Raw genomic sequence first — 223429 nt, forward strand, 5'->3', positions numbered from 1 at the left:
TTTACGATAGGCTTCAAGCACAGGTTGACCCTCATCAGTGGTCCAATATTGCGTCCGGGGGCTGGCGCCCCGAAATGTATCCGGCAGGGTATGACGGGGGAGGCTGCGGGCAGGACCGCCGTCGCGCCGGACGCATTCCGCTGGAAGCTGTTTTCAAAGTTTTACGCCGGCTGCTGCGGGAAGCAGGTCAGGCAGCAGGGCGGTTGATGAGGCCGCCGCTGCCTGGAGGTCGCCGGAAACTTTACTCGTGACGCTTTGAAAACAGCTTCGTATCGGACATTGCGCCTATAAGGCTGCCTAATTCTACGCCAAGCCTCTGGCGAAGTTAAGCGCCGCGTTGTCGCATCGTGTGCGTTATGCCGTTAGACCTTGGCCGTAGCCTAGCGACCCAGATGCGCGAAGCGTCCGGTGAAGGGCTTGGCGATGGGATAGGCCAGGTCACCGTGCTTGCTGGTGCCCAGGCCCAGGTCGACCAAGGATTCGGCCAGCTTGACCGCGGCGCTGACACCTTCGATCACCGGAATGCCGATGGCCTCGCTCAGGGCTTCGCGCAGATCGGCCATGCCGCCACAGCCCAGCACAATGGCCCCGGCACCTTCCTCGTCCCGGGCGCGACGCCCCTCGGCGGCGATCAGCTCGATCAGGCTGTCGTCGGCGGCCTCCAGCGCCAGCACTGGCAGGTCGATGCAACGCACCGAGGTGCACAGCTCGGCGAAGCCGTAACGCTGCAGCAGGTGCTCGGCGATGATGCGGGTGCGGGTGAGGGTGGTCACCACGGCGAAGCGGGTGGCCAGCAGGCTGGCCAGGTGAAAACCAGCCTCGGCGATACCCAGCACCGGCCCCTTGGCCATTTCCCGCGCGGCCAGCAGGCCCGGATCGCCGAAGCAGGCGATGACATGGGCCGCGCAGCCCGCCTCGACGCCCTTGCGCATTTCCTCGATCACGCCAACCGCAGCCACGGCTTCGTCGTAGTGACTCTCGATGGAGACCGGACCGGCTTCGGGGTTGCTGGCGAGAATGGTGGTACCCGGGCGGGCGATGGCCTGGGCTGCGCGACCGATCTTGGCGGTCATGCTGGCGCTGGTATTGGGATTGATGACCTGAATCTGCATGGGACGCCTCAACTGCGTTTGAAGATGCTGCGGAAATCGGGCTCGGCGGCCACGGGCCGGTCGATCCGGAGGGATTCGCGGATAAGGCGCAGATGCTGCGCCATCCAGTCGCTGGCGGCCGCGCCCTTGCCCTGGACGAGCAGGTCCAGCAGGTCTTCGTGCTGGCCGCAATCGCAACCCAGGCTGTGCCGCGAGCCATAGATGGCGATCAGCAGCGAGGAGCGACTGGCCAGTTGGGCGACCTGCTCGGTCAGCACCTGGTTGTCGGCGAGGGCGGCGAGTTCGACGTGGAAGCGCGCGGACAGCTGGATCGCCAGGCTGTGGCGGCCGCCATGCTGCGCCTCGTGCTCCTCGAGGCACAGCTGCCGCAAGGGCGCGAGTTGGGCGCTGTCGACCCGTGCGGCCACCAGGGGCATCAGCGCCGGTTCGATCAGCTGGCGCGCGGCGAGGATGTCTTGGGCTTCCTTGGCGCTGGGCTGGGCGACCTGGGCACCGCGATTGGCGCGCAGGGTCACCAGGCGTTCCAGGGCCAGCCGCTGCAGCACCTTGCGAATGCCAGTGCGGCTAATGCCGAAGGTTTCCGCCAGGGTGTCTTCCGGCAGCCGGGTGCCCGGGCTCAGGCGATGCTCGACGATGGCGTCGAGGATGTCCTGGTAGATCCGTTCGTCTCGGGGCGAGGCGGCAACGGCGAGCGGCGAGGGTACTGCACTCATGGGCTGGCTCCGGCGATTTGCCTAGATTGTATACAAGTTATGGGGCCTCGACGATGGGGGAATCTGGTCGACTCTGTGCGCCAAGGTAGCGCCTGTCTGCCACCAAACGCCCCAGGGGAGTGCACGTCCGGTAACGTCTGGAATGCTGCATTGGTAGCTTTTCCTGTGAAAAATCCCTAGTGAGCCAGCGAGTTAAGGGTATTTCGCGGTAACTGGCACGGTCTCTGCTCGGTGGGATTGTATACAAAAAAAGGCGGGCGCCGTATGCAGGTACCCGCCACCACGGAGGAGGCGATTCATGAACCAGCAGATTCCCCCGGGCTACAGCCCACGTCTGTACAACGAAGACCTCGGCCCGGTCGAGCAGAAATGGAGCTGGTACAACATCTTCGCCTTCTGGATGAGCGACGTGCACAGCGTCGGCGGCTATGTCTTCGCCGCCAGCCTGTTCGCCCTGGGGCTGGCCAGCTGGCAGGTGTTGATCGCGCTGCTGGTGGGGATCTGCATCGTTCAGGTCATCGCCAATCTGGTCGCCCGGCCCAGCCAGCAGGCCGGCGTACCCTATCCGGTGGTCTGCCGGCTGGCCTTCGGCGTCTTCGGCGCGAACATTCCAGCGGTGATCCGTGGCCTGATCGCGGTGGCCTGGTACGGCATCCAGACCTACCTGGCCTCCAGCGCCCTGGTCATCGTGGTGCTGCGCTTCTTCCCCGCGTTGGCGGTCTATGGCGACAGCGATTTCCTGGGTCTTTCCTACCTGGGCTGGGGTGGCTTTCTGACCCTCTGGTTCCTGCAGGCCTGCGTGTTCTGGGCCGGCATGGAGTCCATTCGCCGCTTCATCGACTGGGCTGGCCCTGCCGTCTATGCGGTGATGTTCCTGCTCGCCGCCTGGATCGTCTGGCGCGCCGGCTGGAGCAATATCAGCTTTACCCTGGCGGAAAAGCAGCTGACCGGCTGGGCGGCCTTTGGCCAGGTGATCGTCGCCATCGCCCTGGTGGTGTCCTATTTCTCCGGGCCCACGCTCAACTTCGGTGACTTCAGCCGCTACTGCCGCTCCATGCAGGACGTTCGTCGCGGGAATTTCTGGGGCCTGCCGATCAACTTCCTGGCCTTTTCCCTGGTCACCGTGGTGATCGTCTCCGGCACCCTTCCGGTGTTCGGCGAGATGATCCACGATCCCATCGCCACCGTGGCGCGGATCGACAACACGACCGCGGTGCTGCTGGGTGCCTTCACCTTCGTCACCGCCACCATCGGCATCAACATCGTCGCCAACTTCGTTTCGCCCGCTTTCGACTTCGCCAACGTGGCGCCGAGCAAGATCAGCTGGCGCGCGGGCGGCATGATCGCCGCGGTGGCGTCGATCTTTCTCACCCCCTGGAATCTGTTCAACAACCCCGAGGTGATCCACTACACCCTGGACGTCCTGGCGTCCTGCATCGGCCCGCTGTTCGGCATCCTGCTGGTGGACTACTACCTGCTGCGCAAGGGCCGTATCGATGTCGATGCGCTGTTCGACGACAGCCCGAGTGGCGCCTACTGGTACAGCGGCGGCGTCAATTGGGTCGCGGTCCAGGCACTGGTGGCCGCCGCGCTGATCGGCCTGTGCTTCACCTTCGTGCCCTGGTTCAAGCCCATCGCCAACTTCGCCTGGTTCACCGGCTGCTTCCTCGGCGGGCTGTTCTTCTATGGGTTGAGTCGCCGTAGCGCCAATCCGCTGCCGACCCGGAGCGTCGCCGCGGTGTGATTTGGCCTGGGGTTCTGCACGACCGGCGCGGGCCACCCGCGCCGGTCGCCGACGTTTCCGGCTAGACTAGGCGTTTTGCTCCAAGGCTTGCCGCCCATGCCCGCTCCTGTCATCAAGACGCCCTGTGTCGGCCTGTGCTCGACGATGTTCGGCGACCACGTCTGCCGTGGCTGCAAGAGATTCCACCACGAGGTGGTGAACTGGAATCTCTACGGCGAAGAAGAGCGCCGCGCCGTCTGGGCGCGTCTGGAATTGCTGCTGGTGCAGGTGGTGTCGGCCAAGGTCGATGTCTTCGATCCGGGGCTTTTGCGCCAGCAATTGCAGCAGCGCAGCATCCGCTTCCGGCCGGATCAGTCGGAATACTGCTGGGCCTACCAGCTGCTGGCCCGCGGTGCGCGCTACATCCAGCAGCTGGATGCCTATGGCGTGCGCCTCTTGCCGGAGTTTCGCGAGCGCCCGCTGGCCGAGTTACGCGATGCCATCGACCGGGAATTCTTCCTGCTCTCCGAAGCCCACTACGACCGCTACATCGCCCCACGCTTCCTGCTCGAAGGCGTCGACAGCCGCGTCTGAGTGCCAGCAGGCGAGCGGCGCTGCCCAGGCGCGCGCCTTTCTCTATAATGCGCGGCTTTTGCACGGGATTACGCTGATGTCCTTGCCCGAGATGAACGAATTCCTCGGTTGCCGCACGCCGGATGCCTGGGTCGAGGCCGCGCTGCAGGATCTGCCGACGCTGCTGCAGGACCACGCCAACAACGAGAAGAAGGCCGCTGGCGCCGCCTTTCACTATCTGTTCACCTATTCCAATCGCGCCGAGCTGTCCTGGAAGATGTCCCGCATCGCCCGTGAAGAGCTGCGCCATTTCGAGCAGGTGCTGCAAATCATGAAGCGCCGTGGCATCGAGCACCGCAACGTCAGTTCGGCCCGCTATGCCGGTGCCCTGCGCAAGCTCTGTCGCAACCACGAGCCGCTGAAGCTGACCGACAGCCTGGTGATCGGCGCCTTCATCGAGTGCCGCTCCTGTGAACGCTTCGGTGCCGTGGCGCCTCACCTGGACGCGGAGCTGGGCAAGTTCTACAGCGGCCTGCTGGCCTCCGAGGCCCGGCATTTCCAGGACTATCTCAAGCTCGCCTATCTCTATGGCGAGCGCGACGCTGTCGACGCCAAGATCGCCGAGGTGCGCGCCCTGGAAGTGGAGTTGATCACCTCCAGCGATCGCGAGCTGAGATTCCATAGCGGCATCCCCTCCGCAGCCTGAGAGCCTTTGAACTGGCTCTGCACCGCCTTACTTGCAGGCCTTGGTCTCGCCTACATAGGGATTGCCACGCCCCATGATGCAGGCCAGCCGTTGGTTGCGCTGGCGCTCCCAGGCTTCCGGCGGATACTGCTTGGTCCAGGCGGTATAGAGCTGGCGGTCCTGCTTGGACAGGCGCAGACCATAGCGGTCGCTCATGTAGAAGTAGGTGCGCGCCACCATGCCGCGGATCTCCGGGCGCGGCATGGCGGTCTTGGCCTTGAAGTCCACCACCATCTGGCAGGCACCGTACTGGCTCGGTTTCTGCGGCAGCCAGCCGAAGGCGAAGTTGCTGCGATCGCCATTGACCTCGCCGACCACCGGCACCAGGTTGAAGAGATCGGCCTCGGCCTTCTGGTACACCGGATCGTTGGCGGTGCAGTTCTTGCGGCCGCCTTTCTGCCAGCATTGGCGCTGATGGCCGATCACCCAGGCCGGCACGATGTGTTCCCATTCGATACGGCTGGCGCGCTGGGCGCTCTTGCGCGGGACGTAGCCACAGCTCTTGAGGTCCACGGTCTTGCCGTTGTAGTGGCAACCGCAATAGAAATCCACGCCCTGCTTGGCATAGACCTTGGCCGCGACCACCTTGGCTTCGCTGAAGGTGCGAGGCGGCTGGGGGGTCGCCAGGGAGCTCAAGGAAGCCAGGCTCAGGCAGAACAGCAGGGCGGGGCGCAACGACATGGAGAATCCGTCCGAAAAAGCGCGGATACTACCGACCCGCCTGGGGGCGCGGTGTGATTGGGTTCACTGGAAGCCGTCCTGCGTCCACCCGTCGATGAGGCGGAACACGATTCGATATCAATGACTTAGAGGTATGGCATGGCAGCCTGGGACATCTTCTGCACCGTGGTGGACAACTATGGTGACGCCGGCATCACCTGGCGCCTGGCCCATCAGCTGGTCGCCGAACATGACCAGCAGGTCCGCCTCTGGATCGACGACCTCTATCCCCTGGCACGCATCCAGCCGGGGGTCGATGGCGCGGCCGAGCAGCAATGGCACCGCGGCGTCGAAGTACGGCGCTGGCACGCCGACTGGACCGCGGCGGAGCCGGGCGACGTGGTGGTGGAGGCCTTCGCCTGCCAGCTGCCGGACGGCTTCGTCACGGCCATGGCGCGTCGCGCCGAGCGACCGCTCTGGCTGAACTTGGAATACCTGAGCGCGGAGGAATGGATCGAAGGCTGCCACGCCCTGCCGTCGCTGCAACCCACCGGGCTGAACAAGTATTTCTTCTTTCCCGGTTTTACCGCCAAGGTGGGCGGACTGCTGCGCGAGCAGGGGCTGCTCGACCAGCGTGACGGCTTCCTGCAGGCCACCGCGGCACAGGACGACTTTCTCGGCCGGTTAGGCGTCCGGCGGCAGCCGAGCGAGCGGCTGTTTTCGCTGTTCGCCTACGAGAACCCGGCGCTGATCGACTGGCTCGATGCCCTCAGCGCCGGCACGCGCCCCACCTGCCTGCTGGTACCGGAGGGCCGGGTACTGGCCAACGTCGCCGCCTGGCTCGGCGTCGACTGGCTCAAGGCCGGCGACGGTCACCGTCGCGGCGCCCTGCGGGTGCAGGTGCTGCCCTTCGTCTCCCAGCAGGACTACGACCGACTGCTGTGGTGTTGCGACTTCAATGCCATCCGCGGCGAGGACTCCTTCGTCCGCGCCCAGTGGGCGGCGCACCCCTTTGTCTGGCACATCTACCCGCAGGAGGAAGACGCCCACTTCGTCAAGCTCGAGGCCTTTCTGGCGCGCTATGTCGCCTCAGGTACCCCTGAACTGGGCGCCGCGGTCAGTGACCTGTGGCTGGCCTGGAACGGTCGCGGCGACCTGGCGATGGCCTGGTCGGCGCTGGAGGCGCAGGTCGAGGACTGGCGTCTGCTGGCGCGGGATTGGAGCGATCGGATGGCTTCTCACAGCGATCTTGCCGCCAGCCTGGTGCATTTCCATACAGATTGGCTATCATATGGCGCCTCGAAATCCCGTTCTTCCATCCATACGGATAACCGCATGAAAACCGCACAAGAGTTCCGTGCCGGCCAAGTGGCCATGATCGACAACGCTCCCTGGGTCATCCAGAAAGCTGAATACAACAAGTCCGGCCGTAACGCTGCAGTGGTCAAGATGAAGCTGAAGAGCCTGCTCTCCGGCAGCGCGACCGAGACCGTCTTCCGCGCTGACGACAAGCTCGAGCCGGTGATTCTGGATCGTAAGGAAGTGACCTATTCCTACTTCGCCGATCCCCTGTATGTGTTCGTCGACAACGACTACAACCAGTACGAAGTCGAGAAAGACGACCTGGGCGAAGCCATCGCCTTCATCGAAGACGGCATGACCGACGTCTGCGAAGCGGTGTTCTACAACGACCGCGTCATCTCCATCGAGCTACCCACCACCATCGTGCGCCAGATCGCCTACACCGAGCCGGCCGTTCGCGGCGACACCTCGGGCAAGGTCATGAAGACCGCGCGCCTGAACAATGGCTACGAGCTGAAGGTTTCCGAGTTCTGCGATATCGGCGACCACATCGAGATCGACACCCGTACCAACGAGTACAAGTCGCGCGCCAAGGTCTAAGAACCTATCCAAAGTCTGCTGCGCGTCGGCCAAACGGCGTTGAAAATGGTTTCGGAATGCTCATTTACTACTTGTAAACTCCGCTTCCTCAACCCTTTTCGCCTTGTTTGGCTCTAGCTCGCGAGACTTTGAACAGGCTCTAATCCAGGCGTCTCGACAGAAAGCCCGGCTTGCCGGGCTTTTTGCTGTCTGGGTGTCTGCCAGGATCGACCGCTGTTTCAACCTTTCTTCGCTGCTGGATAGTGCCATCGTGGAATCGCTGTTTACGTTGTTGATCGATGTCTTCCTCGGCGCGCTGCTGGGCGTGGTGGGTGGCCTGTTCGGCATCGGCGGCGGCTTGATCGCCATTCCGGTGCTGGCCCTGCTGTTCGGCCTCGACCAGCAACTGGCCCAGGGCACCGCCCTGGTGATGGTGGTGCCCAACGTGCTGCTGTCGGTCTACAAGTACAACCAGCGCAACCGCATCGACTGGCAACGCGCCGGGCTGCTGGCCGCGGCCGGGATGCTGTCGGCCCTGGTGGGCACGGCGTTGGCGGTGTCCCTGGATGCCCGCTCGATGCGCCACGGCTTCGTCGGCTTCCTGTTCCTGCTGGTGCTCTACAACCTCTGGCAACTCTATCGTCGTGGCCAGCCGCCGCTGACGACGCCGAGCCGGCTGGGTCTCGGCGTGCTGGGGCTGGTTGCGGGTATGGTCGGCGGGCTGTTCGGTGTCGGTGGCGCAGTGATCGCCACGCCGATCCTGGCCGGAGTCATGGGCCTGACCCAGGTGGCGGCCCAGGGCATGTCCCTGGCCATGGCGCTGCCCACCACCGGGGTCACCCTGGCCAGCTACGCCTGGCATGGGGAAGTCGACTGGAGCGTGGGTATTCCGCTCGCCCTGGGTGGGCTGCTCAGCGTGAGCTGGGGCGTGAAGTTGGCGCACCAGCTGCCCGAGCGCCTGCTGCGGCTGCTGTTCTGTGGTTTCCTGCTGCTGTGTGCGGTGCTGCTGGCGCTGCGCTGATTAGACGTTGTCTGAAAACTGCCTGCGCATGGGTGATGCTGCGTTAAAAATCAGCTGGATCGCCAGCTCGGTCGGAATGCTCATTTACCATTTGTAAACTCGAGCGCAAGTCCGATCCGCTTCCTCGCTGATTCTTGCTTTGCCTCACCTTCGCTCGGCGACTTTTCAGACAAGTCCTACTGCCGAAAGCCCTCGGCGATATGCTCGGCGAGGGTGTCGATGATCGGTGAAGCGCTGCGCGGATTGCGCAGCAGTTCGATGGAGCAGGCCGGCAGATCGGGCATGCCCTCGGCTTCGCTCAGGCGGCGCAGTTCGCTGGGCAACAGGCTTTCCAATTGCGCGGTGACGGCCAGGCCCGCCTTGACGATGCCCAGCAGCGCCGCCAGGCTCGGGCTGCTGTAGGCCAGGCGATAGCCACGCCCACGACTGTCCAGGGCGCGTCGGGCCCATTCGCTGAGAAAGCACGAGGTGTTGAACATCGCCAGCGGCAACGGATCGCGCTGGTGGATATCGAAACCCGGCGCCTCGGCCCAGATGAAGCGCTCGCGACGCAGGGGCAGGCCGATCTCGTTGCCTGGTTCGCGGGTGACGATGGTCAGATCCAGGTCCTGACGTTGCAGCAGGCCCGCGGTGGTCTCGCAGTGGACATCCACCTGCACCAGCGGATAGGCCTTGGCGAAGCCCGCCAGGATGCCCGGAATGAACCTCATGACATAGTCATCGGGGGTGCCGATACGCACCGTGCCCACCATGTGCGGCTCGCGCAGGGTAGTCATCACCTCGCCATGCAGCTTGAGGATCCGCCGGGCGAAGCCCAGCAGGATCTGGCCTTCCGCCGTCAGGCGTACCTGGCGGCCCTCCCGCTCGAACAGCCGCCGCTGCAGTACGTCTTCTTCGAGCTTGCGCATTTGCATGCTCACCGCCGACTGGGTGCGATTGACCACCTCGGCGGCACGGGTGAAGCCGCCCTGGTCAGCGATGGCGACAAAGGTGCGCAACAGATCGGTCTCTATGCTGGGATAGTTCATGGCATCAGCCTGGTGAATGGATCGCATCAGAAAGATTCGTTGGATTGATGTTATGCCAGCTTCCAGACTTGGGCCATACCCCTTGGAGAAGGAGTTTCACCATGGCTCGGCTCGCTACTCACCATGATTCGTTCGCTCGCGCCCGTGGATATCTGGACGTCAGCTGCCGCCTGCGTCGGGCCCTGGCCTGGTGGCAGCGAGCGGTACAGGTCTCCCGTCAGCGCCGTGCGCTCTATCGGCTGGATGACAGTGCCTTGCACGACCTGGGTCTGAGTCGCGCCGATGCCTGGCAGGAGGCTGACAAGCCCTTTTGGCAGCAGCCGGCAGAGGAGGGGGGCCGCCGATCCTGCTAGGGTGGAGCATCACCTCTCGCTATCAGGAGTTCGGATGGAAAGCCTTTCCCTGCGCGAGGCCAGACGCCTGGCCTTGCGCGCCCAGGGCTTCGGTAGCCAACCTAAGGGCGGCGCGGGCGCTGCCGCCCTGTACCGCCAGGCCGTGCGCCTGAATGTGCTGCAGATCGACTCGGTCAACGCCCTGGTGCGCTCGCACTATCTACCGCTGTTCAGTCGTCTCGGCCGCTATGCCTGCGCCGACTTCGATGCCCTGGCCTGGGGCCGGGGGCGCAAGCGCCAGCTCTATGAGTGCTGGGCCCACGAGGCCTCGCTGGTGCCAGCCGAGGTCTGGGCCGAGTTGCGCTGGCGTCGCGAGCAGGCGCGCCAGGGCGTCGGCATCTATCGCCAGCTGGCACGGTTCGCCGTCGAGCAGCCGCAGGTCGTCGCCCAGACCCTGGAAGCGGTCGTGCAACGCGGCGCCCTGGGCGCTGGCAGACTGGCGAAGCGTGCCGAGCAGGCCGGTCCCTGGTGGGACTGGAGTCCGGGCAAGCTGGCGCTGGAGTGGCTGTTCGCTGCCGGCGAGGTGACGGTGGCGGGGCGGCGCGGTTTCGAGCGGCTCTATGACCTGCCCGAGCGGGTACTGCCGGCGGCGCTGCTCGCGGCTCCGGCCCCCACGCCTGAAGCCGCACGGCGGGCACTGCTGTTGCGCAGCGCCCGTGCTCTGGGGGTGGCGAGCGAGGTCCAGCTGCGCGACTACTTCCGTCTGAGTCCCGCCGAAGCACGCCAGGGTATCGCCGAGTTGCAGGAGGAGGGCAGTCTGCAGCCGATCCAGGTGCAGGGCTGGTCGAAGCCAGCCTATGTGGTGGATACCCCGAACCCCGGGCGGCCGGTGCAGGCCGCCGCGTTGCTGTCGCCCTTCGATTCCCTGGTCTGGGAGCGCGAGCGCACCGAGCAGTTGTTCGGTTTCCGCTATCGACTGGAGATCTACACGCCGGCACCCAAACGGGTCTATGGCTACTATGTGCTGCCCTTTCTCTACCGAGAGCGGCTGGCCGCGCGGGTGGATCTGCGCGCCGAGCGGGCGCAGTCGCGCCTGGCAGTGCATGCGGTGCACCTGGAGCCGGCGGGGCTGGATGAGGAAGGCCTGGATGCCCTGGCTGGGCAGTTATGGGCCCTGGCCGACTGGCTGGGCCTCGCCGACCTGCAATTGCACGGGCGGGCGGACGTCTTGCGGGAGGCAGTGGCGCGGCGCTAGAGGCCGCGCAGGCTGCTCAACGACGGATGCCCTTGAGCGTCTCGGCGATCATGAAGGCCAGTTCCAGGGACTGGTCGGCGTTCAGGCGCGGATCGCAATGGGTGTGGTAACGATCGGAGAGGGCGTCCTCAGTGACCGGGCGGGCGCCGCCGATACACTCGGTGACGTTCTGTCCGGTCATTTCGATATGGATGCCGCCAGCATAGGTGCCCTCGGCCTTGTGCACGCCGAAGAACTCCTTGACCTCGCCCAGCACGCTGGCGAAATCCCGGGTCTTGTAGCCGCTGGAGGCCTTGATGGTGTTGCCGTGCATGGGGTCGGAACTCCACAGCACCTGGCGGCCTTCACGCTCGACGGTCTGGATCAGCCGCGGCAGGTGATCGCCAACCTTGCCCACGCCCATGCGCACGATCAGGTTGAGGCGGCCTGGATCGTTCTCCGGATTGAGGGTGTCGATCAGGCGGATCAGGTCTTCGCTGGTGGTGGAAGGGCCGACCTTGACGCCGATGGGGTTGTTCACGCCACGCAGGAATTCCACGTGGGCACCGTCGGGCTGACGGGTGCGGTCGCCGATCCAGAGCATGTGCGCGGAGCAGTCGTACCAATCGCCGGTCAGGCTGTCGCGGCGGACGAAGGCTTCTTCGTAGTTGAGCAGTAGCGCCTCGTGGGCGGTGAAGAAGTTGGTTTCCTTGACCTGGGGCGCGGTGTCCAGGCCGCAGGCGCGCATGAACGCCAGGGTCTCGTCGATGCGGTCCGCCAGCTGGTGATAGCGGTCGGCCAGAGCCGAGTTGGCGATGAAGTCCAGGTTCCAGCGATGCACCTGGTGCAGGTCGGCGAAACCACCCTGGGCGAACGCGCGCAACAGGTTGAGGGTCGCGGTGGACTGGTTGTAGGCCTGGATCAGACGCTGCGGATCCGGGACACGGCTGCCTTCGGTGAAGTCGATGCCATTGACGATGTCGCCGCGGTAGGCCGGCAGGGAGACGCCATCCTGGACCTCGTCATTCGCAGAGCGTGGCTTGGCGAACTGGCCGGCCATGCGACCGACCTTGACCACCGGGCAGCCGGCGGCAAAGGTCATGACCACCGCCATCTGCAGCAGCACCTTGAAGGTGTCGCGAATCTTGCTGGCAGAGAATTCGAAGAAGCTTTCCGCGCAATCGCCGCCCTGCAACAGGAAGGCCCGCCCCTGGGTGACCTCAGCGAACTGTCGGCGCAATTCGCGGGCTTCGCCAGCAAAGACCAGGGGCGGATAACCCGCCAGGGTGCGCTCGACATCGGCGAGACGGGCTTGATCGGGGTATTCGGGCTGTTGCTGGATGGGCAGGCCTCTCCAGCTGGTGGGGCTCCAGGGCGCGGACATGATTCTCTCTGAGTGGTGCGACGAAGCCTTCCATGGTAACCGATAGCAGCGACAACTCTCGATAGACAGTGCCCATCGCGGCTACCATGGGCGGCTATAGAGGAGGGTGGTGATGGTCGAGACGGAAGTGTTGCTGGAAGAGGTCGTCGACGACCATGGCCGGATTCGGGTGGTGGAGGTGGGGCCTTATCGCTTCCTTGAATTCGGCGAAGAGGTGGAGCAGAGCTGTGTCTTCACCACGGACCCCGCCTGGCTGGAATACGACTACAACCGCGCCATGCTGCTGGGCGCGCTCTGCCACCCGCAGCCGCAGCGGGCGCTCTTTCTCGGCCTGGGCGCCGGCACCCTGACTCAGGCCTGCCTCAAGTGGCTGCCCCTGGAGGCGGTGGAAGCCCTGGAGCTGCGCCCCGCGGTGCCGCGCCTGGCACGGCAGCATCTTGGCCTTGGCGAAGATCCGCGGCTGCAGATCCGGATCGGCGATGCCCTGGAGCTGCTCGATAGCGCGGCGCCGGCAGATCTGATCTTTGTCGATCTCTACACCGATGTCGGCCCGTCCAGCGCCCACCTGGCCTGGCGTTTTCTGGAAGACTGCCAGGCCAAGCTCAACCCGGGCGGCTGGTTGATGATCAACCAGTGGAGCGCCACCGACGGCAAGCCGCTGGGCGCGGCGCTGCTGCGCGGGCTGTTCCGCCATCATTACTGGGAGTGCCCGGTGGTGGAGGGCAACGTGATCCTGCTGGTACCGGCGAGCCTGGAGCAGGAGCTGGACGAGGCTGGCGCACGGCAGCGCGTTCGCGAACTGAGCCTGCGCATCGGCTTCGATCTGGAGGCCTATCTGAACAACCTGCGTGCGGCAACCTGACCCTAAAAGTAGACCAAGGTTCTCTGGAGAAATGTCCAGGGTTCGGGTATTATTCGCCCCGGTCTTTTTGACCTTCCGTTCAGGAACTGCATTTTCCCGGTCCGCCGCCATGGTTACGCCGGTCGTGCGTTCGCCCGACGGCGAACAATCCTAGACGCTCCACCCCTTTTTCATCTTTATTTCGCAAAAAGCTCACACCTTGGCTGCCTGGGCGACTTCGGTCATTCGGATAAGCGCAGCTCTTGGCTTTGGGGTCTTTGCGAAGCACACGAGGCAAGACAATGACCCAGGACATCAGCAATTTCGCTGCGCTCAATCTCAATCCCGCCATCCTCGCCGCCATCAAGGCCGTCGGCTACGAAGAGCCGTCGCCCATCCAGTCGCAGTCCATCCCGGTGATCCTCGCCGGCCACGACATGATCGGCCAGGCGCAGACCGGTACCGGCAAGACCGCAGCCTTCGCTCTGCCGCTGCTCTCGCAGCTCGACCCGTCCCGTCGCGAACCCCAGATTCTGGTGCTGGTTCCCACCCGTGAACTGGCCCTGCAGGTGGCTACCGCCTGCGAAACCTATTCCACCGAGATGCCCGGCGTGAAGGTCGTGGCCCTCTACGGCGGCGCGCCCATGGGCCCGCAGCTGAAGTCCCTGCGCATGGGTGCCCAGGTGCTGGTCGCCACCCCCGGTCGTCTGTGCGACCACCTGCGTCGCGACGACAACCTGCTGGCCACCGTCCAGCACCTGGTGCTCGACGAAGCCGACGAGATGCTCAAGCTGGGCTTCATGGATGACCTCGAATTCATCTTCGAAGCCATGCCGGAATCCCGCCAGACCGTGCTGTTCTCGGCGACCCTGCCGCCGTCGATCCGCGCCATCGCCGAGCGTCACCTCAAGGAGCCGCAACACGTCCGCATCGCGGCCAAGACCCAGACCGTCGCCCGCATCGAGCAGGCGCACCTGATGGTCCACGCCGACCAGAAGCCGGCCTCGGTGCTGCGCCTGCTGGAAGTGGAGAACTTCGACGCCCTGATCGCCTTCGTGCGCACCAAGCAGGCGACCCTGGACCTGGCCGAGCTGCTGGAGCGCCAGGGCTATCGCGTCAGCGCCCTGAATGGCGACATGCCCCAGGCCCAGCGCGAGAAGACCATCGAGTCCCTCAAGGACGGTTCGCTGGACATCGTGGTCGCCACCGACGTCGCTGCCCGTGGTCTGGACGTGGCGCGCATCACCCACGTGCTGAACGTGGACATGCCCTACGATCCGGAATCCTATGTGCACCGGATCGGTCGTACCGGCCGTGCCGGTCGTGAAGGTCGTGCGTTGCTGCTGGTCACCCCGCGCGAGCGCCGCATGCTGCAGGTCATCGAGCGCGTCACCGGTCAGCGCGTCGGCGAAATCCGCCTGCCCGACGCCGAAGCCGTGCTGGAAGCCCGTATCTCCCGCCTGGCCGATGGCGTGGGTTCGCTGCTGGCCGATGCCGACACCACTCACGGCGCCCTGCGTCAGGAACTGTGCGAGCGTCTGCAGTGCGATCCTTCGACCCTGGCGGCGGCCCTGCTGGCCAAACTGACCAGCGGCCGCGCCCTGGATATCGAGTCGGTGCGTCGCGAGCAGCCGCTGACCCCCGGCGCCGGTCGTGGCGAACGTCCCCGTGGCGAGCGTCCTGAGCGGGGCGACCGCCCTGAGCGCGGCGAGCGTCCGGATCGCGGCGAGCGTCGTCCGATGCAGCCGCTGCCGGAAGGCCGCGTGCGTTGCCGCACCGCCCTAGGCGCCCGTGACGGCGTTGCCGCCAAGAACTTGCTGGGTGCCATCATCAACGAAGGCGGCATGGATCGCGAGGCCATCGGCCGCATCCAGATCCGTGACTCCTTCAGCCTGGTGGAGCTGCCCGAGGAAGGCCTGGAGCGTCTGCTGACCAAGCTCAAGGACACCCGTGTAGCTGGCAAGGCCCTGCGCCTGCGTCGCTATCGCGAGGATTGATTCCCGCGGTCCCATGAAAAAGCCCCGGATATCCGGGGCTTTTTTCTGCCTGCAGGAAAGGCGGGGGGAGTTAGAGGATCACCTTGTCCTTCAACTTTTCCGCCGCCAGTTGCAGCGCCTGGATGACTCGCTCCTTGTCGTAGTTCTGGATGTTGTTGGTATCCAGGTACATGGAGAAGCCCGGCAGTTCGTGTTCGACATAGCTGGGGGAGGCGCCCAGGTCACGACGGAAGTCCACCACCTGGTAGATTTGCACCGGCTTGCTGAAGCCCTTGACGGTGATCCAGCTCTTGTCGCGGCACATGATGGTTTCCTTGACCAGCGAGTAGGTCTCGTGGCTGATCAGGATCTCGCCGGCATCGGCAGCATTCTCCAGGCGGCTGGCCAGGTTCACTTCGCGACCGATGATGGTGTAGTCCATGCGCGTGCTGGAGCCGAAGTTGCCGACCGTACAGTAACCGGTGTTCAGGCCCATGCGGATTTCCAGCGGCTTGTTAATGCCCTGGCTGCGCCACTGCTGGCGCAGGACCTTCATGTGCTTGCGCATGGCGATGGCCATGGAGACCGCGGCCACGGCGTCCTTCTTGGCGCCCTGGCTGTTGGCGTCGCCAAAGAACACCATCACGCAGTCACCGACGAACTTGTCGATGGTGCCGCCGTACTTCACGGCGATCTTCGACATCTCGTTGAGGTAGTTGTTGAGCATGTCGGTGAGGGCTTCGGCCTCGAGTTCTTCGGACAGCTCGGTGAAGCCCTTGATGTCGGAGAAGAACACCGTGATCTTCTTGCGCTGGGTGCCCAGGGCGATGTGCTGCTTGCCCGTGAAGATGGATTCCCAGACCTGGGGCGAGAGGTATTTCGCAAGGTTATGCGCCAGGATCGCCGACTTCTCCTGCTCGCGCTTGAGGTCGTCGTTGATCTGGATGAGGCGCTTGCGCTGCCGGTGCAGGAAGTAGCCGGTACCCCAGAGGTGCAGCATGGTGCCCACTACGCTGGTGACCGCCACCAGTAGCGGGCTGGTAAGGTCGACGCCATGAAAGAAGGTGGCACTGCCCAGCGCCGCGGCACTGGTGGCGAACAGCAGGCAGAGGCCGAGCAGACGGGGACCACCGCGCAGCATGCTGGTGTAGCCGAGCATGAACAGCAGCATCAGGGTAGGCATCAGCGGGAAGCGCAACACCACCGCGGCCATGCCGACGTGAATGGCGTCTATGGCGGCCAGCAGGATATCGGTCTGGGCGCCACGATCGCGTCTGAGCTTGAGGCTCAGGGTCTGGGCCAGGTGCGGATAGAGCAGGGCATAGGGGATCAACCACAGGCCCACGGCATCGGTCTGGGTGTAGTAACCCGCAGTGACGCTGGCGGCGGCGATCAGATAGGCGAACACTCGGGCGTAGTAGACGCCCAGGCTGTCACCGGACGCAGCGAGGAACCGGTTGAGCGCAAACTTCATCTGTCGGGTCCGTTTCGAGAAAGGCGAGAGGTCGGGATAACTCCGTTCGCGACGATGAAAGCGGCCGGGTTTTCTAGCATTCGCGATCTTAGCTGACCATCCGGGTAGCGGCCAAGAATGTCAGTGATTCCGCTGCTGTGACAGCCAAATTCGGCCGTCGTCCCTGGGTTACACTGCGGCATCCTTACAGGAGAGACGCTATGGATGCCCTCGAAGCTCTTTGCAATCGCGCCTCGGTCGGTCGCCTGACCGAACCGGGCCCCACCCCCGAGCAACTGGAGGTCCTGCTGCGCGCCGCGGACCGGGCGCCGGACCACAAGCTGCTGCGCCCCTGGCGGCTGATCCTGGTGGCCGGCGAAGGTCGCACGGCGCTTGGCGAGCTCTATGCCGACGCCTTGCGCCGTCGCGAGCCCGACGCGGATACCGCGGCCGTGGAAAAGGCCCGGCGCATGCCGCTGCGGGCGCCCCTGGTGATCGCCGTCGTCGCCGTGCCCCAGGAGCACCCCAAGGTGCCCGTTCAGGAGCAGATCATCACCGCCGGTTGCGTGGCCCACGGTCTGGTCAATGCGGCCTTCGCCCTGGGCCTGGGTGCGGTCTGGCGCTCCGGTGAGTTCAGCTACGACCCCTGGGTCCTGCAGGGCCTTGGCCTGACCGAAGGCGAGCAACTGGTGGGCTACATCTACCTGGGCACGCCCGAGGTGGCCCCGCGGCTTCCGGCGCCACGTGATCTGAGCGCTCAGGTCAGCCATTGGCCAGCACCGGTCTGAGCGGCAGGGTGACGGTGGCGAGAAAGCCGCCGTCCGGGTGATTGCTCAGGTGCAGCTCGCCACCATGGCGCTCCACGGCGCGGCGAGCGATGGCCAGCCCTAGGCCGTAGCCGGTGGCGTGCTGCTGGTCCGAGCGGAAGAAGGGTTCGCCCAGGCGCGGCAGGTCGTCGGCCTTGACGCCGGGGCCATGGTCACGTACCTGGATGCGTACCTCGCCGGCGGTCGCGGCTGCCGAGATGACGATGGGGCGGGCGGGCGGATTGAAGCGCAGCGCATTGCGCAGGAGATTGTCCAGGGCGCGTTCCAGGACGTCCGGCCAGCCGTCCAGGCGCAGGGCGGCGGGAACGTCGAGTTCCACCCGCTGCTGGGGTGCGCTGAGTTGAGCATCGTCCACCAGGCCTTCGAGTAGCGGATGCAGTTCCAGCTGCTCGGGTGGGCCTGGATCCGCTTCCTGACGCGCCAGGGCGAGGATCTCGCCGATCAGGGTTTCCAGGCGGTCGCATTCCAGAGTCAGGCGCGGCCACATGTTGCCCAGGTCATGGGGGTCGGAGCGTTCGGCCAGCGCCAGGGCGATGCGCAGGCGGGCCAGCGGGGAGCGTAGCTCGTGGGACACGTCGCGCAGCAGCTGCCGCTGGCTGTCGATCAGGCGCTGCAGATGGGCGCCCATGCGATTGAAGTCTTCGGCCAGCACGCCCAGTTCGTCCTTGCGGCGGGCGAGGCGGGCGAGGGTGTCCTGCTGGTAGGCGGTCTGCCCGAGATCATGGACCGCACGCCTTAGATGATTGAGCGGGCGGGTCAGGCTGAGGGTCAGCAGCAGGCTGAACAGGGTCAGCACCACCGTGGCGATGGCCAGCATGCCGACCGGCCAGAACAGGCTCTGCCGGCGCCAGGCACCCAGCTCGGGGGTGGGCAGGTGATAGATGAACAGGTAGGTCTGGCCGCTCTGGCTGGTGTATTCGTCGGTCAGGCGTCGCCAGGGCAACGGCCGGTTGGGGTCGCGGGCGCCGGGGCCGGGGCGCTGCTGACGCTGCGGCTGGTCGAGATCCTGGTCGAAGATGCGCGGTGGCAGGGTGCCGCGCACCAGGGGCGAGCCGTTCTCGCCCAGCACCAGCACATCGATGCCGTAGCGGCCCTTGCGCTGTTCGAGTAGGCCTTGGGCGGCGGCGGGACCTTCGTTTTCATAACGTTGCACCCACTGTTCGGGGAGGTCGCGCAGGCCGGGATGCTGCGCGAGGATCCAGGAATCCTGATCGGCCAGGTGGCCGAGCAGCATGGTCAGGCCGACCGCGGACAGGATGGCCAGCCAGAAGGTGGCGAAGATGCGCCAGAAGAGAGAACGAAAAACCATGCGGTCGCCTTGGTCAGACGCTGCGCCGAGGACCATCGGCGCAGCGATCGGGGATCAGGAGGACTTGTGGTCCTGCTTCCACTGCTGGAACTCGGCCCACTCCTTGGCGCGATCCTCACGCTTCTTCTCCATTTCGTCGAAGCGCTTCTGCTGATCGGGCTTGAGCAGGGCGCGAATGGACTGGCGGGTCTTGTCGCGATTGCCATCCAGCTGATCGTGCAGAGCCTTGCGTTGATCCTCGGGCAGCTTGTCGAGGTAGCTCTTGACGATCTCGCGCTGCTGCTGGCGTTCCTCGCCCATCAGCTTGCCGACCTGCTCGCGTTGCTGGGGGGTCAGCTTGAGACCGCGCAGGGGGCCGTCGCCACGCGGACCGCCATCCATCAGCTTGCCGTGGGGCGGCGGGGTGATGTCGGTGCTGTCCTGGGTAGCGGCCAGGGTCAGGGTCGGCAGCAGGGCGGCGAACAGCACGGCGGGCATGAGTTTGCGCATCGAGAAATCTCCTTGGGATGACCGGTGCAACACCGGATGAGCCCAGTCTAGGAGCGGGGGAGTCAGTGGCGGTCAGCGGGCGTAAAGAGGGGGTAAAGGCTGCGCGGTGGGCTAGACGCTGTAGTAGTAGCCGCGGCCCCGCAGCGCCAGGATGCGCGGACGACCGTCGGCATGGCTGCCGAGCTTGCGGCGCAGATTGCTGACATGCATGTCCAGGCTGCGATCGTAGAGGGTCAGCTTGCGGCCCAGGGCCGCCTGGGCCAGGGCCTGCTTTTCCAGGGGATCGCCCGGCTGGCGCAGCAGGGCTTCGAGGATGCGACTCTCGGTGAGGGTCAGGGTGATCTCGGTTTCGCCGATGTTGGCGACGCCGCGCGCCAGACTCAGCGACAGGTCGCCCAGCTGCAGGCGGGCCGCGGGCTGGGCCGGATGACTGCGTCTGAGGATGGCTCGGAGGCGGGCGGTGAGTTCGCGCGGATCGCAGGGCTTGGCCAGGTAGTCGTCGGCACCCAGCTCCAGGCCGAGGATCCGGTCGAGCGGTTCGCCCCGTCCCGACAGCATCAGCACGGGCAGTTGCGGATGATCGCTGCGCAGCTGCTTGAGCAATTCCAGGCCACTGCCGTCAGGCAGCATCACGTCCAGCACCACCACGTCCGGTGTCGCCTCGCGCAACTGGATGCGCGCGTCGCTGCCGGCATGACAGGCGGTGACCTCGAAGCCTTCCTGTTTCAGCCAGGCACCGAGCAGGTCGCACAGTTCCTGGTCGTCGTCGATCAGCAGTATCTGACTCATGGGATCAGTCTCGCGGTTCATCCATGGGTTGCAGATGGCGCGCCAGATAGAGGCCCTGACCGAGCATGAATACCAGGGTCATCGCCAGACTGCCAAAGACCTTGAAGTCGACCCAGAAGCTTTCGTAGGTGAAGGCCACGTAGAGATTCGCGCAGCCGCAGACGATGAAGAAAATGATCCAGGCGATGTTCAGCCGCGTCCAGATCGGGGCCGGCAGTCGCACCGCGTGGCCCAGCATGCGCTGGATCAGCGGCTTGTCGCCGATGAACTGACTGCCCAGGAAGGCCAGGGCGAACAGCCAGTTCACCACCGGCGCTTTCCACTTCAGGAAGGTCTCGCTATGGAACGCCAGGGTCATGCCACCGAACACCAGGCAGGCGATCAGCGTCAGCCACTGACTCTTCTCCAGCCGGCGCTGGGTCGCGAAGATCGCGCCGTAGACCACCAGGGAGGCGATGATCAGGACCGCGGTGGCACTGAAGATGCCGCCCAGGGTAAAGGCGTGCCCGGCGAACTCCACCGGACGCGGATCGAGCTTGTAGACCAGGAAGAACAGGAGCAGGGGGATGAAATCGATGAATTGTTTCATTAACGCAGCCGATAGCAGTGCATCGCGGCATAATACCTGATGAAGCCGGAGGAGAAAGCCATGCGTATCGACCTGCACTGTCATACCACCGCGTCGGACGGCGCCTTCGCGCCCGCCGAGGTGGTCAGACGCGCCCATGAGCGCGGGGTGCAACTGCTGGCCATCACCGACCACGACACCCTGGATGGCTATGCCGAAGCCCTGGCAGCCGCGGATGGCCTGGGGCTGCGCCTGCTCTCCGGGATCGAGATGTCCTGCACCTGGGGCTGCGCGACCCTGCATGTGCTGGGCTACAACTTCGACCCCGAGGCGCCTGAGTTGAACGCCGCGCTGGAAGCCCTGCACGAAGGGCGCTGGGAACGCGCTCGGGAAATCGACCGGCGGCTGGCGGCCAAGGGCATGCCCGGCACCCTGGACGGCGCCCGGGCGGTGCAGCTGGCCCTGGGCGACAGTCGCAATGCGCCGGCCCGGCCGCATTTCGCCGAATACCTGGTGCAGGCGGGCTTTGTCGAAGACCGTGGCGAGGCTTTTCGCAAGTGGCTGGGCGGCGGCAAGCTCGGCGACGTCAAGCAGCACTGGCCGACCCTGGCCGAGACCCTGGCGACCCTGAAGGGCGCCAAGGCATGGATCAGTCTGGCCCATCCGCTGGCCTATGGCTTCACCCGCACCAAGCTGCGCAAGCTGATCGGGGAATTCGTCACCGGCGGCGGCCACGCCATCGAGGTGGTCAATGGCGTGCAGCCGGCGGAGCAGGTCGGCACCCTGGCAATTCTGGCGCGGGAATTCGGTCTGATGGTGAGTGCGGGCAGCGATTTCCATGCGCCGGCCGACTGGTCGGACCTGGGCATGTACCGTCCGTTGCCCGAAGATCTGCCGCCCCTCTGGGCGCGCTTCAGTCAACCGCTGTACCCTCAGAATCGGGAACCCCAATGAGCCAGTTCATCGAGATTCATCCGCAGAATCCCCAGCCGCGGCTGATTCGTCAGGCCGTGGAAGTCATCCAGTCCGGTGGCGTCATCGCCTATCCCACCGATTCGTCCTATGCGCTGGGCTGCCGTATCGGCGAGAAGAGCGCCGTGGAGCGCATCCGCCGCATCCGCCAGCTCGACGACAAGCACAACTTCACCCTGGTGTGCTGCGATCTCTCCGAGCTGGGCATCTATGCCAAGGTGGATACCAGCGCCTTCCGGCTGCTCAAGGCCTATACCCCCGGCCCCTACACCTTCATCCTCAACGCCACGCGCGAGGTGCCGCGCATGCTGCTGCACCCCAAGCGGCGCACCATTGGCGTACGGGTGCCCCAGCATCCCATCACCCTGGCGCTGCTGGAGGCGCTGGGCGAACCCTTGATGAGCGTGAGCCTGATCCTGCCGGGGGATGACGAAGCCCTGGGCGATGCCTGGGAGATCCGCGAGCGTCTCGAGCACTTCGTCGATCTGGTGATCGAAGGCGGACCGGGAGGCTTGCAGCCATCGACCGTCATCAGCCTGGCCGCCGACGAGCCGGAAGTGATCAGGGTCGGTGCCGGGGATCCGACGCCCTTCATGATCGAAGCATGAGCGAAGCCCTGGATCCCCAGCTGCTCGAACCCGAGCAGCTGCGCCTGGCGCTGGTCTATGGCGAGGCCTTCACCGAACTGCCCCAGGACCTCTATATCCCGCCGGATGCGCTGGAGGTCTTTCTCGAAGCTTTCGAAGGGCCGCTCGACCTGCTGCTCTATCTGATCCGCAAGCAGAACATCAATATCCTCGACATCCCGGTCGCCGAGATCACCCGGCAGTACATGAGCTATGTCGAGCTGATGAAGGCGGTGCAGCTGGAGTTGGCGGCCGAGTACCTGCTGATGGCCGCCATGCTGGCGGAGATCAAGTCGCGCATGCTGTTGCCGCGCGCCGAAGGCCTGGAAGCCGAGGAGGAGGATCCCCGCGCCGAACTGATCCGCCGCCTGCAGGAGTACGAGCGCTTCAAGAAGGCCGCCGAGGAGCTCGATGATCTGCCGCGGGAGGGCCGCAACTTCGTGGTGCCCACCTTGCCGGCGCCCGAGGCACGGGCGCGCAAGCTGTTGCCCGAGGTGGAGCTGGGCGAGTTGCTGCTGGCCATGGGTGAGGTCCTGCGCCGGGCCGATCTGTTCGAGAGTCACCAGGTGACCCGCGAGGTCCTGTCCACCCGCGAGCGCATGAGTCAGGTGCTGGAGCGCCTCAAGGATGGTGCCTTCGTGCCCTTCGTGGCACTGTTCACCTTGGGTGAGGGGCGCCTTGGCGTGGTGGTGACCTTCATGGCGATCCTCGAGCTGGTCAAGGAAGCTCTGGTGGAACTGGTGCAGAACGAGCCCTTCAGCCCCATCCATGTCCGCGCCCGGGTCAGCGACGCCGAAGCGCAAGCGGCGTCTCAGGCGTAGGCCAAGGCTGCCGTTGCCGCCGCGCTCTTGCGTTTGCTCACCAACAGGCGGGCGCCTTCACCGGCTGCCACCAGGGCCGCGGCTTCGGCGACACTGGAGCTGCCAACATGCTGCAACACCCGCTTGCTGGCTGAGGTTATGCCGCGTTCTTGCGCCAGGCGTTCAGCGGGAAAGCCCTGTAAGGGCAGCTGCCAGCGTTGGGCGAGGGTGCGCAGTCCGCGTTCTTCGAGTCGACTAGCCACCGTCGCCAAGGCGGTCAGGGCGGCGCGGTCGCAGCCGGCTTCCTGCAGCACCTCTTGCGCCAGCTCGGCAAGCTCCTCCACCGAACAATCTCGACGGCAACCTAGGCCCAGGACCAGCGCCATCAGCCTTGCGGCTCCTGACGGCAGAACAGCCAGCTGCACGCCAGGCCTAGCAATAGCCAGAAAGGCAGGTTGCTCACCAGCACGGCGATCTGGAAGTGCCGTTGCAGTTCTTGTGGTGCCAGGCTCTCATGCGCGACCGGCTGGGGCGCTCCCAGCAAGAGGGGAATGACCAGCAGGCCCAGAGCGGCGATCTTGAAGCCTGGGTGGCGGGCGAACGCCAGCAGGGCGAGGGCGGCCGCGGTAGCGCCCGCGGTGCCTATCCACCAAGCCTGGCGCAGGGTGAGGTCCGCCGCGGCCGTGCCTGGTAGCTCCGGTGGCAGACCCAGGCTCGGCGCGAGGCAGAAGGTGGCGTAGCCGGCCAGCCCCCACAGCAGGCCCTGGTAGGTCCGGTTCGGCGCGCGCAGGTTGAACAGGCCGGCGAGCACCATGCCGAAACCCACGGCCACCACCAGGTTACCGCCGAAGGTCGACAGGGTGCGCGGCCAGCCATCTGCCGGGGCCCAGGCTTCTTCCTCGCCATGATCCTGATGCTCGGCCGTGGCCGGGGCTTCGGTCTGGACCTCGTAGGTTTCCGCCTGGAGGATGAGCGGCGTCATCCAGGCGCTTTGCAAGATGCTCAGCAACAGAGCGGCGAGCAGCCCGGCCACGCCGGCACTGAAGGCGATACGCTGGAACATGACGAACTCCTCTTAGTGGCAGGGGAAGCCTTCGCTGTGGCGGGTATCGTGGGCACCGTTGTGCAGCGCCTCGACATGGGAGAAACCGGCCAGGAACACCAGGCCCAGGCCGAGCAGGCAGGCGAGCAGCGTAGCGGTCAGGCGTTGGGCGCGGGTATGGGTATGAGGCTGGGACAGGGCGGTCGTCGAGCGGGTAGCGGTCATGGCAAGGCCTCGGAGTCGAAGCGGCAGGGACGCGCCGAGGCAGCGAACCGCAGGCGGCCGCCGTCCAGCACGACCGCCCACCGCGGGTTGCTTGAAAGCGACAGGCCGGTCTCCGGACTCACGAGGGTCTCAAGGTGCGGTCTTGGCTGCGCGTCGGCCTGGCTGCGCTGAAGCCCTTCGCGGAGTGCTCATTTACTCTCGGTAAATTGCGTTTCCTTGCAGGGTTCCGCCTTGCCAGGTGCTAGCTCGCGCAACACCGCATTCCCGTACGACTACCAGGATCGCCTTCCCCAAGCTTGCCAGCCGGGTGGCATCGTGATCCTGCGCTCGTCTACCGTTGCGGGGGCAGTGCCGGACTTGGACCGGCTTCCCGTTTCACCGCGACCCCTGGCGGAGTCGCGACACCTGAAGCAGGGGCGAGCAGACCACGCGGGTCGTCCGACGGTCAAGCCTGTTCGATTGACACCCCGGCGGGGCACTCGTAGCCTGTCGGGCTTCGAGGTGCTCTTGTCCGCAAGAGCTTGAAAGGGAACGCGGTGCGACACCGCGGCTGCCCCCGCAACTGTAAGCGGCATCTTCAGCCTCTCCACAGAGCCTGTTCATAATTGACGCTAGCTCGCGAAATTATGAACAAGCTTTAAGGCCACTGCTCACGCGGGAAGGCTGGAGTAGGGCGCCGTGAGCCAGGAGACCTGCCTCGCTAGCTTTCCATACGCAACCGGGCGGGGTGATCCGGGCTGCCACCAGGGCCTTGCCGCTGCGCGAGCGCCTGGCATGCCTGCCCGTCTTTTTTCGCTTTCTTTCTAAGGGCAGCCCATGAAAACCCTGGCCAAGACTCCCGTCACCATCGTTACCGGCTTCCTAGGTTCCGGCAAGACCACCCTGTTGCGGCACATGCTCGACCATGCCGAAGGCCGCCGCATCGCGGTGATCGTCAACGAATTCGGCGAGCTGGGCATCGATGGCGAGATCCTCCGCCAGTGCAGCATCGGCTGTACCGAAGAAGAGGCCCAGGGGCGCGTCTTCGAATTGGCCAATGGCTGCCTGTGCTGCACCGTGCAGGAAGAGTTCTTTCCGGTGATGAAGGAGCTGGTGGCGCGTCGCGGCGACATCGACCACATCCTCATCGAGACCAGTGGCCTGGCGCTGCCCAAGCCCCTGGTGCAGGCCTTCCAGTGGCCGGAGATTCGCAACGCCTGCACCGTGGACGCCGTGATCACCGTGGTCGACAGTCCCGCGGTGGCGGCCGGCACCTTCGCCGCTCATCCCGAGCAGGTGGATGCCCAGCGCCGCCAGGACCCCAACCTGGACCATGAGTCGCCGCTGCACGAGTTGTTCGAAGATCAACTGGCCAGTGCCGACCTGGTGATCCTCAACAAGGCCGATGGCCTGGACGCCGAGGCCCTGGCCCGGGTCCGCGCCGAGGTGAGCGAAGAGTTGCCGCCCGCGGTCAAGGTGGTGGAAGCCAGTCGTGGCGTGCTGCCCCTGTCGGTGCTGCTGGGCTTGCAAGCCGAATCCGAGGCCCATATCGACAGCCGTCCGACCCACCATGACCTCGAAGGTCATGAAGACCATGACCACGATGAATTCGACTCCTTTGGCGTAGACCTGCCCGAGGTGGCGGAAGCGACCCTGCTGGCGGCGCTGACCGAGGTGGTCAAGAGCCATGGCGTGCTGCGGGTGAAGGGCTTCGCGGCCATTGCCGGCAAGCCGCTGCGACTGCTGGTGCAGGGGGTCGGTACCCGCTTCGACAAGCATTTCGACCGTGCCTGGAAGACCGGCGAGACCCGCAGCACCCAGTTGGTGCTGATCGGCCAGGAGCTGGACCAAGCGGCGATCACCGCCCAGTTGCGCGCCGCGGTCGCCTGACGCCAGATGCATCTGCTGCGTACCCAGCCGGGCGGCTTCGTCCCGGACGACGGCATCGCCCATCTGGCGCAGACGCCGGGTGAGATCGTCGTGCTCTGCAGTGGCGATTCGCATCTGGCGCTGCTGGCCGAGGCGACTCGTACCCTGGATGCCGGCTATCCCAGCCTGCGCCTGGCCAATCCCATGCAGCTGCAGAACCACGCCTCGGTGGACCTCTACGTCGAGGAGGTGGTGAGCCAGGCGCGAGTGGTGTTCATCTCCCTGCATGGCGGCCAGGGCTACTGGCGCTATGGCATGGAACGCCTCGCCGAGCTGGCCGCGCGGGGGCTGACCCTGATCGCAGTGCCCGGCTGCGATCGCCCTGACCCTGAGCTGATGGCTCTGGGCACCGTGGCACCGGACCTGGCCGAACTGCTGTGGCGCTACCTGCGTCAAGGCGGCCTGGGCAATGCCCGGGATTTCCTGCACTGCCTGGCCGCCGAATGCCTGGATGCCCGATACCTTTACGAGCCACCGCGGGAGTTGCCGCGGGTGGCGGTCTATCAGCCTGAAGGCCTGGGGCTGGCCGGCTGGCGCCCAAGCTGGCGACAGGACTGGCCCACGGCGGCGCTGCTGTTCTACCGCACCCATCTGCAGTCGGCCAATACCGCCTTCATCGACGCTTTCTGCGCGCAACTCGAGGCCCAGGGGCTGAATCCGCTGCCCATCGCCGTGGCCAGCCTCAAGGAGGCGGCCTGCCTGACGGAAGTCGAGCGGCTGCTGGACGAGACCGACACCGCGCTGATTCTCAATACCACCGGCTTCGCCCAGTCCAGTCCGGAGCGGCCGAATCTCACGCCGTTCCGCCGACCGGTGCCGGTACTCCAGGCCATCTGCGCCCAGGACAATCGCGAACGCTGGCAGGAGAACCCCCAGGGTCTGGGGGCCCGCGACCTGGCCATGCACATCGCCCTGCCGGAACTGGATGGGCGCATCATCACCCGGCCGATCAGCTTCAAGGGCCTGGCCTGGCGCTGCGAGCGCAGTCAAAGCGACGTGGTCAACTACCAGGCCGATGGCGAGCGCATGGCCTTCGTCGCGCGGCTGGCGCGCAGCTGGATCGAGCTGGCGCGGCGTCCGGCGGCGGACAAGCGCATCGCCCTGATCCTGGCCAACTATCCGACCCGCGATGGCCGTATCGGCAACGGCGTTGGCCTGGATACCCCGGCAGCGGCACTCAAGGTGCTTCAGGCCCTGCAGACGGCCGGTTATCCAGTGGCCAATCTGCCCGAGAGTGGTACCGCCCTGATCGAGCGCCTGCTTGGTGGAGTGACCAACGACAGCGCCCTGCGGGATCTGCGCCCGGCCCTGCAGAGCCTGGCGCTGGATGACTACCAGGCGCTGTTCGCCCGCCTGCCGCTGAGTTTGCAGCAGGCGGTGACGGAACGTTGGGGGGCGCCCGAGGCCGATCCCATGCATCGGCGCGGTCGGCTCATGGTAGCCGGGGTGCGCTTTGGCCTGACCTTCGTCGGTATCCAGCCGGCGCGCGGCTATGACGTCGATCCGGCGGCGGTCTACCACGATCCCTCGCTGGTGCCGCCCCATGGCTACCTGGCCTTCTATTTCTGGCTGCGCGAGGCCTATGGCGCCCAGGCGGTGGTGCATCTGGGCAAGCACGGCAATCTGGAGTGGCTGCCGGGCAAGGGCGTGGGCCTGTCCCAGGAATGCTGGCCGGATGCCATTCTCGGACCGCTGCCCAACGTCTATCCCTTCATCGTCAACGACCCGGGGGAGGGTGCCCAGGCCAAGCGGCGCACCCAGGCGGTGATCATCGACCACCTGATGCCACCGCTGACCCGCGCCGAAAGCTACGGGCCGCTGCGCGACCTGGAGCGCCTGGCCGACGAATACTATGACGCCAGCCTGCTGGACCTGCGACGCGCCACCGAATTGCGCGGCGAGATCCTGCAGCTGGTCCGCGAAACCGCCCTGGATCGCGAGCTGGGGCTGGTGATCACCGACGATCCGGACAGCTGGCTACCGCAGCTGGACGCCTACCTGTGCGACCTCAAGGAGTCCCAGATCCGCGACGGCCTGCATGTGTTTGGTGAATCCCCGACCGGCGAGCTGCGTCGCGATACCCTGGTGGCCCTGCTGCGCATTCCCCGGGGCGATGCCCAGGGCGCCAATGCCAGCCTGCTGCGAGTGCTGGCCAAGGACCTGCAGCTGGGGTTCGATCCCCTGGCCGCCGACCTCGGCGAGTCCTGGCAGGGGCCGCGTCCGGCGTGCCTGGAGGGGCTGTCGAGCGAACCCTGGCGCACCCTGGGCGATACCCGGGAGCGGCTGGAGCTCCTGGCCCTGGCCCTGGTTGCCGCGACCGTCGATGCCGAGCCGCTGCCGTTGGCGCTGGACGAATTGCCTGCCACCCGCCCGGTGCTGGAACACCTGGTCGGCCAGGTCGCGCCGGCCCTGGACAGCTGCGGTCCCGCTGAAATCGGCGGCCTGCTGAGGGCACTGGAGGGGCGTTTCGTTCCCGCCGGCCCCAGCGGCGCGCCCAGTCGCGGGCGGCTGGACGTGCTGCCCACCGGGCGTAACTTCTTTTCCGTGGATGTGCGTAATCTGCCGAGCATGACCGCCTGGCGCCTCGGCTGGCAGTCGGCCAATCTGTTGCTGGAGCGCCATCTGCAGGAGGAGGGCGATCACCTGCGCCAACTGGGCCTCTCGGTCTGGGGCACCGCGACCATGAGAACCGGCGGCGACGACATCGCCCAGGCCATGGCGCTGCTGGGCGTGCGTCCGGTTTGGCAGACCGGCAGCGCTCGGGTGGAAGACTTCGAGATCCTGCCGCTGTCGCTGCTGGATCGACCGCGGGTGGATGTCACCCTGCGCATCTCCGGTTTCTTCCGCGACGCCTTCGGCGGTCTGGTACGGCTGTTCGATGCCGCGGTCCAGGCAGTCGCCGCGCTGGACGAGCCGGACGATCTCAACCCCCTGGCCGCCCAGGTGCGCCGCGAGCGCGCGGCCCTGGAAGCGGCCGGTACCGAGGCCGATCTGGCACGGCGTCAGGCCGGCTGGCGCATCTTCGGCGCCCAGCCCGGAGCCTATGGCGCCGGTGTCCAGGGTGCGGTGGAAGAGCGCCAGTGGCAGGAGCGCGGCGAGCTGGCCACGGCCTATCTCAATTGGGGCGGCTACGCCTATGGCGCCGAGGATGACGGCACCGCCGCCCGTGACGACTTCTCGCGCCGCCTGGGTCGCCTGCAAGCGGTGCTGCAGAACCAGGACAACCGCGAGCACGACCTGCTCGATTCCAACGACTACTACCAGTTCCAGGGCGGCATGCTGGCCGCTGCCGAGACCCTGAGCGGCCAGCGTCGCGCCAGTTACTTCGGCGACCACGCCCAGGCCGATCTGCCCAGGATCCGTACCCTCAAGGAAGAGCTGGGGCGGGTAGTGCGCTCCCGGGCGGCCAATCCCAAGTGGATCGCCGGCATGAAGCGCCACGGCTACAAGGGCGCCTTCGAGATGGCCGCTACCGTGGACTATCTGTTCGGCTTCGGCGCCACCACCGAGCTGGTGGAGGATCACCAGTACCGGCAACTGGCCGATGCCTACTTGCTCGACGCCGATACCCGCGACTTCGTCGAACGCCACAACCCCGAGGCCCTGCGCGACATGACCGAGCGCCTGCTGGAAGCCCAGCAACGTGGCCTCTGGCAGGAACCAGGCGACTACCGCGACGCCCTCGAACAGCTATTGATGGATATGGATGAAGCCTGAGATGACCGCCCCCGTCTTTCCCCTGGCCGCCGTGGTCGGCGCCGAGCCCCTGAAGCTGTCGCTGTGCCTCAACGCCATCGATCCCCGCATCGGCGGCGTACTGATCGAGGGGCCGCGCGGCATGGCCAAGTCCACCTTGGCTCGCGGGCTGGCGGACCTGCTCGGTGGCGGTCCTTTCATCACCTTGCCGCTGGGCGCCAGTGAGGAGCGCATCGTCGGCACCCTGGATCTGGACGCTGCGCTGGGCGAGGGCCGGGCGCGCTTCGCGCCGGGTGTCCTGGCGGCGGCGGATGGGGGCGTGCTCTATGTCGACGAGGTCAATCTACTGCCGGATCACCTGGTCGACCTGCTGCTGGACGTGGCCGCCAGCGGTGTCAACCGGGTGGAGCGGGACGGCATCTCCCATGAGCACGCCGCCCGTTTCCTGTTGGTGGGCACCATGAATCCGGAGGAGGGCGAGTTGCGCCCCCAGTTGCTGGATCGCTTCGGCTTCGCCCTGGCGCTGGACAGCCGGCCGGCACCTCTTGAGCGGGCCGAGATCCTGCGTCGACGCCTGGCCTTCGACAGCGATCCCGCGGCCTTTGTCGCTCGATGGGCATCTGATCAGGCGCAGTTGCGCGAGCGTTGCGCCCAGGCCCGTGCACGCCTTGCCAGCATTCCCCTGGATGAGGCGGCCCTTGAGGCCATCACCACGGCTTGCCACCAGGCCGGCGTCGATGGCCTGCGCGCCGACCTGGTCTGGCTGCGCGCCGCCCGGGCCCATGCCGCCTGGCGCGATGCCGCGCTGATCGAGCACGCGGATATCATCGCCGTCGCCGATTTCGCCCTGCGCCATCGGCGGCGGGACATAGCGGATCCAACTTCATTAATACCACCCCTACAAGACAAATTACCTTCTGACACTTCAGAGCGAGGGACGCGTGATCAACAGGGGCAGGGTGACGCCGAGCCCTCAGGCGACGACGGCTGGGGCGCCCTGGCAGCGGAGCCCGTGGCTACGGGCCCCAGACGCCGGTTAGGCGAGGCAAAAAAGCCCTAGGCATCCGATCGTCCCATGCCCTGGATCGCGATGCCCGAAGCGGGGCGGGCAAGGCCACTGGTGGTCGCCACGGCGCTCGTTCGTCGGGCACGGCAGGTGCCATCGCCTGGGTGCCGACCCTGCTCCGCGGTCGTCCGCGGCGCGCCGGTGATCTCCTGCGCCAGCCGCGCAGTCGACGTCCGGCCCAGCTCTGGTTGGTGGTCCTCGATCATTCCGCCTCCACCCGCCGCCACGGTGCCCTGACCCAGGCCAAGGGCCTGCTGGCCGACTGGTTCGAGCAGGCCTACCGCCAGCGGGTCAGCGTCGCAGTGCTGCAGACCGCAGGGGAGCGACCCGAGTGGTCCTTCCAGGGGCAACGTAGCGGTCAGGCGTTGCAGGCCTGGCTGGAGCAGCTAGGCGCAGGGGGCGGTACGCCCTTGCTGGCGGGGCTGGCGGAAGCTCATGACTGGCTGAAGACTCGGCGGCGGCAGCGTCCCGGCGAGGAATGCCGGTTGCTGCTGGTCACCGACGGACGCCTGCGTGAGCTGGAGGGGCTGGCCATACCGGACTGCCCCATCCGGGTGCTGGATATCGAACTGGGGCCGCTGCGCCTGGGACGGGCAGCGGAGCTGGCCCGGCGCTTGGGTGCGGAATACCGGCACCTGGAAGATGTGCCGGTGGTTTAGGTGACCAGTCTCGCGTCGAAGCCGAACGCGAAGGTGCTCAACCCTCGCGTTGTTGGGCTTCGCGCCGCTCAACCCAACCTACCGGTCCGGCGTAGGTTGGGTTGAGACGGCTCCACTGTCGAAGCCCAACGTGAGGGGACTTGTTGAGTTTCGCTACGCTCAACCCAACCTACCGAAAGACCCCGGGCCTCAATGCCCGCCCTTCATCGCCTTGACCAGGGTATCCACGTTGTAGCGGAACATGGCTGCGTAGGTGGACGCCGGGCCATCAGCGGGTGACAGGGCCTCCACATAGAGCTCGCCGCCCGGCTGGGCACCGCTGGCCTTGGCGATCTGCTGCACTAGGCGCGGGTCATTGGAATTCTCGAAGAAGTAGGCGGCGACGTGCTCCTGCTTGATCTGGCGGATCAGCTTGGCAACGTCCTGGGCGGAGGCCTCGGCCTCGGTCGACAGGCCCAACGGCGAAATGAAGGTCACGCCATAGGCATCGGCGAAGTAGCCGAAGGCGTCATGGGAGGTCAGCACCTTGCGCTGCGCCTTAGGCACCTGGCCGATCTGCTCGCGGGCATAGCGATCCAGGGCCTCCAGTTCGGCGATGTAGCGATCACCGTTGGCCTTGAAGGTGGCGGCAGCCGCCGGATCCACCTCGGACAGCGCCTTCACCACGTTGCGGGTGTAGACGACCACATTGAGCGGGTTGTTCCAGACATGGGGGTCGATACCGCCATGGTCGTGATCATGGTCAGCATGGCCGTGTTCATCTTCGTCTTCCGCCATTTCGCGGGTCTTGATCCCTTCGCTAAGCACCACTGGCGGACGTGCCTGGCCGGAAGCCTTGATCAGGCGATCCATCCAGCCTTCCAGGTGCAGGCCGCTCATGAAGACCACATCGGCCTGTTTCAGCGCCTGGGCATCCGTGGGCGTCGGTTCGTAGGCATGGGGATCGCCATTGGGACCGACCAGGGAGGTGACCTGGACCTGGTCGCCGCCGACCTGTTTGACCACGTCGGCGATCACGGTAAAGGTGGCGACGGCCTTGACCGGTGCGGCCTGTACCTGGCCGGCGGCGGCGAGCAGCAGGGCAGCGCCCAGGGAAAACAGGGATTTCATGGTGACTCCTTTCAATGGGTGAGATGAGGGCGGGGACGCAGCCGTCGATAGAGCCCCAGACGGCCGAACAGCAGGGATAGGAGGTAGCAGCCACCGGCGGTGAGCACGATGGCGGGGCCGGAGGCGCAGCCGAGGTGGTAGGACAGCACCAGGCCGACCAGCCCGCTGAGACTGGCGATCAGACTGGCCACCGCCATCAGGCCGGGCAGGCTGTTGGCCCAGAAGCGCGCGGCGGTGGCCGGCAGCATCATCAGGCCCACTGCCATCAGGGTGCCCAGGGCCTGGAAGCCGGCGACCAAGTTGAGCACCACCAGCAGCAGGAACAGCAGGTGATAGAGCGAGCCACGACCACCCACGGCGCGCAGGAAGCCCGGGTCGAAGCATTCCAGGGCCAGTGGCCGGTAGATCACCGCCAGCACCACCAGCGACAGGGTGGCGATGCCGGCGACCAGGTAGAGCGCCGTGGCGTCGATGGCCAGGATGGTGCCGAACAGCACGTGCAGCAAATCCACGCTGGAGCCGTTCAGCGATACGATCAGCACCCCGGCAGCCAGGGAAATCAGGTAGAAGCTGGCGAAACTGGCGTCTTCGCGTTGGCTGGTGAAGCGGCTGACCAGACCTGCGAGTCCGGCCACCAGCAGTCCGGCGAGCATGCCGCCGATGCCCATGGCTGGCAGCGACAGCCCGGCGACCATGAAGCCCAGCGCCGCACCCGGCAGCACGGCGTGACTCATGGCATCGCCCACCAGGCTCATGCGCCTGAGCATCAGCAGAACGCCCACCGGACCGGCGCCCAGCGCCAGGGCCAGGCAGGCCACCAGGGCGCGGCGCATGAAGCCGAATTCGACGAAGGGTTCGAAGAGAAGCTGATAGAGGGTCATGCGCGTTCACAGACCCCCGCATGGGCGTCCCAGTGTTCGGCGAGATTGCGGGCGCGGGCCAGATTCTCGGTGATCAGCACCTGGTCGGTATGGCCCCAGGCGATGGCTTCCCGGGCCAGCAGCAGGGTCTCGGGAAAGTGCTGACGGACCTGCTCCAGGTCGTGCAGCACGGCGATCACGGTACGGCCCTGGCCATGCCAGCGCCTGACGATGGTCAGCAGATCCGCGGTGGTGCGGGCATCGATGGCAGTGAAGGGCTCGTCCAGCAGCAGCACGGGCGCGTCCTGCAGCAGCAAGCGCGCGAACAGCACCCGCTGGAACTGGCCAGAAGACAGGGCGCCGACCAGGCGATCCTCCAGGCCTTCGAGGCCTACGGCATGCAACGCCTCTGTTGCTTCCTTCCGGTGTGCAGCGGTGACGCCGCGCCAGAGGCCCAAACCACACCAAGCGCCCAGCACCACAGTTTCCAGCACGCTGAGTGGAAAGCTGCGATCGATCTCCGCGGCCTGGGGCAGATAGCCCAGACGGCGTTGCGGCACTGCGCGGTTGACCCGGCCGCTGATCGGTCGCAGGGTGCCGGCGATGGCCTTGAGCAGGGTGGACTTGCCCGCCCCATTGGGACCGACGATGGCGGTCAGACTGCCGGTCCGAAAGCACCCGCTGAGATGATGAATGGCTGGATGCCGCTGATAGGCCAGCGTCAAGTCCTGGAGTTCGATGGCAGCGCTCATGGCAGGGCGACCGCCCAGCTCACGGCCAGCCACAGAGCGACCAGAGGAATGCAGGCGAGCGACAGACGAGCGGGTACGGAGAGCAGCAGCAGGGAAGGGCGCGGGGATGCCATGATCGAGCCTTGGATAACGAAGCAAAAGTTATAACATAACAAACGCTGCTTCGTCATCAGCTCGCCAGGGCCACTCCTGCAGCGAGGCAGCTGAGCGTCAGGACCGCTGGAGCGACGCTACCAACGATGGCGCACCGCGATAACCAGAGGCGGAGCGAACCGCTTCTTTCCGTCAAGCCGCCTGGGTTTCTGCCATCCGCTGTTCCAGCCGCTGCAGGAAGTTGAGCAGCAGGACCTCCTCCTCCTTCAACCCCTTGCGCTTGCGCGGTTTGGGCAGGGTGCAGAGGTCACCGGCCAGAAAGGCATCCAGCACGCCTGGGTGGATATAGCACTTGCGGCATACTGCCGGGGTATTGCCCAGGGTGCGGGACACCGCCTTGACCATGTCCACCAGCTCTTTCTTGGCGTCGGTCTGGGTTTCACAACGCAACTCGCGTAGGGCTTCCAAGGCGAGGGCGCTGCCGGCCCAGGTGCGATAGTCCTTGGCGGTGAAATCCGCACCGGTCAGCTCGTGCAGGTAGGCGTTGACGTCGGATGAGGTCACGGTATGGCGTTCGCCATCGCCATCCACGTACTGGAAGAGGTGCTGGCCAGGCAACTCCAGACACTTCTTCACGGTGCGTGCCAGCCGCGGATCGCTGACCTTGATGTCATGCTCCACACCGCTCTTGCCACGGAAGTGGAAGGCGATGGTATTACCGTGCACCTCGGCATGCCGGTTGCGCAGGGTGGTGAGCCCATAGGACTTGTTGCTCTTGGCGTACTGGGCATTGCCCACCCGGATCAGGGTGGCATCGAGCAGGCTGATGACCGTGGCCATGACCTTCTCACGGCACAGGCCGCGCCGAGCGAGATCCTCTTCCACCCGTTGCCGCAGCTTGGGCAAGGCCTGCCCGAAGGCCAGCATCCGCTCATACTTGTCGGTATCGCGGATCTCGCGCCAGCGCGGATGGTAGCGATATTGCTTGCGCCCGCGGGCATCGCGTCCAGTGGCCTGCAGGTGGCCATTGGCGTCCGAGCAGATCCAGACATCGGTATAGGCCGGTGGAATGGCCAGCTTGTTGATGCGTTCGATTTCCGCCTGATCGCGGATGCGTTCGCCCTCGGGCGTGAAGTAGGCCCACTTGCCACGCAGCTTGCGGCGGCTCAGGCCGGCCTGATTGTCATCGACGTAGTTGAGATCGGGCGGCAGGGGGGTACAGAGGGCGGTTCCGGTGTCGTCACGCTCATCGGCGGGGATGGGCAAGTCGGTCTGGGCGAGGCGTTGCATTACTTTCGAGCGAGAGGTCATGACTGCACCGACGTTTTCCTGGTCGAAACGGTGGACTCCAGGAAAAGGGACCAGGTTCTCATGACCGCACCCAAGCCGACCGACGTACAGCTGCGCGACGCCCTGCTGGGCAAGGCCCAGGCATGCCGTCCGGGCACGACCTTTTGCCCCTCGGAAGTGGCACGAAGTCTGGCCGCGGACTGGCGACCGCTGATGGAGCCCTTACGCGACACGGCACGGGAACTGGCTCGCGAAGGTCGACTGCGGGTGACGCAAAAGGGCGAATCCCTGGACCTGGAAGTGCCCTGGCGCGGTCCGATCCGATTAAGCTTGGCTTAAGCGGCGTTTAAGTTTCGATTAATGGCGGATCGCTACTCTGGACCCAGATCGAACAGCAACCAGAGAGAGAATCCTCATGAAAAAGCTCACCGCCCTCGCGACCGCCGCCCTCCTGATCACCGGTGTGGGCGTCGCCCAAGCCCGCGACCTCGGTCCCGACGAAGCCCTCAAGCTGCGTGACAGCGGCAAGATCAAGAGCTTCGAGGTGCTCAACCAGGCCGCCATCGCCAAGCACCCGGGCTCGACCACCCACGAGACCGAACTGGAAGAAGAATATGGCCGCTACATCTACCAACTGGAACTGCGTGACCCCAAAGGTGTGAAATGGGATCTGGAACTCGACGCCACCACTGGCGAAGTCCTGAAAAATCAGCGCGACGACTGACCGTCGTCCTTGCCGGGCTGATCCTGCTCGGCGGCGTCTCTCCCCTGATTCAGGCCCGCGACCTGGATCAGGACGAGGCCCTCAGGCTGCGCAAGGAGGGGGTGATCCGGCCCCTGGAGACCCTGCTGCAGCGGGTCAACGAACGCTACCCCCAGGCCCGGCTGCTGGAAGCCGAGTTGGAAGAAGAAGACGGCCAGTATCGCTACGAGATCGAGATCCTCGTTGGCGATGTGGTCCGTGAACTGGAAATCGGCGCGATGGATGGCGCCATCCTGAAGGACGAGGTGGACGACTAGATGCGCCTGCTGCTGGTGGAAGACGATGTGGCCCTGGCCGACGAGATCGCGGCGTTCCTCTCGCGCCAGGGTTACGCCGTCGACTGGTTGGCCGATGGCCGCGACGCCGCCTGGCAGGGTGCTCAGGAGCCCTATGACCTTATCGTTCTCGACCTGGGCCTGCCAGGTCGGCCAGGCCTCGAGGTGCTCGGAGAGTGGCGCGCCGCCGCGCTGGCGACGCCAGTGCTGATCCTGACGGCGCGCGACAGTTGGGCCGAACGCATCGATGGCCTCAAGGCGGGCGCCGATGACTACCTCACCAAGCCGTTTCACCCCGAAGAGCTGGGCCTGCGGATCGCCGCGCTGCTGCGGCGAGTGCGTGGCGTCGCCAATCAGCCACTGCTGCAAGCCGGGGGATTGGCGCTGGACGAGGCGCGCCAGTGCGTGGTCCGTGGCGGCGAGACCATCGCCCTCAGCGCGGCGGAATTTCGCCTGCTTCGCTGTTTTCTGCTGCATCCCGGCCAGATCCTGTCCAAGACGCGACTCAACGATCACCTGTATGACGGCGAGAGCGAGCGGGATTCCAATGTCATCGAGGTGCACGTCAATCACCTGAGGCGCAAGCTGGGGCGGGACGTCATCGAGACCCGTCGCGGTCAGGGCTATCGCCTGGGCGGTGTCGATTGAGATCCATCCAGACCCACCTCAGGGTCGGGCTGGTGGCCATCCTGCTGGTGGCCGGTCTGGTGCTGGTACTCGGCGGCGCCTGGCTGGTGGATCATGCCCTGCGCCGCTATCTGGAAACCGGGCTACGCGGCGAGACGGAAAATCTGCTCGCTGCCCTGGTACGCGGCCCCCATGGCCTGCAATTGGACGAGGGACGCCTGGGCAGCCTCTATACCCGGCCGCTGTCGGGCCGCTATTTCCTGATCGAGATCCCGGCGCTGGATATCCGCTGGCGCTCGCGCTCGCTATGGGATGCGCAACTGGAAGCGCCGCCCGGCAATGGCTTGAGCGATACCCTGGCGGACGGTCCCAGTGGCCAGCGCCTGCTCACCTACCGCGCTGATTACCAGCGCTATGGCAAGACGGTGCAGGTCACGGTCGCCGACGACTACAACCCCTTGCTGGCCAACCTGAAGCGTATCCTCGCCTTCGGCGCCCTGTTGGGGCTGGCGACCCTGCTGGTGGTCCTGCTGCTGCAGCGGCTGATCGTGCGTCGGGCGTTGCGCCCACTGGAGCAGGTGCGCGAGCAGATCGCCCAGCTGCATCAGGGCCGCCGCTCGACGCTGGACGCCAGCGTGCCCACCGAACTCGCGCCGCTGGTGGCGGAAATGAATGCGCTGTTGCGCCATACCGAAGAAGGCCTCAAGCGTGCACGGCATGGCATCGGCAATCTGGGTCATGCGCTCAAGACGCCCTTGGCGGTCCTCACCAGCCTGGCCGAGCGGCCGGAATTGCAGGGGTTGCCGGAGCAGCGCGACAGCTTGCGCGAACAGTTGGCGCGCATTCGCGAACGGCTGGAGCGAGAGCTACGTCGTGCCCGACTGGCCGGCGAGGCCTTGCCGGGCGCTCATCTGGACGTCGCCGAGCTGCGCGAGCTCTGCGTGCTGCTCAATCGGCTGCATGGCGAGCACCTGAGTTTCGACTGCCAACTGCCCACAGGGCTTCGGCTGCCCTGGGACCGTGAAGACCTGCTGGAGCTGTTCGGCAATCTGCTGGACAACGCCGGCAAGTGGGCGGATCGGCAGGTCCGGCTGGAGGTGGCGCAGGATGAGGAGGGCTATCTGATCCGGGTCGAAGACGATGGACCCGGTGTGCCGGAAGCGGAGCGCGAGGCCATTCTGGACCGGGGCTCCCGTCTGGACGAGGCGGTGGCGGGGCATGGGTTGGGCCTGGGGATTGCTCGGGACATCGTCGACAGCTGCGGCGGAACCCTGGCGCTGGAGGTCGCGGCGCTGGGCGGTCTCGCCGTGGTGATCCGTCTGCCATTGCCTGGTGCCGGCACCAGGCATTCGTCCGGGAGATGACTCTGCGGTCAAGTTTGTGGGCAAGGGGTCGATAACGCTCTGAGCTCTTGCGACCAAGGAGAACCCCGTGAGCCTGAAACTGAAAGTCACCCTGCTGGCAGTGCTGCCCGTTTGCCTCTTCACTGTCGTCCTGGGCGGCCTGTCCTATTGGGTGTTCCAGGCGCAGGCAACCAAGGATGTCGCCGATGCCCGCGAGCGGCTCATGGTGCAGAGTCGCAGCGCCTTGCAGAATACCGTCGAAACGGCCATGACCGTGGTCAAGCCGTTGTACGACAAGGCTGCTGACGGTGATACCGAGGCGCGTAAGGAGGCCATCCGCCTGCTGTCGGCCATCAGCTATGGCAAGGACGGCTATATCTTCGGCTACGACTCGAACGTCGTCCGGTTGTTCAAGGGCAACGACCCGGCCGGCATCGGCAAGAGCTTCAAGGACAACCGTGACCCGGCTGGCGTCTACCTCAACCAGGAACTGGTTCGGGTCGGCAAGGATGGCTCGCATTTCAGTCGCTACAGCTCTTCGCTGCCCGGCAACAAGGACGTGCTGGTGCCCAAACTCGCCTACACCGACTACCTGCCCAAATGGGATCTGGTGATCGGCTCGGCGGTGAATCTGGATGGTGTGGAGGCCGAGGTCGCTGCCGTGGCCCAGCAGGTCGCCAAGCGCACCCAGGACCAGCTCTGGCTGATCTTCGGCGTGGCCGGCGTGCTGCTGGTGGTGATCGGCATCGTCGCGCAGCTATTTGCCGCCCGCACCCTCAGGCCTCTGACGCAGATCCGGGAGAATCTCGACGACATCGCGGCCGGGGAGGGCGATCTGACCCGCCGCCTGCCGGTCAACGGGCGCGACGAGATCGGTGAACTCGCCGCCGCCTTCAATCGCTTCGTCGATCGCATCCAGGGCACCATCGCCCAGGTCGTCGACATCACTCACCAGTTCACCGGTCTGCTCGACGACGTCGCCCAGCAGGCCCAGCGCACCGATCGCGACATGCAGCGCCAGCGCAGCGAAACCGACCAGGTGGCCACCGCCATCAACCAGATGTCCGCGGCGGCCCAGGAAGTGGCGAGCAGTGCCCTGCAGGCCTCCGAAGCCACCCGTCAGACCGAGGAGAAAGGTCGGCTGGCCCGCGAGACGGTTGCCACCAGCGTGGCGCGCATTCACGAACTGGTCGAGGAGGTCCGCCAGAGCAGCGTGTCCCTGGATGGCCTCAAGCAGGACGTGGGCGCCATCGTCGGCGTGCTCGACGTGATTCGCGCCATTGCCGAGCAGACCAATCTGCTGGCCCTCAATGCCGCCATCGAAGCGGCCCGGGCGGGCGAGGCCGGTCGCGGTTTCGCCGTGGTCGCCGACGAGGTACGAGCCCTGGCCAGCCGGACGCAGCAGAGCACCCAGGAAATCCAGGCCATGATCGATCGCCTGCAACAGGCTACCGGCCGCGCGGTCGGGGCCATGGAACGCTCGGGCGGCATGGGCGAGGCCACTACGGCTCAGGCCGAGCAGGCCGGTAACGCACTGGTGGCGATCAGCGAGCTGATCGCCACCATCAATGCCATGAACAGCCAGATCGCCAGTGCCGCCGAAGAGCAGACGGCGGTGGCCGAAGAGGTCAATCGCAGCGTCCACACCATCGCCAGTGCCGTCGACAGCATGGCTCAGGGTGCCCAGCAAGGCGCGCGCAACACCGCCGGCATGGTCGGCCTGGGCGAGCGCCTGGACGGCCTGGTTCGTCAGTTTCGCGTATGATCCCGGGCGCGCCGGCCACGCTGGCGCGCCTCTTCGGGTCGAGTTGGGGGTGCTTATGGGAACCCCACGGCTTCCGAGGCTCTAAGCAAGGCCTGTCATCCTTGTGTGGAATCGCGAAAGCCAATGAAAAGTGCTCGGCTGGAAAACAAGACGTTCCTGATCCTGCTGGTGGTGGTCTCCCTGGCCTTCGTCTGGATCCTCACTCCCTTCCTGGGCGCGGTGTTCTGGGGCGCCATCCTCGCCATCCTGTTCGCCCCGCTGCAGCGCTGGTTTGTCCGCCGCTTCAACAACAGACGCAACCTCGGGGCGCTCTGCACCCTGTTCGTGATCCTGCTCATCGTCATCCTGCCAGTGGTGTTCATCGCCATTTCCCTGGTGCAGGAAGGCTCGCTGCTGTACCAGCAGGTCAGCAGCGGTCAGCTCAACTTCGGCCAGTACTATCAGCAGATCTGGGGCGCGTTGCCGGGTTCGGTGCGTGGCGTGCTGGAGCGCTTCGGTGCAGGTGATCTGGATGGTATCCGCCAGAAGCTCTCCGAAGGTGCCATGCAGGGCAGCCAGTTCGTCGCGACCCAGGCCTTCAGCTTTGGTCAGGGCACCTTCCAGTTCCTGATCGGCTTCGGCGTGATGCTCTATCTGCTGTTCTTCCTGCTGCGCGACGGTTCGCAGCTGGTGGCGCTGATCCGCAAGGCCATTCCGCTGAGCGACATGCACAAGCGCAGCCTGATGGCCAAGTTCACCGCCGTGGTGCGCGCCACGGTCAAGGGCAACATCATCGTTGCCGTGGTGCAGGGCGCCCTGGGCGGCTTCATCCTCGGCGTGCTGGGCGTCCAGGGCGCGGTACTCTGGGGCACCCTGATGGCCTTCCTGTCGCTGCTGCCCGCGGTCGGCTCGGCGCTGATCTGGGTGCCGGTGGCCATCTACTTCCTGGCCACCGGTTCAGTGATCAAAGGGGTCATCCTGATCGTCTTCGCCGTGGTGGTGATCGGTCTGGTGGACAACCTGCTGCGCCCCATCCTGGTCGGCAAGGACACCAAGATGCCCGACTACGTGGTGTTGATCTCCACCATCGGCGGCATGTCGCTGTTCGGCCTGAACGGCTTCGTCATCGGCCCGCTGATCGCCGCCCTGTTCATGTCCACTTGGGATCTGTTCAGCCACCGCGACGATATCTGACGGCCAGCGTGCTCCGGGAAACTGGAGCACGCGAGTGAGCTGTTCGCTAGCCCTGGTCGGGCTCGGAGGGATAGCGGGTCGCGACCAGGCTTTCCTTGACCTTGCGCAGGTGCGGCTGGAAATCCACGCCGCGCTTGAGCGTGACGCCGGTGGCCAGGATGTCCAGCACGGTGAGCTGGATGATCCGCGAGGTCATGGGCATGTAGATGTCGGTGTCTTCCGGCAACGGGATGTCCAGACTGTGGGTGCAGACCTTGGCCAGGGGGGTATTGCTGGCGGTGAGGCCGAGCACCGAGGCGCCGTTGTCCCGCGCCAGCTTGGCCACGTCCACCAGTTCGCGGGTGCGGCCGGTATAGGAGATGATCACGAACAGATCACCGGTCCTGGCGATGGACGCGAGCATCCGCTGCATCAGTACATCCGAATGCGCCGACACCGCCATGTTGAAGCGGAAGAACTTGTGCTGGGCGTCCAGGGCCACTGGTGCCGAGGCGCCCAGGCCGAAGAAGTGGATCTGCCGCGCCTGGATCATCAGATCTACCGCGCGATCGACCGTACGGGCGTCCAACCGCTGGCGGGCGCTGTCCAGCGAGGCGATGGTGCTGCTGAAGATCTTTTCCGCGTAGGCCTCGGATTCGTCGTTGGCTTCCACCGCCTGACTGACATAGACCGCGCCGCTGGCGATGCTCTGCGCCAGCTGGATCTTCATTTCCGGATAGCCGCTCACGCCCAGGGAGCGGCAGAAGCGGTTGACGGTGGGTTCGCTGACCTGCGCCGCCTGGGCCAGGGCCGCGATGGTGTAGCGCGTGGCCTGCCGGGGATTCTGCAGGATGACCTCGGCGACCTTGCGCTCCGCGCGGTTGAGTTCGCCGATGCGGGTCTGGATGGTTTGCAGCAGGGTGCTGGCACGATCCATGAGAACTCCTAGTGGTTGTTGTGCCTCTATCCTAAGGCTATAAAAGGTTTGGGCCGAGGTTACCCCTGCGCCGTATTTTTTAATATAAAGACTACGCGAATCGCCCCAGCTCCCCTATCATGGTGCTGGAATATCTCAAACTTTAAGTAAAAGAACGAATATTTATGGCTGGCGTCCGAGTTCTACCCTGTACCCTGGCAATCTTCGGCGCGTTGGGCGACCTGGCCCTGCGCAAACTTTTCCCTGCCCTTTATCAGCTGGATCGTGAAGGTTTGCTGCACGAGGATACCCGCATCATGGCGCTGGCGCGTGACCAGGGCGATGGGGTCAAGCAGCTGGAGCACATCGAGGAGCGCCTGCGCCACTATGTGCCCAAGGCCGATTGGGACGAAACGGTATGGACGCGGATGCGTGGTCGTCTCGGCTATCGCGCCATCGATTTCCGCAATCGCGAAGACTATACGGGACTTGCCGAGGATGTGGGTGAGACCTCGCCGTTGATCGCCTATTTCGCGACCCCAGCGCTGGTCTACAGTGCCATCTGCGAGAACCTCGCCGCCGTCGGTCTGTGCGAGCGCACCCGGGTGGTGATGGAAAAGCCCATCGGCTACGACCTGGAATCCTCCAAGGTGGTCAACGACGCCGTGGCGCGCTTCTTCCCCGAGGATCGCGTCTATCGCATCGATCACTACCTGGGCAAGGAAACCGTCCAGAACCTCATCGCCCTGCGTTTCGCCAACAGCCTGTTCGAGACCCAGTGGAACCAGAACTACATCTCCCATGTGGAGATCACCGTGGCCGAGAAGGTCGGCATCGAAGGCCGCTGGGGCTATTTCGACCAGGCCGGCCAGTTGCGCGACATGGTGCAGAATCACCTGCTGCAACTGCTTTGCCTGACCGCGATGGATCCGCCGGCGGATCTGTCGGCCGACAGCATCCGTGACGAGAAGGTCAAGGTGCTCAAGGCGCTGGAACCGATTACCGCCGACCAGCTGGCCAGCCGCGTGGTCCTCGGCCAGTACACCTCGGGCTACAGCGACGGCAAGCCGGTGCCGGGCTATCTGGAAGAGCCCAACTCCAACACCGAAAGCCGCACCGAGACCTTTGTCGCCATCCGCGCCGACATTCGCAACTGGCGCTGGTCGGGCGTGCCTTTCTATCTGCGTACCGGCAAGCGCATGCCGCAGAAGCTGTCGCAGATCGTCATCCACTTCAAAGAGCCACCGCACTATATCTTCGCCCCCGAGCAGCGCAGCCTGATCAGCAACCGCCTGATCATCCGCATCCAGCCGGACGAGGGTATTTCGCTGCAGGTGATGAGCAAGGACCAGGGTCTGCGCAAGGGCATGCAACTGCGCAGCGGTCCGCTGCAACTCAATTTTTCCGAGACCTTCAAGCATCTGCGCACCCCGGATGCCTATGAGCGGCTGCTGCTGGAAGTCATGCAGGGCAACCAGTCGCTGTTCGTCCGCAAGGACGAGATCGAAGCGGCCTGGAAATGGTGCGATCAGCTGATGGATGGCTGGTCGAAGATGGGCGACTCGCCCAAGTCCTATGCCGCCGGCAGCTGGGGTCCGCTGACCTCCATCGCACTGATCGCACGAGACGGGAGATCCTGGTATGGCGACGTCTGATCTGGGGCAGGGCGTGACCCTGCGCGAATTGCCCGACCGCGAGGCCCATGCCACGGCGTTGGCCGAGACGGTCACCACCGCGCTGCGCGAGGCTCTGGCGGCCCGTGGCGAGGCCTTGCTGATCGTTTCCGGTGGGCGCAGTCCGGTGCCCTTCCTCGAACGCCTGGCTCAGGCGGACCTGGAGTGGTCCAAGGTGCTGGTCACCCTGGCCGACGAGCGCTGGGTACCCATCGATGACCCGGACAGCAACGCCGGCCTCTTGCGCAAGCACCTCTTCCAGGGACCTGCCGCCGCGGCCGGATTCGTCGATCTCTATACCCCGGCGGCCACTGCGCAGGAGGGCATGGCCCTGACCGAAGCCCGGCTCCGCGACGCCTTGGGTACGCCTGATGTGCTGGTCCTGGGGATGGGTGACGACGCCCATACCGCCTCGCTGTTCCCCGGTAGTCCCGGTCTGGAAGAGGCCCTGGATCCGGCCAGCGAACGCCTGAGCTTCCCAGGCGTGGCACCGTCCGCGCCCCAGACCCGCATCACCCTGAGCCGCGCCTATCTGAGCCGGGCGCGGCAACAGATCCTCGCCGTCCAGGGCGCGGGCAAGCGACAGGTACTGGAAACCGCTCTGGCCGAGGGCGACGAGCTGGCCACTCCGATCAAGGCGTTCCTGCGCGAACCCCTGGTCGTCTATTGGTGCCCCTGACGAGGAGTTGAGTTTTGGACATGCAGAACAAGATCGCGACCCTAGATGCCCTGTGCGCCCGCGCGCGCATTCTGCCGGTGATCGTGATCAACGATCCGGCCGACGTGCTGCCCTTCGCCGATGCCATGGCCGCTGGTGGTCTTACGGCGCTGGAGATCACCCTGAGATCCGCCCACGGGCTGGATGCCGTACGGCTACTGCGCCAGGAGCGTCCTGAGCTGGACGTGGGGGTGGGCACCGTGCTGGACGTGCGGATGTTCGACGCCGCGGTCGAGGCTGGCGCCCAGTTCATCGTCACCCCGGGCACCACCGAGGAAATTCTCCAGGCCGGGGTAGCGGCACCTATTCCGCTGTTGCCGGGCATCGCCACGCCCTCCGAGATCATGCAGGCCTATCGCCTGGGCTATCGCCGCTTCAAGCTGTTCCCCGCCAACGTCTATGGCGGCGTGGATGCGCTTAAAGCCTTCGCTGGTCCCTTCGCCGAGCTCAAGTTCTGCCCGACCGGTGGCGTCAATCCGGGCAATGTGAAGAACTACTTCCAGCAGCCCAATCTGCTGTGCGTCGGCGGTAGCTGGATGCTGCCGGGTGACGTGGTGAAAGCCAAGGACTGGACGCGCGTCGAACAACTCTGCCGCGAGGCCCTGGCGACGCTGGATTGATACTGGGGCCATCCGTCACCCGCTGGGCTAGTGCGGTGTCTCTGAAGTTCGCGCAAGAATTGGCGAGTGATTTTTTGGCTGTGGCCAGGCGCCGGTACCAGTCATAGCAGGGCTATGGCGAGGTGTGGCACCGCCGCCACAGCCGAAAAAGCGCTGCCAAAATTGTGCAGTCAATTTCAGAGACACCACACTCGCTAGGCTGGCGCGAGCAGGGGCGCTATCATGCGCCCCTGTCTTTTTCCTGGCGCCCGTTCCGCGGCGCCTTTGTCGTCCACTACACCGGGAGGTGCCTGATGACCCTCGACAAGAATCCCCAAAACGAATCCCTCGAAGAATCCGTCCCTGCGCCAGCTGGCGAAAAGCTGCAGAAGGTGCTGTCGCGCCTGGGCGTCGGCTCGCGTCGCGATGTCGAAGCCTGGATCGGCGAAGGCCGCATCAAGGTCAATGGCGTGGTCGCCCCCCTGGGGCTGCGAGTCATGCCCAAGGACGCCATCGCAGTGGACGGACGTCTGCTCAAGCGCGACCAGGCCGAGGAAGTGGTACGCCGGGTACTGATCTACAACAAGCCCGAGGGCGAGATCTGCACCCGTGACGATCCCGAAGGCCGACCCACCGTCTTCGACCGCCTGCCCAAGCCCAAGCAGGGCCGCTGGATCAACGTCGGTCGCCTGGACATCAATACCACCGGTCTGCTGCTATTCACCACCGATGGTGAACTGGCCAATCGATTGATGCACCCGTCCTACCAAATGGACCGCGAATATGCGGTGCGGGTACGTGGCGAGGTGACCGAAGAGATGCTGCTGTGCCTGAAGAACGGGGTGATCCTCGAAGACGGTCCGGCACGCTTCACCGACGTCCAGCAGGCGCCGGAAGGCGATGGCTTCAACCACTGGTTCCATTGCGTGGTGATGGAAGGCCGCAACCGTGAAGTCCGCCGGCTGTGGGAGTCCCAGGGCCTGGTGGTGAGCCGTCTGAAGCGCGTTCGTTTCGGTCCGGTGTTCATGACCAGCGATCTGCCGGTCGGCCGCTGGCGCGAGATGACCCAGGGGGAGATCGACATCCTCGCGGGCGAAGTTGGCCTGCCGCCGGTGGCGCTGCCGGCCATGGGCGGCAAGACGAAGGAAAAGCTCGAACGTCAGCAGCGCAAGACCGCGCGGCCGATCGATGCCGGTCGGGGTTCGCGCAACAAGCTCAACAAGGCGGGCAAGGCCAGCAAGCCCCAGGGGTCGGCCGTGGCCGAGCGGCCGAGCGAAATGGGCCGCAAGCCGGTCAGCAAGGGCCGTACCTCGCCTGGTATCGCGCCGCGTCGCGGTCCGAGCGGTGGCGGTACCGGCAAGGGCGGTCGCCGCTAAGCAGAGCGGTCGCCTGGCCCCAGGCGACCCTCAGGTCAGGCTGCAGGATCGATTGCGGCCTTCGGCCTTGGCCTGATAGAGGGCTCGATCCGCGCGCAGCAGTAGGCAGCGCGGGGACTCGACGTCACGTAGCGTCGCCAGCCCGAGGCTCAGGGTGACCGGCAGTGGAATGGCGCCGGCGGTCTCCGATTGAGCTTCGACAGCCGCTCTCAGGCGCTCCGCCACGATATGGGCTGCCTCATGACCGGTGGCCGACAGCAGCACGCAGAATTCCTCGCCGCCAAAGCGAAAGATCATGTCCATGCTTCTCAGGCAGTTGCTGAGGGTGCGGGCGGTCTGCCGCAGCACGTCGTCCCCGACGCTGTGGCCGAAGCGGTCGTTGATGCGTTTGAAGTGGTCCAGATCCAGCATCAGCAGCGACAGGGGCTGCTGGGTACGGCGCGCCAGCTCCAGTTCCCGCACCAGGGCGCGGTCCAGGGCGTTGCGATTGCCGACCCCGGTGAGGGCATCGCGCAGGGCATTGTTCTGCGCCTCGCGATAGAGCAGGGCGTTGCGCAGGGGAAACAGCAGGGTGCCGAGGAGGTATTCCAGCGCACTGAGCTCGCTGTCCTGGAAGCGCTCCTGACGGTAGAAGGTCAGCTCGCCCAGGCGGATATCGCCCTGGCTCAGGTGGTAGTGCACCTGGTGACCCTGCTCTTCGCCCAGTCTGATGACCACGTCTTCTGCGGCGTTGCGATAGGCGAGCCCAGGCACGTCCACGAGGGTATCTACCTCCTGCCGAAAGAGCTGCAGGACCCGTTCGAGATCCAACGATGACTGCAGGACGCTGAGCAGCCGCTGACGTAGCGTACTCAGCACCAGGGGATCGCTTTCGCGAACGGGGGCGACTTGGCTGGCGTTACGCTGCTGGCGAGCGCGATCGAGATTGATGGTGTTGGATGAGGGCGGGACCATGCCTGTTCTCCTTGGCGGATAGTCCCTCTGAAGCGAGAAGCGTGCCAGTCTTATAGTTTTATAAAAATCAATGACTTAGGCAGATGATGGCGATTGGCCGTCTATAAGTTGGCGCCTGGAGGCCAAGCGGACCGCATAGGCGGCCCGCTCGCGACGATTTTCCGACGCGGTTCAGACCTTGAGCACCAGCTTGCCGAAGTTCTCGCCGGAGAACAGCTTCATCAAGGTCGTGGGGAAGGTGTCCAGGCCTTCCACCACATGCTCGCGGGACTTGAGCTGGCCGTCGGCCAGCCAGATCGCCAGCTGCTGTTGCGCTTCGGCATAGCGGGCGGCGTGGTCGAGGACGATGAAGCCTTCCATGCGGGCGCGATTGCTCAATAGCGCCAGATAGTTCTGCGGGCCCTGGATCTTGTCGCTGTTGTACTGGCTGATGGCACCGCACAGGACTACCCGGGCGCGGAAATTGATCTGCGCCAGGACCGCATCCAGGGTCGGGCCGCCGACGTTGTCGAAATAGACGTCGATGCCGTTGGGGCACTCACGGCGCAGGGCGGCCGCCAGGTCTGGCTCGGCCTTGTAGTCGATAGCGGCGTCGAAGCCCAGCTCCTCGATCAGATAGCGGCATTTTTCCGCACCGCCGGCGATGCCCACCACGTGGCAGGCCTTGAGCTTGCCGATCTGGCCGACCATGCTGCCGACCGCGCCAGCGGCGCCTGAGACCACGAGGGTCTGGCCGGCCTTGGGCTCGCCGACTTCCAGCAGGCCGAAGTAGGCGGTGAGGCCGGTCATGCCGAGTACCGAGAGATACTGGGGCAGGCTGGCCTTGCTGGCATCCACTGGGTAGAAGCCCTGGGGTTCGCCCAGGTAGTAGTCCTGGATGCCGAGCATGCCGTTGACGGTATCGCCCACCTTGAAGTCCGGGTGGTTGGAGGCCACTACCTCGCCCACGCCCAGGGCGCGGATGACCTCGCCGATACCGATGGGCTTGATATAGGACTTGCCCTCGTTCATCCAGCCACGCATGGCCGGGTCGAGGGACAGGAACAGATTCTTGATCAGCACCTGGCCGGCGCCGGGTTCGCCGACCGGCTGCTCGACGCGCTCGAAGGTATCGGCGGTGGGTTCGCCGGAGGGGCGTTTGGCGAGCAGGAACTGGCGATTGGTACGGGACATGGTGTTCTCCTGACGGGAAGGATGCAGTTCCGACCGGTCAGGAGGGTTTCAGGTTCTACCGGCGGCGTGCGGTGAGTAGCAAACTGGCCAATAGACCGGCCACCAGACCCCAGAAGGCAGAGCCTACGCCGGCCAGCGTCAGCCCCGAGGCGGTGACCAGAAAGGTGATCAGCGCCGGTTCGCGTTGACTGGGTTCGGCCAGGGCGCCGTGCAAACCGTTCATGATGGAACCCAGCAGGGCCAGGGCGGCCACCGAGATCACCAGTTCGCTTGGCAGCGAGGCGAATAGCGCGGCCAGGGTGGCGCCGAACAAACCGGCGATGCCATAGAAAAATCCGCACCAGACCGCCGCCGTATAACGTTTGCTGGCGTCTTCATGGGCCTGGGGACCGGTGCAGATCGCCGCGCTGATGGCCGCCAGGTTGATGCCATGGGAGCCGAAGGGGGCCAGCAGCAAGGAGGCGAGGCCGGTGGTGGCGATCAGCGGCGAGGCTGGAACCGCGTAGCCATCCGTACGCAGCACGGCGATGCCGGGCATGTTCTGTGACGCCATGGCCACCACGAACAGCGGGAGGGCGATGCCGATGGTGGCGGCCAGGGAAAAGGTCGGGGTGGTCCATACCGGCACCGCCAGTTCCAGCCGCAGGGCGTGGAAGTCCAGCAAGCCCAGTCCGGCAGCCAGCAGCAGGCCGACCACCAGGGCCACCAGCACGCAATAGCGCGGCCACAGCCGCTTGGCTACCAGATAGCCCAGGGCCATGCCCAGCACCAGCCCGGTTTGGTGCTGGGCTGCCGCGCAGATCTCGATGCCGATGCGAAACAGGATGCCGGCCAGCAGGGCGGCGGCGAGGGCCGGGGGTACCCGACGCAGTAGACGGTCGACGCTGCCGGTGAGGCCGCATAGGGCGAGCAGTACCGCGCAGAGGACGAAGGCGCCGATGGCATCGCTGTAGGGCACCGAGGGCAGGCTGGTGACCAGCAGGGCGGCGCCCGGGGTCGACCAGGCGATGACGATGGGGGTGCGGTACTTCAACGACAGGCCGATGGTGGTCAGGGCCATGCCGATGGACAGCGCCCAGATCCAGGAGGAAATCTGGCCCGTGCTGAGCCCCGCGTTCTGGCCGGCCTGGAACATCAGTACCAGGGAGCTGGTGTAGCCCACCAGCATGGCGACGAAACCGGCGACCACGGCGGCGGGGGAGCTATCGGCCAGCGGGGTAAGGCGTTGTGGAGCCGCGTGCATCAAAAACCTCAGTGATGGCCGAACAGGATGGGGTAGAGGGACAGCACCAGCAGCAGCGCCATGCTCCAGTTGAACAGCCGCAGGCGCGCCGGACTGCTGAGCAGGCGGCGCAGGCCCATGCCGAACAGCGTCCAGAGGCTGACGCTGGGCAGGTTGATCAAGGCGAAAAGCAGGGCGACCAGCAGCAGATTGGCGGTGAAGTTCTCGGCCGGAATATAGGCGGTGACCGCGCCAATCGCCATCACCCAGGCCTTGGGATTGACCCACTGGAAGGCCGCAGCCTGGAAGAAGCCGAACGGCTTGCCGCTGCCTGACTCCCGCGGCGTGGGGGCCGCGGCGGTGGCCAGTTTCCAGGCCAGATACAGCAGGTAGGCGCCACCGATCACTCGCAAGGCGATCTGCAGCGGTGGATAGAGCACGAACAGCTGACCCAGTCCGAGACCGGTGCAGATGACCAGCAGCATATGCCCCAGGCTGATGCCGAACATGTGCGGCAGGGTACGGCGGAAACCGAAATTGACCCCCGACGCCAGCAGCATCATGTTGTTGGGACCGGGCGTGGCGGAAGAGACGAAGGCGAAGAGCATGAAGGCGGAGAGCAGTTCGACGGTCATGAGGGCATCCCTGGGCTTTGCGTCAGCTTAGCCAGGCCGCTCGGGGCGGTATCCGTACACCGAGGCCGCGAACCAGCGGTACAGTTTTCAGGAGCCGACCGAAGGGGTCGAACTGTCCTGGATTTCGCTTTCGCTCTCCTGGCGGCCGGCCAGGGCCTGATTGAACGCCAGCCAGCCCTCGGCCGCATCCGCTCCGGCCGTGGCCAGCGCCGCCTGCACCAGGCGCATCTGCTCGCGTCTCAGGGTCTGCTCCAGGGCGGCGCCACCCCGGGTGAGGGACAGCCGCCGCTTGCGCTTGTCCGCGGCATCCATCTCCATGGCCACCAGTTGCATCTCCAGCAACTGCCGCAGCGGAATGTTCAGCGCCTGCTTGCTGACCCCGAGCACCTCCAGCAGGGCCTTGTTGCTGAGCCCCGGCTCGCGGGCGATAAAGAACAGGATGCGCTGATGGACCCGGCTCAGGCCACGGCGCGCCAGCATGTCGTCGGCCTTGGCGGTGAAGGCCTGGTAACTAAAGAAGAAGGTCTCCATGACCAGGCGCTGCTGAGCGGTCTGATTTAGGTCAAGCATATTGACTTGTCTTTCCGGTGTGGATTAGGGTCGGTCAAGTAGTTTGACTCATTAGCCGGCCACGGGCCACAGGAGGGCAGATGGCATTTTCCGAACGGGTAAGCCGACTCAAGAGCAGCCTGATCCGCGACATCCTGGCGGCGGCGCAGCGGCCGGAGGTGATGTCCTTCGCTGGCGGTCTGCCGGCCGAGCGCTGTCTGCCGGCGGTGGACTGGAGCCAGCTGCCGGCCGGCTTGGGCCAGTACGGCATGAGCGAGGGCGAGCCGGCGCTGCGCGAGGCCATCGCCGCCCAGGCGCGCGACTATGGCCTGGACTGTACGGCGGACCAGGTGCTGGTCACCACCGGTTCGCAGCAGGCGCTGGACCTGATCGCCAAGCTGTATCTCGATGTCGGCACGCCGGTGCTGGTGGAGGGCCCCACCTATCTGGCCGCGCTGCAGAGCTTCCAGTTCTTTGGCGCCGATTGCCTGGAGGTCAGCCTGACTCCGGAGGGGCTGGATCTGGACGCCTTGCGCCTGCGGCTGCAAGAGCGGCGCCCGGCCTTCGCCTACCTGATCCCGACCTTCCAGAATCCCTCCGGCGTGCGCTACTCCACGGCCAACCGTGCGGCCGTGGCAGCGCTGCTGGACGAATTCGGCGTGACCCTGGTCGAGGACGAGCCCTATCGCGAACTCAGCTATGACGGCGCCCCGGCACGACCGCTGTGCGCCCAGTTGCAGCGTAGCGCCTGGATCCATACCGGCAGCCTGTCCAAGACCCTGTTGCCCGGCCTGCGCGTGGGCTACCTCATCGCCTCGCCGGAGCTGCTCAAGCCGTTGCGAGCGCTCAAGCAGGCCGCCGATCTGCATACCTGCCGCATGAGCCAGTGGCAGGTGCTGCAATGGCTCGGCAGCGAGCGCTACGCAAGGCACTTGCAGGAGGTGCGGGCCTTCTACCGCGAGCGTCGCGATGGCTTCGCCGAGGCGCTGACCCGGCACTTCAGCGAGCTGGCCGATTGGCAGATTCCCCAGGGCGGGCTGTTTTTCTGGTTGCAGCTGAAAACGCCCCTGGATACCCGTACCCTGCTGGACGCGGCCCTGGCGCAGGACGTCGCCTTCATGCCGGGCGAGCCGTTCTTCGCCGAGCCGGATCGCCACCCTGGCCTGCTGCGGCTCAACTTCAGCCATGTGCTGCCCGAGCGCCTGGATACCGGTCTGGCGCGCCTGGCCGACGTGATTCGCGACGCCACCCCTACCTACAAGGAGCTGTGAGATGTATCAGGTCTATGGCGATCGCCGTTCCGGCAACTGCTACAAGGTGGTGCTGATGCTGCACCTGCTCGGCGTGGAGTATCGCTGGCACGAGGTGGATATCCTCGCCGGCGAGACCCAGAGCGACGCCTTCCTGGCGAAGAATCCCAACGGCAAGATTCCGGTGCTGGAGCTGGAAGACGGCACCTGCCTGTGGGAGTCCAACGCCATTCTCAACTTCCTCGCCGACGGCACAGGCTTCCTGCCCAGCGAACCGCGGTTGCGCACCCAGGTGCTGCAGTGGCAATTCTTCGAGCAATACAGTCACGAGCCCTATGTGGCGGTGGCGCGCTTCATCCAGCTCTATCAGGGGCTGCCTGCGGAGCGCCGTGAGGAGTACGAGGTCTGCCAGGTCCGTGGCTACAAGGCGTTGCGGGTGATGGAGCAGCAGCTGCAACGCACGCCTTTCCTGGTGGGGGAGCAGTATTCGATCGCCGATATAGCGCTCTATGCCTATACCCACGTCGCCCACGAAGGGGGCTTTCGCCTGGACGACTATCCGGCGATCCAGGCGTGGCTGGCACGGGTCGCGGCGCAGCCGGGCCATGTCGCCATCGGCTGAAACGCCAGGAGGGGAGCCAGGCTCCCCAGTGGGCGCCGGGGCGTGATCAGCGAGCGCTGACCACGAATTGCCAGTACTGGTTGAGTCGGCGCTCACCCCCGTTGGCGGTCAGCAGGACCGAGGACGGCGGCTTGGACTGCAGCTCCGGTAGCGATTTCATCAGCGTGCGCCAGTTGCTGTAGTAGGTCTGCAGGCAGCGCCGGGCGGTGCCATTGTTCTGCAGAGAGGTCAGAGCCTTCTGATAGGCCGGTTCGATCTGCGACAGCGCCTGGGCGACGCAGCTGTCGGTATCGGAGAAGCGGGCCGTGTCGCCGATGCGGGTACCGGCGATCACCGCCTTGTTCGCGCAACTCTTGAAGGCGATCATGCTGGCCTGCTCGAATTGCAGGGCATCCTGATCCATGGCGAAGGCGGGTGCGCTGCAGACCGCGGCTGCAACGAGGGCTAAGGCATAGGCGTGGCGTTTCATGGTGGCGTCCCTGGCTACGTCGGTAAGACGTGATGGCATCAATGCACAGCGGCAGACTGCACCGCTGAACAAATGTTCAGCGCAAAAGGCGGCAAAGCGCCATCAGGCGAATTCCACCAGACCGACGGTAGTGAGACCTATGAACAAGGTGGTCAGGACGACCATGGCGAACGCCAGGAGATAATCTTCCATCAGGGCTTTCCCTACTACGATGACGGCAGTAGGACCGATGGCAAATGGCCAGGTTCTTACGGAAGGCGAGTCGGCGCGGACTGGCCGACGGAAGGTCATTGGTGGGGGTGAAGGCGGCGACACCCCAAGGGTGTCGCCGCCTCGGCATCACTCGTTGAGACGATTCTTGTCGAGCTGCTTGGCCAGGCCGGCGCCCAGATCGGCACCCGTCACCGGCGCCGCATTCGGGTCCGACATCGTGCGAGTCGCGAGCTGTTCGACCGCCTTGGCCTGCATCGGCGGCAGCTTGACGCTGGCCAGGCCGTCGCCGCCGTCCACGGCGGGGCTGGGCTGTTCCACGAACTCCCAGTCCTGACCCTGGTTCCAGGGACCGCGCATATCGCCTTCGCCTTGCGACATGTTGTAGTAGACGCTGGCGAATTCCGGCCGCGGCGGCATCTTGCCCTGGGGGAAGTTGGGCTGGATGGAGTGCAGCGCGTTCTCGAAGGACTTCTGGTGCGCGATCTCGCGGGTCATCAAAAAGCTCAGGGTGTCCTTGATGCCGGCATCGTCGGTGACGTTGATCAGGCGCTCGTAGACGATCTTGGCCCGGGCCTCGGCGGCGATGTTGGATCGCAGGTCGATGGTCGGCTCGCCGACGGTATCGATGTAGGCCGCGGTCCAGGGCACCCCGCCCGAGTTGATCAGTTGCGGGCCACCACCGTAGAGGATCTGGGTGAGGTGGGAGTCATTGCCGGCACCGGTCAGTGAGCGGTACATGTCCGCTTCTTCCTGGGTCTTTTCCGCCAGGTCGCCCTTGGCGCCCTTGTTCAGCATGGCGATCATCGAACCGATGATTTCCAGGTGGCTGAGTTCCTCGGTGGCGATGTCGAACAGCATGTCCTTGCGGCCGGGGTCGAGCTCGGCTATCGCCTGGGTGAAGTAGCGCATGGCGGCGGCGAGTTCGCCTTGGGGACCGCCGAATTGCTCCAGCATCAGGTTGGCGAGACCGGGATTGGGTTCGGACACGCGCACGGTGTATTGCAGTCGCTTGTTATGGACGAACATGTAACCTCCAGGGGCTAGTCACGGGTAACACGGGGTAGTTCAGCGCTTCGCGGTCAGATCGGGATCGGCGGAGCGTTCCAGGAAGGCTCTGGTGGTGACGGGCAGGTCTTCCAGCAACCAGGCCGCCATGGCCTTCTCCTGTTCGAGGATGCGTTCGCAGGCTTGCTGCGTTTCGGTATCACCGATCTCGGCAGCGGCGGCGATCAACGTGGTGTAGGTGGCGATTTCGATGTTCTCGAAGACATAGCCGGCGATGGCGCCCTTGATGACCTCGTCGCTCATGGGCGCACCACCAATGGCCTGGCCCAGCGCCATCAACTTGCCGCCCATGTCCTTGAGCGTCGAGGCGCTGCTGCCGAGGCGGCTCAGGCAGCCTTCAAGGACCTGGCGTTGCTCCTGGGTTTCCTTGATGTGCTGCTCGATGCGCTGGCGCAGTTGCGGATAGTGCTCCAGCCGCGCGGCCTGGGCGGAAAGCATTTTCTCGGCCTGTTCTTCCATGGCATGGGCGTCACGCAGCCAGTCGATCAGGTTGTCTTGCTTGGAAGCCGTCATGGAAAACTCCTGCTCGTAGAGAGAGGCGACAACGGGCCGGAAGGCCCCGCCAGATTGCGTTCTGTCTGCTTATTAGTGGGGGGCGGCTAGCAAGAGATTCGCGGGACGGCGGTCTTTCTGATCGATGGAAAAGGGCCAGGGATTTTGTTCTACAAGCCCAGCGGCAAAGGGTCGTCTGGCAGGGCTGGTTGTTGGACAACGACCCTCCGGCTGTACAACTCTTGTCCCAGTCAATCTTGGGTTTAGTAATATCTTTGCCGTTCGCGCCCCTAGGAAAACCGTTCACCCCGTACTTGCCGGAGAGGCAGACATCTGTGTCAGGATCCGGTGGATGCAAGGGAAGGAGTCAGCATGAAGGGGCCCAAGGAACAGCAGTCTGGCGCACGCTCGACCAAGCCGCTGGAGGAACGCTGGCCAGATCCGAATGCCCAGGGCCTGGAAGCGGAGCAGATCATCGCGCAACTCTGCGCGGCGGCGGCCGATGCGGACTGGGCCTGGTACCAGCGTCGCGGCAACTGGTCGTGCATGGCCACCGGTAGTGGCGCCAGTGCCTGGCCGGCGTTGCTCGACGATGAGGAGCTGGCGCAGCTCTGCGCCCAGGCCTCGCTCAGCTGTCATCCCACCGGCAATGGACCGACGCCCCTGGGCTGGCTGCTGGCCCGTCCGGACGACCGTACCGATTTCGCCGCCTTGGCCCTGAGATTCGGCTTCGTGCTGCAGCGCTTGCAGTTGCAAAGGGCCCAGGCCATCCAGCAGGTGCTCTACGACATCACCTATCTGGCCAGCTCGACGGTGGATCGGCAGCTGTTCATGCAGCGCACACATGAACTGCTGGTGACCCTGATCGACGCGGAAAACCTCTGTCTGGCGCTGCTCGATCCGGACGCTGACCAGATCCACTATCCCTATTATTTCGACCAGCGCGACGAGAGTCCGCCTGAACCGGGCTCCTTCGAGCCACTGGATCGGGCGCAGCCAAGCTTGACCGCCTATGTGCTCCTGCATGGCGAGCCCTTGCTGCTGCCCAAAGAGGCCATGGAGGCGGCCCAGACCAATGGCCCCTACTATTGCCAGGGCTCGGTTCCGGAATTCTGGATGGGCATTCCGCTCAAGGATGGCGCCGATCGGACCTTTGGCGTGCTCAGCCTGCAGGTCTACGACCGCGAACGCCGCTACGGTCCTGAGGATCAGGCGCTGTTCCAGGTGATCGCCCGCGACGTGGCCATGGCGCTGGATCGCATCCTGCGGCGCGAAGACATGGAGGCCACCGTGGGGCAGCGCACCCAGGAGCTGTCCGAAGTCAACGCCCGGCTGCGCGAACAGATCGCCGAGCGCGAGCGCGCCGAGCAACTGCAGGCGGCGCTGTTCCGCATCGCCGAGCTGTCCAGCGCCAGCACCGACATGACCGAGTTGCTGGGCGGCCTGCACCGGGTCGTGGGTGAGCTGCTCTATGCGCACAATTTCTACATCGCCCTCTACGACGACCTGTCCGGCGAGGTGAGTTTTCCCTATTTCGCCGATGAGCGCCGTACCACGGCGCCCGTCACCCGGCGCGGCACCCGGGGTTACACCGAATACACCATCCGCCAGCGGCGACCCTGCATCATCGATCGGCACAAGGCGCATCGACTGATCGAAGAGGGGGAGATCACCCCGGTCGAGGGTACCCCCGAAGCCTGCTCCTGGCTGGGCATCCCGCTCTATGACGGCAAGCAGGTCCGCGGGGTGCTGGCGGTGCAGAGCTATCGCGAAGACGTCTACTACAGCCAGCGCGACCAGGAGCTGCTCACCTTCGTTTCACGCCATATCGATACCGCCCTGTCCCGGCGCAGCGCGGCGGAAGCCATCCAGCAGTCACGCCAGGCGCTGGAGGTCCGGGTCCAGGAACGGACCCGGGCGCTGGACGATGCCAATGCCAGACTGCTGTACGAGAACAACCACGATGCCCTGACCCGGCTGCCCAACCGCAGCTTCTTCCAGCAACGCCTGGCCGACCTCTGGGCGGCGTTGGAGCGCGATGGCACCGGCCTGGCGGTGATGTTTCTCGATCTGGACAGGTTCAAGCGCATCAACGACCAGTTCGGCCACCCCTTCGGCGACCTGCTGCTGGTCGCCGCCGGGCAGCGGCTGTCCAGTTGCCTGCGGGAAACCGATCTGCTGGCGCGGCTGGGCGGTGACGAATTCGCCATCCTGGTGCCCGGTGGTGGGCTGGAATCGCCGGTGGCCATCGCCCAGCGGATCATCGAGGCCTTCGACCGGCCACTGGTGATCGACGACCACAGCCTGTTCGCCTCCTGCAGCATCGGCATCGTGGTGGCCGATGCGAGTCTGCATCGCCAGCCGGACGATCTGCTGCGCGATGCCGACACCGCCATGTACCGGGTCAAGCAGGGCGGGCGCGACAACTTCGCGGTGTTCAACCAGGAGTTGCGCCAGGTGGTGTCCGACCAGGTGGTGCGCGAGGGCGCGCTGCGCAAGGCGCTGAAGAACGGCGACGAACTGGAACCCTTCTTCCAGCCGATCATCGAGGTCACGACTGGCCGCGTGGCGGCGCTGGAGGCGTTGATCCGCTGGCGGCAGCCGGACGGCAGCGTGCTGGCGCCCGGCGCCTTTCTACCCGAACTGGAAGGCCTGCGGCTGATCGGTCGGCTGGATACCTACATGCTGACGCGGATCGCCGCCATCCTGGCCGAGCCGGCCCATGCCCACTGGCCGGTGGTCCACGTCAACTGCTCCAGCTACAGCATCGTGCGGCCGGAATTCGCCGACGAGGTACTGAACATCCTGGCCACGCACGGCGTGGCGCCGTCGCGGATCTGCCTGGAGTTGACCGAAGGGGCGCTGGTCGCTGAACCCGAGCGCGCCAAGGCCGCCATGGAGGCGCTGGATCTACAGGGCGTATCGGTGGTGCTGGATGATTTTGGCGCGGGCTTTTCGTCGCTCGGCTATGTCCATGAGTATCGCTTTCGCGGCCTCAAGATCGACAAGTCCTTTGTGCTGCGCCTCGCCGACAGCGCACGCAGTGTCGCCATCGTCCGCGCCATCGTGCGCATGGCCGAGTCCCTGGGCCTGGACGTGGTCGCCGAGGGCGTCGAGGACGCCCAGGCGCTGCAACTGCTCAAGAACATGGGCGCGCGCCATGCCCAGGGCTATCTGTTCGCCCGTCCGCTGGATCTGCTGGCGACCCGCCGGCTGCTGGCCGGGGCGGCTGGCTAGAAGGTGACGCCGGCGACCAGGATCAGGTTGGTGTAGGGCTGGCACTCGCCGGTGCGAACCTGCACCCGAGCCTGGCGGCACAGGGTCTTCAACTCGTCGTGGGACACGAGGCGACGACTGCCAAGAGCGCCGTCGGCGTTCAGGCGTTCCAGTTCGGCCAGCGCCGGCGGCTGGACCTTCAGGGTTTCCTCGGCGAGCAGATGGCTTTCCACCTGCATCTCGCTGAGCAGCGCCTGCAGCACACTGAGGAAATCCGGTACGCCCGGAGTGACGGCCAGATCGACCAGCGGCGTACCCGGCGGCACCGGCATGCCGGCGTCCCCGATGACCACCAGATCGCCATGGCCGAGACTGGCCACGGCCTGGGACAGGGCGATGTTGAGCAGAGCGGTTTTCTTCACCGGGCGAGCTCCTGGCGGGTGGGAATGGACGGTTGGGCGCCTGGGCGGGTGACGGCGATGGCGGCGGCCTGCTGGCCGAGGGCGATGGCCGCCTCCACGCTCAACCCCTCCGCAAGGCCAGCGGCGAAGCCGCCGAGGAAGGTATCGCCAGCGGCGGTGGTGTCCACCGCCTTGACCGCAGTGGCCGGATGGTGACGACAGCTGTCTGCGGTGACCTGCAGCAGACCCTGGCTGCCCAGGGTCAGCAGCACCTGGCGGGCACCGGCGGCGACCAGCTGACGGGCGGCGGCCTCGGCCTGCTCCAGAGTCTCCACCGGCAGCCCGGTCAGCAGGCTGGCTTCGCTTTCGTTGGGCACCAAGTAGTCGATATGGGCGTACCACTCGGTCGGCAGCGGGCCGGTGGCGGGCGCGGGGTTGAGGATCACCGTCTTGCCCAGGGCATGGGCGCGGGCGAGGGCATCGCCTACGGTAGCCAGGGGGACTTCCAGCTGGGCGATCACCAGCTTGGCCTGGTCCAGCAGGGGCTCCTGGGCCTGCAGCTGCGCGGCGGACAATTCGCCGTTGCCACCGGCGACGATGACGATGGCGTTCTGGCCCTGGTCATCCACCAGGATGGAGGCGATGCCGGTGGGCACCTCGGGCGCCACCGAGACGCCCCGGCAGTCGATGCCTTCCTGCAGCAGGCTGCGGGTGAGGAAGTCGCCGTAGGGATCGGCGCCGACGCAGCCGATCATGGCGACCCGGGCGCCCAGGCGTGCCGCGGCGACGGCCTGATTGGCGCCCTTGCCGCCGGGTGCGGTGGTGAAGGTATGGCCGGCGAGGGTCTCGCCGCCCTTGGGCAGGCGCGGAGCGCGCACCACCAGGTCCATGTTGAGGCTGCCGATGACGACGACGTCAGGGTGCATGGGAGGTCTCCAGAGCAGGGGGCGCCGCGGTGGATTCGCGCAGCACCAGCCGGGGTACGGCGATGTCGTGGGTGGAAGGGCTGCCGACCGTCTCGCGGCGCGCCAGCAGCAGCTGGGCGGCGCGCTCGCCGAGATCGCGGATCGACTGGCCGATGGTGGTGAGGGCCGGGTAGAGATAGCGGCTGAGCTCGATGTCGTCGAACCCTACCACCGAGAGCTGGGCGGGGACGCTCAGACCCTGCTCGGCGGCGGCGCGCAGCACGCCCAGGGCGATGGTGTCGTTGCCGGCGAAGATCGCGGTCGGGCGCTCTGGCTGGGCCAGCCACGCGCGGGCGGCGGCATGACCGGCCGCGGCGGTGAAGGGGCAGCGCTGGATGGCGCCAGGCGCGACGCCGGCTTGCGCCAGGGCCTCCTGGTAGCCGGTGATCCGCTCGCTGGCGACCGGGGAATCGGCCGGGCCGCCGATGCAGGCGATCCGGCGATGGCCGAGTTCCAGCAGGTGGCGGGTGGCAAGCAGACCGCCCTGGTGGTGATCGATGCGGATATGCGCGGCCTGGACGCCCTCCAGCGGCCGGTCGGCCAGCACCAGCGGGATGCGTAGGCTGGCCAGGGCCCGGGCGAAGCGCGGATCGCCGTCCACGGTGGCGACCACCAGGCCATCGATCCGCCGCTCCTTGAGCACCCGCAGATAGCGCAGCTGCTTGTCGGCATCGTCATCGGAGTTGCAGAGGATGACGCTGTAGCCCTGGCGCTCGCAGTGATCTTCGATGCCGCGGGCCAGTTCGGCGAAGTAGGGGTTGACCGCATTGGGCACCAGCACGCCAAAGGTGCCGGTGGCACGGCTGCGCAGGGAGCGGGCCACGCCACTGGGTACGTAGCCCAGTTCGGCGATGGCCGCCTCGACCTTTTCCCGCACGCCCGGACTGACCGGGCGGCTGTTGTTCACCACATGGGAGACCGTGGTGTAGGAGATGCCGGCGCGGGCGGCGACATCCTTGATGGTCGCCATCAGCCTTTGCTCTTGGCGCGCTGGCTGCGGTAGGTGTCGAGGATCACCGCAACCACGATGACTGCGCCGGTGATGATGCGCTTGGTCGGCTCGCTGGCGCCGATCTGGGCCAGCCCCGCGGCCAGCACCGAGATGATCAGCACGCCAAAGAAGGTGCTGATGACCGAGCCGCGCCCACCCATGAGGCTGGTCCCACCGATCACCACGGCGGCGATCACCTGCAGTTCCAGGCCGACGCCGGCGTTGGGGTCGGCGGCTTCCAGACGGGAGATCTGGAACAGCGCGGCGAGGCCCGCCAGCAGGCCCATGAGGGCGAAGACGATGACCTTGTAGGGCTTGGGATTGATCCCGGCCAGGCGCACCGCTTCCTCGTTGGTGCCAATGGCGATCAGGTAGCGCCCGAGCACCGAGCGGGTCAGCAGCAGCTGCGCGACCACGATCACCAGCAGGGCGATGACGAAGGAGGGCGAGATGCCGAAGGCGAAGGGCGTCGACAGCCAAGCGTAGGCATCGCCGATATAGGCGGTGCGCGAATCGGTCAGCTGGTAGGCGGCGCCGCGGGCCATCTCCAGCACGCCCAGGGAGACGATGAAGGAGGGGATGCGCCAGGCCACGGTGACACTGCCGGTGAGGGTGCCGGTCAGGGCCGCGGCCAGCATGCCCAGGGCGGCGGCTGGCAGGATGCCCCAACCCCATTCCAGGGTGGCGACGCTGACCACGGCGGCGGCCAGGGCGACCACCGAACCCACCGAGAGGTCGATGCCGCCGATGATCAGGATGAAGGTCATCCCGGTCGCCAGCACCATCAGATCGGGGATCTGGTTGGCCAGGGTGGTGAAGGTGGCGTAGGAGAGAAAGTGGCTGCTCAGCAGGGAAAACAGCACGATCATCGCCAGCAGGGCGGCGGCCAGGCCGACGTAGGTGCCCAGGCCGAGGCCGAAGGCACGTCGGGCGGAGGTGACGGGAAGACTGCTCATCGAATGGCTTCCTGAGAAAGGGTTTGCGGCGGGACGGGTTCTTCCAGCAGAGCTTCGCGGGAGCGATAGCCGGCGAAGGCGGCGGCCAGCAGCCGCTCCTGGTCCCAGTCATGACGGTCGAAGGTCGCTTCCAGGCGGCCGGCGGAGATCACACCGATGCGATCGCAGATCAGCATCAGCTCGCGCAGGTCGCTGGAGACCACCACCAAGGCCTTGCCCTGGCGCGTGAGTTCGGCCAGCAGGCCATAGATCTCGAACTTGGCGCCGACGTCGATGCCGCGCGTGGGTTCGTCGAACAGCAGCACCTGGCAATCGCGTTCGAGCCAGCGCCCGATGACTACCTTTTGCTGGTTGCCACCGGAGAGTTCGCCCACCGGCTGGCTGCCACCGTTGCAGCGGATGCGCATGCCCTTGATATGGCGCTCTGCCAGGGCCGTCTCGCGGGCGCCGCTGACCAGGCCCTGCTGGGCGACCTTGGCCATGTTGCCCAGGGCGATGTTGGCGCTGATCGGCTGGCTGAGCAGCAGGCCTTCGCCCTTGCGATCCTCGGTGATGAGGGCGATGCCCTGACGTACCACCTTGGCCGGCGAACCCAGGTCGACCGGCTTGCCGGCCAGGCGCACCGCGCCGGAATCGGCACGGTCGGCACCGAAGATCAGCCGCAGCAACTCGGTGCGACCGGCACCGATGAGCCCGGAGATGCCATAGATCTCGCCGGCGCGGACGCTGAAGGAGACGTCCTGGACCTTGTCGGCGCGAGTCAGGCCCTGGACTTCCAGCAAGGGTGGTCCAAAGCGGCGCTCGCCCATGTCCAGGTGCTCGCCGAGATCGCGACCTACCATGAGGCTGACGATCTGGTCGATGTCGTAGTGCGCCATGGGCGCATCGGCCACCAGGCGGCCATCGCGCAAGACCACCAGTTGCTGGGCGATGCGCTTGAGTTCTTCCAGGCGATGGGAGATGTAGACCAGCGCCACGCCGCGGGCACGCAGGCGCTCGATCTGCTCGAACAGCAGGTCCACCTCGCGGGAGGTGAGCATGGCGGTGGGCTCGTCGAGGATCAGCACTCGGCAGTCGCCGATCAGGTTGCGGGCGATCTCCACCATCTGCTGATGGCCCACGCCCAGTTCGGCGATGGGTGTATCCGGATCGATGGACTCCAGGCCGACCTGGGCCATGGCCAGCCGCGCCTGTTCGCGCAACTTGCGCCGGTCGATCCAGCCCAGGCGGCGGGGCAGGCGGTCGAGAAAGAGATTTTCCGCCACGGTGAGGGTAGGCAGCAGGTTGAGCTCCTGCATGACCATCCGCACCCCCTGGGCCTCCGCTTCGCGGCGGCTGCCCGGGGCATAGGGTCGGCCGAGAAAGCTCAGTTCGCCGGTGGTGGGTTGCACCAGGCCACAGAGGATCTTGGACAGGGTGCTCTTGCCGGCGCCGTTTTCCCCGGTGAGCGCCAGCACCTGGCCGGCGCGCAACTCCAGGTCCACGCCGCCGAGTACCGGCTGTGCATAGGTCTTGCCGATGTCACGGGCGCTGAGGATGACCTCGGACGACATGGGAGCTCTCCTCGGATCAGGGCTGGGTGACGAGTTCGACCGGCGTCTCGATCACCCCGTCCTTGGCACCGGTGGGCTCGCCCTTGACCAGCTTGAGCGCGGCTTCGATCCCGAACACGGCCTGCTTGGCGGCGTACTGGTCGGCGGTGGCGAGGATGCGACCGTCCTTGAGCATCGGCTTGATGGCCTTGATGTTGTCGTAGCCGACCACCTGCACCTGGCCTTTCTTGCCGGCGGCGCGCACGGCGGAGACGGCGCCCAGCGCCATGCTGTCGTTGCCGGCCAGCAGGGCCTTGAGGTCGGGGTATTCGTTGAGCATGGCCGCGGCGACGGCATTGCCCTTGTCGATTTCCCAGTTGCCGGATTGCACGCCGACAATCTTCATGCCGGCCGCTTCCATCGCGTCCTTGAAGCCCGCGGTGCGCTGCTGGGCGTTGGTGGTGGTGGAGACGCCCTCGATGATGCCGACCTGGTCACCCTGCTTGAGCTGCTTGGCGAGATACTCACCCACCAGGCGGGCGCCCTTGCGGTTGTCGGGGCCGACGAAGGGGATGTCCAGGGACTTGGACTTGAGCACGTCCGGGTCCAGGCGATTGTCGATGTTGACCACCTTGATGCCGGCGTCGCTGACCTTCTTCAGCACCGGAACCAGTGCCTTGGAGTCGGCCGGGGCGATGACCAGGGCGTCGACCTTGGACACGATCATCTGCTCGACGATGCGGATCTGGCTGGAGGTATCGGTCTCGTCCTTGATCCCGTTGGAGATCAGGTCGAAATCGGCGGAATGCTCTTTCTGGTAGGTCTTGGCGCCGTCTTCCATGGTCAGGAAGAATTCGTTGGCCAGGGACTTCATGACCAGCGCGACCTTGGGCTTTTCGGCGGCCGTGGCATGACTGGCGGTGAGCGGCAGAATCAGCGAAGCGGAGGCGAGAGCGATAGCCGCCAGCAGGCGGGCAGGGCGAAAGGCCAGCATAGGAGGATCTCCGAATTCTTATGGTTCTTGTGGTCACGCAAACGTTTGCGCGTAGCGAAGGATGTCCGCCCCGTCGGTAGCTGTCAATCCAGGTCACTACATGAATCGATTCAGCTCCTAAGGACGGCTGGTTGGCCCCGGCCGTGCGGGCCCCGGTATACTGGGCAATCGTATTCAACCAGGCGCCCGGCGCCCGAGAGTCTCTGCCATGTCCTTTTCCGAATCCGCCCTGAAATCCCTCATCCGCGCCGTGCCCGATTTTCCCAAGCCGGGGGTGATCTTTCGGGACATCACGCCGCTGTTCCAGTCGCCCGAAGGCCTGCGCGCCGTCATGGCGGAATTGCTGGAGCGCTATCGCTCGGCGTCCTTCACCCACGTCGGGGCGCTGGATGCGCGCGGATTCCTCATCGGTCCGATCCTGGCTTATGAACTGGGCAAGCCACTGGTGCTGTTCCGCAAGCAGGGCAAACTGCCGGCTGAGCTGCTGACCGAGGTCTACAGCACCGAATACGGCGACTCGGTGATCGAGGTACACAAGGACAGTGTCGGCGCCGGTGATTCGGTGCTGCTGGTCGATGACCTCATCGCCACCGGCGGTACCCTGGTCGCCGCCGGCAACCTGATCCGCCGCCTGGGCGCCGAGGTCCACGAAGCCGCCGCCATCGTCGACCTGCCCGAACTGGGCGGCTCCAAGCGCCTGGAAGCGGCCGGCATCCCCACCTTCGCCCTGACGAGCTTCGCGCTGTCCGAGTATTGAGTTTGCGATTGATCGCGGCCATGGGCCGCTCCTACGGGTAGCGCACGACGGTAGGAGCGCCCCATGGCCGCGATAACGGCGTCGTACCTCAACGTCCTGCTGGCACCTTCCATGGTGTCCGTACGCGAAGGGCAACACCTTGCGATGCCGGAGCGGCCGCCTCGGCGGACCGCCATGGCCGTAACGGGTTGCTCGAATCGTAGGTTGGGTTGAGCACAGCGAAGCCCAACAGCTCTTGCCTCGGCGCCAGTCTTGTTGGGCTTCAACGATGGAGCCGTCTCAGCCCAACCTACGATCCTGCTACGGACACCGTAGGTTGGGTTGAGCGCAGCGAAGCCCAACAGGGTTTGACTCAGCTGGCCCTGTTGGGCTTCGACGATGAAGCCGTCTCAGCCCAACCTACGATCCTGCTACGGACACCGTAGGTAGGGTTGAGCGCAGCGAAGCCCAACAGGGTTTGATTCAGCTGGCCCTGTTGGGCTTCGACGATGGAGCCGTCTCAGCCCAACCTACGGTCCTGCCACGGGCACCGTAGGTTGGGTTGAGCGCAGCGAAGCCCAACGGATGTTGCCCCGGCACCGGCGCTGTTGGGCTTCGACGATAGGGCCGTCTCAGCCCAACCTACGATTTATCGCAATCCTGGCAGCCTCTGATCAAAGCTCAGCCGTCGGCTTTCTCGGCTCCAGCGGATACAGATCCACTTCGTCCGCCAACTTGGGCAGCTCGTCCAGAAAGGCGAGGGTGTGCGGCTGGTTGAAGTGTCCGTCCTGGGCGGCGATCGAGGTCCAGCGGGCCTGGACCACCCAGAGATCGCCGTCCTCGCTGCCCTGGAATACCCGATAGTCCAGGCAGCCTTCGTCCTTGACCGCCACCGCGGCCAGATCCAGCAGGTGGGCACCCAGCGCCTGGGAGCGTTCGGGTTGGGCTCGGAACAGGGTAAGGCTGTGGACGTCCGTCATAATGGACAAGTCTCCTGAAGGGTTGAGGTTTCGACCCTTCAGGATAGCGGACGTCGTACCGGTCTCAGCGATTGATCAGGCCAAGGAATTCCGCACGGGTAGCGTCGTTGGCGCGGAATTGGCCGAGCATCACCGAGGTGACCATGGAGGAATTCTGCTTTTCCACGCCACGCATCATCATGCACATGTGCTGCGCCTCGATGACCACCGCGACCCCGGCGGCGCCGGTGACCTGCTCGATGGCCTCGGCGATCTGCCGGGTCATGTTTTCCTGGATCTGCAGGCGGCGGGCGAACATGTCGACCACCCGCGCCACCTTGGACAGGCCCAGCACCTTGCCCTTGGGCATGTAGGCAACATGGGCCTTGCCGATGAAGGGCAGCATGTGGTGCTCGCACAGGGAATACAGCTCGATGTTCTTGACCAGCACCATCTCGCTGTTGTCCGAGGTGAAGAGCGCGTCGCCCACCACTTCTTCCAGCGTCTGGCTGTAGCCGCGGCAGAGGTACTGCATGGCCTTGGCCGCGCGCTTGGGTGTGTCCACCAGCCCCTCACGGCTGATGTCTTCGCCGAGTCCGGTCAGGATCGAGGAGTAGTGCTGTTCGAGAGACATTTGGGTTCCTGTTTGTCGATAAGGAAGTGGGCGCTCGGATGAGACGTCACCCGAGTCACAGGATCACTCGTCGCGACCTTCGAGCATGGTGCGCTTGAGCAAGACATAAAGCGAGCCGGTCCCACCGTGGCGGGGCAGGCAGGAGGTGAAGCCCAGCACTTGCGGGTGCTGGCGCAGCCAGGTGTTGACGTGACTCTTGATCAGCGGTCGGCGCCCATCCAGGCGCGCGGCCTTGCCATGGGTGATGCGCACGCAGCGGATTTCCAGGCGAGTGGCCTCGGCGAGAAAGTCCCAGAGGGTTTCCCGGGCCCTTTCCACGGTCATGCCGTGCAGGTCCAGGCTGCCCTCGAAGGGAATCTGGCCGCCCTTGAGGCGACGTAACTGGGTGTCCTGGACGCCATCGCGGCCCCAGTAGAGTTCGTCCTCGGCGCCCACGTCGATGACGAAGGCATCGCTCAGGCCGTCGACCCGGGTAGCGGTCGTGGTCTTGGTCGCATCCGCGCGGCGCTGGGCGATCTGGCCCAGGTCGGCGCGCGACTTGCCGGTGTCGGCGCGATCCTGCTTGAGCGGACGGATTCCGCGGGTGAAGTCGGCGAAAGAGGCATCGTCGTCGTGCATGGCGTTCTCCGGTACAGGACGTCATTCTACCGGCGGGTCAGGCGTCGTGCAGCAATCGGCTCACCGCGGCCAGCGCGGCCCTTTGCCGCTCGGGCCAGTCGCCGGCGATTTCCAGCACCGGCTGGCCATGGGCCTGCAGCCAGTCCCGGCACTGCGCGAAGAACGCCAATCGCTCGGCGAGCTCCGGTTGGCAGCGCTGACCGTCGTCCTGCCAGGCGACGTCGCGAGGATCGAGCAGCAGGTGCAGGTCATAGCGACGGGCCAGCAGAGCCGGCTCCAGCCAGTCGGGCGCGGCGCCGAACAGCAATCGACTCCACAGCAGGTTGCTCAGCAGGTGGGTATCGAGCAGCAGGAGCGCCGGTGCGCTCGCGCGTGCCTGGTCCTCGCGGTGCAATTGCTCGCGGGCGATGACATCCACGTCCGCCAGGCAGGTATCGGTGCCGTGCCGCTCGCAGTATTCGCGGACGTACTCATCCACCCGGACCCCGCCGAAGCGCTCGGCGAGAACCGTCGCCAGCCAGGATTTGCCACTCGATTCGGGGCCGGTCAGCACCACCACTTTCATCGTGCGGTCGCCAGGGCTCGGCGCCAGTCGAGCCAGCCGTAGGCGGCCAGACCGACAAAGACCGCATAGAGGATGGCGGTGGGGTAGAGGCCCTTGTAATAGAAGAGGCCCACATAGATGACGTCCAGCACGAACCACAGTACCCAGCACTGCAGGCGCTTCTGCGCCATCCAGAACTGGGCGACCAGGCTGAAACCGGTGAGCGCGGCATCCAGCCAGGGCAGGGCGGCATCGGTGTGGGTGCCCATGAGGTAGCCCAGGACCAGGCTACCCAGGGCGCCAACGGCCAGACCGGCCAGCAGCGGTCGGGTGGTGAGCGAGCTGACCACCCGACCCTGGTGTTGCTGGCCGCCCCGCAGCCATTGCCACCAACCATAGAGCTGCAGCACCGCATAGATGCACTGCAGCAACATGTCGGAATAGAGCTTCACCTCCAGGAAAATCCAGGCGTAGAGCACCACCATCACCAGGCCGATGGGCCAGGCCCAGATGTTCTGGCGCACCGTCAGCCAGACGGCGATCACCCCGAGAACGGCGGCCAGCAGCTCCACGGGCGACATGCCCAGCAGGGTGGTGAGCGACTCCAGAAACGACATGCTTCACATCCGGAAAGATTCGATTCGTCATTGTACGGCACCTAATGGCCGTCTATCGGTCTCTTCAACCGGTCTTGCTCTGGTAAGGTGCCGGGCGACCACCACAGCATGAGCTGTCCTGGGTACCGCGAAGGGCCACGCCCTGCGGAGCGTCACGGTTCGAACCCCGTTGCCGCCGGCGTCTTCGGACCCGGCTACCTGCAAATGTTTCACTTGGATGGAGTAATACCATGGACCTATGGAGTGCCTTGCAGGCGCTGATTCTGGGGATCGTCGAGGGCATCACCGAGTTCCTGCCCATTTCCAGTACCGGCCACCAGATCGTCGTCGCCGATCTGATCGGCTTCGGCGGGGAAAGGGCCATCGCCTTCAATATCATCATCCAGCTGGCGGCCATCCTGGCCGTGGTCTGGGAATACCGCTTCAAGGTCTTCGAGATCGTCACCGATCTGCCGCGCAAGTCCTATGCGCAGCGGTTCACCGGCAACCTGATCGTCGCCTTTCTGCCCGCTGCGGTGCTGGGCGTGATCCTTGGTGACCTGATCCACGAATACCTGTTCAATCCCATCACCGTGGCCTTCGCCCTGGTGATCGGCGGCGTGATCATGATCTGGGCGGAAAAGCGTACCCATCGCATCCGCGTGGAAGAGGTGGACGACATGCGCTGGCATGACGCCCTCAAGGTGGGCTGCGCCCAGTGCCTGGCGATGATTCCGGGCACCTCGCGCTCCGGTTCCACCATCATCGGCGGCCTGCTGTTCGGTCTGTCGCGCAAGGCGGCCACCGAGTTCTCCTTCTTCCTGGCCATGCCAACCATGGTCGGCGCGACCGTCTACTCGGTGTACAAGTACCGTCATCTGTTCACTGCCAGCGATGTGCTGGTGTTCGGGGTCGGCTTCATCACCTCCTTCATCTTCGCCATGCTGGCGGTCAAGGCCTTGCTGAAGTTCATCGGCAACCACAGCTACGAGGTGTTCGGCTGGTACCGTATCGTCTTCGGACTGTTGATCCTGGCCACCTGGCAATTCGGCTGGATCGACTGGAGCGCGGCCAAGGCGGCCGGGTGAAGCCCGAGAAGGAACAGCAGAGCCGGCGCCAGCCGGCTCGTGCGTCTGGGCAGAAAGCGCCCCCCAAGACCAGCAAGCGGGCGGAGGCGCTGACGCCCTATGAGCAACGCGCGGCCATCGCCCGGCAGGACATGCTTGCGCTGCTGCAGATCGCCGTCTTCATCCTGCCGCTGGTGGGCATGCTGTCCCTGGCCTTCGGCCGTGGGGTGCTCTGGCCACTGCCGCTCTACCTGCTGGCCAGCGTGGCCACCTACCTGCTCTACAAGCACGACAAGCAGCGCGCCCGCGACAAGGGCTGGCGCGTGCCGGAGCGGGTCCTGCACCTGGGCGAGCTGCTCGGTGGCTGGCCGGGTGCCTTGATCGCCCAGCAGCGCTTCCGCCACAAGACGGTCAAGCTGAGCTTTCGGCTGGTGTTCTTCACCATCGTCGCCCTGCATCAGCTGCTGTGGCTGGATGTGCTCTGCGGCGGTGTGCTGCACCGTCACCTGCCGTTCTGAGGTCAGGCAGGCGGCATGGCTGCAGGTGATGGGCTAGGCTAGGCGGGCGAATGCCGCCCGTTGCCCAGGAGCCCCATGTTGCGAACCCCTCTGTCGATCCTCACGCCCCTGTTCCTGTCCCTGACCCTGGCGGCCTGTAGCCACAGCCGCGAGACCTCCTTGCCCGTCGCCCCCGAGGCCGGCTCCGGCTATCGGCCCGGGCTGACGGCCAGCGAAGCCACCCGGCAGATGGCGGCGGCGGCCAATCCGCTGGCAGCCGAGGCCGGGCGGGAGATCCTGCGGCAGGGTGGCTCGGCCATCGATGCCGCCATCGCCATGCAAGCGGTCCTGACCCTGGTCGAGCCGCAATCCTCGGGAATCGGCGGCGGTGCCTTCCTGCTCTACTGGGACGGTCGCAAGGTTCAGGCCTACGACGGTCGCGAAACCGCCCCGGCAGGTGCTACGGAACAGCTCTTCCTGCGTGCGGATGGCAGCCCCATGGCCTTCGAGGAGGCCCGCATCGGCGGGCGCTCGGTCGGGGTGCCCGGGGTGTTGCGCGCCCTGGAGCTGGCGCATCGCGACCACGGCAAGCTGGCCTGGCGGGTGTTGTTCGAGCCGGCCATCCGCCTGGCCCGCGAGGGTTTCCCATTGTCGCCGCGGCTGCATAACCAGCTTGTGCACGATCCTTTCCTCAAGCAGTCGCCCGGTATGGCCGCGCTGTATCTGGATGGGCAGGGTCAGGTGAAGCCGGTGGGCACCCGGCTGCGCAACCTTGAGTTGGCCGACACCCTGGCGCTGATCGCCCGGGAAGGTGCCGGGGCGCTCTATGGCGGCGACCTGGCCAAGGCCATCGCCTCGGCCGTACAGCGGAGCCCCAATCCCGGCAGCCTGAACCTCCAGGATCTCGCCGGCTATCGTGCCAGGACGCGCACGCCACTGTGCACCGACTACCAGCGCTGGCGTGTCTGCGGCATGCCGCCGCCCGCCGGCGGCATCACCGTGGCTCAGACCCTGGGCATCCTCCAGGCCCTGCAGGCGCGGGATCCGGCCTGGGCGCTGGCGCCCCTGCGACCGGTACCGACCACCTTGCCGGCGGCCCAGGAGCCGCGTCCCGAAGCCGTGCATCTGATTGCCGAAGCCGAGCGCCTGGCCTATGCCGATCGCGCCCAGTACGTGGCGGATCCGGAGCTGGTGCCGGTCAACGTCAAGGGGCTGCTCGATCCCGGCTATCTGGCCAGTCGTGCGCAGCAGGTCGGTGAGCGCAGCCTCGGCAAGGCCGCCCCCGGGGTGCCGCCCGGACCGACCCTGGCCTGGGCGCCGGACCGCTCGCCGCTGCGCCTCTCCACCTCCCAGGTGGTAGCCGCGGATGCCTGGGGCGGCGCCCTGTCCATGACCACCACGGTGGAGAGCTACTTCGGCTCCCATCTGATGGTGAAGGGCTTCATGCTCAACAATCAGCTGACGGACTTTTCCTTCGTACCGCGGGAGAAGGGCCTGCCGGTGGCCAACCGGGTGGAGCCGGGCAAGCGTCCGCGCTCGACCATGTCGCCGACCCTGGTGTTCGATCGCCACAGTGGTGAGCTGCTGGCCGCCCTGGGCTCGCCGGGTGGCTCGCAGATCGCCGGCTATGTGGTCAAGACCCTGGTGGGCTTGCTGGATTGGCAACTGGATCCCCAGGCGGCCGCGGGGCTGCCGAATTTCGGCAGCCGCAACGGTCCCACCGAGCTGGAACGCGGCCAGACCACCCCGGCCTTGCGCCAGGCGCTGGAGCAGCGTGGGCATCAGGTGCGCGAAGACGAGATGACCAGTGGCATCCAGGTCATTCGCCGGATGGGATCAGGCTGGCAGGGGGGCGCGGACCCAAGACGGGAGGGCGCGGCGTTGGGGGATTAAGTAGGCGTCGGAGGGCGACAGCCCTCACCCCAACCCTCTCCCAGAGGGAGAGGGGGCGGTTTTGCTGGGGTGGGGACGTCAGGAGCAGGGATGGCCCGCCAGTGGGCCATCCAGGTAGTGTCACGCCGGCTGGTCGAGTTGCAGTACGCGGGTGGTGCGCTCCCGTACTTCCCGCAGCAGCTCCGGCTCTTCGGCCAGCTTGTGACCGAAGGAGGGGAACATCTTGCGCAGCTTGGCCTGCCACTCTTCGCTCTGGTAGCGGCTCGGGAAGCAGCGCTCGACCAGGGTCAGCATGATGGACACCGAGGTGGAAGCACCTGGAGAGGCGCCCAGCAGGGCGGCGATGGTGCCGTCACCGGAAGCGACGATCTCGGTGCCGAACTGCAGGATGCCGCCTTTCTGCGGGTCCTTCTTGATGATCTGCACCCGTTGGCCAGCCACTTCCAGGCGCCAGTCCTGCTTGCGCACGGCCGGGTAGAAGGCGCGCAATTCCTCGACGCGCTGGTCGAAGGACTGCAGCACCTGGCCGACCAGGTAGCGGGTCAGCGGCATGTTGTCCCGCGCCACGGCGAGCATGGGGCCGATGTTGCCGGACTTGATCGACTTGGGCAGGTCGAGGAAGGAACCGCGCTTGAGGAACTTGGTGGTGAAGCCGGCGAAGGGGCCGAACAGCAGCGACTTCTTGCCATCCACCACGCGGGTGTCCAGGTGCGGCACCGACATCGGCGGCGAGTTGACGCCGGCCAGGCCGTAGACCTTGGCCTGGTGCCGTTCGACGATGTGTGGGTCGTCGCAGCGCAGCCACTGGCCGCTCACCGGGAAGCCGCCGTAGCCGGCGCCCTCGGGGATGCCGGACTTCTGCAGCAGCGGCAGGGCCGCGCCACCGGCACCGAGGAAGACGAACTTGGCGATCAGCGTGCGCGTAGCACCGGAGCGGCTGTCCTCGATGGTCAGGCGCCAGCGTTGATCCGCTTCGCGGGTCAGATTCACCACCTTCTGGTTGTAGCGCACCTGGGTGCCGGGACGGGTCTGCAGGTGACCCAGCAGGCTCATAGTCAGGGCGCCGAAGTTGACGTCGGTGCCACCTGCCACATGGGTCGCCGCCACGGCTTCGGTAGCTGGGCGGCCTTCCATCACCAGGGGCATCCACTCGCGCAGCTTGGCGTGGTCCTCGGAATACTCCATGCCGTCGAAGCAGGCGTGGTCCTTGAGGGCCTCATAGCGCTTGCGCAGGAAGGCGATGTCCTTGGCGCCATGCACGAAGGACATGTGCGGCACGGGGCTGATGAAGGCGCGCGGCGAACCGAAGTGGCCTTCCTCGACCAGGTAGGACCAGAACTGCCTGGAGGCCTCGAACATGCCGTTGATGCTGAGGGCCTTGGTGACGTCGATGCTGCCGTCCGCCTTTTCCGGCGTGTAGTTCAACTCGCAGAGGGCCGCATGGCCGGTTCCGGCGTTGTTCCAGGGGTTGGAACTCTCCGCCGCGCCTACGTCGAGCAGTTCGAGTACCTCGACGGTACTCGTGGGCTCCAGCTCCTTGAGCATGACCGCCAGGGTCGCACTCATGATTCCCGCGCCGACGAAAACGAAATCCGACTCTTCGTTACCACTGTGCATTCATCGTACTCCTGAGACAGTGTCTCGCTTTACACCTGAGGGAGAGCGGGCGTCGGAGCCCGACCTCGAGTTGGGCAACCCCGGACTGACCACGGACGGACAGGCAGGGGCAAGCAACCGGTAGGGCATGGCAGTCAGTTGCGACAGCGGCCGTCCGGCAATGTTCTGATTTATTAGGTTGGGGCCGACCGTTCTGGCGGATCGGCAGAGGCCGATGCCAGGCGGGGAGATCAGTATGCGAAAGGGAACCCGTCGAGCGTGCCGGAAGGGGGCGCTACGTGTTACGAGACGTGGCAGGAGACCCCTGGTCTCCCGGCGCAAACGATAGGTGATGATCGCGGCGATCCTGGTCGAGTACCCGTTTCGGTGCGAAATGATACCTAGGGTAACTGCTTAGGGCACCATCTATTTTGTTCGTGTAGTGGGTTGCGCGACCCACTACACGAACCCTGGGGTCAGCCGTTGATGCCCTGGCTGCGTAGGTAGTCGTCGTAGCTGCCGCTGAAATCCACCACGCCGGTCTCGCTCATGTCGAGGATGCGGGTGGCCAGCGAGGAGACGAATTCACGGTCGTGGCTGACGAAGATCAGGGTGCCCGGATAATTTTCCAGTGCCAGGTTCAGCGCCTCGATGGATTCCATGTCCAGGTGGTTGGTGGGTTCGTCCATCACCAGCACGTTGGGCTTCTTCAGGATCAGCTTGCCGAACAGCATGCGACCCTGCTCGCCACCGGAGATGACCTTGACCGACTTCTGGATGTCGTCGCTGGAGAACAGCATGCGACCCAGGGTGCCGCGGACCATCTGCTCGCCGCCTTGGGTCCATTGACCCATCCAGTCGAACAGGGTGACGTCGTCGGCGAAGTCCTCGGCGTGGTCCTGGGCGAAATAGCCGACATCGGCGCTGTCGGTCCACTTCACTTCACCGCTCTGGGGGGCCATCTCGCCCACCAGGGTGCGCAGCAGGGTGGTCTTGCCGATGCCGTTGGGGCCGATGATGGCGACCCGCTCGCCGGCTTCGATCTGCAGGCCCAGGCGCTTGAACAGCGGGGTGCCGTCGAAGCCCTGGGTGACGTTTTCCAGGGTCACCGCCTGGCGGTGCAGCTTCTTGTACTGCTCGAAGCGGATGAACGGACTGACGCGGCTGGACGGCTTGACCTCGTCCAGCTGGATCTTGTCGATCTGGCGCGCCCGGCTGGTGGCCTGCTTGGCCTTGGAGGCGTTGGCCGAGAAGCGGCTGACGAACTGCTGCAGTTCGGCGATCTGGGCCTTCTTCTTGGCGTTGTCCGACAGCAGGCGTTCGCGGGCCTGGGTGGCGGCGGTCATGTACTCGTCGTAGTTGCCGGGGAACAGGCGCAGCTCACCGTAATCCAGGTCGGCCATGTGGGTACAGACGCTGTTCAGGAAGTGCCGATCGTGGGAGATGATGATCATGGTGCTGTTGCGCGCGACCAGGATGCCTTCCAGCCAGCGGATGGTATTGATGTCCAGGTGGTTGGTCGGTTCGTCGAGCAGCAGCAGTTCCGGATCGGAGAACAACGCCTGGGCCAGCAGCACCCGCAGCTTCCAGCCAGGGGCGACGGCGCTCATGGGGCCGAAGTGCTGGTCCTGGGGGATGCCCAGGCCGAGCAGCAGCTCGCCCGCCCGCGCTTCCGCGGTGTAGCCATCGTATTCAGCGAACTGCACCTCCAGTTCGGCCACGGCCATGCCGTCGTCTTCGCTCATTTCCGGCAGGGCGTAGATGCGGTCGCGCTCGGCCTTGACCTTGGCCAGTTCGGCGTGGCCCATGATCACGGTATCGATGACCGTGCAGTCTTCGTAGGCGAATTGATCCTGGCGCAGCTTGCCCAGGCGCACGTTGGGCTCGAGCATCACCTGGCCGCCGGTGGGTTCGAGATCGCCCCCGAGAATCTTCATGAAGGTGGACTTGCCGCAGCCGTTGGCGCCGATCAGGCCGTAGCGATGGCCGTTGCCGAATTTGACGGACACGTTCTCGAACAGCGGCTTGGCGCCAAACTGCATGGTGATGTTAGCGGTGGAGATCAAGGGGGGTACCTGTAAGGGGTTTCAGACCGGAGCTCGGCCGCTGTCCGGGCCGGCAAGCGGCTTGGACAGGGCGTTCCGGTCGGATGGGCAGAGCTCCAGCGGGCAGGGTCGATGGGCAGCGACGGTGCGCGGCGGCCTGGCTGGGCTGCGGTAAAGGCGGGCGGCGCCCGACATGCCGCCTATTGTGGCATAGCTGCGAGGTGGTTTGTACGGGGCAGGCGGCGGCTGGCTGTCGCTGGACTAACTGGCGGCGGGGCCGGGGAAGTCTGGCCGGGGTACCACCTTCCAGACGGCTTCAGTCAGTTGATCCAGCGTCCACGGCTTGTGCAGGAAGGGCACCCCGGACGGGATGTCATTTCTCAAGCCGGCGTAGCCGGACATCAAGACGAAGGGCACCGCGGGCCAACGCTCGCTGACGATCTTGGCCAGTTGCACGCCATCGATCACGCCGGGCATCCGCACGTTCGACACCACGACGTTCACCTGCTGCCAGTGCAGCTCCAGAAATTGCAGGGCGGCGTCGGCGGTGCCAAAGGTTTCCACATGGAAGCCTTCCTGCTTGAGCACCTCGCGTACCAGGGCTTGCAGCAGCAGCTCATCTTCCGAAACGACCGCGAGCAGATTCGCGGGGCTGGCAGAGCGGGTCGGGGTATCCATAGGCAGGCAATCCGGCATGGGAGGATCCCTGGAGTCTAGTCAGGCGCAGGCCAGGCTGCTGGCCAATGGCCCGAAAAGACTGGCGATTACTCGGGGTGTGGACTTGCCAACCGGGACGGCGTCTCTGCCCGAAGGCTCTGGCAAGGCACTGACGCCACTGGCGAATGGGGCGACGTGCGGTAGGCACCAGGGTGAAACATCTGGCGTCGTCGACCAACTAAAGCTTGAGACCGAACGGCACAGGAGCCACGGCATGATCCTTTCTCTTTCTCCCGCGCCCGACACCACCGCTCCGCTGGCCCTCTGGCTGGGCGGCGATCAGGCACCCCTCAACGACTCCGACATGGCCGATGAAGAGATCGATACCGAGATCCCTGACGAGGTGGTCGAGAACCTCACCGAACCGGCCAAGCCGCCCGCACCGATTCCGGATCCCGGCCCATTGTAGAGATCACAGGGGGCAGCAGCCTGGGCGCTCCCGATCCAGGGCTTCGCCCTCGACCAATGCGGCCATTCAGGTCTTGATCGGGTCTTTGCTCTCGCGCAGCGCTCGATGATAGAGCAAAGCACTCAGACCCAGGCCCGCCAGGGCCATGAGACCGGCAAAGAGGAAGATGGCGCTGAAGCCGAAGCCGTTGGCGATGGCGCCGGCGAGAGGGCCGGTGATCCCCAGCGCCAGATCCAGGCATAGCGAGTAGGCGCCCAGCGCCGCGCTGCGATTGGTTGGCGGTACCTTGACGATGGCCTCCACGCCCAAGGCCGGATAGACCAGCGAGAGTCCGAAACCCGCCATGGCCGCGCCCACCAACGCCATCTGTGGGGTGACCGCCAGCCAAAGCAGCAGCAACCCTAGGGTCTCCACGCTGAAACAGGCCAGGGCGACGCGGAAGCCGCCCAGCGTGTTGATGGTGCCGGCGAACAGCAGCCGCGCGCAGATGAAGGCCGCACCGAAGGCGGTCAGGCAGAAGGCCGCGTTGGGCCAGCCGTTGCTCGCGTAGTAGAGCGTGACGAAGGTGGCGATAGCGCCGAAGCCGATGGAGCTGAGCAACAGGCAGAGGCCGAAGGGGCTGATGCGCCAGAATACCTTGTGAAAGGGCAGCCGCTCGCCTGGAATCACCGGCGCCGGCTCCTTGTTCCAGGCCAGGGCCAGACCCAGAGCACCGAGCAGGGCGATGGCCACGCCGAGGCTCCAGAGCCCTAGGCCCGCTACCATGGCCACGCCCAGGGGCGCGCCCAGAGCCAGGGCGCCATAGGCGGCGATGCCGTTCCAGGAGATCACCTTGCTCACGTGCTGCATGCCGACGCTGCCCATGCCCCAACTCAGGCAACCGGTACCGATCATGGCCTGGGACATGCCGAGGATGACCCGGCCGACGATCAGCAGGCCCAGGCTGAGACCCGGCACGCTCTGCAGCGAGGTGGCCAGCAGGGTCAACACGCCGCAGGCGACGCAGCCGAACAGGCCGTAGATCACTCCACGCTTGGCGCCGATGCTGTCGGCCAGCTTACCGGCGAGGGGGCGGGTGAAGAGGGTGGCGAGGTACTGGATACTGATCGCCAGTCCGGCGATGACCGATCCATAGCCGAGATCGTCGTGCACGTAGCCCGGCAGGATCGCCAGTGGCAGGCCGATCGCCAGGAACAGCAGAAAGCTGAAGACGACGATCGAAACGATGCGCAGCGTGATGGCGAGGGAGGCGGCAGGCGGGGCGGTCGTGGTCATGGCTGTTCTCGCGAGGACTCGTCGAAACGGCAGAGGAGGCGAACGCTGAGGGCCAAGCCTGCCAGCGCGGCCAGGGCCGCGCAGAGAAAGCTGGCGGCATAGCCGAAATGGGTGGCCACGGCGCCGATGAGAGGCCCTGTCACCGCCAGCGAAAGGTCGATGAACACCGAATAGCCGGCCAGGGCGGCACCGCGGTTCGAGGCCGGAACCCGCTGCACCGCTTCCACGGCCAGCGCCGGAAACACCAGCGAGAAGCCGATTCCGGTGAGGGCGGCGCCCACCAGGGCAGTGGTCATGCTGGGGGCCAGCCAGAGGATGGTCAGGCCCACGGCTTCCACCGCCAGGCTGACGATGGCGACGCGAAAGCCGCCGTGGCGATTGATGGCGTTGGCGCAGACCAGGCGTACACCGATGAAGAAACAGCCAAACACCGTCAGGCACAGGGCCGCGCCACTCCAGCCCTGACTGGCGTAATAGAGGGTGATGAAGGTCGCCAGGGTGCCGAAGCCGATGCCACCCAACGCCAGGCCCAGGCCGAAAGGCAATACCCGGCCCAGCACCGTGGTGAAGGGCAGGCGTTCGCCGCGCACCGGAACGATGGGCGGGCGGGGCTTGGCGATTCGATAGCCCAGCGCCGCCAGACCGATGATGCTGGCGCCCAAGCTCCACAGTCCCAGGCTGTCCACCAGCACCACGCCAAGGGGGGCGCCTATGGCCAGGGCACCGTAGCTGGCGACGCCGTTCCAGGAGATCACCTTGGCGGTGTTGGCCGGGCCGACCCGGCCGATCGCCCAGGAGATGGCGCCGGTACCCGAGAGGCTTTCGGCGCAGCCCAGCACCAGTCGGCCGAGCAACAGGGCACCAAGGCTGACCCAGGGCCAGGCTTGCAAGAGTACCGAGGCCAGCATCAGCACGCCGCTGAGACCGCAGCCGAGCATGCCATAGAGCACCGACTGCTTAGCGCCCACGGTGTCGATGATGCGTCCGGCATGGGAGCGCGAGAACAGGGTCGCCAGGTACTGACTGCTGATCACCAGGCCGGCGATGATCGAGTTGAAGCCCAGCTGGTCGTGCACGAAGCCCGGCAGCACGGCCAGGGGGATGCCGATGGTAAGGTAGGCGATAAAGGTAAAGAGCACCGTACCCAAGGTAATGCGGGTGGCCAGAGCGGGTGAGGGTGCAGGCGGTAGGCTGGCGGTCGACATCGGACTCGAGAGGTTGTCTGACAATGTGGGATAGATTGCTTTCGCCTGGCAAAGGTCACATGCGATGACATTTTTTATCCAGGTCCGAGACGGAGCGAAACGGGCGCTGGGCCCTGGTCGGCGCGGCCTGCTGCTGGCCGCACTGGCGGCTATGCCCATCTGGGCGGCAGAGCGCATCGAGCTGCGGATTGGCGACCAGCGCCTCGCTGTAGAAGTGGCAACGACTCCAGCCCAGCGGGCCCAGGGACTCATGGGGCGACCGCCATTGGCAGCCCACGAAGGCATGCTGTTCGTCTTTGCTGGGGATGACGAACGCTGCCTGTGGATGCGCGATACCCCCAGCGCGCTAGCCGCCGCCTTTATTGATGCCGGCGGCAAGGTCCTCAATACCGTCGAAATGCAGCCGCTGACCGATACCCGCCACTGCTCCCGGGCCCCGGCGCGCTATGCCTTGGAAACTCCTGCTGGTTGGTTTTCCACGCGGGGGATTCGCGCGGGCGAGCGTCTCCAAGGGTTGGAGAAGGTGGCACCTGCCTCCCGATAGTCCCGCTTTTCCTCACACCTGAAATAGCAGAAATTCGATAGCTAAATACTTTTAAAATCAAGAACTTGAATGTGATTTTTGATCTTGATTCTAGAGTTATGTTGAGAAAGTACTTTAAGTCTTGATCGGGATGCCTGTCGCTATCGATAGTGTCTCCTGGGGTGCCTGACACGAATCTAGGCAACAGGGTGGGATACATCCCCGTGTTGCCCCAGGTCTCTTTCTGGAAAGGCCCGACTGGTCCCTATTGAATCCAAGCCTCAACCCGCCGGTTCTTTACCCGGCCGTTGGCTGACAGCCCTGCGACAGGCAGTTGGTCGCCAAGGGAGAGCAGCTCACCAGCGAAGGCTTGCTGGTGGCGCAGCGCCGTGGCGACCGCGGTGGCGCGCAGACGGGCCAGCAGCGCTGCCCGTGCCGGATCCTCGGTGGCGTCGTTGAAGCCCACCAGGATCAGCTGCCGATGGGCGTTTTCCGGCCGGCGCATGAAGGCGGCCAGGCGCTCGACATCGCGCAGTGCCTTGTTATCCAGGCGCGCGCTGCCGGCGGTGAAGCGGAAATTCACCGTAAGGCGCTGGGCGCGGCGAGCCAGCTCCAGATAGGCGGGTGGCATGCCACGGGTATCGCTGATGGTCAGGGGTTCGATGCGCTGGGCGACGAAGCCGCTTTGTTGCACCACCGCCTGGCCGGCAGGGGTCTGGCTGAACTCCAGCAGACTGCGCGCCCAGTCCGAGCGCTGGGCGGGCGAGCCATAGAAGAAGAGTCGCCGGGCGAGTGGATAGTCCTCGGTGGCGATGCTGGCTTCGCTGGGGGCTATGGCGCGGCCTTCACCGTCGCGCAGGGCGAGCTTTGGCGCCTTGGCGGCAGCCGCCAGGCTAGTGAAGCCGATGCCCCCAGGATCGGCGGCCACCTGCTGCGCCAATTCTTCATTGGACTCGAAGCGCTTGGCAGCCGCACTCAGGCGTTTGCCGGCAGGATTCAGCACCAGTTCGCGAAAGGTGTCGTAGGTGCCCGATCGATCATCCCGCGCATAGATCCGGATCGGCCCGGACGGGCCGCCCAGTTGCTGCCAATCGGTGATATCGCCGGCGAAGACCTGCGCCAACTGCTGGAGATCGAGCTCTCGCAGGGGATTGCCGGGATGCACGATGATCGCCAGGCCATCCAGCCCGATCACGTACTCCGCGTCCTTGCTGCCCATGTCACCCAGATTGGCCAGGGCGCTGACTTCATTGTCCTTGATGGGCCGGGAGGCCGCGGCGAGATCCGTGGTGCCCGCGGCCAGGGCGGTGAAGCCGGTGCTGGAGCCATGGGCGGCGATCTGTATGGCCACGGCACTGCCATTCGGCGCCCGGGCCACCAGCTGCCATTCGTCCATCACGGTGGCAGGTATCACCTGTGGATCCCGATAGCCGCGCTCGGCGAGCAGGGCCGCGACCAGGCGCGGGCCCAGGTTCGCGTTGATCGTGTTGGAGCCTTGCAGGCGCAGAATGACAGTGGTGGGTTCGCCGGCCAGAAGGGGCGAAGGCAGCAAGGGCAGCAAGGTCGCGAGCACCGCTCGCCGCAGGAAGGCGCGGCGGAATACCGGGGCAGAGCCGTTCATGGAATAGGCCTCGAGCCTGAGACGAGGCCGCCACCTTAGGCAGGCCACATGACGCCGATGTGACAGGACCTCAGGTCAATTCTAGCCAGATCGGCGCGTGGTCGGAGGGCTTCTCCATGCCACGGATCTCATAGTCAATGCCTGCCGAGACGATCCGTTCGCGCAGCACCCGAGACGCGAGGATGGTATCGATGCGCAGGCCGCGCTTGGGTTCGTCCTCGAAGCCGCGGCTGCGATAGGGGAACCAGCTGAACCTGTCGTCGACGTCCGGATGCAGCTGGCGATAGCTGTCGATCAGGCCCCAGTCCAGCAGTCGCTGCATCCATTCGCGTTCTTCCGGCTGGAAACTGCAGGCGCCCGTGCGCAGCCAGCGCTTGGCGTTGGCCGCACCTATGCCGATGTCGTGGTCCTGGGCGGAGATATTGAAATCCCCCATGAGCAGCAAGGGCGTGTCCGGCGTGAAACGCTCTTCAAGTAGATTCTGAAGATCCGCGTAGAACTTCCTCTTGCCAGGGAATTTTGTTGGGTGAGCGATATTCTCCCCTTGGGGAAAATAGCCGTTCATGACCACCAGTGGCTGACCCTTTCGGTCGGCGAAGACGCCATAGATGAATCTCTTTTGCGACTCTTCACCATCGCCGGGAAAACCCCTGTGCAATTCCAGCGGCGCCAGGCGCGACAGCAGGGCCACTCCGTAGTGGCCCTTCTGGCCGTGATAGTGCACGTGGTAACCCAGGGCCTCGACTTCCTCGCGCGGGAACTGATCGTCCGAGACCTTGGTTTCCTGCAGGCCGATCACATCCGGATCATAGCGTTCGATGATGGCGGAAAGTTGATGAGGTCTTGCGCGTAAGCCGTTGATATTGAAGCAGACTATCTTCATGAAGCTGTCCTGGAAAATGGATGGCCCTAGCCTAGCAGAAAGCCTCCTGTCGCAGCGGCGACCTGGCGAACCCTGGCCACTCCTGTTTGTCTCACAGCGCAACGCCCGTTAGCATCCCCGTATGAATAAGAACGCTCTACGCCGCGCCCTGATTGGAGTTTGTTGTCTGCACGGCATGGCCTGGGCGGCACCGGCCGAGGTCAGCGTTCGCGTCCAACCGGCCAACAACCCCCTGCGAGACAACATCCAGGCCTATATCGGCTCGGTGGAAGGGCGCGATGTTGCCGGGCTGCAGCGCCTGCGTCCGGCGACGGAACGGCAGGCCGAGCAGGCGGCTCAGGCGCTCGGCTACTACCACGCGCAGATCGAGACTCGGGTAGAGAGTGGCGAGACACCGCGGCTGGTCGTCGAGGTGCGACCCGGTGAGCCGATCAAGCTGCGTAACGTGGATATTCGCATCGAGGGGCCAGCGCGGCGATTGCGGGCCTTTCAGCGGCCGATTCCGGCCGGCTTGAAGCCAGGCCAGCCGCTGAACCAGGGACTCTATGAAGATGCCAAGAGCCTGATCCAGAATCAGGCGCAGCGGTATGGCTTCTTTCGCGGCACCTTTACCCAGCACCAGCTGCGGATCGATCCCGCCACTGGCTTCGCCGACATCGCCCTGGTGTTCGACAGCGGGCCGCGCTTCGTCCTTGGCAAGGTGGCCTTCGCAGGGGATGCCCCTTTCGATCCCGATCTGCTGCAGCGTATGGTGCCCTTCGCCCAGGGCACGCCCTACGATTCCGAGCTGATCGCCGATTTCCAGAGCAACCTGCTGGCCAGCGGCTTCTTCGATGGCGCGCGGCTCGACACCTATCCCAAGCAGGAAGGTGCCGCCGAGGTGCCGGTGACGGTCACCCTGCGGACCCGCAAGCCGCGTACCTTCGGCTTTGGTCCCGGCTATTCGACAGATGTCGGCCCGCGGCTGAGATTCACCTGGGAGAACCACTGGCTCAATCCCCAGGGCCACAGCCTGGGTGCGGAGGCGGAGCTGTCGGCGCCACGCCAGAGCATTGCCACCTGGTACGACATTCCCGGGCAGGACCCGATCAATGACAAGTTCCGCTTCGCCGGCGGCTACCAGTACGAGCAGATCGCCGACGACGATTCCCTCAGCCAGTTGCTGACCGTGGGTCCCGAGTGGCATCGCAAGTTTCCCAATGGCTGGGAGCGGGTGCTCTCGCTCAAGTGGCGCAACGAAAGTTATCGCCTGGGCAATGACGAAGGCACCTCCAACCTGGTGATGCCGGGGGTCGATTTCTCACTGTTGCGCAGTGACAACCGCATCGACCCCAATCGCGGCTACCGCCTGCAATTCGGCGTCTCGGCGGCGAAGGAAGGGCTACTCTCCGACGCCAACATGATTCACGCCACGGCGCTGGCCCGCGGGTTGATCACCGTGGGCGACGGCCATCGCTTCCTCGGACGCCTGCAGTTGGGCGGCAACCTCACCAATGGCTACAACAAGATCCCGCCGTCGCTGCGCTTCTTCGCCGGTGGCGATCAGAGCGTTCGCGGCTACGACTACCAGACCCTGTCACCGGAAAACGACGAAGGTGACTACGTGGGCGGTCGCTACCTGGTCGCTGGAGGCGTCGAATACCAATATCCCCTGCGCGACAAGTGGCGGCTGGCGACCTTCATCGACCAGGGCAGCGCCTTCAACGACCTCAACAACTACGAGCTCAAGACCAGCGTCGGCGTGGGCGTGCGCTGGGTCTCGCCAGTCGGGCCGATCCGCGTCGACCTGGCGCACGGCCTCGACGAACCCGGCGGTATCCGCCTGCACTTTTCCATAGGACCTGAGCTGTGAAGTCGGTAGGCGGTGTCATCCTTGGCGTGCTGGCGACCCTGCTCGGTGGGTTGATCCTGTTGCTGGCCCTGGTCCTGGGCAACGCCGGCATCGGCCGCCTGGTGCTGGAGCGGGTGCCGGGTCTGACCCTGACCGAGTTTCAGGGGCGCCTGGGTGGCCATTGGCAGGCTCGGCAGCTGGTCTGGGAGGGGGGCGCCACCCGGGTAACGGTCGAGGCCCCCGAATTCGCCTGGCGACCCGGCTGCCTGCTCAGGCTGCAGCTGTGCATCGATACCCTGGTCGCCTCGCGCATCGCCATCGAGCAGGCGCCCAGTCCGGAGCCGGTGCCGGAAAAGAGCGGACCCATCCAGTTGCCCAGCCTCGGCTTGCCGTTGGGGGTGCAGCTGGGTGAGGTACGGATCGGTGAAGTTCTTTACAACCGCGCCGAGCAGGCCCGCGACCTGGAACTCCAGGCCCACTGGCAGGCTGATGGGATAACCATCGAGCGCCTGGCCGGCATGGCCCATGGCATCAGCCTGGATACCCATGGCCGGTTGCAGCCCAGCGGTGCCTGGCCGCTGCAGTTGCAGGGCACCCTCGGCCTGCCGGCGCCGGAGGCCACGCCCTGGTCGCTGGTGCTCAAGCTGGAGGGCGAGCTGCAGCAGACCCTGCGCCTGGAGGCCGACAGCAGCGGCTATCTGCCCGGACGCTTGACCGGCACGGTGCAGCCGCTGGTGGACAACGTCCCGGCCGATCTGCAATTGGTGGCCGATGGCTTCAAGGCGGCCGCCAGCCTGCCCGATACCCTGCGGCTGAACGACCTCAAGCTGACCGCGCGGGGCGATCTGGCCGCCGGCTACGCGCTGGTCGGTCAAGCGAAATTGCCGGGCGAGGGCGGCCCGGTTGACTTGAATCTGGACGGTCGCGTCGATGCCAAGGGCGCGCGGATCGCCGCCCTGCGCCTGCAGACCACGCCCGAGCAGCGCGTGGTGCTGGCCGGACAGCTCGACTGGCAGGAAGGGCTGGCGGCCGATGCCACCCTGGATTGGCGCGACTTCCCCTGGCGCCGGCTGTATCCCATGGCGGAGCCCCCGGTGAGCCTGCAGCGTCTGCAGGGCGAGGTGGCCTATAGAGACGGTGCCTATTTGGGCAATCTCAAGGCCGCGGCCACCGGTCCGGCCGGTGCCTTCACCCTGGCCACCCCCTTCAGTGGCGATACCACCCAGCTCAATCTGCCCTCGCTGGATCTCCAGGCCGGCCAGGGGCGGGCGCAGGGCAAGGTCAACCTGGGCTTCGCCGACGGCGTGAGCTGGCAGGTGGCCCTCGATCTGAGTCGCCTGGATCCGGCCTTCTGGGTCGCCCAGCTGCCCGGCAGCCTGGCCGGTCCGCTGCGCAGTTCCGGTGCCTTCAAGGACGGCCGCCTGCGGCTGGATGCCGATCTGGACCTCAAGGGCCGACTGCGCAACCAACCGGCGGTGCTGGCGGCCAAGGCTCAGGGCGCCGGTGAGCAGTGGCAGGTCTCCCAGCTGGATGTTCGCCTGGGCGACAACCGCATCCAGGGGCAGGGCGCCCTCGACCAGCGGCTGCAGGGCCAACTGCAACTGGATCTGCGCCGACTGGCCCAGCTCTGGCCCGATCTCTCGGGCAGCGCCCAGGGTCGCCTGGATCTGGCGGGCACGCTGAAGGCGCCAGCGGGCAAGCTGCGGCTCGATGGGCGCCAACTTGGCTATGCCGACAACCGCATCAGCAGCCTGACGCTGGCCGCCAATCTGGATGATCGCCAGCGCGGCATTCTCGACCTGACCGCCCAGGGCCTGCAGGCCGCCGGGCGGGATTTTGGCGTCCTGCGACTGCAGGGGCAGGGTGATCGTCGTCAGCAACAGGCGGAGCTGTCGCTCAGGGGACAACCCTTGAATCTGGGCCTCGCTGCGAATGGCGCCCTGGCCGACAACGGGGACTGGAAGGGGCAACTGGCGCGTGGCTCGCTCGCGGCCAGCGGCCAGAACTGGACCTTGCAGAATCCGGCCCGTATCGAACGCCTGGCCAACGGGCGCCTGGAACTGGGCCGGCATTGCTGGCGGTCCGGCGCCGCCAGCCTTTGCGGCGACGATCAGCAGCTACTGCCCGACACCCGTCTCGCCTGGCACCTGCGCGCCTTCCCGCTGGCCAGTCTGCAACCTTTGCTGCCGCCGGAACTGGCCTGGCAGGGCAGCCTCGATGGCGACGTCGACCTACGCCTGCCCAAGGCCGGACCCGATGGCGAGATCCGTCTCCAGGCCGGCCGTGGCAGCCTCAGGCTGCGCGACGCCGCGGGCCAGTGGCAGACCTTCAGCTACGACAGCCTGGACGTCACCAGCGCCCTGAAACCGCAGCAGGTGGACACCCAGGTGCGCCTGACCAGTGCCGACCTCGGCCGGCTCGATGTGCAGGCGCGGCTGGATCCCCGCGATCCGAACCAGGCGCTAGCCGGTCGTTTCCAGTTGCAGGGCCTGAATCTGGCCCTCGGCAAGGCCTTCGTCGAGGGCATCGAACATCTCGAAGGCAAGATCAACGGCGCCGGCGAGCTAGGTGGGACCCTGCTGCAACCGCGGGTCAACGGCCAGATCCAGCTCAGCGGCGGCGACATCGGCGGCGGCAGCGTGCCGACGCGCCTGCAGGACCTCGGCCTGACCGCCCGTATCCAGGGCGACACCGCCTTGCTCGACGGCGGCTGGCGCAGCGGCACTCAGGGGCGCGGCCAGATCCGGGGCAGCGTCGGCTGGGCCAATGGCCTGGACGTCGACGTAGCGGTCACCGGCGACAAGCTTCCCGTCAACGTCGAGCCCTATGCGCAGCTGGAAGTGGCGCCCAATCTCAAGATCCTCATGCAGAACGGCCGCCTGGCCCTGGCCGGCGAGGTGCGGGTGCCGCGCGGGCGCATCCAGGTGCAGCAGCTGCCGCCGTCCACGGTCAAGGTGTCGGACGATGCCGTCATCGTCGGCCAGGAGGCCCCGGCCAAGCAGCAGGCCATGCAGATCGCCATGGACGTCGATGTGCTGGTCGGTTCCGACAAGCTCACCTTCGACGCCTTTGGCCTGTCCGCGGAAATCGTCGGCAAGGTCCACATCGGCGACAACCTCGACACCCGCGGCGAGCTGAACCTGCGCAACGGCCGCTACAACGCCTATGGTCAGCGCCTGACCATGAGGCGCGCTCGGCTGTTCTTCCAGGGGCCTATCGCCCAGCCCTATATCGATGTGGAAGCCGTACGGGTGGTGCAGGAGCAGAATGTCACCGCGGGATTGCGGCTCTCGGGCTTCGCCCAGCAGCCGCGTATCGAAGTGTTCTCCGAGCCGAGCATGAGCCAGGAGCAGGCGCTGGCCTACCTGGTGCTGGGGCGGCCGCTGTCCAGCGGCAGCGAAGGCGACAACAACGTGCTCGGCCAGGCGGCGCTGGCATTGGGCCTGGCCGGCAGTTCCGGCACCGCCGGTGCCCTGGCGCAGCGCCTGGGCATCCAGAACTTCCAGCTGGATACCGCTGGATCGGGGGACAAGACCAGCGTGGTGGCCTCGGGTAACCTGACCGACAGGTTGTCGGTGCGCTACGGGGTAGGGGTGTTCGATTCGGCCAACACCGTGGCCCTGCGCTACCAGCTCACCCGCCGGCTCTATCTCGAGATCGCCAGCGGTCTGGCCAATTCCCTGGATTTCTTCTATCGCCGCGATTTTTGAAGCAGGGGCGCGTAACGCTTTGATCGGGTGCGGAAAACGTGTTTACTCCCTGTCCCGTCTCATGAGAAAGGAGCTGTTCATGGCAACCGTCAATCTGCGTGGCAACCCGGTCGAGGTGCAGGGCAACCTGCCGCAGCCTGGCCAACAGGCCCCGGCCTTCAGCCTGGTCAATGGCGATCTGCAGGACATCACCCTGGCCAGCCTCGCCGGCAAGCGCAAGGTGCTCAACATCTTCCCCAGCGTCGACACCCCGACCTGCGCCACCTCGGTGCGCAAGTTCAACAGCGAAGTCGACAAGCTGGATAACACCCTGGTGCTGTGCATCTCCGCCGACCTGCCGTTCGCCCAGAAGCGCTTCTGTGGCGCCGAAGGCCTGGAAAAGGTCATGAACCTCTCCACCCTGCGCGGTGCCGAATTCCTGCAGGCTTATGGCGTCGCCCTGGCCAGCGGTCCGCTGCAAGGCCTGGCCGCTCGTGCCGTGGTGGTACTGGACGAACAGGACAGGGTGCTGCACAGCGAACTGGTGCCCGAGATCGGTCAGGAGCCGGACTACGCGGCTGCGCTCGCCGTCCTCGGCTGATCGCCGGCAACCCACCGCGCCACGCGGTGGGCGCTTCGAAACGGGCAGGCGCCTTTTGTGTCTGCCCGTTTTGCTTTAGGTAAAATCGCAGTAAAGGGGCTGGTTAGCCGTCTCGCTACTGCTTATCTTCCGCCTTCCCCAGCGTGTACGTATTCTCCGATGTCCGACTCTTCGCCTAGCTCTTCCTCCCGTCGCCGACTGGTCTGGCTGCTCGTTCTCGTGGTGCTGGTGGCCGCGGGTGGCTGGTATTGGTATCACCAGCACGGCCAGAAGAGCGAGGCCGCGGCCGGCAAGGGGGCTCGTTCGCCCTTCGGCATGACCGGCCCGACCCCGGTGCGGGTGGTGGCGGTGGAGCAGCGCAGCTTTCCCATCGTGCGCCGGTCCATCGGTACGGTGACCGCGCTCAATACCGTGAACGTGCGCACCCGGGTCGCCGGCGAACTGGTGCGGGTGGCCTTCGAGGAAGGCCAGAAGGTCAAGGCCGGCGAGCTGCTGGCCACCATAGACCCACGCCCCTATGAGGTGGCGCTGCAGCAGGCCGAGGGCACCCTGCAGCAGAATCAGGCGCAGCTGCGCAACGCCGAGCTGGACCTCAAGCGCTACCAGGGGCTGTTCCGCGAGGACAGCATCGCCAGGCAGACGCTGGATACCCAGGAGGCCCTGGTCAACCAGTACCGCGGTACCCTCAAGAACAGCCAGGCGGCGGTGGCCGATGCCAAGCTGAATCTGGCCTTCACCCAGATCAAGGCACCCATCGCCGGCCGTGTCGGCCTGCGTCAGCTGGATGGGGGCAACCTGCTGTCCGCCAACGACAGCACCGTGGTCGCCGTCATCACCCAGACCCAGCCGATCTCGGTGGTCTTCACCCTGCCGGAAAGCCAGCTCGGCGAGTTGCTCAAGCGCGCCCGCGCCGGCCAGACTCTCCCGGTCGAAGCCTGGGATCGCGGCGGTTCGCGCAAGGTCGCCGACGGTACCCTGCAGAGCTTCGACAACCAGATCGATACGGCCACCGGCACCCTCAAGTTTCGCGCGCGCTTCGCCAATGGCGACGAGGCGCTGTTCCCCAATCAGTTCGTCACCGTGCGGGTGCGCGAACAGGTGCTGGATCAGGCCCTGGTGGTGCCTTCCGCGGCTATCCAGTTCGGCTCCAATGGCACCTTCGCCTACGTGGTGGGGCCCGACAACAAGATCCAGGTCCGCAGCCTCAAGCTGGGGCCGGATGACGGCAGTCTGACCGTGGTCACCGAAGGCCTGGCCGCCGGTGACCGGGTGGTGACCGAAGGCACCGATCGCCTGCGCGAGGGCAACGAGGTGGAGGTGGTCACCGGGGCTTCGGCGGCGCCCAGCGAACCGGCCAAGCCGGCGGTACGCAAGCCCGGCAAGACCCAGGGCTGATCGGCCGCGATGGATATCTCGCGCCCCTTCATCCTGCGCCCGGTCGCCACCACCCTGTTGATGGTGGCGCTGCTCATCGCCGGTCTGCTGGCCTATCGGTTGCTGCCGGTGGCGGCCTTGCCGCAGGTGGACTATCCCACCATCCGCGTGCTCACCCTCTATCCCGGTGCCAGCCCCGATGTCATGACCAGCGCTGTCACCGCGCCGCTGGAGCGTCAGTTCGGCCAGATGCCGGGCCTGTCGCAGATGGCCTCCACCAGCTCTGGTGGTGCCTCGGTCATCACCCTCAGATTCAACTTGGAACTGGACCTGTCGGTCGCCGAACAGGAAGTCCAGGCCGCGATCAATGCGGCCAACAACCTGCTGCCCAACGATCTGCCGGCACCACCGGTGTACAACAAGGTCAATCCGGCCGATACGCCCATCGTCACCCTGGCGATCAGCTCCAGGACGCTGCCGCTGCCCACGCTCTACGACCTGGTCGACACCCGCATGGCGCAGAAGCTGGCCCAGGTCAGCGGGGTAGGGATGGTCAGCCTGGCCGGCGGCCAGCGCCCGGCGGTGCGCATCCAGGTCGATCCCGACAAGCTCGCGGCCCACAACCTGACCCTGGCCGATGTGCGCAGCCTGGTCACCAGCGAAAACACCAACCAGCCCAAGGGCAGCTTCGACGGCCCCACCCGGGTGGCTACCCTGGACGCCAACGACCAGTTGCGCGATCCCAAGGCCTATGGCGATCTGATCCTCAACTACGCCGACAACGGCGCCCTGCGCCTGGGTGACGTCGCCACCATCGCCCAGGGCGCGGAAAACGACCGCCTGGCCGCCTGGGCCAATCGCAGCGGCGCCATCCTGGTCAACGTCCAGCGCCAGCCCGGGGCCAACGTCATCCAGACCGTCGACCGCATTCAGGCGCTGCTGCCGAGCCTCAAGGAAAGCCTGCCGGCCGGTCTCGACATCGCCGTGCTCAGCGACCGTACCGAGACCATCCGCGCCGCGGTCACCGACGTCCAGCACGAGATGCTGCTGGCGGTGGGGTTGGTGGTCATGGTCACCTTCGTCTTCCTGCGTCGCTTCAGCGCCACCCTGATCCCCTCGGTCACGGTGCCGCTGTCGTTGATCGGCACCTTTGGCGCCATGTACCTGGCCGGCTTCTCGCTCAACAACCTGTCGCTGATGGCCCTGACCATCGCCACCGGCTTCGTCGTCGACGATGCCATCGTCATGCTGGAAAACATCTCCCGACATCTGGAAGAGGGCGCCACACCCATGGAGGCGGCGCTCAAGGGCGCCCGTCAGATCGGCTTCACCCTGGTGTCCCTGACCGTTTCGCTGATCGCCGTGCTCATCCCGCTGCTGTTCATGCAGGACGTGGTCGGCCGGCTGTTCCGCGAATTCGCCATCACCCTAGCGGTGGCCATTCTTATCTCCCTGGTGATCTCCCTTACCCTCACGCCGATGATGTGCGCCCGCCTGCTCAAGCGCGAGGAAGCCGCCGAGCACCAGCTGGTCTGGCTGGAGCGGCTGATCGCCGGCTATGGCCGGGCACTGCGCTGGTCGCTGGCCAATCGGGCGCTGATGCTGCTGCTGGCGCTGGCGACCTTCGTGATCACCGCGGTGCTCTACCTGCTGGTGCCCAAGGGCTTCTTCCCAGCCCAGGACACCGGCTCCATCCAGGGCATCACCGAGGCGCCCCAGTCGATTTCCTTCCGTGGCATGAGCGAGCGCCAGCAGGCCCTGGCCGCGGTGGTGCTGCAAGACCCGGCGGTGGCGAGCCTGTCGTCCTATATCGGCGTCGATGGCGATAACGTCACCCTCAACAGCGGTCGCATGCAGATCAACCTCAAGCCGCAGAGCGAGCGCGATGTCACGGCCCAGGAGGTGATCGACCGGCTGCGGCCCGCGGTCGCCAAGGTGGTGGGCATCACCCTCTACATGCAGCCGGTGCAGGACCTCAGCGTGGAAGACCGGGTCAGCCGCACCCAGTATCAGCTCACCCTGGATTCACCCGACGCCAATCTGCTCGACACCTGGGTGCCGCGGCTGACCGAGGCGCTGCACCAGCGGCCCGAGCTCACCGATGTCACCAGCGACCTGCAGAACAAGGGGCTGCAGCTGTACCTGACCATCGACCGTGACGCGGCGGCGCGCCTGGGGGTGCAGGTCTCGGCCATCACCGACGCCCTCTACGACGCCCTCGGTCAGCGGCAGATCTCGACCATCTACACCCAGGCCAACCAGTACCGGGTGGTGCTGGCCAGCGCCGCTGCCGACAGCCTGGGGCCGGATGCCCTCAGCCAGGTTTGGGTAAAGGCGGGCAGTGGTACCTCCTCCAGCGGCAGCAGTGGCACCGGCACGGCCAGCACGACCGAAACCACCACGGACACCAGTCGCGCCCCGGTGCGGCTGTCCAGCCTGGTGAAGATGGAACAGCGGCCGACCCGTCTGGTGATCAACCACCTCAGCCAGTTCCCGGCGGTGACCCTGTCCTTCAACCTGGCGAACGGCGTTTCCCTCGGTGCCGCCGTGGCCGCCATCGACGCGGCCAAGCAGGAAATCGGCCTGCCGGTGGGCATCAACACCCACTACCAGGGCGCGGCGGCGGCCTTCCAGGCCTCGCTGTCCAGCACCCTGTTGCTGATCCTGGCGGCGGTGGTGGTGATGTACATCGTGCTGGGGGTGCTCTACGAGAGCTTCATCCATCCGTTGACCATCCTCTCGACGCTGCCCTCAGCGGCCATCGGCGCCTTGCTGGCGCTGCTGCTCACCGGCAACGACCTCGGGCTGATCGCGGTGATCGGCATCATCCTGCTGATCGGCATCGTCAAGAAGAACGCCATCATGATGATCGACTTCGCCCTCGACGCCGAACGCCACCAGGGGCTCACGCCGGAGGAGGCCATCTACCAGGCGGCGCTGCTGAGATTCCGGCCGATCCTCATGACCACCCTGGCCGCGCTGTTCGGCGCGGTGCCGCTGATGCTCGCCACCGGCGCCGGCGCCGAATTGCGCCAACCGCTGGGCCTGGTGATGGTGGGTGGCCTGCTGGTGAGCCAGGTGCTGACGCTGTTCACCACCCCGGTGATCTACCTGGCCTTCGACCGCCTGGGCGAACGCCTGGGTCGGCGCAGGACGGCCTGAGGTGAATCTCTCGGCGCCCTTTATCGCCCGGCCGGTGGCGACCCTGCTGCTGAGCCTGGCCTTGCTGCTGCTCGGCGCCATCGCCTTTAGGCTGTTGCCGGTGGCGCCCCTGCCGCAGATGGATTTCCCGACCATCACCGTCTCGGCGACCCTGTCCGGCGCCAGTCCCCAGGTGATGGCTTCCAGCGTGGCCACCCCCCTGGAGCGCTCCCTGGGCAGCATCGCCGGTATCAGCTCCATGACCAGCCGCAGCAGCCAGGGCTCGACCCAGATCATCATCCAGTTCGACCTGGACAAGGACGTCAATACCGCCGCCCGCGAGGTGCAGGCGGCCATCAACGCCTCGCGCAACCTGCTGCCCAGCGGCATGCGCCAGATGCCGCGCTATCGCAAGGTCAATCCGTCCCAGGCACCCATCATGGTGTTCTCCCTGACCTCCAAGACCCTGAGCAAGGGCGAACTGTACGACCTGGCGTCGACGGTGCTGGCCCAGAGCCTATCCCAGGTGAACGGGGTCGGCGAGGTGCAGATCGGCGGCAGCTCCCTCCCGGCAGTGCGCATCGAGCTTGAGCCGCGGCAGCTGGAGCACTATGGCCTGGCGCTGGACGATGTCCGCACCGCCATCAACAGCGCCAACCAGCGTCGGCCCAAGGGCGCGGTGGCCAATGACCAGCACAACTGGCAGATCCAGGCCAACGACCAGCTGTTCAAGGCCGCCGACTATGCGCCCCTGATTATCCGCTACCAGGATGGCGCGGCGCTGCGCCTGCGCGATGTCGCCAAGGTCAGCGACGCGGTGGAAGACCGCTACAACGCCGGCTTCTACAACGACCAGAGCGCCGTGCTGCTGGTGGTCAATCGCCAGGCCAATGCCAACATCATCGAGACCATCGCCGCGCTCAAAGCGCGCCTGCCGGCACTGGAAGCCATCGTGCCAGCCAGTGCCCGCCTGGAAGTGGCCATGGACCGCTCAGGCGTGATCAAGGCCACCCTGCACGAGGCCGAGCTGACCCTGATCATCGCCGTCTTCCTGGTGATCGGCGTGGTCTGGCTGTTCCTCGGTCGGCTGCGCAGCGCGGTGATTCCGGCCCTGGCGGTGCCCATCTCCCTGGTTGGTACCTTCGCCGTCATGTACCTGCTCGGCTTCTCGCTCAATACCCTGTCGCTGATGGCCCTGATCCTGGCGGCGGGGCTGGTGGTGGACGATGCCATCGTGGTGCTGGAGAACATCGCCCGCCACATCGATAACGGCATGGCGCCGCTCAAGGCGGCCTACCAGGGCACCCGCGAGGTGGGCTTCACGCTGTTGTCGATGAACGTTTCCCTGGTGGCCGTCTTCGTCGCCATCCTCTTTATCGGCGGCATCGTCGAGAAGCTGTTTCGCGAGTTCTCCCTGACCCTGGCGGCGGCCATCCTGGTCTCCCTGGTGGTATCCCTGACCCTGACGCCCATGCTCTGCGCGCGCTGGCTCAGGCCCCATGACCCGGCCACCCAAGGCCGCTTGCAGCGTTTCAGCGAGCGCGCCCATCGCCGGCTGGTGGCGGGTTACGACCGCAGCCTCGGCTGGGCCCTGCGCCATCGGCGCCTGACCCTGCTCAGCCTGATCGCCACCATAGCGCTCAACGTGGTGCTCTATGTGGTGGTGCCCAAGACCTTCATGCCGCAGCAGGACACCGGCCAACTGATCGGTTTCATCCGCGGCGACAATGCCCTGTCGTTCCAGGTCATGCAGCCCAAGATCGAGATCCTGCGCAAGTCGCTGCTGGCCGATCCGGCGGTGGACAGCGCCTCCGGCTTCGTCGGCAGCTCCGGTTCCGGCAGCGGGGTGAACAACGCGGTGATGCTGATCCGCCTCAAGCCCATCGCCGAGCGCAAGCTGGATGCGCAAAAGGTCATCGAGCGCATCCGCGCCAATGCGCCCAAGGTGCCGGGCGCCCAACTCTTCCTCATGGCCGACCAGGACCTCAGATTCGGCGGTCGCCAGCAGAGCACCTCGTCCTACGAGTACAACCTGCTCTCCGGCGATGTCCAGCTGCTGCAGGTCTGGCAACCCAAGGTGCTGGCCGCGCTCAAGGCACTGCCGGAGCTGACCGCGGTGGATGGACGCGAGGGCAGCACCCAGCAGATCACCCTGCAGATCGACCGGGAGAAGGCCAAGCGGCTGGGCGTGGACATGGAGACCGTCGCCGCGGTGCTCAACAACTCCTTTGCCCAGCGGCAGATCTCGACCATCTACGAGCCGCTCAACCAGTACAAGGTGGTGATGGAGATCAACCCGCGCTATGCCCAGGACCCGACCGTCCTGGACCAGATCCGCGTCATCACCAGTCGCGGCGCCCAGGTGCCGCTGTCGGCTTTCGCCCATTACACCAACAGCCTCGCCGAGGACCGCGTCACCCACGACGGCCAGTTCGCCTCAGAAAGCATCAACTTCGATCTGGCGCCGAACGTCAGCCTGGAGCAGGCGACCCGCGCGGTGCAGCGCGCGGTGGCCGCCATCGGATTGCCGACCGATGTCCAGGGTCGCCTGGGCGGATCCGCCAACATCTTCGCCAGTACCGTCTCCGGGCAGCCGCTGATGATCCTGGGCGCCCTGGTGCTGGTCTACATCGTGCTCGGCGTGCTCTACGAGAGCTACGTGCATCCGCTGACTATTCTTTCGACGCTGCCGTCGGCAGGGGTAGGGGCCTTGCTGGCCATCCAGGTCACGGGTGGCCAGTTCAGCCTGATTTCCATGCTTGGCCTGTTCCTGTTGATCGGGGTGGTGAAGAAGAACGCCATCATGATGGTGGACCTGGCGCTACAGTTGGAGCGCCAGCAGGGGCTGACGCCCGAGGAAGGCATCCGTCAGGCCTGCCTGCTGCGTCTGAGGCCGATCCTGATGACCACCATGGCTGCCATCCTGGGCGCCGTGCCGCTGCTGATCGGCAATACCGAAGGCGCCGAGATGCGCCAGCCACTGGGCCTGGTGATCGTCGGCGGGCTCGTGCTGAGCCAGATCCTCACCCTCTACACCACCCCGGTGGTCTATCTCTATTTCGAACGCCTGCGCCGCCGCGTCAATCGCTGGCGCGGCATCCGTACCGACGCTGCCCTGGATACGCCGCTATGACCCCATTCCTGCGCCTGCCGACGCTGACCCTGGCTCTGCTGCTGGCCGGCTGTACGCTGGGCCCGGATTACCAGCGACCGACCACCACGGTACCGGTCGCCTATCGCCACGCCGAAGGCTGGCAGGCCGCCGCGCCTAAGGACCTGGAGATGCGCAGCGACTGGTGGCGGCGCTATGACGACCCGACCCTGGATCGGCTGATGGTGCAGCTCAACCAGCGCAACCAGAGCCTGGCGCAGGCCGAGGCCACCTATCGGCAGTCGCTGGCCCTGGTCAGCCAGGCGCGGGCTTCGCTGTTCCCGACCCTGTCCAGCAGCCTGGGCGCCACCCGTTCCGGACGCGGCGGCGGTTCGGGCAGCAACACCGTCATCCGCAACTCCAGTGGCACCAGCAGCACCTTCAGCAGCAGCGGCACCAGTACCATCAGCAACGCCTATGACGCCAGTCTGGGGGTGAGCTGGGAGCTGGATCTCTGGGGCCGCGTCCGCCGCCAGGTGGAGTCGGATCGGGCCACCGCCCAGGCCAGCGCCGCTGAGCTGGCCGCCACCCGCCTGAGTCTGCAGACGCAACTGGCGACCAACTACCTGCAGCTGCGGGTGCTGGATGCCCAGCAGCGGCTGCTCGACGCCACCGTGGCCGCCTACGAGCGCTCCCTGCGGCTGACCCAGAACCAGTACCGCGCCGGTATCGTTACCCCGGCCGATGTGGCCCAGGCCACCACCCAGCTGAAGAGCACCCAGGCCGACGCCATCGATCTCAGGTATCAACGCGTCCAGCTGGAAAACGCCATCGCGGTGCTGGTCGGCGAAGTCCCGGCCAATTTCCAGCTGGCCGCGGTCAAGACGATTCCCGAGTTGCCGCCGCTGCCGAGCGCCGTGCCCTCGACGCTGTTGGAGCGGCGTCCGGACATCGCCCAGGCCGAGCGCCAGGTCATGGCCGCCAATGCCGCCATCGGGGTCGCCGAAGCGGCCTACTATCCCGACCTGACCCTGAGCGCCAGCGGCGGCTATAGCGCCAGCCAGTGGGGCAGCCTGGTCAGCACCCCGAATCGCTTCTGGTCGATCGGGCCATCCTTTGCCCTGTCGCTGTTCGATGGTGGCCTGCGCCGGGCCCAGGTGGAGTCGGCCGAAGCCAGCTACGACGCCAGCGTCGCCGGCTATCGCCAGACCGTGCTCGATGGCTTCCGCGAGGTGGAAGACTACCTGGTGCAGTTGCGCACCTACGATGACGAAGCCGGCGTACGCCAGGAGGCCCTGGACGCCGCACGCCGCGCCCTGCAACTGGCGGAGAATCAGTACCAGGCCGGGCTGATCGGCTATCTCGACGTGGTCACCCTGCAGACCACCGCCCTGAGCAACGAACGCACTAACCTGACCCTGCTGGGCAGTCGCCTCAGCACCAGTGTCCAGTTGATCGCGGCGCTCGGTGGCGGTTGGGACGGCAATGTCACGCCGCCCGCGCCGCCGCGGCGGCCCTGAGCCAGGCACAAAAAAGCCGGGCGATTGCCCGGCTTTTTCGCGACTGGCGCTTAGTTGGGGAAGAGTTCGCCCAGCTTCATGCTCAGCATCATGTTGCCTTCGACGCGCAGCTTGCCCGACATGAAGGCCTGCATGCCGTCGGTCTCGCCGCTGACGATACCAGCCAGGGTGGCCTGGTCCATGATCAGGGTGCAATCCGGATCGGCAGCGTCGCCCTGCTGGACGTCGCAGGTGCCGTCCTTGATGACCACGTAGTAGTTGTCACCGCCCTCGACGTCGAATTGATAGGTAAGATCCAGGCCGGCCGCGGCGGAGGGGTCGAACTTGCTCTTCAGGGTGGCGATGGCATCGGCTGCGCTCATGGCGAGGGTCCTTGTGGTCTTTTTCGATGAGGCCCACTCCAGCTGGAGGGGCAGGGTACTCGACCGAGGGTAGGGGGCTGCAGAAGGCCTGTCAACGGCTATTCATACGCTTGTTTGAAAGGCTGGGGCTTGCGCACGGCCTGATCGCAGCCGAGAAGTAGCCCATGCAGGAAGACCGACCAGGGATCGCCGAGTTTCTATCGCTCGGACGACTCGGTATGCTGGGCAGGGCACTGCTGCCGCCATCCTAGGAGAGTCCGTGGAGTTTCTTGCCGACTATGCCAGTTTCCTGGCCAAAACCGTCACCGTGGTGGTCGCCATCATCGCCGTGCTGTTGTTCACCGCCGCTGTCCGCGGCCGCAACCGGCGCAGCTCGGCAGGGCAGCTGCAGGTGCAGAAGCTCAATGACTTCTATCGCGATCTGCGGCTGAGATTGCAGCAAAGCGTGCTGGGCAAGGAGGCCTTCAAGGCCCTGCGCAAGCGCGAGACCAAGGCCGAGAAGAGCAAGCGCAAGAGCGAGTCCGGCAAGTCGCGGGTCTATGTTCTCGATTTCCACGGCGACCTCAAGGCCACGGCCAACGAACACCTGCGCAACGAGATCACCGCGGTGCTGACCCTGGCGACGCCCAAGGACGAGGTGGTGGTGCGGCTGGAAAGTGGCGGTGGCCTGGTCCACAGCTATGGCCTGGCCGCCTCGCAACTGGCGCGTATCCGCCAGGCCGGGATCCCTCTGACCATTTGCGTCGACAAGGTGGCCGCCAGCGGCGGCTACATGATGGCCTGCATCGGCGACCGCATTCTCTGTGCGCCCTTCGCCATCCTCGGTTCCATCGGCGTGGTCGCCCAGCTGCCCAATGTCCATCGCCTGCTGAAGAAGCATGACGTGGATTTCGAGGTCTTCACCGCGGGTGAGTACAAGCGTACCGTCACCGTGTTCGGCGAAAACGACGAGAAGGGCAAGGAGAAATTCCAGCACGATCTGGACACCACCCATGTCCTGTTCAAGAACTTCGTCGCCCACTACCGCCCGCAACTCAACATCGACGAGGTCGCCACCGGCGAGGTCTGGCTGGGCCAGGCCGCCCTGGGCAAGCAGCTGGTGGACGAGCTGCGCACCAGCGACGAATACCTGGCCGAACGGGCCCAGGTGGTCGAGGTCTTCTCGCTGCGCTTCGTCGAGAAGAAGTCGTTGCCCGAACGTCTGGGCATGGCGGCCAGTCTCGGTGTCGATCGCCTGGTGAGCACCTGGTGGGAACGCCTGGGCGAGTCGACCCGCTGGCGCTGAGGTCCATAGGACTGGCGGCCCCATAACAAGACTCCAACGGAGGTTCTGCGATGAGCAATTTTCAGGCGCTCTGGGTGACCGAAGGGGCCCATGGCGCTTTTCGGCAAGAGGTGGTGACGCGCAGCCTGGACGACCTGCCCGCAGGCGAGGTGCTGATCCGGGTGCGTTATTCCTCGCTCAACTACAAGGACGCCCTGTCGGCCATCGGCAACCGCGGCGTGACCCGACGCTATCCCCATACCCCAGGCATCGACGCGGCGGGCGTGGTGGAGCAATCCAGCGCCGGCGAATTCGCCGTGGGCGATGAGGTCCTGGTCACGGGCTATGACCTGGGCATGAGCACCCCCGGCGGCTTCGGTCAGTACATCCGGGTACCAGCCGCCTGGGTGATCCGCCGTCCGGACAACCTCGGCCTGCGCGAGGCCATGGTGCTGGGCACCGCGGGTCTCACCGCGGCGCTGTGCGTCGAGAAGCTGGAACAGATGGGCTTGACCCCGGAGGCCGGCACCGTACTGGTGACCGGCGCCAGCGGTGGCGTCGGCAGCCTGGCGGTCAAGCTCTTGGCGCGGCTCGGCTATCACGTGGCGGCCTCTACCGCCAAGCTGGAGCGCGCGGAGTGGCTGCATCGTCTGGGCGCTCGGCAGATCCTCGACCGTGCGACCCTGGCCGATGGCGTCGGCAAGCCGCTGCTGGACCAGCAGTGGTCCGGCGCAGTGGATACCGTCGGCGGCGATATCCTCTTCAATGTCATCAAGTCATTGGAGTACGGCGGCAGCGTAGCTTGCTGCGGCATGACGGCCGGCACCACCTTCGAGGCCGGGGTCTTTCCCTTCATCCTGCGCGGGGTGAATCTGCTGGGTGTGGACTCCGTCGAGTTGCCGCTGATGGCCAAGGCCGCGCTGTGGGACAAGCTCTCGGTGCAGTGGAAGCTGGATGACCTGGAAAGCCTGACCCGCGAGGTCGGCCTCGAAGAGTTGCCCGATACCATCAGCCAGATTCTTGCCGGCAAGATGGTGGGTCGTGTGGTCGTCGATCTCGGTTGAGCGAAGGCCAGGCAAAAAGAAACCCGCCGCGGCGGGTTTCTTTTTGCGTCCGAGGCGGTCAGGCCTGACGACGACGGAACAGCGGCTCCGGTTGATCCACCGCGCTCTGGTAGGTCACGCTGAAGTCGCGCAGACCGGCCAGGGCCGCTTCCGGATCGCGGTCGGCACGGACCACGTAGGCGTCGAAGCCACAGCGCTTGAGAAAGAACAGCTGGTCCTGCAGGACGTCGCCGATGGCGCGCAGCTCGCCGGTCCAGCCGAAGCGTTCGCGCAGCAGGCGCGCATAGGAATAGCCGCGCCCGTCGACGAAGGCCGGGAAGTTAATGGCGATCAGAGCGAAATGCTCGAGATCGGCGGCGATGCTCTCGGGCTCTTCGTCGCTGTCCAGCCAGATACCCAGGCGGCCGTCGCGGCAGGTGAGGGCATGGCCGTGTTCCAGCCACAGCGCAGCCGGAATGATCACGTCGTCGCTATTGGGGACGTCTGCGAAGGCGACGTCCTTGGGCAGCAGATGCCAGTTGTCGGTGACCAGCTGGTCGCCCTTAATGATTCTTTGCATAGACGCGCTCCTTGAAGGGGTCGATACCGATACGGCGGTAGGTGTCGATGAAGCGCTCGTCTTCGGTGCGTTGCTCGACGTAGACGTTGATCAGCTTGCCGATCACCTCGGGCATCTGGTCCTGGGCGAAGGAGGGGCCGAGGATCTTGGCCAGGGTGGCGTCACGACCGGCGTCGCCGCCGAGGGATACCTGGTAGAACTCCTCGCCCTTCTTGTCCACGCCCAGGATGCCGATGTGGCCGACGTGGTGGTGACCGCAGGCGTTCATGCAGCCGGAGATGTTGAGATCCAGCTCGCCGATGTCGAACAGGTAGTCCAGGTCGTCGAAACGGCGCTGGATGGCTTCTGCGATGGGGATCGACTTGGCGTTGGCCAGGGAGCAGAAATCACCGCCCGGGCAGCAGATGATGTCGGTCAGCAGGCCGATGTTGGGGGTGGCGAAGCCGTGCTCGCGCAACTCGTGCCATAGCTCCAGCAACTGATCCTGGCGGACGTCGGCGAAGATGACGTTCTGCTGGTGGGAGGTGCGCAGCTCGCCGAAGCTGTAGCGATCGGCGAGGTCGGCCATGGCGTCCAGCTGGCGATCGGTGACGTCGCCCGGGGCCACGCCGGTGGGCTTGAGCGACAGGGTCACGGCGACATAGCCCGGACGCTTGTGGCGGAAGGTGTTGCGCTGACGCCAGCGGGCGAAACCGGGCTGCTCGGCGTCCAGGCGGGCGAGGGCCTCGTCCTGGTCCTGCAGCTCGGCATAGGCCGGATCGACGAAGAAGGCGGAGACCCGCGCGACCTCGGCGTCGGTCAGGGTGATGGGGCCGTCCTTGAGGTGGGCCCACTCGGCCTCGACCTTTTCGGCGAAGGCGTCGGCACCCAGCGCCTTGACCAGGATCTTGATGCGCGCCTTGAACTTGTTGTCGCGGCGACCGTAGCGGTTGTAGACCCGCAGGGTGGCTTCCAGGTAGCTGAGCAGGTGCTGCCAGGGCAGGAATTCGCGGATGAATTCACCGGTGTGGGGGGTACGGCCCTGACCACCGCCGACCAGCACGCGGAAGCCCAGCTCGCCGGCCTCGTTGCGCACCGCTTCCAGGCCGATGTCGTGCACCTCAATGGCGGCACGATCCAGGGCGGCGCCGTTGACGGCGATCTTGAACTTGCGCGGCAGGAAGGCGAATTCCGGGTGGAAGGTCGACCACTGGCGGATGATCTCGCACCAGGGGCGCGGATCGATCAGTTCGTCATGGGCGACACCGGCGAACTGGTCGGTGGTGGTGTTGCGGATGCAGTTGCCGCTGGTCTGGATAGCATGCATCTGCACAGTGGCCAGCTCGGCGAGGATCTCGGGCACGTCTTCCAGCTCCGGCCAGTTGAACTGGAAGTTCTGCCGGGTACTGATGTGGGCGTAGCCCTTGTCGTAGTCACGGGCGATCTGCGCCAGCTTGCGCACCTGTTTGGTATTCAGCAGGCCATAGGGCACAGCGACCCGCAGCATGGGCGCATAGCGCTGGATGTAGAGACCGTTCTGCAGGCGCAGTGGGCGGTATTCTTCGCCACCCAGCTCTCCGGCCAGGAAGCGACGGGTCTGGTCGCGAAACTGGGCGACACGTTCTTCGACGATCCGCTGATCGTACTGATCGTAAACGTACATGGTCATCCTGCTGTCAGGCGGCGCGCACGGCTGCGCGTGATCGAAGTCTTGGGCACCCGAGGGGCGCGCTGGCGACTTTTCTAGGCCGTGCACGATAGCAGCAGGTCTATATGCTTAAAAGCGATGTTTCTTTATATATAAATCTATTCCGGCGATAAGCGGAAAGCGGGTGGGCGTCGCCGGATACCACTTATGAATACCGTGGTTGATAAAGCGTAGCGAGCGGCTGTCAGGCGGGTGCGCGCGGCGCGCAGGAACCGGACCGGGCTCGCGCACGAGTGTACGAGCGGTACATGAAGATTCCGAGCACTGCACGCGCCCGTCTGGCGGACGCGCAGTAGTTTTAGCAGCCGCGGTTAGTTCAGGCCCAGCGTGCCGCGCAGGGTGGAGAGGTCCTCGGCCAGGGTGTTTACCGGACCGACCAGGGCCTTGCGATCACGCTCGCTGACCTTGTCGTAGGCCTCGAAGCCGCCATCCTTGGTCTTGTACTTGGCCAGGATCTTGTCGACCGTGGCGAAGTTCTTGTCGACCTTGCCGACGAAAGCCTGGTCCTGCTTCTCGATCTGCGGGCGGAACAGGTCGACAATCTTCTTGGCGCCATCGACGTTGGCTTGGAAATCGTACAGATCGGTATGGCTGTAGCGTTCTTCCTCGCCCGACACCTTGGTCGCTGCCACTTCCTCCATAAGCGCCGCAGCGCCGCCGACCACCTTTTCCGGCGGGAAGGTCAGGCCGTCAACGCGGCTCTGCAGGTCCTTGACGTCCTCCAGCAGCTTGTCGGCGAGGGGCCCCTGGCCCTCGGTGGTGTTCTGGGCGAAGAGGGCGTATTCCAGGCGGTGGAAGCCGGTGAAGTCCTCGGATTTGACGCCTTGTTCATGGTCGTCTTCACGGGAATCGATGGCGGCGTCCAGGTCGCTGAAGAGTTCGGCGATGGGCTCGACCTGCTCGTAGGAGACCCGCGTCGGCGCATAGAGCTTGCGCGCGGTGGCCAGGTCGCCGCGCTTGACCGCTGCGGTAAAGGCCTGGGTCTGCTCGGTGAGCTTGGCCAGGTTGTCGGTGACATAGATCTTGTAGTCGGAGATGGGGCCGACCAGGTCCAGCGGCGAGTTGGCGGCAAAGGCCGGCATGGCCAGAGCCAGTCCGAGGGCAACGGCGAGTGACGAGCGTTTCATTCGACTTCTCCTGTCGAGGGTTTAAAGCGGTGCGGCTGCCAGCAGGCTGCGGCCGAGGTAGTCCTTTGGATCGGTGATGCCTGGCAGGACGAAGAAGTAGCCGCCGCCGATGGGCTTGATGTATTCCTCCAGGGGCTCGCCATCCAGCCGCTTCTGCACGGCGATGAAGCCCTGTTCCAGGTCGGCCTGGTAGGCGATGAACAGCAGGCCCATGTCGAGTTGGCCATTCTTGCGCACGCCGTTGGAGTAGTTGAAGGGGCGGCGCAGGATCAGGTTGCGCTGGCTCTCCGGGGTGCGGGGATTGGCCAGGCGGATATGGGCGTCCAGCGGGGTGACCTTGCCCTTGGGGTCGCTCGCGTAGTCCGGCACGTCGGTCTCGTGACCGCCGGCCATGGGCGCGCCACTGGCCTTGCGCCGACCGAAGATGGCTTCCTGCTCCTGCAGCGGGGTGCGATCCCAGCGCTCGACGAAATTGCGGATGATGCGCACCGCCTGGTAGCTGCCCTGGGCCGCCCAGGCCGGTTCGCCGCTGCCGGGCTGGACCCAGACGATCCGGTCCATCGCCTGCTGGTCGGTGGAATCCGGGTTGGCCGAGCCGTCGCGGAAGCCCAGGAAGTTGCGCGCGCTCTCGGCGGGCTGGCCGGGCGGCGGATCCTGCACCGGCACGCTGCCTTCCTGCTTCCAGCGGATCGCCAGGAGATCCGGCAGGTTCTTCAGGATGTCGCGCAGGGCGTGGATGTTGGTGTCCGGGGTGTTGGCGCAGAACTGCAGGCAGAGATCGCCATGGCAGCAGTCCGCTTCCAGGGCGTCGTTGGGAAAGCCGGTCATGCGCTGCAGCTGCCGCGGCTTGACCGCACTGAGGCCGAAACGATCATCGAACAGCGACTCGCCCACCGAGACGGTGACGGTGAGATTGTCCGGCGTCACCACCGGGCCGAGGATGCCCGAATCCAACGGCGGCAGCTTGGGATCCACCTCGGGGGCCCGGCCGCCCTGCATCAGGAAGCGAATGCGCTCGTCGAGGGTACGCAGCAGCCGTTCCAGGTCTTCACGGTCATTGGCCAGCACATCGAAGGCCACGATCATCCCAGCAGCCGGGCGCGGGGTGACGATGCCGCTCTGATGCCGGCCGAAGAAGTCCTGGTGCTGATGGGTATTGGCGCTGCCAGGGGCGCGGGTCACCTCGGCGGTGCTGGCCGCCCGGGCATGCATCGGGCAGAGGCCGGCGCCGGCCAGGGCCAGGCCGGTGGCGCCGAGGCCACCCAGCAGGCGGCGACGGTCGATGTTGGGCTGATCAGGGGCAGGCTTCTTCATGGCGTGGTCTTGGTCGCGGCAAGGCCCAGGGCCGGGGCGACCTGGTCGAGGGAGTCGGCCAGGGCCTGGGCCGCCGTAGCGATGCGGTGGCGGTCGTCGGTGGACAGGGCGGTGTAGGGGCGCTGGACATCGCCCAGGGCGTCGGCGAAGGCCTGGGCCTGGGTGTCGAGGCGCTGTTGCAGATCCGCATGACCCTTGCTCAGCAGCGGCCGCAACAGGTCGATCACCTTGCGCGTACCTTCCAGGTTGGCGGCGAAGCCTGGCAGGACGAGTTGGCTGTAGCGTTCTTCCTCACCCGAGATCCGGGTGCTGGCCAGGTTGTGCAGCAGGCGCGCGGCATTGCCGCTGAGCTGCTCGGGTGGCAGCGACTGGCCGAGGAGCGCATCGCGCAGTGCGGCGGCGTCCTGGTGCAAACGGTCGGCGACCGGCTCCAGGCCCTGGGTGCTGTTGCCAGCGAACAGGCCTTGTTCGAGGCGATGGAAGCCGCCAAAGGCCGGATCCTGTTCGCGTTTTTCGTAGTAGTCGGCGCGGGCATTGAGGCGATTGTCCAGCTCGGCGAAGCGCTGCGCGGTCGCCGCCAAGCGCTGGTAAGGCAGACGGGCAGCGGCATAGGCGGTGCGCGCTTGGTTCAGGTCACCCGCGGTCAGAGCCTGCTGCAGGGCGGCGATGCCCTGCAGCAACAGCCGGCTCTGCTGATTCAGGTAGACGCGGTACTCCGACAAGGGACCAACGAATTGGGTCAGGGTCGGGCCCGCCTTGCTGGCGGCTTCTGAAGCGGCCGTGGGCAGCACCTTCAGCGTCCCGCGCGGATTGCTCAGGAGGCCGCAGGTGATGGCGTAGTCCCCGGGCGCCAGGGTGGCATTGATGACCTGGCTGAGGCCGGGGGCGATGTTCTCGCGCTCCTCGACCACGAGGACGCCATCGAGGATCTCCCACTCCACCGCTCGATCCGAACGGTTGACGATGCGGAAGCGTGCTGGCCCGGCGGGTACTTCGAGCGCGTTGGGTTCGCAGCGGTTGGCCAGGATCTCGACCCTGACTTCGCCATCGCCCACCTCGGCATGGCGCTGGCCAGCCGAGCGCGAGGCATAGTAGAAGGCAGCGGCCGCCACGATCAGCAGGGTCGCGGAGCCGATCACGGCCAGGCGCATCGCCAGTGAGCTGCTCTTCGGCGGATGAGGGGTGGGGTTACTCACGACGGGCGCTCCAGCGAGGCGTTGGAAGTAGCGGCGACCGGGCGCTGGGGCGGCGCCGGGGTGCGGAAGAACAGCGGCAGGGTCACGGCCAGGAACAGCAGATAGGCGCCGAGGGTGCTGACGGTGGGGGTGTCCTGGTAGCCGAACATGCCGGACAGCACGGTGCCGATCGGGCCGTCCGCTGGCAGCAGGTGGCTCCAGTCGAAGACCACCTGCTGCAGCGCATTCCACAGCCCGGCCTCATGCAGGGCCTTGATCGAATTGGTAAACAGGCCGGCGGCGACGAAGAGAATGAACAGGCCGGTGAAGCGAAAGAACTTGCCCAGGTTCAGCCTTACACCGCCGGTATAGAGGCCATAGCCCACCGCGATGGCGATGATCAGCCCCAGCAGGGCGCCCAGGGGCGCACCGGGGCCAGCGCTCTGCTGGAAGATGGCGAGTAGGAAGAACACGGTTTCCAGGCCCTCGCGCGCGACTGCCAGGAACACCATGCCGATCAGGGCATAGACCTGGTTGCGTGAGGCGGACAGGGCATTTTCCAGGGAGTCGTGCAGCTCGGTCTTGATCGAGCGCGCCGCCTTGCGCATCCAGAACACCATGGAGGTGAGGATGGCGGTGGCGGCCAGGCCGACGATCGCCTCGAACAGCTCCTGCTGGCGTTGCGGAAATTCGGCACTGGCCAGCTGCAGGCCGGCGCCGACGAACAGCGACAGGGCAGCGGCCAGCATCACGCCGATCCAGACCGCAGGCATCCAGTGTCCGCGACCTGTACGTTGCAGGTAGCTGGCGATGATGCCAACGATAAGCGCCGCTTCGATGCCTTCGCGGAGCATGATCAAAAAGGGAACGAGCATGAAAGCTATCACCGACATAAGCGAAGGGGCGCGAAGGCGCCCGGATGTCGGTGATTTGTATCACAATGATTCGGATTGTTAAATGAGGATGATTCTCGTGCCGCCGGAATCCGCTCGGTTGCTTGCAGCGTATCACGGTGCTGGCAGGATTCAGGCCTGGAAGACCACCGCGGTATCCGGCGCCTTGCCAGTGGCGAAGCGGCGAATCTCGCGCCAGTTGCGCAGGTCGACCACTGCCAACTGGTTGTCTTCCAGCGCGGCGAACAGACGTTCGCCCCGGGCGTCGAGATTGAGCCCCGGCACGGCGCTACCCATGGGCAGATAGGCGACTTCGCCGAGGGTATCGGGCCGGAGCAGCGAAAGACTCTTGTCCGCCAGATTGGAGACCAGCAGGCGGCCATCTGGCAGCGCAACCACGCGCACGGCTTCGCCACGCAGCTTGACCTGGTGGATCGGGGTCAAGTCGCGGGCGTCCAGCGCATGGAGGATGCCGGCGAAGCGATCCAGCACATAGAAGACGCGCTCGTCGGGACTCAGGCAGCAGCCTTCCGGCGCCTGGCCGAGATATTTCTTCACCGGCAGCACGGCCGGATTATGCGCATCCACCAGGATCACCAGGCCGCTGAGGGTATCGGCGACATAGGCGCGACGCCCATCGCGGGTCAGCACGAAGTAGTGGCTGCGGGTACCGCCCACCGGGACGATCTGACTGGGTGATTCGGCGGTGGCGGGCTGGTCGAAGCGAATGAGCAGCGAATCGGTCTCGCTGAGCACATAGAGGCGACCCTGGTCATCCAGGCGCATGCCGTGCAGGCGGTGATAGGGCGACAGGTCGATGGACCGTACCAGTCGGCGCTCGGCCAGATCGATCACGCTGACCTGATGCCCCCCTTCGCCGGGTGCCTGCCAGCTCTTGACCCCATATTGGCCGACATAGGCATAGCGGCCTTGGCGATCGGCGACGATCTCATGGGGCTGCTCGGGTAGTTCAAGGCTGCCGATGCGCTTGCCATCGGCCAGGCGATAGAAGCCGACACCGGGGACTTCCTTCTCGACCAGGGCGAGGTATTCGTCATCGGCCGCAACGGCGTTGAGTGGATAGCCGCCCAGTAGGGGCAGGGCGGCACTGGCAGCCAGCAGGCCGAGGGTCCGGCGGCGATTCAGGTGGGGCATAGGAGGTCTCCCGAGGGGCAAGCCTCCCTGCCGGGGTCCAGCGAATCCGTGCTACTCGAATAGACCCTTGAACCAGGTCCAAACTCCGAAGGAGTAGTCGGGAAAGATATCGATGCCCAGCGCCGACTTGAGCAGATAGAGCAGCACCAGACCCACCAGGCCGCAGGCCAGCAGAATCGCCGCCAGCACCGTGGCCTTGCCCAGCAGGGACAATTCCTGCTCCAGGCGCGAGAGCTGACGATAGTTGCGACCGGCGAGGAAGACGAAGTAGTAACGGCGATGCCAGAACTTGACGGTGCCGCGCAGATCGACGCTGTGCTTGCCCCAGCTGCGGGTGCCGAAGGCCAGCTTGAGGGCTTCCAGCTGCTCCTCGGTAAAGGATTCGCGCAGCTCTTCGGGCAGACGTTCCTTCAAGCCGGCGATGAAGGGGTCGTGGCGTTTGATGCGATCCTGCATGGAAAAAGCTTCCCTCTGAATGGTGCGAGTGCACTCTGAGGGGGCGCCAGGCCTGGCGTTCCGCCGCATCTGATAGGCGGGGCCAGGCGCGGGACGATCGGTCAGGCGCTGACGCGTACGGGGCGCAGCACCTCTGCCCGGGCGCGCAACTGGCCACAGCCGCCATCGACATCCTGGCCGGCGGAATTGCGCACCTTGGTGAGGAGGCCGCGGCTGTGCAGGTAGCGCACGATCTGCACGATGCGCTCGCCATCGGGGCGCTGGTAGTCATCCACTTCCAGGCTGTTGTAGGGGATCAGATTGAGCACGCCGTATTTGCCCTTCATCAGGCGCAGCAGTTCGTCCATCTCTTCCTGACTGTCGTTGATGCCGGCGAGCAGCGTCCACTGGTATTGGATCGGATAGCCGATCAGCCGGGCATAGGCTTCACCCTGTTCGATCAGCTCGCCCGGTTCGTAGCGGGGCGCCTTGGGCAGCAGCCGGGCCCGCCGCTCGGCATTGGTACTGTGCAGCGACAGCGCCAGTGCCGGCCTGACCGCCTGCTGGGGCAGTCGCTCGAATACCCGTGGATCGCCGACAGTGGAAAACACCAGGTTGCGATGGCCGATACCGCCGGCGGTGCCCAGCAGGTCGATGGCTTCCAGCACGTTGTCCAGGTTGTGCGCAGGCTCGCCCATGCCCATGAAGACGACCTTCTTCACCGCCCTGATCCGTCGCGCCAGGGCGACCTGGGCGACGATCTCGGCGCTGCCCACCTGGCGCAGCAGGCCGCTCTTACCGGTCATGCAGAAGACGCAGCCCACCGCGCAGCCGACCTGGGACGATACGCAGAGTCCATCACGCGGCAGCAGCACGCTTTCCACCGCCTGGCCATCGCCCAGGGTCACCAGCATCCGCGCCGAACCGTCGGCACCCGGATGCTCCGAGGTCACCCGGGCCAGGCCCTCCAGGCGCTCGGTCAGTGCGGGGATGGCATGGCGCACCTCCAGCGGCAGGAAATTCTCCGCCTGCTGGCGGCGGGTGCCGGTGTCCAGAGGCAGGCCCTGGCACCAGGCGCGCAAGATACGGGCGCTGTGCTTGGGCTTGGCGCCGGCCTCGGCGAGCAACTGGACGACATCGGAAATACGCATGGGAAAAGGGCAGGTCGGGGGCGGGCGGCGATAATAGGACAGGGCAGGGATGCTATCCTAGTCCTTTGCAAGACGAGGACCCGTCATGAAGTTCATCCACCAGCGCGAGCATCTCAACGAGGGCGACCTGGTCGTCATCCAGAGTTCGGGGGTGTGCAACATCCGCCTGATGAACGATGCCAATTTCCGCAGCTTTAAGAACGGTGGCCGCCACACCTATCATGGCGGCGCCTTCGACACCTTTCCGGCGCGTATCACCGTACCCAGCACCGGCTTCTGGAACATCACCCTGGACACCGTGACCAAGCGGCCCATCAGCGTGACCCGCAAGCCCGAGATCAAGCACTCGATCAAGATCGTCCGCCGCTCGCCTTCCGAGCTGCGTTGAGACAGCGGTCACCCGTCCCTGGGTGACCCTGGCGGCTATTTCGGCTGCAGCTCCAGCAGCCGGGCGTTGGCACCGTCTTCCAAGACCCAGAGACTGCCGTTGGGACCTTCCTCGACGTCACGGATGCGTGTGCCCATGGCATACCGCTCGACTTCGCGCGCCTCTTCGCCCTTGAGTTCGATCCGTACCAGCGCCTTGGACGACAACCCGCCGATGAAGGCATTGCCCTTCCAGGCCGGGAAGCGGTCTCCTGCGTAGATCATCAAGCCGGCGGGGGAGATCACCGGCGTCCAGGTGATCTTGGGCGGGATGAATTCCGGGCGTGTGGAGTGATCGGGAATCGGCTTGCCGCCATAGTGGTCGCCATTGGAGACCTCGGGATAGCCGTAGTTGCCGCCACGCTGGATCAGGTTCAGCTCGTCACCGCCCTGGGGACCCATTTCCTGCTCCCATAGGCGGCCCTGGGTGTCGAAGGCGATGCCCAGCGGGTTGCGGTGACCCAGCGACCAGACCTGCGCCGCGACGCCGCCCTGCTGGGCGAAGGGGTTGTCCGCAGGGACGCTGCCATCGTCGTTGAGGCGGATGAGCTTGCCCAGGTTGCCGCTCATGTCCTGGGCCGGGGTGAATTTCTGCCGTTCACCCGAGGTGATCCACAGCTTGCCGTCCGGGCCGAATCTCATGCGATGGCCATAGTGACCGTTGCCAGTGACCTTGGGTGTCTGCCGCCAGATCACCTTGAGCTCGCCGAGCGAACCACTGCCGTCCTCCTTCAGGGTCAGCTTGGCCCGGGCGACCGCCGCGCCCTGGGTGCCGTCTTCGCCGGCCTCGGCATAGCTCAGGTAGATCAGCCCGTTGCTGGCGTATTGCGGATGCAGGATGACATCGCCCAGTCCGCCCTGGCCGGCGGCGATCACCTTGGGCACGCCGCTGATGTCCTGGGCCTTGCCGGTCTGCACGTTCAGGTGCTTGAGCACACCGCCTTTCTCGGTGACCAGGGTAGTGCCATCCGGCAGGAAGGCGATCGCCCAGGGCGCGTCCAAGGTGGCCCTGGGCGTGGCCGTGAAGGGCCACTGATCCTGGGAGAGAGCCTGGGGTGCGGCATTGGCGTTCAGGGTGGCGAGACTGAGCAGGAGACTGCCGGCAGCTAGGGTGAGACCTTTCATGGGCACGCTGTCCTCGTCGTTGGAAGTCCCTACACCCTAGTAGGGACGCCAGCGAAAAGGGCCGCGTTTTTGTTACCTGAGGCGTCTGCCAGCTTAGTTGTCGTACCCCAAATTCGGCGCCAACCACCGCTCCGTCACCGCCAGCTCCTGACCCTTGCGCTCGGTGTAGCTGCCGACCTGATCCTTGTCGATCTTGCCCACGGCGAAATACTGGGCTTCGGGATGGGCGAAGTACCAGCCGCTGACGGCGGCGGCCGGGTACATGGCGTAGTGCTCGGTGAGGAAGACGCCACTGCGACCGGCCTCGTTGAAGCTGGCCTCGGGGTCCAGCAGCTTGAACAGGGTGGCCTTCTCGGTGTGATCGGGGCAGGCCGGATAGCCGGGGGCAGGGCGGATGCCCTTGTACTGCTCGCGGATCAAGGCCTCGTTGTCCAGGGTCTCGTCCGCGGCATAGCCCCAGTGTTCCTTGCGCACCCGCTCGTGCAGCCATTCGGCACAGGCCTCGGCGAGGCGGTCGGCCAAGGCTTTCACCATGATCGAGTTGTAGTCGTCGCCCTTGCGCTCGTAGTCCTTGGCCAGTTCCTCGGCGCCGATGCCGGCGGTGACGATGAAGCCGCCCATGTAGTCGGTCACGCCCGTTTCCTTGGGCGCGACGAAGTCGGCCAGGGACAGGTTGGGCTTGCCCTCGGGCTTGATGGTCTGCTGGCGCAGGTGGTGCAGGATGGCCAGCGGCTGGCCGTCCTCGCCATAGACTTCCAGGTCATCGTCACGGACCTGGTTGGCCGGCCAGAAGCCGAACACGGCGCGGGCCTTGATCAGTTGCTCGTCGATCAGCTTGCTGAGCATGGCCTGGGCATCGTCGAACAACGCGGTGGCGGCTTCACCCACCACCTCGTCGGTGAGGATGCGCGGGTACTTGCCGGCCAGGTCCCAGGAGATGAAGAAGGGGGTCCAGTCGATGTACTCGGCCAGCACCGCCAGGTCGATGTCTTCCAGCACCCGGGTGCCGGTGAAGCTGGGCTTGGGCGCCTGGTAGCCGAGCCAGTTGAAGGCCGGCTTGTTGGCCACCGCCTTGGCGTAGGACAGGCGTTCGGTACGGGCGCTGCGATTGGCGGTGCGCTCGCGCACCTCGACGTAGTCGGCGCGGGTGCGCTCGACGAAGCCGGCCTTGAGTTCCTTGGAGAGCAACTGGGTGGCCACACCGACGGCGCGCGAGGCGTCGGTGACATAGACCACGGCATCGTTCCGGTACTGCGGCTCGATCTTGACCGCGGTATGGGCCTTGGAGGTGGTGGCGCCGCCGATCATCAGGGGCAGGGTGAAGCCCTGGCGCTGCATCTCCTTGGCGACGTGGACCATCTCGTCCAGCGAGGGGGTGATCAGGCCCGACAGACCGATGATGTCGCACTTCTCGGCGATGGCGGTCTGCAGGATCTTTTCCGCCGGGACCATGACGCCCAGGTCGACGATGTCGTAGCCGTTGCAACCCAGCACCACGCCGACGATGTTCTTGCCAATGTCGTGGACGTCGCCCTTGACCGTGGCCATGAGGATCTTGCCCTTGGCCTCGGGCTTGTCGCCTTTCTCCGCCTCGATGAAGGGAATCAGGTGGGCCACCGCCTGCTTCATCACCCGGGCGGACTTGACCACCTGCGGCAGGAACATCTTGCCCGAGCCGAACAGGTCGCCGACCACGTTCATGCCGCTCATCAGCGGACCTTCGATGACCTCGATGGGCCGCGCGCACTGCTGGCGGCATTCTTCGGTGTCCTCGACGATATAGGTGGTGATGCCCTTGACCAGCGCATGCTCCAGCCGCTTGCCCACCGGCAGGCCGCGCCATTCCTCGGTCTCGGCTTCCTTGACCGCGCCGCCGCCCTTGTAGTCGTCGGCGATGGCCAGCAGGGCATCGGTGCCGGCCGGGGTGCGGTTGAGCACCACGTCCTCGACCCGCTCGCGCAGGGCGGCCGGAATCTCGTCGTAGATCTCCAGCTGGCCGGCGTTGACGATGCCCATGGTCAGGCCGTTCTGGATGGCGTGGTAGAGAAAGACCGAGTGGATGGCTTCGCGTACCGGGTTGTTGCCGCGGAAGGAAAAGGAGACGTTGGACACACCGCCGGAAGTCAGGGCGTAGGGCAGGTTGTCGCGGATATAGGCGCAGGCGTTGATGAAGTCGACCGCGTAGTTGTTGTGCTCCTCGATCCCCGTCGCCACGGCGAAGATGTTGGGGTCGAAGATGATGTCTTCCGGCGGAAAGCCGACCTGGTTGACCAGGATGTCGTAGGAGCGGGCGCAGATCTCGTTCTTGCGCGCCTCGGTGTCGGCCTGCCCGTCTTCGTCGAAGGCCATGACCACCACCGCCGCGCCATAGCGCTTACACAGCTTGGCGTGATGGATGAAGGCTTCGACGCCTTCCTTCATGGAGATGGAGTTGACGATGCCCTTGCCCTGGATGCACTTGAGGCCGGCCTCGATCACCTCCCACTTGGAGGAGTCGATCATGATCGGCACCCGGGAGATGTCCGGCTCGGAGGCGATCAGGTTGAGGAAGGTGACCATGGCCGCCTGCGAGTCCAGCATGCCTTCGTCCATGTTGATGTCGATGACCTGGGCGCCGGCTTCTACCTGCTGCTGGGCCACTTCCAGGGCCTCGGCATAGTTCTCCTCACGAATCAGCCGGGCGAACTTGGCCGAGCCGGTGATGTTGGTGCGCTCGCCGACGTTGACGAACAGCGACTCGCGGCTGATGGTGAAGGGTTCCAGGCCCGAGAGGCGGCAGGCCTTGGGAATGTCCGGCAACTGGCGCGGCGCATGCCTGCCGACCGCCTCGGCGATGGCCTGGATATGCGCCGGGGTGGTGCCGCAGCAGCCGCCGACGATGTTGAGCAGGCCGCTGGCGGCGAACTCCTCCACCACCGCCGCCATCTGCTCGGGGCTTTCGTCGTATTCCCCAAAGGCGTTGGGTAGGCCGGCGTTGGGGTGGGCGGAGACGAAGGTATCGGCCTTGGTCGCCAATTCCTCGACGTAGGGCCGCAGTTCCTTGGCGCCCAGGGCGCAGTTGAGGCCGACGGAAATCGGCTGGGCGTGGCGTACCGAGTTCCAGAAGGCCTCGGTGGTCTGGCCGGAGAGGGTGCGGCCGGAAGCGTCGGTGATGGTGCCGGAGATCATGATCGGCAATTCGATGCCGACCTCTTCGAACACGCCTTGGACGGCGAAGATCGCCGCCTTGGCATTGAGGGTGTCGAAGATGGTCTCGATCAGGATAAGGTCGGCGCCGCCCTCGATCAGGCCGCGGGTGGCCTCGGTGTAGTTTTCCACCAGCTCGTCGAAGGTGACGTTGCGATAGCCGGGGTTGTTGACGTCCGGAGAGATGGAGCAGGTCCGGCTGGTCGGGCCGAGCACCCCGGCGACGAAGCGCGGGCGATCCGGGGTCTCCAGGGTCTTGGCGTCGGCCACTTCACGAGCGACCCGGGCACCGGCCAGGTTCAGCTCATAGGTGATCTCTTCCATGCCGTAGTCGGCCTGGGAGACCCGAGTGGCATTGAAGGTGTTGGTTTCCAGGATGTCGGCGCCGGCATCCAGGTAGGCCTTTTCGATCTCGGCGATGATCTTCGGCTGGGTCAGCAGCAAGAGGTCGTTGTTGCCCTTGACGTCGCTCGGCCAGTCGGCGAAACGCCTGCCGCGGTAGTCCGCTTCCTCCAGGCGATAGCTCTGGATCATGGTGCCCATGCCGCCGTCGAGGATGAGGATGCGCTGCGCGAGGGCGTGGCGAAGGGCGGCGAGGCGAGAGCTACGATCAGTCATGGGCATTCCACAGAGATGAAGAGACGCTGGACAAAGGGTGGCAGCATAGCAAAAGCTGGCGCCCGCCCCGGTAACGGCAGTGATCCATGATGAGCAGCGCTCATGAAGGGTCCGCGAGTCTTTCATGCCAGGGATGCTTAGCGATCTAGAGCGGGCGGCGGACAAGCGCCCGAAGTGCTGCTTTACTGACAGATGACCGACGTTTACTGTGCGTCAAAACAGTGTCATGGAAGGTGGCCGTGATTCCTCTGGTGATATGCGACGACTCGAACATGGCGCGCAAGCAGCTGGTTCGCTCCCTGCCCGAAGGTTGGGGGGTATCCATCACCCAGGCCACCAATGGCGAGGAAGCCCTCACGGCGCTGCGTCAGGGACTGGGCCAGGTGATGCTGCTGGACCTGACCATGCCGATCCTGGATGGCTACGGCACCCTGGCGGCGATTCGCAACGAGGGTCTGGCGGTCAAGGTGATCGTCGTCTCCGGTGATGTCCAGGAACAGGCGGTGGCACGGGTGCGCGAACTGGGCGCTCTGGACTTCATCCGCAAGCCGGCCGATCCCACCGAACTGGCCACGGTGCTCCAGCGCCACGGTATCTATAGCCCAAGCCCGACGACTCCGGCGGAACCCGTCGCGCGTCCGGAGCTGGAAGTCAGTTTCCGCGATGCCTTCCGCGAGGTGGTCAACGTCTCCATGGGTCGCGCCGGGGCCCTGCTGGCCAAGGCGCTGGATGTCTTCGTTCAGTTGCCCATTCCCAATGTCAACATCCTGGAAGTCAGCGAGCTGCACATGACGCTGGTGGATGCACAGCGCGAGGATCGTCTCAGCGCGGTGTGCCAGGGCTACATCGGCGAGGGCATCGCCGGCGAGGCGCTGCTGATCTTCCACGACTCCGAATTCGACGACATGGCGCGCCTGGTGCGCTGGCGCGAGGCGGGGGAGTCCGGCGACATCGAGATGCTGCTGGATCTGTCGAGCATCATCATCGGCGCCTGCCTGGCCGGGATCGCCGAGCAGTTCGACATCCGCTTTTCCCAGGGCCATCCGACCATCCTCGGCCACCACGCGTCCATCGACGAGCTCATCGTCGTCAACAAGACGCGCTGGAAGAAGACCCTGGCGGTCGAACTCAGCTACAGCCTGGAAGGCCATAACGTCCACTTCGATCTGCTGCTGCTGTTCACCGAGGATTCGGTGAAGCGCATCACCCGCAAGATCGGCTACCTGATGAGTTGAGCATGGCCGCACAGATCGATATCAACGAACTCCACTGGCTGCTGGACATCGTGCAGAACATCGATGTCGGCGTGGTGGTGCTGGACCTCGACTACCGTATCGAGGTCTGGAACAGCTTCATGGAAAACCATTCCGGGCGGATCCTCAGCGAGGTCAGCCAGCAGTCGCTGTTCGCGGTCTTCGCCGAAATCGACGAGGCCTGGTTCCGGGCCAAGGCCGAAAGCGTGGTCCTGCTGGGCACCCGGGCCTTTTCCATCTGGGAACAGCGACCCTATCTGGTCCACTTCAAGAGCTACCAGCCGATCACCGGCGTGGAAGCCTTCATGTACCAGAACGTGACCCTGCTGCCGTTGCGCGATTCCACCGGGGCCATCGCCCATATCTGCGTGGTGATTTACGACGTCACCGATGTCGCCATCAACAAGCGGCAACTGGAGCTGTCCAACGACAAGCTGCAGGAACTGTCGCGCACCGATCGCCTCACCGGGCTAGCCAACCGTGGCTACTGGGAGGAACGCCTCACCGAGGAATTCGCCCGGCACCAGCGCTATGGCGGCCGCCTGGCGCTGATGATGCTCGACATCGATCACTTCAAACGCATCAACGACACCCATGGCCACGCCGTTGGCGATCAGGCGATCAAGGCGCTGGCCGGGGTGATCAAGACCCATGTGCGCAACGCCGACATCGCCGGACGCTACGGTGGCGAGGAATTCGGCGTGGTGCTGCTCGACACGGGTGTAGAAGGCGCGCGACTACTCGCCGAGCGCCTGCGCGAAGCGGTGGAGGCGATGCGTCTCGATGTGCTGGGAACGCCCATCGCCTTCACCATCAGCATTGGCCTCACCGATCTGTCGGTGCCCCTGGGTAATCACGAGCAGATGATCCAGCAGGCGGACAAGGCCCTGTACGAATCCAAGCATGCCGGGCGCAATAGGGTCACCAGCTTCGTTCAGCGTCTGGATTGAGACGATTATCCGACTGTTTCACTAGGGCTTTCGTCGAGGGGTAGGGTGGCGTAAACTTGTCACACCTGTTGAGGAGTGACCATGAGCGCCATCATCATTACCGACGCGGCTCAGGATTACCTGGCCGACCTGTTGGAAAAGCAGAACACCCCCGGGATCGGTATCCGCATCTTCATTACCCAGCCCGGCACCCAGTACGCCGAGACCTGCATCGCCTATTGCAAGCCCGGCGAAGAGAAGCCCGATGACCAGCTCATCGGGCTGAAGAGCTTTACCGCTTACCTCGATGCCATCAGCCAGCCCTTCCTGGAAGACGCCCTGGTGGACTACGCCACCGACCGCATGGGCGGCCAGCTGACCATCAAGGCGCCCAACGCCAAGGTGCCCATGGTCAACGAGGACAGCCCGCTCAACGAGCGTGTCGACTACTACCTGCAGACCGAGATCAATCCGGGGCTCGCCAGCCACGGTGGCATGGTCAGCCTGGTGGATATCGTCGACGACAACGTGGCCGTGCTGCGCTTCGGTGGCGGTTGCCAGGGCTGTGGTCAGGTCGATCTGACCCTCAAGGATGGCGTCGAGCGCACCCTGCTGGAGCGGATCCCCGAGCTCACCGCCGTGCGCGACGTCACCGACCACACCAACCGCGAAAACGCCTACTACTAGGTAGCCTGGCGTCCTGGCGGTCGCGAAGGGCTATCGAACCGATCGATAGCCCTTCGACGTTTCAGTGACGCGCTGCGTCTTCCGGCAGGGCCATCAGGCGCTGCTCCTGCGCCCAGTCGAAGACTTCGCCGCGGGATTCCGCCTCATGACGACGCTCGTCCAGCCGCTGATAGAGCGCCAGCTCTTCGTCCGGCATGAAGTGCAGGCAGTCGCCGCCAAAGAACCACAGCAGGTCGCGCGGCACCCGATGGGCGATCTGCGGATAGCGGCTGAAGATCTGGCTGAGCAGGTCCTGGCCGAGATAGGCGTATTCCTCGGGCGCCTGCGGCAATCCGGCGACCAGCTCGTCGAAGCGGTCGAGGAACAGCGCGTGGTTCTCCGAGGGCACCTGCTCAGCCGCGCCGACGTCGGCCAAGACCGCACGCAGCTGGGCGAGGAGGGCGACGTGGTGGGCGAGATAGGAAGTGGCCATGAATGTCTCCTGAAAAAGCGGCTGCGCAGTATAGGGGCACTGTCCGACGTTGTCTGGTTCGACTAGGATCGAACCTTTGCCCGCCGCCGGGGTTATAGGAAGTAGCACTTTTCTTTGCGAATCAGTTCTTGCCGGGAGGCACATGAGTCTAGCTCTCTCCATTCGCGGTCTGACCAAGACCTACAACAACGGCTTCACCGCCCTCAAGGGGATCGACCTCGATGTGGTCGAAGGTGATTTCTTCGCGCTGCTCGGTCCGAACGGGGCGGGCAAGTCGACCACCATCGGCATTCTCTCGACCCTGGTCAACAAGTCCGGCGGCGAGGTATCCGTGTTCGGCAACGACCTGGACAAGGATCCCGCGGGCCTCAAGCGCTGCCTGGGCGTGGTGCCCCAGGAGTTCAACTTCAACCAGTTCGAGAAGGCCTTCGACATCGTCGTCACCCAGGCTGGCTACTACGGTATTCCCGCACGCATCGCCGGTGAGCGCGCCGAGGAGTACCTCACCCAGCTCGGGCTGTGGGACAAACGCGATACGCCTTCGCGCATGCTCTCTGGCGGCATGAAGCGTCGCCTGATGATCGCTCGCGCCCTGATCCACAAACCGCGCCTGCTGATCCTCGACGAACCCACCGCCGGGGTCGACATTGAGCTGCGGCGCTCCATGTGGAGCTTCCTCACCGAACTGAACAGGCAGGGAACCAGCATCATCCTCACCACCCACTACCTCGAAGAGGCCGAGCATCTCTGCCGCAACATCGCCATCATCGACCATGGCGAGCTGGTCGAGCACACCAGCATGCGCAAGCTCCTGCAGAAGCTCAACGTCGAGACCTTCATCGTCGATGTGGTCCAGCCGCTGACGGCGGCGCCGCAGCTGGACGGCTATCCGGCCAAGCTGCTGGGCGACCACTCCTTCGAGGTGCAGATCGACAAGGCCAGTGGGGTCAACGCCCTGTTCCGCCAGTTGGACGCCGCCGGCATCCAGGTCCAGAGCCTGAGAAACAAAGCCAATCGCCTGGAGGAGCTGTTCGTCTCCCTGGTGGAAAAGAATCTAGCCAAGGTCGCCCGATGAGTACCGAATTCCAAGCCAACATGGTGGCGCTGCGGACCATCGTCCATCGCGAAGTGCGCCGCTTCACCCGTATCTGGGCACAGACGCTGCTGCCCCCGGCGATCACCATGGTCCTGTACTTCGTGATCTTCGGGAACCTGATCGGCAATCGTATCGGTGGTATGGGTGGCTTCACCTACATGCAGTACATCGTGCCGGGCCTGATCATGATGTCGGTGATCACCAACGCCTACAGCAACGTGGTCTCCAGCTTCTTCAGCAGCAAGTTCCAGCGCTCCGTGGAAGAGCTGCTGGTCTCGCCCGTGTCGCCGCACGTGATCCTCATCGGCTATGCCATGGGCGGCATCCTGCGCGGCCTGGCCGTGGCGGCCATCGTCAGCCTGCTGTCGCTGTTCTTCACCAACATGCAGGTGCACCACCTGGGCATCATGCTGCTGGTGATCGTCCTTACCGCGGCGATCTTTGCCCTGGGCGGCTTCATCAACGCCGTCTACGCGCGCAACTTCGACGACATCTCCATCGTGCCGACCTTCGTGCTGACGCCCCTGACCTACCTGGGCGGGGTCTTCTATTCCATAGACCTGCTGCCGGCCTTCTGGCAGAAGGTGTCCCTGGTCAATCCGATCCTGCACATGGTCAACGCCTTCCGCTACGGCATCCTCGGGGTGTCCGACATCCGCATCGGGGTGGCGATCGCCTTCATGCTGTTCGCCGTGGTCGTGCTTTATCTGGTCAGCATCCGTCTGCTCGTGAGCGGGCGCGGCATGCGTCATTGAGTGTCTGAGCGTCATGCATAGCGTAGAACAATCGCCCCTGGGCAAAAGCACCGAGTACGTCAGCGAATATGCGCCGACACTGCTCTATCCGATCCCGCGCGCGCCCAAGTGGGCGGAGCTGGGCCTGGACGGGCAGGATCTGCCGTTTCGCGGGGTGGATGTCTGGACCTGCTACGAGCTGTCCTGGTTGCTGCCTTCCGGCAAGCCAGTGGTGGCCATCGCCGAATTCGCCATCCCGGCCGATTCGCCGAACATCATCGAGTCCAAGTCGTTCAAGCTGTACCTCAACTCCCTGAACCAGTCGGTGTTCGCCAGCATGGCCGAACTCGAAGCCGTACTGGTCAAGGACCTGAGCGCCGCAGCTGGTGGTCCCGTTGGCGTCAACCTGATGTCCTTGGATGATTGGGCGGCCCGTGGTGTCCAGCGCCCGAATGGCCAGTGCCTCGACGATCTGGATGTCAGTCTGGATCGCTATGCCCACCCACAGGCCGAACTGCTGAACGTGGGCGAAGCGCGGGATAGTCAGAGGTTTTACAGCCACCTGCTCAAGTCGAACTGCCCGGTCACCGGTCAGCCGGACTGGGGCACCGTGGTGGTCGAGTACGATGAGGGTCTGGCCCTGGAACCGGCCAGCCTGCTGCGCTACCTGGTCGCCTTCCGCCAACATGCGGATTTCCACGAGCAGTGCGTCGAGCGCATCTATCTGGATCTGTGGCGGCTGCTCAAGCCGGCGAAGCTGACGGTATTCGCCCGCTATGTGCGGCGTGGCGGACTGGATATCAATCCCTACCGAAGCAGTGACGCCATCCAGCCCGCCGCCGAGCGCTACGTACGACAGTGATCAGATGCCCATGCTGCTCAGGCTGTTCATGATCGAGCGGAGCGTGCCGGCCATGGTCGGGTGACTGACTTCGAAACGCTCCACGGCCAGATTGACGCCTTCGACCAGGCTGCCATCCCGGGTGGCATCTTCGTTGGCCAGCTGGAATTCGATGTCCCGGATCAGCAGTTCCAGTTCTTCCCGATCCTCGGGCGAGGCGGGCGGATCCTGGTCCAGCTGGTGGCGGAGGTGGTCGAGTTGTTCCTGCAGATGAGAGGTGGTCATGGGCGTTTCTCCTGTGTTCGGATTCTTTGACCGCAACGGCGGGTCAAAGATCGAGGGATAGCGCCTGGCCCTAAGCCAAAGTGGCAAAGCTATGACTATAATCGGCGCCTTTCAGGCGTCTGAGTGCAACGAGGAGAGAAGCGATGATGGTCGAGCGACGTGGTTCCAGGGTCTGGGGAGCGCTCCTTGCAACGGCCCTGACCTTTGCCGGTCAGGCCATGGCGGCCGAAGCCGAGAATCCCGATCCCTGGGAAGGCTTCAACCGCAAGATCTTCGTGTTCAACGATACCCTGGATACCTATGCCCTCAAGCCGGTCGCCCAGGGCTATCAGCGCTTCACGCCTGGCTTCGTGCAGACCGGCGTGAGCAACTTCTTCAACAACCTGGGTGACGTGCGCAACCTGGCCAACAACCTGTTGCAAGGCAAGATCGAGCACGCCGGGGTCGACACCGCGCGCCTGTTGATGAATACCACGATGGGCGGCCTCGGCCTGGTCGACGTGGCCACCAAGGCCGGCCTGCAGCGCAACGACGAAGATTTCGGCCAGACCCTGGGCAAGTGGGGCGCCACCAGCGGTCCCTACCTGGTCCTGCCGTTCTTCGGCCCCAGCAGCGTGCGTGACGGCCTCGGTCGCATCCCGGACAGCTACACCAGCGCCTATCCCTATGTGGACGACGTCGCCGTGCGCAACAGCGCCTTCGCCCTCAGCACCGTCGATACCCGGGCAGGTCTCCTGCAGGCCGAGCGCCTGATCACCGGGGACAAGTACGTGTTCATTCGCAACGCCTACTTGCAGACCCGCGAATTCAAGGTCAAGGATGGTCAGGTGGTCGACGACTTCTAGTCCCGGCCCCAATAAAAAAGGCAGCCCAGGGGCTGCCTTTTTTATTGGCCGCAGTAGTTAGCGCATTTCCAGCACGGACAGGCCCAGCAGTTGTTTGCCCGCGTCCGTAGCCTGGACGCGCAGGACCTCGGCGTCCGCTTCCAGGCCGGGGAGTTCGGCATGGCTGGAGGGGATGAGCACGGTCACCTTGTCGCCGACCTGCAGGCTGGTGGCGGCCTCGATCTGGAAACCGGTGCTGGACAGATCGACGCAGCGCGCCTCGAAGGAGGCATCGCCGACCTTCAGTATGGCCTTGGAGTCGACGTGCATGCGAATGAAGTCGCGCTTTTCACTGTAAGAACGGTCAATGGTACTCATGGCAATCCTACTGCTTGGGAGGATGGATGGCGGGTTGCTGGAGGTATAAACTCCATAATGGCACCCTGTAAAGAATTTCCATCCGGTTGGCAAGCTTGAACGCCCCGGTGGATGGGAGTAGTGTCTCCGCCGTGTCGTAATCACCGTGGCCCGTGTCGGATAGTGTCCGCCGGTTTGCCGTTCGGGTGCATGCCTGGATCCTCTATGTCTAATTCGCCTGCCACGCTCCTGATCATTGACGATGACGAGGTGGTTCGCCTCAGTCTCGCCGACTATCTCGAAGACAGTGGCTTCAATGTCCTGCAGGCCAGCAATGGCCAGCAGGGCCTGGAAATATTCGAGCGCGAACAGCCTGACCTCATCATCTGCGACTTGCGCATGCCGCAGGTCGACGGACTGACGCTGCTGCGCCGCATCAGCGAGCTGTCCATCGATACGCCCGTGCTGGTGCTGTCCGGCGCCGGCGTCATGAGCGACGTCGTGGAAGCCCTGCGCCTGGGCGCCGCCGATTACCTGATCAAGCCGCTCGAAGACCTGATGGTGCTGGAGCACTCGGTCAATCGCGCGCTGGATCGCGCCCGCCTGCGCCTGGAAAACGATCGCTACCGGGTCAAGCTGGAAAACACCAATCGCGAGCTGCAGGCCAGCCTGAGCCTCCTGCAGGAAGACCAGAACGCCGGGCGCCACGTGCAGATGAACATGTTGCCGGTGACGCCCTGGGAAACCGAGGGGCTGCATTTCGCCCACGAGATCATCCCCTCGCTGTACCTGTCCGGCGATTTCGTCGACTACTTTCGCATCGACGAGCACCGCGTCGCCTTCTACCTGGCCGACGTCTCCGGCCATGGCGCCTCTTCGGCCTTCGTGACCGTGCTGCTCAAGTTCATGACCACGCGGCTGCTCTATGAGTCCAAGCGCAACGGCACGCTGCCCGAATTCAAGCCCTCGGATGTGCTTGGTCACATCAACAGGGGTCTACTGGATTGCAAATTGGGCAAGCACGTGACCATGCTGGGTGGCGTCATCGACGAAACCACGGGTACCCTGGCGTACAGCATCGGTGGTCATCTGCCCTTGCCGGTCCTGCATACCCCGGAAGAAACCCGCTTCCTGGTCGGCAAGGGGCTGCCAGTCGGCCTGTTCCAGGAGGCGACCTACAATGACCACCAGATGGATCTGCCCGAGCGTTTCAGCCTGACCCTCTTTTCGGATGGCATCTTCGACCTGCTGCCGGGAGACAATTTGAAAGAGAAAGAACACAGCTTGCCCGATTACGTCCGCCGCGCCGGCGGTACACTGGCAGGCCTGAGCGAAGCCCTGGATCTGGCGTCCGTTACCGAGATGCCCGACGATATCGCTTTGCTGGTGTTGAGCAGGAACCTGGCATGAGCACCGGAAAAATCCAATTTGCCGAGCAGGATGGCACCTTCGTCCTGAAGTTTACCGGCGAGGTGCGTCTGACCCTCTGCTCGGCGCTGGACGCGACCATCGAACACATCTTCTCGTCGTTGAATTTCTCGTCCATCGTCATCGACCTGACGGAGACGCAGAGCATCGACAGCACCACCCTGGGCCTATTGGCCAAGCTGTCGATCCTGTCGCGGCAACGCATCGGGCTGCTGCCCATGCTGACCACCAACAACCCGGACATCCTGCGCCTGCTGGACTCCATGGGTTTCGATCAGGTGTTCAACATCGTCGAGACGGTCCTGCCTTGCCCGGATTGCCTGACCGACCTGCCACCGCAGGATCAGTCCGAAGCCGAGGTGCGCAGTCGCGTGCTTGAAGCCCATCGGGTGTTGATGGGCCTCAATGAATCCAATCGCAATGCCTTCCGCGATTTGGTCAGTGCCCTCGAAAGGCACTGACCACGCTCCGGCTTAGCGCTTGCCGGGCAGCAGCACTTCCAACTTTTCCTGATCCCGCGCGAACTGGCGAATGCCTTCTGCCAGCTTCTCGGTGGCCATGGCGTCTTCGTTGTGCGCCCAGCGGAAGGCAGCCTCGTTCAGCTGCTGCTTGGGTTCGCCACCGGTGCTGTCGGCGGTCAGTACGCGTGGCAGGTCGCCCTGGGCTTCCGACAGCTGCTGCAGCAATTCGGGGCTGATGGTTAGGCGGTCGCAGCCTGCCAGCTGCTCGATCTGGTTCAGGTTGCGGAAGCTGGCACCCATCACCACGGTCTCGTAGCCATTGGCCTTGTAGTACTGGTAGATACGGGTTACGGACTTCACGCCCGGGTCTTCGGCGCCTTCGTAGTCACGGCCTTCGGCCTTCTTGTACCAGTCGTAGATGCGACCGACGAAGGGCGAGATCAGGAACACACCGGCGTCGGCGCAGGCCGCGGCCTGGGCGAAGGAGAACAGCAGGGTCAGGTTGGTCTGGATGCCTTCCTTTTCCAGTTGCTCGGCCGCGCGGATGCCTTCCCAGGTAGAGGCGATCTTGATCAGTACGCGGTCCTTGCCAATGCCGGCCTTCTCGTACAGCTCGATCAGGCGATGGGCGCGATCTAGGGTGGCGCCGGTGTCGAAGGACAGGCGCGCGTCCACCTCGGTGGAGATGCGGCCGGGGATCAGCTTGAGGATCTCACCACCGACGGCGACGGCGAAGCGATCGCAGGCCAGGCCGATGTCACCGCCGGCGCCGCTGAAGGCGGCCTGCAGGTGTTCTTCGTAGCGGGGCAGGGCAGCGGCCTTGAGCAGCAGCGAGGGATTGGTGGTGGCGTCGTAGGGCTTGAGGCGGGCGATGGCGTCCAGATCGCCGGTATCGGCGACGACCGTGGTGTATTGCTTGAGTTGTTCCAGCTTGCTCATGGCAGGTCTTTCCTTCGGTTAACGAATGGACATCGTGGAGACGTGACTCAGTGGCCTCTGAGAAGTTCAGTGGCCTCGTCATACAGGCGCAGCGGTTCAGGGCTGCGATGCAGATCGGTGGACAGCAGTTGCCGGAAGCGCCGCGCGCCGGGAAAGCCCTGCGCCAGGCCCAGGATATGGCGGGTGACGTGGTGGATGAGACCACCCTGTTGCAGATGCGCCTCGACATAGGGCCGCAGCCGCAGCATGACCTCATGGCGAGTCAGTGGCGGACGGTCGCAACCGTAAAGCGCCGCGTCCACCTCGGCCAGCAGATAGGGATTCTGATAGGCCTCGCGACCCAGCATCACGCCATCGAAGACCGCCAGCTGCTCGCGGCAGGTGTCCAGGGTCTTGATGCCGCCATTAAGAATGAATTCGAGATCCGGGAAGTCCTGCACCAGCTGTGCGGCCACGTCGTAGCGCAGCGGTGGGATCTCGCGATTCTGCTTGGGTGACAGCCCTTCGAGGATTGCGATGCGCGCGTGCACGGTGAAGCTGCGGCAACCCGCGTCCGCGACTTGGCCGACGAAGTCCCGCAGCGCCTCGTAGCTGTCGCGCCCGGAGATGCCGATGCGGTGCTTGACCGTCACCGGGATGGCCACGGCATCGCGCATCGCCTTGACGCTGTCGGCCACCCGCTCGGGATAGGCCATCAGGCAGGCGCCGATCATGTTGTTCTGCACCCGGTCGCTGGGGCAACCGACGTTCAGGTTGATCTCGTCATAACCCGCCTGCTCACCCAGCCGCGCCGCTGCGGCCAGCTCGGCCGGCAAGCTGCCGCCCAGCTGCAGCGCCAGGGGATGCTCGGTCTCGTCATGCCGCAAGAACCGCTGGGCATCGCCATGCAGCAGGGCACCGGTGGTGACCATCTCGGTATAGAGCAGGGCATGCTGGGACAGCAGACGATGAAAGTAACGGCAGTGACGATCCGTCCAGTCCATCATGGGCGCCACGGAAAAGCGGCGGGACGGCTCAGGGCGCGTGGTTGCTGGGTTTGAGGCGGTTTCGGCAAGCATCTCGGTACGTCTGTTCTAGGCTCGTTTTGCTACATTTCAGCCGATTTTCGCAGCCGGGCTACTACAGCGTAGCAATCGCAAAAGGTCAGGTAACAAGTTGGAATGGAGATGATAACGTCAGGCCACCGATAGTACGGGGCACCGGCTATACAGCACATTCCACATAGTGAGGGATAACGATCGAGTCTATCAGGAAAGCTAGGCATCCGAACGGAAGCTGACCGCCAGATCAACGAGCCACCGCCAGCATGCTGTGCTTTGTGGCGTTGGACTTTCTGTATCGCCTGCTTAAGAATACCGCTGAAGAGCAGTGCCGAGATTAGAGCTGAAGAAAACGCAAAAACACCTGATAGAAGCACCAGGCGTTTTTATCGGCTCGGATTGCTATGGCGCCGCCCTGATTCGTTCAGGCTGGCGAACCCGGCCTGACCCTAGCCTTGCAGTTCCCGCCGAACGATGTCTGCGCCCGCGCTCAAGGCGTTCAGCTTTCCCCTTGCCACTCTTCGCGACAGCGGCGCCATGCCACAATTGGTGCACGGATAGAGTTTGTCTGCAGCAACGAATTGCAGCGCTTTCCGCAAGGTCTGCGCGACTTCATCGGGCGTTTCGATGGCGTTGCTCGCCACATCAATGGCGCCCACCATCACTTTCTTGCCGCGGATGAGTTCGATCAGCTCCAGGGGAACGCGCGAGTTATGGCATTCAAGGGAGACGATGTCGATCTTGGATTTCTGCAGCTTGGGAAAGGCTTCTTCGTATTGCCGCCACTCCGAGCCCAGGGTCTTCTTCCAGTCGGTATTGGCCTTGATACCGTAGCCGTAGCAGATGTGCACCGCCGTCTCGCACCTGAGCCCTTCGATCGCGCGCTCCAAGGCGGCGACTCCCCAGTCGTTGACTTCATCGAAGAAGACATTGAACGCGGGTTCATCGAACTGGATGATGTCGACGCCCGCCGCTTCCAGCTCCCTGGCCTCCTGGTTCAGGATGCCGGCGAATTCCCAGGCCAGTTTTTCCCGACTCTTGTAGTGATTGTCGTAGAGGGTATCGATCATGGTCATCGGGCCTGGTAGCGCCCACTTGATCGGCTGTGTCGTTTGCTGGCGGAGGTATTTGGCGTCTTCGATGAATACCGGCTTCCGGCGTTCGACGGCTCCCGCTACCGTAGGTACGCTGGCGTCATAGCGATTACGGATTCTGACGACTTCGCGCTTGGCGAAATCGACACCGCTCAGATTTTCAATAAAGGTGGTGACGAAGTGCTGGCGGGTTTGCTCGCCATCGCTGACGATGTCGATGCCAGCCTGCTGCTGTTCAAACAAAGACAGGCGTAGCGCGTCCTGTTTGCCTTCGAGTAATTCCTCGCCTTCCAACTTCCAGGGTGACCAGAGCGTTTCCGGTTGGGCGAGCCAAGAGGGCTTGGGCAGGCTTCCTGCGGTGGAAGTGGGTAACAGCTTCTTCATTGGTATTGGCCTTGTGCAAACATTTAAAAGGAAGAGGTGGCAGACCACTGCTCAAGCAGGGATCGATAGGGTCTGATGAAATGCTCTTCAGTGAATTTTCCCTGCTCTATCGCCAGTTGGCTGCGCTCTTCCCGGTCGTATAGGATTCGGGTCAGAGAGTAATCCTGATGCCTCAGGTTAGGGCGATACAGGTGGCCCGCGACCGAGTTCGCGTTGTAGATCTCAGGCCGATAGATCTTTTGAAAGGTATCCATAGTGCTAATTACGCTAATGAGTTCCAGGTGCGTATAGTCGTTCAGCAGGTCACCTGAAAAATAAAAGGCCAGAGGTGCAACGCTATTGGGGGGCATGAAGTAGCGCACCTTCAGTCCCATTTTTGCAAAATACTCATCGGTCAATGAGTATTCGTCTTGCCGATACTCGAGGCCGAGCACTGGGTGTTGATTTTCCGTGCGCTGATACAACCGGCTGGTGGAGACGCTGAGGCAGACGATTGGCGGTTTGCTGAAGTTGGCCTTGTAGGCGCTTGAGCCTACGAAGTCTTTGAATAATTTTCCATGTAGTTCGCCAAAATTTTCTGGGGTACTGAAGCCTTCTCTGTCCCTGTTGTGCTCGGAGAGCAGGATGCTGAAATCGTAATCACGCACATAGGACGAGAAGTTGTTTCCGGCTACGCCCTCTATGCGCTCTTCGGCGTGCCTGTCCAGGATGTTGGTCTTCAGGATTTCGATCAAGGGGATAGTGGCTTCGCCACCTGTGCGGTCGAGCCTCACTGCGACGGAGATGATGTCGAGCTCGATGCTGTATCTGTCCCCTTGCGGATTGTCCCAGTCAGCCAGGGAGTTGAAGCGATTATTCATCATCTTCAAGGTGTTTCTCAGGTTCTCCTGGCGATTGTCACCTCTCGCCAGGTTGGCGAAATTAGTGGTGATGCGGGTATTTTCCGAGGGGCGGTAGCGCTCGTCGAACGGTGTCTTTTTAATTAAATAATCGAAATTATGGCTCATCGCCAAATCGCTCCTTCTCAAACTTCAGGCAAAGAGCATCCGGTTGCCGGCATTGTCGTCATGATTCATTGCCGGAACTGGACTGACTAATATGAGCACTCAGTCTATTTCAGCGGTGACGCTATAGATAATGAATTGATTTCAAAAAAACTTTAGCGGGACTCATGATTAGGCCAGGGCCGGATCGCCTGTGAAGCGCTTCGGCAGACACCCTCACTAGGCCGACGTTTTCTCGGCCTGCTGCTGCCACTCCCGCTCCACCATCCGCTTCGCCTTGGCTCTATTCCGGTGTCATAGCCGCCGCGGCTCGCTCTGGTCGCCTGCGTTATGCGGTGACCGAGCCCTGGGCCAATTCAGGCGGCTACCAGGATCCGCTGCGCCTGGTTAAAGCCGAAGGGGAGGCCTTGGCGTAGGGAAAGGACCCGCCGCAGATGCGTTCCAACGCTGGGCGCCTTTGGTCATAGGCGCTCCGGCAAACCTCAGGTATCCATCCCTTGACCACCTTTACACAAGCCTACATGCCAATCCGTAGCTGCCCCGCCGGGCGAACGGCTAGCATGCGCACCCAGATCGTCCGACTGTTCAGGTAGCCCCGATGTCGCTGTCATCCGAATCCCCGCGCTGGACCTCGCGCATCCTGCTGGTGGATGACGATCCGTCGATCCGCGAGTTGATTTGCGGTTACCTGGCGCGCTTCAGCATCAGTGCCTGGGGCGTGGGTGACGGCCTAGAAATGCGTCGGGCACTGGCGGAGGAGGCCTTCGACCTGGTGGTGCTGGATCTGATGCTGCCGGGGGAGGATGGGCTTTCCCTCTGTCGTTCGCTGCGGCGTGACAGTGGCATTCCCATCCTGATGTTGACCGCCCAGTGCGAACCGGCGGATCGCATCATCGGCCTGGAGCTGGGCGCCGACGACTACATGGCCAAACCCTTCGAACCGCGGGAGCTGGTGGCACGGATCCAGTCGGTGCTGCGGCGGACCCAGGAGGGGCGGGTGACCCAACGCAAGGCGCCGCGGACCAGTGTCAGCTTCGATGGCTGGAAACTGGATGGTGTCCTGCACCAGTTGCATTCGCCCGCCGGGGTGATGGTGCCCCTGTCCAATGCCGAGGTGCGGCTGCTTTGGGTCTTCATCGAGCAGCCGCGCCAGGTGCTGAGCCGTGAGCAGTTGCTCGATGCCACCCGGGGACGGGCGATCGAGGCCTTCGATCGCAGCATCGATCTGCAGGTGTCGCGGCTGCGAAGCAAGCTGGGCGACGATCCCCGGGCGCCGCAGTTGATCAAGACCGTGCGCGGCGAGGGCTATCTGTTCGATGCCAGGCAGATAGGGCACTAGCCGTGCGCCGCCTGGATACCTTGTTCGCCCGGCTGTTCGGGGTCTTTCTGCTGGCCATCCTGCTGGGCCATCTGCTGGCCTTCTTCTGGTTTCGCCATGGGCTCGGCGAGCGCCCGCCGCCACCTCCACCGCCCATGGAAGGCGAGGCCGCCTTCGATCGGCCACCGCCGCCTGGGCCTTTCCCCCATCGGGAGCCCGGCGTCTGGCAGCGCATCGAGTGGTTCCTCGGCGGCCCCTTGATCTTCCAGCTGGGCTCGCTGGTGATCGCGGCCTGGCTCGGGGCGCGGCTGCTGACCCGGCCGCTGCGCCAGTTGACCGAGACCGCCGAGCACCTGAGCCATAACCTCGACGGTTCGCCCATTCCCGTCAGCGGCCCCTGGGAGACTCGCGAGGCCGCACGGGCGCTCAATCGCATGCACCAGCATCTGCTCGAACAACTCCAGCAGCGCGGGCGCATGCTCACGGCCATCTCCCATGATCTGCGCACGCCCCTGGCGCGGGTGAAGCTGCGCATCGAGGACATCGACGATCCGCGCCTGCATGCCCGGGTCAGCCAGGACGTGGACGACATGATCGAGTTGCTCGACGGCACCCTGAGGTATCTGCGCGAACAGCACCGCCAGGAGCGTCCCATCCTCTGCGACGTCCAGGCGTTGGTCGAGGCCATGGCCGAAGACGCGGCCGAGGAGGGCGCCCAGGTCGCGGTCCAGGGAGGTTGCCAGCCGCTGAAGGTGGCGCCCATGGCGTTGCGCTCCTGCCTCGGCAATCTGCTGCAGAACGCCCTGCGCTACGCCGGCCAGGCGGAGATCCAGTTGAGCGAACAGCCGGAGCGGCTGATCATCTCCATCCTCGATCGCGGCCCTGGGATACCGGCCCAGTATCGTGAGGCGGTGTTCGAACCCTTCTATCGCCTGGAGGGCTCGCGCAACAGATCCTCCGGGGGGACCGGGCTGGGGCTGGCCATTGCCCGGGAAGCGGCGGCGCACATGGGGGGCGAGCTGACGCTTGGCGAAACCCCCGGTGGCGGACTGACCTGCCAGGTGGTGCTGCCGCGCCCCTGATGTATCGCCGGGCATACAAAGTAGCCAAATGGCCGACATCCAGGCGGCGGATACTGGTAGGTGCGGAACACCGATTTCCGCATTTCCCAGGAGAGATATCCATGATCAGCGGAATAGGCAGTGGCTACTCCAGCTACTACAGCAGTGCCAGCGCGATCAAAGGCACAGCCACGACAGCGTCCGGCAACAGCGTCAGCGGGGGTGAAGACGGCAACCCATTGAAGAAGCTGTTCAGCAAGCTCGACAGCGATGGCGACGGCGCCATCAGCAAGAGCGAACTCACCACCGCCGCCAGTGCGGCGAGCGATACCCAGACGGCTACCGACGAAAGCGGCGATATCGACGTCGACAAGTTGCTCGGCATGCTGGACCAGGATGGCGATGGCAGCGTCGGCGAGAGCGAATTTGCCTCGGCCTTCGCACCGCCGCCGGGTGCACCTGGCGCTCCCCAGGGGCAGAGGGGCACGGAGGAATCCAGCGATTCCAGCGTCGCGGGGCTGGGCGGTTCAGCGCGCCCGCCCATGCCTCCACCGCCGCCCCAGGGTACGAGCGGGCAAGGGGACACCGAGGCCGAGGCTAGCACTGGGACGGCGTCGAGCCCCTATGCGCAACGGGTTCAGGCGGTATTGCGCCAGTACCAGAGCATTGGCAGCAACGGCACCAGTAGCGCCACGGGCAGTACCTTGAACGTCGCTGCCTGAACGTAGGTCGATAGCGCAGGGCAGGGCGGCCAGGGGCCGTCCAGTCTGCACCCACTCAGGCTTCACGCGACTCCTTTCTCCGCGCCGCTCCCCGTGAGGGGTGAACCCCTTACCCCTCGACACCAGGTCCCTGGGTGCCGTCAGCTGGCTGCATCCCGGGCTAATTTCTTAGCTGTTTCAAGATGTTGCCATCACGGCTTGGCTTTGGATTCTTACGGAAACGTTATGATATAACGTGCGCCTTCATTGGCTTGGCCGATACCTAGGTGTCAGCAGCGGGTATCGGCGTTTTCGCTTTGCTAAGGACTGTCATGCTTTCATCCCGCACCCTCCGCACGGCCCTGACCGCTTCGGCCTTGGCCACCCTGGTCGCGTTCGTGCCGACCCTTTCCAGCGCTCAGGAACGCGTCTTCGATGTGGTTGGCCCCTTCGAGATCGGTGGTCTGGACCCGTCGATTTCCGGCTTCGTCTTCCAGCGCATGCAGATCGCCGAGACCCTGCTCGAAGCCGATGGCCAGGGCAAGCCGATCGCTGGACTGGCAGAGCGCTGGACGGAATCGGCAGATGGCCTGACCTGGCGGCTCGCCATTCGCCAGGGGGTGAAATTCCATGACGGCAGCGACCTCACGGCGGAAGCCGCGGCCGCTGCGCTCAATGCGGCACGCGGCAAGCCCGGAGTACTCAAGCAGGCAGGCATGGAATCGGTCACTGCCGAGGGTAACGAGGTGGTGATCCGCCTGGCGAAACCCTTCAAGCCCTTGCTGGCCCTGTTGGCGCATTCCTCCACCAATATCCTGGCGCCCGCCGCCTATGATGCCGATGGCAAGGTGCAGAAGATCATCGGCACGGGACCGTACCAGCTGACCCTGCTGGAGCCGCCCCAGCGTCTGGCCGCCGAGCGCTTCGCCGGCTACTGGGGCACCCAGCCGGAGATCGCCAAGACCACCTACCTGGCCGCCGGCCGCGGCGAGACCCGCACCCTGATGGCTGAAAGCGGCGATGCCGAACTGGTGTTCCAGCTCGATCCGCCCAGCATCGCGCGACTCAAGCGCTCCAGCAATCTCAAGGTACTGATCGAGCCGGTTCCGCGGGTGGTGTTGCTGACCCCCAACTCCGGCGCTGGCGCCACCGCGCCGGTCGAGGTGCGGCAGGCGCTCAGTCTGGCGATCCAGCGTGAGGGCGTCGCCGGCGCCGTGTTGCGCGCCCCGGGTACCGGCGCAACGCAGCTGTTCGCCAAGAACGTGCCCGCCTGGCATGACCCCGAGCTGGCGCCACTCGCCTATGATCCGGCGGCGTCGCGCAAGCTGCTGGCCGGCCAGGGCTGGACCGCGGGAGCCGATGGCATCCTGCAGAAGGACGGCAAGCCGCTCAGGCTGAAGCTGCTGACCTATTCGGATCGTCCCGAGTTGCCGCTGATCGCTACCGCCCTGCAGGCGCAGTTGCGCGAAGTGGGCGTGGACGTGGAAGTCGCAGTGCAGAACTCCAGCGCTATCCCCGCCGCCCACAACGACGGCTCGCTGCAGCTGGCGCTCTACGGTCGCAACTTCGCACTGGTGCCCGATCCCCTGGTCACCCTGCTCAATGACTTCAGCCACGGTGGCGCCGAATGGGGCCCGCTGGGGTGGCAGAATCCGGCCTTCGATCAGGCCTTGGCCGCGCTGCTGGCCAGCGATGATCCGGCCGAGCAACAGCGTCAGCGCTACGCCGCCATGGCCCAGGTGCAAAAGGACCTGCCGGTGATCCCGGTGGCCTGGTATCGCCAGACCATGGCCGTGTCCAATGCCGTCCAAGGCGCCGCCATCGATCCCTTCGAGCGCACCTTTGGCCTGAGCAAGATGCGGTGGAGCCAATGACCCGCCTGCTCGCCTTTCGCCTGCTGCAGGCGGGCCTGGTCGCCCTGCTGGTCGGGGGGCTCACCTTCCTGTTCATGAACCTGCTGCCGGGCGACGCCGCCTACCGCATCGCCGCCGGACGTTACGGTTACGACCTGGTGGATACCGCGGCGGCCGAGGCCGTGCGGGCCGAGCTCAATCTGGATCAGCCGCTGCTGTGGCGCTTCTTCGCCTGGATCGGCGATCTGCTGACCCTGGATCTCGGCTATTCGCTGGTCTCCGGCAAGCCGGTGATGGATGTCGTCGCCCACGAACTGGGCAGCTCCATCCGCCTGGCCATTGGCGCCGTCTGCCTGTCGCTGCTGCTGGGGCCGCCGCTGGGCGTGGTGGCCGGTCTGCGTCCGGGCAGCCTGCTGGACCGCGGCCTGCTGCTGTTGACCACCGCGATCCGCGCGCTGCCGCAATTCGTCCTGGGCGTTATCTTCGTGCTGTTGTTCGCCATCTCCTGGCAGCTGTTCCCGGCGGCCGGGCACGGCACCTTCTGGCACAGCGTGCTACCCACGCTGACCTTGGCCCTGGGGCTGGCCGCCGTGTCGTCCCGGGTCGCTCGGGATGCCACCGTGGAGGTCGCGGCCTCCGCCTATTACAGCTTCGGCCGCCTCAAGGGCCTGAGAGGCGCCGGGGTCTTCCTGCGCCACGGCCTGCGCAATATCGGCGTGCCGGTGGTGACCTACCTGGGCGTGCAGCTGGTGTATCTCATCGAAGGCGTGGTGGTGGTGGAGACGCTGTTCGCCTGGCCGGGCATCGGTCACGGCCTGGTCCACGCCATCGTTCAGCGCGACGTGCCCATGGTGCAGGGCACCGCCCTGGCGATGGGACTGCTGTTCGTCATCCTCAATACCCTGGTCGATCTCGCCAATCATCTGATCGACCCGCGCGGGAGAAACGCATGAATCTCGACGCTACCGCTGCCCTGGCGGCGCCTCCAGTGAAGTCTTCCGCGCGCGTACTGGGCCTGGCTCTGCTGGCCGCCTTGATCGCCTTCGCCACGCTCACTCCGCTGCTCTGGCAGGGCGACATCGCCCGCCAGGACTATATGGCGATCCTCGCGGCACCCAGCAGCGCCTATCCCCTGGGCACCGATCACCTGGGTCGTGACATGCTGGCGCGGCTGTCGGTAGCCATCCGCTTCTCGCTGGGGCTGGCCTTCATCAGCGTCTGCACCGCCGCCATCCCGGGCGTGCTGATGGGTATCCTGGCCGCCTGGAAGGGCGGGCTGGTCGACAAGCTGCTGGGCGGACTGACCGAATTGTTCCTGGCCCTGCCAGGCCTGCTGCTGGTCCTGCTGATCGTCGCGGTGTTTCCCGGTTCCTTCGTCGCCCTCTATAGCGCCGTGGCCCTGGTGCTGTGGGTGGAGTACTTCCGCATGACCCGCGCGCTGTCGCGCACCGTACTGGCTTCGCCGGCGGTAGCCGCCAGCCAGCTGCTGGGCTTCGGGCCGGTCTACATCGTGCGCCGTCATCTCTGGCCGCAACTGGCACCGGTTCTCCTGACCATCGCTGCCTTTGGCGCCGCCTCGACCATCATGGCTATCGCCGCCCTGGGCTTCGTCAGCATCGGCGTACGGCCGCCCACCGCCGAGCTGGGGCTGATGATCACCGAATTGCTGCCTTATTACGCCGAAGCGCCACTGGTCATCGCCCTGCCGATCCTCGCGATCTTTTTGACCGTGCTGTCGCTGCTGCTCATCACCGGAGGACGCAAGCCATGACCGCCTTGCTCACTACCACGGCGCTGGAGATCCGTACCGCCGAGGCTCAGTTGGTGGAACCGCTGTCCATCCGCCTGGCGCCGGGTCAGGTGTTGTCCATCATCGGCGAGACAGGTTCGGGCAAGAGTCTGTTCGCCCAGGGAGTGGTCGGTAACCTGCCGGCAGGACTGCAGGCCCACGGGCAGATCGGCCTGGCGGACGGCTTCAGCGAAGAGGGCCGCCAGGCCGGTCGCCGCGAGCATTGGGGCAGGGGGCTGGCGGTGCTGCCCCAGGAACCCTGGCTGAGCCTGGACCCGACCATGAAGGCCCTGTCCCAGGTCACCGAGACCTATACCCAGGTGGTTGGCCTCGGCCGTGCCGAAGCCCGCGCCAAGGCCAGCGCGGATCTGGCGCGCCTGGGTCTGGCCGGCGCCGAGCGCAAGTATCCCTTCCAGCTTTCCGGGGGCATGGCCCAGCGCCTGGCCTTTGCCGCCACCCATGCCGGTGGCTCGCCGGTACTCATCGCCGACGAGCCCACCAAGGGCCTGGATCGCGATCGCATCGACGAGGTGATCGACCTGCTCAAGGCCATGCTGGCCGAGGGCGGGAGCCTGCTCATCATCACCCACGACCTGAAAGTCGCGCGCCGGCTGGGTGGCGAGGTGATGATCATGCTCAAGGGGCGGGTGATCGAATCGGGCACGGCTGAGCAGGTACTGGGCCAGCCGCAGCATGCCTATACCCGCCAGTTGCTGGCTGCCGATCCCGCGCAATGGTCGAAACGTGCCGCGCGACCGCTCGCCGATGACGCCGTGGTCGCGGTGGAAGGCCTGTCCGCCCAGCGCGGCGGCAAGCAGCTGTTCGAGGAGCTGTCCTTTACCGTCCGGCCCGGCGAGATCCTCGGCGTGACCGGGCCGTCTGGCTGCGGCAAGTCGACCCTGGGCGACATCCTGCTCGGCTTGGCCGCGCCCAGTAGCGGGGCGATCCGGCGCCAGCCTGGTCTGAGTCGCTGCGCTTTCCAGAAGCTGCACCAGGACCCGGTGGCCGCTTTCGCACCCTCGGTGACCCTGCGCCAATTGCTGGCGGATCTGGTGCGGTTGCATCGCCTGGAGGCGGCGCGGATTGGCCGGCTGATGCAGCGCCTGCGGCTCGATGAGCGGCTGCTGGATCGCTTGCCCGGCAACATCTCCGGCGGCGAATTGCAGCGTTTTTCCCTGCTGCGCGTGCTCTTGCTCGATCCAGCGCTGATCTTTGCCGACGAACCCAGCTCGCGGCTGGATCTCATCACCCAGCAGGAGATGATCGAGCTGCTGGTCGAGACGGCTGAGGAATCCGGGACCGCCATCCTCCTGGTCAGCCATGACGAGGACCTGGTGGAGGCCGTCGCCGATCGGCGCATCCATCTGGGCACCCACACCAGCCCCCTGCAGGACCAAGCGCCGGCACGGGAGCAGGGCAGCCGCCTGGCTGAATCTCTGACCTGAGATCAGGGCCCGCACGGGGGGCGGGCCTGCCAACAGACGTCGCCAAGGCCGTGGTGGGATGCCACTGCCTTCGTGCGCGCGTCTTTCCAACAACTAGATCACCCACACTCCGCAGAGGACTTCATGGAACGCTTGCGCTATCAGAAAGGATTACCCCGAGCCAGTCGCTGGTTGCACGGCAGGCACCTGGCCGCGCCGCTGGCACTGGGCGTATTGGGCGGCTGTCTGGGGCTGCTGACGGGCGAGGAGGCCAGGGCCGACGGTTTCGTGGACGACAGCAAGCTCACCCTGACCCTGCGCAACTATTATTTCGGCAGCGATCGCCGTAACGGTCGTGCCGATCAGAAGGATTGGACCCAGGGCTTTCTGCTCGACTACCAGTCCGGCTTCACCCAGGGCACGGTCGGGTTGGGCGTCGACGCGTTCGGCTACCTGGGCCTGAAGCTCGATGGCGGTCCCGGGCGCCGAGGAACCGGCAATCTACCCGTCCATGCCGGCAACCAACCGGCGGACGAGTATTCCCGCGCCGGCGCGGCGGCCAAGCTGCGTCTGGGACAGACGGTGGTGCGCTACGGTCAGCAACTGCCCACGGCACCGGTCTTCGCCATCAGCACCAGCCGCCTGCTGCCCCAGAGTGCCACCGGCTGGAGCATCCTTAGCACGGACATCTCCGGCCTGACGCTGGAAGCCGGACATTTCACCTCGGGTACCGATCAGGTCAGCACCAACCGGGACGGCGACCTCTGGGCCGGTTATGCCCGGCGCCGCGCGGATCACGTCGACTTCGCCGGGGGCAAGTACGCCCTGGCCAAGGGTGTCAGCCTGTCGCTCTACGCGGCCCAGCTCGACGACATCTGGAATCAGTACTACGGCAACTTCAACCTGGTGCAGCCATTGTCGGCGAGCCAGTCGCTGACCTTCGATGCCAACCTGTACCGGACCCTCGATACCGGTGCCGCCAACGCCGGTCCCATCGACAACACGGCCTACAGCTTCGCCGCAGCCTACAGCCTCGGTCCGCAGACCTTTACCCTGGGCTGGCAGCGGATCGATGGGGATACGCCCTTCGACTACATCGGCATGGGCGACAACGGGCGCACCGGCGGCGGGCTGTTCCTCGGCAATGCCTCGATGTTCTCCGACTTCAACGCACCCGGCGAGCGCTCCTGGCAAGCGCGCTACGACCTCAACTTCAAGACCCTGGGCGTGCCCGGTCTCAGCCTCATGACCCGCTACATCAAGGGCAGTGACATCGATGGCAGCAACCTGCCCGTCACCAGCGCCTATCGCGAGCTGTACGGCGCCGACGACCGGGAGCGGGAGCTGAATCTGGAAGGGCGCTATGTCGTGCAATCCGGCTCGGCCAAGGGTCTGTCCATCCGGGTGCGCCAGGCCTGGCATCGCGGCTCGCTGTCCACCGGCGGTTCGGTCGATCAGCTGCGGGTGATCGTCGACTATCCGCTGCGCCTGCTCTAGCGCCGGCAATCGTTACCGCGAAGGGCAGCGAACCGACCGCTGGCAGCCGGTTCGCTGCCGCCCGTCGCGCCCGGTTTAAGAGGACTCTGTTGCGCCGATAGCTCTAATAGTCACTTTATTAGGGATGCCCAACTCATGAGTCTGCGCAGTCTGAACGTCGCCCCCCGCGCCGTCCTGTTCTTTTCCGTGATCGTCCTGATTGTCTTCGGGCTCGGCGCCGTCGCCGTGGTACAGATGGGCAAGCTCTACGAGGCGGAACAGGACGTGGAGACCAGTTGGCTACCAGGTAACCAGTTGGCAGCGAAGATGGGCGGCGGGCTGCTGCGTTTGCGTCTGGAAAGTCTGAGGGGCACCACCACGCCGGATCCGCAGCTGCGCGCCCAGACCGTCGCGGCCTTTCCCGGCTATCGCGATGCCTTCTTCGCGGCGGTGAAAGAGTACGAGGCGACCCTGGCCAGCGACGAAGACCGCCAGTTGTACGCGGCCGTGGTCAAGGGGGCGGAAGGCTACCGGACCTTGCTGGAAGCCTTCGAGCAGAAACTGAGCACAGGTGACAACGAAGGTGCCATCGTCCTGATCAATACGTCGATACGCCCGCTCACCAATGCGCTGGAAAAGCACATCGCCGAGCTGAGTGCCTTCAACGAGCGCGGCGCCAAGGCCGCCGGAATCGCGGCAAAGGCCACCTTCACCACGGGCCTGTACTGGGTTTATGGCCTCATCGCCCTGACCGTTCTGGCCACCGTAGTGCTGGCCGCCCTGCTGATCCGCAGCATCACGCGACCGGTTGGCGAAGCCCTGCGCATCGCCCAACGGATCGCCCGCAAGGATCTGACCGAGCGGATCACCGTGGTCGGTCGTGACGAGGCGGCCGGCATGCTGCAGGCCCTGGCCCAGATGCAGGGCAATCTGCGCGACACCGTTTCCCATATCGCCGACAGCTCGACCCAGTTGGCCTCCGCGGCAGAGGAGATGACCGCCGTGATCGACGAAGCCAGCCGGGGTTATGTACGGCAGAACGACGAGGTCAACCAGGCGGCCAGCGCCGTAACCGAGATGAGTTCGGCGGTGGAGGAGGTCGCGCGGAATGCCGCCGATGCGGCCAGCACCTCGCTGCACACCCAGACCCTGACCAGCGAAGGCCTGGACAAGGTCACCCGCACGGTCCAGTCGATCGAGGCGCTGGCCCAGAACGTGGCCAGTACCAGTGAGCAGATCCAGGCGCTGTCGTCCCGCGCCCAGGACATCAATGCCGTGGTCGAAGTCATTCGCGCCATCGCCGAACAGACCAACCTGCTGGCACTGAATGCCGCCATCGAGGCGGCCCGGGCGGGCGAGCAGGGACGCGGCTTCGCCGTGGTCGCCGACGAGGTCCGGGCGCTGGCCCATCGTACCCAGCAGTCGACCCGCGAGATCGAACAGATGATCGGCGCCATCCAGAGCGATTCGTCGTTGGCCGTCAAGGCCATGGCCGAGAGTCAGCAACTGGCCGGGGAATCCACGTCGGTCGCCCAACTGGCCAATGTATCCCTGGAGCAGATCGCCGAGTCCATCTCCCAGATCAACGACCGCAATGCGGTCATCGCCACTGCCGCCGAAGAGCAGGCGCAGGTGGCCCGGGAAATTGATCGCAACATCACCAGCATCCGGGATCTGGCGACCCAAAGCGCGACCGGTGCCACCCAGACCGCCAGCGCCAGCGCCGAGGTATCCAAGCTCGCTACCGGCCTGAATCGCGTGGTTCGCGAATTCGCCGTCTAGGCAGGGTGCGGAGGCGGGAAGGGCTTGCAGCGTCCAGCTGCAGGTTCTTCGCTGTAATAGCTCGACTAATGAGGGCCGCAGCCTGTTCGCCGGTACCGGTGCACGAACTCCGGCAGCGTGGCTTGCCGCTGGAATGCCTGAGGCACAATCTTTAGTATTCGGTTACATCGCCTCTGTTATCAGGTAGAGAACGAATCGGCGCTTGGCCTGCCTAAACAGTGTCCAAACAACCCGGAGTCCTACCATGAACGCGAAGAAAATCTCTGCTTTGATGTTTGCTGGTCTGATCGCTGCCAGTGGCGCTGCATTCGCCACCGAAGGTGCAGGCAATCCGCCGAAAGCCAACAGTGCCGGCATGGGCACCCCGGCTGGCCAGAAGACCGGTGAAGGCGCAGGTGCTGCGACCGGTGCCGGCAAGACCACGCTCAATGAGCAAGGTCAGAAGAAGCAGCAGTAAGGGTCTAGGGCCGCTGGTGCGTCTGGCGGCCCCTAACCTCTGTCTAGAATGGAACTTTATAGGCCTCCTCTGTCCAACGGGGCCGAGCGCGTGGGTACAGGGGTTAGATGGTGAGTGCGGAACAGAGCAAGGTTGTCCTGGTCGTCGAGGATGAGCCGCAGATTTTGATGATTCTGGCGGATTATCTTGCCGAGCTGGGTTACACCGTCCTACAGGCTCCCTCGTCGCTCGAAGCCTTTCGTATCCTGGCCGGTCGGCCGCGTCTCGATCTGCTGATCACCGACTTTCGCCTGCCCGATGACGTCTCCGGCGTGATGATCGCCGAGCCCGCCCTCAAGTTGCGTCCCGACCTCAAGGTCCTGTTCATCAGTGGTTATCCCGCCGAAATCATCGATACCGGTTCGCCGTTGCTGGGCAAGGTCCCCTTGCTGACCAAGCCCTTCTCCCTCGAGCGTCTCCACCTGCAGGTGCAGAAGCTGCTCGGCGCCTGATCCGCTACTTTCCCATAGATCGTTTTTCCGCCAGGACAGTCTATTGATCAGGTGCGACCAGTTCGGTCGCCTCAGGTTGGGAGACAACGGCGTCCATGGCCATCAAGCATTTCACTCATCACGAAGCGATCTCGTCCGCCGTTCCGGCTGAACAGGGTTTTGAAGCGGTCATCGCCGTCAAGGCACGGCGCGAAGATGCCCATCCGACCTTTCACAAGGTCGCGACGGAGCGTCATTTCGATCTCGCCTCCGAAGCGGAGGCCGCCGCCGATGCCGCGCTCAATCGCGTGACGGAGATCGGCGACGACGATGAACTCCTCTGGGACGAGCAGGCCGTCTGATGAAGAGAGACCAGGAGCGGGACGAAGAACCGCGACAGAGCCAGGAGTCCACGCCGGATGACCCGGAGCTGAGTCGCGAAGAAGAAGAGGACGTCGACGAAAACCAGTTGCCACGCGCCGTGGTGCTCCACGAGATCATCCGCACCCAGGGTGATCACGAATTGGAACGGACCATCGCGGCGTTGTTCTGGTCGGCGCTGGCCGCCGGCCTGACCATGGGGCTCTCGCTGATGGCGATGGGGCTGCTCAACGCCAATCTGCCCGAGGGCGGCTACAGCAAGGTCATCGCCAGCTTTGGCTATTCGGCCGGCTTCCTGGCGGTAATCCTGGCTCGTCAGCAACTGTTCACCGAAAACACCCTGACGGCGGTGCTGCCGGTGATGAGCGAACCCACCCTGCATAACTTCTGTCGCCTGGGCCGGCTGTGGGGGGTTGTACTGGTGGGTAATCTCCTCGGGACCATCCTGGTCGCCTATGTGATCCTCCATCTGCCGCTGTTCGATGCCAAGGCCGACGCGAAATTCTTGGAGATAGGAACCAAGGTGATGGAAAACGATGCCTCGGCGATGTTCGCCAAGGGCATCATATCCGGCTGGATGATCGCCACCATGGTCTGGATGCTGCCGGCTGCGGAGCACGCCAGAATCTGGATCATCGTGCTCATCACCTACCTGATGGCTCTGGGCGACTTTACCCACATCGTGGTGGGTAGCCTGGAGGTGGCCTATCTGGTGTTCGCCGGGGAGGCGAGTTGGGGCGACTTCTGGCTGACCTTTGCTGGGCCCACCCTGGCGGGCAACATCGTCGGGGGCAGTCTGATCTTTGCGCTGATCAGCCATGCCCAGGTGCGCAGCGACACCTGAAAGCGAAAGGGCCGGCAAATTGCCGGCCCTTCGCGGTGATCAGGTAGCTGCTTCGATCACTCGTCGTCGTTGAGCTGACCCATGGCGGTGGTGTTGAAGCCACCGTCGACATAGAGGATCTCGCCGCTGATGCCCGACGCCAGGTCGGAGCAGAGGAAGGCGCCGGCGTTGCCGACTTCGTCGATGGTCACGTTGCGGCGCAGGGGCGTCTGACGCTCGTTGGCGGCCAGCATCTTGCGGAAGCTCTTGATGCCCGAGGCGGCCAGGGTGCGGATCGGACCGGCGGACACGGCGTTGACGCGGGTGCCTTCCGGGCCGAGGCTGCCGGCCAGGTAGCGGACACCGGCCTCCAGACTGGCCTTAGCCATGCCCATGACGTTGTAGTTGGGCATGGTGCGCTCGGCGCCCAGATAGGACAGGGTGAGCAGGCTGCCGTTGCGGCCACGCATCATCTCGCGACCGGCCTTGGCCAGGGCGACGAAGCTGTAGGCGCTGATGTCATGGGCGATCTTGAAGCCGTCACGGGTGGTCACCGCGGTGAAGTCGCCGTCCAGCTGGTCACCGGGGGCGAAGCCGACCGAGTGAACGATGCAGTCCAGACCGTCCCACTTCTTCGCCAGCTCGGTGAACACGGCTTCGATCTGGGCGTCATCGGCGACATCGCAGGGGAAGCACAGCTCGGGATTGGAACCCCAGCCCGCGGCGAATTCTTCGACGCGACCCTTGAGCTTCTCGTTCTGGTAGGTGAAGGCCAGCTCGGCGCCTTCGCGGTGCATGGCGGCGGCGATGCCGGAGGCGATGGACAGCTTGCTGGCGACGCCGACGATGAGAACGCGCTTACCGGCGAGAAATCCCATGGTTTTTTCCTCTTCTGTGTTGAATCCCGGGCAGCCGCCAAGGGCTGAGGTCCGGGTTGGGCATGGCTCTGCGCAGGTCAGAGCGAGATCTGGCCTGGCTCCGCTAGGGGTCAGGCACGGGTGGGGCGGTAAGGTAGCAGGTCGATACCCGGGACAAAAGCGCTGGTTGACCGCTGCGGTGAGCGGTCGCGCCTCAGTTGAGGAACAGCGTCAGGGTCTGGCCGGGGGTCAGGGCGGAGGCCACGCGTGGATTCCAGTCCTGCAGCGCCTGCACGCCGATGTTGTAGCGCTTGGCGATCTGGTAGAGCGAATCGCCCGCCTTGACCCGGTAGTAGGTGGGCGCGGCCTTGGCGTTCTTGGTCGTCTTGACAGCTGCCTGGGTGGCCTTGACGGTATAGGAGGCCGGCATCGCCACGGCCGTGGCGGTGCCGCTGCCGGTACCGTGCAGCTTCAGGGTCTCACCGACCTTGAGGCCGCGCTTGCCGAGATCGTTCCAGCGCTTGAGATCGCCCAGCTCCACCTCGTTGGCCCGGGCGATGGACCAGAGGCTGTCGCCGGTGCGCACCTTGTAGGTCCGTACCACGGGCTCTTCGGCCACGGCGATGGTTTCCAGGGGCGTGGTGGTCTTGCCGGTCTCGCGCCGTGGGATCAGCAATTCCCGGCCAGCGGCCAGGCGGCTGCTGCCACTGAGCTTGTTGAGGGCGACGAGTTGCTCGACGCTCACGCGGTTGCGCTTGGCGACGCTGCGCAGGGTATCGCCGCGGCGAACCCGGTATTCCTGCCACTGCACCACGGCCTCGGGGGCGATGTCGGGCAGGGTCGCGACCAGGCGCTGGGCCTTTTCCGCCGGCACCAGCAGGTGCTTGGGGCCGTCCATGGTCACGCGCTGCGTGTAGGCGGGATTCAGACGATAGAGTTCGTTGGCGTCCAGGTCCGCCAGTTCCGCGACCCGGGCCAGGTCCAGGTGCTGCTTGATGTCCACCACTTCGAAGTAGGGCTCGTTCGGGATGGACTCCAGGGCCAGGCCGTAGGCGTCCGGATTGCGCACGATCTGGGAAACGGCGAGCAGCTTGGGTACGTAGTCCTGGGTCTCCGGCGGCAGGGAGGACAGGTTCCAGTAGTCGGTCGGCAGACCCAGTGACTGGTTGCGTTCGATGGCACGACCGACCGTGCCTTCGCCGGCATTGTAGGCGGCCAGGGCCAGCAGCCAGTCGCCACCGAACATGTCATGCAGCTTGCTCAGGTAGTCCAGCGCGGCATTGGTCGAGGCGGTGATGTCGCGGCGACCGTCATAGAAGCGGGTCTGGCGCAGATTGAAATACTTGCCGGTGGTGGGAATGAACTGCCACAGACCGGAGGCCGCACTGCGCGAGAGGGCATTGGGATTGAAGGAGCTTTCCACCACCGGTAGCAGGGCCAGTTCCAGCGGCATGTTGCGCTCTTCGAGGCGCTCGACGATGTAGTGCAGGTAGGGCGCGCCGCGGCTGCAGGATTGGGCGAGGGCGGCTTCATGGCTCGCATACCAGAGGCGCTGGCGATCGATGCGCGGATTGGTACCGTTGTCGCCTGCGCCCTGGAGCTGATAGCCGTCGCGCACCCGGTCCCAGATGTCGCCGCTGGTAGCCGCCGCGGTCGGCGCCTTGCGCAGCCATTCCGGGGGACGCTGCATCTTGCTTTGCGTCATGTGCAGATCGGCCTGATAGGCGCGATTCTCCGGCTGCGAGTTGCTTTGACAGCCGGCGAGAACGACCGCGAGGCAAAGCGCCGAGACTTTGAAGGAGGTGGCCAGCACGTCTAGTTCGCGGGTTTTCGGCGTCGCTGGCGGCATTGGTCTGGGCTTTCCGGGAGCTGGAGGATGGGCGATTCTAGGAACCGCATCCCGGGGGGTCAAGGAACAACCCCTTGGCCTGTGACCTGTACGACGACCGAAAACCGCGCGTTCCGGCGTGGTGACGGGACCTGGGCAATAGGTGTCAGAACGTGTCCTTCCAGCCTCTCAGGGCGGCGAAATAGGTATCCTCCGACGCCTCCGCAGCCACTCCGCGCTCCTCCTGCAGGCGTTGGCGCACGCCGTTTTCGGCCGTGCGCAGAAAGGGATTGATGCGGCGCTCGCGCCCCAGGGTGGAGGGCAGGGTAGGCCGCTGGGCCTCCCGCAACCGCTGGGTCTCGGCCAGGGCCTGTTGGACCGTGGCATTCTCCGGTTCCACGGCCTGGGCGAAGCGCAGGTTGCTCAGGGTGTATTCGTGGCCGCAATAGATTTCGGTGGCGTCCGGCAGGCTGGCCAGGCGCTGCAGGGAGGCCAGCATCTGGCTGGGCGTGCCTTCGAAGAGCCGCCCACAGCCCGCCGAGAATAGGGTATCGCCGCTGAACAGCAGGGGCCGTTCGCCAGCCACATAAAAGGCGATGTGGCCGGCGGTATGGCCGGGCACGCGCAGCACCTCGAACGCGATCCCCAGGACTTCCAGCCGCTGGCCGTCGGCCAGGGGCAGGTCGACCGCGGCGATGCGCTCGTCGGCCGGCGCGCTCACCCGGGCGCCGCTACGCTGCTTGAGCGCGGCGATGCCGCCGGTATGGTCGTTATGATGATGGGTGATCAGGATATCGGTCAGGCGCCAGTCGGGATTCGCGTCGAGCCAGGCGAGTACGGGCGCGGCATCGCCGGGATCGACCACGACCGCCTGTCTTGTCGCCGCGTCCTTGATCAGCCAGATGTAGTTATCGTTGAAGGCGGGCAGCGGAAGTATGTCGAACATGGATGAGCTCTCGGGTCGGACTGCAGGCCGCTAGGGTAGCAGTGGGTGGTAGGGCATAGGCTTCAGTATGAGAGGACCAGACGATGCACGATGAATTCTCCGCCCAGGTCGATCCGCGCTGGCTGAAGTTGATGACTTCGGCGCGGGAATGGCTGGCAGGCCCCTTGGGCCAGTTACTGCTGGAGCAGGAGCGGGTGCTGATCGATGAAGAACTCAAGCGCCATTTCGGCAGCTACCTCGTTCATTACGGTCCGCACCCCACGGCACCGGCCAATTGCGGTCAGCTCAGGCACGCGGTGCGCATCGGGCCGCCGCTGGGCGATGTCGACATCGTCTGCGAGGAAGGCGCCTGGCCGCTGAGTGAGCATGCGGCCGACGTGGTCCTGCTGCAGCATGGCCTGGATTTCTCCCTGGCGCCCCACCGGCTGTTGCGCGAAGCGGCGTTGAGCGTCCGGCCCGGCGGCCATCTGGTCGTAGTGGGCATCAATCCCTGGAGCCTTTGGGGCGTGCGTCATTACCTGGCCCGGGATGCACTGCGCAAGGCCCGCTGTTTCGGCCCCAGTCGGGTCGGCGACTGGCTGTCGGTGCTGGGCTTCGCGCTGGAGAAACGGCGCTTCGGGTGTTATCGTCCGCCGCTTTCATCCCCCAAGTGGCAACAGCGGCTGGCCTGGATGGAGCAGGGCGAAGCCGAACCCAACTGCGAACAGGCAGCGGGTGCGGGTTTCTATTTGCTCTCGGCGCGCAAGCTGATGTTCGGCCTGCGTCCGGTGCCCCAGGCGCGCAAGGAACCGCGTGGCAAGCTGGTGCCCATGCCGGTGGCCAAGATCAGCCGCCGCGAATCGAGTGAATCCAATGAGTGACGACATCGTCGAGGTCTTTACCGACGGCGCCTGCAAGGGCAATCCCGGCCCCGGTGGCTGGGGTGCCCTGCTGAAATTCAAGGGTGCGGAGCGCGAGCTCTGGGGCGGCGAAGCCAACACCACCAACAATCGCATGGAGCTGATGGCGGCCATCCAGGCCCTGGCGGCGCTCAAGCGCCCCTGCCAGATCCGCCTGACCACCGACTCCGAGTACGTGATGAAGGGCATCACCCAATGGCTGGTGAACTGGAAGAAGCGCGGCTGGCAGACCGCCGCCAAGCAGCCAGTGAAGAATGCCGAGCTCTGGCAGGCCCTGGATGAGCAGGTGCAGCGCCATCAGGTGGAGTGGCGCTGGGTGCGTGGCCATACCGGCCATCCCGAGAACGAGCGGGCCGACCAGTTGGCCAACCGCGGTGTCGATGAAGTCCGGCAGGCCAAGCAGGCCGCCAAGGCATAACCAGCCAAGAGGTTAGCGATGAGATATGTAGTTCTGGATACCGAAACCACCGGCATGCCGGTGACCGATGGCCACCGGATCATCGAGATCGGTGGGGTCGAGGTCATCGGCCGGCGACTGACCGGGCGGCATTTCCATGTCTATCTCAATCCGGATCGGCAGATCGACGAAGGTGCCATCGCGGTCCACGGCATCACCGATGAATATGTCGCCGACAAGCCGCGCTTCGCCGAAATCGCCGACAGCTTCTTCGAGTTCATCGAAGGCGCCGAACTGGTCATCCACAACGCGCCCTTCGACGTGGGCTTCATCAACATGGAGTTCGCCCGGCTGGGTGTCCATCCCGAACGCGCCGACATCACCCAGCACTGCTCGGTGCTCGACACCCTGGTCATGGCGCGCGGTCGGCACCCCGGTCAGCGCAACAGTCTGGACGCCCTCTGCAAGCGCTACGGCGTAGACAACTCCAACCGCGAGTTGCACGGCGCCTTGCTGGACGCCGAGATCCTCGCGGACGTCTACCTGGCCATGACCGGTGGCCAGACCAGCCTGTCGCTGGCGGCCCACGGCCAGGAAGGCAACGGCGACGGCAATTACGTCATGCCGGTCAAGCGACTGCCGACCGATCGCCAGCGGACCCGGGTGATCAGCGCCACCCCCGCGGATCTCGATGCCCATGCGGCGCGCATGGCGGCCATCGAAAAGAGCTGTGGCCGGACCCCGCTCTGGCTGACCGGCACGGCCGCCGAATAGCCACCTCCGCCTCTCGCTACACGCCCGGTTTACCCATGACCGGGCGTCCGCGTTCGTCTGAATAAGCTGAAAGACCTCACAATTTTCAGCTATCGTTCAACTAAGATGCTGCAGGCTGGTCATTTGAGCCCGCATGAAGCCTCGAATTTCGAATTGCGCGGAACTTTATTTTTCCCGCGAACTCGTATGACGATTCGGAATTATCGCTTCGCTTTTGTGGATTTACAGGTCTAGCGTTCCAGAGCAAGGTTCCCTGGCGTGGCGAGAGGTCAGATCCCCGTCCGCCTGGAATGATGAGGGTGGCCCGGTCAGGAAGACGCAGGTACCTAGGCTCCAGTTGGAATAGCAAGCCTTTCTTCCCGTTTTAAAATGGCGTTGGCGAGGTTGTAATGGCGCAGGAGGCGTAAGGCACCATGGTGACCGGAGCAAGAGCTTTGAGCTTGGTCCGCGAACAGCTGTTCGCGACCATCGAGGAAGCTGAATCCCATCTTGAACGCTTCATCGTCGAGCGGCACTGCAGCAGCCTGTTGCAGCGTGCGGTCGAGAGTCTTGGCCAGATTCGCGGCGCCCTGACGCTGATCGAACTGGCAGGCGCCCAGTTGCTCGCCCACCAGACCCTGCAGATCGCCAACGACATCCCTGCGGGTGCCGGTCCCGAACACGACGAACACCTGATGGCGATCTGTCGTGGGTTGCATGTGTTGCGCCGCTATCTCGAACAGCTGCGCAGCGGCCAGGACGAGATGCCCGAACTGTTGCTGCCGGCGATCAATGCCCTGCGCCTGGCTGGCGGCGAGCCAGAACTTCCGGAAAGCTACTTCTTCAGCGTCCGTCTCGACCAACGCCCCCTGATCAGCGCGACCACGCGCCTGGGCCTGCGCGAGCGCCAGGCCCAGGCGCGCCGAATGCGTCAAACCTACCAGATCGGCCTGCTGGGCTTTCTGCGTGACGTCAACGGTGCGGCCAGCCTCAGACTGATGGCGAGAGCGCTGGAGCGCTCCGCCGCGTTGCTGCACGATCATGTCGGCGGCTACCTGCCGTGGGTTGCCGCGGCCACGGTCGAAGGCTTCGCCCAGGGTCGCCTGACCGCCACGCGTGAACGCAAGCAGCTGTTCGCCCGGGTCGATCGCGAATTGCGTCAGATGCTGGGTAACGACCTGCACGAGCCGGCGCGTAGCACCCTCAAGGAACTCCTCTATCTCCTGGCGTTGGCTGGTGTCGAGGGCGCCCATCCGCAGGAGGTCATGAACGCCTACGGCTTCGAGCGCCTCGGATTCACCGATGCTCAGCTCGAAGCCGGCAAGAAGCGTCTCGCCGGTCCGGGCCATGCCGTGATGCATTCGCTGTCGGCCGCCATCCGCGAAGAGGTGGAAACGGTCAAGGATCTGATCGACCTCATCGAGGCCGAGCTGCGCACGGGCGCCGAGCAGCATCGTCTGCCGCGCTCCGATAACTTCTCCCGGCTGTATGTCCAGGTTGGCCTATTGGGCAAGACCCTGGAAATGGTCGGGCAGGAGAATGCCGGTCAGGTGCTGCAGCAGTGCCTGCCGAACATCTCTCAATTACGCGACAAGCCACTCGTGCTCGAAGATCTCGCACCGCTGGCCGATGCCCTGTTGCTGGTGGAAAGCCTGCTGGGCCAGCCCGAAGGGCAAGGCTCGCTGATCGACGTGCCGCTGGAAGCCGAAGGCGTCCAGCTCAGTGTCGCCAACTACCAGTTGGGCGAGGCCCAGGCGCTACTGCACCGGGAAGCCTACAAGGGCCTGACCGATGCCAAGCGCGCCATTGGCGCCTTTCTCGATTCGCGGGGCGATACCCTGCATTTGGCCACCGTGCCGGCGCTGCTGGATACCGTCCGCGGTGCGCTGTTCTTCCTGGGCAATCCCCGTGCCGCTGAACTGGTCCGTGCCTGCACCGGCTATATCCAGCGCTGCCTGATCGAAGGTGGTCAGGCTTGCGAGCCGGCGACCCTCGAGGTGCTGGCGGACGCTCTCAGCAGCATCGAGTTCTTTGTCGAAAGCGGTGGCACCGAGGGTCAGGACGGCACCCCGGAAATCCTCGATATCGCGGCGCAAAGCATCCGCGCCCTGGGCTGGACCTCGGCTGCGGCATGAGTCTCTGGCAACCTGGCTGGTTCCAGACCGCCCAACCCGCCGGCGGTTGGCTGGTCTTGCATAGCGGTCAGGCGTTTCTGACCGCGGGGACGGAGGTGCTCTTCGCCCCGGACGATCCGCGCGTCCAGGGGGTCGCAGGTGAGCACCATGGTCTGGGTCAGTGGCAGGCGCAGCCGGTCACTCTGCTCGAAGTGGATACGCCGGCGGACGTCGAAGGCTGCGTCTGGCAGCCGCTGCGGCCGCTGATGCTGCAGTCGCCCCATGCGCTGTTCAAGTTGCTGGGCTACGCCAATCAGATCGGCACCTGGGCCCGGCAGCATCGCTTTTGTGGGCAGTGCGGTACCCGTACCTTCGCCCTCGATGGCCAGCGTGGCCTCAAGTGCCCGAATTGCCAGCTCACCCAGTATCCGCGGCTGTCGCCGAGCATGATCGCCCTGGTCACGCGCGGCGATGAGGTGCTGCTGGCGCGGTCGCCACGCTTCGCGCCCGGGGTCTTCAGCACCCTGGCCGGCTTCGTCGAGCCGGGCGAGTCGGCGGAGGCCTGCGTACACCGGGAGATCATGGAAGAGGTGGGCGTCTCGGTCACCAACCTGCGCTATCAGGGCAGCCAGAACTGGCCTTATCCGCATTCCCTGATGCTGGGTTATCACGTCGACTATCTGGGTGGCGACATCCGTTGCCAACCGGATGAGATCGAGGATGCACGCTGGTTCCATCTGCGCGAGTTGCCGACGCTGCCGCCGGCCTTTTCCATCTCGCGCTTTCTGATCGATCGCTATCGCGTCGAGCGGCTAGGCGGCGCTGAACCAGTGCTGCCAGATTAGCTTGACGGTCAGCGCCAGCACGACGCAGATGAACACCGGGCGGATGAACTTGGCACCGCCGGCGATGGCACTGCGCGCGCCCAGATAGGCGCCCAGGGTCAGCGACAGACCCATGGTCAGCCCCAGCACCCAGAGTACCTGCCCCAGGGCGATGAACATCACCAGGGCGACCCCGTTGCTGACGAAATTCATGGTGCGGGCCACGCCACTGGCCTTGAGCAGGTCCAGGGGGTAGAGCAGCAGGCTGCTGACCGTCCAGAAGGCGCCCGTGCCCGGTCCGAACAGGCCGTCGTAGGCGCCCAGCGTCAGCCCCTGCGGCCACTGGCGTCGCTGCGGTACGGGCGCGTCGCTGAGTACCGGCGCCTTGGGTGTGCCACCGAACAGCAAATAGAGGGCGCAACTGAACACCACCACCGGCAGCAGCTGGTTGAGGAAGTCCGCGGAGAGATGGTGGGCAACCAGGGCGCCGATCCCCGCGCCGATGGCGGTAGCCACCAGGGCATGCCGCCACTGACGGGGATGGAACAGCTTGCGGCGGTAGAAGGTATAGGCAGCGGTGGCGCTGCCAAAGGTGGAGCTGAGCTTGTTGGTGCCGATCGCCAGGTGGGGCGGCACGCCGGCCATCAGCAGGGCGGGCACCGTGAGCAGGCCACCGCCGCCGGCGATGGCGTCGATGTAGCCGGCCAGGAAGGCGACCCCCGCCAGCAGCGTCAGGGTCATGGGGTCCAGGGTGAATTCGAGCATGGGGTAGGGCGCCAGGTGGAACGGGGGCGCCATCATGCATCAGACGCGCAGCCGTCACCACCTGCGGGCGATCCCGATCAATCCAGTGCGGGGAAGGGCAATCCGACGTAGTTTTCCGCGAGGGTGGTGCGGCCGGCCCTGGAATCGAGCAGGGCCTGGAGTTCGGCATCCTGCACCCGCTGGGTGAAGGCATCGGTATCCGGAAAGCGGTGCAGGGCGGTGGTCATCCACCAGGAGAAGCGCACCGCCGCCCAGATGCGCTTCAGGCAGAGCGCCGAGTAGCGTTCGAGGCAGCTGGCATCGCCGCTGCGATAGGCCCGTTCCAGCAGCAGATGCAGGTTGCGCACGTCGCCCAGCGCCAAGTTGAGCCCCTTGGCGCCGGTGGGCGGGACGATATGGGCGGCATCGCCGACCAGGAACAGCCGGCCGTACTGCATGGGTTCGACCACATAGCTGCGCAGCGGGGCGATGCTCTTTTCCAGCGAGGGGCCGGTCACCAGCTGGGCTGCCGTCTCGGCCGGCAGGCGCGCCTTGAGCTCTTCCCAGAAGCGCTCGTCCGACCAGTTCTCCACCGCATCTCCGGCTTCCACCTGCAGGTAGTAGCGGCTGCGGGTCGCGGACCTCATGCTGCACAGGGCGAAGCCACGCGGGTGATTGACGTAGATGAGTTCGTCGGCGGCAGGCGGGGTATCGCTAAGCAAGCCCAGCCAGCCGAAGGGATAGACCCGCTCGTATTCGGTGAGCACGCCGTCCGGGATGCTGCGGCGCGAGACGCCATGGAAGCCGTCGCAGCCGGCGATGTAATCGCAGTCGATGCGCAGCGTCTCACCGGCGACCTGACAGGTGACATGGGGGCGCTCGCCCTTGAGTTCGTGGGGCTGGACCTCGCTGGCCTGGTAGAAGGTAGGGGCGCCGCTGGCCTGGCGGGCGGCCATCAGATCGCGGGTCACCTCGGTCTGGCCATAGACGGTGACGCAGCGCCCGCCCAGCAGATCGTTCAGGTCCAGCCGCTCGCGCTTGCCGTGAATGGCGAACTCCACGCCTTCATGCACCTGACCTTCCTGATCGAGACGCTCGCTGACGCCGGCCTCGCGTAGCAGATCGACCGTGCCCTGTTCGAGCACACCGGCGCGGATGCGGCTGAGGACATGATCGGCGCTCTGGCGCTCGACGATGACGTTGTCGATACCCGAGCGGGTGAGCAGCTGGCCCAGCAGCAGCCCGGAGGGGCCCGCGCCGATGATGACGACTTGGGTGCGCATGGAGTCTGTCCTCTTGTCTGGCGTGATCGCCGTTTTGTTATGGGGCTCCGGTATTTTTGGACGGTTTTCGTCGGTATCGACAGCGACCTTTCCGATACTTTCTGGTACTTTTCAATGATTCGTGCGGCTATCGCCCAGGGACTGTCGATGACCACTGCCTTGCCACCCATCTTCAAGCTGTATGGCGAGGCCCAGGCCTGGCCGGCGCCGGACCTGCTGCACTGCGAAACCATCGAGAGCCGCAGTCGGCTGCATGCCTGGCATATCGAAACCCATCGCCATGCGGATCTCGCGCAACTGCTCTATGTGCGCACCGGCGGGGTACGGCTGCAGCTGGAAGACTGGCGGGGCGAAAGGCGCGGGCCGCTGCTGGTGGTGCTGCCGGTACTGTGCGTGCATGCCTTCGAATTCGATCCAGCGGTCGAGGGCTTCGTCATCACCTTGCCGGTGCCCCAGCTGGAACGGCTGAAGCAGCGCTGCCAGAGAGCCGGGCAGGGACTGTTCCTCGGGGCCGAGTGCCTGGCCCTGACCGGGCCGGATGCCACCTGGATCGATCAGTTGGTCGGCCAGCTCGTTGCCGAGTACGAAGGGCACAAGCCGGGGCGCGAGGTGGTGCTCGAAGCCCTGCTCGACAGCCTGGCGATCTGGCTGCTGCGACAGCATCGCCAGGAACAGGGCGCGACCCTGCCACGGCGCGCCGAACAGCACCTGGGACGCTTCCTGGCGCTGGTGGAGCAGCATTATCGCGAGCACTGGAGCCTGGGCCGCTACGCGACGGCCCTCGGTATCTCAGGGGTGCACCTGAACGGTCTCTGCCGGCAGCTGGCCGGCGCCTCGGCGCTGGCCATCGTGCACCAGCGCCTGCTGCTGGAGGCGCGCCGCACCTTGACCTACACCCAGGCATCGGTAGGCGAGATCGCCGACGCCCTGGGCTTTGCCGATCCGGCCTACTTCGCCCGGTTCTTCCGCCGTGGCACCGGCCAGAGTCCACTCAACTATCGGCGTCTCGCGGGTCAGCCGCAGCGCTGACGGCCAGGCTATCGGCTGCCGCCAGGGTTTCGCCGACGCGTGCGGCCAGGGCGTCGAGATTGAAGGGCTTGGTGATCAGGGTCATGCCGGGGTCGAGATAGCCTTCCAGGTGCGCCCCCTCGGCGTAGCCGGTGGCGAACAGCACCTTGAGGCCAGGGCGGCGCTGCCGCGCGATCTCGGCCAACTGGCGGCCATTCATGCCTGGCAAGCCGACATCGGACAGTAGCAGGTCGATGGGCCGCCCGCTTTCCAGCAGCGGCAGGGCGCCGCGGGCGTCTTCGGCCTGCAGGGTCGCGTAGCCCAGCTCCCTGAGCAGGTCCACCACCATCTGCCGGACCACGGGCTCGTCTTCCACCACGAGTACCGTCTTGCCCGCGCCCTGGGCCGTGACCGTGGGAGCGGCCAGCCGGGGTGGCTCGACATCGGCGCCCAGGTAGCGGGGCAGATAGAGGCCTACGGTAGTGCCCTGGCCCGGCAGGGAGTCGAGGCGGACATGACCCTTGGACTGCTTGGCATAGCCATAGATCATCGACAGCCCGAGACCGGTACCCTGGCCGATGGGCTTGGTGGTGAAAAAGGGGTCGAAGGCCCGCGCCATGACCTCGGGCGGCATCCCGGTACCGTTGTCCGCCACCAGCAGCGCCACATAGTCGCCCGCGCTCACGGCATCCAGGCCGTTGCCGCTGTCGGTCAGATAGACATTGTGGGTTTCGATGCGGATGTTGCCGCCATGGGGCAGGGCATCGCGGGCATTGATGACCAAGTTGAGCAGGGCGTTTTCCAGCTGGTGCCCATCGGTCAATGCCTGCCAGAGGCCCCCATCCAGATCGAGCTCCAGCACGATGTCACCGCGCAGACTGCGCAGCAGCAGCTCCTCCATGGAACGCACGCAGTCGTTGACATGGATGGGCTGCAGATCGAGTGCCTGGCGCCGGGAAAAGGCCAGCAGGCGCTGGGTGAGGGCGGCCGCGCGCTGGGCCGAGGTCAGCGCCGAATGCAGATACTGGTCGAACTTGTCCTGGCGCCCGGCCTTCTGTTGCCGCTGCAGCATGTCGAGGCTGCCCATGATGCCGGTCAGCAGGTTGTTGAAGTCATGGGCGATACCCCCGGTCAGCTGACCCACAGCTTCCATCTTCTGCGCCTGGCGTAGCTGTTCCTGCAGCTCCTGCTGCTCGGTGACGTCACGCCCCACGGCGTAGATGAGATCGTCCTCGGCGCTTGCGGTCCAGTCGAGGATGCGATAGCTGCCATCGCGGGCACGCACCCGCGCCCTGAGATTCGCCGAGCCCTGCTGGCGGCCCAGGCAGCGCAGGGTATCGAAGACCTGGCGCTGATCGTCGGGATGGATCAGTTCGGTGAGCTGGACGCTGGCCAGATCGGTCTCCCGCCGTCCCAGCAGGCGGGCGGCGGCGCTGTTCACCGTCTTCACCTCGCCATCGGCCCGGCAGATCACCATGAGGTCATGGCTGATGCGCCACATCCGATCGCGTTCGCGGGTGCGCAGCTCGATCTGCTGTTCCAGCTCCTGGCGCGAACGGGTGAGGACCTCTCGCGCATCGACGATGCTCTGGATGTCGGTGCAGGTGCCGAACCACTGTTCGATGCGCCCCTTGGCGTCACGCACCGGCTGGGCGCGGCCGAGCACCCAGCGATAGCGCCCCGAGCGGTGCCGCAGGCGGTATTCGATATGGTAGGGCTCGCCGGTGCTGAGGCTGTGATGCCAGACCTTCCAGGTCCGTTCCTGGTCGTCGGGATGAAAGACGTTCGCCCAGCCTTCGCCCTCCGTGGAGCCTTCCGGCACCCCGGTGAACTCGTACCAGCGATCGTTGAAATAGAAGTGGTGGCCGTCGGGTCGCGTGGCCCAGACCATCTGGTCGATGGAGTTGATGATGGCGCGCAGCTGCGCCTCGTTGCGGGCTAGCTCCTGGGCCTGGCGGCGATGGCCGCTGATGTCGATGAACAGCACCGCGAAGCGATCGCCTGGCAGCTTGTGGGCGCGCACCTCGTACCAGTGTTCATGCTGCAGGTGCAGCAGGATGTCGAACTGGATGAACTCCGCATCGCCATTCATGAAGTCGATGTAGGCGGGCAGCAGATCGGCTTCCAGTTGCGGCAGGGAGGCACGCAGGGTCCGCCCCAGGACCTGATCCAAGGGAATGCCCGTCAGGGTGGCGAAGACCGGATTGACCTCCAGGAAGCGGAAATCCTCCATTCGGCCACTGGCATCGCGGATCGCCTGGGCCATGTAGAAGCCCTCGCGCATGCCGTGGTACAGCTCCTGCAGCCAGATATCACGCTCGGTGATGGCAGCTTCGTTGAGCTTGCGTTCGGTGATGTCATAGCACACGCCCAGGTAGCGATCACTGCCGTGGCTGGCCATCAACTGGCCGCGCCGACCGAGCCAGCGTTCTTCGCCGGTATCGGCGCGGCGGATGCGGTATTCGAGATAGTCCAGAGCGTCGTCGCCCGGCGTCGCGGTGAGGGTCCGCAGGCTGGCGACATCGTCGGGATGCAGTTGCCGGACCAGTTCGTCGAGGGAATAGCTACGTCGAACCGGGAGGCCCCAGAGCTGGCAAAAGCCCGAGGACACCAGCAGCCGGGCTTCCCCCGGCAACAGTTCGAAGGTGCCGACCCGGCCGACCTCCTGGGCCAGCCGCACCCGCTCTTCGGCCACCAGTTGTTCGGTGCGATCCTGCAGGACGTGCACGAAGCCGAGCGTGTCTTCGGCGTCCTTCAGCGCCGTGGTGGCGATTTCCACCCAGCGCGGCGTGCCGCCCTGAACCGTGATCCAACCCGCGCCCTGGCCATGCTCGTCAATTAGAGCCTGGTGCTGAGCGGTGGTCAGGAAGGCGGCATCGCGGCCCGCCGTCAGCAGCTCGATGAAGCGCTGACCCTGGGCTTCGCCGGCTGACCAGCCACACAGCAGCTCGGCCCCCCGATTCCAGCGCTCGATGCAGCCCTGGCGGTCGGTGATGACCAGGGCATGGGAGGTCAACTGCAGGAGCGCCTGCTGTTCGAGCAGAGAGATCGGCATGCGGGGATTCCATTCAGCGAGCGGGCGTGTGGCGAGCGTTTCCTGGGGCTTGCTGAAAAGTCGCCGAGCGCAGGCACTTTTCAGACAAAGCCTAGGCTTCGATACCCTCGCTCAACTGGATGTTCAAACTACGCAGGGCATTCCAGTACTCAGGATAGGTCTTGCCGACGCATTCGGGGTCCAGGATGCGGATACCGGCTATCTTCAGGCCTGCGAGGGCGAAGCACATGGCGATCCGGTGGTCGGCATGGGTCTCGATCACGGCATCGGTCCGGGTGCCGGCCAGGGCGGGATCCGCCGCCACCAGCAGGTCATCGCCCTCGACGCTGGCGAGCCCGGCACGAATGGCGTTTAGGCCATCGTGCAACGCTGCGACCCGGTCGCATTCCTTGACCCGCAGGTTGGCCAGGCCTACGAAGCGCACGGGCGTCTCGTTGAAGGCGGCCAGCACCGCCAGGGTAGGGATGGCGTCCTGCATCTGCGAACCGTCGATGACCGCCGGCAGCCGGGGGAAGGCGGCGATATGGTCATGGGCCTTGGCATCGGGCTGGGTAAAGGCGTCATCGGCCACGCCCAGGTCGATGGCGCCCCCGGTCAGGGCCTGGGCCGCCCAGAGATAGGTGGCGGCGGAGGCGTCCGGCTCGATGAAGTAATCGCGGGCGACATAGCCGGTCGGGGCCACCCGCCAGGTGGCGGCGTCCAGTTGCTCGACCTGGGCACCGAAGGCGCGCATCGCCTCGACGGTCAGGTCCACATAACCGCGGGCACCGATGTCGCTGCCGCGCAAGGCGACATCCACCGGTTCGCTGCCCAGCGCTGCCAGCATCAGCAGCGCCGAGACGTATTGGCTGGAAAGCCCGGCATCCACCTCGAAGCGGCGAGCGGTGAGACGTCCCTGACCCGTGACGGTCACGGGCGGGCAGCCGCTAGGGGCCTCGACCTGGATGCCGTTGGCGCTCAGGGTTTCCAGCAGGGGACCGATAGGCCGCTTCTGCATATAGGCATCGCCGGTGAGGGTGACGGCGCCATCGACGGTGGCGACCGCGGCGGTCAGAAAGCGCACCGCAGTGCCGGCATTGCCGAGAAACAGCGGCGCGGCCGGTTGCTGCAGGCGCCCGGAGCTGGTCACCACGAAGGTGGTGGCATCGGGCTCGTCCACGGTGACACCCATCTGCCGCAGGGCCTCGGACATGTGGCGAGTGTCATCGCTCTTGAGCGCGCCGGTCAGGCGACTGGTGCCCTTGGCCAGAGCCGCCAGCAGCAGGGCGCGGTTGGTGATGGACTTGGAGCCGGGTGGGGCGATCCGACCATGCAGCGCGACGTTGGGCGGGGTAACGGTGATGTAGGGTCTGGCGGACATGAGGGCTCCAAGCAACTTCGCGACGGCCGAAACGGCGGATCGTAACAAGGCCGCCATGATGCCATTTCAGGCCTCCCAGACCAAAGTGTCCATTTATTAATACCACCCCTATAGGGCTGATCAGGCTTGCCTGATACCTCCTATGTCACGAACAAGTCATCAAGGCGGGGTAGTGCTAACGGTTTTCCGCCAGAGGCCGCCACCATGTCCCTTATTCGTCCCGATCGTCGTCGTGTTCTGCAAGGCCTGGGAGCCATGCTGCTGTTACCGGCCCTGGGCCAGCGGACCTGGGCCGCACCGGCAGGGCGCCCGGGCATACCCGATGGTGTCCAGGCGGGTGATGTCACCAAGGGCCGGGCACTGATCTGGAGTCGTACGGATCGCCCGGCGCGGCTACTGGTGGAGTGGGATACCCAGGAAAGCTTTCGCACGCTACGCAAAGCGGCGGGGCCGATCACCACGGCCGCCCAGGACTACACCGCCCGTATCGATCTGGCAGGGCTGCCCGCCGATCAACATATCTTCTACCGGGTGCGCTTCGAGGACCTGGACAGCGGTGCGCTCAGCGAGCCCATCATCGGCCACCTGCGCTCGGCCCCCAGCCAGCGCGGCGACATCCGCTTCGTCTGGGGCGGCGACACCGTGGGGCAGGGCTTTGGCATCAATCCCGATATCGGCGGCATGCGCATCTACAACGCCATGCGCGAGCGGCGACCGGACTTCTTCCTGCACAGTGGCGACACCATCTATGCGGACGGGCCGGTGCCGGCGCAAATGACGGTGGAAGAAGGGCGCATCTGGCGCAATATCACCACCGAGGCCAAGAGCAAGGTGGCGGAAACCCTGGACGAATTCCGCGGCAACTATCGCTACAACCTGATGGACGACCATCTGAAGCGCTTCAACGCCGAAGTGCCCCAGGTATGGCAGTGGGACGACCACGAGACCACCAATAACTGGTCGCCGAGTAAGACGCTGGACGAGCGCTACCAGGTCAAGGACATCAATGTCCTGAGTGGTAGGGCACGCCAGGCCTTTCTGGAGTACGCACCCATGCGCGGCGTCTCGGCAGACGGGGCAGGGCGCATCTACCGCCGCATCGCCTACGGCCCCTTGCTGGATGTCTTCGTGCTGGACATGCGCAGCTATCGTGCCGGCAATGACAGGAACCTGGGTGACGAGGAGGGCGGTCAGGGTGCCTTCCTCGGTCAGGAGCAACTCGACTGGCTGAAGAAGGAGCTGAAGGCGTCCAGGGCGACCTGGAAAGTCATCGCGGCCGATATGCCCATCGGGCTGCAGGTCCCGGACGGCAAGGATGCGCAGGGCCAGGCGCGCTGGGAGGCCATCGCCAATGGCGATCCGGGTGCCCCCAAGGGGCGGGAGCTGGAGACGGCCGATCTGCTGAGCTTCATCGCGAGGCAGGGGATTCGCAATACCGTCTGGCTTACCGCGGACGTGCACTATTGCGCCGCGCATCACTATCACCCGGACCGGGCGGCGTTCAAGGATTTCGAGCCCTTCTGGGAGTTCGTGGCAGGGCCCCTCAATGCCGGCAGCTTCGGTCCCAACCCGCTGGATGCCACCTTCGGCCCCGAGGTGGTGTTCCACAAGGCGCCCCCCCAGGCCAATACGTCACCCCTTAGTGGCTTTCAGTTCTTCGGCGAGGTCGAGATCGACGGCACGACCGCGGAATTGCAGGTCACCCTCAGGGATCAGGATGGTCGTTCGCAATTTACCCAGAAACTGCAGCCTCTGAATAGCAATACCACCCCTCTAGCGTAGAAGAGTTTCATGATAACCCTCTGCACAGCTATCAAGAAGAGGCCCAAGTTCTTGTAAATGCTACAATCTGGTAGTTATCAGGTTGGAGTTGGCCATGCACGAAGACATCAAGAACGCGTTCGAAGACCTCAAGCGGAGCATCGCCATCTTCAATGAGCGCTGGCCCGGCAAGGTGATAGCCGCCCGGGTCTGGCGACTGCCTTTGTTGGCGCAGCAGCGAGTGCCGGATCACATCGCCGTGGAGGCTTTCGAGGGCAGCGCCGCGGTGGAGCTCACCCGCGACGCATTGCTGGCTTTCCACCTGCAGCCAGGGCAGGCACCAGGCACCGTCAGTCGCTTGCCAGGCTATATCGCGCTGGCCGAGCCGTTGATGGAGGAGATCCTGGCCATCAATAGCTGCAAGGCGGCCTTCAGTGCCGCCATCGAGCAGACGCGTCTGGAGCTGGAACTGGCGCCCGAGGCGCGACCGCGCATCATGCGCAAGGCGCTGGGAGGGGCCTTCAATACCAAGCAGCTGATCCGCAAGGTGCACGGCTTTCCCGATCCGGTCCGCCAGCTGACCTTCACCTGGGCCGGTCATACCGCCGGAGGAGAGCGGGTAAAGGTGTCCAAGGTACGGGAACAACTGAAAACCCTGGCCATGGCGCGCGCCGACCGCGAGCGAATCGCCCTAGATCGCACCCCGGAATGGCAGGAACACCAGGCGCTCAATCGCATGGCGGATGACGACATCCTGGTCCGGCACAAGAAGATCGCCCCGCATCCACGGGCGATGCTCTGGTTCGGTGAGGAAAGCCGTTATGACGCCATGATCCACGCGAACCTGCCGGTCTTCGTGGTACCGGCCGAGGACGGCATGCAGGTCGTCGATCTGCGCGATTTCGACCGCACCCAGCGCGGAGCGCTGCGACCCGACATCAAGCCGCGTCGCGAGGTCCTGGCCACGCGGCTGCTCTACCTGCCTACCGACAATCCGGAACGTCCCGCCGCCCAGCGCAACAACGAGGCGACCCTCAAGCGCTCGACCTACAGTCGTTGAGGGTCAGTGGCGTTACCGAGGAGATGAATGTCGTAACCAGATCCTTCGCCACCGAGTGAAAAGGTAACGAAATCCTCCGCAACAACTGTGTGAACGGCAAGCCCGAATCTATTAAACCCAGCAATTTCAATGGCTTATAAATGTTGGCACGGCGAGTGCTTTATTACTGGCACAAGAACAACAAGATGCGCCGCTAACCGCCCACAACAAGAACAAGACGGCCAAGGCTCGCGAACCGATCATTTTGGAACTCGCCAGAGCGACCAAAGTAATCTGTTCACTTCCCACCTCCTTGGTGGGGCGTACCAAAGATCGATGACGTTGACGTCCGACAACAAGAACAAGAGGACAGCAGACGTACTTGAACAGGGGAGCCTTAGGGCTCCCTTTTTTCATGCTTGCCAAAACGCTCCAATACCACTTGCAAGACGTCAAGCAGCCACATCTAGCCCCGCCTGCCTTAAGCCCATCCCCCCGTCCTGAGAAAGCGTTGCCCTTGGCCGGTGCTCCCGTCCTTGTTGGCCTATGCTCACAGGAAGGGCGTCGCCAGAGAGGCTGACGACACGGCTTGGCTGGAAAGGGGAGCGGGTACTGGTGAGTTTGAACGTGATGGTAGTGGGAGCGTATGGAAATTTCGGCTCCATCATCAGCCGCCGTCTGGCGCGAGTGGACGGGATCGAGCTTGTGCTCGCAGGGCGCGGAGCGCAGATAGCCCAGTTGGCGCAGGAACTAGGCACCCGATTTTGGCAGGGCGATGTGCTCGGCACTGACTTCGCCAAAGCGCTAAGCGCGTTCCAGGTCGGACTCGTCATTCACACTGCGGGGCCTTTTCAAGGGCAGGACTATGCGGTGGCCAGGGCCTGCATAGCCGCAGGCGCGCATTACTGTGATCTATCCGATGCACGGGAATTCGTGGCGGGTATCACCCAGCTCGACGAGTCCGCAAGGTCTCGCGGCGTGGCTGTGCTCAGTGGCTGCAGCTCCGTTCCTACGCTGTCCGCCGCCGTCATTGAGGCTTTTCTCGCGAAGGCAGGTGGCGATTTTCGCGCGCGCAGCCTGCGCTACGGCATCACGTCCTCTGCCAAGATGCCCGGGCTTTCCACCGTCCAGGGCGTACTCAGCTATGCCGGACGTCCCGTTCCCCAGCAACGCAATGGACGGCTGGAGCAGGTGCCTGGCTGGTATGGCCTGGAGTGGGTATCCATAACAGGCATGCGTGGTCGGCGTCTCGTGGCCAACGTGGATGTGCCTGACATGGCGGTATTTCCAGAGCGCTATGGTCTTCGTGACGTCTGCTTCAAGGCCGGTCCAGGTCTCGCCCTGGGCACCTTCGCCAATCATCTGTTGGCACGCGCCATACGGAGTGGACTCATCAGCCGACCTGATGGCATCGCCAGCAGGCTGCATCGCCTGGGCCGCCGGTTCGAGGCTTTTGGCAACGGTAAAAGCGCCTTCTATCTGGAGCTGGGCGGTGTCAAAGATGAGCAACCATCGCGCTACCGCTGGGAGCTTCTGGCTACGCACGACAAGGGCCCGCAGATACCCTGCTGTGCAGCCATTGCCTTGGCTTGCAAGATGGCAACAGGCTTCCAGCCCACGCCAGGCGCTCGCGTCTGTGTGGGCGAAATAGATCTGCAGGAGTATCTGGAGGCGATAGGGCCTTCGTTCATCACGGTCACGGAGTGGTCGCGATGACCTATCTGGTACTGAAGTACCTGCATATCCTGGCCGCGGTGTTCCTGTTCGGATTCGGCATGGGCTCCTACCTTTATCTGATCGCTGCCACACGCAGTCGTATACCTCAGGTCATTGCCCAGGTCGCACGCATGGTGGTGTTCTTCGATACCTGGATCACCACACCCGCCGGCTTTCTGCAGTTGGGCACAGGCATCGCATTGGTCACGCTGATGGGATTGTCGGCATCCTCCGGCTGGGTGTTCGGCTCACTCCTGGTATTTTTCGCCGTAGGAGCGCTCTGGTTGCCGGTGCTCTGGCTGCAGGGGCGAATGCTGAAGCTTGCACGGCGAGCCTCGGAGCGCGGCGAGGCGCTTGGCCCGGATTTTCAGCGAGCCTACAGACTCTGGTTCTGGATGGGTGTCGCCGGCTTCCTCGGGATGTTCGTCATCCTGCTGATGATGGTCACCAAGCTCTATCCCCATCAGCTGCTGGCGTTGTATCGCTAGGGATTCACGGTCCGAGTTTGGCGCATCCCGCGTCCTTGATCTATCGTGTGCGCAGCCCATCAGCCGCGGATACCTGTCCATGAGCCTTGCGAAGACCTTGCCTGCCCAGTGGCTGAACGAACCGACGAGCTGGTCCGATACGGATGGCCTGCTGCACATCAGTACCGATAGCGGAACCGACTTTTGGCAGAAGACCCAATACGGCTTCGAGCGTGACAGCGGGCATTTCCGCGGTTATGCGGCCGGTGCGGATTTCACCGTGCAGGTACGGATCACCGGGACCTTCACCGAGCTGTACGATCAGGCTGGCCTGATGGTACGGCAGGGTAGCGATCGCTGGTGCAAGACGGGGCTCGAGATCAACGATGGCATCGCCCATCTGGGCAGCGTGCTCACCCTAGGGCATTCCGATTGGGCCCTGGGGCCGATGCCCGATGCCGTCCGCGGTTTCTGGCTGCGCATGACGCTGCATGACGAGGTGCTGCGCATCCAGTACTCCCTGGATGGCCTGACCTGGCCGCTGTTGCGGCTGTGCCGATTCGCCAGCGAAGAGGGTGCGGACCTACGAGTTGGCCCCTATTGCTGCTCGCCGCAGCGCGAAGGCCTGGAGGTCAGCTTTGCCGACCTCCAGATCGGGCCGGCGATCGCCAAGGATTTGCACGACCTGAGCTGACCGTCTAGCGCTCAGCTCATCCAGTTGCCGCCGTCCACGTTGTAGGTCTGGGCGACCACGAAATCGCTGTCGCTGGACGCCAGGAACAGCGCCATGCCGACCAGGTCCTCGGCTGTTCCCATGCGACCGTAGGGTACGGCTTCACCGACCAGGCGCTTCTTCTCGCCCAGCGGCCGTTGCTCGTAATGGGCGAAAAGGGCGTCCACACCCTCCCAATGCTCACCGTCGACCACGCCGGGGGCGATGGCATTGACGTTGATGCGGTGCTTGATGAGGTCGAGGCCGGCCGACTGGGTCAGGCTGATGACCGCGGCCTTGGTCGCGCAATAGACGGCAACCAAGGCTTCGCCGCGGCGCCCGGCCTGGCTGGCCATATTGATGATCTTGCCCCCATGCCCCTGGGCGATCATCTGTCGCGCGGCGGCCTGCAGGGTGAACAGGGGGCCGGCCACGTTGATGGCGAACAGTCGGTCATAACTTTCCCGGGAGATCTCGACGATGGGTGCCAGGTCGAACAGGGCGGCATTGTTGACCAGGATGTCGAGCTTGCCGGCGGTGGCGATCACCTGGGTGATGGCCGTGTCGATGGACGCCTGGTCGGTGACGTCCATGGCCAGGGCATAGGCGCGCTCGCCCAGCTCCTCGGCGGTCTCGCGTGCTCGTTCGATATTGATGTCGGCGATGGCCACCGTCGCGCCTTCCTTGAGGTAGGCCTGGGCGAAAGCCCTGCCGATACCGCGGGCGGCGCCGGTGATCAGGGCGCTTTTTCCTTCCAGTCTGTTCATGGTCTTGGCTCCAATCGAGAGACTGACCGCGCGGTGCAGCGCGCGGTCAGGTCTTGGGTAAAGGATCGTTACTTGAGATAGCCCGCGCGTTTCATTTCGCGGGTCGTCGAGGTCTGAGCCGCATCGAGGGCCTGCTCGACGCTCATCTGGCCGGTGAGGGCGGCGGAGAACAGCTTGCCGACCGAGGTGCCGATGGCCTGGAACTCGGGAATGGTCACGTACTGAATGCCGACATAGGGCACCGGCTTGGCCGAGGGATGAGCCGGGTCGGCGTGCTGCATCATCTCCAGGGTGATCTTGGCGAAGGGCGCCGCGCTCAGGTAGGCCGGGCTGTAGGTGGACTGGCGCGTGCCCGGCGGTACGTTGGCGATGCCGTCCTGATCGGCCACCAGCTGGATGTATTCCTTGGAAGTCGCCCAGGTGATGAAGGTCTTGGCAGCCTCCTTGTGCTTGGCGCTCGCCGGGATCGCCAGTGACCAGGCATACAGCCAGGACGAGCCCTTGTCGGTGACCTCATGGGGCGAGGCGGCGAAGCCGACCGCATCGGCCACCTTGCTCTGGCTCTTGTCGGTGGTGAAGGAGCCGGCGACGCTGGCATCCACCCAGAGCGCGCACTTGCCGCTGTTGAACAGGGCCAGGTTCTCGTTGAAGCCGTTGCTGGAAGCCCCGGGCGGGCCGTACTTCTTCATGTTGTCGACGTAGAAATTGGCCGCTGCCGTCCACTCGGGACTGGTTAGTTCGGGCTGCCATTGTTCGTCGAACCAGCGCGCGCCGAAGGCGTTGCCCATCAGGCTGAGCAGCGCGACGTTTTCCCCCCAGCCGGCCTTGCCTCTCAGGCAGAGACCGTATTGCTCCTTGTCCGGCTGGTTGAGCTGGCTGGCGAAGGCGGCGAGTTGCGTCCAGGTCGGTTTGTCGGGCATCTGCAGGCCGGCGGCCTTGAACAGATCCTTGCGGTAGTAGGTGACGGTGCTTTCGCCGTAGAACGGCAGGGCATAGAGACGGTTGTTGACCGACAGCCCCTGGCGGACCGCCGGGAAGATGTCTTCGACGTCATAGCTGGCAGGCAGGTTGTCGAGCGGCTCCAGCCAGTTCTTGGCGCCCCACAGCGGGGTTTCGTAGGTGCCGATGGTCAGTACGTCGAATTGGCCACCACCGGTGGTGATGTCGGTGGTCAGCCGCTGCCGCAGCACGTTTTCTTCGAGTACCACCCAATTGAGCTTGATGTCGGGGTGCTGTTTTTCGAAGACCTGGGACAGGCGCTGCATGCGCACCATGTCGCTGTTGTTGACGGTGGCAACGGTGACCGATTCGACGGCCTGGGCAACACCGGTCAGTCCGAGACCGGCCAACAGCAGCAACGCGATAGGGCGCTTCATCTTCTTCTCTCCGTGACTGCCACGGCGGGCAGCTTGTTGTTATGAATGGCTGGCCGCCGATATAAATCTGATCTCGACAGGCCCGCTGGAGAGGATTACAACAGCAGGGCCAAGCCGCTGGCTAACCTGGCATTGACCAGTTGCCGATACATTTTTGACCTGGATCGCTCAGCGCGCCGAGGTCAAAAAAGCATCGATAGCCAGGCCGGCCGGTGTGGGCCTACAAGAACAAGTAGAGGTACATCATGAAGGCGACCGCCTTCCTCGAGGCGCGGCCGGCAGAGCTGGAAGTGATCCTTGCCGCGCCCGACCAGAGCTTTCGCTGGTACGAGCACGACTATCCCTATGCCTTGGCGCGTTGGAATCACCATCCCGAGTACGAGATCCATCTGATCCGCCAGGGTAGCGGACGGCTACTGGCCGGTGACTATGTCGGGCCGTTCGCGGCTGGCCACGTGGCCATGATCGGGCCGGACCTGCCGCACGACTGGATCGGCGATCTGCCACCCGGCGAGGTGCTCGCCGGGCGCGATGTGGTCATCCAGTTCAATGGCGAGCTGTTGCGCTCGCTGAGCACCGTGGCTCCCGAGCTGGGCGACTATCTACCTTTGCTGGAACAGGCCAGGCGCGGCCTGGAGTTCAGGGCCGACACGGCCCGGCAGGCGGCTGCATTGATCGAGGCGATGGGCCAGGCCCAGGGCGCCGAGCGCCTGCTCAAGCTATTCGCTTTGCTGGGCCTGCTGTCCCGGGCGCCGGAAAGCGAGCGGATCGTCCTGGCCAGTGCCTGTTATGCGCCGGCGCTGGACGCCCGTAGCGCCGCCCGGGTGCACCAGGCCTTCGACTATCTGCTGAGCGAGCTCACCGAAGATATCCGGCTGCCGGTGATCGCCAGGCGCGTCGGCATGAGCGAGGCGGGGTTTTCACGCTTCTTCAAGAAGGTTACCGGCCACGGCTTCATCGAACTGGCGCGCAAGCTGCGCATCCAGCGGGCCTGTCGTCTGCTGCGGCAGGCGGAGCTGTCCATTGCCACCATCTGCTTCGAGGTGGGCTATTCCAATCTGTCCAATTTCAACCGGCATTTTCGCAACGAGACCGGACAGACGCCCAGCCAGTATCGCCAGGAGCAGATCGGGACGCGGCGTCAGCAGCCGCCTGGGTGAGGGCGGTTATGCCCTGGGAGGATCCTATAAAGGTAGGCGTAGCTGACGCTGGAGCGCCAGCTACGCCAAACGGGGCTTTATTCCGCGCTGGACGGCTTGGCCCAGAGATTGATGTCGCCTTCGACCGCATGGGTATCGATCTCGGCCAGTTCCTCGGCGGTAAAGGTCAGGTTGTCCAGGGCTGCCACGTTTTCCACGATCTGCTCGGGTCGACTGGCGCCGATCAGGGCGCTGGTGATGCGCGGATCGCGCAGGGTCCAGGCCAGGGCCAGCTGCGCTAGGCTCTGGCCGCGGCGCTTGGCGATGGCATCCAGAGCGCGTACTCGGGCCAGGTTCTCGTCGGACAGATGGCCTTGCTGCAGCGACTGGCCACCGGGCTGATTGACCCGGGCCTCGGCCGGAACGCCATTGAGGTACTTGTCGGTCAGCAACCCCTGGGCCAGCGGCGTAAAGGCGATCACGCCACTGCCGATGTCCTCGGTCGCATCCAGCAGATCCTTTTCGATCCAACGATTGAGCAGGTTGTAGGCCGGCTGGTGGATCAGCAGCGGGATCTTCCAGTCGGCCAGCAACTTGGCCATTTCCCGGGTCTTGGTGCCCGAATAGGAGCTGATGCCGATATAGAGCGCCTTGCCTTGCTGGACCGCCGTGGCCAGGGCACTGGCGGTTTCTTCCAGCGGCGTGTGCTCGTCGAAACGGTGCGAATAGAAGATGTCGACGTAATCCAGACCAAGACGCTTGAGGCTCTGATCCAGGCTGGCCAGGACGTATTTGCGCGAGCCGCCACCTTGGCCATAGGGTCCGGGCCACATGTCCCAACCGGCCTTGCTGGAGATGATGAGTTCGTCGCGGTAGGCCGCGAAGTCTTCGCGCAGCAGCCGACCGAAATTGATCTCGGCGCTGCCATAGGGCGGCCCGTAGTTGTTGGCCAGGTCGAAGTGATTGATGCCCAGATCGAAGGCAGTGCGCAGCAAGGCGCGTTGACGATCCAGCGGCGTGGTGTCGCCGAAGTTGTGCCACAGGCCCAGCGACAGCGCCGGCAGCACGAGACCGCTGCGACCCACGCGGCGGTAAGGAATACGGTCATAGCGATCGGAAGCGGCTTGATAAGCCATTGAAAACTCCTCGGGATGGAATACTTGTTGGAAACCCAGGACATTCGCGCGTGGTGATACAGGCAGAGGCGCGACAATCGGAAAGAGCTCCGGGAAAGGACGCCATCCGATTAAAGCTGTCGACGGCGTCTTGTACAAACGGGCGCTGCGGAATTTGCGGTACGGGTGTGGCAAGCGGCGATCTAAATGCCCGAAGCCGTAATGCCAGGCAAAATGACCAGATCGCAGGAAATGGAAGAAAGCAGCCAACGTGAAAAGGCAGCCACTCGATGCAGCACTCCATAACCATAACTTCGCATAATGTATATTATGTTAAATTGGATATGGACAGGTGCTGGTCATTGCCCTTTGCCATCCAATTAGCCCACTGCCTTTCTCCCTTATTACTGCCAGACCAGGCTCGGCTTCGACTTCCCTACCCTGGCATCGTCGACCAGCTTATTTTTAACTGCAGCAATTGCTGCTTGTGACGAATCTTCGCTGTGCGAACAAAACCGTCTTTGGCTTGCACCGCTGGACCTGTACACGGCTGCAGAACAATTTCTCGCCGGCATCCAGTGTCACCCGCACGCATCGCTGCTCAGCGTTTCTGCTAAAGGTCGTTCAGCGACGATCCTGAAGACGCGCCTGTTACCGACCGCGCCTTCAGGATCTTTCAGCTCACCGTTGAACGTTCTGGCTGATTGTCGCCAGTCATCCAGCCAAGGCCTGCTGCAGGCGCTGCAAGCGTTCCTGGTAGATCCGGCGTGCCGCTAATGCATCTTCCAGCGTTACGGCGACGAACCGCGCCTTCTGGTTAGGCTGCAGTTGGCCGATCAGATCTAGGTCGCTGCTGATGACCGTGCCGATCATGGCGTAGCCACCGCCCGACACCGCGTCTCGGTGCAGGACGATGGGTTCGAGGCCCGCCGGTACCTGGATCGAGCCGATGGGATAACAGCTGTCGACAATATTGGATGGATCCGAGCCGGCACCAAAGGGTTGTTCGCGTGGCGTGAATGCCAGCGGTCGACCGCCCTTGAATCTATAGCCGATGCGATCGGCTTCGGAGCCCACCGTCCAGGTATCTGCGAAAAAGGCCTCGGCGGCTTCCGCGGTCAGGCGGTGATGATAAAGCCCGGGTACGACACGCAAGGTCACTTCGCCGCCGCAGGCCGGTACCAGATCGCTCGGTAATCGAGTTCCAGGCTTGGCAGCTGCCGCTGGCGTTCCGATCGGCAATTCGTCTCCCGCGGCAAGACGTCGACCCTGGAAGCCACCGAGGCCACCCAGCGTATAGGTCGAACGACTGCCCAGCACCTCGGGCACATCGAAGCCTCCGGCCACCGCCAGATAGCCGCGGGCACCGGCCTTGAGGTAATCGAACTTGAGCACCTGGCCGGCCCGCACCATGAAGGCCTCGTCCAGCGGCATTTCGGCGCCGTCCAGGCGTGGCGTCATACGCGCGCCGCTCAGGGCGACCAGGGCGTCTTCGGCGAACTGCAGCTCTGGCCCGAGCAAGGTGCATTCCAGCGCGGCGGCGCCGGGTGCATTGCCCACCAGCAGATTGGCCGCGCGCAAGGCATAGCTGTCCATGGCGCCGGACGGCGGAATGCCCAGGTGATAGTAGCCTTCGCGACCGAGGTCCTGGATCGCGGTAGCCAGGCCGGGGTTGAGTACCTTGATCATGCCGGCTCCTCCATCAGGGCGCGCGGATAGCCACGGGGATCGTCGAGAAAGGCGTCCAGGGAAAAGTCCACGGGGCGTATGTTCAGGGTGAAGCTACCCTCCTCTACCTCGGCCAGCATGCGGTCGTATTCGACCCGGTCGATGGCGCGGAAGCGGACGATGTCACCGGGCCGGAAGAACACCATGTGCTCCTGCAGATAGTCGAGGCGCTGCGCCGGATCGTAGATGGGCGCTGGCGTCACCCCGAACATCTGGTAGCCACCGGCGCCGCGGACCGAATAGATGCAGCCGAAGCAGCCGCCGTGACCCAGGGTCTGTTTGGGCGTGTCGGTGCGGGGCCGCAGGTACTTCGGCACCTGCAGCTGCCGCTCCGGCTCCACCATCTGGAACATGAACGGCAGTCCGGCCACGAAGCCCACCATGGAGACGAACCAGGGCGCGCCGCTGTGGGCCGCGATAAAGGCTTCGACATCGGCCAGGCCGTTGATGCGCGCGGCGTATTCCAGGTCAGTGGCGGTGGGATCCTGGTGGCGATCGCGAAAGCGCATCAGCGTCTCGTGGGTCCAGGGATCATTGTAGAGCACCGGGATTTCGATCAGCCGCGTGGCCAGTTGCCGCTCGGCCACTGCCTGGTCTTCCACGCCCTGGACGGCTGCCAGGAGCCGGTCGGGCAGCAGCACGTCGGGATCGAAGCGGATCTGGAAGGAGGCATTGGCCAGGCAGATGTCGTGGATGCCGGGCAATTGCAGCGCCTGCACCGCGCGGGTCATGGCCAGGCCGCGGAAAAAGGCCTCCAGGGACATGCTCTCGGACAGTTCGACGAACAGGTGCTCGTCGCCGCCGAAGCTATAGCGGATCGTGGTCGTCATGCGGAAATCTCCTCGGCCAGCCAGTGTTCCAGGGTACCGGTGTCGAAGCGGGCTTCGATCACCCAGGGTTCGTCCAGCAGCCGTCGATGCAGGGATGCGGTGGTGGCCATGCCGGTAACGCGCAACTCGTCTAGCGCCTGACGCGCACGGGCCAGCGCCTCGGTGCGGTCGGCGCCATGGGCGATGAGCTTGGCCAGCAGCGAGTCGTAGTAAGGCGGCACCCGATAGCCGGCATAGAGATGGCTGTCGACGCGGATGCCCGCGCCACGCGGCCAGGCGAGCTGCTCGACCGTTCCGGGACTGGGGAAGAAATTGCGCGCCGGGTCCTCGGCGTTGAGCCTCAGCTCGATGGCCGCGCCCAGCAGATGGATGTCTTCCTGGCGCAGCCGCAGGGGTTCGCCACCGGCGATGCACAGCATGGCCTGGACCAGGTCGATGCCGGTGACCATCTCGCTGACCGGATGCTCGACCTGAATGCGGGTATTCATCTCGATGAAGAAGAACTCGCCCCGGGCTTCGTCGAACAGGTATTCCAGGGTGCCCGCGCCGCGATAGCCGAGACTTTCGGCCAGCCGGACCGCGCTGGCGCAGAGGGTCTCGCGCTGGGCAGCGCTCAGCACCGGTGATGGTGCTTCTTCCAGAAGTTTCTGACGGCGACGCTGTAACGAGCATTCGCGTTCGAACAGATGCACCGCGCGCTGACCATCGCCCAGGATCTGTACCTCTATATGGCGAGCGTGCTCGATGAAGCGCTCCAGATAGAGGGCACCGTTACCAAAGGCGGCCTGGGCTTCACGTTGAGCGAGGGGAAATTCCCGCGCCAGTTCGGCGGCATCGCGGGCCAGGCGGATGCCCCGGCCTCCTCCTCCCGCCGACGCCTTGATCAGCAGCGGATAGCCCACCGTCTCGGCTGCCGCTATGGCCGCTTCTATATCGGCCGGTTCGCCGGCGGAGCCAAGCACCACCGGCACGCCAGCCGCCAGGGCGGTACGCCGCGCCTCGGCCTTGTCGCCCATGCGGCGAATGATGTCACCCGAGGGGCCAACAAAGATGGCACCGGCCTCCTTCACCGCATCGGCAAAGGCCGCGCTCTCGGCCAGGAAGCCATAGCCGGGATGGACCGCATCGGCGCCGCTGTCGTGCAGCGCCTTGAGCAGCGCGTCGATGTTGAGGTAGCTGCGATCCGCCCGCGCCGGGCCGATCACCACCACGGCATCGGCCTGCCGCGCCGCCAGGGAATCCTGGTCCGCCTCGCTGCAGGCCAGCACCGTCTCGATGTTCAAGGCCTTGGCGGCGCGCAGAATACGGACAGCGATCTCGCCACGATTGGCGACCAGCAGACGGCGGATGCCGCCCCCTGTCGTGCTCACGAGTCGGCTCCGCTCAGGGTGGCCAACAACTGACCCGGCTCGACTGGATCGCCGTCTTCGACCACGAAGGCCGTCAGGGTCCCGGCGACCTCGGCGTGGACCTCCGAGAATTGCTTCATCACCTCGACCAGGCCGATCACGGTACCGGCGGTGACGGTTTCCCCGACATCCACATAGGGCGCAGCATCAGGCGTGGGTTTGCGATAGAACGTCCCGGGCAGGGGCGAGAGCACCGAATGTTCGGCCATGACGATTCCTCTTCTAGGCGATGTTGTCGGAAAGGCAGGCGTAGCTAATAGATGAAGGATCCGGCGTCTCGGGCGCCAGTATCGAACGCGGAACTAGTCGGCGCGGGGTGCGCGCACGGCGATACCGGCGGCGTCCAGGCGCTGGCGAATGGCCTGCGCCAGGCCCAGCGCACCGGGGGTATCGCTGTGCAGGCAGATGGATTCGAAGGTCACCTCGACCTCGCCCCCCTCCACCGTGGCGACCCGCCCCTGTTGGCAGGCTCTCAGCACTCGCTCGGCCACCGCCTGGGGATCCAGGGCGCCCACGCGCCGGACCAGTACGATGGAGCCGCTGGCGTCGTAGTCCCGGTCGGCATAGAACTCGCGTACCAGGGGCTGTCCCAGCTCGCGACCGATACGCCAGGTGGCGGAGTTGGGCAGGCAATAGAGCAGCAGCTCGGGTTCGAGCCGCTGCAGGGTCTCCACCAGCAGGCGGGCCGCCGCCTCGTCCCGTGACAGGTGCATGAACAGCGCGCCATGGGGCTTGAGGTGTTGCAGGCACAAGCCATGCAAGCGGGCGAATTCACGCAAGGCACCGAGCTGGTAGACGATATCGGCCACCAGTTCTTCGGCGGTCATCTGCAGCGGGCGGCGACCGAAGCCCACCAGATCGCGATAGCCCGGATGGGCGCCGATGGCCACGTTGCGCGCCTTGGCCTGCAGCACGGTGCGCTGCATGAGGCTGGGATCGCCGGCATGGAAGCCAGTGGCGATATTGGCCGAGCTGACCAGGTCGAGCAGCTGGTCATCCACGCCGTCGCCCAGGGTCCAGGCGCCCAGGCCCTCGCCCATGTCGGAATTGAAGTCCACCTTGATCATTGCGGTATTCCCTGGCAGCGGTGCGTTGTCCTCGACCTTAGGACTGCCCTGCCCCCTTGGGAAGATTTATTATCAAAGGTTCAGCGTTCGGAAAAATCGATACCTCAGGACGATCCTATGGCCCTAACCCTGCGTCAACTGCGCTACTTTGCCGCGACCGCCGAACTGGGTCAGATCTCCCAGGCCGCCATCCACCTGAACATCTCCCAGTCGGCGGTGACCAGCGCCATCCAGGAGCTGGAGGGCCTGCTGGGTGCCAGCCTGTTCGTCCGTTCGGCCCAGGGGATGGCCTTGACCGACGCCGGTCGGCATTTCCTCAACCATGCCTACGGCATCCTGCGCGGGGTCGACGACGCCCTGAGCAGCGCCCTGCCCGACCACCGCGCCAGCGGCGAGCTGCGCATTGCCGCCAGCTACACGGTGATCGGCTACTTCCTCCCCCACCACCTGCAACGCCTGGCACAGCTCTATCCCGAGGTGACGGTGGCGGTGCACGAGCAGGAACGCCAGGCCATCGAGGAAGCGCTGCTGGACAAGCGTATCGACATGGCGGTGGTGCTGACCGCCAACCTGACCCACGAGGACATCGTCTCCGAGACGCTCTTCAATTCCGAACGCCGACTCTGGCTGCCCAGTGGCCATCCCCTGCGTGATAGGCCCAACGTCAGCCTGGCCGACGTCGCCCGCGAGCCCTATGTACTGCTCACCGTCGACGAAGCCGAACAGAGCGCCATGCGCTATTGGCGCCAGTCAGGCCTTGAACCCCAGGTGCGCTTGCGCACCAGCTCGGTGGAGGCCGTACGCAGCATGATGGCCAACGGCAGCGGCGTGGCCATCCTCTCCGACCTGGTCTATCGCCCCTGGTCCTTGGAGGGCAAGCGCCTGGAAACGCGCACCCTGGTGGAGCCCATCACCCCCATGAGCGTGGGGCTGGCCTGGCACAGGGAGCATCCACTGACGCCGGCCATGCAGGCCTTTCGCAGCTACTTCCACAGCGCCTTTCTGGCGCCCCAGCAGCTGGGCGCACGACGGTGACTGTAGATATAAATCCTCACGATCGAAAGGATTCGATCTGAATAATAGCTTGGATAGCTAAAATCCTCACGACCTTGAGGATTGCACGGGCCATCCCTTTAGCGTTAGCCTGATCCTCACGCTCGTGAGGATAAATCATGCAGGTGCTACTCAAGAATGCCGCCGACCTTGGCGCCCTCGTCCGCCAGGCCCGCAAGGCCCAGGCCTTGCGCCAGGACGATGCCGCCGGCAGTCTCGGCGTCAGTGAAAACTTTCTCGGCAAGGTCGAGCGCGGTGGCGAAACCGTCCAATGGGGCAAGCTGTTCCAGGTGTTGGAAGGCCTGGGCGTGCGCATGATCGTGGATCTGCCCCCCGAGGTGGAAGCCCAGCCGGATACCCGGACACCATGAGGCGTGAACTCCTGGCCTGGATCGACGACCAGCTGGTGGGTCGGCTGGCTGACGAGAACGGTATCTGGTCGTTCCAGTACGAGCCGGGTTGGCAGGCCTTCGGGCTCTGTCCGCAATTGCCCTTGCAGCGAGCGCCGCTGATCGATGGCAGTTCGCAGCGACCGGTGCAGTGGTACTTCGACAACCTGCTGCCCGAGGAAGGCCAGCGGCAACTGCTCGCCCAGGATGCGCGCCTGGATGCCGCCGATGCCTTCGCCCTGCTGAGCTGGTACGGCGCCGAATCCGCCGGCTCCCTTACCCTGCTCGCCGAAGGTCAGCGCCTGCCGCCGGGAGATCGCCGCCCCCTGAGCGATGCCGATCTCTCCCGGCGGATCCAGGCCATGCCGCAGCTGCCGCTGACCCACGAGGCGCACAAGCGCATGTCGCTGGCCGGCGCCCAGCACAAGCTGGCGGTGATCCTCGATGACCAGGGGCTGCAGGAACCCGTGGGCGCCCTGCCCTCTACCCATATCCTCAAGCCGGACCATCCCCACGAGGCCTTCGCCCATTCGGTGATCAACGAGTGGTTCACCATGCGCCTGGCGGGTCTGGCCGGGCTGATGGTTCCCGCCGTCGAGCGCCGCTACGTGCCCGAGCCGGTCTATCTGATCGAGCGCTTCGACCGCGTCCGTACCCCGGGCGGCTGGCAACGGCGCCACGGCATCGACGCCTGCCAGGTGCTGGGTCTGGATCGTCATTTCAAGTACCAGGCGGGTAGCGTGGAGCGCCTGGCCGAGCTGGCCCGGCTGTGCGAGGCGCCCGCCGTGACCCGGACGCGGCTGTTCACCTGGCTAGCCTTCAACGTGCTGGTGGGCAACACCGATGCTCATCTGAAGAATCTGGGCTTTCTGGTCTCACCGCGGGGGCTGGCCCTGGCGCCCTGCTATGACCTGCTCTGCACGGCGGTATACGAGAGCCGCGCCTTCGACCAGCAGCGCTGGCCGGACGTAACCACCCTCGCCTGGCCGATCCTCGGTGAAAACCGGCTGGCGGCCATCGACCGCGAGCGGCTGCTGGATGCAGCCGAAGCGCTGGGTATCAAGCGCTCGCCGGCTGCTGCCCAGTTGCAACGCCTACGGCAACGCCTGCCCTCCCAGGCTCAGCAGCTGCTGGAACAGACCGAGCGGGAGAATAAGATTCTGGCCGGCGCGCGGCCGGAGTTGCGGGCGGTCTTCGCCGGCGAGTTGCGCTGCCTGCGGGCGATCAGGGCGCTGATCGCCGAACAGGTCGAGCGGCTGGCCTGACGGCTACGCTCAAAGTGGCAACACCGCCAGCAGCCGCTCGCGTCTGAGCTGTTGCAGGCGAGCGATCAGCTCGCCCGTGGCCGTGCCGCTGGTGAACTGCTGCAGGCGCTGACCGGCGACCGATCCCAGCCATTCCAACTGATTAGAGCCCTCCGGCTCGACCGCCAGCAGCAGGCAGTCACCGCCCAGCCGGGACAACAACCCCACGATCCGGCTGTGTGGACCCTGCGCCAGCCACTCCTCGTGCAACCCGCCGGCGTCCTCCAGTTGCAGCACCGGCAGGTCGCTGCAACCGGGCAAGCCGCTGCGCAATTCAGCCGTCACCACGGGGTCGAGACCGCCATGCAGGATGACCAGCGCCACGGCCGGTCGGAGGTCGTCTACCGCTGTCCAGGGTTGGATCGTCATGCTGGACCTCCTCGTGACCGGTCGTGGCCTGGGCTCAGGCGAAGGCGTTGTGGTAGGCGTTGAGCGCCGGTGCGCCCCCGAGGTGAACATAGAGCACCCGGCTGCCCTTGGCGATCTCGCCACTGCGCGCCATGGCGATCAGCCCGGCCATGGACTTGCCCTCGTAGACCGGGTCGGTGAGCATCCCCTCCATCTGCGCGGTATAGCGGATGGCCTCGACGGTGGGGCCATCCGGCAAGCCGTAGTCGGGGCCGCAGAATCGCGGCTCGATGATGACGTCCTCGTCGCGGATCTCCTTGTCCAGGCCAATCATCTCGGCGGTGTTGCGCGCGATCTTGGTCACCGCGGCACGGGTCATCGCGGCGTCCGCCGCCGTGTCGATACCGATCAGGCGACGCTCGCGCTCCTGGGCGCGAAAGCCCACCACCATGCCGCCCTGGGTCGAACCGGTACAGGTGGCCGTGACCACGGTATCGAAGAAGAGGCCCTGGTCGCGCTCCTGGGCGGCCAATTCATCGGCGAAATGGGCATAGCCGAGGCCACCCAGGGGATGGTCCGAGGCGCCGGCGGGAATGGCGTAGGGCTTGCCGCCCTCACGACGTACTTCGTCCAGGGCGCGCTCCCAGGTGGCTTTCACCGCGGTGGAGTAGCCCTCGCCTTCCAGCAGCGTCTGGGCGCCCATCAGGCGCGACAGCAGGATGTTGCCGACCTTGTCGTAGACCGGGTCTTCCCACTTGGTCCATTCCTCCTGGACCAGTCGGCACTTCATGCCCAGCACCGCGGCGACGGCCGCGACCTGGCGCGTGTGGTTGGACTGGATGTTGCCGATGGACACCAGGGTATCGCAGCCCTGGGCCAGGGCATCGGCCGCCAGCCATTCCAGCTTGCGCACCTTATTGCCGCCGTAGGCGAGACCGGACGAGACGTCGTCACGCTTGGCCCAGAGTTCGATACCGAGGTCCTTCGACAGGCGCTCCAGCTTGTGCAGCGGGGACGGGAAATAACCGAGCTTGACGCGGGGAAAGCGCTTTTCGAGATCCAGGGACATGGTGGCGACTCCAGAGGTTGAAAGGACGCCATCCATGCTAGGCAAAGCCCTGGAGAAGGTGCTTTCTAATATGCGGTACGAAAACTGCCTTCCTTTCCGTAATGCTGGACGTAACACCCGGACATTCGGGAAATACCCGCTGCTGAAGGAGAATCTTTCGATGAGCGATACTGCGGAACTCACCCCCGTCGAACGCAAGATCCTGAGGGCGCTGCAACAGGACGGGCGCCTGCGCAATGCCGAGTTGGCGCGCCAGGTGTCCCTCAGTCCGAGTGCCTGCTGGAACCACACCCGCAAGCTGTTCGACAGCGGCGTCATCACCGGCGTCAGGGCCCAGGTCGACCCCAAAGCCGTGCAGCGGGAGACGGCGGTGCTGGTGGGCGTGGTGCTGGACAGGTCGACGCCGGAATCCTTCCAGGCCTTCGAAGCGGCCGCACGCGCCCTGCCACCAGTGATCGAGTGCTACCTTGTGGCCGGGGACGTGGACTACTTCATCAAGCTCAGGGTCAAGGACATCGCCGCCTTCAACCGCCTGCACAGCGAGCGGCTGATCGCCCTGCCCGGGGTACGCCAGGTGCGCACCTTTTTCGTGCTGAACGAGATCAAGACCGATGGGTTGTTACCCATTTGATTTGGCGGGAGGCGACCGTTCAGGAGAGGTGTCGGTTTCCGAAATGGTTGGGAAATTTTGGGAATACCTACGCCGGAATCAGCCGATGACAGCAATCGACCCACTGCGGCCGATTTTAGAGCCTGGCGGGCAAGTAAACGTTATCCACGCCACACAGCCTCCTAGGAAAATCCTACATGAAGGCTTGCCCTCACCAGGTGAGCGCTAGACCCTACGCGAGAATAGTCCCAGCATATGGGGTATGGGGCTTATATGCTACATTCCAGCCTTCACGCCTTGGAGGGCAGCTCTGAATGCCATCAGGAAAAAGCATCTCGTTCCGGTCTCATCTGGTTACTAACACGATGGACCTCATTCGAGAAATAGAGTTGGATTGCGCACGTACATCAAGGTTGATTGCTGGAATCGTCTCCCGGCTAGCCGCCTACACAGAAGAAGGGGTCCCCATGACCCCCACTGTGTTCATTTGCAATTCGATTTCCGAACTCCTTCAGCGAGCAGGTGTGGGTGAATATGTGCCGTTATCTGGCGATGAGCCTCTTGACTCAGCAGGACCCAAGCTCCTGAAGGCTGCCGCTCCACTCTGCCGGGACAACTGGCGGATTTACGTTGAGAGATCGCCAAATGGGGAAAAATGTCGCTATGGCGTTTTCTGCGGGAGTAGCGATCCATCTTCCTTGACTGTAGACGAGGTGGTCTTAGACGGCTTCTCCGCTGGATTCCCCATCGTCAGAATTGCCCAGAGCGCCACTAATAAAGTTGAGGTGAGGACAAATTCTGGGCATGGCATTGAATTTCGCTTCAACGATGATATTGATGTCGCCGAATTAGACAGCCAAGCGCAGGTAATGAGGCTTGCCGAGACCATATCCGAAAATGTCGGATCTCAGGCGCCTATGTTCGCAGGCTTTTTAGAGCGACTGCTCCTGTCGGCTATAAAGCATAGTCACGGCACGTTAATCGCCGTTGTTTCTTCGGATATGGATAAGCTACCAATCACGCTGCAAGATGCTGTACAGATTGGGCCACCAGTCGATCTTTACGAGCGATTCAAACTTCACTTAGATGAGGGCAGAACTGCAGTTTCAGTGAGCCGCCTGCAAGCCGCCGCAGAGCTGGTTTCAGGGTTCATCTGCAGCGATGGAATTACTGTTTTCAATAGCATGGGACGCGTCTTAGGATATCGCGCTTTCATACGCAGTGATATAGATGCTCCTCCGTCGTCAGGCGGAGCGCGGAGTCGAGCCTTCACTGCAATGTGTCAGTTAGTAGGCGGCGACTTAAAAGCCGCTTTTTTCAGATCTCAGGATGGTCGGACAGACTTCCGCCAAAAAGCCGAGGATGCCCCGAATGAATAACTCCGTTGTAGCTTGGAAAGAGCCCACAGGGGCAGTAGTCCCAAAGACTGCAGACAATGCGCCTGCTATAGCGAGCGTTGCTAAAACACTTAGTACTCGCGATCAAAAGCAAATAATTACAGCATTTCAGTCAGAAGCATACGAAATGATGGCGGGCTTTGTACTCAACAAAGCCCTATCTCAACTGAAACGCGCACTTGCATCGCTAGGCATGGCCTTTGTCGGTGAGATGCTAGGGCGAGCAGACCTAGATGAAGACTCAGTACCTACGGTCAGTATCTCAAACTACGAAGCCATTACGCTTGCCAAGGAGCTTGGCCTCATCAACTCAACTGACGCGACCCGACTGACTCAACATCTAGAGCTATTGGCACACTTCGACAGCCTTAATATGGACGACGCTGAGATCGAGGAGATGACGCGAGAAGAAGCATTGTCCTTCCTCCGGACTTGCGTCAATGCGGTGCTTGGCCGAGAGGGGAACATTGCCCCAGCAGAATTTGTTGCGTTCCGATCCGAACTCGAAGGCCGAACATTCAAGAGTACAGACCCAGAGATAACAACACTTCAGGTTGCACCTTATTTTTTCAAAAAGACCACTCTCAGCATTCTACTTTCCGGAATAAAAACCAAATCCGGCGCCCAATTTGAACACACCCTCGGAAACATAGTTGTACTCGTCCCCTCTCTTTGGGCAACATTGAGGGACGCTGAAAAATGGGCAATCGGCCAGTCTTATGCAGAAGCTGTTAACGCAGCACTGTCTCCAGCCGTACTCGCACTAAAGAAAGCTCTAACTTCCGTTCAAGGCTTTGACTTTGTCCCTGAGTCATTGCGCTCCCAGACATTTGCCGCAGCAGCTTCCAATGTGATTGCAGTTCATACAGAAATGAATAATTTCTATAACGAACCCGCAGCCATAGCAGCACTTGCAAAACTGGGAACAACTATACCCTGGCCAGCATTCCCCATTAGCATGTCTGCAATGCTAGCTGTGCGGTTAGGAAATAGCTATGGCGTTTCAAATGCAGCCCAAGCAGAGGCAAACGCTCTACTGGAACGACTTACAAGCAACCAGTGGGAGTACTACCTAAACGAGTGCCTACCTGGAGACGAACTCATCCTTCAGAAATTAGCATGGTATGACAAACCCCAGGTTCGTTGGGTTACCTTGGTTGAAAAATTCCAACTAGCCACGAAATCGATTAAATCCAAGCAGGTAGCCAAACTACTGAAAGCAAGCGAAAAATCAGATAAAGTAGCACTCTCGACCTCAGCCAGAACCTTGCTTAATGAAATGAATAAGTAAAACATTAGAAACCCGCCAATCAGAAAGCCCCGCGCTACTGGGGTGGGCTAGCTGGAGTCTTAGGAAGGGTCCAAACAAGCCAGCGCCAATTAGGCTATGCTGGTTTCTTGCACGTTAAAGTCGACCGTTGCCGGCTAATTCATTCAGAAATCCGGGTTTCTCCCGGATTTTTGCGCTTTATAGGCGTAATTCTCCTTTACCAGCCAGCAAATATCGGCGAGACATCCACAGATTCAATCGGGAAAACAGCATGACCAACTGTGTGGCGTTCTTGGCTAGGCCACGGAAGCGTACTTTGGGGTCGCCAAACTGACGCTTGATGACCTGAAACGGATTCTCGGCTTTGGCGTGCACCTGCGCCTTCACCTTCTCTATCTTGCGCTTGGCTTTGCACATGCTAGCTATCTGGCAGTGTACGGAGCATGTGATGGCTGCCATCCTGGGCGGCTATCACCTCCACATTTTTCACGGAAAATTCTGCAGCCAGTCGCAGCTATTACAACCAGACCCTAGGGCCGTCGCCTGAATCGCCACCAACAGGCGCAGCCATTTCGAAAAGCTAAAGCCACCAACTGAGGCGCTCCCCGACTAGGAGTCGCCCTTGTTTCGGAAAACGCCAAGAGGATCAGGCGCTAGCGGCCAGGGCCAGGATGGTGGCGACCAGCGCCTGGGTCCGCGGGACCAGGCTATCGAGCACAAGGAACTCGGCGTCGGTATGCACCTTGCCACCGACCGGGCCCAGGCCACAGAGGGTGGGCACACCCAGGCTGGCGGTAAAGCCGGAGTCGGCGCAACCGCCGGTGAACTCCCCCTCCACGCTGAAGCCGAGTGCCTGCGCCTCGCGCTGGTAGAGCGCCAGCAGGTCACGGCTCAGGTGCTCTTCCATGGGCAGGAACAGGCCGGTGGTGATGACGCTGGCCCGGGTTCCCGGCAGCTCTCCCTCGGCGACGATGGCCTCTATGCGCTTCTGCAGCTCGGGCCAGTCGGCCAGGGCGACGAAGCGCACGTCCAGGCGCGCGGTGGCGCTGGGCGCCACGGTATTGCTCGAGGTACCGCCCTCGATGAGACCGACATTGGTGGTGATGCCACGCTCGTAGTCGGTCAGGGCGTGCAGCTTGACCACCTTGAGCGCCAGGGCCTGGATGGCGCTGGCGCCCTCGGCGTGGCTGACGCCGGCATGGGCGGCACGACCGCTCACGCTGATGGCCAGGGTGGCGCCGCCCTTGCGCGCCTTGACCACGTTGCCACTGACCCGCCCGGGCTCGCAGTTGAGCACGGCCCGGGCGCCGCGGGCCGCCGCTTCCAGGTATGGGCGAGCCGTGCCGGAGCCGATCTCTTCATCGCCGGTGTAGAGCACCCGCACCGGAAACGGCAACTCGCCGGCGCGCTTCAGCGCGCGCAAGGCGAAGCAGCTCGCCACCAGGCCACCCTTCATGTCCGCGACACCGGGACCATAGGCCTGGCGGGCATCCTGGGTGAAGCCGCGGCTGGCCACGGTACCCGGCGGAAAGACGGTGTCGCGATGGCCCAGCAGCAGCACCGCGGCGCCCGTGGCGGGCCCCACCTGGGCGGCAAGGACGTCACCGAAATCGTCCACCGGCGTCCGGGTGACCTCAATGCCGTCTTCGTCCAGGGCGGCGGTGAGCACGGCGCCGACGGCATCCACGCCGGCCTTGTCGTAGCTGTTGGAATCGGTATCGACCAGGCGTTGCAGGAGACGGGTCATCGGCTCGCGCTGGGTGGCGAGCCACTCCAGGGCAGTAGTCTTGGCAAGGGACATCAGCTGCGGCTCCAGCGATCGCCCAGGTCCCAGAACAGCCCGGCCATGAGTTGCAGCCCCTGCCGCACGACCGGGGCCAGGAGATGCTCATTGGGCGCGTGCTGGGAGCAGGCGGGATAGGAATGAGGTACCCAGAGGGTGGGCAGTTCGAGAATGTCGGCAAAGATGTCATTGGGCAAGCCGCCGCCGAAATTGGGCAGCAAGGCGGGCTTTGCGCCCAGGGTGTGGGTCAGGGACGTCAGGGCCCAGTCCACCCAGGGATTCTCCGGGTCCAGGCGCGAGGCGTGGAGGATCTCGTCTTTGGCACGGGTGACCCGCACCGCGGCGAAACCCTGCTCGGCCAGGTGCGCCTCGATCAGCGGGATGAAGGTCGTGCAGTCGCAGCCGGCGACGAAGCGGATTTGGCAGTGGGCACGGGCACTACCAGGAATGGCATTGACCGGTGCCTCGGGATTGCCGGTGGTGAACGCCAGCAGTTCGAAGGTGTTCCAGCCATAGACGCGTTCGGCCGGGGTCAACCCAGGCTCGCCCCAGAGGGGATCGATGGCCGGATCACCCGGCGCGCCGCCCACCTCGATGTCGGCCAGCGCCCTGCGCACCGGTGCGGGCAGCTCGGTGGGCTTGAGCCCCGCGACCTGGATCTGGCCCCGGGCATCCACCAGGCTGGCCAGGGCGTGGGCGAGAATGATGCCGGGATTGGCCAGCAGTCCGCCCCAGTTGCCGGAGTGATGGCCGCCATCGCGCAGCTCCAGGTGCAGGTCGAAATTGAAGGTGCCCCGGGCACCCAGGAACAGCGTTGGCCGGGATGCCGAAACCCGCGGACCGTCGGACGCGATGAACAGATCGGCGGCCAGCGCCTGGCGCTGCTCCTGGCAAAAGGCGCGCAGCCCGACCGAGCCGATCTCCTCGCCCATCTCCAGCAGCAGCTTGACGTTGTAGCCCAGGCGTCCGCCGCGGGCGGCGATCACCTGTTCCAGCGCCGCCAGGTTGAGCAGGTGCTGGCCCTTGTTGTCGGCGGTGCCGCGGCCGTACCAGCGCTCGCCCTGCTCCACCAGGGTCCAGGGCGCGAGGCCTTCGCGCCAGCGGCTGGCATCACCGCGCACCACGTCACCGTGGCCATAGCTGAGCAGGGTCGGCAACGCCGGATCCTCGATCCGCTCGGCGATCAGCAAGGGCCCCTTGCCGGCGACCGGATTGTCCAGCTGCCGGCTGATGAAGCCAAGACTGGCCACATAGGGGGCGATGAACTCATCCAGGTAGCGCTGCAGCTCCGCCTGGCGCTCGGGCTCCTGGCTTTCGGTGGGATGGGCCACGGCGGTGGCGAGCCGGGCACGGAAGGCGCCGCTGTCGAAGTGCCCGGCGGCAAGCTCTAGGGCATGGGTACGGCTGGTCATGGCGGACTCCGGGGTCAGGCGGGTTCGGGCAGGTGGCAGCGCTTGCTGCCGCCGAGGATGGTTTCGCGTTCCGGATAGCGCTCGGCGCAGGGGCCGAAGCAGCGCGGGCAGCGGGGATGGAAGGCGCAGCCACTGGGCGGCGAGATGGGATTGGGAAAGCTGCCACCCAGGCCCAGCGCCGGGAGCCCCAGCGCCGGATCCGGGGTGAGCACCGCATCCAGCAGTGCCCGGGTATAGGGATGCGCCGGCTGGGCGAACAGCGCCGCCCGCTCGCGCTCCTCGACGATCTTGCCGAGGTACATCACCGCCACCCGGTCGGCCAGGTGCTCCACCACCGCCAGGTTGTGGCTGATGAGCAGATAGGTCAGGCCGAATTCACGCTTGAGTTCCAGCAGCAGGTTGAGGATCTGCGCCTGCACCGAAACGTCCAGCGCCGAGGTGGGTTCGTCGCAGATCAGCACGTCCGGGCGCATCACCAGGGCGCGGGCGATGGCCACCCGCTGGCGCTGGCCGCCACTGAGCTGGCCGGGATGGCTGTCGGCGGCGCGCCGTGGCAAGCCCACCACATCGAGCATCTCTGCGACCCGCCGTTGCTGTTCAGCAGCCGAGCCCAGGCCATGCACCTTGAGCGGCAGCGCCACGATCTCGCGCACCGTCTTGCGCGGATTGAGCGACGAGTAAGGGTCCTGGAAGATCGGCTGGATGTGCCGGGCCATGCGCTTGCGATCCACTCCACGCAGGTGCTCGCCGCCTACCAGGATGTCGCCGCTGGTGGGCGCCAGCAGCCCCAGCAGCAGCTTGGCCAGGGTGCTCTTGCCGCACCCCGATTCCCCCACCAGCCCCAGGGTCTCGCCGCGATAGAGCCGCAACGAAATGCCATCCACCGCCTTGAGGGTGGCCGGCGGGCGGAACAGGCCGCGACCCAGGGTGAATTCGCGGCGGATGTCGCACAGCTCCAGGGCGATCTCGCGGCTCATCGCACACCTCCGACCCGGCGCAGGGGCTCGCTGGGCAGGGCGAAATGACAACGCGCCAGGTGCGCGCCCTCTTCCAGCAAGGGCACGCTGTCGGCGCAGGCCGCCACCGCCTGCGGGCATCTATTGCGAAAGGCACAGCCGTGCTGCTCGCCGACCAGGCTGGGGACCAGGCCGGGAATGGCGCCCAGCGGCTGCCCGGGACGGGTCCGGCCCGGTACCGGGATGCTCGCCAGCAGCCCACGGGTATAGGGGTGCCGCGGCGCGGCGAACAGCTCGGCGGCCGGTGCCTGCTCGACGATCTGGCCGGCATACATCACTGCTACCCGATCGGCGATGCGCGCCACCAGCCCCAGGTCGTGGGTGATGAAGACGATGGCCGTGCCGAATTCCCGCTGCAGGTCGCGCAGCAGGTGCAGGATCTGCGCCTGGATGGTGACGTCCAGCGCCGTGGTGGGCTCGTCGGCGATGATGAGGTCCGGTTCGCACAGCAGCGCCATGGCGATGATCACCCGCTGCCGCAACCCGCCGCTGAGCTGGTGCGGATACTGGCGCAGGCGCTCCCCGGCGTTGCTGATGCCGACCTTTTCCAGCATGGCCTCCGCGCCTGCCAAGGCGGCCTTGCGATCCAGCCTGCGGTGGCGCCGCAACACCTCGGCGAGCTGGTCGCCGATGCTGTAGGCCGGATTGAGGGCAGTCATGGGCTCCTGGAAAATCATCGCAAGGCGATTGCCACGCAGGTCGCGCATGCCCCTTTCACCCAGGGTTAGCAGGTCGTGTTCGCCCAGACTCAGCCGCGCCGCCTGGCGCCGGGCCTGGCGCGGCAGCAGATCCATCAGCGCCAGGGAGGTGAGCGACTTGCCGCAGCCGGATTCACCCACCAGGCAGAGCATCTCGCCCTGCTCCACCTGCAGATCCAGGCCGCGCACGGCGTGCAGGGTGTCGTCCCCCAGGGGGATGTCGATGCGCAGGTCTCTTACGTCGAGCAGCGCCATGGTCAGTCCTCCGCTTAGTTGCGCCCGCTGGGCGCGGCCAGATCCCGGATGCCGTCGCCGACCAGGTTGATGGCCAGCACCAGCAGCATGAGGGCGATGCCGGGAATGGCGATCACCCAGGGCGAAAAGAACATGTAGGGCTTGCCTTCGGCGATCATCAGGCCCCAGGACGGCAACGGTGGCTGCACGCCAACGCCGAGAAAGGACAGGGTCGCCTCCAGCAGGATGGCGTGGGCCATCTCCAGGGTGATCACCACGATCAGCGCCCCCAGCACGTTGGGCAGGATCTCGCCGACGATGACCCGCCAGGGTGAACAGCCCAGCGCCTGGGCGGCGGCCACGTATTCGGCGTCACGGATCTGCTGCACGGCGGCACGCACCACCACGGCGAAGCGATCCCATAGCAGGCAGCCGAGCAGGATCACCACCACCTGCAGCGAGCCACCTACCAGGGAGGCGGCGGCCAGGGCCACCATCACCACCGGCAGGGCCAAGCGGGTGGTCACCAGGTAGCTCACCAGGGCGTCGATCTTGCCGCCGTAGTAGCCAGCCAACACCCCGAGCAAGGTGCCGATGGCGCCGGAGATGAGCGCCGCGGCAAGGCCGATGAATAGCGAGATGCGCGCGCCATAGAGCAGCCGGGAGAGATAGTCGCGACCGAGCTTGTCGGTGCCCAGCGGATGGGCCCAGGTGCCCTTGGCCATCCATACCGGTGGTTTCATCCGCTGCATCACGTCCTGGGCATAGGGATCGTGGGGCGCCAGCCAGGGCGCGGCCAGGGCGGCGAAGACGATGACGACGAGCAGCACGGCGCCGAGGGCGAAGCCGCGGTGGCCGAACCAGCGGCGCAGCTGGCGGCCCAGGGTCGGCCGCGGGGGCAGATAGTCGTCGAGCACGAAGGGATTGGCGACGGTCATGGGGCCTCCTAGCGCACGCGAATGCGCGGGTCGAGCAAGGCGTTGAGCAGATCGGCCACCAGTGTCAGCACGATGTAGATCAACGCGATCAAGAGGACGATGGCCTGCACCACCGGGAAGTCGTTGCGGGCGATGGCGTCCCAGGCCAGCTGGCCGATGCCCTGCAGGGAGAACACCGCCTCGATCACAACCGAGCCGCCCAGCATGAAGCCGAACTCCACGGCGGCCAGGGCCACCACCGGGATCAGCGCATTGCGCAGGGCGTGCTTGAACAGCACCCGCGCCGGACTCAGGCCCTTGGCCCGGGCGGTGCGGATGTAGTCGGCGCCCAGCACATCGAGCATCCCGGCACGGGTCAGGCGCATCAGCGAGGGGGTGGCGTAGTAGCCCAGGGCGACCGCCGGCAGGATGAAGTGCTGCCAGGTGGTGTTGCCAGATACCGGTAGCCACTTCAGGGTCACCGAAAAGATGACGATCAGCACCAGGGCGAACCAGAAGCTGGGCATGGCCTGGCCGAAGATCGCCAGGGTCAGCGCCAGGCGGTCGATCCAGGTGTCGCGCTTGACCGCGGCCAGCACCCCGAGCGGGATGGCGATGAGCAGCGCCACCAGCAGCGCGATGGCGCCCAGGGTCAGGGTGATGGGCAGGCGGCTGGCGATCAGATCCCGCACCGACTCCTGGAAGAAGAACGACTGCCCCAGGTCCAGCCGCAGCAACTGCCCGACCCACTCGACGTACTGGGTCGCCAGGGGTTTATCGAGGCCGTGCTGATGACGCACCACCTCGATCTGTTCGGCGGTGGCCTCGGGGCCGGCGATGGCGGTGGCCAGGTCGCCGGACAGGTGCAGCAGGAAGAAACTGATGAGGGAAACGGTAAAGGCCACGGCCAGGGCGATACCCAGGCGGCGCAGGAGGTATGCGGACATGCTCAGCTCCTCGGCTAGGGGCGCCCCCGTGGGGGGCGCCGGGACGGATCAGTTCCAGTGGGCCAGGGCGAAGCGCGGCAACTCGTCCGGATAGGGCTGGAAGGCCAGGTCCGAGGTGAAGGCGTAGTTGATGGAATAATTGAACACCGGTGCCCAGTAGGCCTGCTCGGCGATCCGCTGCAGCGCCTTGCGGTAGTTCTCCTTGCGCACGGCCGGGTCCATGGCGGTGTCGGCCACCTTGAGCCAGTCGATCACCTGGGGATCCTTAGCCACGTCGTCGGCATTGCCCTTGAAGTAGACGCCGGTGGCCGCCGAAGCATCGGCGATGGAGAAGGAACCCCAGGCCAGAAAGGCCATGGGCACCTTGCCGGCGCGCTGCTGGTCACGCAGGGCGGCGTATTTCAGATAGCGCAGCTTGGCGTCGATGCCCACCGCACGCAGGTCCCCGATCAGCGCCTCGACCACGTCGCGGTCGCGGTAGGCGAAGATCTCGGTGCTGAAGCCATTGGGATAGCCGGCGGCCTTGAGCAGGGCCTTGGCCTTCGCCGGGTCGTAGGGGTAGCCCGGTACCGCCTTGGCGTCGCAACCGAATTGCTCCGGATAGCACGCCACCTGCAGCGGCTGGCTGCCGCCCCCCATGAGCTGACTGGCGATGGCTTTACGGTTGATCGCGTAATTGATCGCCTGGCGCACCTCTGCCTTGGCAAAGGGTGAATCCGGGCTGGAGGCGCCCTGGGCATCCATGCTGAGGAAGCCGATCCTCATGCTGGCGCCGCTCTCCACGGTGAGATTGGGCGCGGCCTTGAGTTGCTCGGCCTGGTCCGGCGCCACGCGCCAGGCCCAGTCGATGCCGCCGGTCATGAGTTCGGCGAGTCGGGTCTCGGCGTCGGGAATCACCCGGAACTGGATATGGCCGATGCGTGGCTGCCCCTGGGGGCTGTCCTTGAAATAGTCGGGATTGCGCTCCAGCGTGACCCCCTGGCCGCTGGTGACCGCGACGATGCGATAGGGCCCGGTACCCACCGGCTTCTGCGCGAAGCCCGCCAAGCCCACCTTCTGGAAATACTTGCCGGGATAGATGGGCAAGGGATTGGCCAGGTATTCCAGCGCGGCTGGAAATGGCTGCTTGAGGTGCAGGCGGACCTTGTACTCGCCCAGCTTCTCGGCGCTCTTGATCCAGTTGACGTTCTGCTGGGTGACCACCTTGCCCTCGGGCGAGGCTACGTAATTGAAGGTGAAGACCACGTCATCGGCGGTGAAGGGATCGCCGTTGTGGAAGGTCACGCCCTGGCGCAGATCGAAGTTGAGGGTCAGCGGATCAACCTGCTGCCAATGGGTGGCCAGCATCGGCTTGTATTCGCCGGTCTGGGGGTCGCGGTAGATCAGGGTATCCCAGGCCAGGTGGGCGAGGATGACGCCTTCACGGGCATCGTTGTGATAGGGGCTGACGTTTTCGGGTTCGGTGTCGGAGGCGTAGACCAGGGTGTCGTTGGCCTTGCCGGCGAAGGCCTGGCCCTGGGCCAGGAAGAGGGAAAACGCGATGCCACAAGCGAAACCTTTGAGTCCCATGCCGTCTGTCTCCGGGGCGGTGGTTGGTCAAAGGCAGGTCCGCGAAACGCGGGAAAGGAGTTCTTGCTGAAGCCTGTTATTGGTCTATTGACCCGACTCTAGGTCTTGCCATCCCATGCCACAAGCAGAATATTTAGATGCGAGCCATGCCTTTTCGGCAAAGGAGGCCCTATGCAGCCCTACGGCATTCAGTCCACCGCCCTGCGCTATTTCCTCGAGGTGGTGCGGTGCGGCTCCATCAGCGAAGCTTCCCAGCGGCTCAATGTCGCGGCCAGTGCGGTGAGTCGCCAGATCGCCAAACTGGAGCGCGAACTGGAGACGCCGCTGCTCGAACGCCGCGCCCGTGGCGTCGTGCCCAGCGCCGCCGGCGAGCGTCTGGCCGTGCATGCGCGCAAGGCGCAGCTGGCCAGCGAGCAGGTCGCGGCCGAGTTGCGGGGCCTCGCCGACCTGCGCCGCGGCCAGGTACGCCTGGCCACCACCGAAGGCTTTTCGCTGGACTTCCTGCCCGAGGTCATCGTGGCCTTTCGCCAGGACTATGCCGGCATCCACTTTTCCCTGGAGGTCTGCGCGCCGGCGGCGGTCACGCGCCGGGTCCAGGAAGGTGACGCCGACCTGGGCCTCACCTTCAGCCTCAGGCCAGAGCCGGACATCAGCGTCGACGCCACCTTGAGTGGCGCCATCGAGGCGGTGGTGGCGCCCGAGCATCCCCTCGCCGGCCGTACCGGGCTGACCCTGGCCGACCTACAGCCCTTTCCGCTGGCGCTGCCGATGCCCGATACCACGGTGCGCCAGCTGTTCGACATCTGCTGTGGCGTCCAGGGACTCTCCTTCGAGCCCGTGCTGGTGAGCAACAACATGCAGGCGCTCTATCGTTTCGCCGCCTTGGGCGGTGGCGTGGCGCTCTCAAGCGAACTGAGCCTGCGTAGTCGACTGCGCGAAGGCCAACTGGTGGCCCTGCCCCTGCTGGACGAAGGCCTGGCCGCGCGGCGGATCGAATTGCAGAGCATGGCGGGCCGCGAATTGCCGCCGGCGGTGAATGTCTTTCGCCAGGCGCTGATCGCGGCGCTGGGGCGCTGAGTCAGCGCGGTGCACCATGACGCTGGGCGACCGCGTGGAAGGTGATGGAGCGTTGGCAAGGTGTCTACGGCGCCCGTGGACCCGGGCCCTACAGCATCCTGGAGGCAGATCCGCGGATCACCGCCATGTTGATCCATAGCGATCTCGGCATGAGCATCGGCCAGGCGCTGGGGGAGTGAACGATCGCCGCATTGTTCTGAGGAGCCTGGGGATATGAGGATCTTTCACGCCTTGCAGGAATGAGCTGCAGTACCCTTCGGGCGCCGGGCCTGCTATCTAGGCAGCATGAACCGTCTCGGCATGCTGCCGAAGACCCCCGCTCCTCTAGTCCAAGTTGAAAATGCCTTCCTTTCACACCGACCGCTACGACCTCCCCCTCTCTACCTCTTCCGCCCACGCCGCCGAGCGCTACCAGGCCGGTGTCGATCTGCTGCTATCGCTCTGGCCGGGGGCGGCCGAGGCGCTGGATGAGGCCATCGCCGCCGATCCTGATTTCGCCCTGGCGCTTGCAGCGCGGGCGCGGCTGCAGCTGATCGACAACCAGGCCGGCGCCGCCCGGAAGGCCATCGCGCAGGCGCAGCGGCTGGTCGAGCGGCGCGGCACGGAGCGCGAGCGCAGCCATGTGCAGGTCCTGCAGCGGCTGATCGCCGGTGAATCCGCCCAGGCGCTGCAAGATGCGCTGGCGCATGCCGACCGCTGGCCGCGGGACATCCTGATCCTGGGCTTGCCCCTGGGTGCTTTCGGCCTGCTGGCATTTTCCGGGCGGGCCGATCACGATCAGGCACGGGTCGATCTCTGCGAGCGCCATGCCCGCCATTTCGCTGCGGATGACTGGTGGTTCCTGACCTACCGCGGCTGGTCCCTGGGCGAGAACGGCGAGGTGGTGCGGGGCCGTACGCTCACCGAGCGGGCGCTGGAGCTACGCCGCCACAACGTCAATGCAGCCCATGCCCTGACCCATGTCCTGCACGAATCCGGCGACAGCCCGGCCGCGCAGGCCCTGATCGCAGGCTGGCTGCCCGAGTACCCCCATCACGGTATCCTGCATGGCCATATCGCCTGGCACGGCGCCCTGGTGGCCCTCGAACAGGGCGACAGCCAGGGCGCGCTGGACCTCTATCAGCGCTTCGTAGCGCCAGCCGCGTCCACAGCCGGTCCGCTCAACCGGGTCAGCGACAACGCCTCCTTTCTCTGGCGCCTGGGGCTTTATGGCCACGAGGTGCCAGCCGACCTCTGGCAGGCTACTGCGGCCAGTGCGTCCGGGCTGTTCCAGCAACCGGGGCTGGCTTTCGCCGACGTCCATATGGCCCTGATCGCGGCGGCGACCGGGGATCGGCAGGCGCTGGAAGAACGCGTGGCCGGACTCGAAGCCCGCCTGTGCGACGGCACTCTTTCCGCCGGACCGGTCGTCCCCCTGCTCTGCCGCGCCTTGCTGGCCTTCGCCGACGAGGACTATGACGGCTGCGCACGGCTGCTGGAGCCGCTGCGCACGGATGTCGCCCGCATCGGTGGCAGTGGCGCCCAGCGCGAGGTCATCGAAGACACCCTGCTGGTCGCCCTGCTGCGCGGGGGCGACCACACCAAGGCAGGCGTACTGCTGGACGAGCGCCTGCACCGGCGGCCTTCGACCCGCGACCGGCACTGGCGGGCCAGCCTTGCATCCTGATCCGGGATGTTCACGGACTACCCGGTGATCAGTTTTACCTTATCTCTTTATCTGTAGACGCAATTTCATTATATTTGCATCTACAGATTGGAGAATCCTATGTCCCAGGTCGTTGCCGTTGAACAGTTTTCGAAAAGCCAGAGCACGGCCGGCCTACGGGCAGCGCTCAACATTCTGGACAGATGGCAGGCCTCCAGTGAGCAGAGTTGCCGCATCTTGCGCATCTCGCGCAGCACCTACACCCGGGCCTTGCAGCGGGAAGGTAACTGGGCGGTGAGTCTGGATGCCGATCAGCTCCAGCGTGTCAGCCTGGTGCTGAACATGCATTCCGCGCTACGCCTGGTCTTCGACAACCCGGAAAACGTCTACGGCTTCGTCGCCATGGCCAATCACAATGAGTTCTTCAATGGCCGTTCGCCTCTGGAGATCATGGCCCAGGGCGACATGATCTCGCTCTATGAGACCTTCCGGCGTATCGACGTCCTGCGCGGTGCTGGATGGTGAAGCTGGAAGACCTGCCCCTGCTCGCGGATGAGCGGCTACAGGGGCATCGCCTGATCAATTCCAAGTTTCCGCCAATCGACCTGTTCGACGATGTCGCCAATGCCGAGGACTTCGCGGCGCTGCACCAGTTGCAGGCTCTGACCAACCCGCGACTGCAGAACGAGCTAGGGCGTCTGGAGCTGATCCCCCTGGCACAGATCCCCTTCGGTATCTCTGGCTGCTCCTATGCCGTGGCACCTTTCACCCATGTAAATCCCGCAGGGTCTCGCTTCAGCGATGGCAGCTTTGGCGTTCTCTACCTCGCCGACCATCCCGATACCGCCCTTGCCGAGGTTCGCTATCATCAGCAAGCGTACTGGTCGAAGGTGCCCGCGCTGAAATACGAGCGGTTCGTCTTCCGCAATCTTTCGGTGAGCTTCTCTGAAGAGGGCTTCCGCGATGCCCTGGTGCTGGAAGCGACCGATGCCCTCTACCACCCCGCAGACTACGGCGCGGCGCGTAGTCTTGGCGCCGCCGCCAAACGCGCCGGCTGCCCAGGCCTGCGCTATCGCTCGGTGCGGCGTCCCGGCAACCACTGCTGGGCATTGCTGACCCCAGGACGGATCAGTGCGGTGGTCCAGGCGGCGCCGGTTGAGATGATCTGGAACGGCGGCATCATCAGCGTCAATCGCCTCACCGCCGTGCCGGGCGAGCCGAACTGATCAGGTAGCGCCCCCTCAGGCGTGGGTCAGATACCAGCGCCAGTCCTGCTCCCCCACCTCGGCCATGAACTGCCGGTATTCCGCGCGCTTGATGGCGAGGTAGACCTCGATGAACCGCTCCCCCAGCGCCTCCTTGATCCACGCAGAGCGCTCCAGCGCCTGCAGCGCGGTCAGCCAGTCGGTGGGCAGCAGGTCGGTGGCCTGCTCGTAGCCATTGCCGACGATGGCGGGTCCCGGGTCACGCTCGTCACGGATGCCTTCGTGGATGGCGGCGAGGATGGCCGCGGCGGCCAGATAGGGATTGGCATCGGCGCCGCAGATGCGGTGCTCGATATGGCGACTGCTGGCCGGACCGCCGGGCACGCGCAGGGACACGCTGCGGTTGTTGACCCCCCAGCTCTTGGCCAGCGGCGCGTAACTGTTGGCCTGGAAACGGCGGTAGGAGTTGGCGTTGGGACAGAAGATCGCCAGGGCATCCAGCATCCGGTGCTGCATGCCGCCGATGGAATGGCGCAGCAGCGGCGTGCCCTGCGGGTCCTCGCTGGCATAGAGGTTGTTGCCCTCGGCATCGGCCAGGCTGACGTGCAGGTGCAGGCCGCTGCCCGCCTGGTCGCCGAACGGCTTGGCCATGAAGCAAGCCTGCAGGCCGTGGCGGTTGGCCACGCCCTTGACCAGGCGCTTGTAGCGAACGCCTTCATCGATGGCCTGCAGGGCGTCGAAACGGTGCAGCAGGGTCAGTTCGAGCTGGCCGGGGGCGTATTCGGAGATGGCCGTGCGCACCGGCAGGCCCTGCACCTCACAGGCAGCGTAGAGGTCATCGAGAAAGGGCTGCAGCTGCTCCAGTTCGTAGACCCCGTAGACCTGCGGCGAGCCGGGTCGCACGCCATTCATCTGCAGCGCCGGTTGCGGCCGGCCCTGGGCATCGCGGGTGCGGTCGAGCAGATAGAACTCCAGTTCCACCGCCATCACCGGCTGGAAGCCGTCGGCCTGCAGCCGTTCGATCACCCGTACCAGGGCGTGCCGGGGATCGGCGGGCGTGGCCGGCAGCCCCTGGGTCGGGTGCATGCTCACCTGCACCTGACCGGTCGGGGTGCTGCGCCAGGGTTGCAGGGTCAGACTGCCGGGCAGTGGATAGGTCCAGCAGTCGACATCGGCGACCTCCCAGACCAGACCGGTGGCTTCGACGTCTTCCCCCTGCAGGGTCAGCGCCAGGATGGAGCTGGGCAGCGGCCGGCCCTCCTCGTAGATGGCCAGCAATTCGTCCCGGTGCAGCAGCTTGCCGCGGGGCACGCCATTGGCATCGATCAGCATGAGTTCGATGCTGCGCACCTCGGGGTGGGCGGCGAGGAAGTCGCGGGCTTCCTGGGCGTCGGCGAAGTTCATGGCTGACACTCCCGGGCGCCTGGCAGCGCCAGGAGTTCGGCGAGGCCCTGGTCGAGGGTGGCGAGCAGTAGATCGACGTCCGCCGCAGCGAGATCCGGGCAGCACAGGGTCATGTTGTGGAAGGGGGTGATGAGGATGCCCCGGTTGATCAGATAGAGGTGCAACGCCTGCTGCAGGCTGTCATGGAAGGCGGCTTCCGCCTCGGCGCCGGTAGTGGGCGGCGTGGCGCAGAACTGGAATTCGCAGCGGGCGCCCAGCTCCGTCACCGACCAGGCCAGACCATGGCGGGCGATCACCGCGCGCAGACCGGCGGCCAGTCGCGCTGCCAGCGGCAGCATCCGTTCGTAGGCGGCCGGCGTCGCCACTTCCTCCAGGTTGACTCTAAGGCAGCGCATGGCCAGGGCATTGGCCGACAGCGTGGTGCCCATGCCGCTGTGCCCATGGCCGTGGCTGGTCTCGCTGGCGTGCTGCTGCGCCAGGCGCATGGCCTGGGCCATCTCGTGGCTGCAGCCATAGGCCGAACAGGGCACGCCACCGGCGATGGGTTTGCCGAAGGTGATGAAGTCCGGCTGCAGATTCCAGGCGCGGGTACAGCCGCCGGGGCCGGTGGACAGCGTGTGGGTCTCGTCGATGATCAGCAGGGTGCCGTATTGCCGGGTCAGGGCGCGGACCTGGTCCATGAAGCCCGGGGTGGGCAGCACCATGCCGATGTTGGTCATGGCCGGTTCGCAGATCAGCGCGGCAACGTCACCCTTCGCCAGCGCCTCCTCCAGCGCCGCCAGGTCGTTGAAGGGCACGGCCCGGCTGGTCTCGGCCAGGTTGTGCGCCTGGCCGATCAGGCCGCCGCGGTGCACGGTGCGCCCCTCCTGATGGCGCACCATGACGTCGTCGACGGTGCCGTGATAGCAGCCGTCGAACACCAGCAGCACCTTGCGATTGGTGATGGCGCGCGCCCAGCGGATGACATAGCGGTTGGCGTCGGTGGCGGTGGTCGCCACCTGCCAGAACGGCAGGCCGAAGCGCTCGGCGAGCAACTCCCCGGCGACCACGGCATCCTCGCCGGGCAGCATGGTGGTGAGCCCGCGCGCGCCCTGCTCGGCCAGGGCCCGGGCGATGGGCGCCGGCGAATGGCCGAACATGCTGCCGGTATCGCCCAGACAGAAGTCGATGTACTCGTGGCCGTCTACATCGTGGAAGCGCGAACCCTGGGCATGGCTGACGAACAGCGCACTGGGCATCGACCAGTCGTTCATCCAGTGCATGGGCACGCCGCCGAACAGCGAGTGCCGGGCCCGCTCGGCCAGGGCGAGGGATTTGGGATTGCGCGCCAGGAAGCGCTCGCGTTCGGCCGCGACGAAGGTCTGGACGGCGGCTTCGCTGATACCACTGGTGGTCATGTCGGACTCCTCTTGGGGTGGAGGGCGTCTCGGCCGGGCTCAGTGCCCGGCCGAGACGCCGCAATCGATGGCCAGGTCGGCGCCGGTGATGGAGCGGGCGGCGGGTTGGCACAGGAAAAAGGCCAGTTCGGCGACTTCCTCGGGTTGGATGAAGCGCGCCTGCTCGCCTTGCGGATACTTCTCCAGCAATTCCCGCAGATAGGCGGCGGGATCGCCATTGCCGTAGCGCTCTGCCTGAAAGCTCAGCATGGGCGTCGCCACATCGCCGGGGGAGATGCTGTTGCAGCGCACCCCGCTGGGCGCCAGGTCCAGTGCCAGGGCCTTGGTCATCAGGGTCACCGCGCCCTTGCTGGCACAGTAGACGGCGGCATTGCGATTGCCCTGGCGACCGGCATCGCTGCTCAGGTTGACGATGGCGCCGCGGGTGTCGCGCAGCGCGGGGATGGCCGCGGCGCAGAGAAAGAAGCTGGCCTTGAGATTGACGTCCAGCACCAGGTCGAAGTCTTCCTCGCTGAAGGTCTCGGCCGGGCCTTCGCGCCAGACGCCGGCGCAGTTGACCAGGGCGTCGAGGCGACCGAGGCGGTCCAGAACGCGAGAGACCACCTCCCGGCTCGCGCCCGCCTGGCGCAGGTCGGCGGCGTGCTGACCGGCAAGGCGGCCGTCGGCCTGTAGCGTCGCCAGGGCCGCGCCGTCGAGATCGGTGCCAAAGACCTGCCAGCCCGCCTGCAGGAAATGCTCGCGCACCGCCCCCCCGATGCCCCCCAGTACCCCACTGACCAGTACGACCGGCTGCATGTCAGGCCCCCTTGTTTTCGATGCGGCTGTTGCCGCCGTCCACCACCAGGTATTCCCCGGTGATGTAGCTCGCCTCGGGCGAGGCCAGGAAGGCCACCGCCGCGGCGACCTCGGCGGGGCGGCCGGCGCGACCCACGGGGACCCGGGTCGCGGCCTGCAATTCTTCCGGCAGGCTGGAGGCGGTCTCGATCCAGCCAGGGGCCACGGCGTTGACCGTGATGCCCTGCCCGGCCACCTCCAGCGCCAGACTCATGTTCATGCCGACCATGGCCGCCTTGGCCGCGCTGTAGGCCGCCGCCTGCGGAATGCCCGCCCGGGTGCCGGTGGCGGAACTGACATGGACGATGCGGCCATAGCCGCGCGCCTGCATGCCGGGCAATATGGCGCGGGTCAGCAGGAAGGCCGTGGTCAGGTTGCGCGCCAGGGTCAGATTCCAGTCGGCCAGGGTCATCCGCGCCACCTCCACCAGGGGCTCTGGACTGCCCTGCATGGTCATGCCGGCATTGTTGACCAGGATGTCGATGCGGCCCCAACGCGCTTCGGCCCACTGGCAGAAGTCGCCAACGGCGGCCTCCTCGGTAAGATCCAGCGCCCGCCCTTCAGCGGTGAAGCCGGCGGCGCGCAATTCCGCCACCCGCTCCGCGATCCGGGCACTGCTGGCGGTGACGATCAACCGCGCCCCTGCCGCACCCAGACGCCGGGCGATCGCCATGCCTATGCCGACTGCGCTGCCGGCACCGCTGATCAGGGCCACCTGGCCCGCCATCGACTCGCTCATGTCGCTGTCTCCATCGTTGTCTGACTGGACTCTAAGCCTGTCTGGCTGATACAAAAAGACGATCGTTATCAGCGAAATTGACAACCATGGCTTTCACCAGCGAAACGCTCCGGGTCTTCCTCGCCGTGATCGACGAAGGCTCTTTTTCCGCGGCGGCTCGCGTCCTGGGGCGGGTGCCGTCAGCGGTGAACATGGCGATCTCCCAACTGGAGGCCGAACTGGACCTGGTACTGTTCGATCGCGCCACCCGCAAGGCGCTACCGACGCCTGCGGCCCGTGCCCTCGAACCCCAGGCGCGGCAGGTAGCCAGCCAGCTCACGCTGCTCGACGCCCATGCCCTGCAGCTGCACGGGGGGCTGGAGCGGCGCTTCGTACTGGTGATGGCGCCGGAGTTGCAGACCGGTGCCTGGAGTCGGCCGCTGGTGACCCTGGCCGAGGAATTTCCGGCGCTGGAAATCGAGATCCGCTCGGCGGCGCGCGCCGAGGCGATCCGCCTGCTGCACGAGGGCAGCGTCGACCTGGCGCTGATCTTCGAACGACCGGGGATCAACGAGCAGGAAGGTTTCGCCGAGGCCGGCAGCCAGTTGCTCACGGCGGTGGCGGCGCCCGGCTACCCCTCGACCCGCACCGGTCGACCTCTGGGCGAAACGCTGATGGCCGACACCCGCCAGATCGTGGTGGCCGGCGGCGACCGCAACGCCTCGGACCCGCAGATCGTGCTGTCGCAGCGGGTCTGGCTGACCGACAGCTATCTGGCGACGCTGGACCTGGTGCAGGCCGGGCTGGGCTGGGCCTATCTGCCCCATCCGCTGGTGCGCCCACTGATCGCCGCCGGGCTGCTCGAACAGGTGCAATTCGACAACATGGCCAGCCAGATCCGTCGCTGGATCGACGTCATCTGGATCAAGAGCCGCCCCCAGGGTCTGGGCGCGCGGCGCTATCTGCAGCTCTTGCGCGAGCAGATCGGCACCAAGCCGGAATAGTAGCCTTAGCGCCCTTCGGTGAGCCGCTGCAGCAGTTGCGCACGCCGCGCCTGGTCCGCGGCTTCCTTGGCCTGGGCCAGTGGCAGCAAGGTTGCGGCCAGCGCGGGCGACAGGACGAACAATCCGTCGTCGTCTCCCAGGGCGAGATCACCGGGGCAGACGAGCGTCTCGCCGAGCTGGAGTTCGACGTTCAATTCGCCCAGCGCCTCGCCGCCCTGGGTGGTGACGGCGCTGATGCCGCGATGGAACACCGGCAGGCCGAGCTGGCGAATTGCCTGGATGTCGGTGATGGCGCCGCTCACCACCACGCCGGCCAGGCCCTTGATCAGGGCCGCCAAGGTGCGCAATTCGCCCCAGCAGGCGCAGTGGGGATCGCCGACGGCCTCGATCACCAGGACGTCGCCCGGGCGGCTGGCGATCAGCGCCTCGCGCAACAGGGCGCCGTGGGGCAAGGGGATGCGCACCGTGACCACCCGGCCCAGCAGGCGCGTGCCGGCTACCGCGGGCTTGAGCTCGGGCAGGTAACCCGTACGTCCGAGATGGCCCAGGGTCGAGGCGGATACCTCGGCGTAGCCGGCGATCAGCTCGGCGGGTAGCTCGCTCAGGTGGCCGGGCATGCGACCTCCCGCGGACGCATCAACGGACAGTTGGAACAGTATTCGGCGGGCGCCGTCGCCTGATAGTAGAAGCAACAGGTACGTCGGAAACGGACGGGACGTCCCACGGTACTGGCTGTTGCAGGCCGGCGGAACTGCGCCAGCGGATTGGTCTCCAGGCCCAGCTCCGCCGGCGTGGCCGCCAGCAGCCAGGCGAAGTCCTCGGCGCAGCGGGCACGAATGGCCGGATCGTCCAATTCCGCAAGGCGCCGGTCGTACAGCGAGTAGAGCCGCACCGCGGCATTCTCCCAGAGGATGCGGGGCGAGACGCGGCCGACCCGTGCCAGGGTCTCCCAGAGCGGTTGCAGCAGATCACCGAACAGGGTGCGCGCCAGCCAGGCGCGGGCAGCGGCATGATCCTCCAGGGCGGGCAGCGGCCGGGTGTCGCTCAACGGCAGGGCCGATCGCCAGCGCCCCTGGACGTGGCCATCCTCGATCCAGACATTGCCAGGCGAAAGGTCCAGACGCCGGCCGTAGGCCGACAGGGCCTGGAAGGCCACCCCGGTGGTGAGGAAGCCCAGCCGCTTGGTCAGCAGCGACGCCGCGACCCGCCGCGTGGGGGCTTCCATTCGCTCCGCCAGGTCGTCGAGCAACTCGGCGCAGCGCGCGGCGTCCAGCCAGACGGCGACCGGTTGGCTGTGCTGCCCGTCGCGCTCGCTGGCTTCGCGCAGGCCGAAGGTCTCGCGCAATACCTGCAGGTGTTCAGCCGCCAAGGCAGGCCTCAGGCACATGGCGGTACCTCGCGGCCAAAGGGAATGCACAGCGGCGTGCCGAAATAGGGATCGGCGATGATCCGACATTCCAGGGCGAACACCTCGCGTACCAGGGCTTGCGTCAACACCGCCGCGGGTGCGCCCTGGGCGAAGGCACGCCGCTGGTGGACGGCGACCAGGTGATCGGCGTAGCGGCAGGCGAGATTGAGGTCGTGCAGCACCATGACGATGGTCTTGCCCTCCTCCCGGTTCAGCTGCCGTAACAGGTCCAGCACCTCGATCTGGTGCGCCAGGTCCAGGTAGGTGGTGGGTTCGTCCAGCAGCAGGCAATCGGTATCTTGAGCCAGGGTCAGGGCGATCCAGGCGCGCTGGCGCTGACCGCCGGAGAGATCGTCCACCGGCCGCTCCGCCAGCCCCAGCAGGTCGGTGAGGCACAGCGCCTTGTCCACCGCCGCGGCATCGTCCGCCGACCATTGACGCATCCAGTTCTGGTACGGATAGCGGCCCAGGCTCACCAGCTGCCGCACACTGATGCCCTCGGGCGCCACCGGGGTCTGTGGCAGGACCGCCAATCGCCGGGCCAGGGCGGCGGTGGACTGCCGGTGGATGTCCTGGCCGTCGAGCAGCACCTGGCCCTGGCGCGGCTCCAGCAGCCGGGCGCAGGCCTTGAGCAGGGTGCTCTTGCCGGAGCCGTTGCTGCCAATGAGGACCGAGACCTGGCCCGGTGGTAGTTCGAGGTCGAGGGCCTCGATGATGGTCTGGGTGCCGTAGCCGAGGGTCAGGCCGCGGCTGGCCAGGGTTGCCATGAAGACTCCTTCAGGGACGTTGCCGGATCAGCAGGTAGAGGAAAAAGGGGGCCCCCAGGGCGGCGACGAAGATGCCGGCCGGCAGATCCAGGGGCAGGAACAGGGTACGACCCAGGAGATCGGCGAGCATCACCAGCAGGGCCCCCACCAGGGCCGCCATCAGCGCCTGACCGGCGAAACCGCCCGGTACCAGGCGACGGGCGATATGGGGCGCGATGAGCCCGACGAAGGCGATGGCGCCGCCCGCAGCGATGGCCACCCCGGCCAGGGCCACGGCCAGTGCCAGCAAGGCCGCGCGCTGCCGCTGCAGGCGCACGCCGAGGCCGCGAGCCAGGTCGTCGTCGAGTTGCGCCAGCACGGCGTGTCGAGCCAGAGCCGCCAGTGGCAGCAACAGGGCCAGCCACCAGAGGCCCAGGGCGCGCACCTCCGGCCAGCTGGCGCCATAGACGCTGCCGGTCAGCCAGACGTAGGCGGACAGCGTGGTGGTCAGCGGACTGAACACCAGCAGGAAGGTAGTGGCCGCGGCGAGCATGGCCGACACCCCTACCCCCACCAGCACCAGGCGCAACGGCGAGGCTCCGTGATTCCAGGCCAGGCCATAGACCAGTAGCGCCGCCAGGCCCGCGCCGAGCATGGCGGCCAGCGGCAGGCCATTGGGCCCCAGACCTTCCGCCAGAAACGCCAGATAGAAGACCGCCCCGGCACTGGCGCCACTGGTGATACCCAGCAGGTCCGGGGACGCCAGGGGATTGCGCACCTGCCCCTGGAGCAGCAGGCCGGATACCGCCAGGGCGCCACCCACCAGGGCCGCCAGCAGCGCTCGGGGCAGGCGCAGCTGGGTGACGATGAAGCCCAGCCCACCATTCGCGTCGTCGGCAAAGGCGGCCAGCACCTGGGTGGGTGTCAACCAGACCTTGCCCAAGCAGAGGCACAGCAGCAAGGCCGCCAGGGCCACCAGCGCAGCGACGGTCAGCCGCCTCAGGATGGCCGGCGCCACACGCCGGGAGAAACGGCCGAGCCGCCAGACGACTTCAGCGGCCATGGCGGCCTCCCTGGCGCGCGAGATGGATGAAGAAGGGCCCGCCGAACAGGGCGGTCATGATGCCCACGGGCACCTCCTGGGGCAGGATCACCACCCGCGCCAGGCTGTCGGCCAGCACCAGCAGCAGGGCCCCGCCCAGGGCGCAGCCCGGGATCAGCCAACGATGCTCATGGCGTGATCGCGCCAACAGCCCGCGGACCAGATGCGGCACCATCAGGCCGATGAAGCCGATGTTGCCGGCCAGGGCCACGGCGCTGCCGGCCAGACAAATCACCAGCACCCCGGCCAGCAGGCGGATCAACCCGATGGGCTGACCCAGGCCGCGGGCCAGGTCGTCGCCGGCGACCAGTACGTCGAGCTGCCCGGCCAAGACCACGGCGGCGGCCAGGGCCAGCAGGCTGAACACCAGCAAGGGGGCGGCAGTGTCCAGGTTGCGCTCGCCTACCGAGCCGGCCAACCAGAACAGCACGCTATCCAGGCCCTCCTGGTTGATCACCAGCAGTGCCTGGCTGAAGGCGGTGAACAGCGCCGCCAGGGCGGCGCCGGCCAGCACGATGCGCAGCGGCGTAAGGCGCGCCTGGCCCTGGTTGCCCAGTAACCACACCAGCGTGCCGGCCACCGCCGCGCCCAGCAACGCGCAAAGCACCCAGCTTTCCGTGCTGGAGAGCCCCAGCAGGGTGATGCCCAGCACCAGGGCGAAGGTAGCGCCGGCGTTGATGCCGAACAGTCCCGGCGAGGCCAGGGGGTTGCGCGTCATGGCCTGCATCAGGGCACCGGCCACCGCCAGGTTGGCGCCCACCACCAGGGCGACCAGTAGGCGCGTCAACCGGGTGGTGTTGACCAGGGTGGCGTCCAGCGCCAGCGAGGAGTCCTGCACCAGGGCAGCCACTACGCTACCAGGCGCGATCCAGCGGGCGCCGACCGAAAGGCTCAGCACGGCGGTCAGCGCCAAGGCCAGGGCGAGCAGCAGCAATCTGAACGGCGCAGTCATGCAGCCCCCTGGATGGCCAGGACGCGCTCGATGTCGTCCAGCAGCAGATTGGCCGCGAGAATGCCGCCGCCCAGGCTCCAGGCCACTCCATCGACCCGCCAGACCTGGCCGCGCCGGGGTGCGCTCAGGCGCTGCCAGAGCGGGTGCTCGATCAGGCTCGCGTAGTTGCGCTGCACTGCGGCCTGGTTGGCACGCAGGAAGACGAAGAAGACCTCGGCCTCCACCACCGGCAGGCTTTCCCGGGAGGTCAGCTTGATCGAGGGGCTGGCGTTGCCCTGGCTGGCTGCTGGCCAGGCGAAGCCCAGCTCGCTGAGTACTCGTCCGGCGAAGCTGTCGGGCAGGTAGCTGCGCAGGTGATCGGCGCGCACGTCCAGTACCGCCACCGTCGGCGGCCACTGGGCTCCGTAGTGCCGCTGCAGCGCGGCGCGCAGGTGATCGATGCGCGCCTGCCAGGCGTGCAGCAGCGCCGTGGCAGCTGCCTCACGCCCCGCGGCGGTGCCCAGGGCCAGCAGGGTCTGCTTGAATTCGAAGACCTCCTCCAGCATCACCACCGGGCACAGCTGCTGCAGCAAGGGCGCGATCCGACCATGGCGAAAGCGCGAGGCGACGATCAGCTCCGGCGCCAGCAGCGCCAGGTCCTCCAGGCTGGGTTGGGTTTCCAGGCCCAGCGAAGGCACCCCCGCCAGCGCCGGGCGTAGATAGCGATAGACCGGTTTCTCGCTCCAGGACTCGACCACGCCGCAGGGCCTGAGTCCCAGGGCCACGGCGCTGTCGGTGGCGCCCTGGAACAGGCTGGCCACCCGCCCGGGCTGCGCCTGGGCCACGCCCGGCTGCAGCGCCAGGCCGGTTGCAAGAACGCCGCCGAGCTCAAGGAGCCGGCGGCGGGTCATGGCTGAGGACGAACTAGGGGGCATGGCTCACCTGATGAAAGGGATTGACCACCCTGCCCTTGCCGAACGGCATGCTGCCGGGCCCTCCGGCCCGCTCGATCATCGGGCGCAGCAGCCACTTCTGCGGCCAGTCCGGCGCCTCGAACAGCGTTTCCCGGAGCAGTGCCCGGGCCTCAGCATCGAAGTCCAGGGTCGCGATGCGCTCTTCCAGCACCTCGCGCAGCAGCGTCCAGGCGGCGGTCAACGGGATATCGTAGCAGCTCGCTAGGGTCTCGAAGATGGCCCTGAGGTTGACCTGGATGCCCAGGGTCTGGAACCAGAACAGCAGGTCGCGCGGATGCTCGTGGTAGAGGGTCTGGGCATGGCCAGGCTTGATCCGGTACTGCGGATCGGCCAGGCCCTGGCGCTCCAGCCAGGGCACGTACAGGCGCAGGGAGTCGTGGTCGCGTAGCAGCAGGCCCTGGATGCGCCCGGCGCGCCAGACCAGCACGGCATTCTGCCCGTGCACCTCACCGAGCAGGCCGAGGCGGAACAGCCGTAGGTTGAGGTCGATGAAACTGTGGCAGAGCTCACCCAGCAACAGCAGGACATTGGCCGGCGTCGGTGCCAGCGCACGGGCCGCCAGCCAGTCATCGAAGAAATGTCGGCGACTGCCCGGCAGCGGCGTACCGAGCGCGGCCATGGGCAGCAGGCGGCAGTCCGGATCGGCCAGCAGCGCCGCGGGATAGCCGCGCACCATGGCTGACAGATGCCGCGGCGCCTCGTCGAAGAGGGTCGCCGCCGGCGGCATGAAGGCCCACCAGCGCGACTCGTCGCACAGGTGCAGGCTCTCCGCGAGCACCGGGTCCAGGGTGCGGGCCTGGCGCAATAGGGCCTCGCTGCGCGAGCCGTTGATCATCTTCACCGCCGGCAGGTAGCGCGAAGCGCCCAGGGAATGTATCGCCATGGGCAACTTGAGCTGGGCCACGCCCGCGCCCTCCTCCATGAGCATGGAGCGCAGCGACGAGGTCGCGTGGCAGCGTGCGCCGGCGAAATCCAGGTGCTGGCAAACGCCGCTGGCGAAGGCCTCGTCCAAGCGGCCCGGCAGTCCCTCGGCGAGTTGCCAGGGGTGTACCGGCAGCGCCAGGTGACTCTCGGCCACGCCGCGCTGCTGCAATTCGCCCTGCAACTCGGCCAGCGCGGCTGGGGTCAGCAGGTCGGCTGCCGGCCCCTGGCCCTCCGCCGCCACGCCCTCGCCGCACAGCAGCTGATCGCGGCGCACCGCGACCCAGGCCAGGCGCACGGGTTGGTCGAATTCGGCCTGATAGGCCTGGTAGTCGGCGTCGCTCAGCCCCAGCTTGGCCTTGGCCAGGGGGTGATAGGGTCGATCCCGCAGGGCGGCCCAGCGTTCAAGCTGTAGGAAAGCGGCCTGGCCGTCGCCCTGCAGCAGCGGACCCGGGACCAGGGGCCGTTCCAGCGACAACCGTGTCTGCCGCAGACTGGTGGCCAGGGTCTCGCGCAGCAGGGCGATGCCTCGCGCCTGCTCCGGGTCGGCGGCCGCCTGGGCGAACACCAGGGTGACGAAGGCATCGGGCGTGAGGATGCTCCAGGCGTCGCCCTGGCGCGCCAGGAGCGGCGTACCGGGCACCTTCACCCAGGCCTGGGTGATGCCCGGGCGCACCCGCGCGGCGATGAAGCGCTGTTCGCGGGGATCGCAGCAGTATTCCCAGAGGCGCTCCTCCGGGGCGGCCGGCTGCAGGATGGCGGGATGTTCCGGGGCCGCGGCCGCCAGGGTCACGGCAAGCGGGGCAAAGATGTCTTCGGCCAGCAGGCAGTCGAACAGGTCCTGCAGGATCAGGTCGGTGGCGAGGGTCTGGGCGTTCATGGGGATTCTCCGCAGGAATGGGCGGTCAGGCGGGCCTGCAGGGCCCGAAAGGCGATGCCGCGCTCGTCGCCGAGCACGAAGGTGGTGACGCCCCGGGCGCGCCAGAGGTCGAGGTCCTCCGGCTGCCGGGGGATGGCGCAATAGGGGGTGCCCTGGCGCTGGGCGGCGGCCCAGGTCTGGCGCAGGGCCTCCTGCACCTCTGGATCGGCGATGCGCCAGGGGCGGCCGAGGGATTGCGACAGGTCCGCCGCCCCTTCGAGCAGCAGGTCCACTCCCGGTACCGCGGCGATTTCCGCCGCCCGGGCGACGCCCGCGGCGCTCTCGATCATGGCGACCACCAGGATCTGCGCATTGGCGCGGGTCACGTAGTCGGCCAGGCTGGTTTTGCCGAAGGAGCCCGGACGCCCGGCATTGAGGCTGCGTTCGCCCTCCGGGTGGTATTTGCAGGCGCGCACCGCGGCGGCCAGCACCGCCGGGTCCTCTACGCAGGGCAGCACGATCCCCTGGGCGCCGGCATCGAGCAGGCGCAAGAGGCGCTTGGGCTCGGCGTCCGGCACCCGCACCAGCGGCGTGAGGTCGTAGCTCTCGGCGGTGCGGATCATGTTCTCCAGGGTTTCCGGATTGATCAGCACGTGCTCCATGTCGATGATCACGAAGTCATAGCCGGCTTCGGCGATCAGCTCGATGCTGGCGGGCGTAGGCAGCGAGGCGAACAGGCCGTGGCTGGGCATGCCGGCCGCCAGGGCGGCCTTGAGTCGATTGCGCCTCAGCATGCGGCGGGCCGATAGGGATGCAGGGGGTTGGCCACCGCCTTGAAGCGCCGCTCGCCATCGCCCAGCAGGCGCCGCTTGGTCAGCTCCTCCACCTCGAAGGTGGGGGCGAAGACGTCGAACAGCGCATAGCGCTCCCGGTGCTGGGGATGGGCGCGCTGGTAGTCGAGGATGACTGTGGCGGTCGCCTGCCAGAAGTCGGCCTCGGCCAGGGCGAAGTGCTGGCGCAGGAACACCGCCAGCTCGCCCAGGGCGATGAAGAAGAAGGCATCGCAGGTGAAGTCGCGGACCGCCGCCACGTCCTCGGTGAGGATGAAGGAGTTGCGGTTGATCCGCGCATGGCTCGCCGGCAAGGGCTCCAGGGTCGGGCGCAGTTCCGGGCGCGCCAGGTGGCGCTCGGCGTAGCGCACGCCGTCGTGGAAATCCTTGAGGGCGATGCGCAGCGGCCAGCCGTCGCGGTGGATCAGCACGATGTTCTGGCCATGGGACTCCATGCCGATGCCTTCGGCGTGGAGCATGTGCATGAGCGGCGTCACCGTGACCTTGAGCAGTTGCCGCAGCCAGGCGTCGAGGCCGTGGCGCTCGATCCAGGCGGCAACGAAGGGCTGCGGCGCGCCCTGGCCGTAGCGATTCTCCACCTGGGTCAGGCCGTTGAAGGGTACCGCCTGTTCATCCGCGCGCAGATAGGCATGGATGCTCTCGCGCCAGATGGCACCGAGGGTGCCATAGACCTGCCCCGCCCGGCTGACCGGCAGCGCGCGACTGTCGTAGGCGACGCCGGCGACCTCGCCGAGCACCACGAAGTCCAGGTCGCGGGCCGTAGCATCGGTTTCGATCAGGCGCTGCAGCCAGTCGGTGATGATTGGGCCGTTGAGCACCGTATGGCGCGCCAGGATGCGGGTGCTGGAGGTATTGGTCAGGCACATCGCCAACTTGACGTAGGGCCGCTGGGGCGCACTGCGATTGGCCAGGGTGCGGATGGACTGCTGGGCGGCGTACTGGTCGAGGGAGGTGCCCAAATAAAGCAGCTCGCCGCTGACCAGTTCGGGCTGGAACAGCGCGGCCAGGTGCTGCTCCCACTGCCAGGGATGCACGGGGATCAACTGGTAGTCGTCCAACGCCCGTCCCTGTTCGCGCCAGTCGGCGGCCAGGGCCGCCCAGCGCTCTTTGCCGAACTCCTCGGCGATGAAAGCCGGGAAGTCCAGTCGACGGGAATGCCCCACCGAGGCCCGGTCACGCGCCAGGGCCAGCCAGACCAGCTGGATCGGCTCGCCGAACTCCGGTCCGTAGCGGCGATTCTCGGCCAGGGAGAAGCCGATGCGCGACTTGTAGCAGGGGTGGTAGCCATGGGCATCCATGAAGTGCCGCTCCAGCGCGTCCACGTCCAGTTCGTGGGCCGGGCGGTCAGGACGATAATCCTGGCGGCGCGACTGCAGGTCCTTGAGCAACGTCTGCTCCAGCTCCTGGACGAAGCGCGGCCACAGCGGCGCGTCGCTCCGCTCGGCAAGCAGTTCGGCCAGGGTCTCGTGCAGCGTCGGCGCACGGCTCCCCTGGGCGTCCTGGCGCACCAGGCGCTGGGGGTCCAGGCGGATCAGGCCGAAGCTGGCAGCGGCGGGCGCATAGCCCAGGTACTGCACCGGTTGGCCATCGGCGGCGCGACCGGCCAGGCGATACTGCGCCAGGCCATCCGCCACTGGCTGTACCTGGGCGCTGAGCACCTCTTCGTAGATCAGCGTCTGCAGCAGCTGCGCCACCACGCGCTGCTCGACCTGGCGATAGAGGGCGGCGTCGGCGGGCGACGGCCAGGGCTGCGCAGGAAGTGAAAACTGAGCGGTCATGAGTACCTCCGAACGGAAAGGGATTGGCCGGCGGGAAAGCGCCAGGCCCAGGGCAGTGCCAGCAGGATGAACAGGCCGGTGGCGACGAAGGCGTCCTGGATGGCGACGCCGGTGGCCGCCTGGCGCGGGCCCCAGCCGGCCGCGCCGCCCAGGCGCAGTTCCAGCCACAGGGAGGCGGCCACCACGGCCACCGAGGACACCAGCCGCCGGGCGATGTTGTTCATGGCCGCGCCCTGGGTGACCTGGGTATCCGGCAGGGTGTTGAGGCCGGCGGTGGTGGCCGGCATGTAGGACAGCCCCAGGCCGACGCCGCGCAGCACCATCAGCGCGCAGATCCAGGCGAGCCCGGCATGGCTGCCGACCACCCCCAGGGCCAGGGTGGCGAGGCCGCTGAGGGTCAGGCCGGTGGCGATCACCCCGCGGGGTCCGCGACGGTCGAGCAGACGGCCGCCGACCTGACCGAACAGCGCCGCCGCCAGCGCCGTGCAGAGCAGTGCCAGACCGGTCCAGAGCGCGCTGTGGCCCAGTACCAGCTGGATGAGCAGCGGCAGCAGCACCAGGCATTCGAACATGCCCACCGCCTGGACCACGGCGATGATGACGCTGGCCCGGTAGCCGCGCAGGGCGAACAGTCGCAACGGCAGCAGCGGATGGCGGCGCCGCAGTTGCAGGCGGACGAAGGCCAGCAGGCACAGGAATCCGGCCGCCAGGGCCAGCAGATTGAGAGGTTCGCCCAGCGCCGTCAGCTCGCGCAGCCGGCCGAGGGTCACCAGCAGCAACCCCAGGCCAGTGGCGATCAGCAGATAGCCGGCCAGGTCGAAGGGCTTGTGTTCGCGGGGGGCATCTGCGGGCAGCACCACCTGCCCCATGGCCAGGGCCAGCAGGCCCACCGGGACGTTGAGCAGGAACAGGGCGCGCCAGTCGAACACCTCCAGCAGCAGGCTGCCGCACAGCGGACCCAGCGCCGGTGCCAGCATCACCGCCCCACCCCACCAGCCGGTCACCCGGCCGCGTTCCTCTTTGGGATAGACGGAAAAGATGATGCCCAGCGCCAGGGGGATCATCAGGCCGCTGGCCACCCCCTGGATCACCCGCGCCGCCAGCACCCCGGCGATGGAGTCGGCCAGGGCGCCCAGTGTCGAACCGGCGATGAAGGCCAGCAGCCCGAGGCGATAGAGCCGCCGCCGACCGATCCGCCCGGCCAGGAAACCGGTCAGCGGCATGGTGATGCCCATGGCGAGCATGAAGCTGGCGACGATCCAGCTGGCCAGCAGTGGACCTAGGTCGAAGGCGGCGATGAAGGCCGGCAGCGCTGGATTGAGCGCGGTATTGGCCAGGCTGACGGTGACCGTGCCCAGCAGCACGTTCACCGCCACCCAGACCCGCGGGATCGCCACGCTCACGCCGAGGCCCTTCCGTTCCCGTCGAGGAACAGTTGCCGTGGGCGCGGATGGCAGAGGAAGTCCGCGTGGGAGATGTTGTAGCCATAGGCGCCGGCCAGGGGCAGCACCAGCAGGTCGCCCACCCGTACCTCACCCAGCGGCTGGCCGCGGCTGAGGATGTCCTTGGGGGTACAGAGCTGGCCCACCACCGTCCAGGCCTTGCCCCCCGTCGTGGTCGCCCGCGCCTCGCGCGGCAGGTGCAGCACCGGGTGATCGTGCCCCTGGGCCACCGGCAGACGGAACTGGTGGGTCCCGCCGCGGCAAACCAGGAAGTGCTGGCCGTGGCTGGTCTTGGTATCCAGCACCTCCATGGCGTAGTAGCCGCAGAAGGCCGCGAGGAAACGACCCGGTTCGAAGCGGATCAGCGGCGGCTGCGCCTGGGCGGCCAGGCGGGCGCCCAGGTGGGCGCACAGCCGCGCCCAGTCGAATCGCCGGCCCTCGCGGTAATCCACGCCGATGCCGCCACCGACGTTGAGCCGCACCAGGCTCTCCGGGCGCCGGGCCAGGCCACGCCAGTGCGGCCAGCGCTCCAGGTAGAAGTCCAGCAGCTGCAGATGGCGCTCCACCGAATGATGGTGCGATAGGGCATGCACGTGGAAGCCCTGCAGCTGCAGGTGACTGGCCGCCTCCACCGCCGCCACCGCGGCGGACAGGTCGGCCTCGTCGAAGCCGAAGGGTGTCGCCGTGCCGGCCATGGCCAGGGTACTGGTCAGCCCGGCCGGCAATTGCGGATTGATGCGGATGTACACCGGCTGTCTCCGCCCCAGGGAACGGGCCAGGCGTTGCAGGCGCTGGATCTCGCCGAGGCTCTCCAGGTGGATGGCTTCGACCCCGGCGCTCAGGGCGGTGCGCAGGTCGGAATCCAGCTTGCCCGGCCCGGAGAAGACGAACGGCTTGCGCTGCGGGCAGGCGGCAAGGCGGTCGATCTCGCCACCGGAAGAGATCTCGAAGCCGTGCACCAGCGGCGCCAGGGCCGCCAGGATCGGCGCCTCGCTGTTGGCCTTGATGGCGTAGTACAGCTCCACGCCTGGCGGCAATTCGGCCATCAGCGCGGCGACGTGCCGCCGCAGGGCATCGAGATCGTAGACGAAGGCCACCAGCGGATCGCTGGACTGCGCCTGGGCCTCCACCAGGGCGGTGCGTACCGCGGCAGGAAGCTCACCCATAACGCACCTCCGCGCCCCAGGGGCAAGGCAACTGTACGTAACCGGCCTGGCGATCGGCCTGGGCCGCGAGGCGTACCTTGAGATTGGTCTTGCAGGGAATGGGTTGGCCGGCGATCAGCGCATCCAACTCGGGGGCGGCGCGTTGCAGGTCGCGGCGGATGGCGATCAGCTCGGCTTCCACCTGCCGCCACAGACGCGGCGCCAGGTGCGGTCGCTCCCAACTCAGCGCCAGCACCGCCTCGGCGAGGTTGTTGACGAACAGGCAGTAGGCGATGCGCCGCCAGCCCTGGTCGCGGCTATAGAGCAACGACTGGCGCACCCGGGGCTGGACGTGGGCGTCCAGCGCCTCGGCGCCCAGGCTGTCAGTCAGCTTGATGCCTTCGAAGTCGCGCAGCAGCAGGCGGATGGGCCGGCCGTTGTCATGCACCAGCACGCAGTTCTGCAGGTGTGGTTCCAGCACCACGCCGTGCTCGAAGAACAGTCGCAGCACCGGCCCCAGCAGCAGCCGCTGATAGTCCTGGAACCAGGCCAACCGCGCCTGATCGCTGGCTGGCTGGCCGCCGCAGCGGGTGAGGAAGTCCTGCAGCAGCGGCTGCAGGCGGGTGTCGCGGGCGAACAGGGTGCCGGCCAGCAGGCAGCAGTCGGCGCCATGCTCCAGGCAGAAGTTCTCGCGCAGGATGGCACCGGTCTGCTCGCGGAACCAGCGCTCGTCCTCGGCACTCGCCGCCGGCGGTGCCCAACTCAGGGCGCCGGGCTCGCGCACCATGTCCAGGCCCGCCACCCGCCCCTGCAAGCGCTGCATGAGGCGGTCGACGATCAGGGTGCTTTCCAGTTCGTACCAGGCGTTCTTGCGTACGCAATTGGTGATACGCACATTGAGCGAGCCCTTGACGAAGAAGGCATGGCCTTCGCGGTACCAGGTGCGCATGGAGGCCGTGGGGCTGGCCAGCGCGCCGCTGGCGCCGAGGTCGCGGAGCTCGCCCTGGGCGAGCAGGGTCTGGACCCGTGGATCGCCCAGGAACAGCTGCGCCTGGACCGGGTGCAGCACGATGCGCACGCGCCCCGGGGCGGTCTGCGCCTGGTCCACGAAGCCCTGCAGCACCTGGGCATCGCTGAGGCCGTTGCCCGCCACCCGCAGCCCGGCACGGGGCACCTCTAGCACGTGCATGGGGGTGCTGGTGTGCAGTTCCGGTGCATAGGCCTCGGCCGGCAAGGGCTCCGGCCAGCGCCGGGCCTTGGGTGCCGGGTGATTGGGGTGGCCGAACCACAGGCCCTGCTCGCTGGCCAGATAGTCGCTGAGCGGAGCGGGATGGCGCGAGACCTGCACGTGGTCGACGATGGCCGCGGTCAGGCGCTGGCTCTGCAGGACCTGTTGCAGCAATTCGTTATTGTGGGCGCCGGCGAGTTCTTCGCAGGCCTCCAGCAGAAAATCGATGAAGGCAGGAAAGTCCGGGCAATACCAGGCCTGGTCACCCCGTCTTACATAGATATCGGATAGATAACGCTGGCTGCCGAGTTCATCCTGTCGATCGACGACCAGAAAGAACTGGCGATCGCCGGGAAAGTTTATCAGCAGCGGGATACCACCGCCTTGCAACCAACTCAGATAATTGGCCGGCGCTATACCCCGGCGATCTTCCGGCCAGTTATAAGTCAGGCACTTTTCCGGCAGCGCGAATTCCTTGATGAGGCAATTCATCAAGGCGTGGGAAGACGCCAGCTCACTGACGATGCGGGAAAGCAGAGTGGATTCGAAAGAGGTCATGGCAGTGTCCAAAAGGTGGCGCGTCCCTGCGGGCGATCCGGTGCGGTGGCACTCTGGTGGTGCCCTGCGCTCAGCCACGCGGCTCGGCCAGCGCCGCCACGAGGGCCGCCTCCAGGCGTTCGAGCAGCACCAGGCAGTGGCTTTCCTGCAGGATCAGCGGCGGCAGCAGCCGCACCACGTTGCCGTCCCGTCCGCCGCGTTCGAGCAGCAACCCCTGGGCGAAACAGTGGCGTTGAATGGCCGCCGCCAGGGCGGGATCGGCCGGCAGGCTGCCGAGCGCATCCGGCTCGCCGCGCGGATCGACGATCTCCAGGCCGAGCATCAGGCCCAGGCCACGGACATTGCCGAGGGCGGGAAAGCGCTCGCGCAGCCGCTCCAGATGCCGCTTGAGCCAGCTGCCCAGTTGGGCGGCGTGGCTGACCAATCCCTCGCGCTCGATGACCTCCAGGGTGGCGAGTCCCGTGGCCATGGCCAACTGGTTGCCGCGGAAGGTGCCGGTATGGCCACCCGGTTCCCAGGCGTCGAACTCCCGCCGAATCGCCAGCAGCGCCAGCGGCAGGCCGCCGCCCACGGCCTTGGACAGCACCAGGATGTCGGGCTCGATGCCGGCATGCTGGCAGGCGAACAGCGCACCAGTGCGGCCGAAACCGGTCTGGACCTCGTCGACGATGAGCAGAACGCCGTGTTCCCGGGTGACCCGGCGCAGGGTCCGCAGCCAGGCCGCCGGTGCCGGATTGACGCCGCCCTCCCCCTGCACCGCCTCGACAATCACCGCCGCCGGGCGGCAGACGCCACTTTCCACGTCGCCGAAGAAGCGCTCCAGGTAGCGCGCCAGGGCCTCGGCGCCCCGCTCGCCACCCAGTCCCAGCGGGCAGCGGTATTCATGGGGATAGGGCAGGAACTGCACCCCGGGCATCAATCCCGCCACGCCCTGTTTGGGCGCCAGGTTGCCGGTCACGGCCAGGGCGCCGTGGGTCATGCCGTGGTAGCCCCCGGAAAAGGCGATCACGTTGCTGCGTCCGGTGACCTTCTTGGCCAACTTCAATGCCGCTTCCACCGCATCGGCGCCGGACGGCCCGCAGAATTGCAGGCAGTAGTCCTCGGACTGACCCGGCAGCAGACCCAGCAGTCGTTCGCTGAAGGCGTCCTTGAGCGGCGTGGTGAGGTCCAGGCTGTGCATCGGCAAGCCGCTGGCGAGAAAAGCGGAGATGGCCTCGGTGACCGCCGGATGGTTGTGCCCCAGCGCCAGGGTGCCCGCCCCGGCCAGGCAATCCAGGTAAACCTTGCCTTCGACATCGGTTACCCAGACGCCAGCGGCCTTGGCGATGGCCAGCGGTAGCTTGCGCGGATAGCTGCGGACCTCGGATTCGAAGCGCGCCTGGCGAGCGAGAAAGAAAGCGTTATCGGGTGTTGCGGTGTCACGACGGAGGGATGGTTGAAGCATGGCGTCAGACCTCGAGACGTTTATCTTCGGTAACGATAATCAGTTTCATTCTCATCCTTCAACCGCTATTCCCATCAATATTCGAGTCTTTGAACTCGCCCAACTTTCACCAATTAGCGGACGATAAGAAACGCGAACTCACTGTGGGTCCGTTATCGAAATAGCTCGGCAATTATCCTGATAGAAACTTTGCTTCAGTTATATCCGCATGACACTCCGATCAATGAGTAATAGGCCTTGACCGCGCAATGCGGCCCAGTTGTGCACCTAGTTGGTTATCCGCGTTATCCGCCGCCGCGCAGGACTGCAACGAGCCTTGCGCAACGGCGGGATTTTTGGCGTTCAGAACGCCAGGGTGGTGGAGAGGACGAAGGTCCGCGGCGTGGAGATCGTCAGGCCGGGTTCGCTGTCGTCGGAGGCACCGGCGGAGGCCCAGTAGCGCTCGTTCATCACGTTCTCCACCGAGGCGCGCAGGGTCACGCGGGTGGTGTCGACCTTGAAGGCGTAACGCGCGCCCACGTCGAAGCGATGCCAGGCATCGATTTCCTTGCTGTTGGCCTGGTCCAGGTACTGGGAGCTGGTATAGATCCCCCGTCCGGTCAGGGTCAGGCCGGGCACCGCCGGGATGTCCAGCTCGGCGCCGAGGTTGGCATTGAGCTTGGGCGTGGCCGGGGCGCGATTGCCGTCGAAGGTGCCACCCACGGTGTCCCTGAGTTCGCTGTCGATGTACATCAGGCCGCCGAGGACGCGGAAACCGGCCAGCGGCTCGCCGAACACGCTCAGCTCCGCCCCGTCGTTGACGCGCTTGCCGTTGGGGCCGAAGGTGCGACTGGTGGCGTTGGTCTCGTAGGCCGGTTGTTTGATGCGGAAGGCGCTGGCGGTGACGGCGACGGCGCCGAAGTCGTACTTGGCACCCACTTCCGCCTGGCGACTGATGAAAGGGGGGAAGATCTCGTCCTCGTTCAGCGCGGTGGACGGCGCGATCTTGCCCTGGCTCAGGCCTTCCATGTAGTTGGCATAGAGCGAGAGCCGCTCGGTGGCCTTGAACAGCACGCCCGCCGAGGGCGAGAGCTTTTCCTCGTCATAGGCGGTGGATTGCTTCACCCCATCGGACCAGTCGTCCACCTTGACCCGCTGCCAGCGGGCGCCGAGGGTGACCAGTAGGCGGTCGTCGAAGAAGCCCAGGGTGTCGGCCAAGGCCACGCCGCTGAACCGGTTCTCGGTGTAGCCCTTGGCATCGGCGCGGGTCTGTACGCCTGGCGCTGGCAGGTCGCGGGGGTTGTAGAGATTGCTCGTTCCGTTGGCGTAGCGCCCGCCGCCGTTCTCGAAGTCCATGTAGAAGTAGTCGGCGCTGACATTGAGCTCGTGGCTGACCGGTCCGGTTTGCAGCCACTTGCGGGCACCGACGTTGGCCGTGCGCACGTTCTCGTCGCGGGTGAAGTCCCGCGGCTGGACGGTGAAGTCGCCGGCGTCGTTGGTGATGGAAACGTTGTGGCGCAGGAACTCGTGATCGCTGCGGCGCGCGCCCACGGCGCCGTAGAGCATCAGCGAATCGTCGACGTCGAATTCGCCACGCAGGGCGCCAAAGGTGTCCTTGGTCTGGGCGCGGGTCCAGCGCTGGGCATAGTTGTGGCGCACGTCGTCGGCATCGGGTACCCGGGCGTTGGCGCCTACCAGCACCCGCTCCTGGGGCGCGTCGGTATCACGCTCGGTATGGCCCAGGTCCAGCCCCAGGCGCAGGCGCTCGACGCGGTAGTCCAGACCGAGCACGCCCATCTGCCGGTCGACGTGCTGGTGATCCCAGGTGGTGTCGCCGGATTGCTTGACGCCGTTGAAGCGCATGCCGAAGCGGTTGTCCTCGCCGAAGCGACGGCCGATATCCACGGCGCCGCCCACCTGGCTGTCGGACGCGTAGCTGCCGGTGATCTCGGTGATGGGCTGGTCGGTGGCCCGCTTGGGCACCACGTTGATGCCACCGCCGACGCTGCCGCGGGGCGAGATGCCATTGAGCAGCTGACTCGGCCCCTTGAGGATATCGACCCGTTCGGCCATCTCCATGTCGATGGAATAGGTCGGCAGCACCCCATAGAGGCCGTTATAGGCGACGTCGCTGTTGAACAGGCTGAAACCGCGGATGGTGAACTGTTCGAAACGACCCCCCGACGGATTGGTGGAGCGCACCGAGGGATCGCTGGCGATCAGGTCGGTAAGGGTGCGGGCCTGGAGATTCTGGACGGTCTGGGCAGTGTAGGAGGTCTGGCTGAAGGGCGTGTCCATGAAGTCGCGATTGCCCAGCAGCCCCTGGGAGCCTTGCCGCGCGACCTGGCCACCGGCATAGGGAGCGTCGTCCGCCTGCAGGCTGGTGGCGACGATGGATGTACTGGCCAGCTCCTGGACCCCACTCTCCTGCGGCGCCGGCACCAGGGTGAAGTCACGCTCGCCCAGCGGCTGGAGTCTCAGACCAGAACCGGCCAGCAGGCGGCTGAAGCCCTCTTCCACGCCGAAGTCGCCCTTGAGGCCAGCGCTGCTGCGCCTGCCCACCAACCCCGGATCCACCGCCAGGTTGACCCCGGACTCCGCCGCAAAGCGAGTCAATGCCTGGGCGAGACTGCCCGCGGGAATCTCGTAATGCCGACGAGCCGCCTCCTGGGCCCACGCCGAACCGGCCCACCAAGGGGTACCGCTCAATGCCACCAACAGGCCCGTGCGCAGCAACGGACGCAATACCAACGCCACCATCGAATCCCCCTCCTTTTGGTTGTCCTATGCCGTTAATGACCGACGAGTACCGAAAAGGGGACAGGCTTTTTTCAGACGCTGACCGTGCGCGGCTGCAGGGTCACCCAGAAGCGGGTGCGCCAGTGCACCTCCAGCGGCAGCGTAGCGGCCAGGAGAGTCAGCACCCGGTCGGTGTCGGCAAGTTGAAAACTGCCGGTGACCCTGAGGTTGGCAACCGCGGGATCCCAACGCAGCAGGCCGAGACGATAGCGGCTGAATTCCTCCAGGAATTCGCCCAACGGCTGGTCCTGGGCGATCAGCACCCCTTGGCGCCAGCTCAGCAGGGTCGCGGAAAAGGGCTCGATAGCCCCGATTCCCAAGGCACTCAAGCGCAATTGCTGGCCCTTGCCCAATTCCAGCCCGAGCCCCTTCAGTGGTCGCACGCCCACGCTGCCGCTGATCACCCGTACGTCGCACCCCTCGTCATGCTGATGCACGCAGACCTCGGCCTGGCGCACCGTCAGGACGCCGAAACGGGTATCGAGGGTCATTGCTTCGGCGCTAGGCACCTGCAGCGAGAGCTCGCCCTGCACGAGGGTCAGGCGTCGCCGGGCTGGATCCAGGTCCACGGCGGTCGCGGTATTGAGTTGCAGCAGGCTGCCGTCGGCCAGGGTAAGGGTACGGCGTTCGCCGGTGGCGGTGCTGAGGTCGGCGGTCCAGGCGTCCAGAGGCAACGTCTGGGTCAGCCACCAGCCGGTCGGTACCACCACCGCCAGCCCCAGCAACTGGCGCATGGCGGTCCGCCGGCCACGGTCGGCCGGTTGCAGACTGGCCATGGCCAATCGCGAAGGCACCGCGGCGAAGCGTTGTTGCAGCGCCAAGGCCGCCTGCCAGGCACGCTCGTGCTCGGCATGGGCCTGGCGCCACTCCTGCAGCTGTTGATGTTCGCGCTCGCCCGCCGCGCCGGATTCCAGCAGCGCCAGCCAGCCCGCGGCCTCGCGGATCGCCGTCCGCCGCCGGTCTTGGCCGCTGCTCAGCACAGCTCCGCCAGCAGGCAATGCTCATAGGCCTGCGCCATGTATCTCTTGATGGTGCGCTCGGAGACGTGCAGGCGCTCGGCGATCTCGCGATAGGTGAGGTCTTCGAGCTGACTGAGCAGGAAGGCCTGGCGGACCTGGGCGGGCAGACCATCGAGCAGCTCATCGAGGGCCTGCAGGGTTTCCAGCAGTATCCAGCGTTGCTCGGGCGATGGCGCGCAGGCTTCGGGCAGCTCGGCCAGCGCCTCCAAGTACGCCTGCTCCAGGCTGCGTCGGCGCTGGAAATTGATCAGCAGGCGCTTGCCGATGGTCACCAGATAGGCCCGCGGCTCCTGCAGTTCGCCGAGCACCTCGGGATTGCGCACCAGCCGCAGAAAGGCTTCCTGGCTGAGATCGGCCGCATCCCACTCGCTACCCAGCCGCCGCCGCAACCAAGCCTGTAGCCAGCCGCTGTGGTCGCGATAGAGGCTATGAAGATGGCGCGAGGATGCGAGAGCCATGTCATTCATGACGGATGCTACCTGCTCGACGATGCTTAGATGATATTGATTCTACTTTACCGCCTGAGGCGCCGACCAGTCCCAGGCGCTCTAGACTGCCGCCTGATAGACAGATCAGGCCTGATTGGCGACTGCCGAAGGGCCTCGCTGAGGTCCATGGTGGGAGCAGCCGCCCTCCCCCGCCCGTGGCTCGATCATTCCAGTTTGCGGAATGCTGAAGTGACCAGAAGGCCCATTCCCTCGCGAAGGTTCTGATTCCAAGCTGGTAGCACCTGTCGGGACCACCCTTGGCCCCGATGCCTGCCAGGAGTCGGCTCATGCAGCTCTATCGCACCCCGCTGTCCGGTCATGCCCATCGTGCTGTGCTCTTCGCCTCCTTGTTGGGATTAGAGGTCGAGCTGATCGACGTCGATATCCCGGGCGGCGCCAATCGCACGCCTGAATTTCTCGCCCTCAACCCCTTTGGTCAGGTACCGGTCCTGCGGGATGGCGAAACGGTGGTCGCCGATGCCAACGCCATCCTCGTCTACCTGGCGAAAAAGACGGGCCGCAGCGACTGGCTGCCCGAGGACCCCGCGGGCGCGGCGGCGGTGCAACGCTGGTTGTCGGTGGCGGCCGGCGAGCTGGCCTATGGCCCGGCGGCGGCGCGCTTGATCACGGTATTCGGCGCCCAGCTGGATGCCGACGAGGTCATCGCCCGCGCCCATGTCCTGCTCGAACGCCTGGAGGCCCACCTGGCCTCGCGAGACTGGCTGGCGGCCGCTTACCCGACCGTCGCCGATATCGCCCTCTATAGCTATTTGGCCGGGGCGCCGGAAGGCAATGTGGATCTGGCACCCTACGCGGCCGTGTGCGCGTTCCTGCAGCGGGTGGAAGCCTTGCCGGGCTTCGTGCCCTTCCCCCGCACCGCGGCAGGCCTCAGGACCTGATCGCGCGTCGCCTAGCTGGAGGTCACGGTCATGCACGAATCCCTACCCACCTGGCACGCCGGTGAAACCCTTATTCAGGAACGCCTGGGCGTCCGTGAGCGCCTGGCGGCCCTGGGTCCGCGGGTGATCCGCTCGTTCATGCCTGACCAGCATCGGCAGTTCTTCGCGCAGTTGCCCTTTGTGATACTGGGCAGCGTCGATGCCGAGGGGGCGGCCTGGGCGACGATCCTGGCAGGCCAGCCCGGCTTTCTCGCCTCGCCCACGCCCACCACCCTGGACATCGCCGCCCGTCTCTCAGCCGAGGATCCGGTAACCCCGAGCCTGAGCGACGGCGCCGCCGTGGGCCTGCTCGGCATCGAGTTGCATACGCGCCGCCGCAATCGCATGAACGGCACACTCAGCGTCACTGCCCAGGGTCTGCGCGTGACGGTGGACCAGAGCTTCGGCAATTGCCCGCGCTATATCCAGTTGCGCGATCTGAGCGTTGCCCAGGCGCCGGATGCCACCCCGGTCGCATCGGTGGAGCACCTCGCCTGCCTGGACGCCGATGCTCGCGCGTTGATTGCCGGCGCCGATACCTTTTTCGTCGCTTCCTATGCCGACCAGCAAGGCCAGCGGCGGGTCGATGTCTCCCATCGCGGCGGCAAGCCGGGCTTCGTCCGGGTCGGCGCCGAGGACCTGCTGACCATTCCCGACTTCAACGGCAATCTGTTCTTCAACACCTTGGGCAATGTCGTCGCCAACGGCCGGGCCGGGCTGCTGTTCGTGGACTACGAACACGGGGATCTGCTGCAGCTGAGCGGCACCGCCGAGGTGCTGTTCGACTCGCCGGAGATCGCGGCTTTCGACGGGGCCGAGCGGCTCTGGGCCTTTCGCCCACGGCGGATCGTTCGCCGCCGCGCCGCCCTGGCGCTGCGCTGGAGGGCCCAAGCCGGAGGAGCGTCGGACAGCAGCCAGCTGACCGGCAGCTGGCTGGAAGTCGAGCGGCGCCTGGAGGCTGGGGCCCAGGGCCGCCACTGGCGCCCGCTACGCATCGCCCGGATCGTCCAGGAGAGCACCACCATCCGCTCCTTCCATCTCGAACCCGTGGACGCCGCCGGCTTGCCTCCCTATCAGGCCGGTCAGTTCCTGCCGATTCGAGTGACACCTCGGCCGGGCCAGCCCTACCTGGTGCGGACCTATACCCTGACCTCCCTCCCCGCGGACGGTCGCTACCGCATCAGCGTCAAGCGCGACGGTCTGGTCTCTCAGCTGCTCCACGACCAGTGGCGCGAAGGCGATTTGATCGAAGCGCGAATGCCCGCCGGCGACTTCACCTTGGCACCCGCTGACACTCGTCCCCTGGTGTTGCTGGCCGCCGGAATCGGCATCACCCCACTGCTGGCCATGTTGCGGCAGCTGGTCCATGAAGGTCGGCGAACCGTCACGCTGTTCTATGGCGCCCGCACCAGGGCGGAACGGGCCTTCGACAGGGAGCTCGCCGAGCTGCTGGCCCAGGCGCCGGAGTCGATACGGATGATCAGGGTGCTGAGCGATCCCTCCGATGCGCTTCCCGGGGTGGACTATGACGCCGCCGGACGCATCGAGATGGCGTTGCTGGAGCGCCAGCTGCCCTTTGGCGACTACGACTTCTACCTCTGTGGTCCGGCTGCCTTCACCCAGGGGCTCTATGACGGCCTGCGGGGTCATGGCATCGAGGATGATCGTATCCATGCCGAAGCCTTCGGACCGGCTGGACTGATGCGCACCGTCACGGCGACGGCGGAAGTAACCCGCCCAGCGGTGTCCACCGAGACCATTCCGGTGCGCTTCACGGCGTCCGGCCGGGAGGCGCGGTGGACGCCTGCGGCCGGCAGCCTGCTGGAACTGGCCGAGGCCCAGGGGCTGGAGCCTGCGTTCAGCTGTCGCGAGGGGCACTGTGGCAGCTGCCGCACCCCCTTGCTCAAGGGCGCTGTTACCTATCTCAAGGAACCCGCCGCGGCGGTGGGCGCCAATCAGGCGCTGCTCTGTTGCGCGCGGCCCGCGGCCAGGTCCGCGCCGCTGGAATTCGACCTCTAGGCTGGTCAGCCTGGTCGGGTCGACTACCATGCACCTCTGGCCGGTCCGCTCCGGCGCCCTGAGGAAGACCCCGCAGATGGATCGTTGGCAGGCGATGCGCGTGTTCGTGAAGGTGGCCGAAACCGAGAGCTTCGCCCGCGCGGCCCGGGAACTGCACCTGAGCGCACCGGCAGTGACGCGCCTGGTGGCCGGCCTGGAGGCGCTGGTCGGCGCCCGCTTGCTGGTGCGCACCACCCGCTCGGTGAAGCCCACCGAGGCCGGCCCCCCTATCTGCAGGATTGCCGGCGCATCCTCAGCGAGATCGCCGAGGCGGAACTGGCCGCCGCCGGGCACCAGGTCGAGCCTTCGGGCACCCTGGCGATCACCGCACCGCTATTGTTCGGCCAGCTACACGTGCTGCCGCTGGTGCTGGACTTTCTCGCGCTCTATCCAGAGATGCGCGTCCGCACCTTTTTCGTCGACCGGCAAGTCAATCTGCTGGACGAGGGCATGGATGTCGCCCTGCGCATCGGTCAGTTGCCGGATTCGGGGCTTACCGCCATCCAGGTCGGCCAGATGCGGCGGGTGGTCTGCGCGGCCCCGAGCTATCTGGAGGCGCGCGGTACTCCCGCCACTCCAGCCGCACTCAAGGAGCACCGCATCCTTGTCTGCCAGGGCGCCTGGGCCTCGCCGGAATGGCGCTTCGCCCGCGGACAGCGGGTGGTGGTGGATCCGCTGTTGCTGTGCAACACCAACGAAGCCGCCATCGCCGCCGCCGAGGCGGGGCGCGGTCTGACCCGGGTACTGCATTACCAGATCGCCCCGGCGCTGGCCGAAGGCAGCCTGCGGATCGTGCTGGCGGACCACGAGGAGGCGCCCCTGCCGGTGCACCTGGTCTATTCCCAGGGCCGCCAGGCGGCGGCCAAGGTCAGGGCCTTCGTCGAACTGGCCGTGGCAGCGTTGCGCGGTGATCCGCTGTTTGGCGAAGCGTCCGACTGAGCGGGCCTATTGGCCACCGCACAAACTGCGGCCAGGACGCGCCGAACGCGTTCCGCCACCGCTCGTGCAGCGCCAATTCGGCATCCGCCGCCGCCACCGCTCCCTAGACTCAGGGGCTGACCTGCCACTGGGAGCGCCACCATGCCACTGCACCCCGATCTGCGAGACCCTCGCCTGTTCAAGGAATCCGCCTATGTCGACGGTCACTGGATAGCCGCCGACAACGGCGCCACCTTCGCCGTAGAAAATCCTGCCACCGGCGCCGTCATCGCCCAGGTGGCGGCGCTGGAGGCAGCGGAAACCGCCCGCGCCATCGCCGCCGCGGAAGCGGCCTGGCCGGCCTGGCGCGAGCGTCCGGCAGCCGAGCGCGCGGTCCTGCTGGAGCGCTGGTACGCCCTGATGCTGGAACACCAGAATGACCTCGCCCTGCTGATGACCCTGGAACAGGGCAAGCCCCTGGGCGAGGCCCGTGGCGAGATCGCCTATGGCGCCAGCTTCGTCAAATGGTTCGCCGAAGAAGCCCGGCGCGCCTATGGCGACATCCTGCCTGCCCCGACGCGCGATCGCCGCGTGCTGGTGCTCAGGCAACCGGTGGGCGTCGCCGCCGCCATCACCCCGTGGAATTTCCCCAACGCCATGATCACCCGCAAGGCCGCGCCGGCGCTGGTGGCCGGCTGCCCGGTGGTGATCAAGCCC

General features: G+C 65.5%; 203 protein-coding genes, 1 other RNA gene, 6 pseudogenes and 2 riboswitches (2 of these 212 cut by a window edge). Of the genes and pseudogenes, 100 read left to right on the forward strand and 110 right to left on the reverse strand.

The features are described 5' to 3' along the window. The 3 genes from acnB to NRG74_RS05810 all read right to left on the reverse strand — a co-directional run. Positions 1 to 21, reverse strand: partial view of a bifunctional aconitate hydratase 2/2-methylisocitrate dehydratase gene (gene acnB / locus NRG74_RS05800; RefSeq protein ID WP_257705989.1) — the 5' portion only. Its footprint begins 2580 nt before the window's first position; the window shows 21 of its 2601 coding nt (coding positions 1-21); its start codon is at positions 19 to 21; the stop codon falls past the left edge of the window. Between the two features lie 359 nt (positions 22 to 380). Further along, positions 381 to 1112 (reverse strand): aspartate/glutamate racemase family protein, encoded by a 732-nt coding sequence (locus NRG74_RS05805; RefSeq protein WP_257705990.1) that lies wholly within the window; start codon positions 1110 to 1112, stop codon positions 381 to 383. Between the two features lie 8 nt (positions 1113 to 1120). Then, positions 1121 to 1825, reverse strand: a complete 705-nt coding sequence (locus NRG74_RS05810; protein WP_257705991.1) for a GntR family transcriptional regulator — start codon at positions 1823 to 1825, stop codon at positions 1121 to 1123. A 298-nt stretch (positions 1826 to 2123) separates the two neighbouring features. Between NRG74_RS05810 and NRG74_RS05815 the strand changes: the two genes are divergently transcribed. From NRG74_RS05815 to NRG74_RS05825, 3 genes are all read left to right on the forward strand, one after another. Then, the gene (locus NRG74_RS05815; protein ID WP_257705992.1) at positions 2124 to 3569 is read left to right on the forward strand and encodes an NCS1 family nucleobase:cation symporter-1; all 1446 of its coding nucleotides are present in this window, start codon (positions 2124 to 2126) and stop codon (positions 3567 to 3569) included. Between the two features lie 96 nt (positions 3570 to 3665). Next, positions 3666 to 4142 carry a DUF1289 domain-containing protein gene (locus NRG74_RS05820; RefSeq protein ID WP_257705993.1) on the forward strand — a complete coding sequence of 159 codons (477 nt, stop codon included), beginning with the start codon at positions 3666 to 3668 and terminating at the stop codon, positions 4140 to 4142. A gap of 73 nt (positions 4143 to 4215) precedes the next feature. Beyond that, a complete protein-coding gene (locus NRG74_RS05825; RefSeq protein WP_257706563.1) occupies positions 4216 to 4827 on the forward strand; it encodes a tRNA-(ms[2]io[6]A)-hydroxylase in 612 nt (203 codons plus the stop codon). Positions 4828 to 4854: 27 nt separating this feature from the next. On the opposite strand, the gene NRG74_RS05830 is transcribed toward NRG74_RS05825, so the two are convergent. Further along, positions 4855 to 5547 (reverse strand): endonuclease I family protein, encoded by a 693-nt coding sequence (locus NRG74_RS05830; RefSeq protein WP_257705994.1) that lies wholly within the window; start codon positions 5545 to 5547, stop codon positions 4855 to 4857. 138 nt (positions 5548 to 5685) lie between these two features. On the opposite strand from NRG74_RS05830, the pseudogene earP reads away from it, so the two are divergent. The 3 genes and pseudogenes from earP to NRG74_RS05845 form a co-directional block, all read left to right on the forward strand. Then, positions 5686 to 6813, forward strand: a pseudogene (gene earP, locus NRG74_RS05835) (elongation factor P maturation arginine rhamnosyltransferase EarP); the annotation flags it as partial. A gap of 48 nt (positions 6814 to 6861) precedes the next feature. Then, entirely contained in the window at positions 6862 to 7428 is a 567-nt protein-coding gene (gene efp, locus NRG74_RS05840; protein WP_160922794.1) for an elongation factor P, read from the forward strand. 259 nt (positions 7429 to 7687) lie between these two features. Then, positions 7688 to 8428: a sulfite exporter TauE/SafE family protein gene (locus NRG74_RS05845; RefSeq protein WP_257706564.1), complete on the forward strand. Its 741-nt coding sequence runs from the start codon at positions 7688 to 7690 to the stop codon at positions 8426 to 8428. 176 nt (positions 8429 to 8604) lie between these two features. Here the strand turns inward: NRG74_RS05845 and NRG74_RS05850 are convergent, their stop codons facing one another. Next, complete coding sequence (locus NRG74_RS05850) at positions 8605 to 9456, reverse strand: LysR substrate-binding domain-containing protein (RefSeq protein ID WP_017640480.1); 852 nt, start codon at positions 9454 to 9456, stop codon at positions 8605 to 8607. Between the two features lie 101 nt (positions 9457 to 9557). Here NRG74_RS05850 and NRG74_RS05855 point away from each other — a divergent pair, with 101 nt between their 5' ends. Continuing rightward, positions 9558 to 9809 carry a DUF1127 domain-containing protein gene (locus tag NRG74_RS05855; protein WP_257705995.1) on the forward strand — a complete coding sequence of 84 codons (252 nt, stop codon included), beginning with the start codon at positions 9558 to 9560 and terminating at the stop codon, positions 9807 to 9809. Positions 9810 to 9843: 34 nt separating this feature from the next. Next, positions 9844 to 11043, forward strand: a complete 1200-nt coding sequence (locus NRG74_RS05860; protein ID WP_257705996.1) for a winged helix-turn-helix domain-containing protein — start codon at positions 9844 to 9846, stop codon at positions 11041 to 11043. 16 nt (positions 11044 to 11059) lie between these two features. Here the strand turns inward: NRG74_RS05860 and NRG74_RS05865 are convergent, their stop codons facing one another. Then, positions 11060 to 12406 (reverse strand): class II 3-deoxy-7-phosphoheptulonate synthase, encoded by a 1347-nt coding sequence (locus NRG74_RS05865; protein ID WP_257705997.1) that lies wholly within the window; start codon positions 12404 to 12406, stop codon positions 11060 to 11062. Between the two features lie 112 nt (positions 12407 to 12518). Between NRG74_RS05865 and NRG74_RS05870 the strand changes: the two genes are divergently transcribed. Beyond that, positions 12519 to 13268, forward strand: coding sequence for a spermidine synthase (locus NRG74_RS05870; RefSeq protein WP_257705998.1), 750 nt, complete (start codon positions 12519 to 12521; stop codon positions 13266 to 13268). A 281-nt stretch (positions 13269 to 13549) separates the two neighbouring features. Next, positions 13550 to 15244, forward strand: coding sequence for a DEAD/DEAH box helicase (locus NRG74_RS05875; RefSeq protein WP_017640485.1), 1695 nt, complete (start codon positions 13550 to 13552; stop codon positions 15242 to 15244). A gap of 70 nt (positions 15245 to 15314) precedes the next feature. Here NRG74_RS05875 and NRG74_RS05880 read toward each other — a convergent pair whose 3' ends face one another. Beyond that, the gene (locus NRG74_RS05880) at positions 15315 to 16697 is read right to left on the reverse strand and encodes an adenylate/guanylate cyclase domain-containing protein (RefSeq protein WP_160922533.1); all 1383 of its coding nucleotides are present in this window, start codon (positions 16695 to 16697) and stop codon (positions 15315 to 15317) included. A 200-nt stretch (positions 16698 to 16897) separates the two neighbouring features. On the opposite strand from NRG74_RS05880, the gene NRG74_RS05885 reads away from it, so the two are divergent. After that, on the forward strand, positions 16898 to 17464 hold the full coding sequence (locus tag NRG74_RS05885; RefSeq protein WP_257705999.1) for a nitroreductase family protein: 567 nt from the start codon (positions 16898 to 16900) through the stop codon (positions 17462 to 17464). Here NRG74_RS05885 and NRG74_RS05890 read toward each other — a convergent pair. From NRG74_RS05890 to NRG74_RS05905, 4 genes are all read right to left on the reverse strand, one after another. After that, positions 17439 to 18812: a sensor histidine kinase gene (locus NRG74_RS05890; RefSeq protein WP_257706000.1), complete on the reverse strand. Its 1374-nt coding sequence runs from the start codon at positions 18810 to 18812 to the stop codon at positions 17439 to 17441. The genes NRG74_RS05885 and NRG74_RS05890 overlap by 26 nt on opposite strands. A gap of 54 nt (positions 18813 to 18866) precedes the next feature. Further along, positions 18867 to 19301 (reverse strand): Spy/CpxP family protein refolding chaperone, encoded by a 435-nt coding sequence (locus tag NRG74_RS05895; RefSeq protein ID WP_231355175.1) that lies wholly within the window; start codon positions 19299 to 19301, stop codon positions 18867 to 18869. A gap of 111 nt (positions 19302 to 19412) precedes the next feature. Continuing rightward, complete coding sequence (locus NRG74_RS05900; RefSeq protein WP_017640490.1) at positions 19413 to 20090, reverse strand: response regulator transcription factor; 678 nt, start codon at positions 20088 to 20090, stop codon at positions 19413 to 19415. A 4-nt stretch (positions 20091 to 20094) separates the two neighbouring features. Further along, entirely contained in the window at positions 20095 to 20679 is a 585-nt protein-coding gene (locus tag NRG74_RS05905) for a septation protein A (RefSeq protein ID WP_064308855.1), read from the reverse strand. A gap of 60 nt (positions 20680 to 20739) precedes the next feature. On the opposite strand from NRG74_RS05905, the gene NRG74_RS05910 reads away from it, so the two are divergent. The 3 genes from NRG74_RS05910 to NRG74_RS05920 all read left to right on the forward strand — a co-directional run bounded on the left by NRG74_RS05910 (position 20740) and on the right by NRG74_RS05920 (position 23077). Beyond that, positions 20740 to 21612 carry a PHP domain-containing protein gene (locus NRG74_RS05910; RefSeq protein WP_257706001.1) on the forward strand — a complete coding sequence of 291 codons (873 nt, stop codon included), beginning with the start codon at positions 20740 to 20742 and terminating at the stop codon, positions 21610 to 21612. Then, the gene (locus NRG74_RS05915) at positions 21609 to 22238 is read left to right on the forward strand and encodes an L-threonylcarbamoyladenylate synthase (RefSeq protein WP_064308856.1); all 630 of its coding nucleotides are present in this window, start codon (positions 21609 to 21611) and stop codon (positions 22236 to 22238) included. The genes NRG74_RS05910 and NRG74_RS05915 overlap by 4 nt, the downstream gene beginning before the upstream one ends. Before the next feature lie 110 nt (positions 22239 to 22348). After that, a complete protein-coding gene (locus tag NRG74_RS05920) occupies positions 22349 to 23077 on the forward strand; it encodes a segregation and condensation protein A (protein WP_257706565.1) in 729 nt (242 codons plus the stop codon). Here NRG74_RS05920 and NRG74_RS05925 read toward each other — a convergent pair. From NRG74_RS05925 to NRG74_RS05935, 3 genes are read right to left on the reverse strand one after another with little or no spacing between them, the layout of a single operon-like run. Continuing rightward, positions 23068 to 23442: a cobalamin biosynthesis protein gene (locus NRG74_RS05925; RefSeq protein WP_160922528.1), complete on the reverse strand. Its 375-nt coding sequence runs from the start codon at positions 23440 to 23442 to the stop codon at positions 23068 to 23070. The genes NRG74_RS05920 and NRG74_RS05925 overlap by 10 nt on opposite strands. Beyond that, positions 23442 to 24119: a CbtA family protein gene (locus NRG74_RS05930; protein WP_257706002.1), complete on the reverse strand. Its 678-nt coding sequence runs from the start codon at positions 24117 to 24119 to the stop codon at positions 23442 to 23444. The genes NRG74_RS05925 and NRG74_RS05930 overlap by 1 nt, the downstream gene beginning before the upstream one ends. 12 nt (positions 24120 to 24131) lie before the next feature. After that, a complete protein-coding gene (locus NRG74_RS05935) occupies positions 24132 to 24323 on the reverse strand; it encodes a CbtB domain-containing protein (protein ID WP_257706003.1) in 192 nt (63 codons plus the stop codon). A gap of 86 nt (positions 24324 to 24409) precedes the next feature. After that, positions 24410 to 24747: riboswitch (cobalamin riboswitch) on the reverse strand. Positions 24748 to 24805: 58 nt separating this feature from the next. Then, positions 24806 to 25037, forward strand: a riboswitch (cobalamin riboswitch). A 102-nt stretch (positions 25038 to 25139) separates the two neighbouring features. On the opposite strand from NRG74_RS05935, the gene cobW reads away from it, so the two are divergent. The 4 genes from cobW to NRG74_RS05955 are packed head-to-tail and all read left to right on the forward strand — an operon-like array spanning position 25140 to position 31652. Next, positions 25140 to 26192, forward strand: coding sequence for a cobalamin biosynthesis protein CobW (gene cobW, locus NRG74_RS05940; RefSeq protein ID WP_093251343.1), 1053 nt, complete (start codon positions 25140 to 25142; stop codon positions 26190 to 26192). 6 nt (positions 26193 to 26198) lie between these two features. Beyond that, on the forward strand, positions 26199 to 29948 hold the full coding sequence (cobN, locus tag NRG74_RS05945) for a cobaltochelatase subunit CobN (protein ID WP_257706004.1): 3750 nt from the start codon (positions 26199 to 26201) through the stop codon (positions 29946 to 29948). A gap of 1 nt (position 29949) precedes the next feature. Beyond that, positions 29950 to 30987 carry an ATP-binding protein gene (locus NRG74_RS05950; RefSeq protein ID WP_257706005.1) on the forward strand — a complete coding sequence of 346 codons (1038 nt, stop codon included), beginning with the start codon at positions 29950 to 29952 and terminating at the stop codon, positions 30985 to 30987. A 20-nt stretch (positions 30988 to 31007) separates the two neighbouring features. Then, entirely contained in the window at positions 31008 to 31652 is a 645-nt protein-coding gene (locus NRG74_RS05955; RefSeq protein WP_257706566.1) for a vWA domain-containing protein, read from the forward strand. 189 nt (positions 31653 to 31841) lie between these two features. Here NRG74_RS05955 and NRG74_RS05960 read toward each other — a convergent pair whose 3' ends face one another. The 4 genes from NRG74_RS05960 to NRG74_RS05975 form a co-directional block, all read right to left on the reverse strand. Continuing rightward, on the reverse strand, positions 31842 to 32762 hold the full coding sequence (locus NRG74_RS05960) for a metal ABC transporter substrate-binding protein (protein ID WP_257706006.1): 921 nt from the start codon (positions 32760 to 32762) through the stop codon (positions 31842 to 31844). Positions 32763 to 32773: 11 nt separating this feature from the next. Next, on the reverse strand, positions 32774 to 33643 hold the full coding sequence (locus tag NRG74_RS05965; protein WP_257706007.1) for a metal ABC transporter permease: 870 nt from the start codon (positions 33641 to 33643) through the stop codon (positions 32774 to 32776). Next, positions 33640 to 34374 (reverse strand): zinc ABC transporter ATP-binding protein AztA, encoded by a 735-nt coding sequence (gene aztA / locus NRG74_RS05970; protein WP_257706008.1) that lies wholly within the window; start codon positions 34372 to 34374, stop codon positions 33640 to 33642. Before aztA ends, NRG74_RS05965 begins: the two co-directional genes overlap by 4 nt. 285 nt (positions 34375 to 34659) lie before the next feature. Then, positions 34660 to 35757: a DNA topoisomerase IB gene (locus NRG74_RS05975; RefSeq protein WP_160922522.1), complete on the reverse strand. Its 1098-nt coding sequence runs from the start codon at positions 35755 to 35757 to the stop codon at positions 34660 to 34662. An 81-nt stretch (positions 35758 to 35838) separates the two neighbouring features. Here NRG74_RS05975 and NRG74_RS05980 point away from each other — a divergent pair, with 81 nt between their 5' ends. From NRG74_RS05980 to NRG74_RS06010, 8 genes and pseudogenes are all read left to right on the forward strand, one after another. Then, entirely contained in the window at positions 35839 to 36096 is a 258-nt protein-coding gene (locus tag NRG74_RS05980; RefSeq protein WP_257706009.1) for a DUF3253 domain-containing protein, read from the forward strand. A gap of 76 nt (positions 36097 to 36172) precedes the next feature. Next, a complete protein-coding gene (locus NRG74_RS05985) occupies positions 36173 to 36481 on the forward strand; it encodes a PepSY domain-containing protein (RefSeq protein WP_257706010.1) in 309 nt (102 codons plus the stop codon). Between the two features lie 20 nt (positions 36482 to 36501). Next, positions 36502 to 36777, forward strand: coding sequence for a PepSY domain-containing protein (locus NRG74_RS05990; RefSeq protein ID WP_085984307.1), 276 nt, complete (start codon positions 36502 to 36504; stop codon positions 36775 to 36777). Then, a complete protein-coding gene (locus NRG74_RS05995) occupies positions 36778 to 37443 on the forward strand; it encodes a response regulator transcription factor (protein ID WP_017640509.1) in 666 nt (221 codons plus the stop codon). It abuts the gene before it with no gap. Further along, positions 37440 to 38786, forward strand: coding sequence for an ATP-binding protein (locus tag NRG74_RS06000; RefSeq protein ID WP_257706011.1), 1347 nt, complete (start codon positions 37440 to 37442; stop codon positions 38784 to 38786). The genes NRG74_RS05995 and NRG74_RS06000 overlap by 4 nt, the downstream gene beginning before the upstream one ends. Before the next feature lie 202 nt (positions 38787 to 38988). After that, a pseudogene (locus NRG74_RS24555) lies at positions 38989 to 39624 on the forward strand (cache domain-containing protein); the annotation flags it as partial. 345 nt (positions 39625 to 39969) lie between these two features. Further along, a pseudogene (locus tag NRG74_RS24560) lies at positions 39970 to 40530 on the forward strand (methyl-accepting chemotaxis protein); the annotation flags it as partial. Between the two features lie 123 nt (positions 40531 to 40653). Beyond that, complete coding sequence (locus tag NRG74_RS06010; RefSeq protein WP_017640512.1) at positions 40654 to 41703, forward strand: AI-2E family transporter; 1050 nt, start codon at positions 40654 to 40656, stop codon at positions 41701 to 41703. A 46-nt stretch (positions 41704 to 41749) separates the two neighbouring features. Here NRG74_RS06010 and NRG74_RS06015 read toward each other — a convergent pair whose 3' ends face one another. After that, a complete protein-coding gene (locus NRG74_RS06015) occupies positions 41750 to 42619 on the reverse strand; it encodes a MurR/RpiR family transcriptional regulator (RefSeq protein ID WP_017640513.1) in 870 nt (289 codons plus the stop codon). 164 nt (positions 42620 to 42783) lie between these two features. Between NRG74_RS06015 and zwf the strand changes: the two genes are divergently transcribed. The 4 genes from zwf to rluB all read left to right on the forward strand — a co-directional run bounded on the left by zwf (position 42784) and on the right by rluB (position 46964). Next, the gene (gene zwf / locus NRG74_RS06020; protein WP_026083779.1) at positions 42784 to 44253 is read left to right on the forward strand and encodes a glucose-6-phosphate dehydrogenase; all 1470 of its coding nucleotides are present in this window, start codon (positions 42784 to 42786) and stop codon (positions 44251 to 44253) included. Then, positions 44240 to 44950 carry a 6-phosphogluconolactonase gene (gene pgl / locus NRG74_RS06025; RefSeq protein WP_017640515.1) on the forward strand — a complete coding sequence of 237 codons (711 nt, stop codon included), beginning with the start codon at positions 44240 to 44242 and terminating at the stop codon, positions 44948 to 44950. Before zwf ends, pgl begins: the two co-directional genes overlap by 14 nt. 20 nt (positions 44951 to 44970) lie before the next feature. Then, a complete protein-coding gene (locus NRG74_RS06030) occupies positions 44971 to 45609 on the forward strand; it encodes a bifunctional 4-hydroxy-2-oxoglutarate aldolase/2-dehydro-3-deoxy-phosphogluconate aldolase (protein ID WP_044342103.1) in 639 nt (212 codons plus the stop codon). Positions 45610 to 45902: 293 nt separating this feature from the next. Beyond that, positions 45903 to 46964 (forward strand): 23S rRNA pseudouridine(2605) synthase RluB, encoded by a 1062-nt coding sequence (gene rluB, locus NRG74_RS06035; RefSeq protein ID WP_257706013.1) that lies wholly within the window; start codon positions 45903 to 45905, stop codon positions 46962 to 46964. Positions 46965 to 46994: 30 nt separating this feature from the next. Here rluB and NRG74_RS06040 read toward each other — a convergent pair whose 3' ends face one another. From NRG74_RS06040 to NRG74_RS06060, 5 genes are all read right to left on the reverse strand, one after another. Further along, positions 46995 to 47918: a GGDEF domain-containing protein gene (locus NRG74_RS06040; RefSeq protein WP_160922516.1), complete on the reverse strand. Its 924-nt coding sequence runs from the start codon at positions 47916 to 47918 to the stop codon at positions 46995 to 46997. A gap of 171 nt (positions 47919 to 48089) precedes the next feature. Further along, complete coding sequence (locus NRG74_RS06045) at positions 48090 to 49091, reverse strand: NADP-dependent oxidoreductase (protein ID WP_257706014.1); 1002 nt, start codon at positions 49089 to 49091, stop codon at positions 48090 to 48092. A 55-nt stretch (positions 49092 to 49146) separates the two neighbouring features. Then, on the reverse strand, positions 49147 to 50334 hold the full coding sequence (locus tag NRG74_RS06050; RefSeq protein WP_257706015.1) for a benzoate/H(+) symporter BenE family transporter: 1188 nt from the start codon (positions 50332 to 50334) through the stop codon (positions 49147 to 49149). A gap of 8 nt (positions 50335 to 50342) precedes the next feature. Continuing rightward, on the reverse strand, positions 50343 to 50948 hold the full coding sequence (locus tag NRG74_RS06055; protein WP_064308642.1) for a LysE family translocator: 606 nt from the start codon (positions 50946 to 50948) through the stop codon (positions 50343 to 50345). 87 nt (positions 50949 to 51035) lie between these two features. Then, positions 51036 to 51518: a MarR family winged helix-turn-helix transcriptional regulator gene (locus tag NRG74_RS06060; RefSeq protein WP_257706016.1), complete on the reverse strand. Its 483-nt coding sequence runs from the start codon at positions 51516 to 51518 to the stop codon at positions 51036 to 51038. Positions 51519 to 51598: 80 nt separating this feature from the next. Here NRG74_RS06060 and NRG74_RS06065 point away from each other — a divergent pair, with 80 nt between their 5' ends. Together NRG74_RS06065 and NRG74_RS06070 are read left to right on the forward strand one after the other, a co-directional pair. Next, on the forward strand, positions 51599 to 52768 hold the full coding sequence (locus NRG74_RS06065) for a PLP-dependent aminotransferase family protein (RefSeq protein ID WP_017640523.1): 1170 nt from the start codon (positions 51599 to 51601) through the stop codon (positions 52766 to 52768). 1 nt (position 52769) lies between these two features. Continuing rightward, the gene (locus NRG74_RS06070) at positions 52770 to 53369 is read left to right on the forward strand and encodes a glutathione S-transferase family protein (RefSeq protein ID WP_173147555.1); all 600 of its coding nucleotides are present in this window, start codon (positions 52770 to 52772) and stop codon (positions 53367 to 53369) included. 46 nt (positions 53370 to 53415) lie between these two features. Here the strand turns inward: NRG74_RS06070 and NRG74_RS06075 are convergent, their stop codons facing one another. The 3 genes from NRG74_RS06075 to NRG74_RS06085 form a co-directional block, all read right to left on the reverse strand. Next, a complete protein-coding gene (locus tag NRG74_RS06075) occupies positions 53416 to 53838 on the reverse strand; it encodes a hypothetical protein (RefSeq protein ID WP_017640525.1) in 423 nt (140 codons plus the stop codon). A 339-nt stretch (positions 53839 to 54177) separates the two neighbouring features. Further along, positions 54178 to 55077: a manganese catalase family protein gene (locus tag NRG74_RS06080; RefSeq protein WP_231355196.1), complete on the reverse strand. Its 900-nt coding sequence runs from the start codon at positions 55075 to 55077 to the stop codon at positions 54178 to 54180. A gap of 39 nt (positions 55078 to 55116) precedes the next feature. Next, positions 55117 to 55629: a ferritin-like domain-containing protein gene (locus NRG74_RS06085; protein ID WP_017640528.1), complete on the reverse strand. Its 513-nt coding sequence runs from the start codon at positions 55627 to 55629 to the stop codon at positions 55117 to 55119. 351 nt (positions 55630 to 55980) lie between these two features. On the opposite strand from NRG74_RS06085, the gene NRG74_RS06090 reads away from it, so the two are divergent. Beyond that, complete coding sequence (locus NRG74_RS06090) at positions 55981 to 58845, forward strand: bifunctional diguanylate cyclase/phosphodiesterase (RefSeq protein ID WP_017640529.1); 2865 nt, start codon at positions 55981 to 55983, stop codon at positions 58843 to 58845. Here NRG74_RS06090 and rbsD read toward each other — a convergent pair. Genes rbsD through NRG74_RS06120 form a run of 6 tightly spaced genes read right to left on the reverse strand, consistent with a single transcriptional unit; the run spans position 58842 to position 64663 of the window. Further along, positions 58842 to 59246 carry a D-ribose pyranase gene (gene rbsD / locus NRG74_RS06095; protein ID WP_017640530.1) on the reverse strand — a complete coding sequence of 135 codons (405 nt, stop codon included), beginning with the start codon at positions 59244 to 59246 and terminating at the stop codon, positions 58842 to 58844. The two genes, NRG74_RS06090 and rbsD, sit on opposite strands and share 4 nt — an antisense overlap. Continuing rightward, a complete protein-coding gene (rbsK, locus tag NRG74_RS06100; protein WP_257706017.1) occupies positions 59243 to 60151 on the reverse strand; it encodes a ribokinase in 909 nt (302 codons plus the stop codon). Before rbsK ends, rbsD begins: the two co-directional genes overlap by 4 nt. Then, positions 60141 to 61160 (reverse strand): LacI family DNA-binding transcriptional regulator, encoded by a 1020-nt coding sequence (locus NRG74_RS06105; RefSeq protein WP_017640532.1) that lies wholly within the window; start codon positions 61158 to 61160, stop codon positions 60141 to 60143. The genes rbsK and NRG74_RS06105 overlap by 11 nt, the downstream gene beginning before the upstream one ends. Continuing rightward, positions 61160 to 62137, reverse strand: coding sequence for an ABC transporter permease (locus tag NRG74_RS06110; protein WP_017640533.1), 978 nt, complete (start codon positions 62135 to 62137; stop codon positions 61160 to 61162). The genes NRG74_RS06105 and NRG74_RS06110 overlap by 1 nt, the downstream gene beginning before the upstream one ends. Beyond that, on the reverse strand, positions 62134 to 63690 hold the full coding sequence (locus tag NRG74_RS06115; RefSeq protein WP_257706018.1) for a sugar ABC transporter ATP-binding protein: 1557 nt from the start codon (positions 63688 to 63690) through the stop codon (positions 62134 to 62136). Before NRG74_RS06115 ends, NRG74_RS06110 begins: the two co-directional genes overlap by 4 nt. A 16-nt stretch (positions 63691 to 63706) precedes the next feature. Next, positions 63707 to 64663, reverse strand: a complete 957-nt coding sequence (locus NRG74_RS06120) for a sugar ABC transporter substrate-binding protein (protein ID WP_257706019.1) — start codon at positions 64661 to 64663, stop codon at positions 63707 to 63709. A 208-nt stretch (positions 64664 to 64871) separates the two neighbouring features. On the opposite strand from NRG74_RS06120, the gene NRG74_RS06125 reads away from it, so the two are divergent. Continuing rightward, positions 64872 to 65420: an adenine phosphoribosyltransferase gene (locus tag NRG74_RS06125; protein WP_017640536.1), complete on the forward strand. Its 549-nt coding sequence runs from the start codon at positions 64872 to 64874 to the stop codon at positions 65418 to 65420. 653 nt (positions 65421 to 66073) lie between these two features. On the opposite strand, the gene NRG74_RS06130 is transcribed toward NRG74_RS06125, so the two are convergent. From NRG74_RS06130 to pnuC, 5 genes are all read right to left on the reverse strand, one after another. Continuing rightward, positions 66074 to 66379, reverse strand: a complete 306-nt coding sequence (locus NRG74_RS06130; RefSeq protein WP_257706020.1) for a putative quinol monooxygenase — start codon at positions 66377 to 66379, stop codon at positions 66074 to 66076. Between the two features lie 64 nt (positions 66380 to 66443). Then, positions 66444 to 66992, reverse strand: a complete 549-nt coding sequence (gene folE, locus NRG74_RS06135) for a GTP cyclohydrolase I FolE (protein WP_017640538.1) — start codon at positions 66990 to 66992, stop codon at positions 66444 to 66446. A 63-nt stretch (positions 66993 to 67055) separates the two neighbouring features. Continuing rightward, positions 67056 to 67610, reverse strand: a complete 555-nt coding sequence (locus NRG74_RS06140) for a Smr/MutS family protein (RefSeq protein ID WP_017640539.1) — start codon at positions 67608 to 67610, stop codon at positions 67056 to 67058. Positions 67611 to 67647: 37 nt separating this feature from the next. Continuing rightward, a complete protein-coding gene (locus NRG74_RS06145; RefSeq protein ID WP_257706021.1) occupies positions 67648 to 68175 on the reverse strand; it encodes an AAA family ATPase in 528 nt (175 codons plus the stop codon). After that, positions 68172 to 68735 carry a nicotinamide riboside transporter PnuC gene (gene pnuC / locus NRG74_RS06150; RefSeq protein ID WP_026083781.1) on the reverse strand — a complete coding sequence of 188 codons (564 nt, stop codon included), beginning with the start codon at positions 68733 to 68735 and terminating at the stop codon, positions 68172 to 68174. Before pnuC ends, NRG74_RS06145 begins: the two co-directional genes overlap by 4 nt. Positions 68736 to 69001: 266 nt before the next feature. Between pnuC and NRG74_RS06155 the strand changes: the two genes are divergently transcribed. From NRG74_RS06155 to NRG74_RS06165, 3 genes are all read left to right on the forward strand, one after another. Further along, positions 69002 to 69838, forward strand: a complete 837-nt coding sequence (locus tag NRG74_RS06155) for an undecaprenyl-diphosphate phosphatase (protein ID WP_257706022.1) — start codon at positions 69002 to 69004, stop codon at positions 69836 to 69838. Beyond that, entirely contained in the window at positions 69835 to 70335 is a 501-nt protein-coding gene (locus NRG74_RS06160) for a DUF1294 domain-containing protein (RefSeq protein WP_160922502.1), read from the forward strand. The genes NRG74_RS06155 and NRG74_RS06160 overlap by 4 nt, the downstream gene beginning before the upstream one ends. 75 nt (positions 70336 to 70410) lie before the next feature. Next, positions 70411 to 72207, forward strand: a complete 1797-nt coding sequence (locus tag NRG74_RS06165) for a gamma-glutamyltransferase family protein (RefSeq protein WP_257706023.1) — start codon at positions 70411 to 70413, stop codon at positions 72205 to 72207. 120 nt (positions 72208 to 72327) lie between these two features. Here the strand turns inward: NRG74_RS06165 and mqo are convergent, their stop codons facing one another. The 3 genes from mqo to NRG74_RS06180 all read right to left on the reverse strand — a co-directional run bounded on the left by mqo (position 72328) and on the right by NRG74_RS06180 (position 76544). Further along, positions 72328 to 73824, reverse strand: coding sequence for a malate dehydrogenase (quinone) (mqo, locus tag NRG74_RS06170; RefSeq protein ID WP_257706024.1), 1497 nt, complete (start codon positions 73822 to 73824; stop codon positions 72328 to 72330). A 455-nt stretch (positions 73825 to 74279) separates the two neighbouring features. Then, positions 74280 to 75869: an ABC-F family ATPase gene (locus NRG74_RS06175; protein WP_017640546.1), complete on the reverse strand. Its 1590-nt coding sequence runs from the start codon at positions 75867 to 75869 to the stop codon at positions 74280 to 74282. 240 nt (positions 75870 to 76109) lie between these two features. Then, positions 76110 to 76544, reverse strand: a complete 435-nt coding sequence (locus NRG74_RS06180) for a response regulator (protein WP_231893085.1) — start codon at positions 76542 to 76544, stop codon at positions 76110 to 76112. Between the two features lie 235 nt (positions 76545 to 76779). Between NRG74_RS06180 and NRG74_RS06185 the strand changes: the two genes are divergently transcribed. Further along, positions 76780 to 76974 carry a hypothetical protein gene (locus tag NRG74_RS06185; protein WP_017640548.1) on the forward strand — a complete coding sequence of 65 codons (195 nt, stop codon included), beginning with the start codon at positions 76780 to 76782 and terminating at the stop codon, positions 76972 to 76974. Positions 76975 to 77040: 66 nt separating this feature from the next. Here NRG74_RS06185 and NRG74_RS06190 read toward each other — a convergent pair whose 3' ends face one another. Together NRG74_RS06190 and NRG74_RS06195 are read right to left on the reverse strand one after the other, a co-directional pair. Next, on the reverse strand, positions 77041 to 78249 hold the full coding sequence (locus tag NRG74_RS06190; RefSeq protein ID WP_017640549.1) for an MFS transporter: 1209 nt from the start codon (positions 78247 to 78249) through the stop codon (positions 77041 to 77043). Beyond that, positions 78246 to 79454: an MFS transporter gene (locus tag NRG74_RS06195; RefSeq protein ID WP_064308656.1), complete on the reverse strand. Its 1209-nt coding sequence runs from the start codon at positions 79452 to 79454 to the stop codon at positions 78246 to 78248. The genes NRG74_RS06190 and NRG74_RS06195 overlap by 4 nt, the downstream gene beginning before the upstream one ends. A gap of 64 nt (positions 79455 to 79518) precedes the next feature. Between NRG74_RS06195 and NRG74_RS06200 the strand changes: the two genes are divergently transcribed. Further along, complete coding sequence (locus tag NRG74_RS06200) at positions 79519 to 79998, forward strand: DUF192 domain-containing protein (protein WP_160922497.1); 480 nt, start codon at positions 79519 to 79521, stop codon at positions 79996 to 79998. Positions 79999 to 80242: 244 nt separating this feature from the next. Here the strand turns inward: NRG74_RS06200 and NRG74_RS06205 are convergent, their stop codons facing one another. Then, positions 80243 to 81598: a substrate-binding domain-containing protein gene (locus tag NRG74_RS06205; protein ID WP_017640552.1), complete on the reverse strand. Its 1356-nt coding sequence runs from the start codon at positions 81596 to 81598 to the stop codon at positions 80243 to 80245. Between the two features lie 70 nt (positions 81599 to 81668). Beyond that, positions 81669 to 82481, reverse strand: coding sequence for an exodeoxyribonuclease III (xthA, locus tag NRG74_RS06210; RefSeq protein ID WP_257706025.1), 813 nt, complete (start codon positions 82479 to 82481; stop codon positions 81669 to 81671). Positions 82482 to 82656: 175 nt separating this feature from the next. On the opposite strand from xthA, the gene NRG74_RS06215 reads away from it, so the two are divergent. The 7 genes from NRG74_RS06215 to NRG74_RS06245 all read left to right on the forward strand — a co-directional run bounded on the left by NRG74_RS06215 (position 82657) and on the right by NRG74_RS06245 (position 97728). Beyond that, on the forward strand, positions 82657 to 84333 hold the full coding sequence (locus tag NRG74_RS06215) for an autotransporter assembly complex protein TamA (RefSeq protein ID WP_184288670.1): 1677 nt from the start codon (positions 82657 to 82659) through the stop codon (positions 84331 to 84333). Continuing rightward, positions 84330 to 88022: a translocation/assembly module TamB domain-containing protein gene (locus NRG74_RS06220; RefSeq protein ID WP_257706026.1), complete on the forward strand. Its 3693-nt coding sequence runs from the start codon at positions 84330 to 84332 to the stop codon at positions 88020 to 88022. Before NRG74_RS06215 ends, NRG74_RS06220 begins: the two co-directional genes overlap by 4 nt. Positions 88023 to 88101: 79 nt before the next feature. After that, a complete protein-coding gene (gene tpx, locus NRG74_RS06225) occupies positions 88102 to 88602 on the forward strand; it encodes a thiol peroxidase (RefSeq protein ID WP_064308661.1) in 501 nt (166 codons plus the stop codon). A 159-nt stretch (positions 88603 to 88761) separates the two neighbouring features. Further along, positions 88762 to 89997 carry an MdtA/MuxA family multidrug efflux RND transporter periplasmic adaptor subunit gene (locus tag NRG74_RS06230; RefSeq protein ID WP_257706027.1) on the forward strand — a complete coding sequence of 412 codons (1236 nt, stop codon included), beginning with the start codon at positions 88762 to 88764 and terminating at the stop codon, positions 89995 to 89997. 9 nt (positions 89998 to 90006) lie between these two features. After that, positions 90007 to 93138, forward strand: a complete 3132-nt coding sequence (locus tag NRG74_RS06235) for a multidrug efflux RND transporter permease subunit (RefSeq protein WP_257706028.1) — start codon at positions 90007 to 90009, stop codon at positions 93136 to 93138. A gap of 1 nt (position 93139) precedes the next feature. Continuing rightward, entirely contained in the window at positions 93140 to 96250 is a 3111-nt protein-coding gene (locus NRG74_RS06240) for an efflux RND transporter permease subunit (protein WP_257706029.1), read from the forward strand. Continuing rightward, positions 96247 to 97728 (forward strand): efflux transporter outer membrane subunit, encoded by a 1482-nt coding sequence (locus NRG74_RS06245; RefSeq protein ID WP_257706030.1) that lies wholly within the window; start codon positions 96247 to 96249, stop codon positions 97726 to 97728. Before NRG74_RS06240 ends, NRG74_RS06245 begins: the two co-directional genes overlap by 4 nt. 50 nt (positions 97729 to 97778) lie before the next feature. Here the strand turns inward: NRG74_RS06245 and NRG74_RS06250 are convergent, their stop codons facing one another. After that, entirely contained in the window at positions 97779 to 98090 is a 312-nt protein-coding gene (locus tag NRG74_RS06250; RefSeq protein ID WP_058765123.1) for an SCP2 sterol-binding domain-containing protein, read from the reverse strand. A 259-nt stretch (positions 98091 to 98349) separates the two neighbouring features. Here NRG74_RS06250 and sohB point away from each other — a divergent pair, with 259 nt between their 5' ends. Beyond that, entirely contained in the window at positions 98350 to 99375 is a 1026-nt protein-coding gene (sohB, locus tag NRG74_RS06255) for a protease SohB (RefSeq protein ID WP_184287960.1), read from the forward strand. A gap of 50 nt (positions 99376 to 99425) precedes the next feature. Beyond that, positions 99426 to 100418, forward strand: coding sequence for a YhdH/YhfP family quinone oxidoreductase (locus NRG74_RS06260; protein ID WP_257706032.1), 993 nt, complete (start codon positions 99426 to 99428; stop codon positions 100416 to 100418). A 58-nt stretch (positions 100419 to 100476) separates the two neighbouring features. Here NRG74_RS06260 and NRG74_RS06265 read toward each other — a convergent pair whose 3' ends face one another. From NRG74_RS06265 to NRG74_RS06310, 10 genes are all read right to left on the reverse strand, one after another. Further along, the gene (locus NRG74_RS06265) at positions 100477 to 100977 is read right to left on the reverse strand and encodes a DUF934 domain-containing protein (RefSeq protein WP_173147539.1); all 501 of its coding nucleotides are present in this window, start codon (positions 100975 to 100977) and stop codon (positions 100477 to 100479) included. Beyond that, complete coding sequence (locus NRG74_RS06270) at positions 100961 to 102619, reverse strand: nitrite/sulfite reductase (RefSeq protein ID WP_017640565.1); 1659 nt, start codon at positions 102617 to 102619, stop codon at positions 100961 to 100963. The genes NRG74_RS06265 and NRG74_RS06270 overlap by 17 nt, the downstream gene beginning before the upstream one ends. Before the next feature lie 203 nt (positions 102620 to 102822). Next, positions 102823 to 102897: non-coding RNA, sX9 sRNA (locus NRG74_RS06275), on the reverse strand. 78 nt (positions 102898 to 102975) lie between these two features. Continuing rightward, positions 102976 to 103791 (reverse strand): iron uptake system protein EfeO, encoded by an 816-nt coding sequence (gene efeO / locus NRG74_RS06280; protein ID WP_257706033.1) that lies wholly within the window; start codon positions 103789 to 103791, stop codon positions 102976 to 102978. A gap of 21 nt (positions 103792 to 103812) precedes the next feature. Continuing rightward, a complete protein-coding gene (gene efeB, locus NRG74_RS06285; RefSeq protein ID WP_257706034.1) occupies positions 103813 to 105105 on the reverse strand; it encodes an iron uptake transporter deferrochelatase/peroxidase subunit in 1293 nt (430 codons plus the stop codon). Continuing rightward, positions 105102 to 106301, reverse strand: coding sequence for an iron uptake system protein EfeO (gene efeO, locus NRG74_RS06290; RefSeq protein WP_257706035.1), 1200 nt, complete (start codon positions 106299 to 106301; stop codon positions 105102 to 105104). The genes efeB and efeO (NRG74_RS06290) overlap by 4 nt, the downstream gene beginning before the upstream one ends. Continuing rightward, on the reverse strand, positions 106298 to 107155 hold the full coding sequence (gene efeU / locus NRG74_RS06295; protein WP_257706036.1) for an iron uptake transporter permease EfeU: 858 nt from the start codon (positions 107153 to 107155) through the stop codon (positions 106298 to 106300). Before efeU ends, efeO (NRG74_RS06290) begins: the two co-directional genes overlap by 4 nt. A gap of 150 nt (positions 107156 to 107305) precedes the next feature. Continuing rightward, positions 107306 to 108328, reverse strand: a complete 1023-nt coding sequence (locus NRG74_RS06300; RefSeq protein WP_257706037.1) for a YncE family protein — start codon at positions 108326 to 108328, stop codon at positions 107306 to 107308. A 51-nt stretch (positions 108329 to 108379) separates the two neighbouring features. Then, positions 108380 to 108784, reverse strand: a complete 405-nt coding sequence (locus NRG74_RS06305) for a hypothetical protein (protein ID WP_059314926.1) — start codon at positions 108782 to 108784, stop codon at positions 108380 to 108382. 101 nt (positions 108785 to 108885) lie between these two features. Then, positions 108886 to 109914 carry an RNA methyltransferase gene (locus NRG74_RS06310; protein ID WP_231355228.1) on the reverse strand — a complete coding sequence of 343 codons (1029 nt, stop codon included), beginning with the start codon at positions 109912 to 109914 and terminating at the stop codon, positions 108886 to 108888. Between the two features lie 85 nt (positions 109915 to 109999). Between NRG74_RS06310 and NRG74_RS06315 the strand changes: the two genes are divergently transcribed. Continuing rightward, positions 110000 to 110302 carry a DUF1883 domain-containing protein gene (locus NRG74_RS06315; RefSeq protein WP_017640573.1) on the forward strand — a complete coding sequence of 101 codons (303 nt, stop codon included), beginning with the start codon at positions 110000 to 110002 and terminating at the stop codon, positions 110300 to 110302. A gap of 35 nt (positions 110303 to 110337) precedes the next feature. Here NRG74_RS06315 and NRG74_RS06320 read toward each other — a convergent pair whose 3' ends face one another. Together NRG74_RS06320 and metH are read right to left on the reverse strand one after the other, a co-directional pair. After that, positions 110338 to 111465, reverse strand: coding sequence for a PQQ-dependent sugar dehydrogenase (locus NRG74_RS06320; RefSeq protein WP_257706038.1), 1128 nt, complete (start codon positions 111463 to 111465; stop codon positions 110338 to 110340). A gap of 93 nt (positions 111466 to 111558) precedes the next feature. Then, on the reverse strand, positions 111559 to 115275 hold the full coding sequence (metH, locus tag NRG74_RS06325) for a methionine synthase (RefSeq protein ID WP_257706039.1): 3717 nt from the start codon (positions 115273 to 115275) through the stop codon (positions 111559 to 111561). 227 nt (positions 115276 to 115502) lie between these two features. On the opposite strand from metH, the gene NRG74_RS06330 reads away from it, so the two are divergent. The 3 genes from NRG74_RS06330 (at position 115503) to nfuA (ending at position 118138) form a co-directional block, all read left to right on the forward strand. Further along, on the forward strand, positions 115503 to 116504 hold the full coding sequence (locus NRG74_RS06330) for a response regulator (protein ID WP_257706040.1): 1002 nt from the start codon (positions 115503 to 115505) through the stop codon (positions 116502 to 116504). 2 nt (positions 116505 to 116506) lie between these two features. Next, positions 116507 to 117472 carry a sensor domain-containing diguanylate cyclase gene (locus NRG74_RS06335; protein WP_017640577.1) on the forward strand — a complete coding sequence of 322 codons (966 nt, stop codon included), beginning with the start codon at positions 116507 to 116509 and terminating at the stop codon, positions 117470 to 117472. Between the two features lie 81 nt (positions 117473 to 117553). Further along, a complete protein-coding gene (nfuA, locus tag NRG74_RS06340; RefSeq protein WP_257706041.1) occupies positions 117554 to 118138 on the forward strand; it encodes a Fe-S biogenesis protein NfuA in 585 nt (194 codons plus the stop codon). 61 nt (positions 118139 to 118199) lie between these two features. Here the strand turns inward: nfuA and NRG74_RS06345 are convergent, their stop codons facing one another. Next, entirely contained in the window at positions 118200 to 118610 is a 411-nt protein-coding gene (locus NRG74_RS06345) for a PA2817 family protein (RefSeq protein WP_017640579.1), read from the reverse strand. Positions 118611 to 118752: 142 nt separating this feature from the next. On the opposite strand from NRG74_RS06345, the gene NRG74_RS06350 reads away from it, so the two are divergent. From NRG74_RS06350 to queF, 3 genes are read left to right on the forward strand one after another with little or no spacing between them, the layout of a single operon-like run. Then, positions 118753 to 119685 (forward strand): ABC transporter ATP-binding protein, encoded by a 933-nt coding sequence (locus tag NRG74_RS06350; RefSeq protein WP_017640580.1) that lies wholly within the window; start codon positions 118753 to 118755, stop codon positions 119683 to 119685. Further along, positions 119682 to 120461, forward strand: coding sequence for an ABC transporter permease (locus NRG74_RS06355; RefSeq protein WP_017640581.1), 780 nt, complete (start codon positions 119682 to 119684; stop codon positions 120459 to 120461). The genes NRG74_RS06350 and NRG74_RS06355 overlap by 4 nt, the downstream gene beginning before the upstream one ends. A 13-nt stretch (positions 120462 to 120474) precedes the next feature. Then, complete coding sequence (gene queF / locus NRG74_RS06360; protein ID WP_257706042.1) at positions 120475 to 121302, forward strand: NADPH-dependent 7-cyano-7-deazaguanine reductase QueF; 828 nt, start codon at positions 120475 to 120477, stop codon at positions 121300 to 121302. Here the strand turns inward: queF and NRG74_RS06365 are convergent, their stop codons facing one another. Further along, positions 121303 to 121566, reverse strand: coding sequence for a DUF4404 family protein (locus NRG74_RS06365; protein WP_017640583.1), 264 nt, complete (start codon positions 121564 to 121566; stop codon positions 121303 to 121305). It lies immediately after the preceding gene. A gap of 218 nt (positions 121567 to 121784) precedes the next feature. Here NRG74_RS06365 and NRG74_RS06370 point away from each other — a divergent pair, with 218 nt between their 5' ends. After that, positions 121785 to 122411 carry an MlaA family lipoprotein gene (locus NRG74_RS06370; protein WP_157225825.1) on the forward strand — a complete coding sequence of 209 codons (627 nt, stop codon included), beginning with the start codon at positions 121785 to 121787 and terminating at the stop codon, positions 122409 to 122411. A gap of 57 nt (positions 122412 to 122468) precedes the next feature. On the opposite strand, the gene NRG74_RS06375 is transcribed toward NRG74_RS06370, so the two are convergent. After that, a complete protein-coding gene (locus NRG74_RS06375; RefSeq protein ID WP_173147515.1) occupies positions 122469 to 122768 on the reverse strand; it encodes a PilZ domain-containing protein in 300 nt (99 codons plus the stop codon). A 204-nt stretch (positions 122769 to 122972) separates the two neighbouring features. Between NRG74_RS06375 and rssB the strand changes: the two genes are divergently transcribed. Together rssB and rssC are read left to right on the forward strand one after the other, a co-directional pair. Continuing rightward, on the forward strand, positions 122973 to 124157 hold the full coding sequence (gene rssB, locus NRG74_RS06380) for a two-component system response regulator RssB (protein WP_064308683.1): 1185 nt from the start codon (positions 122973 to 122975) through the stop codon (positions 124155 to 124157). Next, entirely contained in the window at positions 124154 to 124636 is a 483-nt protein-coding gene (rssC, locus tag NRG74_RS06385) for an anti-sigma factor antagonist RssC (RefSeq protein WP_007158388.1), read from the forward strand. Before rssB ends, rssC begins: the two co-directional genes overlap by 4 nt. 12 nt (positions 124637 to 124648) lie before the next feature. On the opposite strand, the gene tal is transcribed toward rssC, so the two are convergent. The 4 genes from tal to NRG74_RS06405 all read right to left on the reverse strand — a co-directional run bounded on the left by tal (position 124649) and on the right by NRG74_RS06405 (position 129100). After that, positions 124649 to 125575 carry a transaldolase gene (gene tal / locus NRG74_RS06390; protein WP_064308684.1) on the reverse strand — a complete coding sequence of 309 codons (927 nt, stop codon included), beginning with the start codon at positions 125573 to 125575 and terminating at the stop codon, positions 124649 to 124651. Between the two features lie 47 nt (positions 125576 to 125622). Continuing rightward, entirely contained in the window at positions 125623 to 126633 is a 1011-nt protein-coding gene (gene dusA / locus NRG74_RS06395) for a tRNA dihydrouridine(20/20a) synthase DusA (protein ID WP_257706043.1), read from the reverse strand. 431 nt (positions 126634 to 127064) lie between these two features. Beyond that, positions 127065 to 128093 (reverse strand): methionine synthase, encoded by a 1029-nt coding sequence (locus NRG74_RS06400; protein WP_257706044.1) that lies wholly within the window; start codon positions 128091 to 128093, stop codon positions 127065 to 127067. Between the two features lie 23 nt (positions 128094 to 128116). Then, positions 128117 to 129100, reverse strand: coding sequence for a DUF1852 domain-containing protein (locus NRG74_RS06405; protein ID WP_257706045.1), 984 nt, complete (start codon positions 129098 to 129100; stop codon positions 128117 to 128119). A 595-nt stretch (positions 129101 to 129695) separates the two neighbouring features. On the opposite strand from NRG74_RS06405, the gene NRG74_RS06410 reads away from it, so the two are divergent. From NRG74_RS06410 to NRG74_RS06470, 14 genes and pseudogenes are all read left to right on the forward strand, one after another. Then, entirely contained in the window at positions 129696 to 130436 is a 741-nt protein-coding gene (locus tag NRG74_RS06410) for a response regulator (protein WP_257706046.1), read from the forward strand. Between the two features lie 2 nt (positions 130437 to 130438). Beyond that, entirely contained in the window at positions 130439 to 131497 is a 1059-nt protein-coding gene (locus NRG74_RS06415; protein WP_257706047.1) for an ATP-binding protein, read from the forward strand. 101 nt (positions 131498 to 131598) lie between these two features. Continuing rightward, entirely contained in the window at positions 131599 to 132198 is a 600-nt protein-coding gene (locus NRG74_RS06420) for an EF-hand domain-containing protein (protein WP_257706048.1), read from the forward strand. A 311-nt stretch (positions 132199 to 132509) separates the two neighbouring features. Beyond that, positions 132510 to 134051 carry an ABC transporter substrate-binding protein gene (locus tag NRG74_RS06425; protein ID WP_257706049.1) on the forward strand — a complete coding sequence of 514 codons (1542 nt, stop codon included), beginning with the start codon at positions 132510 to 132512 and terminating at the stop codon, positions 134049 to 134051. After that, the gene (locus NRG74_RS06430) at positions 134048 to 134983 is read left to right on the forward strand and encodes an ABC transporter permease (protein WP_257706050.1); all 936 of its coding nucleotides are present in this window, start codon (positions 134048 to 134050) and stop codon (positions 134981 to 134983) included. Before NRG74_RS06425 ends, NRG74_RS06430 begins: the two co-directional genes overlap by 4 nt. Continuing rightward, entirely contained in the window at positions 134980 to 135801 is an 822-nt protein-coding gene (locus NRG74_RS06435) for an ABC transporter permease (protein ID WP_257706051.1), read from the forward strand. The genes NRG74_RS06430 and NRG74_RS06435 overlap by 4 nt, the downstream gene beginning before the upstream one ends. Next, positions 135798 to 137264 carry an ABC transporter ATP-binding protein gene (locus tag NRG74_RS06440; protein WP_257706052.1) on the forward strand — a complete coding sequence of 489 codons (1467 nt, stop codon included), beginning with the start codon at positions 135798 to 135800 and terminating at the stop codon, positions 137262 to 137264. Before NRG74_RS06435 ends, NRG74_RS06440 begins: the two co-directional genes overlap by 4 nt. Before the next feature lie 171 nt (positions 137265 to 137435). Further along, entirely contained in the window at positions 137436 to 138740 is a 1305-nt protein-coding gene (locus NRG74_RS06445; RefSeq protein WP_437181181.1) for an OprD family porin, read from the forward strand. Positions 138741 to 138875: 135 nt separating this feature from the next. Next, positions 138876 to 139598: pseudogene (locus tag NRG74_RS24565) on the forward strand (MCP four helix bundle domain-containing protein); the annotation flags it as partial. Positions 139599 to 139796: 198 nt separating this feature from the next. Then, positions 139797 to 140501, forward strand: coding sequence for a methyl-accepting chemotaxis protein (locus NRG74_RS24570; protein WP_437181182.1), 705 nt, complete (start codon positions 139797 to 139799; stop codon positions 140499 to 140501). 244 nt (positions 140502 to 140745) lie between these two features. After that, a complete protein-coding gene (locus NRG74_RS06455; protein ID WP_160922462.1) occupies positions 140746 to 140958 on the forward strand; it encodes a hypothetical protein in 213 nt (70 codons plus the stop codon). A 107-nt stretch (positions 140959 to 141065) separates the two neighbouring features. Next, complete coding sequence (locus tag NRG74_RS06460) at positions 141066 to 141449, forward strand: response regulator (RefSeq protein WP_017640236.1); 384 nt, start codon at positions 141066 to 141068, stop codon at positions 141447 to 141449. 95 nt (positions 141450 to 141544) lie between these two features. After that, a complete protein-coding gene (locus NRG74_RS06465; RefSeq protein WP_257706055.1) occupies positions 141545 to 141790 on the forward strand; it encodes a hypothetical protein in 246 nt (81 codons plus the stop codon). Then, complete coding sequence (locus NRG74_RS06470) at positions 141790 to 142653, forward strand: formate/nitrite transporter family protein (RefSeq protein WP_257706056.1); 864 nt, start codon at positions 141790 to 141792, stop codon at positions 142651 to 142653. Before NRG74_RS06465 ends, NRG74_RS06470 begins: the two co-directional genes overlap by 1 nt. Positions 142654 to 142709: 56 nt before the next feature. Here the strand turns inward: NRG74_RS06470 and fabI are convergent, their stop codons facing one another. The 3 genes from fabI to gloB all read right to left on the reverse strand — a co-directional run bounded on the left by fabI (position 142710) and on the right by gloB (position 146263). After that, on the reverse strand, positions 142710 to 143510 hold the full coding sequence (fabI, locus tag NRG74_RS06475; RefSeq protein ID WP_017640233.1) for an enoyl-ACP reductase FabI: 801 nt from the start codon (positions 143508 to 143510) through the stop codon (positions 142710 to 142712). Between the two features lie 193 nt (positions 143511 to 143703). After that, on the reverse strand, positions 143704 to 145338 hold the full coding sequence (locus tag NRG74_RS06480; protein WP_026083748.1) for a lytic transglycosylase domain-containing protein: 1635 nt from the start codon (positions 145336 to 145338) through the stop codon (positions 143704 to 143706). 145 nt (positions 145339 to 145483) lie between these two features. Then, positions 145484 to 146263, reverse strand: coding sequence for a hydroxyacylglutathione hydrolase (gloB, locus tag NRG74_RS06485; RefSeq protein WP_017640231.1), 780 nt, complete (start codon positions 146261 to 146263; stop codon positions 145484 to 145486). A gap of 83 nt (positions 146264 to 146346) precedes the next feature. Between gloB and NRG74_RS06490 the strand changes: the two genes are divergently transcribed. From NRG74_RS06490 to nudC, 5 genes are all read left to right on the forward strand, one after another. Further along, on the forward strand, positions 146347 to 147123 hold the full coding sequence (locus tag NRG74_RS06490) for a methyltransferase domain-containing protein (protein WP_017640230.1): 777 nt from the start codon (positions 146347 to 146349) through the stop codon (positions 147121 to 147123). After that, entirely contained in the window at positions 147116 to 147580 is a 465-nt protein-coding gene (rnhA, locus tag NRG74_RS06495) for a ribonuclease HI (RefSeq protein ID WP_017640229.1), read from the forward strand. The genes NRG74_RS06490 and rnhA overlap by 8 nt, the downstream gene beginning before the upstream one ends. Positions 147581 to 147598: 18 nt before the next feature. Beyond that, positions 147599 to 148333 carry a DNA polymerase III subunit epsilon gene (gene dnaQ, locus NRG74_RS06500; RefSeq protein WP_257706057.1) on the forward strand — a complete coding sequence of 245 codons (735 nt, stop codon included), beginning with the start codon at positions 147599 to 147601 and terminating at the stop codon, positions 148331 to 148333. Positions 148334 to 148746: 413 nt separating this feature from the next. Then, positions 148747 to 150447, forward strand: coding sequence for a ferrous iron transporter B (locus NRG74_RS06505; protein WP_173147487.1), 1701 nt, complete (start codon positions 148747 to 148749; stop codon positions 150445 to 150447). Continuing rightward, positions 150444 to 151271, forward strand: a complete 828-nt coding sequence (gene nudC, locus NRG74_RS06510) for an NAD(+) diphosphatase (RefSeq protein WP_257706058.1) — start codon at positions 150444 to 150446, stop codon at positions 151269 to 151271. Before NRG74_RS06505 ends, nudC begins: the two co-directional genes overlap by 4 nt. Here nudC and NRG74_RS06515 read toward each other — a convergent pair. After that, positions 151239 to 152015, reverse strand: coding sequence for a TSUP family transporter (locus NRG74_RS06515; RefSeq protein WP_208694967.1), 777 nt, complete (start codon positions 152013 to 152015; stop codon positions 151239 to 151241). The genes nudC and NRG74_RS06515 overlap by 33 nt on opposite strands. 77 nt (positions 152016 to 152092) lie before the next feature. After that, the gene (pobA, locus tag NRG74_RS06520) at positions 152093 to 153277 is read right to left on the reverse strand and encodes a 4-hydroxybenzoate 3-monooxygenase (protein WP_257706059.1); all 1185 of its coding nucleotides are present in this window, start codon (positions 153275 to 153277) and stop codon (positions 152093 to 152095) included. Positions 153278 to 153391: 114 nt separating this feature from the next. On the opposite strand from pobA, the gene NRG74_RS06525 reads away from it, so the two are divergent. Continuing rightward, positions 153392 to 154306, forward strand: a complete 915-nt coding sequence (locus NRG74_RS06525; protein ID WP_257706060.1) for a helix-turn-helix domain-containing protein — start codon at positions 153392 to 153394, stop codon at positions 154304 to 154306. Here the strand turns inward: NRG74_RS06525 and NRG74_RS06530 are convergent. Beyond that, positions 154269 to 157340: a hybrid sensor histidine kinase/response regulator gene (locus NRG74_RS06530; RefSeq protein WP_257706061.1), complete on the reverse strand. Its 3072-nt coding sequence runs from the start codon at positions 157338 to 157340 to the stop codon at positions 154269 to 154271. The genes NRG74_RS06525 and NRG74_RS06530 overlap by 38 nt on opposite strands. 91 nt (positions 157341 to 157431) lie before the next feature. After that, complete coding sequence (locus NRG74_RS06535; protein WP_257706062.1) at positions 157432 to 158700, reverse strand: 3-phosphoshikimate 1-carboxyvinyltransferase; 1269 nt, start codon at positions 158698 to 158700, stop codon at positions 157432 to 157434. 204 nt (positions 158701 to 158904) lie between these two features. Here NRG74_RS06535 and NRG74_RS06540 point away from each other — a divergent pair, with 204 nt between their 5' ends. The 5 genes from NRG74_RS06540 (at position 158905) to NRG74_RS06560 (ending at position 164377) form a co-directional block, all read left to right on the forward strand. Next, complete coding sequence (locus NRG74_RS06540; RefSeq protein ID WP_257706063.1) at positions 158905 to 160482, forward strand: alkaline phosphatase D family protein; 1578 nt, start codon at positions 158905 to 158907, stop codon at positions 160480 to 160482. A 94-nt stretch (positions 160483 to 160576) separates the two neighbouring features. Further along, complete coding sequence (locus tag NRG74_RS06545; protein ID WP_257706064.1) at positions 160577 to 161521, forward strand: DNA replication terminus site-binding protein; 945 nt, start codon at positions 160577 to 160579, stop codon at positions 161519 to 161521. A 594-nt stretch (positions 161522 to 162115) separates the two neighbouring features. Then, positions 162116 to 163216, forward strand: coding sequence for a saccharopine dehydrogenase family protein (locus NRG74_RS06550; RefSeq protein WP_257706065.1), 1101 nt, complete (start codon positions 162116 to 162118; stop codon positions 163214 to 163216). After that, positions 163213 to 163704, forward strand: coding sequence for a DUF2269 family protein (locus NRG74_RS06555; protein ID WP_257706066.1), 492 nt, complete (start codon positions 163213 to 163215; stop codon positions 163702 to 163704). Before NRG74_RS06550 ends, NRG74_RS06555 begins: the two co-directional genes overlap by 4 nt. A gap of 79 nt (positions 163705 to 163783) precedes the next feature. Further along, positions 163784 to 164377, forward strand: a complete 594-nt coding sequence (locus tag NRG74_RS06560; protein ID WP_257706067.1) for a DUF1349 domain-containing protein — start codon at positions 163784 to 163786, stop codon at positions 164375 to 164377. 11 nt (positions 164378 to 164388) lie between these two features. Here NRG74_RS06560 and NRG74_RS06565 read toward each other — a convergent pair whose 3' ends face one another. Both NRG74_RS06565 and NRG74_RS06570 read right to left on the reverse strand, forming a co-directional pair. After that, complete coding sequence (locus NRG74_RS06565) at positions 164389 to 165162, reverse strand: L-iditol 2-dehydrogenase (RefSeq protein WP_184288175.1); 774 nt, start codon at positions 165160 to 165162, stop codon at positions 164389 to 164391. 68 nt (positions 165163 to 165230) lie between these two features. Continuing rightward, the gene (locus tag NRG74_RS06570; RefSeq protein ID WP_257706068.1) at positions 165231 to 166538 is read right to left on the reverse strand and encodes an ABC transporter substrate-binding protein; all 1308 of its coding nucleotides are present in this window, start codon (positions 166536 to 166538) and stop codon (positions 165231 to 165233) included. Between the two features lie 245 nt (positions 166539 to 166783). On the opposite strand from NRG74_RS06570, the gene NRG74_RS06575 reads away from it, so the two are divergent. Then, entirely contained in the window at positions 166784 to 167698 is a 915-nt protein-coding gene (locus tag NRG74_RS06575; protein ID WP_257706069.1) for an AraC family transcriptional regulator, read from the forward strand. A gap of 77 nt (positions 167699 to 167775) precedes the next feature. Here NRG74_RS06575 and mgrA read toward each other — a convergent pair whose 3' ends face one another. The 6 genes from mgrA to NRG74_RS06605 form a co-directional block, all read right to left on the reverse strand. After that, positions 167776 to 168813 (reverse strand): L-glyceraldehyde 3-phosphate reductase, encoded by a 1038-nt coding sequence (gene mgrA, locus NRG74_RS06580; protein ID WP_017640213.1) that lies wholly within the window; start codon positions 168811 to 168813, stop codon positions 167776 to 167778. Between the two features lie 693 nt (positions 168814 to 169506). Further along, positions 169507 to 170481: a biotin-dependent carboxyltransferase family protein gene (locus tag NRG74_RS06585; protein ID WP_257706070.1), complete on the reverse strand. Its 975-nt coding sequence runs from the start codon at positions 170479 to 170481 to the stop codon at positions 169507 to 169509. Next, positions 170478 to 171350: a 5-oxoprolinase subunit B family protein gene (locus NRG74_RS06590; protein WP_257706071.1), complete on the reverse strand. Its 873-nt coding sequence runs from the start codon at positions 171348 to 171350 to the stop codon at positions 170478 to 170480. Before NRG74_RS06590 ends, NRG74_RS06585 begins: the two co-directional genes overlap by 4 nt. Next, positions 171347 to 172720, reverse strand: coding sequence for an acetyl-CoA carboxylase biotin carboxylase subunit (locus NRG74_RS06595; RefSeq protein ID WP_257706072.1), 1374 nt, complete (start codon positions 172718 to 172720; stop codon positions 171347 to 171349). Before NRG74_RS06595 ends, NRG74_RS06590 begins: the two co-directional genes overlap by 4 nt. Beyond that, positions 172717 to 172968 (reverse strand): acetyl-CoA carboxylase, encoded by a 252-nt coding sequence (locus NRG74_RS06600; RefSeq protein WP_017640209.1) that lies wholly within the window; start codon positions 172966 to 172968, stop codon positions 172717 to 172719. Before NRG74_RS06600 ends, NRG74_RS06595 begins: the two co-directional genes overlap by 4 nt. 93 nt (positions 172969 to 173061) lie before the next feature. Then, on the reverse strand, positions 173062 to 173826 hold the full coding sequence (locus NRG74_RS06605) for a 5-oxoprolinase subunit PxpA (RefSeq protein ID WP_257706073.1): 765 nt from the start codon (positions 173824 to 173826) through the stop codon (positions 173062 to 173064). Between the two features lie 117 nt (positions 173827 to 173943). Between NRG74_RS06605 and NRG74_RS06610 the strand changes: the two genes are divergently transcribed. The 3 genes from NRG74_RS06610 (at position 173944) to NRG74_RS06620 (ending at position 176533) form a co-directional block, all read left to right on the forward strand. Then, complete coding sequence (locus NRG74_RS06610) at positions 173944 to 174861, forward strand: LysR family transcriptional regulator (RefSeq protein ID WP_257706074.1); 918 nt, start codon at positions 173944 to 173946, stop codon at positions 174859 to 174861. A gap of 137 nt (positions 174862 to 174998) precedes the next feature. After that, positions 174999 to 175250, forward strand: a complete 252-nt coding sequence (locus NRG74_RS06615) for a helix-turn-helix domain-containing protein (protein WP_257706075.1) — start codon at positions 174999 to 175001, stop codon at positions 175248 to 175250. Further along, positions 175247 to 176533 (forward strand): HipA domain-containing protein, encoded by a 1287-nt coding sequence (locus tag NRG74_RS06620; protein ID WP_257706076.1) that lies wholly within the window; start codon positions 175247 to 175249, stop codon positions 176531 to 176533. The genes NRG74_RS06615 and NRG74_RS06620 overlap by 4 nt, the downstream gene beginning before the upstream one ends. A 9-nt stretch (positions 176534 to 176542) precedes the next feature. On the opposite strand, the gene NRG74_RS06625 is transcribed toward NRG74_RS06620, so the two are convergent. Both NRG74_RS06625 and NRG74_RS06630 read right to left on the reverse strand, forming a co-directional pair. Beyond that, positions 176543 to 176941 carry a hypothetical protein gene (locus NRG74_RS06625; protein WP_257706077.1) on the reverse strand — a complete coding sequence of 133 codons (399 nt, stop codon included), beginning with the start codon at positions 176939 to 176941 and terminating at the stop codon, positions 176543 to 176545. 34 nt (positions 176942 to 176975) lie between these two features. Beyond that, positions 176976 to 177989, reverse strand: a complete 1014-nt coding sequence (locus NRG74_RS06630; RefSeq protein ID WP_257706078.1) for a 1-aminocyclopropane-1-carboxylate deaminase — start codon at positions 177987 to 177989, stop codon at positions 176976 to 176978. A gap of 160 nt (positions 177990 to 178149) precedes the next feature. Here NRG74_RS06630 and NRG74_RS06635 point away from each other — a divergent pair, with 160 nt between their 5' ends. The 3 genes from NRG74_RS06635 to NRG74_RS06645 all read left to right on the forward strand — a co-directional run bounded on the left by NRG74_RS06635 (position 178150) and on the right by NRG74_RS06645 (position 181287). Further along, positions 178150 to 178620 (forward strand): Lrp/AsnC family transcriptional regulator, encoded by a 471-nt coding sequence (locus tag NRG74_RS06635; protein ID WP_257706079.1) that lies wholly within the window; start codon positions 178150 to 178152, stop codon positions 178618 to 178620. A 446-nt stretch (positions 178621 to 179066) separates the two neighbouring features. Continuing rightward, complete coding sequence (locus NRG74_RS06640) at positions 179067 to 179978, forward strand: hypothetical protein (RefSeq protein ID WP_257706080.1); 912 nt, start codon at positions 179067 to 179069, stop codon at positions 179976 to 179978. Continuing rightward, on the forward strand, positions 179971 to 181287 hold the full coding sequence (locus tag NRG74_RS06645) for a hypothetical protein (protein ID WP_257706081.1): 1317 nt from the start codon (positions 179971 to 179973) through the stop codon (positions 181285 to 181287). Before NRG74_RS06640 ends, NRG74_RS06645 begins: the two co-directional genes overlap by 8 nt. A gap of 177 nt (positions 181288 to 181464) precedes the next feature. On the opposite strand, the pseudogene NRG74_RS06650 reads toward NRG74_RS06645, so the two are convergent. The 8 genes and pseudogenes from NRG74_RS06650 to NRG74_RS06685 form a co-directional block, all read right to left on the reverse strand. Then, positions 181465 to 181677 (reverse strand): annotated as a pseudogene (locus NRG74_RS06650) (IS5/IS1182 family transposase); the annotation flags it as partial. Positions 181678 to 181912: 235 nt separating this feature from the next. Further along, positions 181913 to 183067, reverse strand: coding sequence for a M20 family metallopeptidase (locus NRG74_RS06655; protein WP_257706082.1), 1155 nt, complete (start codon positions 183065 to 183067; stop codon positions 181913 to 181915). After that, positions 183067 to 184461 carry a M20 family metallopeptidase gene (locus tag NRG74_RS06660; protein ID WP_257706083.1) on the reverse strand — a complete coding sequence of 465 codons (1395 nt, stop codon included), beginning with the start codon at positions 184459 to 184461 and terminating at the stop codon, positions 183067 to 183069. The genes NRG74_RS06655 and NRG74_RS06660 overlap by 1 nt, the downstream gene beginning before the upstream one ends. 14 nt (positions 184462 to 184475) lie before the next feature. Then, complete coding sequence (locus NRG74_RS06665) at positions 184476 to 185438, reverse strand: ABC transporter ATP-binding protein (protein WP_257706084.1); 963 nt, start codon at positions 185436 to 185438, stop codon at positions 184476 to 184478. Then, complete coding sequence (locus NRG74_RS06670) at positions 185435 to 186430, reverse strand: ABC transporter ATP-binding protein (protein WP_257706085.1); 996 nt, start codon at positions 186428 to 186430, stop codon at positions 185435 to 185437. Before NRG74_RS06670 ends, NRG74_RS06665 begins: the two co-directional genes overlap by 4 nt. Positions 186431 to 186444: 14 nt before the next feature. After that, on the reverse strand, positions 186445 to 187347 hold the full coding sequence (locus NRG74_RS06675) for an ABC transporter permease (RefSeq protein WP_068384181.1): 903 nt from the start codon (positions 187345 to 187347) through the stop codon (positions 186445 to 186447). 8 nt (positions 187348 to 187355) lie between these two features. Beyond that, positions 187356 to 188273, reverse strand: a complete 918-nt coding sequence (locus NRG74_RS06680) for an ABC transporter permease (protein ID WP_257706086.1) — start codon at positions 188271 to 188273, stop codon at positions 187356 to 187358. 48 nt (positions 188274 to 188321) lie between these two features. Next, positions 188322 to 189842 (reverse strand): ABC transporter substrate-binding protein, encoded by a 1521-nt coding sequence (locus NRG74_RS06685; protein WP_257706087.1) that lies wholly within the window; start codon positions 189840 to 189842, stop codon positions 188322 to 188324. Positions 189843 to 190013: 171 nt separating this feature from the next. On the opposite strand from NRG74_RS06685, the gene NRG74_RS06690 reads away from it, so the two are divergent. From NRG74_RS06690 to NRG74_RS06710, 5 genes are all read left to right on the forward strand, one after another. Beyond that, complete coding sequence (locus tag NRG74_RS06690) at positions 190014 to 190919, forward strand: LysR family transcriptional regulator (protein WP_257706088.1); 906 nt, start codon at positions 190014 to 190016, stop codon at positions 190917 to 190919. Positions 190920 to 190963: 44 nt separating this feature from the next. Further along, on the forward strand, positions 190964 to 191098 hold the full coding sequence (locus NRG74_RS06695; RefSeq protein WP_307774001.1) for a hypothetical protein: 135 nt from the start codon (positions 190964 to 190966) through the stop codon (positions 191096 to 191098). Between the two features lie 161 nt (positions 191099 to 191259). After that, entirely contained in the window at positions 191260 to 192585 is a 1326-nt protein-coding gene (locus NRG74_RS06700) for a tetratricopeptide repeat protein (protein WP_257706089.1), read from the forward strand. A 99-nt stretch (positions 192586 to 192684) separates the two neighbouring features. Continuing rightward, positions 192685 to 193089 carry an antitoxin Xre-like helix-turn-helix domain-containing protein gene (locus NRG74_RS06705; RefSeq protein WP_017640167.1) on the forward strand — a complete coding sequence of 135 codons (405 nt, stop codon included), beginning with the start codon at positions 192685 to 192687 and terminating at the stop codon, positions 193087 to 193089. Beyond that, positions 193083 to 193790 (forward strand): RES family NAD+ phosphorylase, encoded by a 708-nt coding sequence (locus NRG74_RS06710; protein ID WP_257706090.1) that lies wholly within the window; start codon positions 193083 to 193085, stop codon positions 193788 to 193790. Before NRG74_RS06705 ends, NRG74_RS06710 begins: the two co-directional genes overlap by 7 nt. Before the next feature lie 15 nt (positions 193791 to 193805). Here NRG74_RS06710 and NRG74_RS06715 read toward each other — a convergent pair whose 3' ends face one another. The 4 genes from NRG74_RS06715 to NRG74_RS06730 are packed head-to-tail and all read right to left on the reverse strand — an operon-like array spanning position 193806 to position 198143. Next, a complete protein-coding gene (locus tag NRG74_RS06715) occupies positions 193806 to 195173 on the reverse strand; it encodes a glutamine synthetase family protein (protein WP_257706091.1) in 1368 nt (455 codons plus the stop codon). Continuing rightward, positions 195170 to 196570: an aspartate aminotransferase family protein gene (locus NRG74_RS06720; protein WP_257706092.1), complete on the reverse strand. Its 1401-nt coding sequence runs from the start codon at positions 196568 to 196570 to the stop codon at positions 195170 to 195172. Before NRG74_RS06720 ends, NRG74_RS06715 begins: the two co-directional genes overlap by 4 nt. Positions 196571 to 196609: 39 nt before the next feature. Further along, the gene (locus NRG74_RS06725) at positions 196610 to 197365 is read right to left on the reverse strand and encodes an SDR family NAD(P)-dependent oxidoreductase (protein WP_257706093.1); all 756 of its coding nucleotides are present in this window, start codon (positions 197363 to 197365) and stop codon (positions 196610 to 196612) included. 1 nt (position 197366) lies between these two features. Further along, positions 197367 to 198143, reverse strand: a complete 777-nt coding sequence (locus NRG74_RS06730; RefSeq protein ID WP_257706094.1) for an SDR family NAD(P)-dependent oxidoreductase — start codon at positions 198141 to 198143, stop codon at positions 197367 to 197369. 86 nt (positions 198144 to 198229) lie between these two features. Between NRG74_RS06730 and NRG74_RS06735 the strand changes: the two genes are divergently transcribed. Then, positions 198230 to 199126 (forward strand): LysR family transcriptional regulator, encoded by an 897-nt coding sequence (locus NRG74_RS06735; protein WP_257706095.1) that lies wholly within the window; start codon positions 198230 to 198232, stop codon positions 199124 to 199126. A 5-nt stretch (positions 199127 to 199131) separates the two neighbouring features. Here NRG74_RS06735 and NRG74_RS06740 read toward each other — a convergent pair whose 3' ends face one another. The 16 genes from NRG74_RS06740 to NRG74_RS06815 form a co-directional block, all read right to left on the reverse strand. Next, positions 199132 to 199743 carry an RraA family protein gene (locus tag NRG74_RS06740; RefSeq protein WP_257706096.1) on the reverse strand — a complete coding sequence of 204 codons (612 nt, stop codon included), beginning with the start codon at positions 199741 to 199743 and terminating at the stop codon, positions 199132 to 199134. Then, complete coding sequence (locus tag NRG74_RS06745) at positions 199728 to 200513, reverse strand: IucA/IucC family C-terminal-domain containing protein (protein ID WP_257706097.1); 786 nt, start codon at positions 200511 to 200513, stop codon at positions 199728 to 199730. Before NRG74_RS06745 ends, NRG74_RS06740 begins: the two co-directional genes overlap by 16 nt. Next, complete coding sequence (locus NRG74_RS06750) at positions 200504 to 201301, reverse strand: ABC transporter ATP-binding protein (protein WP_257706098.1); 798 nt, start codon at positions 201299 to 201301, stop codon at positions 200504 to 200506. Before NRG74_RS06750 ends, NRG74_RS06745 begins: the two co-directional genes overlap by 10 nt. Positions 201302 to 201311: 10 nt before the next feature. Next, the gene (locus NRG74_RS06755) at positions 201312 to 202343 is read right to left on the reverse strand and encodes a FecCD family ABC transporter permease (protein WP_257706099.1); all 1032 of its coding nucleotides are present in this window, start codon (positions 202341 to 202343) and stop codon (positions 201312 to 201314) included. Beyond that, the gene (locus NRG74_RS06760; RefSeq protein WP_257706100.1) at positions 202333 to 203334 is read right to left on the reverse strand and encodes a FecCD family ABC transporter permease; all 1002 of its coding nucleotides are present in this window, start codon (positions 203332 to 203334) and stop codon (positions 202333 to 202335) included. Before NRG74_RS06760 ends, NRG74_RS06755 begins: the two co-directional genes overlap by 11 nt. After that, positions 203331 to 204248 carry an ABC transporter substrate-binding protein gene (locus NRG74_RS06765; protein WP_257706101.1) on the reverse strand — a complete coding sequence of 306 codons (918 nt, stop codon included), beginning with the start codon at positions 204246 to 204248 and terminating at the stop codon, positions 203331 to 203333. The genes NRG74_RS06760 and NRG74_RS06765 overlap by 4 nt, the downstream gene beginning before the upstream one ends. Continuing rightward, positions 204238 to 206088 (reverse strand): IucA/IucC family protein, encoded by a 1851-nt coding sequence (locus NRG74_RS06770; protein ID WP_257706102.1) that lies wholly within the window; start codon positions 206086 to 206088, stop codon positions 204238 to 204240. Before NRG74_RS06770 ends, NRG74_RS06765 begins: the two co-directional genes overlap by 11 nt. Continuing rightward, the gene (locus NRG74_RS06775) at positions 206085 to 206861 is read right to left on the reverse strand and encodes an HpcH/HpaI aldolase family protein (protein ID WP_257706103.1); all 777 of its coding nucleotides are present in this window, start codon (positions 206859 to 206861) and stop codon (positions 206085 to 206087) included. The genes NRG74_RS06770 and NRG74_RS06775 overlap by 4 nt, the downstream gene beginning before the upstream one ends. Further along, entirely contained in the window at positions 206855 to 208696 is a 1842-nt protein-coding gene (locus NRG74_RS06780) for an IucA/IucC family protein (protein ID WP_257706104.1), read from the reverse strand. Before NRG74_RS06780 ends, NRG74_RS06775 begins: the two co-directional genes overlap by 7 nt. Beyond that, entirely contained in the window at positions 208693 to 210099 is a 1407-nt protein-coding gene (locus NRG74_RS06785; protein WP_257706105.1) for a DHA2 family efflux MFS transporter permease subunit, read from the reverse strand. The genes NRG74_RS06780 and NRG74_RS06785 overlap by 4 nt, the downstream gene beginning before the upstream one ends. Next, complete coding sequence (locus NRG74_RS06790) at positions 210096 to 211304, reverse strand: type III PLP-dependent enzyme (RefSeq protein ID WP_257706106.1); 1209 nt, start codon at positions 211302 to 211304, stop codon at positions 210096 to 210098. Before NRG74_RS06790 ends, NRG74_RS06785 begins: the two co-directional genes overlap by 4 nt. Next, a complete protein-coding gene (locus tag NRG74_RS06795) occupies positions 211297 to 213069 on the reverse strand; it encodes an IucA/IucC family protein (protein WP_257706107.1) in 1773 nt (590 codons plus the stop codon). The genes NRG74_RS06790 and NRG74_RS06795 overlap by 8 nt, the downstream gene beginning before the upstream one ends. A gap of 70 nt (positions 213070 to 213139) precedes the next feature. Then, positions 213140 to 214513 carry a diaminobutyrate--2-oxoglutarate transaminase gene (locus tag NRG74_RS06800; protein ID WP_257706108.1) on the reverse strand — a complete coding sequence of 458 codons (1374 nt, stop codon included), beginning with the start codon at positions 214511 to 214513 and terminating at the stop codon, positions 213140 to 213142. Between the two features lie 342 nt (positions 214514 to 214855). Beyond that, complete coding sequence (locus tag NRG74_RS06805; protein ID WP_257706109.1) at positions 214856 to 217252, reverse strand: TonB-dependent receptor; 2397 nt, start codon at positions 217250 to 217252, stop codon at positions 214856 to 214858. Positions 217253 to 217323: 71 nt separating this feature from the next. Beyond that, complete coding sequence (locus tag NRG74_RS06810) at positions 217324 to 218268, reverse strand: FecR domain-containing protein (protein ID WP_437181183.1); 945 nt, start codon at positions 218266 to 218268, stop codon at positions 217324 to 217326. Continuing rightward, positions 218265 to 218777 carry a sigma-70 family RNA polymerase sigma factor gene (locus tag NRG74_RS06815; protein ID WP_202401759.1) on the reverse strand — a complete coding sequence of 171 codons (513 nt, stop codon included), beginning with the start codon at positions 218775 to 218777 and terminating at the stop codon, positions 218265 to 218267. The genes NRG74_RS06810 and NRG74_RS06815 overlap by 4 nt, the downstream gene beginning before the upstream one ends. Before the next feature lie 308 nt (positions 218778 to 219085). On the opposite strand from NRG74_RS06815, the gene NRG74_RS06820 reads away from it, so the two are divergent. The 4 genes and pseudogenes from NRG74_RS06820 to NRG74_RS06835 form a co-directional block, all read left to right on the forward strand. Next, positions 219086 to 219697 (forward strand): glutathione S-transferase family protein, encoded by a 612-nt coding sequence (locus NRG74_RS06820; RefSeq protein WP_257706111.1) that lies wholly within the window; start codon positions 219086 to 219088, stop codon positions 219695 to 219697. Positions 219698 to 219727: 30 nt separating this feature from the next. Next, a complete protein-coding gene (locus tag NRG74_RS06825; RefSeq protein ID WP_257706112.1) occupies positions 219728 to 221755 on the forward strand; it encodes a 2Fe-2S iron-sulfur cluster-binding protein in 2028 nt (675 codons plus the stop codon). Positions 221756 to 221831: 76 nt separating this feature from the next. Beyond that, positions 221832 to 222733 (forward strand): annotated as a pseudogene (locus NRG74_RS06830) (LysR family transcriptional regulator). A gap of 141 nt (positions 222734 to 222874) precedes the next feature. Further along, a protein-coding gene (locus NRG74_RS06835; RefSeq protein ID WP_257706113.1) for an NAD-dependent succinate-semialdehyde dehydrogenase crosses the window boundary here: on the forward strand, positions 222875 to 223429 show its beginning. Its footprint extends 909 nt past the window's final position; 555 of the gene's 1464 nt are visible here — the first part of the coding sequence; its start codon is at positions 222875 to 222877; the stop codon falls past the right edge of the window.

It is taken from the genome of Pseudomonas oryzihabitans (assembly GCF_024652905.1).
Lineage (GTDB): Bacteria > Pseudomonadota > Gammaproteobacteria > Pseudomonadales > Pseudomonadaceae > Chryseomonas > Chryseomonas benzopyrenica.

What these genes read in the sequence shown, in the direction of transcription:
- NRG74_RS05805 (WP_257705990.1), bottom strand. Translation starts at nt 1,112, where the DNA reads ATGCAGATTCAGGTCATCAATCCCAATACCAGCGCCAGCATGACCGCC.
- NRG74_RS05810 (WP_257705991.1), bottom strand. Translation starts at nt 1,825, where the DNA reads ATGAGTGCAGTACCCTCGCCGCTCGCCGTTGCCGCCTCGCCCCGAGAC.
- NRG74_RS05815 (WP_257705992.1), top strand. Translation starts at nt 2,124, where the DNA reads ATGAACCAGCAGATTCCCCCGGGCTACAGCCCACGTCTGTACAACGAA.
- NRG74_RS05820 (WP_257705993.1), top strand. Translation starts at nt 3,666, where the DNA reads ATGCCCGCTCCTGTCATCAAGACGCCCTGTGTCGGCCTGTGCTCGACG.
- NRG74_RS05830 (WP_257705994.1), bottom strand. Translation starts at nt 5,547, where the DNA reads ATGTCGTTGCGCCCCGCCCTGCTGTTCTGCCTGAGCCTGGCTTCCTTG.
- efp (WP_160922794.1), top strand. Translation starts at nt 6,862, where the DNA reads ATGAAAACCGCACAAGAGTTCCGTGCCGGCCAAGTGGCCATGATCGAC.
- NRG74_RS05850 (WP_017640480.1), bottom strand. Translation starts at nt 9,456, where the DNA reads ATGAACTATCCCAGCATAGAGACCGATCTGTTGCGCACCTTTGTCGCC.
- NRG74_RS05855 (WP_257705995.1), top strand. Translation starts at nt 9,558, where the DNA reads ATGGCTCGGCTCGCTACTCACCATGATTCGTTCGCTCGCGCCCGTGGA.
- NRG74_RS05860 (WP_257705996.1), top strand. Translation starts at nt 9,844, where the DNA reads ATGGAAAGCCTTTCCCTGCGCGAGGCCAGACGCCTGGCCTTGCGCGCC.
- NRG74_RS05865 (WP_257705997.1), bottom strand. Translation starts at nt 12,406, where the DNA reads ATGTCCGCGCCCTGGAGCCCCACCAGCTGGAGAGGCCTGCCCATCCAG.
- NRG74_RS05870 (WP_257705998.1), top strand. Translation starts at nt 12,519, where the DNA reads ATGGTCGAGACGGAAGTGTTGCTGGAAGAGGTCGTCGACGACCATGGC.
- NRG74_RS05875 (WP_017640485.1), top strand. Translation starts at nt 13,550, where the DNA reads ATGACCCAGGACATCAGCAATTTCGCTGCGCTCAATCTCAATCCCGCC.
- NRG74_RS05880 (WP_160922533.1), bottom strand. Translation starts at nt 16,697, where the DNA reads ATGAAGTTTGCGCTCAACCGGTTCCTCGCTGCGTCCGGTGACAGCCTG.
- NRG74_RS05885 (WP_257705999.1), top strand. Translation starts at nt 16,898, where the DNA reads ATGGATGCCCTCGAAGCTCTTTGCAATCGCGCCTCGGTCGGTCGCCTG.
- NRG74_RS05890 (WP_257706000.1), bottom strand. Translation starts at nt 18,812, where the DNA reads ATGGTTTTTCGTTCTCTCTTCTGGCGCATCTTCGCCACCTTCTGGCTG.
- NRG74_RS05895 (WP_231355175.1), bottom strand. Translation starts at nt 19,301, where the DNA reads ATGCGCAAACTCATGCCCGCCGTGCTGTTCGCCGCCCTGCTGCCGACC.
- NRG74_RS05900 (WP_017640490.1), bottom strand. Translation starts at nt 20,090, where the DNA reads ATGAGTCAGATACTGCTGATCGACGACGACCAGGAACTGTGCGACCTG.
- NRG74_RS05905 (WP_064308855.1), bottom strand. Translation starts at nt 20,679, where the DNA reads ATGAAACAATTCATCGATTTCATCCCCCTGCTCCTGTTCTTCCTGGTC.
- NRG74_RS05910 (WP_257706001.1), top strand. Translation starts at nt 20,740, where the DNA reads ATGCGTATCGACCTGCACTGTCATACCACCGCGTCGGACGGCGCCTTC.
- NRG74_RS05915 (WP_064308856.1), top strand. Translation starts at nt 21,609, where the DNA reads ATGAGCCAGTTCATCGAGATTCATCCGCAGAATCCCCAGCCGCGGCTG.
- NRG74_RS05925 (WP_160922528.1), bottom strand. Translation starts at nt 23,442, where the DNA reads ATGGCGCTGGTCCTGGGCCTAGGTTGCCGTCGAGATTGTTCGGTGGAG.
- NRG74_RS05930 (WP_257706002.1), bottom strand. Translation starts at nt 24,119, where the DNA reads ATGTTCCAGCGTATCGCCTTCAGTGCCGGCGTGGCCGGGCTGCTCGCC.
- NRG74_RS05935 (WP_257706003.1), bottom strand. Translation starts at nt 24,323, where the DNA reads ATGACCGCTACCCGCTCGACGACCGCCCTGTCCCAGCCTCATACCCAT.
- cobW (WP_093251343.1), top strand. Translation starts at nt 25,140, where the DNA reads ATGAAAACCCTGGCCAAGACTCCCGTCACCATCGTTACCGGCTTCCTA.
- cobN (WP_257706004.1), top strand. Translation starts at nt 26,199, where the DNA reads ATGCATCTGCTGCGTACCCAGCCGGGCGGCTTCGTCCCGGACGACGGC.
- NRG74_RS05950 (WP_257706005.1), top strand. Translation starts at nt 29,950, where the DNA reads ATGACCGCCCCCGTCTTTCCCCTGGCCGCCGTGGTCGGCGCCGAGCCC.
- NRG74_RS05960 (WP_257706006.1), bottom strand. Translation starts at nt 32,762, where the DNA reads ATGAAATCCCTGTTTTCCCTGGGCGCTGCCCTGCTGCTCGCCGCCGCC.
- NRG74_RS05965 (WP_257706007.1), bottom strand. Translation starts at nt 33,643, where the DNA reads ATGACCCTCTATCAGCTTCTCTTCGAACCCTTCGTCGAATTCGGCTTC.
- aztA (WP_257706008.1), bottom strand. Translation starts at nt 34,374, where the DNA reads ATGAGCGCTGCCATCGAACTCCAGGACTTGACGCTGGCCTATCAGCGG.
- NRG74_RS05975 (WP_160922522.1), bottom strand. Translation starts at nt 35,757, where the DNA reads ATGCAACGCCTCGCCCAGACCGACTTGCCCATCCCCGCCGATGAGCGT.
- NRG74_RS05980 (WP_257706009.1), top strand. Translation starts at nt 35,839, where the DNA reads ATGACCGCACCCAAGCCGACCGACGTACAGCTGCGCGACGCCCTGCTG.
- NRG74_RS05985 (WP_257706010.1), top strand. Translation starts at nt 36,173, where the DNA reads ATGAAAAAGCTCACCGCCCTCGCGACCGCCGCCCTCCTGATCACCGGT.
- NRG74_RS05995 (WP_017640509.1), top strand. Translation starts at nt 36,778, where the DNA reads ATGCGCCTGCTGCTGGTGGAAGACGATGTGGCCCTGGCCGACGAGATC.
- NRG74_RS06010 (WP_017640512.1), top strand. Translation starts at nt 40,654, where the DNA reads ATGAAAAGTGCTCGGCTGGAAAACAAGACGTTCCTGATCCTGCTGGTG.
- NRG74_RS06015 (WP_017640513.1), bottom strand. Translation starts at nt 42,619, where the DNA reads ATGGATCGTGCCAGCACCCTGCTGCAAACCATCCAGACCCGCATCGGC.
- zwf (WP_026083779.1), top strand. Translation starts at nt 42,784, where the DNA reads ATGGCTGGCGTCCGAGTTCTACCCTGTACCCTGGCAATCTTCGGCGCG.
- pgl (WP_017640515.1), top strand. Translation starts at nt 44,240, where the DNA reads ATGGCGACGTCTGATCTGGGGCAGGGCGTGACCCTGCGCGAATTGCCC.
- NRG74_RS06030 (WP_044342103.1), top strand. Translation starts at nt 44,971, where the DNA reads ATGCAGAACAAGATCGCGACCCTAGATGCCCTGTGCGCCCGCGCGCGC.
- rluB (WP_257706013.1), top strand. Translation starts at nt 45,903, where the DNA reads ATGACCCTCGACAAGAATCCCCAAAACGAATCCCTCGAAGAATCCGTC.
- NRG74_RS06040 (WP_160922516.1), bottom strand. Translation starts at nt 47,918, where the DNA reads ATGGTCCCGCCCTCATCCAACACCATCAATCTCGATCGCGCTCGCCAG.
- NRG74_RS06045 (WP_257706014.1), bottom strand. Translation starts at nt 49,091, where the DNA reads ATGTCCCGTACCAATCGCCAGTTCCTGCTCGCCAAACGCCCCTCCGGC.
- NRG74_RS06050 (WP_257706015.1), bottom strand. Translation starts at nt 50,334, where the DNA reads ATGCACGCGGCTCCACAACGCCTTACCCCGCTGGCCGATAGCTCCCCC.
- NRG74_RS06055 (WP_064308642.1), bottom strand. Translation starts at nt 50,948, where the DNA reads ATGACCGTCGAACTGCTCTCCGCCTTCATGCTCTTCGCCTTCGTCTCT.
- NRG74_RS06060 (WP_257706016.1), bottom strand. Translation starts at nt 51,518, where the DNA reads ATGCTTGACCTAAATCAGACCGCTCAGCAGCGCCTGGTCATGGAGACC.
- NRG74_RS06065 (WP_017640523.1), top strand. Translation starts at nt 51,599, where the DNA reads ATGGCATTTTCCGAACGGGTAAGCCGACTCAAGAGCAGCCTGATCCGC.
- NRG74_RS06070 (WP_173147555.1), top strand. Translation starts at nt 52,770, where the DNA reads ATGTATCAGGTCTATGGCGATCGCCGTTCCGGCAACTGCTACAAGGTG.
- NRG74_RS06075 (WP_017640525.1), bottom strand. Translation starts at nt 53,838, where the DNA reads ATGAAACGCCACGCCTATGCCTTAGCCCTCGTTGCAGCCGCGGTCTGC.
- NRG74_RS06080 (WP_231355196.1), bottom strand. Translation starts at nt 55,077, where the DNA reads ATGTTCGTCCATAACAAGCGACTGCAATACACCGTGCGCGTGTCCGAA.
- NRG74_RS06085 (WP_017640528.1), bottom strand. Translation starts at nt 55,629, where the DNA reads ATGACGGCTTCCAAGCAAGACAACCTGATCGACTGGCTGCGTGACGCC.
- NRG74_RS06090 (WP_017640529.1), top strand. Translation starts at nt 55,981, where the DNA reads ATGAAGGGGCCCAAGGAACAGCAGTCTGGCGCACGCTCGACCAAGCCG.
- rbsK (WP_257706017.1), bottom strand. Translation starts at nt 60,151, where the DNA reads ATGCACCCTGACGTCGTCGTCATCGGCAGCCTCAACATGGACCTGGTG.
- NRG74_RS06105 (WP_017640532.1), bottom strand. Translation starts at nt 61,160, where the DNA reads ATGGCGACCATCAAGGATGTCGCCGCCCGCGCCGGCATCTCCTACACC.
- NRG74_RS06110 (WP_017640533.1), bottom strand. Translation starts at nt 62,137, where the DNA reads ATGAGCAGTCTTCCCGTCACCTCCGCCCGACGTGCCTTCGGCCTCGGC.
- NRG74_RS06115 (WP_257706018.1), bottom strand. Translation starts at nt 63,690, where the DNA reads ATGTCGTCCGAGGTCATCCTCAGCGCCCGTGACATCGGCAAGACCTAT.
- NRG74_RS06120 (WP_257706019.1), bottom strand. Translation starts at nt 64,663, where the DNA reads ATGCTGGCCTTTCGCCCTGCCCGCCTGCTGGCGGCTATCGCTCTCGCC.
- NRG74_RS06125 (WP_017640536.1), top strand. Translation starts at nt 64,872, where the DNA reads ATGTCCTTTTCCGAATCCGCCCTGAAATCCCTCATCCGCGCCGTGCCC.
- NRG74_RS06130 (WP_257706020.1), bottom strand. Translation starts at nt 66,379, where the DNA reads ATGACGGACGTCCACAGCCTTACCCTGTTCCGAGCCCAACCCGAACGC.
- folE (WP_017640538.1), bottom strand. Translation starts at nt 66,992, where the DNA reads ATGTCTCTCGAACAGCACTACTCCTCGATCCTGACCGGACTCGGCGAA.
- NRG74_RS06140 (WP_017640539.1), bottom strand. Translation starts at nt 67,610, where the DNA reads ATGCACGACGACGATGCCTCTTTCGCCGACTTCACCCGCGGAATCCGT.
- NRG74_RS06145 (WP_257706021.1), bottom strand. Translation starts at nt 68,175, where the DNA reads ATGAAAGTGGTGGTGCTGACCGGCCCCGAATCGAGTGGCAAATCCTGG.
- pnuC (WP_026083781.1), bottom strand. Translation starts at nt 68,735, where the DNA reads ATGTCGCCCGTGGAGCTGCTGGCCGCCGTTCTCGGGGTGATCGCCGTC.
- NRG74_RS06155 (WP_257706022.1), top strand. Translation starts at nt 69,002, where the DNA reads ATGGACCTATGGAGTGCCTTGCAGGCGCTGATTCTGGGGATCGTCGAG.
- NRG74_RS06165 (WP_257706023.1), top strand. Translation starts at nt 70,411, where the DNA reads ATGTTGCGAACCCCTCTGTCGATCCTCACGCCCCTGTTCCTGTCCCTG.
- mqo (WP_257706024.1), bottom strand. Translation starts at nt 73,824, where the DNA reads ATGCACAGTGGTAACGAAGAGTCGGATTTCGTTTTCGTCGGCGCGGGA.
- NRG74_RS06180 (WP_231893085.1), bottom strand. Translation starts at nt 76,544, where the DNA reads ATGCCGGATTGCCTGCCTATGGATACCCCGACCCGCTCTGCCAGCCCC.
- NRG74_RS06185 (WP_017640548.1), top strand. Translation starts at nt 76,780, where the DNA reads ATGATCCTTTCTCTTTCTCCCGCGCCCGACACCACCGCTCCGCTGGCC.
- NRG74_RS06190 (WP_017640549.1), bottom strand. Translation starts at nt 78,249, where the DNA reads ATGACCACGACCGCCCCGCCTGCCGCCTCCCTCGCCATCACGCTGCGC.
- NRG74_RS06195 (WP_064308656.1), bottom strand. Translation starts at nt 79,454, where the DNA reads ATGTCGACCGCCAGCCTACCGCCTGCACCCTCACCCGCTCTGGCCACC.
- NRG74_RS06200 (WP_160922497.1), top strand. Translation starts at nt 79,519, where the DNA reads ATGACATTTTTTATCCAGGTCCGAGACGGAGCGAAACGGGCGCTGGGC.
- NRG74_RS06205 (WP_017640552.1), bottom strand. Translation starts at nt 81,598, where the DNA reads ATGAACGGCTCTGCCCCGGTATTCCGCCGCGCCTTCCTGCGGCGAGCG.
- xthA (WP_257706025.1), bottom strand. Translation starts at nt 82,481, where the DNA reads ATGAAGATAGTCTGCTTCAATATCAACGGCTTACGCGCAAGACCTCAT.
- NRG74_RS06215 (WP_184288670.1), top strand. Translation starts at nt 82,657, where the DNA reads ATGGCCTGGGCGGCACCGGCCGAGGTCAGCGTTCGCGTCCAACCGGCC.
- tpx (WP_064308661.1), top strand. Translation starts at nt 88,102, where the DNA reads ATGGCAACCGTCAATCTGCGTGGCAACCCGGTCGAGGTGCAGGGCAAC.
- NRG74_RS06230 (WP_257706027.1), top strand. Translation starts at nt 88,762, where the DNA reads ATGTCCGACTCTTCGCCTAGCTCTTCCTCCCGTCGCCGACTGGTCTGG.
- NRG74_RS06235 (WP_257706028.1), top strand. Translation starts at nt 90,007, where the DNA reads ATGGATATCTCGCGCCCCTTCATCCTGCGCCCGGTCGCCACCACCCTG.
- NRG74_RS06245 (WP_257706030.1), top strand. Translation starts at nt 96,247, where the DNA reads ATGACCCCATTCCTGCGCCTGCCGACGCTGACCCTGGCTCTGCTGCTG.
- NRG74_RS06250 (WP_058765123.1), bottom strand. Translation starts at nt 98,090, where the DNA reads ATGAGCGCAGCCGATGCCATCGCCACCCTGAAGAGCAAGTTCGACCCC.
- NRG74_RS06260 (WP_257706032.1), top strand. Translation starts at nt 99,426, where the DNA reads ATGAGCAATTTTCAGGCGCTCTGGGTGACCGAAGGGGCCCATGGCGCT.
- NRG74_RS06265 (WP_173147539.1), bottom strand. Translation starts at nt 100,977, where the DNA reads ATGCAAAGAATCATTAAGGGCGACCAGCTGGTCACCGACAACTGGCAT.
- NRG74_RS06270 (WP_017640565.1), bottom strand. Translation starts at nt 102,619, where the DNA reads ATGTACGTTTACGATCAGTACGATCAGCGGATCGTCGAAGAACGTGTC.
- efeO (WP_257706033.1), bottom strand. Translation starts at nt 103,791, where the DNA reads ATGAAACGCTCGTCACTCGCCGTTGCCCTCGGACTGGCTCTGGCCATG.
- efeB (WP_257706034.1), bottom strand. Translation starts at nt 105,105, where the DNA reads ATGAAGAAGCCTGCCCCTGATCAGCCCAACATCGACCGTCGCCGCCTG.
- efeU (WP_257706036.1), bottom strand. Translation starts at nt 107,155, where the DNA reads ATGCTCGTTCCCTTTTTGATCATGCTCCGCGAAGGCATCGAAGCGGCG.
- NRG74_RS06300 (WP_257706037.1), bottom strand. Translation starts at nt 108,328, where the DNA reads ATGCCCCACCTGAATCGCCGCCGGACCCTCGGCCTGCTGGCTGCCAGT.
- NRG74_RS06305 (WP_059314926.1), bottom strand. Translation starts at nt 108,784, where the DNA reads ATGCAGGATCGCATCAAACGCCACGACCCCTTCATCGCCGGCTTGAAG.
- NRG74_RS06310 (WP_231355228.1), bottom strand. Translation starts at nt 109,914, where the DNA reads ATGCGTATTTCCGATGTCGTCCAGTTGCTCGCCGAGGCCGGCGCCAAG.
- NRG74_RS06315 (WP_017640573.1), top strand. Translation starts at nt 110,000, where the DNA reads ATGAAGTTCATCCACCAGCGCGAGCATCTCAACGAGGGCGACCTGGTC.
- NRG74_RS06320 (WP_257706038.1), bottom strand. Translation starts at nt 111,465, where the DNA reads ATGAAAGGTCTCACCCTAGCTGCCGGCAGTCTCCTGCTCAGTCTCGCC.
- metH (WP_257706039.1), bottom strand. Translation starts at nt 115,275, where the DNA reads ATGCCCATGACTGATCGTAGCTCTCGCCTCGCCGCCCTTCGCCACGCC.
- NRG74_RS06335 (WP_017640577.1), top strand. Translation starts at nt 116,507, where the DNA reads ATGGCCGCACAGATCGATATCAACGAACTCCACTGGCTGCTGGACATC.
- nfuA (WP_257706041.1), top strand. Translation starts at nt 117,554, where the DNA reads ATGAGCGCCATCATCATTACCGACGCGGCTCAGGATTACCTGGCCGAC.
- NRG74_RS06345 (WP_017640579.1), bottom strand. Translation starts at nt 118,610, where the DNA reads ATGGCCACTTCCTATCTCGCCCACCACGTCGCCCTCCTCGCCCAGCTG.
- NRG74_RS06350 (WP_017640580.1), top strand. Translation starts at nt 118,753, where the DNA reads ATGAGTCTAGCTCTCTCCATTCGCGGTCTGACCAAGACCTACAACAAC.
- NRG74_RS06355 (WP_017640581.1), top strand. Translation starts at nt 119,682, where the DNA reads ATGAGTACCGAATTCCAAGCCAACATGGTGGCGCTGCGGACCATCGTC.
- queF (WP_257706042.1), top strand. Translation starts at nt 120,475, where the DNA reads ATGCATAGCGTAGAACAATCGCCCCTGGGCAAAAGCACCGAGTACGTC.
- NRG74_RS06365 (WP_017640583.1), bottom strand. Translation starts at nt 121,566, where the DNA reads ATGACCACCTCTCATCTGCAGGAACAACTCGACCACCTCCGCCACCAG.
- NRG74_RS06370 (WP_157225825.1), top strand. Translation starts at nt 121,785, where the DNA reads ATGGCGGCCGAAGCCGAGAATCCCGATCCCTGGGAAGGCTTCAACCGC.
- NRG74_RS06375 (WP_173147515.1), bottom strand. Translation starts at nt 122,768, where the DNA reads ATGAGTACCATTGACCGTTCTTACAGTGAAAAGCGCGACTTCATTCGC.
- rssB (WP_064308683.1), top strand. Translation starts at nt 122,973, where the DNA reads ATGTCTAATTCGCCTGCCACGCTCCTGATCATTGACGATGACGAGGTG.
- rssC (WP_007158388.1), top strand. Translation starts at nt 124,154, where the DNA reads ATGAGCACCGGAAAAATCCAATTTGCCGAGCAGGATGGCACCTTCGTC.
- tal (WP_064308684.1), bottom strand. Translation starts at nt 125,575, where the DNA reads ATGAGCAAGCTGGAACAACTCAAGCAATACACCACGGTCGTCGCCGAT.
- dusA (WP_257706043.1), bottom strand. Translation starts at nt 126,633, where the DNA reads ATGCTTGCCGAAACCGCCTCAAACCCAGCAACCACGCGCCCTGAGCCG.
- NRG74_RS06400 (WP_257706044.1), bottom strand. Translation starts at nt 128,093, where the DNA reads ATGAAGAAGCTGTTACCCACTTCCACCGCAGGAAGCCTGCCCAAGCCC.
- NRG74_RS06405 (WP_257706045.1), bottom strand. Translation starts at nt 129,100, where the DNA reads ATGAGCCATAATTTCGATTATTTAATTAAAAAGACACCGTTCGACGAG.
- NRG74_RS06410 (WP_257706046.1), top strand. Translation starts at nt 129,696, where the DNA reads ATGTCGCTGTCATCCGAATCCCCGCGCTGGACCTCGCGCATCCTGCTG.
- NRG74_RS06420 (WP_257706048.1), top strand. Translation starts at nt 131,599, where the DNA reads ATGATCAGCGGAATAGGCAGTGGCTACTCCAGCTACTACAGCAGTGCC.
- NRG74_RS06425 (WP_257706049.1), top strand. Translation starts at nt 132,510, where the DNA reads ATGCTTTCATCCCGCACCCTCCGCACGGCCCTGACCGCTTCGGCCTTG.
- NRG74_RS06430 (WP_257706050.1), top strand. Translation starts at nt 134,048, where the DNA reads ATGACCCGCCTGCTCGCCTTTCGCCTGCTGCAGGCGGGCCTGGTCGCC.
- NRG74_RS06435 (WP_257706051.1), top strand. Translation starts at nt 134,980, where the DNA reads ATGAATCTCGACGCTACCGCTGCCCTGGCGGCGCCTCCAGTGAAGTCT.
- NRG74_RS06440 (WP_257706052.1), top strand. Translation starts at nt 135,798, where the DNA reads ATGACCGCCTTGCTCACTACCACGGCGCTGGAGATCCGTACCGCCGAG.
- NRG74_RS24570 (WP_437181182.1), top strand. Translation starts at nt 139,797, where the DNA reads ATGAGTTCGGCGGTGGAGGAGGTCGCGCGGAATGCCGCCGATGCGGCC.
- NRG74_RS06455 (WP_160922462.1), top strand. Translation starts at nt 140,746, where the DNA reads ATGAACGCGAAGAAAATCTCTGCTTTGATGTTTGCTGGTCTGATCGCT.
- NRG74_RS06460 (WP_017640236.1), top strand. Translation starts at nt 141,066, where the DNA reads ATGGTGAGTGCGGAACAGAGCAAGGTTGTCCTGGTCGTCGAGGATGAG.
- NRG74_RS06465 (WP_257706055.1), top strand. Translation starts at nt 141,545, where the DNA reads ATGGCCATCAAGCATTTCACTCATCACGAAGCGATCTCGTCCGCCGTT.
- NRG74_RS06470 (WP_257706056.1), top strand. Translation starts at nt 141,790, where the DNA reads ATGAAGAGAGACCAGGAGCGGGACGAAGAACCGCGACAGAGCCAGGAG.
- fabI (WP_017640233.1), bottom strand. Translation starts at nt 143,510, where the DNA reads ATGGGATTTCTCGCCGGTAAGCGCGTTCTCATCGTCGGCGTCGCCAGC.
- NRG74_RS06480 (WP_026083748.1), bottom strand. Translation starts at nt 145,338, where the DNA reads ATGCCGCCAGCGACGCCGAAAACCCGCGAACTAGACGTGCTGGCCACC.
- gloB (WP_017640231.1), bottom strand. Translation starts at nt 146,263, where the DNA reads ATGTTCGACATACTTCCGCTGCCCGCCTTCAACGATAACTACATCTGG.
- NRG74_RS06490 (WP_017640230.1), top strand. Translation starts at nt 146,347, where the DNA reads ATGCACGATGAATTCTCCGCCCAGGTCGATCCGCGCTGGCTGAAGTTG.
- rnhA (WP_017640229.1), top strand. Translation starts at nt 147,116, where the DNA reads ATGAGTGACGACATCGTCGAGGTCTTTACCGACGGCGCCTGCAAGGGC.
- dnaQ (WP_257706057.1), top strand. Translation starts at nt 147,599, where the DNA reads ATGAGATATGTAGTTCTGGATACCGAAACCACCGGCATGCCGGTGACC.
- NRG74_RS06505 (WP_173147487.1), top strand. Translation starts at nt 148,747, where the DNA reads ATGGTGACCGGAGCAAGAGCTTTGAGCTTGGTCCGCGAACAGCTGTTC.
- nudC (WP_257706058.1), top strand. Translation starts at nt 150,444, where the DNA reads ATGAGTCTCTGGCAACCTGGCTGGTTCCAGACCGCCCAACCCGCCGGC.
- NRG74_RS06515 (WP_208694967.1), bottom strand. Translation starts at nt 152,015, where the DNA reads ATGCTCGAATTCACCCTGGACCCCATGACCCTGACGCTGCTGGCGGGG.
- pobA (WP_257706059.1), bottom strand. Translation starts at nt 153,277, where the DNA reads ATGCGCACCCAAGTCGTCATCATCGGCGCGGGCCCCTCCGGGCTGCTG.
- NRG74_RS06525 (WP_257706060.1), top strand. Translation starts at nt 153,392, where the DNA reads ATGATTCGTGCGGCTATCGCCCAGGGACTGTCGATGACCACTGCCTTG.
- NRG74_RS06530 (WP_257706061.1), bottom strand. Translation starts at nt 157,340, where the DNA reads ATGCCGATCTCTCTGCTCGAACAGCAGGCGCTCCTGCAGTTGACCTCC.
- NRG74_RS06535 (WP_257706062.1), bottom strand. Translation starts at nt 158,700, where the DNA reads ATGTCCGCCAGACCCTACATCACCGTTACCCCGCCCAACGTCGCGCTG.
- NRG74_RS06540 (WP_257706063.1), top strand. Translation starts at nt 158,905, where the DNA reads ATGTCCCTTATTCGTCCCGATCGTCGTCGTGTTCTGCAAGGCCTGGGA.
- NRG74_RS06545 (WP_257706064.1), top strand. Translation starts at nt 160,577, where the DNA reads ATGCACGAAGACATCAAGAACGCGTTCGAAGACCTCAAGCGGAGCATC.
- NRG74_RS06555 (WP_257706066.1), top strand. Translation starts at nt 163,213, where the DNA reads ATGACCTATCTGGTACTGAAGTACCTGCATATCCTGGCCGCGGTGTTC.
- NRG74_RS06560 (WP_257706067.1), top strand. Translation starts at nt 163,784, where the DNA reads ATGAGCCTTGCGAAGACCTTGCCTGCCCAGTGGCTGAACGAACCGACG.
- NRG74_RS06565 (WP_184288175.1), bottom strand. Translation starts at nt 165,162, where the DNA reads ATGAACAGACTGGAAGGAAAAAGCGCCCTGATCACCGGCGCCGCCCGC.
- NRG74_RS06570 (WP_257706068.1), bottom strand. Translation starts at nt 166,538, where the DNA reads ATGAAGCGCCCTATCGCGTTGCTGCTGTTGGCCGGTCTCGGACTGACC.
- NRG74_RS06575 (WP_257706069.1), top strand. Translation starts at nt 166,784, where the DNA reads ATGAAGGCGACCGCCTTCCTCGAGGCGCGGCCGGCAGAGCTGGAAGTG.
- mgrA (WP_017640213.1), bottom strand. Translation starts at nt 168,813, where the DNA reads ATGGCTTATCAAGCCGCTTCCGATCGCTATGACCGTATTCCTTACCGC.
- NRG74_RS06585 (WP_257706070.1), bottom strand. Translation starts at nt 170,481, where the DNA reads ATGATCAAGGTACTCAACCCCGGCCTGGCTACCGCGATCCAGGACCTC.
- NRG74_RS06590 (WP_257706071.1), bottom strand. Translation starts at nt 171,350, where the DNA reads ATGACGACCACGATCCGCTATAGCTTCGGCGGCGACGAGCACCTGTTC.
- NRG74_RS06600 (WP_017640209.1), bottom strand. Translation starts at nt 172,968, where the DNA reads ATGGCCGAACATTCGGTGCTCTCGCCCCTGCCCGGGACGTTCTATCGC.
- NRG74_RS06605 (WP_257706073.1), bottom strand. Translation starts at nt 173,826, where the DNA reads ATGATCAAGGTGGACTTCAATTCCGACATGGGCGAGGGCCTGGGCGCC.
- NRG74_RS06610 (WP_257706074.1), top strand. Translation starts at nt 173,944, where the DNA reads ATGGCCCTAACCCTGCGTCAACTGCGCTACTTTGCCGCGACCGCCGAA.
- NRG74_RS06615 (WP_257706075.1), top strand. Translation starts at nt 174,999, where the DNA reads ATGCAGGTGCTACTCAAGAATGCCGCCGACCTTGGCGCCCTCGTCCGC.
- NRG74_RS06620 (WP_257706076.1), top strand. Translation starts at nt 175,247, where the DNA reads ATGAGGCGTGAACTCCTGGCCTGGATCGACGACCAGCTGGTGGGTCGG.
- NRG74_RS06625 (WP_257706077.1), bottom strand. Translation starts at nt 176,941, where the DNA reads ATGACGATCCAACCCTGGACAGCGGTAGACGACCTCCGACCGGCCGTG.
- NRG74_RS06630 (WP_257706078.1), bottom strand. Translation starts at nt 177,989, where the DNA reads ATGTCCCTGGATCTCGAAAAGCGCTTTCCCCGCGTCAAGCTCGGTTAT.
- NRG74_RS06635 (WP_257706079.1), top strand. Translation starts at nt 178,150, where the DNA reads ATGAGCGATACTGCGGAACTCACCCCCGTCGAACGCAAGATCCTGAGG.
- NRG74_RS06640 (WP_257706080.1), top strand. Translation starts at nt 179,067, where the DNA reads ATGACCCCCACTGTGTTCATTTGCAATTCGATTTCCGAACTCCTTCAG.
- NRG74_RS06645 (WP_257706081.1), top strand. Translation starts at nt 179,971, where the DNA reads ATGAATAACTCCGTTGTAGCTTGGAAAGAGCCCACAGGGGCAGTAGTC.
- NRG74_RS06655 (WP_257706082.1), bottom strand. Translation starts at nt 183,067, where the DNA reads ATGTCCCTTGCCAAGACTACTGCCCTGGAGTGGCTCGCCACCCAGCGC.
- NRG74_RS06660 (WP_257706083.1), bottom strand. Translation starts at nt 184,461, where the DNA reads ATGACCAGCCGTACCCATGCCCTAGAGCTTGCCGCCGGGCACTTCGAC.
- NRG74_RS06665 (WP_257706084.1), bottom strand. Translation starts at nt 185,438, where the DNA reads ATGAGCCGCGAGATCGCCCTGGAGCTGTGCGACATCCGCCGCGAATTC.
- NRG74_RS06670 (WP_257706085.1), bottom strand. Translation starts at nt 186,430, where the DNA reads ATGGCGCTGCTCGACGTAAGAGACCTGCGCATCGACATCCCCCTGGGG.
- NRG74_RS06675 (WP_068384181.1), bottom strand. Translation starts at nt 187,347, where the DNA reads ATGACCGTCGCCAATCCCTTCGTGCTCGACGACTATCTGCCCCCGCGG.
- NRG74_RS06680 (WP_257706086.1), bottom strand. Translation starts at nt 188,273, where the DNA reads ATGTCCGCATACCTCCTGCGCCGCCTGGGTATCGCCCTGGCCGTGGCC.
- NRG74_RS06685 (WP_257706087.1), bottom strand. Translation starts at nt 189,842, where the DNA reads ATGGGACTCAAAGGTTTCGCTTGTGGCATCGCGTTTTCCCTCTTCCTG.
- NRG74_RS06690 (WP_257706088.1), top strand. Translation starts at nt 190,014, where the DNA reads ATGCAGCCCTACGGCATTCAGTCCACCGCCCTGCGCTATTTCCTCGAG.
- NRG74_RS06695 (WP_307774001.1), top strand. Translation starts at nt 190,964, where the DNA reads ATGGAGCGTTGGCAAGGTGTCTACGGCGCCCGTGGACCCGGGCCCTAC.
- NRG74_RS06700 (WP_257706089.1), top strand. Translation starts at nt 191,260, where the DNA reads ATGCCTTCCTTTCACACCGACCGCTACGACCTCCCCCTCTCTACCTCT.
- NRG74_RS06705 (WP_017640167.1), top strand. Translation starts at nt 192,685, where the DNA reads ATGTCCCAGGTCGTTGCCGTTGAACAGTTTTCGAAAAGCCAGAGCACG.
- NRG74_RS06710 (WP_257706090.1), top strand. Translation starts at nt 193,083, where the DNA reads ATGGTGAAGCTGGAAGACCTGCCCCTGCTCGCGGATGAGCGGCTACAG.
- NRG74_RS06715 (WP_257706091.1), bottom strand. Translation starts at nt 195,173, where the DNA reads ATGAACTTCGCCGACGCCCAGGAAGCCCGCGACTTCCTCGCCGCCCAC.
- NRG74_RS06720 (WP_257706092.1), bottom strand. Translation starts at nt 196,570, where the DNA reads ATGACCACCAGTGGTATCAGCGAAGCCGCCGTCCAGACCTTCGTCGCG.
- NRG74_RS06725 (WP_257706093.1), bottom strand. Translation starts at nt 197,365, where the DNA reads ATGCAGCCGGTCGTACTGGTCAGTGGGGTACTGGGGGGCATCGGGGGG.
- NRG74_RS06730 (WP_257706094.1), bottom strand. Translation starts at nt 198,143, where the DNA reads ATGAGCGAGTCGATGGCGGGCCAGGTGGCCCTGATCAGCGGTGCCGGC.
- NRG74_RS06735 (WP_257706095.1), top strand. Translation starts at nt 198,230, where the DNA reads ATGGCTTTCACCAGCGAAACGCTCCGGGTCTTCCTCGCCGTGATCGAC.
- NRG74_RS06740 (WP_257706096.1), bottom strand. Translation starts at nt 199,743, where the DNA reads ATGCCCGGCCACCTGAGCGAGCTACCCGCCGAGCTGATCGCCGGCTAC.
- NRG74_RS06745 (WP_257706097.1), bottom strand. Translation starts at nt 200,513, where the DNA reads ATGTGCCTGAGGCCTGCCTTGGCGGCTGAACACCTGCAGGTATTGCGC.
- NRG74_RS06750 (WP_257706098.1), bottom strand. Translation starts at nt 201,301, where the DNA reads ATGGCAACCCTGGCCAGCCGCGGCCTGACCCTCGGCTACGGCACCCAG.
- NRG74_RS06755 (WP_257706099.1), bottom strand. Translation starts at nt 202,343, where the DNA reads ATGGCCGCTGAAGTCGTCTGGCGGCTCGGCCGTTTCTCCCGGCGTGTG.
- NRG74_RS06760 (WP_257706100.1), bottom strand. Translation starts at nt 203,334, where the DNA reads ATGACTGCGCCGTTCAGATTGCTGCTGCTCGCCCTGGCCTTGGCGCTG.
- NRG74_RS06765 (WP_257706101.1), bottom strand. Translation starts at nt 204,248, where the DNA reads ATGCCCCCTAGTTCGTCCTCAGCCATGACCCGCCGCCGGCTCCTTGAG.
- NRG74_RS06770 (WP_257706102.1), bottom strand. Translation starts at nt 206,088, where the DNA reads ATGAACGCCCAGACCCTCGCCACCGACCTGATCCTGCAGGACCTGTTC.
- NRG74_RS06775 (WP_257706103.1), bottom strand. Translation starts at nt 206,861, where the DNA reads ATGCTGAGGCGCAATCGACTCAAGGCCGCCCTGGCGGCCGGCATGCCC.
- NRG74_RS06780 (WP_257706104.1), bottom strand. Translation starts at nt 208,696, where the DNA reads ATGACCGCTCAGTTTTCACTTCCTGCGCAGCCCTGGCCGTCGCCCGCC.
- NRG74_RS06790 (WP_257706106.1), bottom strand. Translation starts at nt 211,304, where the DNA reads ATGGGTGAGCTTCCTGCCGCGGTACGCACCGCCCTGGTGGAGGCCCAG.
- NRG74_RS06795 (WP_257706107.1), bottom strand. Translation starts at nt 213,069, where the DNA reads ATGACCTCTTTCGAATCCACTCTGCTTTCCCGCATCGTCAGTGAGCTG.
- NRG74_RS06800 (WP_257706108.1), bottom strand. Translation starts at nt 214,513, where the DNA reads ATGCTTCAACCATCCCTCCGTCGTGACACCGCAACACCCGATAACGCT.
- NRG74_RS06805 (WP_257706109.1), bottom strand. Translation starts at nt 217,252, where the DNA reads ATGGTGGCGTTGGTATTGCGTCCGTTGCTGCGCACGGGCCTGTTGGTG.
- NRG74_RS06815 (WP_202401759.1), bottom strand. Translation starts at nt 218,777, where the DNA reads ATGAATGACATGGCTCTCGCATCCTCGCGCCATCTTCATAGCCTCTAT.
- NRG74_RS06820 (WP_257706111.1), top strand. Translation starts at nt 219,086, where the DNA reads ATGCAGCTCTATCGCACCCCGCTGTCCGGTCATGCCCATCGTGCTGTG.
- NRG74_RS06825 (WP_257706112.1), top strand. Translation starts at nt 219,728, where the DNA reads ATGCACGAATCCCTACCCACCTGGCACGCCGGTGAAACCCTTATTCAG.